The 188845-nt window shown below is 61.0% G+C and carries 162 protein-coding genes and 3 pseudogenes (1 of these 165 cut by a window edge); 89 read left to right on the top strand and 76 right to left on the bottom strand.

Features of this window, described 5'->3' with window-relative positions; all coding sequences use genetic code 11:
* Positions 1-222: 222 nt before the first annotated feature.
* Positions 223-3159, bottom strand: a complete 2937-nt coding sequence (locus tag NKF26_RS15200) for a glycoside hydrolase family 3 protein (protein WP_253234535.1) — start codon at positions 3157-3159, stop codon at positions 223-225.
* Between the two features lie 595 nt (positions 3160-3754).
* Between NKF26_RS15200 and NKF26_RS15195 the strand changes: the two genes are divergently transcribed.
* From NKF26_RS15195 to NKF26_RS24425, 6 genes and pseudogenes are all read left to right on the top strand, one after another.
* Positions 3755-4912 carry an ABC transporter ATP-binding protein gene (locus NKF26_RS15195; RefSeq protein ID WP_253225925.1) on the top strand — a complete coding sequence of 386 codons (1158 nt, stop codon included), beginning with the start codon at positions 3755-3757 and terminating at the stop codon, positions 4910-4912.
* A gap of 202 nt (positions 4913-5114) precedes the next feature.
* Positions 5115-6497 (top strand): extracellular solute-binding protein, encoded by a 1383-nt coding sequence (locus NKF26_RS15190; protein WP_253225924.1) that lies wholly within the window; start codon positions 5115-5117, stop codon positions 6495-6497.
* A gap of 6 nt (positions 6498-6503) precedes the next feature.
* Positions 6504-7490, top strand: a complete 987-nt coding sequence (locus tag NKF26_RS15185) for a carbohydrate ABC transporter permease (protein WP_253225923.1) — start codon at positions 6504-6506, stop codon at positions 7488-7490.
* A 1-nt stretch (position 7491) separates the two neighbouring features.
* Positions 7492-8412 carry a carbohydrate ABC transporter permease gene (locus NKF26_RS15180; protein WP_253225922.1) on the top strand — a complete coding sequence of 307 codons (921 nt, stop codon included), beginning with the start codon at positions 7492-7494 and terminating at the stop codon, positions 8410-8412.
* Positions 8413-8518: 106 nt separating this feature from the next.
* Positions 8519-9613 carry a Gfo/Idh/MocA family protein gene (locus tag NKF26_RS15175; protein ID WP_253225921.1) on the top strand — a complete coding sequence of 365 codons (1095 nt, stop codon included), beginning with the start codon at positions 8519-8521 and terminating at the stop codon, positions 9611-9613.
* A gap of 18 nt (positions 9614-9631) precedes the next feature.
* Positions 9632-9821 (top strand): annotated as a pseudogene (locus NKF26_RS24425) (Gfo/Idh/MocA family oxidoreductase); the annotation flags it as partial.
* Between the two features lie 35 nt (positions 9822-9856).
* Here NKF26_RS24425 and NKF26_RS15170 read toward each other — a convergent pair.
* Both NKF26_RS15170 and NKF26_RS15165 read right to left on the bottom strand, forming a co-directional pair.
* Positions 9857-10111 (bottom strand): annotated as a pseudogene (locus tag NKF26_RS15170) (IclR family transcriptional regulator); the annotation flags it as partial.
* A gap of 144 nt (positions 10112-10255) precedes the next feature.
* A complete protein-coding gene (locus NKF26_RS15165) occupies positions 10256-12514 on the bottom strand; it encodes a glycoside hydrolase family 3 N-terminal domain-containing protein (protein WP_253225989.1) in 2259 nt (752 codons plus the stop codon).
* Positions 12515-14297: 1783 nt separating this feature from the next.
* Here NKF26_RS15165 and NKF26_RS15160 point away from each other — a divergent pair.
* Positions 14298-14957, top strand: a complete 660-nt coding sequence (locus NKF26_RS15160; RefSeq protein WP_253225920.1) for a ThuA domain-containing protein — start codon at positions 14298-14300, stop codon at positions 14955-14957.
* A gap of 6 nt (positions 14958-14963) precedes the next feature.
* On the opposite strand, the gene NKF26_RS15155 is transcribed toward NKF26_RS15160, so the two are convergent.
* Together NKF26_RS15155 and NKF26_RS15150 are read right to left on the bottom strand one after the other, a co-directional pair.
* Entirely contained in the window at positions 14964-16964 is a 2001-nt protein-coding gene (locus tag NKF26_RS15155) for a beta-galactosidase (RefSeq protein WP_253225919.1), read from the bottom strand.
* Positions 16965-17045: 81 nt separating this feature from the next.
* Entirely contained in the window at positions 17046-17741 is a 696-nt protein-coding gene (locus tag NKF26_RS15150; RefSeq protein WP_066147273.1) for a hypothetical protein, read from the bottom strand.
* Between the two features lie 280 nt (positions 17742-18021).
* On the opposite strand from NKF26_RS15150, the gene NKF26_RS15145 reads away from it, so the two are divergent.
* The 3 genes from NKF26_RS15145 (at position 18022) to NKF26_RS15135 (ending at position 21389) form a co-directional block, all read left to right on the top strand.
* Positions 18022-18789: a carbohydrate ABC transporter permease gene (locus tag NKF26_RS15145; RefSeq protein ID WP_253225918.1), complete on the top strand. Its 768-nt coding sequence runs from the start codon at positions 18022-18024 to the stop codon at positions 18787-18789.
* A gap of 12 nt (positions 18790-18801) precedes the next feature.
* The gene (locus tag NKF26_RS15140; RefSeq protein ID WP_253225917.1) at positions 18802-19674 is read left to right on the top strand and encodes a carbohydrate ABC transporter permease; all 873 of its coding nucleotides are present in this window, start codon (positions 18802-18804) and stop codon (positions 19672-19674) included.
* Positions 19675-19742: 68 nt separating this feature from the next.
* Positions 19743-21389 (top strand): TCP-1/cpn60 chaperonin family protein, encoded by a 1647-nt coding sequence (locus NKF26_RS15135; protein ID WP_253225916.1) that lies wholly within the window; start codon positions 19743-19745, stop codon positions 21387-21389.
* 116 nt (positions 21390-21505) lie between these two features.
* Here the strand turns inward: NKF26_RS15135 and NKF26_RS15130 are convergent, their stop codons facing one another.
* From NKF26_RS15130 to NKF26_RS15115, 4 genes are all read right to left on the bottom strand, one after another.
* Positions 21506-22660: an ABC transporter ATP-binding protein gene (locus tag NKF26_RS15130; protein WP_253225915.1), complete on the bottom strand. Its 1155-nt coding sequence runs from the start codon at positions 22658-22660 to the stop codon at positions 21506-21508.
* 195 nt (positions 22661-22855) lie between these two features.
* The gene (locus NKF26_RS15125) at positions 22856-24418 is read right to left on the bottom strand and encodes an extracellular solute-binding protein (protein ID WP_253234534.1); all 1563 of its coding nucleotides are present in this window, start codon (positions 24416-24418) and stop codon (positions 22856-22858) included.
* A 96-nt stretch (positions 24419-24514) separates the two neighbouring features.
* A complete protein-coding gene (locus tag NKF26_RS15120; RefSeq protein ID WP_253234533.1) occupies positions 24515-25276 on the bottom strand; it encodes a hydroxypyruvate isomerase family protein in 762 nt (253 codons plus the stop codon).
* A gap of 3 nt (positions 25277-25279) precedes the next feature.
* Positions 25280-26392 (bottom strand): Gfo/Idh/MocA family protein, encoded by a 1113-nt coding sequence (locus tag NKF26_RS15115; protein WP_253234532.1) that lies wholly within the window; start codon positions 26390-26392, stop codon positions 25280-25282.
* Between the two features lie 132 nt (positions 26393-26524).
* Here NKF26_RS15115 and NKF26_RS15110 point away from each other — a divergent pair, with 132 nt between their 5' ends.
* Positions 26525-27487: a sugar phosphate isomerase/epimerase gene (locus tag NKF26_RS15110; protein ID WP_253225911.1), complete on the top strand. Its 963-nt coding sequence runs from the start codon at positions 26525-26527 to the stop codon at positions 27485-27487.
* A 3-nt stretch (positions 27488-27490) separates the two neighbouring features.
* The gene (locus NKF26_RS15105) at positions 27491-28627 is read left to right on the top strand and encodes a Gfo/Idh/MocA family protein (RefSeq protein ID WP_253234531.1); all 1137 of its coding nucleotides are present in this window, start codon (positions 27491-27493) and stop codon (positions 28625-28627) included.
* A gap of 56 nt (positions 28628-28683) precedes the next feature.
* Here the strand turns inward: NKF26_RS15105 and NKF26_RS15100 are convergent, their stop codons facing one another.
* A complete protein-coding gene (locus NKF26_RS15100) occupies positions 28684-29439 on the bottom strand; it encodes an IclR family transcriptional regulator (protein WP_253225909.1) in 756 nt (251 codons plus the stop codon).
* Positions 29440-29565: 126 nt separating this feature from the next.
* Positions 29566-31014, bottom strand: coding sequence for an aldehyde dehydrogenase family protein (locus NKF26_RS15095; RefSeq protein WP_253225908.1), 1449 nt, complete (start codon positions 31012-31014; stop codon positions 29566-29568).
* 114 nt (positions 31015-31128) lie between these two features.
* On the opposite strand from NKF26_RS15095, the gene gfo6 reads away from it, so the two are divergent.
* From gfo6 to NKF26_RS15080, 3 genes are all read left to right on the top strand, one after another.
* Entirely contained in the window at positions 31129-32220 is a 1092-nt protein-coding gene (gene gfo6, locus NKF26_RS15090) for a D-xylose 1-dehydrogenase Gfo6 (protein ID WP_253225907.1), read from the top strand.
* Between the two features lie 106 nt (positions 32221-32326).
* Positions 32327-33565 carry a mandelate racemase/muconate lactonizing enzyme family protein gene (locus NKF26_RS15085; RefSeq protein WP_253225906.1) on the top strand — a complete coding sequence of 413 codons (1239 nt, stop codon included), beginning with the start codon at positions 32327-32329 and terminating at the stop codon, positions 33563-33565.
* A gap of 224 nt (positions 33566-33789) precedes the next feature.
* The gene (locus tag NKF26_RS15080; RefSeq protein WP_253234530.1) at positions 33790-34674 is read left to right on the top strand and encodes a fumarylacetoacetate hydrolase family protein; all 885 of its coding nucleotides are present in this window, start codon (positions 33790-33792) and stop codon (positions 34672-34674) included.
* A 509-nt stretch (positions 34675-35183) separates the two neighbouring features.
* Here NKF26_RS15080 and NKF26_RS15075 read toward each other — a convergent pair.
* The gene (locus NKF26_RS15075; RefSeq protein WP_253225904.1) at positions 35184-35948 is read right to left on the bottom strand and encodes an IclR family transcriptional regulator; all 765 of its coding nucleotides are present in this window, start codon (positions 35946-35948) and stop codon (positions 35184-35186) included.
* 281 nt (positions 35949-36229) lie between these two features.
* On the opposite strand from NKF26_RS15075, the gene NKF26_RS15070 reads away from it, so the two are divergent.
* Positions 36230-37684 (top strand): rhamnulokinase family protein, encoded by a 1455-nt coding sequence (locus NKF26_RS15070; RefSeq protein ID WP_253225903.1) that lies wholly within the window; start codon positions 36230-36232, stop codon positions 37682-37684.
* A 10-nt stretch (positions 37685-37694) separates the two neighbouring features.
* On the opposite strand, the gene NKF26_RS15065 is transcribed toward NKF26_RS15070, so the two are convergent.
* Positions 37695-38471 carry an SDR family NAD(P)-dependent oxidoreductase gene (locus NKF26_RS15065; RefSeq protein ID WP_253225902.1) on the bottom strand — a complete coding sequence of 259 codons (777 nt, stop codon included), beginning with the start codon at positions 38469-38471 and terminating at the stop codon, positions 37695-37697.
* A 116-nt stretch (positions 38472-38587) separates the two neighbouring features.
* On the opposite strand from NKF26_RS15065, the gene NKF26_RS15060 reads away from it, so the two are divergent.
* Positions 38588-39619, top strand: coding sequence for a zinc-dependent alcohol dehydrogenase family protein (locus NKF26_RS15060; RefSeq protein WP_253225901.1), 1032 nt, complete (start codon positions 38588-38590; stop codon positions 39617-39619).
* Between the two features lie 4 nt (positions 39620-39623).
* Here NKF26_RS15060 and NKF26_RS15055 read toward each other — a convergent pair whose 3' ends face one another.
* Positions 39624-40400: an SDR family NAD(P)-dependent oxidoreductase gene (locus tag NKF26_RS15055; protein WP_253225900.1), complete on the bottom strand. Its 777-nt coding sequence runs from the start codon at positions 40398-40400 to the stop codon at positions 39624-39626.
* 246 nt (positions 40401-40646) lie between these two features.
* Between NKF26_RS15055 and NKF26_RS15050 the strand changes: the two genes are divergently transcribed.
* From NKF26_RS15050 to NKF26_RS15015, 8 genes are all read left to right on the top strand, one after another.
* Positions 40647-42062 (top strand): sugar ABC transporter substrate-binding protein, encoded by a 1416-nt coding sequence (locus tag NKF26_RS15050; RefSeq protein ID WP_253225899.1) that lies wholly within the window; start codon positions 40647-40649, stop codon positions 42060-42062.
* 87 nt (positions 42063-42149) lie between these two features.
* On the top strand, positions 42150-43088 hold the full coding sequence (locus NKF26_RS15045) for a carbohydrate ABC transporter permease (protein ID WP_253225898.1): 939 nt from the start codon (positions 42150-42152) through the stop codon (positions 43086-43088).
* Positions 43088-43918, top strand: coding sequence for a carbohydrate ABC transporter permease (locus NKF26_RS15040; protein ID WP_253225897.1), 831 nt, complete (start codon positions 43088-43090; stop codon positions 43916-43918). Before NKF26_RS15045 ends, NKF26_RS15040 begins: the two co-directional genes overlap by 1 nt.
* Before the next feature lie 68 nt (positions 43919-43986).
* A complete protein-coding gene (locus tag NKF26_RS15035; RefSeq protein ID WP_253225896.1) occupies positions 43987-45159 on the top strand; it encodes an ABC transporter ATP-binding protein in 1173 nt (390 codons plus the stop codon).
* 29 nt (positions 45160-45188) lie between these two features.
* Positions 45189-45848, top strand: a complete 660-nt coding sequence (locus tag NKF26_RS15030) for a class II aldolase/adducin family protein (RefSeq protein WP_066147244.1) — start codon at positions 45189-45191, stop codon at positions 45846-45848.
* Positions 45849-45938: 90 nt separating this feature from the next.
* Positions 45939-47090 carry a galactonate dehydratase gene (gene dgoD, locus NKF26_RS15025; RefSeq protein ID WP_253225895.1) on the top strand — a complete coding sequence of 384 codons (1152 nt, stop codon included), beginning with the start codon at positions 45939-45941 and terminating at the stop codon, positions 47088-47090.
* An 88-nt stretch (positions 47091-47178) separates the two neighbouring features.
* Positions 47179-47832 carry a DUF5828 family protein gene (locus NKF26_RS15020; RefSeq protein WP_253234529.1) on the top strand — a complete coding sequence of 218 codons (654 nt, stop codon included), beginning with the start codon at positions 47179-47181 and terminating at the stop codon, positions 47830-47832.
* Between the two features lie 111 nt (positions 47833-47943).
* The gene (locus tag NKF26_RS15015; protein ID WP_253225893.1) at positions 47944-48618 is read left to right on the top strand and encodes a helix-turn-helix domain-containing protein; all 675 of its coding nucleotides are present in this window, start codon (positions 47944-47946) and stop codon (positions 48616-48618) included.
* Between the two features lie 12 nt (positions 48619-48630).
* Here NKF26_RS15015 and NKF26_RS15010 read toward each other — a convergent pair whose 3' ends face one another.
* Both NKF26_RS15010 and NKF26_RS15005 read right to left on the bottom strand, forming a co-directional pair.
* Positions 48631-49017, bottom strand: a complete 387-nt coding sequence (locus NKF26_RS15010; RefSeq protein ID WP_253225892.1) for a hypothetical protein — start codon at positions 49015-49017, stop codon at positions 48631-48633.
* Entirely contained in the window at positions 49010-49798 is a 789-nt protein-coding gene (locus tag NKF26_RS15005; protein ID WP_253234528.1) for a hypothetical protein, read from the bottom strand. The genes NKF26_RS15010 and NKF26_RS15005 overlap by 8 nt, the downstream gene beginning before the upstream one ends.
* A 315-nt stretch (positions 49799-50113) precedes the next feature.
* Between NKF26_RS15005 and NKF26_RS15000 the strand changes: the two genes are divergently transcribed.
* The gene (locus NKF26_RS15000; protein ID WP_253234527.1) at positions 50114-51481 is read left to right on the top strand and encodes an OFA family MFS transporter; all 1368 of its coding nucleotides are present in this window, start codon (positions 50114-50116) and stop codon (positions 51479-51481) included.
* Between the two features lie 8 nt (positions 51482-51489).
* Here NKF26_RS15000 and NKF26_RS14995 read toward each other — a convergent pair whose 3' ends face one another.
* Positions 51490-52005: a thioesterase family protein gene (locus NKF26_RS14995; protein ID WP_253225889.1), complete on the bottom strand. Its 516-nt coding sequence runs from the start codon at positions 52003-52005 to the stop codon at positions 51490-51492.
* Positions 52006-53100: 1095 nt separating this feature from the next.
* Here NKF26_RS14995 and NKF26_RS14990 point away from each other — a divergent pair.
* Positions 53101-54777, top strand: a complete 1677-nt coding sequence (locus NKF26_RS14990; RefSeq protein WP_253234526.1) for a glycosyl hydrolase family 18 protein — start codon at positions 53101-53103, stop codon at positions 54775-54777.
* A gap of 225 nt (positions 54778-55002) precedes the next feature.
* Here the strand turns inward: NKF26_RS14990 and NKF26_RS14985 are convergent, their stop codons facing one another.
* Together NKF26_RS14985 and dgoD (NKF26_RS14980) are read right to left on the bottom strand one after the other, a co-directional pair.
* Positions 55003-55746, bottom strand: a complete 744-nt coding sequence (locus tag NKF26_RS14985) for an IclR family transcriptional regulator (protein ID WP_253225887.1) — start codon at positions 55744-55746, stop codon at positions 55003-55005.
* Between the two features lie 78 nt (positions 55747-55824).
* Positions 55825-56976 (bottom strand): galactonate dehydratase, encoded by a 1152-nt coding sequence (dgoD, locus tag NKF26_RS14980; RefSeq protein ID WP_253225886.1) that lies wholly within the window; start codon positions 56974-56976, stop codon positions 55825-55827.
* Positions 56977-57303: 327 nt separating this feature from the next.
* On the opposite strand from dgoD (NKF26_RS14980), the gene NKF26_RS14975 reads away from it, so the two are divergent.
* Genes NKF26_RS14975 through NKF26_RS14965 form a run of 3 tightly spaced genes read left to right on the top strand, consistent with a single transcriptional unit; the run spans position 57304 to position 61906 of the window.
* Positions 57304-58740, top strand: coding sequence for a PKD domain-containing protein (locus tag NKF26_RS14975; protein WP_253225885.1), 1437 nt, complete (start codon positions 57304-57306; stop codon positions 58738-58740).
* Positions 58741-58752: 12 nt separating this feature from the next.
* A complete protein-coding gene (locus NKF26_RS14970; RefSeq protein WP_253225884.1) occupies positions 58753-60486 on the top strand; it encodes a glycosyl hydrolase family 18 protein in 1734 nt (577 codons plus the stop codon).
* 40 nt (positions 60487-60526) lie between these two features.
* Positions 60527-61906: a PKD domain-containing protein gene (locus NKF26_RS14965; protein WP_253225883.1), complete on the top strand. Its 1380-nt coding sequence runs from the start codon at positions 60527-60529 to the stop codon at positions 61904-61906.
* Positions 61907-61996: 90 nt separating this feature from the next.
* Here NKF26_RS14965 and NKF26_RS14960 read toward each other — a convergent pair whose 3' ends face one another.
* The 7 genes from NKF26_RS14960 to NKF26_RS14930 form a co-directional block, all read right to left on the bottom strand.
* Positions 61997-63445, bottom strand: coding sequence for a M81 family metallopeptidase (locus NKF26_RS14960; protein WP_253225882.1), 1449 nt, complete (start codon positions 63443-63445; stop codon positions 61997-61999).
* A 58-nt stretch (positions 63446-63503) separates the two neighbouring features.
* On the bottom strand, positions 63504-63743 hold the full coding sequence (locus tag NKF26_RS14955) for a hypothetical protein (RefSeq protein ID WP_253225881.1): 240 nt from the start codon (positions 63741-63743) through the stop codon (positions 63504-63506).
* Positions 63740-64630, bottom strand: a complete 891-nt coding sequence (locus NKF26_RS14950; protein WP_369682153.1) for a carbohydrate ABC transporter permease — start codon at positions 64628-64630, stop codon at positions 63740-63742. The genes NKF26_RS14955 and NKF26_RS14950 overlap by 4 nt, the downstream gene beginning before the upstream one ends.
* Complete coding sequence (locus NKF26_RS14945; RefSeq protein ID WP_253225879.1) at positions 64611-65549, bottom strand: carbohydrate ABC transporter permease; 939 nt, start codon at positions 65547-65549, stop codon at positions 64611-64613. Before NKF26_RS14945 ends, NKF26_RS14950 begins: the two co-directional genes overlap by 20 nt.
* 2 nt (positions 65550-65551) lie before the next feature.
* Positions 65552-66823 carry an extracellular solute-binding protein gene (locus NKF26_RS14940; RefSeq protein ID WP_253225878.1) on the bottom strand — a complete coding sequence of 424 codons (1272 nt, stop codon included), beginning with the start codon at positions 66821-66823 and terminating at the stop codon, positions 65552-65554.
* A 141-nt stretch (positions 66824-66964) separates the two neighbouring features.
* Positions 66965-68101, bottom strand: coding sequence for an ABC transporter ATP-binding protein (locus NKF26_RS14935; RefSeq protein ID WP_253225877.1), 1137 nt, complete (start codon positions 68099-68101; stop codon positions 66965-66967).
* A 43-nt stretch (positions 68102-68144) separates the two neighbouring features.
* Positions 68145-69212: a Gfo/Idh/MocA family protein gene (locus NKF26_RS14930; RefSeq protein WP_253225876.1), complete on the bottom strand. Its 1068-nt coding sequence runs from the start codon at positions 69210-69212 to the stop codon at positions 68145-68147.
* A gap of 103 nt (positions 69213-69315) precedes the next feature.
* Here NKF26_RS14930 and NKF26_RS14925 point away from each other — a divergent pair, with 103 nt between their 5' ends.
* The 5 genes from NKF26_RS14925 (at position 69316) to NKF26_RS14905 (ending at position 74544) form a co-directional block, all read left to right on the top strand.
* Positions 69316-70119 carry a sugar phosphate isomerase/epimerase gene (locus NKF26_RS14925; RefSeq protein WP_253234525.1) on the top strand — a complete coding sequence of 268 codons (804 nt, stop codon included), beginning with the start codon at positions 69316-69318 and terminating at the stop codon, positions 70117-70119.
* Positions 70120-70188: 69 nt separating this feature from the next.
* Entirely contained in the window at positions 70189-70887 is a 699-nt protein-coding gene (locus tag NKF26_RS14920; RefSeq protein WP_066147210.1) for a PIG-L deacetylase family protein, read from the top strand.
* A 316-nt stretch (positions 70888-71203) separates the two neighbouring features.
* Positions 71204-72484: a Cdc6/Cdc18 family protein gene (locus NKF26_RS14915; RefSeq protein ID WP_253225874.1), complete on the top strand. Its 1281-nt coding sequence runs from the start codon at positions 71204-71206 to the stop codon at positions 72482-72484.
* 54 nt (positions 72485-72538) lie between these two features.
* Positions 72539-73537, top strand: a complete 999-nt coding sequence (locus NKF26_RS14910) for a Gfo/Idh/MocA family protein (protein WP_253225873.1) — start codon at positions 72539-72541, stop codon at positions 73535-73537.
* Positions 73534-74544, top strand: coding sequence for a Gfo/Idh/MocA family protein (locus NKF26_RS14905; protein WP_253225872.1), 1011 nt, complete (start codon positions 73534-73536; stop codon positions 74542-74544). The genes NKF26_RS14910 and NKF26_RS14905 overlap by 4 nt, the downstream gene beginning before the upstream one ends.
* 24 nt (positions 74545-74568) lie before the next feature.
* Here NKF26_RS14905 and NKF26_RS24420 read toward each other — a convergent pair whose 3' ends face one another.
* The 3 genes from NKF26_RS24420 to NKF26_RS14890 all read right to left on the bottom strand — a co-directional run bounded on the left by NKF26_RS24420 (position 74569) and on the right by NKF26_RS14890 (position 77408).
* The gene (locus tag NKF26_RS24420; RefSeq protein ID WP_253225871.1) at positions 74569-75555 is read right to left on the bottom strand and encodes a Gfo/Idh/MocA family oxidoreductase; all 987 of its coding nucleotides are present in this window, start codon (positions 75553-75555) and stop codon (positions 74569-74571) included.
* Positions 75552-76550 (bottom strand): hypothetical protein, encoded by a 999-nt coding sequence (locus NKF26_RS14895; protein ID WP_253225870.1) that lies wholly within the window; start codon positions 76548-76550, stop codon positions 75552-75554. Before NKF26_RS14895 ends, NKF26_RS24420 begins: the two co-directional genes overlap by 4 nt.
* A 102-nt stretch (positions 76551-76652) precedes the next feature.
* On the bottom strand, positions 76653-77408 hold the full coding sequence (locus tag NKF26_RS14890) for a sugar phosphate isomerase/epimerase (RefSeq protein WP_253225869.1): 756 nt from the start codon (positions 77406-77408) through the stop codon (positions 76653-76655).
* A gap of 645 nt (positions 77409-78053) precedes the next feature.
* Here NKF26_RS14890 and NKF26_RS14885 point away from each other — a divergent pair.
* The gene (locus NKF26_RS14885) at positions 78054-78353 is read left to right on the top strand and encodes a hypothetical protein (protein ID WP_253234524.1); all 300 of its coding nucleotides are present in this window, start codon (positions 78054-78056) and stop codon (positions 78351-78353) included.
* Here NKF26_RS14885 and NKF26_RS14880 read toward each other — a convergent pair.
* Both NKF26_RS14880 and NKF26_RS14875 read right to left on the bottom strand, forming a co-directional pair.
* On the bottom strand, positions 78337-79200 hold the full coding sequence (locus NKF26_RS14880) for an N-acetylmuramoyl-L-alanine amidase (protein ID WP_253225867.1): 864 nt from the start codon (positions 79198-79200) through the stop codon (positions 78337-78339). The two genes, NKF26_RS14885 and NKF26_RS14880, sit on opposite strands and share 17 nt — an antisense overlap.
* A 57-nt stretch (positions 79201-79257) precedes the next feature.
* Positions 79258-80052 (bottom strand): glucosaminidase domain-containing protein, encoded by a 795-nt coding sequence (locus tag NKF26_RS14875; protein ID WP_253225866.1) that lies wholly within the window; start codon positions 80050-80052, stop codon positions 79258-79260.
* A gap of 258 nt (positions 80053-80310) precedes the next feature.
* On the opposite strand from NKF26_RS14875, the gene NKF26_RS14870 reads away from it, so the two are divergent.
* A complete protein-coding gene (locus NKF26_RS14870) occupies positions 80311-81471 on the top strand; it encodes a mandelate racemase/muconate lactonizing enzyme family protein (RefSeq protein ID WP_253225865.1) in 1161 nt (386 codons plus the stop codon).
* 15 nt (positions 81472-81486) lie between these two features.
* On the opposite strand, the gene NKF26_RS14865 is transcribed toward NKF26_RS14870, so the two are convergent.
* The gene (locus NKF26_RS14865; protein WP_369682152.1) at positions 81487-82158 is read right to left on the bottom strand and encodes a trimeric intracellular cation channel family protein; all 672 of its coding nucleotides are present in this window, start codon (positions 82156-82158) and stop codon (positions 81487-81489) included.
* Positions 82159-82311: 153 nt separating this feature from the next.
* On the opposite strand from NKF26_RS14865, the gene NKF26_RS14860 reads away from it, so the two are divergent.
* Positions 82312-82740: a DoxX family membrane protein gene (locus NKF26_RS14860; RefSeq protein WP_253225864.1), complete on the top strand. Its 429-nt coding sequence runs from the start codon at positions 82312-82314 to the stop codon at positions 82738-82740.
* Between the two features lie 114 nt (positions 82741-82854).
* Here the strand turns inward: NKF26_RS14860 and NKF26_RS14855 are convergent, their stop codons facing one another.
* Entirely contained in the window at positions 82855-84030 is a 1176-nt protein-coding gene (locus NKF26_RS14855; protein WP_253234523.1) for a cytochrome P450, read from the bottom strand.
* Positions 84031-84383: 353 nt separating this feature from the next.
* Between NKF26_RS14855 and NKF26_RS14850 the strand changes: the two genes are divergently transcribed.
* Both NKF26_RS14850 and NKF26_RS14845 read left to right on the top strand, forming a co-directional pair.
* Positions 84384-84986, top strand: coding sequence for a TetR/AcrR family transcriptional regulator (locus NKF26_RS14850; protein ID WP_253234522.1), 603 nt, complete (start codon positions 84384-84386; stop codon positions 84984-84986).
* Positions 84987-85147: 161 nt separating this feature from the next.
* The gene (locus NKF26_RS14845; RefSeq protein ID WP_256487371.1) at positions 85148-86257 is read left to right on the top strand and encodes a cytochrome P450; all 1110 of its coding nucleotides are present in this window, start codon (positions 85148-85150) and stop codon (positions 86255-86257) included.
* Between the two features lie 90 nt (positions 86258-86347).
* Here NKF26_RS14845 and NKF26_RS14840 read toward each other — a convergent pair whose 3' ends face one another.
* A complete protein-coding gene (locus tag NKF26_RS14840) occupies positions 86348-86677 on the bottom strand; it encodes a thiamine-binding protein (RefSeq protein WP_253225860.1) in 330 nt (109 codons plus the stop codon).
* A gap of 231 nt (positions 86678-86908) precedes the next feature.
* Here NKF26_RS14840 and NKF26_RS14835 point away from each other — a divergent pair, with 231 nt between their 5' ends.
* Complete coding sequence (locus NKF26_RS14835) at positions 86909-88513, top strand: Na+/H+ antiporter NhaC family protein (RefSeq protein WP_253225859.1); 1605 nt, start codon at positions 86909-86911, stop codon at positions 88511-88513.
* Positions 88514-88600: 87 nt separating this feature from the next.
* Positions 88601-89524: an NAD(P)-dependent oxidoreductase gene (locus NKF26_RS14830; RefSeq protein ID WP_256487370.1), complete on the top strand. Its 924-nt coding sequence runs from the start codon at positions 88601-88603 to the stop codon at positions 89522-89524.
* A gap of 94 nt (positions 89525-89618) precedes the next feature.
* Here NKF26_RS14830 and NKF26_RS14825 read toward each other — a convergent pair whose 3' ends face one another.
* Positions 89619-90446, bottom strand: coding sequence for a DUF6159 family protein (locus NKF26_RS14825; protein WP_253225857.1), 828 nt, complete (start codon positions 90444-90446; stop codon positions 89619-89621).
* A gap of 138 nt (positions 90447-90584) precedes the next feature.
* Here NKF26_RS14825 and NKF26_RS14820 point away from each other — a divergent pair, with 138 nt between their 5' ends.
* Positions 90585-90950 (top strand): methylglyoxal synthase, encoded by a 366-nt coding sequence (locus NKF26_RS14820; protein WP_066147181.1) that lies wholly within the window; start codon positions 90585-90587, stop codon positions 90948-90950.
* A 39-nt stretch (positions 90951-90989) separates the two neighbouring features.
* On the opposite strand, the gene NKF26_RS14815 is transcribed toward NKF26_RS14820, so the two are convergent.
* A complete protein-coding gene (locus tag NKF26_RS14815; RefSeq protein WP_253234520.1) occupies positions 90990-92333 on the bottom strand; it encodes a glutamine synthetase family protein in 1344 nt (447 codons plus the stop codon).
* 32 nt (positions 92334-92365) lie between these two features.
* Here NKF26_RS14815 and NKF26_RS24150 point away from each other — a divergent pair, with 32 nt between their 5' ends.
* The 3 genes from NKF26_RS24150 to NKF26_RS14805 all read left to right on the top strand — a co-directional run bounded on the left by NKF26_RS24150 (position 92366) and on the right by NKF26_RS14805 (position 94271).
* Complete coding sequence (locus tag NKF26_RS24150) at positions 92366-92500, top strand: hypothetical protein (RefSeq protein ID WP_256487252.1); 135 nt, start codon at positions 92366-92368, stop codon at positions 92498-92500.
* 6 nt (positions 92501-92506) lie between these two features.
* On the top strand, positions 92507-93607 hold the full coding sequence (locus tag NKF26_RS14810) for an amidohydrolase family protein (RefSeq protein WP_253234519.1): 1101 nt from the start codon (positions 92507-92509) through the stop codon (positions 93605-93607).
* A 343-nt stretch (positions 93608-93950) separates the two neighbouring features.
* Positions 93951-94271, top strand: a complete 321-nt coding sequence (locus tag NKF26_RS14805; RefSeq protein WP_253225854.1) for a cupin domain-containing protein — start codon at positions 93951-93953, stop codon at positions 94269-94271.
* A gap of 179 nt (positions 94272-94450) precedes the next feature.
* Here NKF26_RS14805 and NKF26_RS14800 read toward each other — a convergent pair whose 3' ends face one another.
* Positions 94451-94828: a hypothetical protein gene (locus tag NKF26_RS14800; RefSeq protein ID WP_253225853.1), complete on the bottom strand. Its 378-nt coding sequence runs from the start codon at positions 94826-94828 to the stop codon at positions 94451-94453.
* A gap of 105 nt (positions 94829-94933) precedes the next feature.
* A complete protein-coding gene (locus NKF26_RS14795; RefSeq protein WP_253225852.1) occupies positions 94934-96415 on the bottom strand; it encodes a Cdc6/Cdc18 family protein in 1482 nt (493 codons plus the stop codon).
* A gap of 656 nt (positions 96416-97071) precedes the next feature.
* On the opposite strand from NKF26_RS14795, the gene NKF26_RS14790 reads away from it, so the two are divergent.
* A complete protein-coding gene (locus NKF26_RS14790) occupies positions 97072-98055 on the top strand; it encodes an LLM class flavin-dependent oxidoreductase (RefSeq protein WP_253225851.1) in 984 nt (327 codons plus the stop codon).
* Between the two features lie 427 nt (positions 98056-98482).
* Complete coding sequence (locus NKF26_RS14785) at positions 98483-99985, top strand: aldehyde dehydrogenase family protein (protein ID WP_253225850.1); 1503 nt, start codon at positions 98483-98485, stop codon at positions 99983-99985.
* A gap of 296 nt (positions 99986-100281) precedes the next feature.
* On the opposite strand, the gene NKF26_RS14780 is transcribed toward NKF26_RS14785, so the two are convergent.
* The 7 genes from NKF26_RS14780 to NKF26_RS14750 form a co-directional block, all read right to left on the bottom strand.
* On the bottom strand, positions 100282-101517 hold the full coding sequence (locus NKF26_RS14780; RefSeq protein WP_253225849.1) for an amino acid ABC transporter substrate-binding protein: 1236 nt from the start codon (positions 101515-101517) through the stop codon (positions 100282-100284).
* Between the two features lie 123 nt (positions 101518-101640).
* Complete coding sequence (locus tag NKF26_RS14775; RefSeq protein WP_253234518.1) at positions 101641-102675, bottom strand: branched-chain amino acid ABC transporter permease; 1035 nt, start codon at positions 102673-102675, stop codon at positions 101641-101643.
* 2 nt (positions 102676-102677) lie between these two features.
* The gene (locus tag NKF26_RS14770; RefSeq protein WP_253225847.1) at positions 102678-103571 is read right to left on the bottom strand and encodes a branched-chain amino acid ABC transporter permease; all 894 of its coding nucleotides are present in this window, start codon (positions 103569-103571) and stop codon (positions 102678-102680) included.
* Positions 103572-103825: 254 nt separating this feature from the next.
* Complete coding sequence (locus tag NKF26_RS14765; RefSeq protein ID WP_253225846.1) at positions 103826-104527, bottom strand: ABC transporter ATP-binding protein; 702 nt, start codon at positions 104525-104527, stop codon at positions 103826-103828.
* Positions 104524-105258 (bottom strand): ABC transporter ATP-binding protein, encoded by a 735-nt coding sequence (locus tag NKF26_RS14760; protein ID WP_253225845.1) that lies wholly within the window; start codon positions 105256-105258, stop codon positions 104524-104526. The genes NKF26_RS14765 and NKF26_RS14760 overlap by 4 nt, the downstream gene beginning before the upstream one ends.
* A gap of 118 nt (positions 105259-105376) precedes the next feature.
* Positions 105377-106312 (bottom strand): VOC family protein, encoded by a 936-nt coding sequence (locus tag NKF26_RS14755; protein ID WP_253234517.1) that lies wholly within the window; start codon positions 106310-106312, stop codon positions 105377-105379.
* A gap of 102 nt (positions 106313-106414) precedes the next feature.
* On the bottom strand, positions 106415-107197 hold the full coding sequence (locus tag NKF26_RS14750; RefSeq protein ID WP_253225843.1) for a 2-keto-4-pentenoate hydratase: 783 nt from the start codon (positions 107195-107197) through the stop codon (positions 106415-106417).
* A 110-nt stretch (positions 107198-107307) separates the two neighbouring features.
* Here NKF26_RS14750 and NKF26_RS14745 point away from each other — a divergent pair, with 110 nt between their 5' ends.
* Positions 107308-107688, top strand: a complete 381-nt coding sequence (locus tag NKF26_RS14745; RefSeq protein ID WP_253234516.1) for a VOC family protein — start codon at positions 107308-107310, stop codon at positions 107686-107688.
* An 82-nt stretch (positions 107689-107770) separates the two neighbouring features.
* Here NKF26_RS14745 and dmpG read toward each other — a convergent pair whose 3' ends face one another.
* The 3 genes from dmpG to NKF26_RS14730 form a co-directional block, all read right to left on the bottom strand.
* A complete protein-coding gene (gene dmpG, locus NKF26_RS14740) occupies positions 107771-108820 on the bottom strand; it encodes a 4-hydroxy-2-oxovalerate aldolase (protein ID WP_253225841.1) in 1050 nt (349 codons plus the stop codon).
* Positions 108813-109751 (bottom strand): acetaldehyde dehydrogenase (acetylating), encoded by a 939-nt coding sequence (locus NKF26_RS14735; RefSeq protein WP_253225840.1) that lies wholly within the window; start codon positions 109749-109751, stop codon positions 108813-108815. The genes dmpG and NKF26_RS14735 overlap by 8 nt, the downstream gene beginning before the upstream one ends.
* 142 nt (positions 109752-109893) lie before the next feature.
* Positions 109894-111384 carry an aldehyde dehydrogenase family protein gene (locus NKF26_RS14730; RefSeq protein ID WP_253234515.1) on the bottom strand — a complete coding sequence of 497 codons (1491 nt, stop codon included), beginning with the start codon at positions 111382-111384 and terminating at the stop codon, positions 109894-109896.
* A gap of 106 nt (positions 111385-111490) precedes the next feature.
* On the opposite strand from NKF26_RS14730, the gene NKF26_RS14725 reads away from it, so the two are divergent.
* Positions 111491-112276, top strand: coding sequence for a 2-keto-4-pentenoate hydratase (locus NKF26_RS14725; RefSeq protein ID WP_253225838.1), 786 nt, complete (start codon positions 111491-111493; stop codon positions 112274-112276).
* A 454-nt stretch (positions 112277-112730) separates the two neighbouring features.
* Here NKF26_RS14725 and NKF26_RS14720 read toward each other — a convergent pair whose 3' ends face one another.
* Both NKF26_RS14720 and NKF26_RS14715 read right to left on the bottom strand, forming a co-directional pair.
* Positions 112731-113708 carry an amidohydrolase family protein gene (locus tag NKF26_RS14720; protein WP_253225837.1) on the bottom strand — a complete coding sequence of 326 codons (978 nt, stop codon included), beginning with the start codon at positions 113706-113708 and terminating at the stop codon, positions 112731-112733.
* A 65-nt stretch (positions 113709-113773) separates the two neighbouring features.
* Complete coding sequence (locus NKF26_RS14715; protein ID WP_253225836.1) at positions 113774-114535, bottom strand: IclR family transcriptional regulator; 762 nt, start codon at positions 114533-114535, stop codon at positions 113774-113776.
* 265 nt (positions 114536-114800) lie between these two features.
* Between NKF26_RS14715 and NKF26_RS14710 the strand changes: the two genes are divergently transcribed.
* Positions 114801-115217 (top strand): helix-turn-helix domain-containing protein, encoded by a 417-nt coding sequence (locus NKF26_RS14710; protein WP_253225835.1) that lies wholly within the window; start codon positions 114801-114803, stop codon positions 115215-115217.
* A 218-nt stretch (positions 115218-115435) separates the two neighbouring features.
* Here NKF26_RS14710 and NKF26_RS14705 read toward each other — a convergent pair whose 3' ends face one another.
* Positions 115436-116113 carry an MBL fold metallo-hydrolase gene (locus NKF26_RS14705; RefSeq protein WP_253225834.1) on the bottom strand — a complete coding sequence of 226 codons (678 nt, stop codon included), beginning with the start codon at positions 116111-116113 and terminating at the stop codon, positions 115436-115438.
* Between the two features lie 75 nt (positions 116114-116188).
* The gene (locus tag NKF26_RS14700; RefSeq protein ID WP_253234514.1) at positions 116189-116749 is read right to left on the bottom strand and encodes a metal-dependent hydrolase; all 561 of its coding nucleotides are present in this window, start codon (positions 116747-116749) and stop codon (positions 116189-116191) included.
* A 254-nt stretch (positions 116750-117003) separates the two neighbouring features.
* Here NKF26_RS14700 and NKF26_RS14695 point away from each other — a divergent pair, with 254 nt between their 5' ends.
* The 6 genes from NKF26_RS14695 to NKF26_RS14670 all read left to right on the top strand — a co-directional run bounded on the left by NKF26_RS14695 (position 117004) and on the right by NKF26_RS14670 (position 123309).
* Positions 117004-117279 carry a hypothetical protein gene (locus tag NKF26_RS14695; protein ID WP_253225832.1) on the top strand — a complete coding sequence of 92 codons (276 nt, stop codon included), beginning with the start codon at positions 117004-117006 and terminating at the stop codon, positions 117277-117279.
* Entirely contained in the window at positions 117280-118383 is a 1104-nt protein-coding gene (locus tag NKF26_RS14690) for a DUF4350 domain-containing protein (RefSeq protein ID WP_253225831.1), read from the top strand.
* Between the two features lie 130 nt (positions 118384-118513).
* Positions 118514-119515: a Cdc6/Cdc18 family protein gene (locus NKF26_RS14685; protein ID WP_253225830.1), complete on the top strand. Its 1002-nt coding sequence runs from the start codon at positions 118514-118516 to the stop codon at positions 119513-119515.
* 163 nt (positions 119516-119678) lie between these two features.
* The gene (locus NKF26_RS14680) at positions 119679-119963 is read left to right on the top strand and encodes a hypothetical protein (RefSeq protein ID WP_253225829.1); all 285 of its coding nucleotides are present in this window, start codon (positions 119679-119681) and stop codon (positions 119961-119963) included.
* 106 nt (positions 119964-120069) lie between these two features.
* On the top strand, positions 120070-121908 hold the full coding sequence (locus NKF26_RS14675) for an MBL fold metallo-hydrolase (RefSeq protein WP_253225828.1): 1839 nt from the start codon (positions 120070-120072) through the stop codon (positions 121906-121908).
* A 99-nt stretch (positions 121909-122007) separates the two neighbouring features.
* Positions 122008-123309 (top strand): glycoside hydrolase family 68 protein, encoded by a 1302-nt coding sequence (locus tag NKF26_RS14670; RefSeq protein ID WP_253234513.1) that lies wholly within the window; start codon positions 122008-122010, stop codon positions 123307-123309.
* Between the two features lies 1 nt (position 123310).
* Here the strand turns inward: NKF26_RS14670 and NKF26_RS14665 are convergent, their stop codons facing one another.
* Positions 123311-125464: a GH32 C-terminal domain-containing protein gene (locus NKF26_RS14665; protein ID WP_253234512.1), complete on the bottom strand. Its 2154-nt coding sequence runs from the start codon at positions 125462-125464 to the stop codon at positions 123311-123313.
* A gap of 124 nt (positions 125465-125588) precedes the next feature.
* Here NKF26_RS14665 and NKF26_RS14660 point away from each other — a divergent pair, with 124 nt between their 5' ends.
* Positions 125589-126368 carry an SDR family oxidoreductase gene (locus NKF26_RS14660; RefSeq protein ID WP_253234511.1) on the top strand — a complete coding sequence of 260 codons (780 nt, stop codon included), beginning with the start codon at positions 125589-125591 and terminating at the stop codon, positions 126366-126368.
* 149 nt (positions 126369-126517) lie between these two features.
* Here NKF26_RS14660 and NKF26_RS14655 read toward each other — a convergent pair whose 3' ends face one another.
* Positions 126518-128899 carry a xanthine dehydrogenase family protein molybdopterin-binding subunit gene (locus tag NKF26_RS14655; protein WP_253234510.1) on the bottom strand — a complete coding sequence of 794 codons (2382 nt, stop codon included), beginning with the start codon at positions 128897-128899 and terminating at the stop codon, positions 126518-126520.
* 262 nt (positions 128900-129161) lie between these two features.
* A complete protein-coding gene (locus NKF26_RS14650) occupies positions 129162-129545 on the bottom strand; it encodes a HalOD1 output domain-containing protein (RefSeq protein WP_253225823.1) in 384 nt (127 codons plus the stop codon).
* A gap of 347 nt (positions 129546-129892) precedes the next feature.
* Between NKF26_RS14650 and NKF26_RS14645 the strand changes: the two genes are divergently transcribed.
* On the top strand, positions 129893-130318 hold the full coding sequence (locus NKF26_RS14645; protein WP_253225822.1) for a hypothetical protein: 426 nt from the start codon (positions 129893-129895) through the stop codon (positions 130316-130318).
* A 47-nt stretch (positions 130319-130365) separates the two neighbouring features.
* On the opposite strand, the gene NKF26_RS14640 is transcribed toward NKF26_RS14645, so the two are convergent.
* Together NKF26_RS14640 and NKF26_RS14635 are read right to left on the bottom strand one after the other, a co-directional pair.
* Positions 130366-131274, bottom strand: a complete 909-nt coding sequence (locus NKF26_RS14640; RefSeq protein ID WP_253225821.1) for a M48 family metallopeptidase — start codon at positions 131272-131274, stop codon at positions 130366-130368.
* A 622-nt stretch (positions 131275-131896) separates the two neighbouring features.
* Positions 131897-132703, bottom strand: coding sequence for a transcriptional regulator TbsP (locus NKF26_RS14635; protein WP_253225820.1), 807 nt, complete (start codon positions 132701-132703; stop codon positions 131897-131899).
* Positions 132704-133074: 371 nt separating this feature from the next.
* Here NKF26_RS14635 and NKF26_RS14630 point away from each other — a divergent pair, with 371 nt between their 5' ends.
* The gene (locus NKF26_RS14630; protein ID WP_253234509.1) at positions 133075-134088 is read left to right on the top strand and encodes an alcohol dehydrogenase catalytic domain-containing protein; all 1014 of its coding nucleotides are present in this window, start codon (positions 133075-133077) and stop codon (positions 134086-134088) included.
* 173 nt (positions 134089-134261) lie between these two features.
* Here NKF26_RS14630 and NKF26_RS14625 read toward each other — a convergent pair whose 3' ends face one another.
* Both NKF26_RS14625 and NKF26_RS14620 read right to left on the bottom strand, forming a co-directional pair.
* Positions 134262-135323, bottom strand: coding sequence for a sodium:calcium antiporter (locus tag NKF26_RS14625; RefSeq protein WP_253234508.1), 1062 nt, complete (start codon positions 135321-135323; stop codon positions 134262-134264).
* Positions 135324-135327: 4 nt separating this feature from the next.
* A complete protein-coding gene (locus NKF26_RS14620; RefSeq protein WP_253234507.1) occupies positions 135328-136446 on the bottom strand; it encodes a site-2 protease family protein in 1119 nt (372 codons plus the stop codon).
* Positions 136447-136748: 302 nt separating this feature from the next.
* Here NKF26_RS14620 and ppsA point away from each other — a divergent pair, with 302 nt between their 5' ends.
* Positions 136749-139025 carry a pyruvate, water dikinase gene (ppsA, locus tag NKF26_RS14615; RefSeq protein WP_253234506.1) on the top strand — a complete coding sequence of 759 codons (2277 nt, stop codon included), beginning with the start codon at positions 136749-136751 and terminating at the stop codon, positions 139023-139025.
* 49 nt (positions 139026-139074) lie between these two features.
* Here the strand turns inward: ppsA and NKF26_RS14610 are convergent, their stop codons facing one another.
* The gene (locus NKF26_RS14610; RefSeq protein WP_253225815.1) at positions 139075-140100 is read right to left on the bottom strand and encodes a Gfo/Idh/MocA family protein; all 1026 of its coding nucleotides are present in this window, start codon (positions 140098-140100) and stop codon (positions 139075-139077) included.
* A gap of 95 nt (positions 140101-140195) precedes the next feature.
* Here NKF26_RS14610 and NKF26_RS14605 point away from each other — a divergent pair, with 95 nt between their 5' ends.
* Entirely contained in the window at positions 140196-141221 is a 1026-nt protein-coding gene (locus NKF26_RS14605; RefSeq protein WP_253225814.1) for an aldo/keto reductase, read from the top strand.
* Positions 141222-141253: 32 nt separating this feature from the next.
* Here the strand turns inward: NKF26_RS14605 and NKF26_RS14600 are convergent, their stop codons facing one another.
* From NKF26_RS14600 to NKF26_RS14590, 3 genes are read right to left on the bottom strand one after another with little or no spacing between them, the layout of a single operon-like run.
* Positions 141254-142132 (bottom strand): SMP-30/gluconolactonase/LRE family protein, encoded by an 879-nt coding sequence (locus NKF26_RS14600; protein WP_253234505.1) that lies wholly within the window; start codon positions 142130-142132, stop codon positions 141254-141256.
* Between the two features lie 50 nt (positions 142133-142182).
* The gene (locus NKF26_RS14595; protein WP_253225812.1) at positions 142183-142437 is read right to left on the bottom strand and encodes a hypothetical protein; all 255 of its coding nucleotides are present in this window, start codon (positions 142435-142437) and stop codon (positions 142183-142185) included.
* 2 nt (positions 142438-142439) lie between these two features.
* Complete coding sequence (locus NKF26_RS14590) at positions 142440-143672, bottom strand: ABC transporter substrate-binding protein (protein ID WP_253225811.1); 1233 nt, start codon at positions 143670-143672, stop codon at positions 142440-142442.
* Positions 143673-143993: 321 nt separating this feature from the next.
* On the opposite strand from NKF26_RS14590, the gene NKF26_RS14585 reads away from it, so the two are divergent.
* The 8 genes from NKF26_RS14585 to NKF26_RS14550 all read left to right on the top strand — a co-directional run bounded on the left by NKF26_RS14585 (position 143994) and on the right by NKF26_RS14550 (position 153991).
* Positions 143994-145130 (top strand): sugar ABC transporter substrate-binding protein, encoded by a 1137-nt coding sequence (locus NKF26_RS14585; RefSeq protein WP_253225810.1) that lies wholly within the window; start codon positions 143994-143996, stop codon positions 145128-145130.
* A gap of 9 nt (positions 145131-145139) precedes the next feature.
* Entirely contained in the window at positions 145140-146150 is a 1011-nt protein-coding gene (locus NKF26_RS14580; protein WP_253225809.1) for an ABC transporter permease, read from the top strand.
* Between the two features lie 2 nt (positions 146151-146152).
* Positions 146153-146947 (top strand): ATP-binding cassette domain-containing protein, encoded by a 795-nt coding sequence (locus tag NKF26_RS14575; protein ID WP_253225808.1) that lies wholly within the window; start codon positions 146153-146155, stop codon positions 146945-146947.
* A 192-nt stretch (positions 146948-147139) separates the two neighbouring features.
* Positions 147140-147844, top strand: a complete 705-nt coding sequence (locus tag NKF26_RS14570) for a helix-turn-helix domain-containing protein (RefSeq protein WP_253225807.1) — start codon at positions 147140-147142, stop codon at positions 147842-147844.
* Between the two features lie 106 nt (positions 147845-147950).
* Positions 147951-149894, top strand: coding sequence for an ABC transporter substrate-binding protein (locus tag NKF26_RS14565; RefSeq protein WP_369682151.1), 1944 nt, complete (start codon positions 147951-147953; stop codon positions 149892-149894).
* Positions 149895-150036: 142 nt separating this feature from the next.
* Entirely contained in the window at positions 150037-151029 is a 993-nt protein-coding gene (locus tag NKF26_RS14560; protein WP_066147133.1) for an ABC transporter permease, read from the top strand.
* Positions 151029-151940 carry an ABC transporter permease gene (locus NKF26_RS14555; RefSeq protein WP_253225805.1) on the top strand — a complete coding sequence of 304 codons (912 nt, stop codon included), beginning with the start codon at positions 151029-151031 and terminating at the stop codon, positions 151938-151940. The genes NKF26_RS14560 and NKF26_RS14555 overlap by 1 nt, the downstream gene beginning before the upstream one ends.
* Positions 151937-153991, top strand: a complete 2055-nt coding sequence (locus NKF26_RS14550; RefSeq protein ID WP_253225804.1) for an ABC transporter ATP-binding protein — start codon at positions 151937-151939, stop codon at positions 153989-153991. The genes NKF26_RS14555 and NKF26_RS14550 overlap by 4 nt, the downstream gene beginning before the upstream one ends.
* Before the next feature lie 90 nt (positions 153992-154081).
* Here NKF26_RS14550 and NKF26_RS14545 read toward each other — a convergent pair whose 3' ends face one another.
* The gene (locus NKF26_RS14545) at positions 154082-154780 is read right to left on the bottom strand and encodes a lamin tail domain-containing protein (protein ID WP_253225803.1); all 699 of its coding nucleotides are present in this window, start codon (positions 154778-154780) and stop codon (positions 154082-154084) included.
* Positions 154781-155260: 480 nt separating this feature from the next.
* Between NKF26_RS14545 and NKF26_RS14540 the strand changes: the two genes are divergently transcribed.
* Positions 155261-155407 (top strand): hypothetical protein, encoded by a 147-nt coding sequence (locus NKF26_RS14540; protein ID WP_253225802.1) that lies wholly within the window; start codon positions 155261-155263, stop codon positions 155405-155407.
* Positions 155407-156834, top strand: coding sequence for a sodium:solute symporter (locus tag NKF26_RS14535; protein ID WP_253225801.1), 1428 nt, complete (start codon positions 155407-155409; stop codon positions 156832-156834). The genes NKF26_RS14540 and NKF26_RS14535 overlap by 1 nt, the downstream gene beginning before the upstream one ends.
* A gap of 55 nt (positions 156835-156889) precedes the next feature.
* On the opposite strand, the gene NKF26_RS14530 is transcribed toward NKF26_RS14535, so the two are convergent.
* Complete coding sequence (locus NKF26_RS14530) at positions 156890-158389, bottom strand: Coenzyme F420 hydrogenase/dehydrogenase, beta subunit C-terminal domain (protein WP_253225800.1); 1500 nt, start codon at positions 158387-158389, stop codon at positions 156890-156892.
* Entirely contained in the window at positions 158382-160088 is a 1707-nt protein-coding gene (locus tag NKF26_RS14525) for a nitrite/sulfite reductase (protein WP_253225799.1), read from the bottom strand. Before NKF26_RS14525 ends, NKF26_RS14530 begins: the two co-directional genes overlap by 8 nt.
* A 328-nt stretch (positions 160089-160416) precedes the next feature.
* On the opposite strand from NKF26_RS14525, the gene NKF26_RS14520 reads away from it, so the two are divergent.
* On the top strand, positions 160417-161100 hold the full coding sequence (locus NKF26_RS14520) for a YjcZ family sporulation protein (RefSeq protein ID WP_253234504.1): 684 nt from the start codon (positions 160417-160419) through the stop codon (positions 161098-161100).
* A gap of 568 nt (positions 161101-161668) precedes the next feature.
* Here NKF26_RS14520 and NKF26_RS14515 read toward each other — a convergent pair.
* Entirely contained in the window at positions 161669-162112 is a 444-nt protein-coding gene (locus tag NKF26_RS14515) for a hypothetical protein (RefSeq protein WP_253225797.1), read from the bottom strand.
* A gap of 134 nt (positions 162113-162246) precedes the next feature.
* Between NKF26_RS14515 and NKF26_RS24145 the strand changes: the two genes are divergently transcribed.
* From NKF26_RS24145 to NKF26_RS14485, 7 genes are all read left to right on the top strand, one after another.
* The gene (locus NKF26_RS24145) at positions 162247-162378 is read left to right on the top strand and encodes a hypothetical protein (protein ID WP_256487220.1); all 132 of its coding nucleotides are present in this window, start codon (positions 162247-162249) and stop codon (positions 162376-162378) included.
* Positions 162379-162594: 216 nt separating this feature from the next.
* Positions 162595-163656 carry a Gfo/Idh/MocA family protein gene (locus NKF26_RS14510; protein ID WP_253225796.1) on the top strand — a complete coding sequence of 354 codons (1062 nt, stop codon included), beginning with the start codon at positions 162595-162597 and terminating at the stop codon, positions 163654-163656.
* Positions 163653-164435, top strand: a complete 783-nt coding sequence (locus NKF26_RS14505; RefSeq protein WP_253225795.1) for a sugar phosphate isomerase/epimerase — start codon at positions 163653-163655, stop codon at positions 164433-164435. The genes NKF26_RS14510 and NKF26_RS14505 overlap by 4 nt, the downstream gene beginning before the upstream one ends.
* Positions 164436-164724: 289 nt before the next feature.
* A complete protein-coding gene (locus tag NKF26_RS14500; RefSeq protein WP_253225794.1) occupies positions 164725-166017 on the top strand; it encodes an extracellular solute-binding protein in 1293 nt (430 codons plus the stop codon).
* Between the two features lie 12 nt (positions 166018-166029).
* A complete protein-coding gene (locus NKF26_RS14495) occupies positions 166030-167010 on the top strand; it encodes a carbohydrate ABC transporter permease (RefSeq protein WP_253225793.1) in 981 nt (326 codons plus the stop codon).
* Positions 167010-167885, top strand: coding sequence for a carbohydrate ABC transporter permease (locus NKF26_RS14490; RefSeq protein ID WP_253225792.1), 876 nt, complete (start codon positions 167010-167012; stop codon positions 167883-167885). The genes NKF26_RS14495 and NKF26_RS14490 overlap by 1 nt, the downstream gene beginning before the upstream one ends.
* A 26-nt stretch (positions 167886-167911) precedes the next feature.
* A complete protein-coding gene (locus tag NKF26_RS14485; protein ID WP_253234503.1) occupies positions 167912-168535 on the top strand; it encodes a hypothetical protein in 624 nt (207 codons plus the stop codon).
* A gap of 120 nt (positions 168536-168655) precedes the next feature.
* On the opposite strand, the gene NKF26_RS14480 is transcribed toward NKF26_RS14485, so the two are convergent.
* Positions 168656-168997: a transcriptional regulator gene (locus NKF26_RS14480; protein WP_082837914.1), complete on the bottom strand. Its 342-nt coding sequence runs from the start codon at positions 168995-168997 to the stop codon at positions 168656-168658.
* A gap of 171 nt (positions 168998-169168) precedes the next feature.
* On the opposite strand from NKF26_RS14480, the gene NKF26_RS14475 reads away from it, so the two are divergent.
* Together NKF26_RS14475 and NKF26_RS14470 are read left to right on the top strand one after the other, a co-directional pair.
* Entirely contained in the window at positions 169169-170263 is a 1095-nt protein-coding gene (locus NKF26_RS14475; RefSeq protein ID WP_253234502.1) for a family 10 glycosylhydrolase, read from the top strand.
* 109 nt (positions 170264-170372) lie between these two features.
* A complete protein-coding gene (locus NKF26_RS14470; protein WP_253234501.1) occupies positions 170373-171584 on the top strand; it encodes an ABC transporter ATP-binding protein in 1212 nt (403 codons plus the stop codon).
* Between the two features lie 15 nt (positions 171585-171599).
* Here the strand turns inward: NKF26_RS14470 and NKF26_RS14465 are convergent, their stop codons facing one another.
* Together NKF26_RS14465 and NKF26_RS14460 are read right to left on the bottom strand one after the other, a co-directional pair.
* The gene (locus tag NKF26_RS14465) at positions 171600-173027 is read right to left on the bottom strand and encodes a hypothetical protein (protein WP_253234500.1); all 1428 of its coding nucleotides are present in this window, start codon (positions 173025-173027) and stop codon (positions 171600-171602) included.
* A gap of 136 nt (positions 173028-173163) precedes the next feature.
* Complete coding sequence (locus NKF26_RS14460; protein ID WP_253234499.1) at positions 173164-174327, bottom strand: oxalate decarboxylase family bicupin; 1164 nt, start codon at positions 174325-174327, stop codon at positions 173164-173166.
* A 393-nt stretch (positions 174328-174720) separates the two neighbouring features.
* Between NKF26_RS14460 and NKF26_RS14455 the strand changes: the two genes are divergently transcribed.
* Positions 174721-176136, top strand: coding sequence for an APC family permease (locus NKF26_RS14455; protein WP_253225786.1), 1416 nt, complete (start codon positions 174721-174723; stop codon positions 176134-176136).
* 82 nt (positions 176137-176218) lie between these two features.
* Positions 176219-177187, top strand: coding sequence for a M48 family metallopeptidase (locus NKF26_RS14450; RefSeq protein WP_253234498.1), 969 nt, complete (start codon positions 176219-176221; stop codon positions 177185-177187).
* Positions 177188-178680: 1493 nt separating this feature from the next.
* Here NKF26_RS14450 and NKF26_RS14445 read toward each other — a convergent pair.
* Entirely contained in the window at positions 178681-178836 is a 156-nt protein-coding gene (locus tag NKF26_RS14445) for a hypothetical protein (RefSeq protein WP_253234497.1), read from the bottom strand.
* A gap of 19 nt (positions 178837-178855) precedes the next feature.
* On the opposite strand from NKF26_RS14445, the gene NKF26_RS14440 reads away from it, so the two are divergent.
* The 3 genes from NKF26_RS14440 (at position 178856) to NKF26_RS14430 (ending at position 181855) form a co-directional block, all read left to right on the top strand.
* Complete coding sequence (locus tag NKF26_RS14440) at positions 178856-179371, top strand: hypothetical protein (protein ID WP_253225783.1); 516 nt, start codon at positions 178856-178858, stop codon at positions 179369-179371.
* On the top strand, positions 179368-179907 hold the full coding sequence (locus NKF26_RS14435; RefSeq protein ID WP_253234496.1) for a permease: 540 nt from the start codon (positions 179368-179370) through the stop codon (positions 179905-179907). The genes NKF26_RS14440 and NKF26_RS14435 overlap by 4 nt, the downstream gene beginning before the upstream one ends.
* A 760-nt stretch (positions 179908-180667) precedes the next feature.
* Positions 180668-181855, top strand: a complete 1188-nt coding sequence (locus NKF26_RS14430) for a CapA family protein (protein WP_253225781.1) — start codon at positions 180668-180670, stop codon at positions 181853-181855.
* A gap of 81 nt (positions 181856-181936) precedes the next feature.
* Here the strand turns inward: NKF26_RS14430 and NKF26_RS24415 are convergent.
* Positions 181937-182079: pseudogene (locus NKF26_RS24415) on the bottom strand (CoA transferase); the annotation flags it as partial.
* 334 nt (positions 182080-182413) lie between these two features.
* Here NKF26_RS24415 and NKF26_RS14425 point away from each other — a divergent pair.
* On the top strand, positions 182414-183058 hold the full coding sequence (locus tag NKF26_RS14425) for a DUF4397 domain-containing protein (protein WP_253225780.1): 645 nt from the start codon (positions 182414-182416) through the stop codon (positions 183056-183058).
* A gap of 261 nt (positions 183059-183319) precedes the next feature.
* On the opposite strand, the gene NKF26_RS14420 is transcribed toward NKF26_RS14425, so the two are convergent.
* Both NKF26_RS14420 and NKF26_RS24135 read right to left on the bottom strand, forming a co-directional pair.
* Entirely contained in the window at positions 183320-184546 is a 1227-nt protein-coding gene (locus NKF26_RS14420) for a CaiB/BaiF CoA-transferase family protein (RefSeq protein ID WP_253225779.1), read from the bottom strand.
* Positions 184547-184672: a hypothetical protein gene (locus NKF26_RS24135; RefSeq protein ID WP_256487204.1), complete on the bottom strand. Its 126-nt coding sequence runs from the start codon at positions 184670-184672 to the stop codon at positions 184547-184549. It abuts the gene before it with no gap.
* Positions 184673-185490: 818 nt separating this feature from the next.
* Here NKF26_RS24135 and NKF26_RS14415 point away from each other — a divergent pair.
* The gene (locus NKF26_RS14415) at positions 185491-186495 is read left to right on the top strand and encodes a TatD family hydrolase (RefSeq protein ID WP_253225778.1); all 1005 of its coding nucleotides are present in this window, start codon (positions 185491-185493) and stop codon (positions 186493-186495) included.
* Positions 186496-186564: 69 nt separating this feature from the next.
* Here the strand turns inward: NKF26_RS14415 and NKF26_RS14410 are convergent, their stop codons facing one another.
* Both NKF26_RS14410 and NKF26_RS14405 read right to left on the bottom strand, forming a co-directional pair.
* Complete coding sequence (locus tag NKF26_RS14410) at positions 186565-187452, bottom strand: fumarylacetoacetate hydrolase family protein (protein ID WP_253225777.1); 888 nt, start codon at positions 187450-187452, stop codon at positions 186565-186567.
* A gap of 46 nt (positions 187453-187498) precedes the next feature.
* A protein-coding gene (locus tag NKF26_RS14405) for an amidohydrolase family protein (protein ID WP_256487197.1) crosses the window boundary here: on the bottom strand, positions 187499-188845 show its 3' portion. Its footprint extends 9 nt past the window's final position; the window shows 1347 of its 1356 coding nt (coding positions 10-1356); its start codon lies off the right edge, out of view; its stop codon occupies positions 187499-187501.

The raw sequence follows: 188845 nt of genomic DNA, 5'->3' as shown, positions 1-188845 counted from the left end.
TCGATTCCGTTCCTTCCGATGTCGATTCCGTTCCTTCCGATGTCGATTCCGTTCCTTCCGATGTCGATTCCGTTCCGTCTCTCTCGCCGCTGTGTTCTCGTTTGCTCATTGTGAGTCAAAACCGATGATCGTTCGTTCCGCGTTGCTCGTCGGGCGCGACTCGTGGCCACGAGTCGCGCCGTCAGCGATACCGGATGAAATCCTCCGACGTCCGGGGACGTTTCAGTCGAACTGGACGGTGTGCGCACGGAATTCGCCGCGCGCGACCAGATACACCGTTCGATGGCCGCCCGTCGCTCCGCGAAGCGCCGTCGTCACTCGTTCGTACTCGTAGACGTCGCCCGTGGAGGGAACGTCGGCCGAACCCAACAGACGTCCGTCGGGGGACCCGAGTCGAAGTTCGGCCGTCGCCGAACCTCCCTCCGCCCGGGCGACCGACACCGCCGCTTCCTCCGGGCGGTCGTGCAAATCGACGTCCTCGAACGCGACCCACGAACCGTCGGAGAAGCCCACGGTGGTTCCGTCGGCCTTCGACTTGTCCAACAGTTCGATCGACGACCACGACCAGTCGTCGGCATCCACGGTGCGGGTTTCCTCGGACAGGTCGCGCTGTGGGATCCGTTCGCCGTCCACGCGGAGCGTCCTGCGCGGACCGAAGTCGTCGGACGCCGATCCGATTGCTACGTCGTGTTTCGCTCGCTCGACGACCCGGCGGTTCCGCGTGACGTCCCAGAACGAGAACTCGTCGTAGTCGAGTTCGAACTCGATGCACGTGCGTTCGCCCGGTTCGAGGTGGACGCGCTCGAACCCACGCAGCACTTGCTCCGGTTGCCGGGTGCGCGACCGGCGCTGACGGCTGTACAACTGCACGACGTCGTCGGCCGCCATCGAACCCGTGTTGGTGACCCTGACTTTCACGGTCGCCGTTTCGCCGGGAGACAGGTGTGAGCGCGGTGAGATTCGGAGGTGGTCGTACCGGAACGACGAGTACGACAGCCCGTGACCGAACGCGTAGAGCGGGTTCTCCTGCCCGTAGCGGTACGTCATCCCGGTTCGAGCGATGTTATACTCCTTGATGTCCGGAAGCCCGTCGGCCGAGCGGGGCCACGTCTGGGGAAGTCGACCGGACGGGGAAACGTCGCCGAACAGCACGTCCGCGAGCGCACGACCCGTCTCCTGCCCGGCGTGTGAGGTCCACAGGATGGACGGCGTGTGTCGGTCGGCCCAGTTGATGGCGACGGGATAGCTGCTCTGGAGCACCAGCACGGTTCGCCGGTTGGCGCTCGTCACCGCTTCGATCAGCCGTCGCTGTGACTCCGGCAGGTCGAGGTCATCGCGGTCGTGGGTTTCGCGGGCACCGATGAGGGGATGGGTACCGACGACGAGGACGGCGACGTCGGCGTCGCGGGCCGTTCGAGCCGCGTCCTGGACGCCGTTTCGACGTCGCTCGACGTCGAACCGTGCGGCGTCGGATTCCGTCTCGCCATCCACGGCCAGTCCGCCGTCCGCCGCGGTGACGAAGGCGTCCGTTTTTCGGTGTCGAAGCGCCGTCGAACCGTCGTCCAGTCGGACGAACTCGAACGCTTCCGCGACCTCCTCCCAGCCGTAGGGTTTCTCGGCGGAGTTGATCAACTGCCCGTCCTCGACGGTGACGTAGCGGTTGTTCCCCGTCGCCCGGAGCGTCCAGGCGTCGGAACTCCACTGTGCCGCGTCGAACTGCTGAACGCCGGGCGCGTTCTGGTCCGATAGATAGAGTCCACCACCGCCGGGACTCACGCCAGCCGTCACGTAGCTCCCGGAGGAAATTTCCTGGAGCGCGATGCGGTCGATTCCCTGGGCGGTCGTCACGTTGTCGGCACCGATTCGGTCGCGGATGCCCTCCTCGGCCGTGATTCGATACGGTGGCGTCCCGCTGTACCAGTCGGTGAACACGCTGTCGGCGAGCGGACCGACGACGGCGACGGACCGTTCGTCCGAAATCGGTAGCCCTCCGTCGTCGTTTTTGAGCAACACCGTTCCCTCCTGTGCGGCTTTCCGAGCGAGTTCACGGTGTTCCCGTGCACCGACGACTTCGTCCGTAAGGTCGTCGTACGGGGTCTCCCGGTCGAACTCCCCGAGACGGAACCGAACCGAGAGGACGTGGCCGACTGCCGCGTCGATTTCGTTTTCGCTCAAAATTCCCCGATCGACCGCCTCGGAAAGCGCCTCGACGGTCGTCGTGTCGTCCGGGCCATGTTCGGTGAAGACGTCCAGCCCTGCGACCACCGCGGCGGCGCGCGCTTTCGCCTTGGTGTCGAAGTGCGCCTGCGCACCGGTCAGGGTCTCAGGTGCCCACGCGTCGCTCACGTTCATGACGGCCGACCCGTCCGGTGCCCAGTCGCGGACGACCCGGTCGAGGAGCGGCGACACGGTGTTCGGTCGCCCGTTGACGAGGTTGTACGAGGCCATGACGCCGACCGCGGTTCCGGCTTCGACCGGCGGGCGGAAGAACTGCAGATAGTAGTCGTGGAGCAGTCTCGGCGGTAGCTCGGCGTTGGTGGTGGTACGGTCGGTTTCGTTGTTGTACGCGAAGAAGTGTTTCAGCGACGGTGCCGTCTTCAGGTAGTACGGATCATCGCCGGACAGACCGCTCGTGTATCCGAGCGCTAACTCGCCGCTCAGGAGCGGGTCCTCGGAGTATCCCTCTTCGTTTCGTCCCGCTCGGGGGTCTCGAAGAGGGTCGACGGTCGGTGCCCAGACGTTCAGCCCGGCGGCGCTCGGGGTGACGTTGTGCTTGCCGCGTACCTCGTCGCCGACTGCGCTCCCGACGCGTTCCACCAGGTCCGGGTCCCACGTGCTCCCGAGCCCGATGGGTTGCGGAAAGACGGTTGCCTCTCCCAACCAGGAAACCCCGTGTAACGCCTCCGTCCCGGTTCGAAACGCGTCCATATCGAGCCGCGGAATCGGCGGTTGGTACTGGTGAAGGAGCGTCAGTTTCTCGTCGAGGGTGAGTCGTGAAACGAGCGCTGCGACGCGTTCGTCCACATCCTCGCCCGAATCGCCCGACCACCCGTTCGCCGTCCCGTCGTCGGTTTCCGCGCTCGCTGCCCCGCTGTTGAGTGACAGTGCCGAACCTGCACTGATAGCTGCAAGTACCGTTCGGCGGCTAGTATCGACCATTGCTGATGCCTCTTGAAACACCATGTAGTACACTTTAAAAAATGTTTGGAAGAAAATGATAATTGATAGTAATTATTCGTTCTACATCCGAGAACAAGGGGTTCGACGGTGGGTGGCGAAGTATTGGCAGGGATCTGTGATGAGATCATCCGAACAGTGCGGTCCCGCTCATCAACGGACGTTCTACCGGGGATGGCGACACGATTTCCAGGTCGTTCCATGATGGCCCCGCGTTCTGTATTTCACCCGAGGTACTGTCGATGGCGAATTCGACGTGCCGGAACGAACGAGGTCGACTCCATCCGTTGGTTATCAGATACCTTTACAGACATAGGACCGTTCGTGATTGAGAGAGGGGTGAATAGTCCATCAAAATCGAATATAATCATCGATCGGCCGAAAATCGCCACCCAACAGTGTTTTTACGATGAGAGGGCCGGACGAACGCGACGGGCAGTCTGTTCCGTATTTCAGAACAAGTTCATTGCGAGTGCTTTTACAGGTGGTTCGTGCGAGCCGCGACGTTCGAACAATGGCGGATGAAATCGGATGTTACGGAAGATATAAATGAGCGAACGGGAAACATGCTGGTCGTATGGGATCGCTTCGCTTGAGTCATGTGACCAAACGGTACGACGACGTTGTCGCGGTCAACGATATGAACCTCGACATCGAGGACAGTGAGTTCATCTCGCTGGTCGGACCGTCTGGTTGTGGAAAATCGACGACGCTAAAGATGATCGGCGGACTGACGAAGCCGTCGGACGGGAACATCCTGATCGATGACGAGGACGTCACGAACGACCCGCCGAAGGACCGCGGATTGGCGATGGTGTTCCAGAACATCGCCCTGTTTCCGCATATGAACGTCTACGACAACATGAGCTACGGCCTCCGGATACGCGGGACCACGAAGGACGAAATCGACCAACGGGTCGATGAAGCCGCGGAAACGCTCAAACTGGAGGGGATGCTCGAACGGATGCCGAGCGAACTGTCCGGGGGACAGCGCCAACGTGTCGCGATCGGCCGCGCCATCGTTCGGGAACCGGAGGTGTTCCTCATGGACGAACCGCTGGCGAACCTCGACGCGAAGCTCCGCGTTCACATGCGAACCGAGCTACAACGTATTCAGCGCAAGTTCAACGTGACGACCATCTACGTGACACACGATCAGGAGGAGGCGATGACCATGTCGGACCGCGTTGCCATCATCAACGAGGGGGAACTCCAGCAGATCGCACCGCCGTTGGAGTGTTATCACGAACCCGAGAACCGGTTCGTCGCCGGATTCATCGGGTCGCCCAGCATGAACTTCATCGAGGGGACGGTCCACGAGGGCCAGTTCCGGTCCGAAAAGTTCGACCTCGACCTTCGTGACTTCGAGTGTGATGGGACCGAAAACGTCACCGTCGGTATCAGACCCGAGGACGTCTATTTGGCCGATTCGAAACCGGTCGACGGGAGCAAGACGATTCGAGCGACCGTGGACGTTACCGAACCGATCGGCGAGAAGGTCTTCGTCTATCTGTACACACGGGGCGAGGAGAGCACCGAAACGGAACTGTCCGAACTCGACGGGACGGAGGGGAGTCGCTCGCAGTTCCTGATGAGCGCGCCGCCGGACACGGAGATTTCGGAGGGGGACGAGATCGACATCGTCCTTGACCGCCGGAGCATTCATCTGTTCGATACGGAGACAGGTGAGGCGATCGTCCACGGCGCTGAATCGGAACCGGCCCCGGTACCGTAACCAGAGAGACACGATAGCAGGTGTTCGCAGAGGTGTCACGGCCGCTTAGTCGTGACTTTTCCCGCGGCGTACATCACAATTGATGGAAATGTATATATACTTCTAGTTTAGAGCAATGGGTATGCCTAGCAAGCATCGGCCAGACACTGATATTGATAGATCTGCGGACAGGTCAGTCGATCGGCGAACGTTCGTCAAAGCTGTGAGCGCTGGGGGCGTCGCGACCGGTTTAGCCGGGTGTTCCGGTTTCGGCGGCAGTAGCTCGGGGTCGAACGGCGGAAACACGCTTCGAATCACCGCCCATACCGAGTGGCGGAACAACGAGAAGAAGATCGTCAAGGCGCTTCACGACGCCGGTTTTCCGGACGACATCGATATCAAGATGATCAGCGCCGGGCAGACGACCGACGAAATGCAGACCAAATATCGGCAGTGGCTCTCCGCCGACCGGCCGGACCCTGACCTGATGGTGTTCGACTGCGGATGGACGACGCCGTTCATCGTTCGTGGACAACTGAAGAAGCTCGACGACGTGCTTCCGAAGAAGGTGAAGAACAAGGTCGAGAACGACTACTTCCAACAGAGCGTCAAGTCGGCGCGGTCGAACGACGGGAGCCTCTACGGGGTTCCGCTGTACACCGACTTGCCGACGATCCAGTATCGGAAGGACTTGGTGAAGAAGGCCGGGTACGACTGGACGCAGTACAAGACCAAGCCGATGTCGTGGAAGCAGTTCTCCAACGAGATGGCCGACGTTTTCGAACAATCCGACGTGAAATACGGCTTCAACTGGCAGGCCGCGTCCGAGATTCAACTCGCCTGCTGTGTGTTCAACGAGTTCCTGAGTTCGTGGGGTGGCGCGTACTTCGGCAACCCGGAAAAGAACCTCTACAAGGTCGGTGATCGCCCGGTTACGGTCGACGAGAAACCGGTCATCGACTCGCTGAAGATGGCGCGGACGTTCATTCACGGGACCGACGCATCGGACACGATGGACGGATACGGCGCGAAGATCACGTCCTCGGAAGCCTCGCAGTGGGGCCTGTCGCCGTCCATGCGGCCGTTCACGCAGGGCAACGCGGTCGCGCTTCGTAACTGGCCGTACTCCATCGCCATCAACGGCGCGGACGACGCCCTCGGGGAGAAGATGGGCGTGATGCCGATTCCGTACGGAGTCAAGCCGAACGACGCGAAGTATCCCGGAACCGGCGGTTCCATCGCCGCACTCGGCGGCTGGAACTACTCGATGAACCCGAACACGGAGAACGAGGACGCGTGTGTCGAGTTCTTCAAGGCGATGTCCACCAAATCGTTCCAACTCGACAACTTCCAGATCGCGGGCCACATCCCGCCGGTCTCGAAGACGCTGAAGAACGCGACCGACGTCCCAGTGATGGGCCGGTACGTCGATACCCTCGCGTACACCGGTCAACACACGCTGGCTCGTCCGGCGACCGTCATCTGGCCGGAGCAGTCACAGGCTGTGGCCCAGAAGGCGAACGCCGTCATCATGGGCAACGTCGGTGCGCAGAAGGGGATGGATCAATTGAAATCACAGCTTCAAAAGCTCGAAAAGAAGGTGTAGAAGCGAATGGCAACAGACGAATCCACGACCTCGAATCGCCGCTGGCGGTTCGGACCGGGTATCGCCGTCCTGAACCGCATCGAGCGGCTGAGCGAGACGCAGTTCGTGTATCTGATGCTCGTGCCGCTGTTGTTGCTGCTCGGGACGATGGCCATTTGGCCGCTCATCTACACGGCCAACATCTCGCTGCACGCCGACAGCATCACGACGTCGAATCCCGTCGGGAAGTTCGTCGGCTTGAAGAACTACGCCGACCTGCTCACCGGTCAGTCGGACGTCATCCTGCAACGGCCGTTCTTCGACCTGAGCCAGCCGTTCAAAAGCGCCATCCCGGTGACGATACTGTTCACCGTCGGTGCCATCGTCGTCGAGACGATTCTCGGGTTCGCGATGGCGCTCGTGCTGGACCAGCAGTTCCGCGGTCGACGGTGGGTCCGGGTCGGACTCATCGTCCCGTGGGCGGTTCCCATCGTCATCCAGGGAATGATCTTCTACCTGATGTTCCAGCCGTCCATCGGGTTCGCGGTCGAACCGCTCCAACACCTGGGGATCATCTCGTCGTCACCGCTGGCGACGAGCCACGACTCCCTGCTGATAACCATCGTCGCGGACATCTGGAAACAGTCGGCGTTCATGGCACTGCTCATCCTCGCCGGGTTGCAGAGCATCGACCGCTCGCTGTATCAGGTAGCGAAGATTTCGGGGGCATCGAAGTGGCAGCAGTTCCGGACCATCACGTTCCCGTTGGTGCTGCCGACGCTCCTCGTGGCGCTCCTGTTCCGGACCATCGCCGCGGTCAAGGTGTACGGGACGATCGAGACCATCTCCAGTTGTAACACGGTTCCGTCGATGAGCTGTCTGGTCGTTTCGATGTGGAACGCCAGCCGATACGGCTCCGCGGCGGCGATAGCGTTCATCATCGCGGCGGCGATAGGGATGCTGTTGATCGTGTACCTGATCCAATTCAACAAACAAGAGAGTATGGGGCTGTAACATGTCTGGAATCAATTCGGACGACGAAGCCAACGTGGTCGAACGGTTCGCACAGTATTCGATAGAGCATCCGAACGCGGTGTACAGGGTCGTCATGGCGGTCGCCATCGGGTTCTTCCTGCTCATGTCGCTGTTCCCGTTCTACTGGTTGCTCGTCATCGCGCTCACGCCGAACCGCGCCATCGCGAACATGGGGCTCCTGCCGAAGGGGTTCAACCCCGGCGTCTTCATCGACATCTTTCGGGTGATACCGTTCCACCTCTACATGTTGAACAGCCTCATCATCGCCGGACTGACCACGATCATCGTGTTGCTCATCGGTAGTTTGGCGGGATACGTCTTCGGCAGGTACGACTTCCGCGGACGCACCCCGCTGATGCTGGTCGTCCTGGTAATCTCGTACTTCCCGCCGGTGACGTTCCTCATCCCGCTCTTCCGCCTGTTCAACGGGAAGGTGGACATCCTCGGGCTCTCGTATCCCGAACTGTACAACACGCCGTGGGCAGTGGTGATGCCGCTGAGCGCGCTCACGCTGCCGCTCATCATCTTCCTGCTCTCGACGTTCTACAGCCAAATTCCGGACGGGTTGGAGGACGCCGCGCGGATCGAGGGGTCAACACGGCTCGGTGCGTTGTTCCGCATCATCGTCCCGCTCTCGGCACCCGGCGTCGCCACGGCGGGCATCCTGACGTTCATCATCGTCTACAACGAGTTCTTCTTCTCGTATCTGATGGTGAACGGTGCCGTTGAGAACTGGGCACCCGTGCTGCACGGTATCTTCCAGTTCCAGGGCACCCAGTCGGTCGCGTACAACATGATGGCCGCCGCGAGCATCGTCGGCGTCATTCCGATGGCCATCATCGTGCTCATCGCACAGGACCGCATCGTGAGCGGCCTCACGCAGGGCGCGCTCAAGGGATAGCTCGACCCCCCTGTTTTTGGGGTCTCGGTCTCGGAAAATCCAACCGGGCGGCCGGATAGACAAGAGTTATTAGCACCCGGTAACCTTTTGTAGTCGATTGGTAACAATGACCTATCGAGTCATACAAGTCGGTACCGGCGGACAGGGCGCACACTGGTGTTCGACGTTCCTCCGCGAGAATGTGGACGACGGACTCATCGAAGTCGTCGGAGCAGTCGATATCGATCCGGAGCAACACGAGAACGCGATGGAGCACCTCGGATTGGACGAATCACAGTGTTACACGGACGTGGAGGAGGCGTTCGCGGAAGTCGATGCGGACTTCTGTACGGTCGTCATCCCGCCGTGGCTTCACGAGGACGTGGTCGATGCGGCCATCGAACACGACCTCGACATCCTGAGCGAGAAACCCATCGCCGACACCCTCGAAGCGTCCGTTCGGATTGCCGAGAAGGTCCGGCGAGCGGGAGTGCAGATGGGAATCACGATGAGCCATCGGTTCGACCAGGACAAAACGTCGCTCAGACGACACATTCAGGGCGAGGAAGCGGGACCGCTCGACTACATCGTCGGGCGATTCACCTGCAATGCCCGGTCGTACGGGACGTGGGGCGCGTTCCGTCACGAGATGGAGGACGTGTTGATGATCGAGGGAGCGGTACACCAACTCGACTTCATCGCCGACATGGCCGGAAGCGATTGCAAGACGATATACGCCGATACGTGGTGTCCCGACTGGGCCGAGTACGAGGGCGACGTCCAGGCGCTCGTCCAACTCCAGTTCGAGAACGGCACGCGGGCGACGTGGGAGGGTGCGAAGGCCAACGCCGTCGGGTTGAACGGCTGGAAGAGCGATTACGTCCGCGCCGAATGTCGGGACGAGACGCTCGTCCTCGACGACCGGGAACTGGTCCGGTACCCGTACGACCCCGAGGGCGAACAGGTGGTCGGCGGTCGGACGGCCGACCCCGAACCCGTGACGCTCGACGAACAGGAAAAGTGGAGCAACACGTGGCTCGTCGAGCAGTTCGTTGAATGGCTCGACGGCGGCGAACCGATGGCGACGAACGTCGAGGACAACCTCCAGTCGATGGCGCTGATCGAGGCGGCGATGCAGAGCAGTCGAACCGGCGAACCGGTCGAGGTTCAATCGCTGCTGGAGGACACGCGAGCGTCGGTCGAGGCGGAGCTATCCGACTGAACGCGATACCTGACGACGGGTTTCGAGGAATACAGCACCGAGTGGGAAGATATTTTTGGCGACGTTGACGTGTTCTACAACCTCGGTCCGAATGCGATTCACGCCGATCCATCCATCGCTGCGCTCGAAGCAGGGACCGTCCGTTCTCTGCGAGAAACCGCTCGCACACACGCTGTCCTACGCGGAATGGGTGCAGAATGCGGCCCGAGAATTCGACGCAGCCGCTGGCATCGAATTGGGCACTTCCACGAGGAGGTTCGCGAGTCTCCCGGTTTCGTCCATGGGCGATTTGATTTCAGGTTCCGCAACCACGTAGAGTTCCATCGATTTCCGGATGTGGCCGCCGACTTCGAGGAACTTCAACCCCAGTTGGTACTTGTCCACACCCTTCACGTTGTAGCCGTGTTTTCCGAGTGTTGTCTGGTGGTTGTGAACCATGTTTTTCCCCCTGTTCGATCCGCCAGCAAGGCAGGTCACACCACACGAGCCTCGCCACATCAACTCCTCGGCCAGTGCGAGCGTTTTTGGTGTTTGCATCGGATATTTGCATCCATATCAACGTAGCTCGTACATTCATTCGGCATATCCATTCCGGATACTGGAACAGGAATTTGAACATCCATTTCGAAGTGATATACCGCGCTACTCCACGGTTTCGACTCGTGTCGTCGTGAAGTACGTTCGACCGGCTGCCGGTACTTCTTTCGTCGCAGTCACGTCGAACGCCGCCGTGGAGACGATGTCGCTCGCCGACCGACCGACGCGGAGTTCGTAGGGACCTTCTTCGACGGCGAGATTCATGTCACGGTCGTGGAACGCGAGTTGTGAGGCGTCGATTTCGAAGGTGACGCGTTTCGACTCGCCGGTGTCAAGCGACACCCGTTCGAACCCAATCAGTTCTTGGACCGGCCGGGCCTGACTCGGAGCCTCCGCGCTCGCGTACAACTGGACGACTTCGTGTCCGTCGCGGTTGCCCGCGTTACGGACTGCAACTTCAGCGCTCATCCGTCCGGCCGGGGCGAGCGCGTCCGTCGACAGCGATAGGTCGCCGTATTCGAAGTCGGTGTAGCTTAACCCGTGGCCGAACGGATACAGCGGTTCGCTTCCCACGTATACGTGTTCCTCGTTCGCGGTGTTAGGTTTCCGGTTGTAGTAAACCGGCAGTTGACCGACTGACCGTGGAAGGGAGACGGGGAGACGGCCGCCGGGATTGTATTCACCAAACATCACTTCGGCGATTCCCTCGCCGCCGTGTTCGCCAGGAAGCCACGCATAAAGAAGCGCGGGCGCTTCCTCGGCGATCCACTCGAGAGAGTGGGGTTTCCCGCTCACGACGACGACTGCCAGCGGCGTCCCAGTCTCGTGGACACGTTCGACGAGTTCCTGTTGCACGCCGGGGAGACCCAAATCGACCACATCGCAGCCTTCACCGCTGGTCGGGACGCTGGGGAGGTCGGCTTGCTTCTCGTTCAAGTCTGTGAAGTCGACGGCGGAGCGTGCGCCAACGAACGCGACGGCGACGTCGGCGGCTTCGGCCGCCTCGGCCGCCGAATCGAAGTTATCAGTCGAGGACCCGGTCGTTGTACACCCCTGCTCGTATCGAACATCGAATCCAGCTTGCTGGCCGCGTGCCTGGATGGCGTCGAGGGGAGTCGTGGCATCGAGGTTGACCTCCTCCGTGGGATAGTGGGCCGGATACGCGTAATCACCCATGAGTTCCTGTGCGTTGTCGGCTTTCGGCCCGACGATGGCCACGGCGTCCAGTCTCCCGGCGTCGAAGGGAAGGACGTCGCCCTCGTTCTTCAGGAGGGTCATCGATTCCCGAGCGGCACGAGTGGTGAGATTTCTCGCGTTCTCGGTGTTGAACGGGTCGGCGGCGGCGGCGACGTCAACGGTCGGATCGTCGAGGAGCCCCTTCTTGGCCTTCGCACGGAGCACCCGCCGAACCGCCGTGTCCACCGTCGCTTCGGCCACGTCCCCATCTTCGACAGCGTTCACGAGATGCTCGCCGTAGCAGTCCGTATAGGGGAGTTCGACATCGATACCGGCCTCAACCGCCATCACCCCCGCCGCTTGCTCAGACGCCGCGACGCCGTGCTCGCTTCGCAGGAATTCGACGCTGTAGTAGTCAGAGACGACCGTCCCGTCGAACCCCCACTCGCCGCGGAGAACGTCCGTTAGCAACCACTCGTCGCTCGCGCATGGGATGCCGTCGATGTCGTGGTAGGCGTTCATCACGGATTCAGCGTCGGCCGTTTTGATGACAGCCTCGAACGGGAACAGATGGGTTTCCCAAAGTTCCCGGCGTCCGACGTTGACAGAACTGCGATTTTTTCCGCCTTCTCCGGCCCCGTGGCCGGCGAAGTGTTTGAGCGTCGCCGAGATTCCGTCACCGTCGCCTTGGAGGCCGTTCACGTACCCGCAGGCCATCGCCGCGACTAAGTACGGATCCTCGCCGAACGTCTCCTCAACGCGTCCCCACCGAGAATCTCGTGCGACGTCGAGGACCGGAGAAAGCGCGTGTTTCGTACCGATGGCCGCCAATTGACGACGAATCGTGACCGTGATTTCCTCGACGAGCGATGGCGACCACGTACTCGCCATCCCGATCATCTGGGGGAACGTTGTCCCCCCCGGACCCATGTATCCGGACAGACACTCCTCGTGGGGAATCGCGGGGATGCCGAGTCGAGTCTCGTCTCTGAGAAAAGCTTGAAGTTCGTTCGTCCGTTTCGCGGCCTTCCGTGGCGGAAGGCTTCCCTCTCCCCCGAGTCTCGTCAGGTGACCGATTCCGTTTTCGAGGTGTTCCTCCATCGCCTCCCGATCGTGTGTCGCGTCGTCATTGAGCAGTTTGTTTGCGTTTACCGAGCCGAGCTGTGCGACTTTCTCCTCTACGGTCATTTCATCGAGGAGTTCCTCTATCCTCTGCTTGTCGGCGATACGACGCGATCCAGGATCCGGTCCAGTTTGCATCACATAGGCCTTGCAATCACATCTATTAATAGTTTGGACGGATGCATGAAGAACATTTCGTCTCACCGAAAAGTTTCGTGTAGCAATTTATTCTCCGTATCAGAACCCAACGAACGAACGGAACCCACCGAGTCGAAGACAAAAGAGTCGAAGAACGCCGAACTCGTCGTCACACCGTTGGCACTGTAACTCTGGTTCGAACCGCGATACGAGACCGCTATCCCATCGTATGGGGGCTCTCACCAACGAAACCCCAGATACGTTCCCTAATACGGAAACGTCTTTCCGAGACGTGACCGACGAATGCGCACCTTCGGCGTCGGTACCCGTACCCCCGTTTCCCGCCGTAGATGGGCTAATATAGAATACTAACCTCCCAGACCAAAATCGAGATTGCGAACCCATTCGTGACGCTATGAAGAACGTGACAGTCCGATTTGATACTGTCGCCAACACTCACGACGTCTTACGATCCGAGTATATTCGTGATCACATGTCGGACTATATTTGATGGAGACATATTCGTGTGATACCTGACCTAAACCTACAGTGAGGTGACTCGTGAGGTAACTTACTAGCGTTTCTAGCGCCTTGAAGCATCCTTACTCTTGTTCAGCGAACGAAGTAGTATGCAGGGGAGGGTAACGTAACCCATAGCAGTTCGACTCAATGACTAGCAATAAATGCGCAAAATAGCGTTCCAAGTTCGTACCCCTTGATCCCATCTCCACAAATTGGATCAGCGTTCCACTCGATTATCCGATCTACTTCAGCAGACCCATTACATAGATATGTCTGTAATGGTTGCAGAGATTGTCGCACCTAGCGCTGTCGGAACCAGTCTCCGTTGCCAATCGAGTGATTTCGGTATGGGGTCCATTTGCAACATCTGTGACTCCTGCTCCCGACCGCATCAAGTAATTGATGACCCCAAACGCTGACTGTAGCTATTTGAGTAGCTTTGTATTCACACCGGACATAACTTACCGTGTAAATTGTACCTACAAATACGTTCCACCTCGACGAGAGAGATGGCGACCACCTGCAAGAGTTCGTCTCCTATCTTGGGCGACACAACCGTCTCCCCGAGACGCTGGGTCTGCTCATGAGAACCGCGCTCGTACCGCTAGAGTCGTTCACCCACTCCTATGGCGCCCTCGTGCCATCGATATCGGCGCATCGCCGATTCGTGAACGATACCGTCTGAGCGACCATCGGATCGGTTCCGGAAGATGACTGGTGCCGAGTCCGGTGTAGTTTGTTCTGTATCAAGGACTAAAAGAAAAACGGTCGCCACCCGGAGTCTACTATCGTTTGCCGTCAAAGGTGCAGTTCGGAAACCAACATTTATCTGATAGAAGTCAGGGAAGAACGTCGCACCGTCACTCGATTCCCGTCCTCGGCTTAATTCGATGAAAGAAAGACAAACTATTCTCTATTACAAAACGAAAAGTAAATCAACGTAGCGAATCAATTTATATTGACTGTTCGGAGATTTTTAAGGATAACGTTAAACACATAGGTAAAAGGAAAGAATGCGAAACAGAGAGCACGTCAACGAGTACCATTCGTCCCGTAACGTGAGGATGAACTGGCATCTCGATGTTTTCCCCTGTTCTACAATACAGAACGCCACAGTCAACGAAGGACGGTTGAGTAGATTACCACAATCGACCGAAGCTTTATGCTCCCGTCTCCGTAGATGGAAGTCATGACCGATCAGACCAGCGTGCTTCTCATCGGGGAGAACACGTTTCCCTTCCACGAATTTGATGAGATGGCACCACGTATCGAGAATGCTCTCGGGGACAACGTTGCCGTGACTCGAACGACGGATCGAAATGCCCTGCGCAGCCTCGACGACTACGACGTCCTTGCCGACTACCTCACCGACAGCACCTTTACCAGCGCTCAGCGAGACGGTCTCACCTCTTTCGTCGCGGACGGTGGCGGTTATCTTGGGATACACTGTGCCGCGGACATCACCAGTACCCACGACGGGTCCGGTGGCATCGACCACCGGGACGAACCGTTCCCAGAACTCCGGGAGTTGCTTGGCGGGCACTTTATCGGGCATCCGGAGCAATCGACGTTTCGCGTCGATATCGTCGACATCGATCACCCAGTCACTGAGGGGGTCGAGGATTTCGAAGTGTTCGATGAGCCGTACACAGTCGATTACGACGAGGACGCGATACGCGTGCTCGCCCGGATGGACCACCCCGACCTAGACGACTATCCGGTCGCGTGGGTACGGCCGGTCGGCAACGGAAATGTTTGCTACGTCTCACTCGGACACACCGCCGAGGCATTCGAAAACCCGCAGTACAGACGCCTCCTTCGAAACGCTGTCCGATGGGTGAGCGCCTGACCGCGTCTACTTTTCTACCGATACATTGGCGGGAGTCCCCTCGACCACGAGCAGATCGTAGCCGGGAACGGTCTCCTCGCCTAACTGAATGACCGCATCGCCGACATCGACGTCTATCGGTTCGCTGCCGTAATTGAACACCCACGTCAGATCGCCACGATGGGCGACCCGGACGTGATCCGGGAGCGGGTTGGCTGCGTGTATGACGTTGGCCCGCGTGAGCACGTCGGAGACGAGGGCGTCCGCGAGGTTGTCGTCCGGCCAGATTCCAACGTAAGCGACCGACCCAGGTTCGACTTCACGCACAGTGATGGCCGTACGGCCTTCGCCAATCCCGGTCGCGTACTGCCCTACGATCTTCGCGTCGTCGGCGTCGATCCACTCCGCCCACGTTCGATATCCGTACCGTTCACCCCGATACGAGAGGCAGGCGTCGGACGAGTCCGCTGGGACGCTCTCGTGCTGATCGACGCGAACACCCGCGAGGTCGGCGAGTGGTCCCGGTGGTCGCGTGGCATGAAGCTTGTTATGCAGGTCCTTCTCTCCCGAACGAATCGTGAACAACAGGTGACCACCACTCTCGACGTAGCGTCGGAAGGTCGATACGACCTCGTCTCCGACGAGGTGCAGCGATGGGGCGAGGACCGCATCGTAGTCTTCGAAATCGGCGCCAGTCGGAAGTACGTCGACTTGTACGCCGCGACCGCGAAGCGCGTGGTAGTACGTGTGGAGGTGGTTCCAATAGTCGAAATCGGGCGACATCGCCTGTTCGTCGAGCGCCCAGAGGCTTTCGTAGTCGAGGACGAGCGCGACGGGAGCGGTGACAGAACCCTGGTCGAGATCGGCGAGTTCTGCCGCCGTCGTCGTCGCGTCGTGATATCCGCGGTCGGCGGTCCCGTTCCGCTTTCGAAGCCCGGCGTGATACTGCTCCTGTCCCTCCAGACACCGTCGCCACCTGAAGTAGGAGACGACGTCGGCACCGTGAGCGACCGCGTGGTGTGCCCAGAGACGCATCGCACCCTCTGCCGGTTGGGTGGTCTCGGGCGGCCAATTGATCGACCCCGGTTGCTGCTCCATCACCCAGAAGTTCCCAGGCGCGGCGCAGCGATAGCGGTCGTGATTGAATCCGATCTGGTCCGGGTTTCCGACCCGAAGTTCGTCCGCATCGGCCGGGTCGTCGCCGGCGATTTGGGGGAATCCAGTTGGATATGAATCCCATGCGGCGAAGTCGAGATCGTCGCCGACGTCGTAGGGGTCTAACTGGCCGAAGTCGAACATGAAGTTGTGGGTAACGAACCAGTCGTCGTTCGCCTCCCGAAGTCGATCCGCTTGCGATCGGTTGTAGGATACGACGCTCGCGCTCGCGAAGCGGTGGTAGTCGAGCACCCGTCCCGGATGGTGATCGGTGACCGTGTGGCGCGGCGGATCGATCTCTTCGAAATCAGTGTGATGCTGGCTCCAGAACGTCGTCCCCCACGACTCGTTCAGCGTGTCGATACCGCCGTACTTCTCACGCAGCCAAGTCCGAAAGGCCGTCGCACAGTCGTCGCAGTAACACCGGATGGTGTCGTGGCAGCCGTACTCGTTGTCAGTCTGCCAACCGACGACCGCTGGATGGTCGGCGAAGTGTTCGGCGAGGACGGTAACGATGCGGTCGGTCTGCTCTCGATAAGCCTCCGAGTTGAAGCAGTAGTGTCGCCGACTGCCGAAATGGCGAGCATCCCCGTCCGGTTCCTCCTGAAGGATGTCCGGGTGCTTGTCGACCAACCATTTGGGTGGCGTCGCCGTGGGGGTACATAGTACCGCTTTCATTCCATGCTCGTGCACGAGATCGACCGCGGTTTCGAGCCACTCGAAGTCAAGTTCGCCGGGTCGCGGTTCGAGTCTCGACCAGGAGAACTCGCCCATGCGGACGTATTCGATTCCCGCCTCGGCCATCTGCTCGACATCGGTGGTCCACCGTTCGCGGGGCCAGTGTTCCGGAAAATAACACACGCCTATCGACATACCTTCGTGTGTCGTGGAAACCATTATCAAGCTGTCGGTGGCATCGAACGGCGCTCGTTCTCGACTCCGGCTTCTCGCCGATCACGTCATCGAGGTAAATACGATGAAGGCGATGGTCGTCGGAAGCAACGCCAGCGTGCTTCGAATCCGACCGAGACTGTAGCGTCGTGCGAGCACTGGTCGAAGGAATAGCGCACAGAGAAGCCATCCGCTGATCCGGAGCAGTCGTACGATTTGCATCTGCTGTGTGCTCCGGATGTTCATCCGTACTTCCATGATCTTCGGTGCCATCTGTGAGACGTTACCGCCGGAAACAGCGGCAATGCCGACGTCCGAGCCGGAAATCGTGAGCGCGAGAACGGATGCGACCACGAAAATCGGGACGAACACCACGGAGAGGTACCCACCGACTTTGAACGTGGTAACGTCGAGACTTCGATTGGAGGCGATCAACCCGGCGATTGCACCGATCGTTCCGAAGAAGAAGAACAGCAACAACAGCGTCTGGAAACCCGTGTAGATAAAGTTGAGGACGAACGCCGACAGCAGCGACTGAAACGGCTCACCACCCTTCATCACTCCCGGTTCGATGAGGTACGTAAATCCGCTCCGAAAGAGGACGTGGGCGAACACACCGATCGCGGGCGCCGTCCAGCCGTAATATTCGATGGATTCGACCGCCTCGCCGAAGTCATCCGCGTCGAGGAAGGCCCGCCACGCGTCGGTGGTCGAATCAACCCTGGCGCGCCAGGCCCCGTATGCAGTTTCGAACGCCATGCAACGTTCAATTTCACCGAGCTGTCAAGAGTGTTTCGACGATACACCAAGACGTTCGGTACCAAAATATTATTACCATCCGGGGAATGTAGTGAGACGAAGTAGCATGGTGAAATACTATCAGTTACGGAATCAGTTTCTCAACCGAGTTTCGCTACCCCGAAAGTATCGTCACCTCCTGTCGAAGGAGAGCGTTTGGGGTTGGTTATTTCTCGTTCCGACCCTGGTCTCACTCGGTCTGGTAAGCGTCTATCCAGTCATCCGTGCGGCATACCTGAGCATGAACGAGTACAACGGAATCACCCCGCCGACGTGGGTCGGCCCGGCACACTACGTGAAGATACTGTCGGGGTGGCCGGAGTTCTGGCAGGTGTTGCTCAACACCGTCTCGTGGGCGTTCGGCTCAATCATCATCATGCTCATCGTCGGGATGGGATTCGCCGTCCTTCTCAACCGCGAATTTCGAGGGCGAAACGTCGTTCAGGGGTTACTTCTGCTACCGTGGGCGATGCCGTACATCGCCGTGGCACTGAACTTCCAGTGGATGTATAACTACAATCTCGGGGTGTTCAACGGCCTCTTACGGTTGGTCGGTCTCGGCGCGATTCCGTGGATCGGGAGTTCGAAGTTCGCGTTGTTTTCGGCCATGCTCGGCTGGGTGTGGCGAAACTTCCCGTTCTTCATGATTAGCTTCCTCGCCGCAATGAAGGCGATCCCCGATTCGCTGTACGAGGCGGCGCTCGTCGACGGCTCCACCCGATGGGAGCTGTTCCGCCACATTACACTTCCGTACCTACAGCCGGTTATCATCGTGACGACGCTGCTGATGAGTCTGTGGACGTTCAACAATTTCACCATGATATTCGTGCTGACGAGCGGCGGGCCGGGGATGTCGTCGATGGTGCTCCCGGTGTACGTATACAACAACGCGTTCCTGTCGAACTCCGTCGGGTTGGCAAGCGCCATCGGAATGGTCATGATGTTCATCATGCTCGGGTACGGACTGGTATACCTCCAGCTCTACCGGCAGGACATCGGTCAGGTGTGAGGTGAACACGATATGGCAACTAAATCACCGCAATCGAACTCGTCATTCCTGAACGACTCGGTACTCAAAACGATCGGATTCCACGCGTTCGTGTGGAGCCTCACGCTCATCGTTCTGTTCCCCATCATCTGGATGGTCATCACGTCGGTGAACGTGACGACCGTCGAGGAGCTAACGCGAATCGGTATCACAGGGTGGCTAAGCGGGGTGAGCCTGAACAACTACATGACGATGCTGAATCAGACGACGTTTCTCACGTGGTTCATCAACAGCGCCATCGTCTCGCTGGCGTCCACGCTCATCAGCATCGTCGTCTGTATCTTCGGAGCATACAGCATTGGGCGGTTGCGATTCCGCGGTCGAAAGGTGGTCGCAACGTTCCTCCTCATCACGCAGATGTTCCCGTACGTAGTCATCGTCATCCCGCTGTTCCTCGTCTTCCGTGACCTCGGGCTGTTCAACACGCTCACAGGCCTCGTCATCGCGTACATCGCCTTCACGTTACCGTTTACTACGTGGATGTTGCGGGGATTCTACGAGAACCTCCCCGCCCAATTAGAAGAAGCGGCGATGGTCGACGGCAGTACCCGCATCGGGGCGGTCATCAGTGTCATTCTCCCGCTGTCCGCGCCCGCCATTGCGACGACGTTCATCTTCGGGTGGATTTTGGCGTGGAACGAGTTTCTCTTCGCGCTCGTGCTCATCAACGACCCGACCAAGAAGACGCTGCCGCCGGGAATCGGTTCATGGATCGGACAGAACACGGTCAACTGGGGGCTCATCATGGCCGGTTCGACGGCCGTCAGTTTGCCGCTCCTCCTGCTATTCGTCTTCCTGCAACGCTACCTCGTCGAGGGACTGGCAGAAGGTGCCGTCAAGTCGTAACGGACGACCGTGGGAAAACGACACGAATTTTCACAAAAGTAAAGGCCGGTGGATCTGTTCTATTTCCTATGGAGCAATCACCTACTTCCCCATCCGGTCAGATCTCCGGATACACTCATTTCGACCGGTCCGAAACGAGCGAAATCATCAGAACCGCGGCCGAGGAGATGGGGAGCCTCGTCCGAAGCACGCTCGGACCGTCTGGCCTCGACAAACTCGTCGTTCGCCGACAGCAAGACGACGAGATTCGCGGACTCGCGAGCAACGATGGGATTTCCATCATCGAGGAGTTCGAGGGGGAGACGAACCATCCGGTCGCACAACATTTCATCGAAACGGCGGAAGCACAGGAGGACAACTTCGGGGACGGGACGACGACCACGATACTGCTGACGAGCGAAATGATCACTGCCGGACTCGACCTCGTCGCCGAGGGTGTTTCCCCGACGACCGTCATCGAGGGGTTCTCCATCGCCGCCCAGCGGACGCTCGAAGTCTGGGATGACTCCAGCGTCTCATTAGCGTCGTCAAACGGTGCATCGCTCGACCGCGATCTCCTTCGGAACGTGGCGATAACCGGGATGACGAACGGGAGTACGAAATCCTGGTCGCTGCACGGCCTCGCCGATCCCGTCGTGGAAGCTGTCCTCCGTGTGTCGAACCCGCAAACGGGTTCGGTGGACCTCTCGTTCGTCCGAACGGAGGCGATGCCGGGCGGGGGTGTTGCCGATTCGTCCCTCGTGCCCGGTGCATTCCTTCCCCAGGAACCGTACTGGGGAACCAGCGAACTGCCGGTCGAGGGATCGGCGCTGCTGGTCGGCGGTGACGTGGCACCCAGAGATCAGGCGTTCCAAGGCAACGTAACGGCGGACACGGACGGATTCGACGGTGTACGGACCGTAGACACACGTCGGTTCGACGACATCGTGGCCGCGATTTGCGCGACGGGCGCGGTTGCCGTCTTCGCGAGCGGGGATATTCACCGCGATATCGCCCAAGAGCTGGGTAGCCGTGGCGTGCTCACGGTGCAAAACGTGAAGGATTCGCGCATCGAGTTCCTCGCCCGTGCGACTGGAGCACCGGTATCGACGCCGCTCGTTTCGGCCGACGTGGTGGAAGCCGAAGCGACGGCACCCGTGCACATCGACCAACGGTTCGACCAGCAGGACGAGAGCTGGTTGGCAGTGACGGCGACCGGCCGGAATGTCCCCGAAGCGGTGTCGTTCGTCGTCCGCGGCGGCAGCGACTCCGTCGCCCGCGAAGCCGAGCGGCGGGTCAAGGACGGACTGAACGCCGTTCGCGCGGCGGTGATGCGCCCGGAAGCGCTTCCCGGCGGCGGGGCGGCGGAAATCGCCGCGGCAGTGGCGCTCCGCGACTTCGCACCGAGCGTCACCGGACGGGCACAGCTTGCAGTCGAAGCGTTCGCGGACGCGATAGAAACGATACCGCTCACGCTGGCTCGCAACGCCGGTCGCGATGCGCTCGGTACCGTGCTCGACCTCCGGAGCCGTCACGCCACTGGGAGTGGACGAGCAGGGATCACGTCGAACGGAGTCGTCGTCGACGACGTGATTGACCACGGCGCGTTCGACCCGCAACTCGTTCGGACCAGCGGATTCGTTCGTGCCGTCGAGTTCACGAACAGCTATCTCCGCATTGACGGCATCCTCTACAACGCGAACCCCGGCAGTCCGGTCGACGGGGCATCATCGTGACTCGGAAGAAGGGTCGATGGTTGCGAGACCGGAATTGCTTACGAATACCGGTGTAGCCGTCGAGTTGTAGGTCCCCGTCTGGTCGGCAGTGAGCGTCGTCCGTTTTCCATAAACAGCTATCGAACCGGTGGGTCTTCCCGCTGCGTCCGCCCCTCGACAAGGAGGTTGTCGCCCGTCTCCTCGTCAAACAGGTGAATGTCGTCAACTTCGAAGGTGATGTGCACCTCATCGCCGACATCGGGATTCACGTCGGGCGGAACGAACATCACGTATTCCCGTTCTTCGTCCACGTCCACCTCCATCGCCGACGGCTCAAAGTACAGAAGGTTGTCCCTGCCGAGCGGTTCGACCAGCTCGACGGTGACCGCACTCGCGTTCCGGTGGGACGATTCGCACAGTTCGAGGTCTTCCGGTCGGATGCCGAGGACGAACCGGTTCGAGGCGGTGCGTTCGGCCTTCCTGGCGATATCGTCCGATAAGACGTGGTCGATCTGGCCCGTGAACCGGGAGACACCTTGTCGGTCCTCGACGATTCCGTTGAAGATGTTCATGCTCGGACTCCCGATGAACTGGGCCACAAACAGGTTCGTAGGGTCGTTGTATACCTCCCGTGGGCTGCCCACCTGTTGGAGCTCACCGTGGTTCAGGATGGCGATTCGGTCCGACATCGTCATCGCCTCCTCTTGGTCGTGCGTGACGTAGATGGTGGTCGTCCCGAGTTCCTGCTGGATGCGGTTGAGTTCTGTCCGCATATGTTTGCGGAGCTTGGCGTCGAGGTTCGACAGCGGTTCGTCGAAGAGAAACACCTCGGGTTCGCGGACGATAGCGCGTCCCGTCGCCACGCGTTGTTTCTGTCCGCCGGACAGCTGACGGGGTTTATTGTCGAGGAGTTCCGGGATGCCAAGCAGATCGGCCGTCTCCTCTACGCGTCGGTTAATTTCCCCCTTATCGAGCGTCGTCGAACGCTTGAGCCCGAACGCGAGGTTTTCACGCACGCTGAGGTGCGGATACAGTGCGTAGTTCTGGAACACCATCGCGATATCCCGGTCACGAGGCGGGAGAAAATTCACGACTTCGTCGTCGATGGATATCTCCCCAGCCGTTATCTCTTCAAGCCCGGCGAGCATCCGGAGCGTCGTCGATTTGCCCGAACCGCTCGGCCCGACTAACGTCAGGAATTCTCCGTCGGCGACCTCGAGTTCGAAATTATCGACGGCAACCGTTTTGCTGCCGTAGACCTTTTGAACGGAATCGAAAACTATTCGTCCCATATACCATGTTAATAGGGAACAGTTGTCTATAAAAATATTCCGTCGTTATCGACGGGAATTTCCCATCAGATACACCTCTCCGAACCGAGAAATCGTCGTTTCAGTGGATCGGATGGCGGAGGTTATCGATCCGGACCGGACCTGACGGGACTCATGGATATGGTGTCTGGAACGGCGAGTGTATCCACCATGGCGTCATTCGTAGGGATTCCAGATCTTCGGCGTGTTGTTGGAACCGGTGATCCAATCCTGTACCTCCTTCGGGGCATCGTCGAGGCTCGGTTTCTCGGACTTGCTCTTGAGCGTGTAGTCTAGCTTCTTGTTCGCCTCGTTCCGAACGTTGTTGGCCATGCCGACCAACGCTTCCTTCGGATCCTTATTCGAGCCCAGGATGGCTGAAATCGCTTGGCTATATCCGGTCGTCGAACCTTCGACCGACCCGAGGAACGGCGTGTCCTGTCCGCCACCGTAGACGCCGTATCGCCGAGTCTCCTGTGCTTGGGTGACGAACGCGTCAAGCCAGTCGTCGGGAAGCTTCGTCGGATTCTTCGTGAATAGGTCCATCTGCTCCTGACTCTTCCGTACCGGCATGAAGACGGGTGCGGACGCCGCGAAGTAGTCGGACTGGTTGTCCGGTTGCATCATGTACTTCACGAACTCGTTCGAGAGGTCCCCGACATCGTGTTTGGAGACGTCATTGGTGAACGGGCTGAGACAGGAACCGCCGCGGAACGACCACTGTTTGCCCAACGGTCCCTCGGGCATCGGCTGGATACCCACGTTATCCCGAAGGCCGGCGTGTTCCTTCGTCCGGGCGAGACGCGCGTCCTCCGCGCCGAGGTGCGCCATCCCGGCGTCTCGCTCCCGGAAGAACTTGTCCGTCGCGCTCGAATCCTGGCTCGTCCAACCATCGGCCGTGAGATTCCACGCCTTCTTCAGGCTAGCGTAGAACAGGTGGCCGAACAGGGATCCGGCCGAATCGAGTTCCACCTGCCACTTCCCGTCCTTCTTGCTGTAGAACTTCCCGCCCGCGTTTGCGGTGTACGCGAACGTGTGTTGACCGGTCGTGAAGTCGCGAGCGCCGGGTTCGATGTACCCCGGATTTCCGGTTTCCTTGACCACGTCTTTCCCGATTTTAACGAGTTCCTTCCAGTCCTTCGGCGGTTTGCTGTGACCCGCCTTTTCGAGGAGGTCCTTCCGATAGTACATCGGTCGCGTCTCGACGAACCACGGGACGCCCCACTTCTTGTCGTCCCAACTGGCCCACGCTTCCATTGGCCCGTACCAGTCGTCGTACGAATCGTAAATGTCCGTGACGGGTGCCGTCGCACCGAGACTTCCGAAGTTCACGGCGTGTTCGTTGGCCATCTCCGAGACGTTCGGCGTCGTTCGTCCCTGAATGGACGCGTTCCACTTCGGGAACACCTGATTCCACACGATGACGTTCGTCGAGACGTTGACCGGCGAATCCGAGTATTTTTCGAAGCCCTTGGCGGCCTGCTTGATGTTCTTCGTCACTTCAGGGATGTATCCGCGCATCGTCCAGAAGATGAAGTCCTTTTCACCCTTCGTTTTGCTATTACCGCCGCTACCGCCGAACTGTTCAGTACATCCGGACAATCCGACTGCGGCACCGGCTGCACCCATGGATGCAGCAGTCTCCATGAAACCGCGCCGGGAGTAGCCATCCTCGTCGGAGGTACTGGTTACCGTCTCGTCAGTAGCGTCGTCGACCGATGAATCAGTTGCCTTCGGCATAGTGACACGGATTATCATTATTATAGGAGACAATAACCTTTTCGCTGAGGATGATTCACTTCATCAAACAGGCTTTCGGAGAAAAGCAAAAAAATGTTACCCGTTCAGGATAGCACGACAGTCGCTCACGGCCGCGGCGTCGTCACCTTCGGGGGAGAATTCGCACCCGATGTACCCGTCGTAACCCGCAGCGGCGAGCGTGGGGAGGATGTTACCGTAGTCGAGTTCCCCCGTTCCGGGTTCGTGTCGACCGGGAACGTCCGCGATGTGGACGTAACCGATATGGTCGAGGTGACTCGTCATGTTGGCGATGACGTTTCCTTCCGTGATCTGCTGATGGTACACGTCGAAGAGGAGTTTGACGTTCGAATCGCCGATCGTATCGACGATGTCGTATCCTTCCGCCGACGATTCGAGGAAGTAACCGGGGTGATCCACGGCCGTGTTCAACGGTTCGACGGCGAGCGTAACGCTCGCGTCGGCGGCGTCGGGGGCGACGCTCTCGAGAGAATCCACGATAGCATCTCGTTGAGTTGGGTGGTCGATATCCGCCTGTTCTTGTCCAACGGTGATAATGAGGGTCGAACAGCCGAGGCGTGCGGCCGTTTCGATGGAGTCGCGCATGGATCTGCGGGCCTCAGAGGTTCGGGTCGGGTCCGTCAACGGGACGTCGCTGCCGAGCATGGCTGCGACGTTCAGGTCGTGTTCGTCACACGCGTTGGCGACCGCATCGAGGTCCTTGTCGCGCCATCCCCAGAACTCCACCGCGTCCGCACCGGCCGCCGCGGCGAGACTGATTCGTTCCGTAAATGGTACTCCTTTGAAGACCATCTCGACGCAAACCGACAATTCTGGCATCGGTCAATCCTCGGCCGGTTCCGGAGTGAGCGTTCCTTCTTCAATCAGCGCATCGAGGGGGTTGTCCTCGATGTCGAGCGGCAACTCGACGCGGCCGTGTCGTCGTGACGATTCCCACGCGCCGAAGATTATCTCCGTCGCCTTGAGCGCGTTCTCCGCGTTCAGTTCGGAGGTGGAATCGTTCTCGACCGCTTCAACGACGTCGGCTATCGCACGGTCGATGAAGACCCGACCGAATTCCCGGGAATCGAGGCCGTGGAGGCCCTCGCCGTCACAATCGACGTGTTCCCACTCGTCGTCCCCCTCGCGCTTGATGCGGAGGATCTGGTCGTCGGTTTCGTTGTTCGGGAAGCCGTGTCCGATTTCGACGGTGCCCTCGCTGCCCACAAGGCGGTTATGACAGTTGACCAGATCCGCTCCGATTCCGGTCGTCGCGAGTCCGTAGACGCCGTTCTCGTATCTCCAAGAGGTGAGCGTCTGGTTCTCGTTGTGAGCACCGAACCACAGGTCTTCGTCTCGGTAGTCGAGTTGGGAGATGACCCACTCGGCCCTCCCCTCGTCGTTGAAGTAGTTACAGAGGTCCACCGAGTGGGACCCGTAGTCGTAGATGTTGGGAGCCGCGCACTCGACCCGTTGGAGATCTCCGATTTCGCCTGCATCGAGCAATTCCTTGGCCCTTCGATATCCTCGGCCAAAGCGGCGTTGGTGATTGAACGTCAATTTGACGTCCTCCTCGTCACACACCTCTACCATTCGCTCGACGTTCGACCACGTCCGATCCATGGGTTTCTCGCAGTGTATTGCCTGTACCGCATCGCTCCGTGCGATGTCGGTCACGATGTCGGCGTGCGTTGGTGGGGGCGTACAGACACTAACAATGTCGGGTTCGACCGCGGTGACCATGTCGAGATACTCTTCGAACACACCGTCCGCTTCGATATCCCAGTACTCGGCGAACGCTTTTGCGTTGGGTTCGACGATGTCGGCACAGGCGACCAGCTCCGCTCCCGCGTGGTCGTACGCCGCGGCGTGACGATACGCCATCGCAAATCCTTGGTTGTTCTGTGTCTCCGGGTCCGGTCCGGTTCCGACGAACGCGCTAGTAATTGCTTTCATTGCCTCTGAATCACGTAAGGAGGTTACTCGAATTCAACAATAAAGTTTGTGATTTGGTAACTTGTATCTCTCCGATGGCGTTCGGGAGCGTGACAGCACAACGTATATGAATCGACAGTGTGATTCTCGATCATGGATGTTGGTGTCCTAACGGTCGCATTAGCGGAAGAATCGATAGAAGACACGTTCTCGTATCTCTCCGAACTCGGCGTCGGCGCGGTCGAACTCGCCTGTGGCGGGTTCGTCGGCGACGCACACCTACCGAAGGAGGAGTATCTGGACGACGAGGACGCACAGTCCGAACTGCAAGCGCTCCTCGACGAGAACGACCTGTACGTCTCGGCGTTGGCGACGCACAACAACCCGCTGCATCCCGTCAACGGCGACGAGGCGGACGCGGAACTCCGCGACGCGATTCGACTCGCGAGTCAACTCGGCGTGGACACCGTGACGACGTTTTCGGGGCTTCCGGCGGGCGGACCGGACGATTCGGTGCCGAACTGGATCACCGCGCCGTGGCCGGACGAGCACCACGAGGCACACGAGTACCAGTGGAACGAGGTGGCGATTCCGTACTGGCAGGAACTGGAATCGTTCGCGGACGACCACGGCGTGAACGTCGCCATCGAGATGCACCCGAACATGCTCGTCTACGAACCGCGCGGACTGCTCGAACTCCGCGAGGCGACGGGCGACCGCATCGGCGCGAACTTCGACCCGTCCCACCTGTTCTGGCAGGGTATCGACATCACCGACGCGATTCGACTGCTCGGCGAGCACGACGCCATCCACCACTTCCACGCCAAGGACACCGAGGTGTACGACGCGAACTCCCGCGAGAAAGGAGTGCTCGACACGACGCCGTACACGGACGAAATCGACCGTTCGTGGCTCTTCCGCTCCATCGGCTACGGCCACGGCGAGGAGTTCTGGAAGGACGTCGTCTCGACGCTGCGCATGGTCGAGTACGACGGCGCGCTCTCCATCGAACACGAGGACTCGCTCACGTCCGCGACGGAGGGAATGGAGAAAGCCGTGGACGTACTCGACCGGGCGGTCTTCGAATCGAATCCCGGCGACGCCTACTGGGCCTGAACCATGAGCGAACCACTCTCCGTCGGTGTCCTCGGCTATCGGTTCATGGGCAAAGCACACGCCAACGCCCTCGCCCGCTTGCCGATGTTCTTCCCGGACGCACCCGAAATCGAACGGCGCGTGCTCGTCGGGCGGGACGAGGCGGCGCTTTCGGACGCCGTGGACGAACTCAGCTTCGAGGGGTACGGCACCGACTGGCGGGAGGTCGTCGGCGACGTGGACGTCTTCTACAACCTCGGGCCGAACTCGATTCACGCCGACCCCACCATCGCCGCGCTCGAAGCGGGAACGTCGGTGTTCTGCGAGAAACCGCTCGCGCACACGCTGGATGACGCGGAGCGGATGCGGGACGCCGCCCGCGAGTCCGATGCGGTCGCGGGCATCGCGTTCAACTACCGATTCGTCCCCGCCGTCCGCTACGCGAAACGACTCATCGAGGATGGCGAACTCGGCGAGATTCGTCACGTCAGAGGGAGCTATCTCCAGGATTTCCTCGCCGACCCGGACGCGCCGTGGGCGTGGCGACTGGACGAGGAGGTCGCCGGAAGCGGCGCACTCGGCGACCTCGGCGCACACACCCTCGACCTCGCAGGATTCTTGGTCGGGGACCGAACCGGCGACATCGAGGATATCAGCGGTCGGCTCAGAACGTTCGTGGACGAGCGGCCGGTCGACGGGGAGGACGAAACACGTCCGGTCACGGTCGATGACGCCTACACGGCACACGCGACGTTCGAGAACGGCGCGGTCGGCACGTTCGAGGCGTCGCGCTTCGCCACCGGGCACAAGAACGACCACTCCCTCGAAATCAACGGCTCGGAGGGAAGTCTCCGGTTTTCCATCGAGCGGCCGAACGAACTGGAGTACCTCGGACCGGACGACAAGGGGTTCCAGACGGTCATGGTCACGGCGGACGAGGACCCGTATCTCGCACAGTGGTGGCCGGATGGGCACGTCCTCGGGTGGGAACACACGTTCGTCCACGAAAACTACGAGTTCCTCTCGACGGTTGCGAACGGTGGCGTGGACGATACCATATCGAGCGACGTACCGACGTTCGAGGACGGCTACCGCGTTCAGCGGTTGCTCTCAGCGATAGTGGAATCGGACGAACGCGGAGAATCGGTGGCGCTCGGCTGAGTCGGCGTGTACTAAGACATGGCCACCCACTTCGGTTCGACGACAATTTTTCGAACTCAGTAGTTGATGTTGAGTTCGATGACGTTCGCCGCGTTGAGCACGCGCTTGGACAGTTCACCGTGAAGGTCGTCGTCACTGACCCGACTCGCCGGAGCGGACACGCTGATGGCACCCAACACCTCGTTCGAGGAGGCTCTCACTGGTGCCGCGATGCAGCGGAGCCCTTCCAATCGTTCACCGTCGTCGATGGCGTATCCGCGGTTCCGGATGTTTTCGAGCGTCTCGTACAGTTCCTCCCGACTGCCTATACTCTGTGGCGTTACCCGCGGCAGTCCGTAGCGCTCGATAATTTCCTCGACGCGCTCCTCGGGAAGGTAGGCGAGAATTGCCTTCCCGAGACCCGTCGTATGGAGGTACGTTCGAAGTCCCGCGTGGGTGTCCAGATCGACGGCCTTCGCACCCTTGGCCCGCATCAGGTACACTCCCTTTCCCTGTTCTTCCACGAGGAGGTTGGCGAGTTCACTCGTCTCGTCGGCGAGCGATTTGATCTCCGGTTCCGCGACCTCGTAGAGTTCCATCGATTTCCGGATGTGACCACCGACTTCGAGGAACTTCAACCCGAGTCGGTACTCGTCGCCGGACTTGACGACGTAGCCGTGTTTTCGGAGCGTCGTCAGATGGTTGTGTACCATGCTCTTTCCCATTCCCGAACCCTCAGCGAGTTCCGTCACGCCACACGACCCCCGTTGCATCAACTCCTCGACCAACGTGAGGGTCTTTTCGGTGGTTTGTACCGGGTGTTTTGCGTCCATGTCAACAGAGGCCACACAATCATCCGTGATAAACATTCTGGATATCAGAACGCACGATGGACGAAACGTCTTCGATTCCAATATAAAAGCGAAGTGAACGATGGAGAGCCGAAGGTAACGGACGGTTCAGTAGTTGTCGTAGACGGTTTTCTCGATGGTGTAGAAATCCAGTCCCTCGTCACCCTGCTCGCGCCACGTCTCGCTGGACGAGCGCTTGAATCCGCCGAACGGAACGTGGAGTTCGAGGCCAGTCGTCTTGTCGTTGACCTTCACGACCCCGGATTCCGCCTCGCGGACGAAACGGTTCGCTTCCGTGTGGTCGTCGGTGACGATGCTCGCCGCGAGTCCGTACTCGACGTCGTTCGCGACGGCCAACGCCTCGTCGAAATCGCTCACCGCGATGACGGCGACGAGCGGGCCGAACACCTCTTCCTGTGCGATGCGCATCTCGGAATCGACGTCGGTGAACACTGTCGGCTCGACGAAGTAGCCGGATTCGACGGCCGAACCCTCCGGAATTCCGCCACCCGAGACGAGCGTCGCCCCTTCCGCCTCGGCGACTTCGACGTAGTCGAGCGTCGATTCGAGTTCGCTCTCGCTCACCTGCGGACCCATCTCGTGCTCGTCGCCCGGGCCGATATCGATGGATTCCGCGCGATCCACGAGTTCGGCGACGAACTCGTCGAGGACGTCCTCGTGGACGATGGCACGGGAACACGCCGTGCACGCCTGCCCGGTGACGCCGAACGCGCCGCTCGCGACGAGGTCGGCCGCTTCGGCGGGGTCGGCCGAATCGGCGACGATGGTCGGGTTCTTCCCGCCGAGTTCCGTCTGAACGCGCTTGCCGGAGTCGGTCGCTTGGTCGTACACCATCTCGCCGACTTCGCTGCTGCCGGTGAACGAGACGGCGTCCACCGCGTCGCGTTCGATGAACTCGGTGCCGACGACGCTTCCCGAACCCGTGACGACGTTCAGAACGCCGTCTGGGAGACCTGCTTCGTCCAGCGCGCGTGCGATTTCCATGGCGACGCCGGGTGCGGCCGACGCGGGTTTGAGAACGACCGTGTTCCCCGCCGCGAGGGCCGGTGCGAGTTTCCACGCGGGGATGGCGATGGGGTAGTTCCACGGCGTGATGAGCGCGGCGACGCCGACCGGTTCCTCGATGGTGTAGAGGTTCTGGTTCGGAGAACTCGGGTTTTTGACCGTCCCGCCGCGTTCGGCCGCTTTCACCGCGAAGTGATAGAAGATGTCGATGGCGCGCTGTACCTCGCCACCGGCTTCGGCGTTCGCCTTGCCTTCCTCGGCGACGAGCAGGTCGGTGAGTTCGTCCTTCCGTTCCGCGAGCAGGGTCGCCGCTTCACGGAGGATTCGGCCTCGCTCCGGGCCGGGCGTCGCCGCCCAGTCGTCGGCCGCATCTGCGGCAGCCTCGACGGCCTCGGTGGCGTCTTCCGTACTGGAGTCCTGGTATCGCGCGACGACTTCGCTCGGGCGTGCGGGGTTCTCGACTTCGATGGTCTCCCCCGTCGCCGATTCGATCCACTGTCCGCTGACGTAGTTCCGTGTCGTATCCGACATCACGCTAGTGTTCTCACTTCCACCATACGACTGTTACGGTCCGAGTAACGTTTGACAGAAATTTTTACTACCGTTATCATTATCTTTTTGCCGACTGGGTCGAACATCCCGGTTATGACCGCCATCGACGACCTGAACGGGATCAGGGAACGAGACTGGGAAGCACTGGAGTCCGGAACGCTCCGCATCGCCGTGGTCGGCCTCGGTTGGTGGACGCGCGAGCAAGCCATCCCGGCGATCCGGGAGTCGAATTTCTGCGAGACGACCGTGACCGTCAGCAGTTCCCACGAGAAAGCCGAGGACGCGGCCGAGGGGGTTTCGACGGCCACTGCCGCCATCACGTACGACGAGTTCGTGGACGGCGAGGCGACCGACGAGTACGACGCCGTGTACGTCTGTACGCCGAACGCGTATCACCTCCAGTACGTGCGCGCCGCGGCGAACCACGGCAAATCGGTGCTCTGTGAAAAGCCGATGGAGGCGACGCTCGAACGCGCCGAGAAACTCGTCGCGGCCGCCGAGGACGTGCCGCTGATGGTCGCCTACCGGATGCAAACAGACCCGCAAGTGCGTCGGATGCGCGAACTCGTCCGCGAGGGGGCCATCGGCGACCCGGTCGCCGTCCACGGTCACATGGAACAGCAAATGCTCGACTTCGTCTCCGGCAATCCCGACCAGTGGCGGCTCGATCCCGACCTCGCCGGCTACGGCGCGACGGTGATGGACTTGGGAATCTACCCGCTGAACACGACCCGGTTCGTCCTCGACGCCGACCCGGTGAGCGTCACCGCACAGATGCACTCCGAACACGACGCCTTCGACGAGGTCCCGGACGAGCACGCCACGTTCACGGTACAGTTCGACGACGGCACGTACGCCGCCTGCACGGCCAGTCAGAACGGCCACCTCTCGGGTGGCCTCCAGATCATCGGAACCGAGGGCGAGTTACGGCTCGACCCGGCGTTTTTGGGCATCACGCCGCAGACGCTCACGATCCGCCAATCGGGCGGCCGCGAGATGGAGATCGACGACGGCCGCCGCGACCTGTTCGGGGACGAGATGACCGAGGAGTTCGACTACTTCGCCGACCGCGTCATGCGCGGGGTCGAACCGACGCCGAACGGTGAACACGCGCTCGTGGACATGCGAACGCTCGCGGCCATCTACGAGGCCGCCGAGACCGAAGCGCAGGTCGCGGTCGAGTAAGGTCGCAGTCGAGTAGTTCGTACCGCCGCCTTCTGTCCTTTGCGACCCTCACGACTCACCCCATTCGCAACCTTTACAACGGACCTCTGGGAACCAGCCTCATGCAATGGTTGATCATGCGAAGCTCCGCGACCCGAACGCGGAGTATACGATGCGTGACCTCTCCGCCGACACGATGGGAATCACCAATCGGCGCGGCGGGGTCCGTGATGCGGAGATAACCGACGTCCAGACGACGATGGTCGATGGCAACTACCCGTGGATTCTCGTCCGCGTCTACACCGACGCCGGTGTCGTGGGGACCGGCGAGTCCTACTGGGGTGGCGGCGACACGGAAATCATCGAACGGATGAAACCGTTCCTCGTCGGTGAGAACCCGCTCGACATCGACCGACTGTACGAACATCTCGTCCAGAAGATGTCCGGGGAGGGTTCCGTCTCCGGAAAGGTGATTTCGGCCATCTCGGGCATCGAAATCGCGCTCCACGACCTCGTGGGCAAACTCGTCGAACTCCCCGCCTACCAACTCGTCGGCGGAAAGTACCGCGACGAGGTGCGGGTCTACTGTGACCTCCACACCGAAAACGAAGCCGACCCGCAAGCCTGCGCGGACGAAGGCGTCCGCGTCGTCGAGGAACTGGGCTACGACGCCATCAAGTTCGACCTCGACGTGCCCTCGGGTCACGAGAAGGACCGCGCGAACCGTCACCTCCGCGGCCCGGAAATCGATCACAAGGTCGAAATCGTCGAAGCCGTCACTGAAGCCGTCGGCGACCGCGCCGACGTCGCCTTCGACTGCCACTGGTCGTTCACGAGCGGGAGCGCGAAACGCCTCGCGCGCGAACTGGAGGAGTACGACGTGTGGTGGCTCGAAGACCCGATTCCGCCGGAGAACCACGACGTTCAAGCGAAGGTCACGGATTCGACGACGACGCCCATCGCCGTGGGCGAGAACGTCTACCGGAAGTTCGGCCAGCGGACGCTGCTCGAACCGCAGGCCGTGGACATCATCGCACCCGACCTCCCCCGCGTCGGCGGCATGCGCGAAACGAGAAAGATAGCCGACCTCGCGGACATGTACTACATCCCGGTCGCCATGCACAACGTCTCCTCCCCCATCGGGACGATGGCGTCCGCACAGGTCGCGGCCGCGATTCCGAACAGCCTCGCCGTCGAATACCACTCCTACCAGCTCGGTTGGTGGGAGGACCTCGTCGAGGAGGACGACCTCATTCAGAAGGGCCGGATGGAAATCCCCGAAACGCCCGGTCTCGGCCTCACGCTCGACCTCGACGCCGTCGAGGAACACATGGTCGAGGGTGAGACCCTCTTCGACGAGGCGTGAGCCTCGTCGAGCCAGCAAATCAGTGATTTGCGCTGTTCGACGAAGTGTAACCTTCGTCGAGCCAGTGAGCTCGACTCACGTCGTTCGATGAATAACGACCGTCGTCGAGTCGGCAGATAGGAGGTTCGAACGGCTTGCCCGAAGCGAGTAGTCTCGACGCCGTCTGCGACTCGTCGGGCCTCCCGCGGCGATACTCTTTTAACACTCTCCGAGCATCACTGTGTATGCGCTATTACCGACTCCCCGGTGGAGAGCCACGCTCATCCACAGACAGCTTGGTAGTGATGGACGACGACGGAGCCGCCTACGACCTCACCGCCGTCTCACCCGACCTCGGTTCGTTCCGGGCGCTCGCCCGCGCCGCGAACGCGAGCGACGAATCCATCGACACCATCGCCCGCAGACGCATCGACGAGGCCGAGCGGATCGATTTCGACGCGTTCGACCGGAATACCCTCCAACCGGTCATCGCCGAAGAGGTGTGGGCGGCGGGCGTCACGTACCGAATCAGCGAGGAGGCGCGTAAAGCCGAGAGCGGCAAGCCGGAAGTGTACATGGACGTCTACGACAGCGAGCGACCGGAACTGTTCCTCAAGGCGACGCCCTCCCGGACGGTCGGTCCGTGGGATGACATCGGAGTGCGCGGCGACTCGGGGTGGGACGTCCCGGAACCCGAACTCGGGGTCGTGCTCCATCGCGGGGAAATCGTCGGCTACACCATCGGCAACGACGTCTCCAGCCGCGACATCGAAGGGGATAATCCGCTGTATCTCCCGCAGGCGAAGGTGTACGACCGCTGTTGTTCTATCGGCCCGTGTATCGCCACGGACGAGACGGTAGAGGACCCTCACGACCTCGAAATGTCGCTGACGATCGAACGCGACGGCGAGATCATGTACGAGGACTCGACATCGACGAGTGAGATGGCGACCACCTGCGAGGAACTCGTCTCGTATCTCGAACGGCACAACACGCTCCCCGAAACGCTGGTTCTACTCACCGGAACTGCGCTCGTCCCTCCGGAGTCGTTCACCCTCACCGAGGGAGACGAGGTTACCATCGACATCGATCGTATCGGACGACTCGTCAACGGAACGGTGAGCGTCTAATCCGATAGCACGACACGCCCGAGCACCGGGATAGCGACGGCTATCCTCGACTGCCGACGACGCCCGGACGGACGGGGCCACGTCCCGACGTTGGTCGGCGAGGGGATTCGGGGACGGCGTTCCGAGCCATCTTCGTGGAGCTGTTTCTACGGAATCACGTTTCGTCGTGTTCTGGATATCAGAATTCGATTGGCCGCGGCCGTCACTCCCGTTCGTTCGACATCCCCGCTAAAACAGGGACAGCACCGCAGTCGAAGAGTGGTACGGGAAAATACGGAGTCGTAGATGATGGTCAAATGAAGACATTGTGTTCTGGTATCGAGAACGAGCTCGTGGTCTGCGAGATTCTTGTCGTCCCGGTCTCCCGCCGAGCCAACTGTCCATTACAGGCATATCAATGTAATTCCTGTCGTGGGACGGATATTCTACTGCTGACGGTCAACCGCTCGGTTACACGTGTTTAGGAGAGTTGAACGCATTACGTCGAACGCGGTAGGAAGTTGAACGCGTCACGCCGAACGCAGGTCGAGTTCTATCTTCTTCGCGGTGCTGAACACCTGTCCCGTGACGTCCTCCTCGAAATGTCGTCCGTGGAGGACCTCGTCCGGACCGACGACGCAGATGGCCGCCCGTCCGTCGGTGTCGCCTCCACGGATCGGAGCGGCGACACCGTTCACGTCCTCGATTCGTTCCCCACGGCTGTACGCGACGCCGTCGTCGCGCACCTTTCGCAACTGTTCGAACAACCGTGACGCGTCGGTAATCGTCCCGTCGGTATAGCGGTCCAATCCGTGGTGTCGGATACAGTCCTCGACGCGGTCGTCGGACATGGAGGAGAGTATCGCTTTCCCGGCCGCGGTGGCGTGCAACGGCACTTGATCGCCGTTGACCGACGAGGGGGACCACGAATCGGAGCACGTCGCGTGATACACACGAGTCGCGCAACCCGTTTCCCCGACGTAGAGACCGGCGTACTCGCCGGTCGTCTTCGTGAGGTTGTCCAGATACGGCTTTGCGACCCGGAACAACTGCATCCGATCCCTCGTCCGCTCGCCCGTCGCGAGCGAGCGAAGCGTGAGGTCGTATCGGCCATCGACCTGTTTGACGTACCCCAGGCTACGCAACGTCGTCAGGTGGTTGTGAACGGTTCCCTTCGTCGTGTCGATTCGGGAGGCCAGTTCCGTCACCCCGAGTGGACCGTCGGCCGCGAGGGTTTCAAGCAGCGTAAACGAGGTCTTCGTCGCGTTCACCGGACAACGCCCATCTACGTTCATGGTACCTATCAATGGGTCATCCACTTATATCTGTTCACCACAGTTAAACTGAAAGATAAAAAATGTACCGAACGATCACGATAGATTCGCGGTGGCATCGATGTTTTGGGGGACGAATCCATCAGATGGACGGTATCGAGGAGGAGACGGAATATGAGCGGCGTTTTTCTGTGGTAAACGGGGGGAGGGGAGTGCTACGACCGGCGCTGGTCGGCTGACACGAGGAGCTTCGCGCGGGAAACACTCAAATCACTGGGATACACAGTGACGAAAAGAACGGCATGAATCACCTCGCAGTCGATATCGGCGCGAACGGTGGCACGGTGTTCACCGGAGAAATCGAGCCGAACCGGATGGACATCACCGAAGTGCATCGATTCGACAACCACCCGGTCGAGCGGAACGGCCGGTACGTCTGGGACGTTACCGACCTCCTCACGGATATCGAGGAGGGACTCTCCGTGGCGGCGTCGTCGCTCGACGGGATCGACACGGTCGGCATCGATACGTGGGGGTTGGATTTCGGACTGCTCAACGACGGCGAACTGTTGTGTGATCCGTACTCGTACCGTGACCCCGAAGTCAGCGCGACCCGCGATGATATCATCGAAACGGTCGGCAAGCGGGAACTGTTCGAGGCGACCGGCCTCAATCACTGGAACACGCCGAACACGCTGTGGCAGTACCACGCGCTGGCCCGGAACGAACCGGACCTCCTCGCGGACGCCGACCGCCTCCTGATGATGCCCCAGTTGTTGACGTATCTCCTCGGCGGAGAGGCGGTGACCGACGTTACGGTCGCATCGACGAGCCAGATGTTGGACCCCGGACGGCGGTCGTGGAATACCGCGCTCCTCGATCGATTGTCGCTGCCGACCGAACCGCTGCCGCCGTTGTGCGAACCCGGGACCATCGTTGGAACGGTAGACGCGGAAATCCTTCCGTCGGAACCCACGCTCGTGCTCCCGGCGAGTCACGACACGGCGGCGGCGGTCGCCGGGATGCCACTTTCGGAAAACGCCGCCTTTCTCAGCACTGGGTCGTGGTTCATCCTAGGCGTGGTTTCGCCACGGCCCGACCGTTCCGCGGCGGCCTACGAGGCGGGCGTCTCGAACGAACTCGGTGTCGACGACACCGTTCGACTGCTCAAAAATATCAACGGGTTCTTCCTGCTCGAAGAATGTCGGCTGGCGTGGAATCGGGACGGCGGCGTGACCTCGTACGAGGAACTATTGAGGGCCGCCGAGGACGCACCCGCACACGCGTCGATAGTCGATCCCGACGCCGACGCGTTCAGTATCGACGGATCGATGCCAGAGCAGATAGCCGACTACTGTCGCGACACGGACCAGCGGGTGCCGGAATCGGAGGGCGAAACCGTCCGCTGTCTCCTCGATAGCCTCGCCGCGACGGCGGCGCTCACCCTCGAAGGGATCGCGGCGGCGACCGGACGAACCCCCGAAACGCTCCACGTCGGCGGTGGCGGGGTTCGAAACGAACTGTTCTGTCAACTGCTCGCCGACGCGACCGGGTTAGTCGTCCGCGCGGGACCGACCGAAGCGACCGCGACCGGAAACCTGCTGACGCAGGCGGTCGCCGCCGGATCGCTTCCCGACCTCGAAACCGGTCGCCAACTCGTCGAATCGACGATGGAAATAGCCACGTACGAACCGGCGGCCGCCAAGGGCTGGGATGAAACGATGGAAAAGCTTCGCGCGCTTCGCTCGTCGTCGTGAAGTTCCGGTCTCAGCGCGACGTGTAGCCGCCATCGACGCGGACGATTTCGCCCGTCATGTACGGGGACGCCTCGGACGCGAGGAACACGACGATTCCCTGCAAGTCCTCGGGACGACCGAGTCGTCCCATCGGCGTGTTGTCCAGCCACGTGCGTTCCATTTCGGGGTCGGCTTCGAGCACTCCTTCCACGAGTTCGGTCCGCATGTAGCCCGGCGCGATGGCGTTGACGCGGACGCCACGGTCGGCCCACTCGACGGCCATCGACTTCGTCACCATCAGCACGCCCGCCTTCGACGCGTTGTAGCCGACCTGCGGTTGCGGGACGTTGACGTTGTAGGCCGACATGGAAGCGATGTTGATGATCCGTCCCTCGCCGCGGTCGAGCATCCGCCGTCCGACGTGTTTCGCGCACAGGAACACGCCCGAGAGGTTCACGTCGAGCGTCCGTTGCCACGTCTCGTACTCCATCTCCTCGGCCGGTTCGTTCGCGGCGATGCCCGCGTTGTTCACGAGAACGTCGATGGGACCCAGTTCGTCGGCCACCGCCTCGACCATCGCCTCTACTTCGGCTTCGTCGGTCACGTCCACCTCGACCGCGGCGGTATCGACGCCGAGTTCTTCGAGTTCGGCGGCCGCCTCCTCCGCCATCTCGATGTCGATGTCCACGATTGCAACGTCGGCACCAGCGTCGGCGAGCGCTGTCGCCATTTCCTTGCCGAGTCCACGGGCCGCACCCGTGACGATGGCTGTCTCTCCGTCGAGCGCAAATCGGTCTAGTACACCCATTTGTCAATATATCCCACGCATCGGTAGTAAGTATTTCGCAGGAGAATGTCGGTTGGAAGTGCGACACTGTAGGGGGAAGTTTTAACCGCTGGTCCACGGATTAGCAGGTGTCGATAATGAAAGCAGCTGTACTGACGGACGAGCGGACCGTCGCTATCGAGGAGCACGAAAGACCGAACCCGGACGATGGGGACGTGCTCGTCCGGGTGAACGCCTGTGGCGTCTGTATGACCGACTATCACATGTACCACGGGACGTTCCCCGTCGAGTTCCCGATGATACCGGGCCACGAGAGCGCCGGGGAAGTCGTCGCCGTCGGGGACGACGTGTCCAACGTCGCCGTCGGCGACCGAGTGGCGATCAACCCATCGATCCCCTGCAACGACTGTCGAGCGTGTCAGAGCGGGAAGGAGAACCTCTGTGAGAACTTCACCTCCATCGGCGGCGCGGCCGACACCATCATCGACGGCGCGTTCGCCGAGTACGTTCGCGCACCCGAAGGCTACGTCGAACCCGTGGGGGAGTTGGCGTACCGGAAAGCGGCGTTCGCCGAACCGCTTGCCTGCTGTATCCACGCCGTCGATCAAGTGGACCTCGAATCCGGGGACACCGTCGTCATCATCGGTGCTGGCCCCATCGGCCTACTCCTCTCACAGACGTTCCGCGCGAGCGGCGCGGGAACGGTCATCGTCTCCGAGCCTGTCGATCACCGACGCGAACTGGCGCTCGAAACCGGCGCGGACTACGGTATCGATCCCGTGGAAACCGACCTGAAATCGGAACTCGACGAACTCGTCGATGGCGTGGATATCGCCGTCGAGGCGGTCGGGTTGCCCGAAACCATCGAGATAGCGCTGTCGCTGCCGTCCGCCGGGGGAACCACGTTGATTTTCGGCGTCCCGCCGCAGGACGCGACGGTCGAAATCGATCCGTTCTCGGTGTACTACGACGAGACGGAACTCGTCGGAACGTTCTCCCTGACGCCCAACGATTTCACCCGCGCCGTCACGTTCCTGAGAAACGGGCGGATCGACGTCGAATCGCTCATCACCGACGAGTATGGTCTCGACGGATTGTCGAACGCGTTCGATGGGATGGAGGAAAAGGAGGGGTTGAAGAAGATGATCTATCCGAATCGGGACGAATAATCGTCTAACGATTATCCAATCGCCAGCTATCGATGGGGACCTGTCCGCCGTCGACGCGGAGTTCGTGGCCGTTGATGTAGTCGCTAGCGGGCGACGCGAGGAACGTCACGGCGTTCGCGATGTCTTCGGGTTCCGCGAGTCGGCCGATCGGGTTGTTGTCCAGAATCTGCTGGCGAACGGCGTCGCTGAACCCCTCGGTCATTCTGGTGTTCACCCATCCCGGTGCGACGGCGTTGACGCGGACCCCCTCGCGGCCGAGTTCGAGCGCGAGGCTCTTGGTCAACCCGAGCAGGCTGTACTTGCCCACGTCGTAGGCGGGTGACATCCCGACGCCGTTTTTCGTATGAATCGACGTGATGTTGACGACCTTCCCGTAGCCGCGCTCGACCATCCCATCGATGACCGCGCGAGTGCAGTTCAGCGACCCGTAGAGGTGCACGTCGAGGTTCAACTCGAAGGTGTCGTCGTAGGAGTCATCGACGAACGGCCCGGCGTCGCCGACGCCAGCGTTGTTCACGAGGATATCGATGGGACCCAGTTCCTCCGTCGCCCGTTCGACCATCGCCTGAACTTCCGCGGCGTCGCTCACGTCGGCGGCGATGCCGACGGTTTCGACGCCGAGGTCCCGGACTTCCGCGGCGGTTTCCTCCGCCACGTCGGGGTCCACGTCGTTGATGACGACGTCGGCACCGTTTCGTGCGAACGTCTTCGCCGTTTTCTTTCCCATTCCGCGGCCAGCACCCGTGATGAGGGCGGTACGGTCTGTCAAGTCACAGTCCATGGCTACGGTGAGCGATTCGCCGAACATAGTCGTTGTGGTAGCATACAAGATATGAACTATCAATGTGATCATCGATAAGGACAATACTTAATTATCTGTAATCAAATTACTCGCGTGGATAGCTGAACCGCATCGAACCGGACGGTGTGACACGAAGTCCCCTCACGGGGATGGCGGTGTGGATGACAGGCGGACACAGAACCATGAACACCAGCAACCGAATCAGCGCAACGGATCGGGTGAACGATGACGACGAATAGAACGCGCCGCGACTTCCTCGCATACGCGGGTACGGGTGTAGCGCTCACATTGAGCGGCTGTACGCGCGGCGGCAGTGCGAGCTCGGGGAACGACGGAACGAAGACCGTGGACCCGTCGAAGGGAGACGGAACCATCGACCTCTCGGCGTACACCGACGCGAACATCAAGTGGAAGAAACACTCCGGGAAGAAGGTCAACGTCGGTGCCGTCCAGCACGCGTGGATCGACAGCATTCGACCGCTCGTTCCCATGTTCGAGAAACTCACAGGGATCGACGTGGTGTGGAACATCCTCCCGGAACAGCAGTTCCGAACGAAGCGGCTGACCGACGTGAGCACCGGGGCCGGGAAGTTCGACGTGTTCTTCATGGACCAAGTCGTCAACCAGTTCCGGCAGGCCGGATGGCTCCAGTACCTCGACCCGTACTTCCAGGACGACGACCTCTACGACCCGGACTGGTACAACCGGGACGACCTTCTCGGCGTGTGTCAGGAGGCGGTCCACGGGGCCGGGCGGACGAAGAAGTGGACGGGGATGCCGATAACCGTCGAGGTCCACACGATGTTCTACCGGAAGGACCTCTACGAGAAGCACGACCTGTCGATTCCGAAGACGACGGACCAGTTCCTGCACAACGCGAAAGTCATTCAGGAGAACGAAGACGGCGTTTCGGGGCTCGTCAACCGCGGTCAGAAGGGGTACGGGATGAACGTCTACACGATGGACGCGTGGCTCCGCGAGTACGGCGGCAAGCTATGGAAATCGTATCCGGAAACGTCCGGCCTCGACACGGACATGGCGAAGAAGGCGGGCAAGTACTACGTGGAAGCGCTCCAGAACTACGGCCCGCCGTCCATCGGCACCATGACGTGGTCCGAAGTCGTCGCGGCGATGCAACAGGGCACCGCCGCGCACGTGATGAACGACGCGAACCTGTTCTGGGGGACCCTGGCGGACGCCTCCCCGGACGGCGGCGACATCGGCGTCGCGAAGATGGTGACGCCGAAGACGAAGGAAAGCAAGTTCGCGCCGGGCGCGTTCACGTGGCAACTGTCCACGTCGAAGGCCGCGAAACACTCCGAGGCGGCGTTCCTGTTCATGCTCTGGGCCACGTCGAAGCCGACCCAGCGATGGATGGCGATTCAGCGGAGCGCCTCGTTCCCGACGCGAAAATCCATCTGGTCGCAGAAGGCGTACGAGAAGAAGTACGGCGAGGAGTTCAGCAAGGTATCCCTCGAATCGCTGAAGAGCGCCGAGACGGAGCCGTACGACGCGATGTACCCCGTCTGGGCCCAGAAGTACTCCATCCAACTCCAGAAGGCGATAACCGGCGGGAAATCCGTCGATTCGGCGATGAAGAAGGCGGCACAGCAGGCCGAGTTGACCGTCGGAGGGAACTGACATGAGTCGAGAACCGAACCACCGACAACCATCGATTGACTTCCGATCACCGAACCACCACAGAACGACGAATTCGACCGAGAAACCATGAGTTTAGACACCCAATCAGGAACGAACCAAGGAACGCAGTCCGAGGGGCGATTCCGCAGCGCGTGGAACGAGTACCTGCCGGTGTGGCTCGCCACACCGATGGTGCTCGTCGTCCTCCTCATCACGATATTCCCCGGAATATACGACCTGTACCTCAGCCTCGTCAATTACAACTACGTCCACCCCGAGCAACTCGGGACGTTCACCGGACTCCACAACTTCCGAGTGATATTCACCGACCCCGTCGTCTGGAAATCGATCACGGTGACGGCCATCTTCGTGACGTGTGCGTTGATCCTCGAACTCGTCATCGGGTTCTTCCTCGCCGCGTTGCTGACGAACGTGGAGAACAGGTGGGCCGAGACGTTCTACAGGATCGTCTTCATCCTGCCGATGGCCGTCGCGCCGGTCAGTTTGGCGATGATCGGACGGATCATGCTCGACCCGCAACTCGGCATCATCGCGTACGCCATCAACACGTACACGCCGTTCGCGGCACCGAACTTCCTCACGAACCTGCCGCTGCTGACGGTCATCCTCATGGACGCGTGGAACTGGACGCCGTTCATGTTCATCATCCTCTACGCCGGGATGTCGTCGGTTCCGGACGAACTGAAAGAGGCGGCGCGCATCGACGGCGCGCCGACGTGGCGGACGTACGTCCACGTCATCATCCCGTACATGAAACCGGTCATCTTCGTGGCGTTCCTCATCCGCCTCATCGACCTGTTCCGCACGTTCGGGACGGTGTACGGACTGACCCGCGGTGGCCCCGGCAACGCGACGAAGCTCATCAGCATCCAGATCTTCCAGACAGGGTTCACGTACATCGACATCGGTGCAGCGAGCGCGCTCGCCATCGTGTACCTCGTCGTCGTCCTCATCATCTGTAACGTGCTGATTCGCGTCGTCGGCTTCGAGGGGGTGTTGGAGTGATGGCAGTCTCGGATAGGACGAAGAACGTGGGGCGACACGTCGTCCTGCTCGTGTGGGCGTTCGTCTGTCTCGCCCCACTCTGCTGGATCGGGTTCATGTCCCTCAAACCGCCGGGACACGCGCTGGACCTCCCGCCGAAGTGGGTGTTCCTGCCGACGGTGTACAACTACATGCAGTTGGCGAACGACCCGTCGTTCGTCCACGCGCTCACCAACAGCCTCATCAGCGTGACCGCCTCGGTGATCATCGTCCTGGTGGTCGGCGTTCCGGGCGCGTACGTCCTCTCGCGCTACGACGTGCCGAAGAAGCCGGACGTGCTCATCTGGATACTGTCGTCCCGGATGTTGCCACCCATCGCCGTGGTGATCCCGTTCTTCGTCATCTTCCGGACGTTCCACCTCTACGACACGCTGGTCGGACTGGTGTTCATGTACGTGACCATCAACATCGCGCTGGTGGTCTGGGTGATGAAGGCCTTCTTCGACGGCATTCCGCAGTCGCTCGAAGAGGCGGCGCTCGTGGACGGCGCGACGCGCTCGCAAGCGTTCCGGAAGGTCGTGTTGCCCTCGGCACTCCCGGGCATCATCTCCGTCGCCATCATCAGCTTCATCTTCGCGTGGATCGAGCTGCTGTTCTCGCTCATCCTCACGAACAACCACGCACAGACGCTTTCGCTGGCGGTGTACGGCTTCATCGGCTCCCGAAACATCGAGTGGTCGATGCTGGCGGCCGCGTCGATGACGATGATCATCCCAGTGTTGGTGCTTCTCGTCGCCGCGAATCGCTACCTCGCGTCGGGACTGAGCTTCGGCGCCGTGTTGAAGGAATAAACATATGAGATTTGAAATGAACCGAATAAAGTCAACATTTATTTGGGAAGAACGAGCATACTAGACCAATGGCAGGAATCAGTATCGACAGCGTCGTCAAACGGTTCGACAGTCGGCAGGGTGAGATCACTGCCGTCGATGATGTCGACATCGACATCGGGGATGGCGAGTTCGTCGTCCTCGTCGGACCGTCAGGGAGCGGGAAATCGACCCTGCTCCGGATGGTATCGGGACTCGAACAGCAGACGGAAGGTGACATCTGGATTCAGGACGAACTCGTGAACGGGATGTCGCCACGCGACCGGGACATCGCGATGGTGTTCCAGAACTACGCGCTCTACCCGAACATGAGCGTCCGCGAGAACATGAGCTTCGGCCTCAAGATGTCCACCGACCTCTCGGGCGAGGAAATCGAGGAGCGCGTCGAGCGCGTCGCACGGACGATGGACATCGAGAATTTACTGGACAACAACCCGTCACAGATGTCCGGTGGCCAACGACAGCGCGTCGCGCTCGGCCGCGCCATCGTCCGTGACCCCAACGCGTTCCTGATGGACGAACCGCTGTCCAATTTGGACGCGAAACTGCGAACCGTCATGCGGACCGAAATCAATCGCCTCCAGTCGGAACTGGACGTGACGACGCTGTACGTCACCCACGACCAGACGGAAGCGATGACGATGGGCGACCGCCTCGTCGTCCTCAACGAAGGCGAATTACAGCAGATCGGCACCCCGCTCGAATGCTTCTACCGGCCGGAAAACCTCTTCGTCGCGAGTTTCATCGGGTCGCCGTCGATGAACTTCTTCGAAGCCGAACGCGAGGGGCGAACGCTCCTCGCGGACGGGTTCGACTACGAACTTTCCGAGGACATCACGGCGTCCACCGAGGGGCACGAGCGCGTGACCATCGGCGTTCGACCGGAGGACGTGGAGATCAGAACCGGGGAGGAAAGCGAGAACGGGTTCCGGTGTCAGGTCGATGTCGTGGAGCCGATGGGAAGTATCCGATATCTGTACCTCAAACCGGTCGAACAGTCACACGACGGCACGTTCGTCGTGGAGATAGACGGCCAGCGTCCGGTGGACGAAGGCGAGGAGTTGTACGCCGACATCCCCGCCGAGACGATGTATCTCTTCGACACGGAGACCGGGAACGCGATTCATCACCGAACACTCACCGAGGAAGCCGAATCCGAACTCTCCGATCGGATGGCTGACGTCGGCGTCACATCGGAGTAATCACAACGGTGGAGCGAATAGGAGACAACATGGACGAAACGGAAGACCCATATCACGACGAACGGGACGCGATACGCGAGTACGGCATCGAACTCATCGAACGCGGACTGACCGAGGGAACCGGCGGAAACCTGAGTATGCGAATCGACGACGAACACATCGCCATCAGCCCGTCCGGCGTCCCCTACAGCGAAATCGACGTGTGGGACGTTCCGGTCGTGGACCTCGACGGGAACGTCCTCACGGGCGACCGGGAGCCATCGACGGAACTGCCGATGCACTTGGCGGTGTACGAGCGGCGCGACGACGTCGGCGGCGTCGTTCACACCCACTCGCCGTACGCGACGTCCTTCGCGGCGCTCGGCGAACCGATTCCGGCGTCACACTACCTCGTGGCGTTCGCGGGAACGCACGTCCCGGTCGCGGAGTATCGGACCCACGCCACCCCCGAACTCGGTGAAGCGGCAACGGAATCACTCGGTGACGAGTTCAACGCGACGCTGTTGAAAAACCACGGGGTGTTGACGGCCGACGACTCGCTCGCGAGCGCGTTCGACGTGGCCGAGATGGTCGAGTACTGCGCCCGGATCCATCACCTCGCGTCCACCGTCGGGACGCCCGATATCCTCCCCGACGAGGAGATCAGGCGGATACAGGGCAAACTGGAGAGCTACGGCACGAGCGAATAGCGACCGTCGCCGTCGCTTCGAACGTCCATTTGATTCCCCCGTCCCGCTGGTGCACGGAAGGATCAAGTGGTTCCACCGAGAGGGTCGCGTATGCGCATCGTCGACTACGAACTGTTCGAAGTGCCGCCCCGGTGGCTCCTCCTGCGGTTGGAAACCGCCGACGGAACCGTCGGGTGGGGAGAGCCGATAGTGCAGGGACGGATCAAGGCGGTTCGCGGCGCGGTCGAGGAACTGCTGGAGACGTATCTCGTCGGCGAGGACCCGCTCCCCATCGAGAAACACTGGGAGACGATGTATCGCGGCGGGTTCTTCCGCGGCGGTCCGATCCTGATGAGCGCCATCGCCGGTATCGACATGGCGCTGTGGGACATCAAGGGAAAACACTACGGAGCGCCCGTTCACGCGCTCCTCGGGGGGCCGGTTCGGGACAGACTGCGGGTTCACCAGTGGATTGGCGGCGAATCACCCGAGGAAATCGCCGTCTCGGCGCGCGAGATGGTCGCCGCGGGCTATTCCGCGCTGAAGCTGAACGGGACGACGGAGTTTCGACCCTTGGCGTCGCCAGCGGAAGTGGACGCCGTCGAATCCCGATTGCGGGCGGTTCGAACCGCCGTCGGCGACGACGTGGACATCGGGATCGACTTCCACGGCCGCGTTTCGTTTCCAATGGCGAAACGGATCGTGAGCGCGCTGGAGAAGTACAGCCCGATGTATTTCGAACAGCCGGTTCCGCCGGAGCAGAACGGACGGCTTCGGGAAGTCGCCATGCACACCACGGTGCCGGTTTCGACCGGCGAGCGACTGTACTCGCGGTGGGAGTTCGAGGAGGCGCTCATCGACGGCGTCGTCGGCGTCTTCAACCCCGACATCACGCACGTCGGGGGTATCTCGGAGATGCGAAAGGTAGCCACGATAGCCGAGACGCACGGTGTCGCGCTCGTTCCCCACTGTCCCCTCGGCCCCATCGCGCTCGCCGCCAGCCTCCAAGTGGGGTTCTGCTCGGGGAACATCGTGGTACAGGAGCACAGTTTGAACCTTCACGACGTGGAACGGAGTACCGGCTTGGCCCTCCTCGAAGACCCATCGGTGTTCGGCTTCGCGGACGGGTACGTGACGGCACCGGACGCGCCGGGACTCGGCGTGTCCATCGACGAAGAGCGAGTTCGGGAGCGTGCCGAACACGACGTGATGTGGCACAATCCAATCTGGCATCACGACGACGGGAGTTTTGCCGAGTGGTAACGCTTCGGGCGCGAGTTCCGGTTCGCGTATAAACGGCAGGGATATGCCGGGACGAAGGATAGCCACGCTGAGCCCGTATGACCTATCCATGGAAGAAAGCGTTTCGGGGTTCAAGCAGGAAGGTGGATGGGTCGCCATGGTCGAGCACGGCGAGCGCATCACTGCCGCGCTGGAAGCGGAAGGGATTTCCGGGGCAGAGTTCGAGGACTGGGACGAGTGGCGGCCCAAGGCGGAGGAACGATTCGGGGAGGAGGTCAACGAGAAGACCGCGGAACAGGCCAGCACGAGCGAGGGGGACGGCGAAAAATCCGGGAAAACTCCGCTGGAGGACATCAGTACCGCGGGGGATAGTATTGAGGGGACGATTCAAGAGCTCGAAGACGGCGATTTAGAGGACGCGGCCGAAGAGGGGCAAGAAGCGGTGGAACACGCGACCCGTGCGGCCGACACGGCGGCACGGAAAGGCCTCCGTGCGGTCGAGAACACAGTGTACAAACACGTGATGACGAAAGTATCGCCGTGTTACTTCGACAACGCGCTCGTCAGCGCGAACATCGACCGAATCGGGTCCGGACGGCCGCAGTATCGATTCGAGGTAAACGTCAACGACGATTCGCTGAAACGGAGCGTCAGCGACCTGCTGGCGGAGTACGAGGACATCGAGCGATGGCGAATCGAGACGGAGAAGAACACACGGAGCGCGGCGATATCGGAAGGTATCGAATCGGTAACCGAAGAGTAGTGTACCGGTTCCGAATTCGCTCGTAAAGTTGTGAACCGGTTCCGCATCCGCTCGTAAACACCTCCCCCGTGGGCGTGCCCGTTATTGCGGTAGCGAACGTTAGTATCGGTCATGGGTGTCGTCGTAGAGGCGGAAATTCCGGCGAACGAATTCGCGCTGTGGGAGACGGGGACGGCGGTAGAGGGGTTGGCGTTCGAAATCGAGCGAATCGTCGCTCACGACCCCGAGCGAGTCATGCCGTTCATCTGGGTGAGTGGAGAAGATGCCGACGGCGAGCGAGTACAGCGGGCGCTGGAGGGCGACCCGAGCACCGCGAACGTTCGGTTGGTCGCCGAACTCGACGACGAATGGCTGTACCAGATGGACTGGATAGATTCCATCCAGACGCTCGTGCAAATTCTGGTCGAAGAGGAGGGAACCATTTTGGCGGCGTTCGGCCGGGACGGAACGTGGCACGTTCGGGCGCTGTTTCCGGAGTACGGTTCGCTGTCGAGAACGTACGATTACTGTACGAACAACGACCTGACGTTCGACGTCAAGCGGATTTATCGGTTGGACGAGGGGAAAGGCGGCCGGTTCGGCCTCACGGAGCAACAACAGGAGACGCTCGAAGCCGCGTTCGAGCGCGGCTATTTCGAGATTCCACAGGAAGTCACGATGGACGATCTCGCGGGGGACCTCGACATCTCCCCGCAGGCGCTCTCGGAGCGCCTGCATCGCGGTCACAAGAACCTGATCAAAAACACGGTCATGGTCGGTCGGGGTGCCGAAGGAGAGGGAAAATAGCCGACGGGTCGTTCAATCGTCGTGACGGTGTTCGTCGAAGCCGTAGATGTTCGTGTCCATGGAATCGTGGCCGTCCGTCGGCGACGAGCGAACGTCGTGGCGCATGATGGCGTAGAAGAGGAGGCCAAGACCGATCGAAAACAGCACGCCTTCGCTCGATTGGAGCAACAGACGTTCGGTACCGTTTAGGAAGTACTCACCGCGAATACCGAGCCGATACACCGGGTCGACGAGACCACCGAGGACGATGAACCCGAACCCGATGGTCGAGAACAGATACGATTTCATTTTCGGATTTTGATAGTACGCGATGAAGCTCAGCGCCATCAGGAGACTGCTCATGACGAACATCAGCAAATTGGCGAAGATGAACGCCCACAGTTCGACTGGTCTAGCCATGATGCGGGTCTCTCCAGAAGCTCGGCCAGTCGAGCGAGGTACCCGTCCCCCCACCCGCCTCCTGATAGGAGGTCAACAACCCGCCGAAGAATCCATCGAGCCTGCTCACGAGACGGTTGTCGGGTTCGTTGAAGATCGTCACGACCTTTTCGAGCGCGGGATTGCCAGTGTACGCAACCCGACCGGATTCGGGGTTGTATCGGACGATATCGGCCGTCGCGAGCATCGGGAGATGGATGTGGGTCAGGGCCACCAGGATTTCGTCGAGCGTCGACTGATCCGGTTCCTCCGTATCGGTTTCGTGTCGAGCGATTCGACGGGCGAGGGCCGAGCGCGACATCGCGGTTCGGTTCTGCCAGTTGTCACGGAGGACGGAGAGGAGATACCGGCGTCGTCGGTCCGACAAACCGAACAGGACGTCGTCGACCCCCGCTTCCTCGGTTTCGAGAAGCTGCCTGAATCGCGGGTCAGTGAGCGCGCGGTGGTCCGTCGTGGTCACGGTTCCGGTCCCCTCGTCCCAGCCGACGAGACCGCTGTTCCGTAACACCGGGAGTTGTTTGTGGTGGAGGTCGAGGCGGATGGCCCGCACGTCTTCCTCCGAGACATCCGCCACCTGTGTTCCCCCCTCGGTCGCCGCGAGGAGACGGGCGAGTTCACGCTCGTCCGTTGCCGCCGTTCGGTCAAGGAGTATCGCGAGAGTCGATCGCCGTCGGTTGGTTTCCACCGCAGCGAACATCGGATGTTGCACCTCGGGTTCCATCGGGCGGTTTTGTTTCTCCATCGTTCGTCCCTACTCGCTGGGGCGGGTATAGACAGAGCGGCTAATAGCAGAGCCTCCGAATACGAAAGGTAGACACCCCATACCGGTTTCGAGGGACCGGTTAGAGCCGTCTCGATCGTAGCACACCTCCTGGAACGTTCGGGAGATCGTCCATGGCAGAAACTCAGTCGCCACGTCATCAGTCATCGGCACCGTGAGCAGTGGACTCGTCGTCGAGGTAGTCACCCTGAATCTCCGCCGTAACGCGTATCACGCTCGTCGTCGTGGTGATGGCGTACAGTCGTTGGAGTGCGCATCAGGATTCGACACCGAGCGATGATATCTGAAACGGAGGGAAGCGACGTTTCGGCCCGTGCACGGGACGTACTGGGTTTTTCGCGATGGTGGCAGATCGTGGCTGGCGTCGTCATGATGGGATTGGTCAGCCCGTACCAGTACATGTGGTCGTCGGTGCAGGGACCGCTAGCGCGGGACCTCGGGGTCCCGCTGTCAGCCCTCGGAGCGGTGTTCAGCCTGTACGTGTTCTTCCAAGCCGGGTCGCAGTTCCCCGCAGGGTGGTGGCGGGACAATCACGGACCACGACCGATGGCCGTTCTGGCGGGCGTGCTCGCCGGGATCGGGTACGTCGGACTGACGTTCGCCACCGAACTATGGCAGGTGTATCTGCTCTACTCGCTGGGGGCCATCGGTACCGGAATGGTGTACACGGTCGCCATCAACACCGCCCTCAAGTGGTTTCCAGATCGACGTGGGATCACCACCGGTGCGGGTTCGATGGCGTTCACCGCGGGGAGCGCGTTGTTCGTCCCCTACATTCGGTTCCAATCGGCTTCCGGCGCGTTTCTGTCGGGGCTTCGAACCATCGGCTTGCTCGTCGGAATCGGCGTCATCGCGTGTGCGCTCGTCCTTCGTGATCCCCCGAAGGATTGGCTGGACGACGACGGTGGTAAGGACGATGACGAGGGGGATGAAAACGAGGACGCTGACAACGACGGCGGTGAGGATGAAGTTCACAGGGATTTCGTCGATGACGCCCGCGACGAGGGATCGGAAACGGCGAGCGAGTGGACCGGAATCGGAACGGGTCGTCAGTACACGTGGCGCGAAGTCGTCCGGACGTGGCAGTTCTGGACGATGTATGCCCTATTCGTCGGGATTTCCGGGGCGGGGCTGATGCTCACGGCGAACCTCATTCCGTTCGCGGACCAGTTCGGCTTCGCCGCGCTGCTGGTGACGCTGACGGCGACCATCCTCCCCGTCGCGGACGCCATCGGCGAACTCGTCGTCGGCGGGATTTCGGACCGTGTCAGTCGGGAGCGATTGATGACGGTGACGTTCTCGCTCTGCGGAATCGGACTCCTGTCGCTCGTCGGCACGGGAGCGGTCGGGTCGTCGCTCGGATTCCTCCTCGCCCTCGTCGTGGCGGCCGGTTTGGAGGGATCACAGTACACGCTGTTTCCGAGCCTCGTCGCCGATTACTACGGGGAGCGTCATTCCTCGGCGAACTACGCCGTCCTCTATTCGGCGAAGATACTGGGCGGCGTCTTCGGCGGGGTCGTCTCCGGATGGCTCGCCGGGGTCGCGGGGTGGACGCCGGTGTTCCTCGTCGGCAGCGGTCTCGCCATCGCCGCCGGGGTCGGTGCGTTCACGCTTCGCCCGCCGGACGACGAACGAACTGACTAACGGACCGACTAACGCTTCGCTTCGCCCGCGCGGTACGGCGCGAGCGCGTCCCGCCAGGCGTCGGGAAGCAGGGTTGGCTGGCCGTCGTCGTCGAGGTAGACGGAGACCGTTCGGCCGGTAGCGACGGTGGCGTCCCCGGTCCCGAGTTCGTACTCGATGGTGAGGCTGGTCTTACCGGTTTCGACCGGACCGAGCGCCGCGGTGACGGTGGCGTCCGGTTCGATGGGGGCCACGTACTCGACGTCTAGCGACCGCACCACGGTCGGTGCTGACGAGAGCGAGGTATCGAGCACCTCCTCGAACAGCCGTTCTTTCCCGCGTTCGAAGTAGCTGGCGTAAACGACGTGATTGACGTGCGAGCGGGTATCGAGATCACGAAACTGAACCTCGATGTCGTGGGTGTACGTCCGTGGTGTCATGTCGAAACCGAGTTCGGGCGGGAACTTGAGTTCACCTATCCGAAACGTCCCCACGAAATCGGTCGCTGGAGAGCGGATGGGTCGGTCACGCCGGGATGCAGTCATCACAACACGTACGAACAGACCGTTCGGAGGGAGAAATCATCAGGCGATACGGAACGGCGTACCGTAGGGAGCAACCACGTGAACGGAGGAAGAAATGTAATTCTAAACTCAGTAACGCACCGCTCTGGGAAACAGCCGTCAGTATGAAAGCAAAATATGGAAAGGTATATAACATGAGATTACATCGACTATTGGTTCGAAAATTGAACGATAATCAAAAAACAGAGCCGGTCAAAATAGACCTATATAGGCCAATATGCACGGTCCTGAGTACCAGTAGCAGAATAAGTTCAACAATATGTGAATTCCCCACACGCACTATACCAATATAATCTGTTTGTTTCTTATTTTGTTTTATATTTTATTTATTAATAATAAATTAGATATTCGATTGAGAGGTGGTTCGACAGGGCGGTCGAAGGTCGTCGACGAACGAGGAATATCATCCGTTTCCGAGCCCATTACAGGACTACTGCTGTAATAGTTTTGAGTGGTTTGCGGTCGAATCATCAGTGAGAGTGGAGGGGATGAAAACCCACGAAATCCGGTCAGACAGCGACTCGGCGTGCCTGTCACTATGACGAAACATTCCCGACGAATCGTGTCGTGGTTCCGGCCGCACGGTCACACTCGGTGACGCGCGTGTCGCCGAGCGCGTGATTAGTGGGACGTCGAAACCCGTCCGGGGATGCGACCCTATTGGGGTCGAGGGGAAGGAATTTCGTCCTGAGAAATTCGAACGAAATCGGCAGTGTCCGCGTCTGTCAGGGGCCGATTCACGGTGGTTGCCTTCCGGAGAGTTTCCTCACCGTCCGTTCTCCGATGCGACCCCAGAGCGGTCTGAATCGCCCGTCCCCCGAAAACGATTCGTGACGACTTCGGTTTCGGATGGGGTGTCACTATGACGAAACACCCACCTATCGTATGTGGACAGGAGAGGACGGCAAAATTTAATGTTTTGTTCTAGATATAAGTATTAGTCTATATCAATAGGTGAATTTAAATTGTTGTACTCTAAAATAAACCGCGAGGGTCGGGCACACAGTTTCGGCACACCGATGCCGGTCGTGAGTCACGACCCCGTCAACCGAACTCATGAAACAAACGCGACGAAACGTATTACGCAAGGTATCGGCACTTTCGGCACTGACGCTCGGCGCGAGTGGGCTGGCGGCAGCGGCCGACTGCAGCGGTTACTCCGACTGGCAGTCGGACGTCGCCTACACGGACGGCGACCGTGTCGTCTACGACGGCGCGCTGTGGGAAGCCCAATGGTGGACGCAAGCCAACGAACCCGAGACGAGCGACTCCGTCTGGGTGAAGGTCGGCCCGTGCGACGGGAGCGGCGGCGGTGGTGACGGTGGCGACGGCGGGGACGGCAACACGGCCCCGACCGCCTCGTTTACCGCGAACCCGATTTCGCCCGCACCGGGTGAGACGGCCACGTTCGACGCCTCGGGGTCGTCCGACTCGGACGGGTCCGTGGCATCCTACGACTGGACGTTCGGCGACGGCAGCAGCGCGACTGGCCAAAGCGTCACGCACAGCTACGGCAGCGCCGGTAGCTACACCGTCACGCTGACCGTGACCGACGACGCCGGGGCGACCGGTTCGGCGACGAAGACCGTCACCGTCGCCGACGGCGGAACGTCGCTCGACCAGCGCGTCACGGGCTACTACATGCAGTGGTCCCAATGGGACCGGGACTACTATCCGGGCGACATCCCAGTGGACAAGGTGTCGCACGTCAACTACGCGTTCCTGACGGTCGAACAGGACGGCACCGTGGACTACATTCAGGAGAGCGCGGCGATGAACGTTCTCCAACCGAAGTCGTGGCAGGACTGGACCGGCTTCGACAGCCTCGTGGACGACCCGAACACGAAGTTCCTGTTCTCCATCGGCGGGTGGAGCGATTCGACGCACTTCTCCGATGCGGCCAACACGCAGGCGAACCGCGAGCGGTTCGCGAGCACGGCCATCGACATCATGCAGGAGAACGATTTCGACGGCATCGACATCGATTGGGAGTATCCGGGCGGCGGCGGCAAGTCCGGAAACGTCGTCCGTGACGGTGACAAGGCGCGGTTCACGAAACTCCTGCAGGAAGTCCGCTCGCAACTCGACGACGCCGAAGCGGAGGACGGTAAGGAGTACCTCCTGACCGCAGCGATGTCCGCCGACCCCGACAAGGCGGAGGGGCTCGACCACGCGGCGAACGCGGAGGCGCTCGATTACGCGAGCATCATGGCCTACGACTACCACGGCGCGTTCGACGACTACACCAACCACGACGCGCCGCTGTACGCCAAGTCGAGCGACCCGTCGCCGCGGGCCGCCGATTTCAACGTCAACGCCTCGATGAACTACTGGGCCAACACGGCGTTCGACGCGTCACAGCTCTCGATGGGGATGCCGTTCTACGGCCGGAGCTTCGCCAACGTCACGAGCAGCACGAACGACGGGCTGTACCAGTCGTTCGACGGAGCCGCCAGCGGAACGTGGGGGCAGGACAACGGCGTCAAGGAGTTCTGGGACATCAATCAGAACCTCGAACCGAGTTCGGCGTACGACTACTACTGGGACGACACGGCGAAGGTCCCGTGGCTCTACTCGCCGTCGAAGGACATTTTCATCACCTACGACAACGAGCGGTCCATCGGTGCCAAGACCGATTACGCCGTGGACAACGACTTCGGCGGGGTGATGTTCTGGGCGTTCGCCAACGACAAGAACGAGGTGCTGCTGGACGCGATGCTCGACCATCTCTAGCGACCGGGAACGGTCAGAGCGAAAAGTTCGAGTTTTTTCGAGGAGGCGATCAGAGTGGCAGTCGTTGAGGGTGCGACGGGGGAGCGAACTCTACGAAGACGTGCGCAGATTCGGGTGAGAGGGAGGCCTCGAACGTCCCATTTGTTTCGAGGAGAAGTGTTTGGTTGGCGTGTAGTTACAACTACTGAGAAGACGACGATTCTCGTAGAGACTCGGCGTTTCGTCTCAGAGCGCCGTTTTGAGTTGTCGGACCGTGCCGAGCACCAGCCCCGGAACGTTCTCTTCGAGTCGCTTGCTACTCAATCGATCAGCGTGCCCCGCCACGTACACAGCGGCGACGTCGCCGTCGTGTTCCAGCGCGACGGCGATGCCGTTTCGCTCGGGGTGCTGTTCGCCCCGCTCGATGGCGATGCCGCGGTCGCGGATGCCGTCCAGTTCGCGTTCGAGTCGGTCCCGGTCGGTGATGGTGTTGTCCGTCCGCTCGGGAAGGCCGACGTCGTCGAGTATCGCGTCGATTTCCGTCGGCGAGAGACGAGCGAGGATGGCCTTTCCCGCGGCGGTACAGTGGAGATAGCGGTCGGTGAGTTCGGATTTCGACGGGGTGTCCGTGGACTGGTAGAGGTCGATGGTCGACGAACCCTGTTTGACGACGAGACTGGCCGTCTCGTCGGTGGTCGTCGCCAGTCGGTCGATGGCGGGCCGTCCGGCGCGATACAGGTCGGAATCGTACTGGATTCGGGAGCCGATTTCGAGGAAGCGGTACGAAAGGGAGTATTCGACGCCGTCCTTCTCGACGTATCCCAACTCCCGCAGCGTCGCCAGGTGTTTGTACGTGGTGCTTCTGGTGAACTCCAGCGCGTCGGCGAGTTCGGAAATCCCGACGGTTCCACCGCGGTTCGCCATCGTCGTTATCAGGGCGAACGTCTTCTTCGGTGCCGAAACCATCGATGTCTGGCCACCATCATCCATACCCACGTATGGAATTAAATGCTGATAAGTATTTCGTGATTCGAAATCGGTGCCGACGAGTACTGGTCGATGACCGGATTACCAATCGGCGATGCTGCCGTCCTCGTTTCGCCACGTCGGGTTGTACCACTCGACGTGACCCTCCGACCGTTCCTCGACGGCGGCCTCGTCGACATCGATACCGAGACCGGGTCCGTCGAGGATGTCGAGGTAGCCGTCCTCGAACGAGAAGACGGAGGCGTCTTCGAGGTAGTCGTACGCGGGGCCGCGGGCCGACGGGTGGACGTCGAACCCGTGGTCCTGCACGGCGAGGTTCGGAATCACGGTATCGACCTGCAACGACGCCGCGAGCGCGATGGGACCGAGCGGGCAGTTCGGGGCGACGGCCACGTCGTGTGCTTCGGCCATCGCCGCGAGTTTCACCAGTTCCGAAATACCCCCGGCGTGGGAGACGACGGGTTGGATGAGGTCCACCGCCCCGCCGCGGAAAACCGGCTTGTAATCCCATCGGGAGTACAGTCGTTCCCCGGTGGCGATGGGAACGTGTGACCCCTCGGCGATTCGGGGGAGGTGTTCGACGTTCTCCGGGAGGACGGGTTCCTCGACGAACATGAGGTTGCAGTCGGACAACCGGGCGGTGAGCGTCTTCGCCATCGACTTCGAGACGCGACCGCGGAAATCGACGCCGATGTCCACCGTGTCGTCCACGGCGTCCCGCACCTCCCGGATACGGTCGACGACCCGGTCTATCGTGGCGGCCGTCTCGATGTGACGGGTCTGGTTCGTCGCATCCATCTTCAGCGCGGTGTAACCGGTATCGGCGAGTCGGTTGGCCTCCTCGATGACGTCCGACGGGCGGTCGCCGCCGACCCACTGGTACACGCGGATCTTGTCCCGGCACTTCCCGCCGAGCAGTTCGTAGACGGGGAGGTCGTAGTACTTCCCCTTGATGTCCCACAACGCCTGATCGATTCCGGCGATGGCGCTCATGAGGATGGGACCGCCTCGATAGAACCCACTCCGGTACAGCGCCTGCCAGTGGTCCTCGATTTGTCGAGGGTCCCGCCCGACCAGATAGCCGTCGAGCATCTCCGACACCGCCGCCCGGACGGTCTTCGCCCGCCCCTCGACGATGGGTTCGCCCCATCCGACGATACCCGCGTCGGTTTCGATCTTCAGGAACAGCCATCGGGGCGGAAGTTCGTACAGGTCGTAGCCGGTAATTTCCATACTCGTCGATGCACGGAAGATTACAAAACCGTGACGAACGGATCGTGTCGAGGGGGCGAGTGAGGAATTTCGCCGATTGGCCAATTTCGCGCCAAATTCATCCAGCCTCCCTCCATCCAGCTTTCCATCACGTTATATCCACTAATTAGTGTATTTTAATTATAGAAAATTATTTACCATCATATGTATTTTTTACCATCGTAGTTCAGAAAACAAAGCGGTTAGAGCGTACTCGGGGGCGATAGCCAGCGGCTTTGGAGACGAACGGGCGTCGCAGATGAGCGGGACCGCTGGTCGTCGCCTCCATCGCGGTTCAGTCGAGAAACCATGAAATACACTCGCAGACGACTACTGAGGGATGCATCGGCACTTTCGGCACTGGCGATAGGAGCAAGCGGGCTCGGGTCGGCGGCCGACTGTAGCGGCTATTCGGCGTGGCAATCGGACGTCGCGTACACGGACGGCGACCGGGTGGTGTACGACGGCGCACTGTGGGAGGCACAGTGGTGGACCCAGGCGAACGAACCGGAGACGAGCGACTCCGTCTGGGTGAAGGTCGGTCCGTGCGACGGCAGCGGGGGCGACGGTGGCGACGGTGGAGGCGGGGACGGCAACACTGCGCCGACCGCCTCGTTCAGCGCGTCCTCGCTGTTCCCCGCTCCGGGCGAGTCGGTGAGCTTCGACGCGAGCGACTCCTCGGATTCGGACGGGTCGGTGGCGTCCTACGACTGGACGTTCGGCGACGGCGCGTCCGGGTCGGGTGGGTCGGTAAGCCACTCGTACGGGTCGGACGGGGATTACACCGTGACGCTGACCGTCACCGACGACGACGGGGAGACGGGAACCGCCACCCGGACGATATCGGTCGGAACGACGAGTTCGAGCGGGAGTACGGCGTTCGCGCCGTACAACGACATGAGCGTCGAGTCCGGAACCACGCTGACGGACATCTACGGGCAGGCGAACAACGACACCGTCACGGCGGCGTTCGTCCTCTCGGACGGCAGCGGTAACGCCGCGTGGGGCGGTTCGGTCAACAAGCTCGTCGGCGAAGCGGGATACGGGTCGGAAATTCAGTCGTATCAGGACGCGGGCGGCACGGTCATCGTCTCGTTCGGCGGCGCGATGGGGACGATGATAGCGCAGGATACCACCGACGTTTCGAAGATACGATCGGAGTACGAGAAGGTGATGGACACCTACGGCGTCACGCATCTCGATTTCGACATCGAGTCGGTGAACACGGACGCGGTCGACCGGCGCAATCAGGCGCTAAGTCGACTCCAGTCGGATCGACCGGATCTCAGCGTGTCCTACACGCTCCGCTGTAAAACGACCGGGCTGACCAGCCACGGGAAGGACATCCTGAACAACGCGGTGAGTCACGGCGTGGACGTCGACATCGTCAACATCATGACGATGGATTACGGCTGGGTCGAACCGAGCGCGAGCACCATCGAGGATTCGGCCAACGGCACGCACGACGACATCGTGGAGATATTCTCCGGGGTGTCGTCCGACGAAGCGTGGGGAATGCTCGGCATCACGCCGATGATCGGAGCCAACGACGCCGGTGGTACCCATCACTTGGACGACGCACAGCAGGTCGCCTCGTTCGTCGTGGAGAAGGGCATCGGACGCGTGGCGTTCTGGTCCATCGACCGCGACAACGGCGGCTGTCCCGACGGGACGGTGTCGGCCACGTGTAGCGGAATCGCACAGGACCCGTACGAGTTCTCGAACATCTACAATCAGGTGCAGTGAGGAGGGAAAATCATGGATCACTCACGACGGGACCTCCTGCGGAAGGTGTTGGCCACCCCTGCCCTCGCGTACGGTATCAGCGGCGTCGCATCGGCCGCGGACTGTAGCGGCTATTCAGCGTGGGAGTCGGATACGGCGTACACCGACGGTGACCGGGTCGTCTACGACGATGCGCTCTGGGAAGCCCAGTGGTGGACCCAAGCGAACGAACCGGAGACGAGCGATTCGGTTTGGGTCAAAGTCGGCCCGTGCGACGGGAGCGGCGGCGATGGCGGCGACGGCGGAAGTGGAAACGACTCCCCGACCGCCTCGTTCACCGTGACTCCGTCGGTGCCCGCGCCGGGAGACGAAGTCACGTTCGACGCGTCGGGGTCGTCCGATTCCGACGGCACCATCGCATCCTACGACTGGGACTTCACGAACGACGGCACCGACGACGCGTCGGGCGAAACCGTCACGCACACGTTCGACTCGGCGGGGACCTACGCGGTCGCGCTGACGGTCACCGACGACGGCGGCGCGAGCGCGTCGGCGACGACGAACGTTTCCGTCGGCTCCGAACCGACGGACGAGTTCAAGATCATCGGCTACTATCCCGGTTGGAAGGCCACGCCGGAGTACGACTACTACCCCGAGGACGTGCCGTGGGACAAGGTCACCGACGTGCAGTACGCGTTCCTCGGCGTGGACGCCGAGAACGCGGTGCCGACCATCATGAAGGACCGAGACGAGCAGAACCTGGAGAAATTCAACGAACTGAAGTCGGGAGCGGCGGCCGACACCCGCGTGAAGATATCCGTCGGCGGGTGGGCCAACTCCGAAGGGTTCAGCCAGATAGCGGCGAGTGCGGACAAGCGGACGACGTTCGCCGACCGCTGTGTGGAGATCATCCGGCAGTATAATCTGGACGGCGTGGACATCGACTGGGAACACCCCGGGAGCCAACAGGGCAAGTGCCAGTGCGGCAGCAACGACGACTACGTCAACCAGATCGACTTCCTGCAGGCGCTCCGGGATGCGTTGGATACCGCAGGACAGGAAGACGGGAAGCGATACTGGCTGTCGGTCGCGAACGGCGGTTCGGACTGGAACGCCGGTGGCCTCCGACACGATCGGATCGGCGACGTCTGTGATTACACGTGCATCATGGCCTACGACTTCACGGGGTCGTGGATGGACTCCGTGGGGCAGAACGCGCCGCTGTACGGCGACGGCCACCCGACCGACAACACCCAGTACGGCGAGACGTACGACACGCAGTACTACGTCGAGTACGCCGTGGACACGCTGTGGGCCGGGGACCCCGACGAGACGGGCTACTGGCCCGGTCAGTGGAAGTATCCGCCGTCGCCACCGGCCGACCACGGAGAACTGGTGCTCGGGTTGCCGTTCTACGGCCGCGGCTTCAACGGTACGGAACTGTACGGCAGTTATCAGGGCCTCCCGGCGGGAACGTGGGACGACTCGGAAAGCGGCGGTGCCGACATGACCGGGGCGTTCGACTTCGGCGACCTGGAGGAGAACTACGAGGGCGAGTCGGGTTGGACGAAGCAGTATCACGACCCCGGCGCGGTCCCGTACATCGTCAACGAAGAGGAGGAGACGATCATCAGCTACGACGACGAGCAGTCCATCGCCGAAAAAGTCCAATTCGCAAAGGACCGCGGCATGGGGGGAGTGATGTTCTGGGAACTCGCACAGGACTGGAACGAGACGCTCCTCGACACCATCGTGGCGAACGTATAGCGCGAAGAGTAAAACGAAGAACGAACACGACAACACGATCATGAAATACACACGACGCAACGTACTACGCGACGTATCGGCACTGACAGCACTGGGACTCGGCGCGAGCGGCCTCGCGGCGGCGGCGGACTGCAGCGGCTATCCGGACTGGCGCTCGGACACCTCGTACACGGACGGCGACCGGGTCGTGTACGACGGGGCGCTCTGGGAAGCCCAGTGGTGGACGCAAGCCAACGAACCGGAACCGAGCGATTCGGTCTGGGTGAAGGTCGGACCCTGCGACGGGAGCGGTGGCGGCAACGCGGCTCCGACGGCAACGTTCAGCACTTCATCGTCGTCCGTCTCGCCGGGCGAGTCGGTGAGCTTCGACGCGAGTGGCTCCTCGGATTCCGACGGAAGCATCGCGTCCTACTCGTGGGCATTCGGCGACGGCACCAGCGCGAGCGGGCAAACGACCACACACAGCTACGGCAACGCCGGTAGCTACACCGTCACGCTGACCGTGACCGACGACGCCGGGGCGACCGGGTCGGCCAGCAGTACCGTCTCGGTCGGCGATTCGGGGGGCGGCACCACAAAGGATGACGACGCGTTCGCCCCGTACGAGGGGACGTGGGGCGACGTCGTCGGGGACACGACCGGCGCGAACACCGACCGCATCGTCGTGTCGTTCCTCGGCGACGGGACGTCCGGCGACGGCGTGAACCCCGGCTGGCTCACGTCGAGCGGACAGCGCCCGGTGTCGGACTTCTCGGACGAGATTTCGACGCTCCAGAACCAGGGTATCGACGTGTGGGTCTCCATCGGCGGCTGGGACGGCCGCGTGGTCGCCCGCGACGCGACGGACGCCACCGAACTGAAGGAGGCCTACGCGGGTATCCTCGACACGTTGGGCGTCACCCACCTCGACATCGACGACGAGAACGCGGACGAATCCGGACGCGACGGGAGCGTCTACCAACTCCGCAACGAGGCGCTGGCGATGCTCCAGTCAGAACGGCCCGAGGTGACGGTCAGCTACACCGTTCCGGCGGGACAGAACGGCATCGAGAACCGGAACTACGCTCCCGCGCGGGACATGGTCTCGGATGCAATCCAGCAGGGCGTCGAACTGGAGTACGTGAACATCATGACGATGGACTTCAACCCGACGACGGCGGACATCGTGGCGTCGGCGGGGCAGGGAACCGTCGATTGGCTCGCGGGAATCTACCCGAACAAGTCCGAAGCCGAACGGTGGGAGATGCTCGGCGTGACGCCGAACGTGGCCGAATCAGGGTTCACGACCGACACCGCCCAGCAGGTTCTCGATTGGGCCGAGAGCAAGGACATCGGCCTGCTGAGCTTCTGGGCGCTGCACAAATCGAACGCGGCGGCGTACGCCGACGTGTTCCACCAGTTCGAGGACGACGAGGACTGAGCGGGGAAGAGCGAAAGAGCGGATAGGCGAGCGAAAACGAACAGGGAGAGAAAGAGCGGACGACAGAGCGAGAACGGCCCGCGAAGCGGGTCAGTTCGCGCCGTTTTTCGATTCCCACTCCACGTCCTCGTCCAGCGGGAACGTCGGACGCGGGATGTCTTCGTACGGCAGATCGGTGAGCAACTGGTTCGTGTCGCCGGGCGTGAGCGCGAACAGTTCCCGCGCCGCGACGGCTTTCCACGCGGGACTCAAGTAACCGCTTTTCAGGACGACGCAGTCGTAGTCGTCCGGGGCGGCGTCGAAGCGGTGGAGGAACGTGGGGTCGCGGTGCAGGTTCGTCCGCGTGTCAGCCACGACCACGTCCACGCCGCCGTCGAGCGAAACGAGGGCGGTTCCGCCTCCGTCAAATTCGACCAGTTTCGACACGGTTCCGTCCGCCGTGAGCGGCGTGTTTTCGGGAACGTTCCGGCCGAGGTCGAGTCGGACTGATCGGCCTTCGCCAGCGGTGTAGCATTGCTCGTAGCTCGCATCGTCCGCGACGACGGCGAACAGCGACGGTCCGAGGTCCGAGCGCTCGCGCATCTTCGACAGGACGTTCGTCGTGTCCTCGGACGCGCCCGCGCCGGGGATATCGCCCGTGTCGGAGATCACGACCGGTCGGCGTCGGTCGTGCGTTGCCGATTCGAGGGCGACGGACGGGTCGTAGGCGTCGGTCGAGAAGTCGAACTCGCGGCGTTTCAGCCAGAACGCCCGTGCGAGTTCGACCGCCGTCTCCGCGACGGTTTCGGGCGCGGCGGCGTCGCCGGTCACGAGCGCGTGGCAGCCAGCGTTCGGGGAGTCGGCCCACGGAAACCCAAGGAAGAAGTTCGCGTCGTGGATGCCGTCCCGCTCGTCGGCGTCGCGGAGCGCCGCGACAAGCGAGCGCATCGGTTCGAATTCCGATTCGGACTGCTCCCCGGCGAGGAGCATCGGCAGCCGTTCCCAGCCGAGCGTGAGCGAGGCGTCCCCGCGCAGGTCGGCGAGAAGGAGGTTCGCGGCCCGCGTTCCAGTCTCCGTGACGTCGGTGTGCGGCGCGGTGCGATATCCCGCGACACCGTCGAGGTTGGAGACCATTCGCTCGGTGATGGTGGCGTGCATGTCGAGCGCCGCCGTGATCGGAACGTCCTCGCCGACCACCGCGCGGACCGCTTCGAGCAGCGCGCCCTCGGGGTCGGGTTCCCCCTCGACGTACATCGACCCGTGCAGGTCGAGACAGACGCCGTCCACGGGTTCGCCGTCGAGTCTGGAGACGAGTTCGTACCGCATCCACTCGAACGCGCTCGCCTCGACGGTCGGGGCAGGAAGCGCGCTCGCGCCCACCGTCGGGAGGATATCGACGCCCGCGCGTTCGAGTTCGTCCACGATGCCGCGAATCGAGCGGCCGACGTGCTCCGTCGTCAGGAGGTCGGCACCCGTCGTGGTCGAGAACGTTTCGAGTCCGGTCCGCCCGTCCGCGAACGTGTTCGTTTCGTGGCTGATGGCACCGACGGCAACTTGCATGTTCCCAATCTCTCGGGAAGCCTCTTGAGTGATACCCCTAGAATAAAAAGCGGTCAGGTCAGTGCGGCCACGGCCGCCACGGCCAGAAGAACGCGAGAAACGCCATTCCGAGCAGGAGGAACCCGCCCACCTTCATCAACGGCCCCGCGTCCATCTCGTCGCGGACGAACGAGAGATACAGCAGTCCCACCGCGGCGACGAAGAAGACGAGCGCGCCGCCGACTACCGGTTCGTTGCGCCCGGAGTAGCCGAGACGCAACAGGACGGTGAACAGGGGGGCGGCGGAAAGGGTGGTCATCCCTTCCCTCCGGTCAGCGCGATTCCCTCCATGAAGGTACGCTGTGCGAGCAGGTAGGCCGCGATGACGGGCAGCGCGGCGAGCACGACCGCCGCGAGGAGCTGACCCCACTGTGAGCTGTACTTACCCGTAAGCAGGCCGATGCCGACCTGAAGCGGGTACATCGCCGAATCGTTGAGGATGACCAGCGGCCACAGGAACGCGCCCCAGACGAAGATGAACGTGAACACGCCCAGCGACGACAGGGCGGGTTTCGCCAGCGGCAACATGACCCGCGTGTAGATCTGAATCGTGCTACAGCCGTCCATTCTGGCCGCCTCGATGAGCGAGTCGGGGACGCCGAGGAAGAACTGTCGCATCATGAACGTCCCGAACGGGTTGGCGACGTACAGCACGATGATGGCCCAGTAGGTGTTCGACCAGTTGAGGGCGTTCATCTCCAAATACAGCGGGACGAGCACGACCTGCGGCGGGATGACGAGCGTCCCGATGACCAGCGTGTAGACGAACGATTTCCCCTTGAAATCACCCTTCGCCAGCGCGTAGCCCGCGAGCGTGTCGAGCAATAGGGTGAAAAACACCACGCCGACCGTCAGGACGAGGCTGTTGAGCACCCAACGGTCGAGCGGGTTCTGCAGCCAGACGTTCACGTAGTTGGCGAACGTCGGATGCGACGGGATGATTTGGTGAATCGTCGTGAATATCTTGTTCTCGGGTTTCAGCGACGTGAGAAACGCCCAGAGGAACGGAATCGTCATGATGGCGCTCATGACGATGAGGATGCCGTGGGCGACCCATTTCGCGAGCTTGTCGTACCGCGAACCCTCGTACTCGACGCTCGGCTGGTCGTCCTCGAAGTCGAGGTCCTTAGTAGCCAACGTCGTCACCCCACGTGCGCTGTTGGAGAACGCTCAACCCGAACACCAGGAGGAACAACACGACCGCGATGGCGCTCGCATAGCCCATCTCGAACTGCTGGAAGCCGGTCTGCCAGAAGTAGTAGACGATGGTGTAGGTGGAGTGGACGGGGCCGCCGTTGGTCATCACGTACACCTGCGTGTAAACGCGGAACGAGAAGACGAGCGTCACGACGAACACGAAGAACGTCGTCGGCTTCAGCAGCGGCAGGGTGACGTAGCGGAACCGCTCCCAGCGGTTCGCGCCGTCGATGATGGCCGCCTCGTACAGGTCGTCCGGGATTCCCTTCAGCCCGGCGAGGAAGATGACCATGTTGAACCCGATGTGCTTCCAGATGCTCATGAGGGCGATGGACGCCAGCGCCGTCTTGGAACTCTGGAGCCACGAAAGCTGCGGGAGACCGATGGTCCCCAACATCGTGTTCAACAGCCCGTACTGCGGGTTGTAGATCCACGACCAGATGAGCGAGACGACGACCCACGAGGTCACGACCGGGAGGAAGATGGCCGCCGAGTAGAACTTCGTCCCGCGCATGTTCATGTTCAACAGCAGCGCCAACCCAAGCGCGATGGGAACGTCGAAGACGAGGAGGGCCAGACTGTAGCCAGCGGTGTTTATCAGCGCGTCCCAGAATATCGGGTCTTGCACCAGCCGAACGTAGTTATCGATCCCGACGAACGGATGGGATCGAGCCAACGGCTCCCACTGATGAAGGCTCACGTAAAACGCACCGAGGAACGGGATCAGCAGGACGGCGGCGAAGATGAACACCTTCGGGAGGACGATGGCGTACCACGATAGGTCCGTATCGGCGTTGCCGACGGTGAAGCCGGAAACGACTCCGCTGAGACGCTCCCGAACGCCCGTGGTTCCCTGAGATTGTGACATGGTTAGAGGAGTTTGTTGATGTCGCTAGCGGCCTTGTCGAGTGCCTTTTTCGGGTCCGTTCCCTGCCACATCGCCTGTGCCTGCTTGTGGACGGAATCCCACATCTTCGACACGTCGGGGTGGCTCGGGAAGGGAACGGTGTTCTCCATCTCCTGTTCAACGGGTTTCAACTTCGGGTTGTTGTCGATGAAGTTCTTGAACTCGTCCGAATCGTAGGCCTCCTTCCGCCCCGGGAACCCACCCATCGATTTGGTGACCTTCTTTTGAACCTCCATGGAGTTCACGTAGTTCAGCCATTCGAGGCCGACTTCCTTGTCCGCGCCGCCGCGGTTCGGAACGGTGTAGAACACGCCCGCGCTCCACGTGTGGCTTTTATCGATCTTCGGACCGCTGGGGTACGGAATGTACTGCCAGTCGAGACCGCTCTTGCGCAGTCGCGGGTAGTTCCACGACCCGGCGAAACACATCGCCACTTCCCCGGCGAGGAAGTCCTCGATTGCTTGGCTACTGCCGGAGTTTCGGGTGATGACGGTTTCGTCCTCGACGACCTTCGGCTGAAGGTATTTCGCCGCTTGGACCGCCGCGTCGTCGTTGATTATCGCCTTCGTCCCGTCGTCGTTGAGGTAACCGCTCCCGTTCGAGAGCGCGAAGCAGTCGAAGCCCTCACCGGCGGACATGGAGAACGCCGCCTTGTTCTTCTTGCCCAACTCGTCGATCCACGAACCGAACTCGTCCCAACTCGGACGGTGGGTCGGTTCGGGAACCTCCAAGCCCGCCTCCTTGAACTTCTTCTTGTTTATCGCCACCAGACGACAGTCGGCGTACCACGGGACCGCCCACAGGTTGCCGTCGTAGCTTGCGTTGCGTCGTGCGGCCGAGACGTAGTCGTCCGGGTTGAAACCGTTCTTTTCGAGGTTGAGTGCGACGCCCTTGTCGGCGAACCGCGGCACCCACAGGACGGACAACGCGAGGCTGTCCGGCGCGTTACCTGCGGGAATCGCGGTCGTCGCCTTGGCGAGGTAGTTCTCGAACGGGTAGTACTCCCAACTGAGGTCGGATATCTTGTCGCTCTGCTTCGCGAGGGCTTTCGCCTGCTTTTTGCGAATCGGCGAAAGCCCGGGGTCGTTCCACGCCCACAGCGTTCCGGACTTTGCGCCGCCGTCGCCGTCACCGGAACTGCCGGGCATCATGCCTGAACAACCGGCGAGGCTTGCTGCGCCGACCGAACCGGTCAGAGTGAGAACGTTACGTCGAGTGAGGTTTCTGTTGCTCATACCGCTCTGACCGAAGAACGATGCTACTCCGTAATAAATATTTGCCATGGGGTACCAAATACCATTCCAATCTAGCCAGTAATCGGAGGGAAGTCGAGACGATCCGAGTGTTTTACCCGGAGTCGAGTTGTTTTTCGGAAATTATGCGCGAGCGTCGACGTTGGTGTCGGTCGCGGTCGAGACGCTCCTCGTCTTGACGGTTTCGCCGGTGTCGGGGTCGAAGAGGTGTATCTTGTCCTCGGGGAAATCGATGGTGAGCGTCGTTCCGGATTCCACCATCCGCTCCCCGGAAAGCGTCACCGTACACGTCTGGTCGCCGATATCGACGTAGGCGTACGTGAGCTCGCCCATCGGCTCGGTCACCGAGACGGTCGTCGAAATCGCTCCCGGCTCGTCGGCCGGGACGGTTTCGATACTCTCCGGGCGGATACCGAGCGTCATCCGTCCCTCGTAGCCGACGAGTTGCTCGCGCGCCTTCGGCGAGAGGTCGTACCGGAACGTGTCGTGGACGAGTGCGCCGTCGACGTAGTCGACCTCGAAGAAGTTCATCGAGGGGGAGCCGATGAACCCGGCGACGAACCGATTCGCGGGTTCGTAGTAACATTCGAGCGGCGTTCCGAGCTGCTGGAGTTTCCCGTCGTTCAGGATGGCGATCCGGTCGCCCATCGTCATCGCTTCCGTCTGGTCGTGGGTCACGTAGATGGTCGTGATGTTCAGGTCCTGCTGAAGGTTCTGTAGCTCCGTCCGCATCGTCGTCCGGAGCTTCGCGTCCAAGTTCGAGAGCGGTTCGTCCATCAGGAACACCTCCGGTTCACGGACGATGGCGCGGCCGAGCGCGACGCGCTGTTGTTGCCCGCCGGAGAGTTCGCCCGGTTTCTTTTCGAGTATCTCCTCGATGCCCATCATCTCGGCGACGTCATCGACCCGACGTTCGATTTCGTCGGCCCCCATGTCGGTGGACATCTTGAGACCGAATCCGATGTTCTTGCGCGCGGTGAGGTGCGGGTACAGCGCGTAGTTCTGGAACACCATCGCGATGTCGCGCTCGGTGGGGGGTTTGTTCGTGATATCGGTTTCGTTCAACAGGATGTTGCCGCCAGTCGGCGATTCGAGTCCGGCGATACAGCGAAGCGTCGTCGATTTGCCGCACCCCGACGGACCGACAAAGATGAGGAACTCCCCGTCGTCGATGTCGATATTCAGATCCTCGACCGCGACGATCGACCGGTCCCCGTCGAGAAACTCCTTCCGGAGGTTGCGTATGTCTAACTTACCCATACTGAGGCACTACTGATGGCCTTTGTAACCAGCCGTAATAAATTCATAGGGTGGTACCGGCGTTCGAAACGTCGACGGCCGTCTCGACCGTTGTACGGACCTTTTCACCCGTTTCCGCCGCCTCGCGGGCGGCGAGCGTCACGTCGAGCGTCGCAGCGGCGTCGTCGAAGTCCGAACGGATATCGACCGATTCCGCGTCGTTCGTCCGTCGTTCGCCGCGATCGGTCGCCGACGCACGAAGGAACGCCTCGAACTCCCGTCGGTACCACTCCCCGTCGCCGTCGAACGCCACGGGTTCGCCATCGACGGTCCCCGTGAGCGAGTGATCCATGTAATCCAGTTCGAGGACGGCGTCTTCGGCCGCGATACGCACCTCGAACCGTGGTGTCGGCGACGCACAGGTCGACGAGACGTGCGAGACGGCACCGGAATAGTGGTCAAGCGTGACCGAGGTCGCGTCCTGAAAGTCGACGGTCCCGACGAGCAAGCCGTCGGTTCCGCTGCCCGTCGCCGCCACGACGTCGCCCGCCAGATATCGGTGGAGGTCGTAGACGTGGGTGGATTGTTCGACGATCTGTCCGCCGGAGTAGCGCCGTTCCCGCCACCAATCGGATTCGGGAACCGGGACCCAGTAGGTGCTGTCGATATGGCCGATTCGCCGACCGTCGAGGAGTTCCCGTGCGTGCTCCGTAATCCGTGCGTATCGACAGACGTAGCCGACGTGCGAGAGGCCCTCGCTGTCCGCTAGACGTCGGGCCGTCTCGCGTGCGTCCCCCATCGAGAGGGCCACGGGTTTCTCGATGAACAGGTCGAGGTCCCGGTCGGCGGCGGCCTGCTCGTACTCGCCGTGGGCGAACGGCGGAACGGCGATGACGAGCGCGTCGAGCGGTTCCGACTCGATCAGTTCGACGCCGTCGGTGTACACGGTCGCTCCTCGTGGACCGGCGGCGGCGCGCGCCGTTTCTCCGTCGATGTCCGCTATCGCCGCCAGTTCGATATCGCACGGCGCTCCGTCTTCCCCGACCGTCCCCGACTCGACCACCGCGTCGAGCGTTTCCAGGTGGATCGACGCGATGCCACCGGCACCGATGAATCCGACACTGTGTGTCATGTGCCACCGTGTCTGGTGCGGGGTGTGTTAAAGTTAACTTCGATAAAACAACACCAAGACCGGCACAAACGTATAAATCACCGCAAACGAGAGGCTAGGAGTGATGCGGTTTGCACTCAATCAGATGGGGTTCCCCGAGGAGGGGTTGCTGGAAAACGCACGACTCCTCGCGGACGCCGGATACGACGGTATCGAACCGAACCTCACGGCCGACGGTCCGCTGTGGGACGACGAGTTCGTGGAGGAATTGGCCGACGAACTGGAGCGACTCGGACTCGACGTTCCGGCGATTTCGACCACGCTTCACTGGGAGCGCCGGTTGTCCGCCGCGGACGACGAAACGCGCACCGCGGGTCTCGAAGCGGGCGAGCGAATGCTCGAAGTCGCCGAGGAACTCGGTGCGGGTGCGGTGCTCATCGTCCCGGCAGTCGTTGACGAGCGGACGCCCTACGACGAGGCGTACGACCGCGCGCTCGACTCGGTTCGGGCGTTGGCGGCGAGCGGTGCCGACCGCGGCGTGACGGTCTGTGTCGAAAACGTGTGGAACGACTTTCTGCTGTCCCCGCTGGAGTTCGCTCGGTTCGTCGAGGCGGCGTCCGACGCCGGACCGGTGGGCGCGTACTTCGACGTCGGGAACGTCAAGCGGTTCGGCTATCCGGCCCAGTGGATTCGGATCCTCGGGGAGCACGTCGAGCGGGTTCACGTCAAGGACTATCGGACGGATATCGACACGATGGAAGGGTTCACCTATCCGCTGGAGGGTGATATCGACTGGACCGCGGTCGACGAGACGTTGGCGGAAATCGGCTACGACGGGTGGATAACGGCGGAGGTGTCCCCGTATCGGACCGCACCCGAGCGACTGCCGCCCCGGTTGCGCGCGGACCTCGAGCACCTCTTTTCGTAGCAGATCACCTCTTTTCGTAGCACACCGGCGACACAATATTTATTACCCGCTTGGAGTAGGTTCGTGTGTATGCATCTCGTAGCAGTAGTTGCACATCCGGACGATGCCGACATCTTCTGTGGCGGTACCCTCGCAAAGCACGCCGAACGCGGCGACGACGTGACCGTCGTCTACATGACGCGCGGCGAGTACGGCGGGTTCGACACCACCGAGTCGGCCGTCGCCGCGACTCGTGAGAAGGAAGCCGAGGCGGCGGCGGAGACGCTCGGCGCGGAAACGGCGTTCCTCGGCTTCGAAGACGGTCGAATCACGTACTCGATGGAAAACAGGCTCCGACTCGTCGAAGCGCTCCGCGAGCACCGGCCCGACGTCGTTCTCACGCATTTCAGCGACGACATGCATCCGGACCATCGAGCCACCTCGCGGTTGGTGACGGACGCGTACTACATGGCCGCACTGCCGCTGTTGGAAACGGACGACGAACCATGGGAACCCGACAACGTCTACTACTTCGGCAAGGCGACGTCGTCGTTCGAACCGGAGGTGTACATCGACATCAGCGAACAGCAATCGACCAAGGAGGAGGCCATCCTCGAACACGAATCACAGGTCGAGTGGTTGAACGAACACGGCGGCGTCGATTCCGAGTTCGAGGACATACTGGCGGATGTGAGGGCGCAAGCGCGCGTTCTCGGACGGACGCGCGGCGCAGGGTTCGCCGAGGGATTCGTCCCGCTACACGAGCGGGCGTCCGAGTTCCTCGACTGATACCGACCGCATCTTTTCGTCGTGAAGGAAAACGAGTCGACGGTGAGTCTCGCCGCCGGGACGGACCTCGAGTACGAATCCAAACTGACAGATCAGGGGTGTGAAAGACACACATACCATTACAGGAATATGGTCGTAATGGAATACAGGTGAAACGAGGGGGGAGGGGGCTGTGGAGGCGGGCAAAAAACCGTACGGAAGTCGGCCCCGTCGCACGAATCGAGGCCGACGGCCGGGACGACATCCCTCGAAATTCCAAAATTCAACGGTCGATTTCCCCGACGAATTTATGAGGAAGTAGCCGCAGTACTGTGTCATGACACGGCGTGACATCCCACCGGAGAACGCGGACGCCCTCGACGGAGTGTTTCGGTTACAGGAGGACGTTTTCGCCAGAAAGGGCCTTCTCGAAATCGGATACGCGCCGGAGCCACGGCACATCGTAGCCCGCAACGAGGAGATCAGACGCCTCGCGACCGCGTTGAATCCCGCCATCGGCGGGGGTGCGCCGAACAACACGTTCCTGTACGGAAAGACGGGGACTGGAAAGTCCCTCTGTGCCCGATACGCGACGGGTCGTATCGTGGATGCCTCGAGGGAGAACGGGGTTTCCATCGCCCGTGCAACCATCGACTGTTCGCAGGAGGACACCGAGACGCGCGCGGTCAGGGCGCTCGCTCGGGAGATAAACGACCCGGACGAAACGGGCATTGACGTTCCCGAGACCGGCTTCGGACGGTCGCGGTACTATCGTCTGCTCTGGGACGTCCTCGATTCGCGATACGACGTCGCGCTCGTGGTACTGGACGAGATAGACCGACTCGAAAACGACGAACTGCTCCTGCAGTTGTCGCGCGCCGAGGAAACCGGGAAGCTCTCCCGTTGTTCGGTGGGTATCGTCGGAATCAGTAACAAGGTGCGATACCGCGAACGATTGCAGGAACGCGTCAAGAGTAGCCTGCAGGAACGTGAGATCATATTCGCCCCGTACAGTCGGGATGACCTCCGTGAAATCATTCGAAGCCGCTCCGAGGCGTTCCGTCGTGGGGTGCTTTCGGACGAGGTGCTCTCGACCTGTGCGTCGCTCGCGTCGGAGGAACACGGCGACGCACGGAAGGCCATCAATCTGATCCGTCACGCCGGGGAACTCGCGGTCGGGGAGGAGTCCGAAACCATCACCATCGACCACGTCCAAAGCGCCGACACGCTCGCCGAGCGCGACCGGTTCCAAACGCTGTTCACTGGGGCGACGGCCCAACAGAAGGCGACACTCCTCGCCATCGTCTCGCTGGCTCTCGTCGAGCGGTCGCGGACGTTCAAGACGACGGACGTGTACGCGGCCTACGAGGACGTCTGTGCCGACGCCGGTCTCACGGTCCTCTCGAAGCGGCGCGTCCACGACCTGCTCCGGGAGTGGGAGTTCCTCGAAGTGCTCGATATCACGCGAACCGGGGACGGACGCGCTCGGGGCAGTTACCTGCGTCTGCACCTCATCGAAGACCCGTCCGTCATCCGGCCGGTGTTCGACGAGAGCAGTCGGTTCGCCGGGGTCGGTCCGACATCGGGAGCGACCGCGACGACGTGGTCGAACATCTGAAATTTATCCGGGGCGACAGAAGGTTTAAGACCACTACTTCCACAGTATAGAATGATGGAACGAATCGGATTAGTGGGAACTGGATTCATGGGCACGACACATGCTAACAGTTATCAGGAGATAGACGGGGCGGAGATCGCGGCCGTCGCGTCGCTCGACGAGGAGCGTTTCACGTTCGCCGAGAAGCAGACGGCGAACGCCGACGTGTACAGGGACGCGGCGGAGATGATGAGCGACGCCGACATCACGGCCGTCGATATCTGCACGCCGACGCCGACACACCGGCCACTCGTCGAGGCTGCCGCCGAGTGCGGTCTCGACGTGTTCTGCGAGAAACCGCTCGCCCGAACGACGACGGATGCGGACGCCATCGTCGAGGCGGTGACCGACGCGGATATCACCTTCATGACGGGGCACGTGCTGCGGTACTTCCCAGAATACGTCGAAGCCAAGCGCCGTATCGACGCCGGAGATGTCGGTTCGCTGGGAACGCTTCACACCGAGCGGCTCTCCTCGCCGCCGCGATACGGCACCAACTCGTGGTTCGGCGATACCGAGCAAAGCGGGGGTGTCCTCCTCGACATGGCGATTCACGACTTCGATTATCTCCGCTGGATTGCCGGTGACGTGGACCGTGTCTTCGCCCGAACGGCGTCGTGGAACGACGGCCACCTGAACCAACACTCGTCGGTGACGCTGCGGTTCGAGAACGGCGTCGTCGGCCACGTCGAAGCATCGTGGGGCTATCCTGAGGGGACGCCGTTCACCACGAGCTACGAGTTCGCGGGCGACGAGGGGCTGTTGGAGTTCGATTCACGCGACGAGAACTCCGTCCGCGTCTCCGGCGGTGCCGAGGGAACCAACGCGCCGTCCAGTCCGCTGGCGACGAGCCCGTACACGCTGGAACTCGAACACTTCGTCGATTGTGTGAGCAACGGCACCGAGCCGGACATCTCGCCCGACGACGCCCGTCAAGCCGTCAGAATCGCCCTCGCCGCCATCGAATCGAGCGAGCGCGGTGAAGCCGTTTCCCCCGCGGAGGTGCACACATGACCGTCCGCATCGGCATCTGTTCGACGGCCCACCTCCACGCCGACTCGTACGCCGCCTGTCTGAACGACCTCTCGGACGCCGAACTGGTCGGCGTCACGGAGACCGGCGACGGGGTCACCGCGACCCGCGCGAAAGCCGACGAGTACGACGTCGAGTTCATGGAGCCGACCGAACTGCTGGCCTCGGTGGACGGCGTCATCGTCTGTTCGACGAATATGGACCACGCGACGTGGGTGCAGGACGCCGCCGCGGCGGGCGTCGATATCCTCTGTGAGAAGCCGCTCGCGCCGACCGTCTCCGAGGCGCGCGAAATCGTGAGCGTGTGTGAGACCGCGGGTGTGAACCTCGGCGTCGCCATGCCGCTCCGGTTCAACCAGCCGGTACGAAACGCGAAGACGGCGCTCGAAAACGGCGTCCTCGGCACCCTCCAGTTCCTGAGCGGGACGAACCGCGGCCAGATGCCCGGCGGCTGGTTCGTCGATCCGGAGGCCTCCGGCGGCGGGGCGACGACCGACCACTCGGTTCACATCGTGGACATCGTTCGGTGGCTCACCGGTGAGGAGGTGAGCGAAGTGTACGCCGAAATCGGAACGCGATTCCACGATATCCCGGTGGAGGACGTGAACCTGCTGTCGATGAAGCTCACCGACGGGACGGAGTTCGTCCTCGACGGCTCCTGGAGCAAACCCGACGAGTGGGATTTCTGGGGCGACGCGACGCTCAGGCTCGTCGGTACGGAAGGAGTCGTCTCCATCGACTGCTTCGACCAGAAGATAAAGCAGACGCGCGATACCGACGATGCCGGTATTCGGTCGCTGTACTGGGGGTCGAACCCGGACGAGGGACTCGTGGCCGATTTCGTCGAGAGCGTCGCGGAGAACCGACCGCCGCTCAAAACCGGTGCGGACGCCGTACGCGACGTCGCCGTCGTGGAAGCCGCGTACGAATCCGCGAAACGGGGCGAGTCCGTCGCGGTCGAGACGACCGAGACGGCCGCGTTGGACTGATCGCGACTCGCTTTCGCTTCGTCGTCAGTACCCGACTTCGACCGATTCGTCCCGCTCGATGGATTCGTAGGCCGCTTCCATAACGGCGGTCGTCTTGACGGCTTCGTCCATCGGCGTCACGGGCTCCCGGCCGGTACGAATCGCCTCGACGAAGTCGTTCAGGAGTTCGTTGTTCGGGTCGGCACCCCAGTACAGGGTTTCGTTGTGGTTGCCGTGATTTGTATCGCAGATACTGGTATATCGCTGGCCGAAACAGTCGGCCGAGAGGGTTCCGTTCGACCCGACGAGTTCGACCTCCGCGTCACCCCAAAACGAACTTTCCTGTGGGGTGCTCCAGGACCCGTCGAGGACGAACGGCGCGCCGTTCGACAGTTCCATCGACAGCAGGTTCACGTCTTCGACGGCGATGTCGTAGAATCTGGTATCCATCTCGGCGTACACCTCGGTGACTTCCTCGCCGGTGAGCCACCGAACGATGTCCACGATGTGGTCGGTGTGGTCGGCGGCCGCGCCACCGCCCGCGAGGTCCGGGTTGACGAACCAACCGCCGGGCATTCGACCGCGATTGATGCCCGAGACGGCGACGAGATCGCCGAGTTCACCCGCCTCGTACCGTTCCTTCAGCCGTCGCATCGGGCGGCTACATCGGATCGGCATGGCCATCCCGGCGACCACGTCGCTTTCCGCGCACCGGTCCCGAATCGCAGCGGCGTCCGAGACCGACGTGGCGAGGGGTTTCTCACAGAGGATCGCCACGTCGTACTGGAGCGCGAGGTCGATGAGTTCGCCGTGACGGGAGGTCGGCGAACAGAGAACGATCCCGTCGGTTTCCCCCATCAACTGGTGCTGTGACAGCACGGACGTTCCGACCGCGTTGGCCTGTCGGCGCGCACGTTCGCGGTTTTCGTCGGAGATACCGACGAGTTCGACCCCCTGAAGCTGTGAGATGAGGGACGCGTACACTCCGGAGTTGACGTGGGCCGTCGAACAGATGCCGAGTCGAATCGTCACGTGTCGTCCCCCGTGAGCGTGACCGGTTTCCCGCGGTCCGCCGACCGGCGGGTGGCGGCCGCAATCCGTGTCGCAGCGCGGTCGGAGACGGTTTCGGGGTGCCGTTTCTCGCCGCGAACCGAATCCACGAACGTTCGGAGCGAGCGACCGCGGCAATCGTCTTCGATGGGATCGACGGTGAGACACCGCCTTCCGTCCGAGAGTGCGGTAGATGCATCGCGCTCGTGGAAGTCGAGCCGACCGTGATTGCCGCTGTACTCGACGTGGAGTCGTGGGGCGGGAGCGTCGTCCCGTCCCCACGTCGTTTCGACAGTCGCTCGGCCGCCACCCCGAAAGGTCAGGAGCGCGTGCGCGTGAGCGTATCCCTCCCGGGACCGAGTGCGAACGAAGACCCGCTCGACGGCGTCGAACGTCCAGTCCAAGACGTCGAAGTCGTGGGCGAGAACCTCACAGAGCACGTCTTCGACGGGATTTTCGCGTTGCACACCGGCATACGAGACGTTCCAACCGGGACCGTCGAACGGTGCGGTTCGCTTGATTCGAGCGACGCCGATCGTTCCGATGCTCCCCGTTTCGACGCCCGCTCGGAGTCGGTCGTACAGCCGGGAGAAGCGATGTGGGGAACGGACGAGAACCCATCCGGTTCCGGTCGATGCGCGCGAAACGAGCCGTTCGGTCGCCGCGTCGTCGAGCGAGAGCGGCGGGTCACACCGAACCGGGACGTCGGCGGAAAGCGCGGTATCTATCGTGTCGGTACGTCCGACGCCCGACCCGCAGATATCGACGCCGTGAGCGCCGACCGTATCGAGTGCGGTTGCCAGCGAGTCGTATCGTGGCGCGTCGATTCCGTCGAGGGGGTCGGTGCCGGAGTCGGAATCTGTGCCGGAGTCGGAGTCGAGAACGACCCCGGCGACGGTCGTATCCTCGAAGCGAGCGTATCGCTCGGCATGTGCTCGTATCGAGCCGTTCCTTCCGACGAGGACGATGCGTCGCATATGGCTACGTCCTACCGCGTTGTGATAAGGATTTGGACGGGGGAAAGTCCAAACTGACGAACGACGAAATGCACGTCCGCGGTATCGAATCGCGCCGGACGATTACGCGCTATCGAGCAGTTCACCGACGCGAATCGCGCTCGATTCCAACGTTGCTGCGGGGTTCTCCGTCAACCCGTTTTCGTGGATGAGCCACTCGGCACCGGTATCGTCGGCCGCCCGAACACACGCATCGAGGTCGAGGACACCCTCCCCGAGATCGACGTGCAGCGTGCCATCGTCGCCGGGAACCGTGTCGGTTAGGTGGACGAGCGAGATGTCGTCGGCGTATCGATCGAGATACGAAAGCGGGTCGACGCCGCCGAACCGAGCGAGTCCGACGTCGAACTCCAGTTCGAGGCTGTCGCTTTTCCGCGCGACGAACTCGTCGTACGCGGTGGCGGAGTCGCCCTCGATCGCCTCGAACTCGTACGCGTGGTTGTGGTAGGACAGTCGGAAGCCGTCGTCCGCGAGTCGGTCGGCGAGTTCCGAGAGGTGGTTCGCGGTCTCGGCGATGGCCGAGGTGGAATCGAAACCGTCCGTTCCGTACGACGGGACGACGATTCGGTCACAGCCGACCGTCCCGTACTCCGAGACAACGGTGTCGTACTCCGACTCCAACGCGTCCAAGCCGACGTGCGCACCGACCGGTTCGAGGCCGGAGTCGTCGAGTGCCGTGGCGATGGTTTCCGGTGACTGGTCGTGGAACCCGGCGAATTCGACACCGTCGTACGTCGTCTCGGAGACGCGGGAGATGGTTTTCGTGAGCGGTTCGTCGAGGTCACGGAGCGTGTAGAGTTGAATCGCTGGACGGATCATTCAGCGTGCCATCCGTGGGCACGCCTCATAATCGTATCGACAACACGTGGACGAAATAACGGTCGAACCATCGGGAACCGAACAACCGCGAATAATCGGACGAGAGGCAAAGCAGGTGAGAAAGGTAGAATAGGTAGGATAGGTAGGACAGGTGAGCAAGAGAGGATAGGAATAATATCTGGGATAGGCGAGGTAGAACAGATGAAATGTGGAGGATAGATAAAATAGATGGAGCCGTTGGGATAGCTGAAATCGATAAAATAGGTTGGATAGGTAGAATAGGTAGCACAGGTAGAGTAGGCCACATGAGATAGGTGGGGAAGGGGAGATAGGAACGAGAGCCGAGATAGACAGAATAGTCGGAATAGGTAGTTTGCGTAGAATAGTACCAATAGGTGAAACAGGGAAGAGAAGACACGGGGGATGGATGACACGCGAGGAGTCAATGACATCACGGTATCGGAAGTATAGGAGGGGTAGACGGGATGAGGCATTGGAATAGGTAGGATAGGTTGGAGAGGCATCAGATGAGACAGTGAAGGAGAACACAGCGGAATGGCAAGGGATGGACAAACGAAATGAGGGTGAAGAGAAGAAGAGGTGGGCCAATTAGGATAGTTGGGATAGGTAGTCAAGGTACAATAGGTGATGCAGGTGGTGACAAAGAGGGAGGAAAGCGCAGGTCGAGAGAAGGATGGATGGGGGAACGTAGCTGGAGTAGCTAAAATAGGTGAAAGAGGTAGGAGAGGTGGTAAAGGTGGACAAGGTGAGCGAGGTGAGATAAAAGAGATAAAAACGGTAGAAATTATAGCTGAGGCACCTATTGCACGGGAGGGTGTCGTTTCCAATGGACGAAGGATGTCGATAAGTGTGATCTTCGACGACGGTCGCAAAAATCAGCGAACTCCGGGTTTTTCGCGGGACGATTTTACAGGAGACTCATAAAGTAGTCCCACTCCCACCCGCTGCCTGGGTCGGTGTGATGGCTTGCGCCACCGCCGACGCTGGGGTTGTCGGGGTCGGGAACCTGTTCGTGGCCGATGATACCCGATCCGTTGGCCGGATCCGCCGGAGCGACACCCGTCGGATGGGATTTCGGAATGCCGTACTCCTCACACGCCCAACTCACGATGGAGGCGAGGTTTTGATACAGTTGGTCGGGATGACTTTCGGACGCGTAGCCCTCGTTTTCGAAGTTGAGGCCTGCGCTGTTGTAATCGTAGTTCCCGGCGGCGTAGGAGATGTCGTCGTCGTACACCATCTGGGTGATCTGTCCCGAACTGTTGCCGACGACGTAGTGGGCACTCACGCCGGAATCCGGATCGTTGAACACGCTGATGCCACCCTCGTACGATCCTTGGATAGTGTGGATGATGATCCAGTTGATGTCGCTCGCCGTTCGGTTCGCCGCCGCGTAGTTGCCCGACGCGGCTTGGTCGAACGTCACCGATGGTTTGGAACCACCGCTACCACCGCCCCCGGTGGACGTGAGGTAGCGTTCGACCGACCAGCCCCACACGTCGCGGTCGAGCCAGTGGACGCCCCACCAGGTGTACCCGTCCTTGTCGGTGGGACCGTTCATGATCTCGCCGACCTCGCCGTCGTTCACGGTGGCGACGATGGTCTGATCGGTTCCTGGTTGTTCTCGGGTGTTCAATGCAGTCGTCGCTTCGACCTCTTCGCCGTCGCTGAATGCGGCCGCCGAACCACTCAGTGCGATTGGGATGCCGATGCCTGCCGCGCCGGTGCCGAGGGTCTTGATCGCGGATCGTCGATCGAGTTTTCGTGTCATTGTTATCGTTGTTGCCGTTGTTGCCGTTGTTGGATGAGAACCGGTGAGTTGTGAGTACTATGCGTCGGTGAGGTAGCGTTCGACCGACCAGCCCCAGACGCCGCGGTCGAGCCAGTGGACACCCCACCAGGTATAGCCGTCCTTGTCGATGGGACCGTTCATGATTTCACCGACCTCGCCCGCCGAAATCGTGGCGACGACGGTCTGGTCCGTACCGGGCTGTTCTCGGGTGTGCAACGCCGTCGTCGGTGCCACCTGATCACCGTCGGCGAAGCCGCCGCTTCCGCCGTCGCCGCCCGAGGGAAGTTCGGCGGCGATGTCGTTCATGATGTCTGCGATCTTCTCCGCCCACTGGTCGTCCGACGCGTAGTGGACGTTCATCCCGCGCAGCGTCGAACCTTCGTAGTACGTCCCGTCTGTGGAGAGGTACTCCTCGTCGACGTACGCCATCACTTGGCGGACACACTGTTCGAACGACGCGTATCCGTCAGCACACTCCGCCGGACAGATGTCCCGCGCGTCGAAACCGTAGATGTTGTTCTTCTCCTGTGCGATGTTGCTCCGCCCCCACGCTGATTCGAGCGCTGCGTGGGCCGCCATGTACACCGCGTTGATGTTTCGATTGTTCTGGACGTTGACCCACGTGTCGCCAAGCCCGACGAGCGGACTCCCCGGCGACACCGAATCGACCGCCGAGTCGAGTTGGCTACCGGAGATTCCGACGGTCTGCCGAAGGTCGCTGTCTATCGTGTAGGACGCGGCAGTCGTCGTGCCGCTGAACGCCAGACCGCTCACCGTGGTGAGTCCGGCGACACTCGCACCTTTCAGGAACCGCCGTCGATTGGGTTTCATGATCCAGCTGTGATTCGAAGTCCGAAATTAATTAAATTAACGGCTGTTAGCTATATATTAATATGTTTTCCATACTTGTCGACGCCTAGTTCGATGATGCGGATTTATCATCACCGGCTATGAGAGATATTCTATGGCATACCAGTATCCGAATACGGAATGTGTCGGTTGGACCGTCACGTCCTCGAAAGCGGGGCACGGTAATGATGCATCTAGAAGCGAATTTTCACAGACTCACGCGGTGATGATTTCCTCTCCATGAAGATCACGGATATCGAAGCGGTCGCCGTCAACGTCCCGCTCGTCCCGTTCGAAGACGGTGGCATCGGACCCTACGTCACGAATCACAACTCGCTGACGGACATGGACCGCGTCCTCGTTCGGGTGGACACCGACGAGGGAATTTCCGGATGGGGAGAGGTTCGCGTGTTCCTCACGCCGGAAGCGACCGTCGCCATAATCGAGGAGGGAATTCGCCCGCTCGTCGTCGGCCAGTCCCCGTTCGAACTGGAAAAACTCCGGCGACAGGTGTTCATCGAGTACGCCAACGCCGACCCGTTTTTCGCACCAGTCGAAGTCGCCTGTTGGGACATCGTCGGCAAGTCGCTCGAAAAACCGATTTACGAACTGCTCGGCGGGTGGACGGCACCGAACCAGACGGAGACGAGACACCGGGAACATCAGGGGGAGTACGGGGAGGATCACGAGGTTGAAATCGCGTACTGTCTCGGAATCCTGTCGCCCGAGCAGTCCCGTGAACGCGCCGCCGCCGTGCACGACGAGGGATACTCCGTGCTGAAGACGAAAGCCGGGCGGGACTGGAAGGAGGACGTCGCCCGTATCGAGGCGATGCACGATGCGGTCGATGGCGAACTGGAGTTCCGTCTCGACCCCAATCAGGGGTGGACCACCGACCAAGCGATCCGCGTCGGTTCGATGCTCGCCGACGCCGGGATCTATCTCCAGTACATGGAACAACCGATTCGAGTCGATGCACACGAGTCCTTGGCCGGACTGAAGCGCACCGGACAACCGATCGGGCCGAACGAGGACACCTACATTCCCCACAACCTGCGGCGACTCATCGACGCAGGGGCAATCGACGTCGCCGTGTTGGATTTGACGCCCGCTGGTGGCATAGCGGGATTGCGGCAGCAGGCGTCCATCGCCGAGGACGCCGGATTTCCGATGGCACACCACTGCGCGTTCGACCTCGGGATCAGAACGGCGGCGATTCTGCACGCGGTCTACGGAATACCGGGCTTTTCGCTCCCGCCCGATTCGGTCTACTACGGTTGGGAGGACGACGTTATCGAGGACCCGTTCGACTGTACCGGTGGCACGCTCGACGTGCCACGGGGTTCGGGTCTCGGGATCGAAATCGATTACGACAAGATCGAACGGTACCGTATCAGCTGAGGATAGCGATCGTAATTACTGGCCTTCCTTCCTCTCCACGCCAAGTATCTGCACCGTCGGAAGCGACCACCCGTACGTGACCGCCGCCACCCGCGTTCCGACGGTCACCGCGGCGCACATCGCGGCGGCGGTATTTCCGACGCCGACACCGCCGAGGGCGGTGACGAGCCAATACGTGCCGCCGCCCAACACCGCGCAACTCGCGTAGAAATCTTCGAGCAGGATGAACGGTGACCGATTCAATAGCACGTCCGCGAGCGCGCCGCCACCGACCGCGTTGATGGTCGCGATGGCAACGACACCGAAGCCCGAAACGCCGGTGTCGGTCGCCACGATGGCCCCGGTCGTGGCGAACGCGGCGAGGCCGACGGCGTCGGAGAGGAGCGTCACGGGATGATCGTCGGGGGAATCGAGCACGAGGGTCAGCCCGACCGCCAGACAGACGCCGAACACACCCAAACCGATCTCTATCGGGGACGTGAGCGCAAGCGGCACCCGATTCACGAGCACGTCGCGTGTCATCCCGCCTGCAAACGCGGTGGCGAGGCCGACGACGGTGATGCCGAACAGGTCGAACTCCTCGCGTATCGCCTTGGTCGCGCCGACCAGTGCGAAGGCGACGAGTCCGATGGTATTCATCACCGCAAACGGGCCGCCGAACAGCGTTCCGAGGATGTCCTGAACCACTGGTTTCCCGTAGCGGACTGTCCGTATTGAGCGCTCCGAATCGGTCGTTCACCTTGGGAGACTGATCGACGTGGGACGGTCGGGAACCGCGACGAAACTCGTCGTGGGTCGAAGACGGAACACTATTTTTGTCCGTCGGTCCGTACCCCCGGTATGAACGACGATGGCGATGGCGACCCGTCTCGACTCGAACGACCGCTGCTCTACGTGATGGGGCTGTTCTACACCATCGCGGGGGTGATGCATTTCGTCGTCCCGAAGGCGTACGCTCGAATCGTGCCGCCACAGTTCCCGAACCCTGTCGCGCTGGTGTATCTCTCCGGAATCGCGGAAATCGTCCTCGGAATCGGCGTGATGATTCGACGAACGCGTCGCCTCTCCGCGTGGGGAATCATCGCACTGCTGGTCGCCGTGTTCCCGGCGAACGTTCACATGGCGATGAGCGGCGAACTCCCCGATGCGGTTCCGGACTGGGCCGAGGACATCGCTCGGATCGGGGTGTGGGTCCGCCTCCCGCTTCAGGGCGTTCTCGTCCTCTGGGCGTGGTGGTACACGCGCACGACGCCCGAGACAACCGAATGACGAACGGGCTATGACCAACGGGGTAACGCCGTTCGAACCGCATAGCCGGTTTCGTCCGCTCGGTTGGTGGTTATCGACCGTTTCGACGGAACGAACCGATGGCGCAAGTGTGGTTCAAGTATAGAACTTCATCGGGAGGCGGTCGAATCCGTAACTGACCGGTGAGGTCACCGGGTCGACCGACTCCGAGAGGACTTCGATATCCTCGACGTGGTCGGTGACGGCATCGAGAATGATGTTCCCCTCCAATTTCGCGAGCGGGGCACCCAGACAGTGGTGCGGTCCGAACCCGAACGCGATGTGCCGATTCGCTCGCCGCTCCGGGCGGAACTCCTCGGGGTCGTCGAACACCGCCGAATCGCGGTTCGCGGATCCGATCCACGAGGTTATCTGCTCTCCTGCGGGAATGACCGTCCCGCTCAACTCCACCTCCTCCGTCGTCACCCGCCCGGAGAGCGATTGCACGGGGCCGCGATACCGGAGGACCTCCTCGAACGTCATCTTCGGATCGATCGCCCCGTCACGCAGGTCCGCGTAGTACCCTTCCTCGTCGAGCGTCCACAGCGCGTTGCCGACGGCGTGTGTCGTCGTCGAGTGACCGGCCAGGAAGAGGAAGATGCAGAACGAGACCTGTTCCTCCTTGGAAAGGGGTACGTCGTGCGAGTCGGTATCCGTGATAACCGAGATGAGGTCGTCTCCGCCCGTCACTCGACGCTCCTCGATGAGTTCCCCGAAGTACTCGCGCACTTCCGCGAACAGCTTTTGTGGGTCCCCCTTCGCCCCCTCCATCGCACCGGTCCATCGTTTGATGATGTCCCACTGGTCGGCCGGGATTCCGAGCAGACGGGAGATGGTACGCGCCGTGACGGGTGCGGTGAGTTCCGAGATTACGTCGATGTCGGGACCGCTGGCGAGCGCCTCGTCGAGTTGGTCGTCGGCGATGGCTCGAATCGACGGGCGGAGGGATTCGAGGTTCCCCGGACGAAAGTACTCGTCGACGATGCCACGGATGCGGCTGTGTTCGGGTGGATTCTCGTCCACCAGAACCGTACCGAGGGAGCCGAACGGGTCGAAATCCGACAGTTCCGCGGAGGAGAAGGTTTCGTAGTCCGAGAGCACGCGTTTGACGTCGTCGTAGCCGAATACGTCCCACCGCTCGCGCTCTTCGTCGTACCGAACGGGTTCGGTGCGACGCATCGTCTCGTACCACGGGAACGGGTCCATCCGTCGCTCGGACGGTTCGAGTCCTTTCGGAAGTCGCCTGTCGAGTTCGGGGTTCTGATTCGCCATAACTTGCTTAACGACCGTTCAGTAAAAGTCCTTTTGGTGGCCGATAGTCCTTCTAGCAGTCTCGAAATCAGAAGACCCTCGTGCCAGTATCAGTTCAACGAAACGTTTTTGCCACCAACTACCCATTCGGCGGATAGGGAAACAGTGATCTCCGGAAGTCCACCGTTCCGCGACATGTGGGCTGCTCGGAGTGTATCGTGGCAGTTTATCCGACGACGACATCGATATGCGTCCATACGGGGGAGACGGTGCGGGGACGTCCGTACGAGACCCTCCCGGTGGCCAACCGTCGCTTTCCGCGTGAAAATTCCGGTTCCGAATCACCCCGCACCGACAGCAACGTGAACACGACAATGTCCGAAGATACGATCGGAAACAGATGGAGCGAGTCCGAAGAACAGATCATGGAGGCGACACGGAGGGCGTTACTCCAGCACGGGTATGCACAGCTCTCGATTTCCCGGATCGCCGACGAACTGAACCAATCGAAGGCCTCGTTGTACTACCACTACGATTCCAAGGAGGACCTGTTGCAGTCCTTTCTCGAATTCACGATCGATCGACTCGAAGCCAATATCGATACCGATGACGAAGCCCCCAATCGGGAGCTCGAACAGCTCGTAGAAGCGCTTCTCCCCCTCCAACTGAGTGACGAAGAGAGCCAGCACCGGGCCGTGATGGTGGAACTTCGCTCACAGGCGGTTATGAACGACAAGTTCCGCGAGCAGTTCACGGAGATAGACGGCCTGATCGTGAAACGGGTCGAGCGGATAATCGATAGGGGAATCGACGAAGGCGTGTTTCGAAACGTCGATTCCAGGCGCGTTGCGGAGCATATCTTCGCCACGACGAGCGGAGCGACGTACAACCGGGCGACGACCGACCGGAGCGCCGCGGTCGCGGCGGTTCGCGTCTCGTTGTTGTCGTACATCAACAACGAACTGATACGGGGGTGAAAACCGAAGCCCTCGGTGGGGGAGTCACCAAAAGGTCTATAATTTACCGAACGTTCAGTAAATTTGTGTCGTCATCAGATTCACCCGTAGGAAAGGGAACGCTTCCGAAAGCGATTCGCAGCCGAGAGGGACAACTGGAACCGTTCGAATGGTACGCCGAAATGCGGCGCGACTCCCCCGTTCATTTCAACGAAGAGCGACAGCGGTGGGACCTCTTCCGATATGAAGAGATAGACCGCATACTCGGCGACCACGAGGCGTTTACCTCGGATCGAAGTGTACTCGCGGACGACTCCGCGCGCGCATCGGACGAGGGTGGATCGATACTACAGACGATGATCAGCGTGGACCCGCCCGAACACGAGCGACTGCGAGGGTTCGTCAACGAACGATTCCAGCCGGGAACGTTGCGGGAGTATCGCCCCCGAATAGAGGAACTGACCGAGGAGTTGCTGGACGACATCGAGGGTGACGACCGAATCGATTTCGTCGATAGCTTCGCCGTCCCCCTGCCCGTCATCGTCATCGCCGAACTGCTCGGCATCCCGTCCGACCGACGCGACCAGTTCAAGGAGTGGTCGGATGCACTCGTCGCACGTTCCACGGACGGCACCGACATCGACCGAATCAGACGGGAGCATCGGCAGGCACAGGAAGAGATGGGTCGGTATTTCGCGGAGTTGCTGGAGGAGCGCCGAGGGGGCGACGGTGACGACCTCATCACCCTCGCAGCGACGACAGAGGAACTGACCCAGAAAGAACGGGTCGGGTTCTGCATGCTGTTGCTTCTCGCGGGTAACATCACGACGACGAACCTCCTCACGAACGCCATCTGGTGTTTGGAAGAGAAAGGGATGATGGATGCGGTCCGAACGGGAGAAATAGACCGCAAGAAGGTGATAGAGGAGGTACTCCGCTATCGGTCGCCGATCCAATCGCTGGACCGAATCGCCCTGAAGGACGTGGAACTGAACGGACAGCAGATCCAGGCCGGGGACGTCGTCACGGGATGGTTAGGTGCCGCCAACCGTGACCCGGAACTGTTCGACGACCCCGAGGAGTTCCGCCCGGAGCGACGGCCGAATCGGCACATCGCGTTCGGAAAAGGGGTTCACTACTGTCTGGGCGCGCCGCTCGCTCGACTGGAGGCGGACATCGCGCTCGAAGCGCTTCTCGACCGATTCGAAACGGTCGAAGCCGATTTGACGGAGCTGCAACCGCTGAGCGGCCTGTACGGTCTCGAATCGCTCCCGTGCTGCTGCGAGAAATAGTCGCAGGGAGGCTACCGGCAGGGAACACGGCACACTGCCTCGAACACAGTGTACCGATTCCACCGATCGTTCACGTTTTATCTGCGGTACCTATTCCGCATCGTCATCCGAATTTCGAGCCGAGCGCCCGAGATGACGTTCGACGCGCTCGACTTTCTCGCTCACGTCGAGCGTCTCCTCGCGGAAGTGGTCGATTTTGAGCGTCGTCAGCGTCCGTGACGCATCGACCGCTTCCGTGGCCGCCTGTGCGGCGGCGAACACCTCCGAGAGTTCGTCGGCTTGAATCGTCGTCTCCATCGGATGTGTCTCGTACTGAACGTCGAACTCCTCCAGTGCGTCTATCGCGTTCGCGATTTCCGCGTCGAAATCGGCGTTCGAATCGTCGAGCGGTGCGACAACCAGCATGGCCGTGACGGTCATGCCTCGACGTTCGTATTTCCGGACGATATAACCGGGTGGTCGGTGGATAGTTGGTGGTTGGTGGTTGGTGGTTGGTGGTTGTGGTTGGTGGTTGGTTGATGGATGATGGATGATAGGAGATATCCCGTCGTCACCACCGCGAGTTCCCGCTCAGCATAAAATTCAGAGAACCGGCCGGTTTATCAACATCGGCAAAAACCACTATTAACCCGTGATGTGAATGAGCATAGCATGCCATCGGATTTCGGAGCGCTATCACTGGTACCACCCGTCTTGGCCATCGTGCTCGCCGTCATCACGCGCCGGGCGATGCTGTCGCTCTTCATCGGCGTCTGGACGGGCGGCATCATCTACAGCGGAAACGTCGGCATCGCGAAAACGTTCGATTGGATAATCAACTCCATCGGGAACAGCACGTTCAACGCGAAGATCCTCGTCTTTACGATGCTCTTGGGGGCCGGAATCGCGCTCATCTGGCGGTTGGGCGGCGCGATGGCGATAACGCGGTTCGCCACGAGACGGATCGACTCCCATCGAAAAGTCGGGGTCGTGGGGTGGTTGCTCGGCCTCATCTGGAACTTCGACGACTACGCCAACAACGCCATCGTCGGCAGTTCGCTAAAGAGCATCGCCGACGAGAAGCGGATGTCGCGCGAGAAGCTAGCCTACATCCTCGATTCGACGGCCGCGCCGATGGCGACCATCGGCATCTCCAGTTGGGTCGCGTTCGAAATAGGATTGATAGCGGACCAGTACAAAAAGCTCGGAATCGCCGAACAGACCCCCACCGCGACCGCGACGTTCCTTCACAGCGTTCCGTACAACATGTACTCCATACTGGCGCTGGCGATGGTCGGCATCATCGTCATCAGCGGCCGGGATTTCGGCGAGATGCTGGACGCCGAAAACCGCGCACAGCGGACCGGCAACGTCATCCGCGACGACGCGAACCCGCTTCAGAACATCAAGGATGATCTGGGCAAACCGCTGGACGACGATGCTCCCCTTCGGACGTTCATCCTTCCCGTCTTCGCGCTCGTCGCCGTCGTCGTCGGTGGCGCGGTGATAATGGGGTACAGTCCCGGTCGGTCGACGATAGAGATGGTCAACAACACGAACATCGCCACCGCACTCGTCTGGGGGTCGTTCGCCATGGTCGCCACGGCCATCGCGTTGGCGCTCGGGGAGGGAATCATGACGCTCGACCAGACGATGGACACCATCCTCGACGGGTTCGGCACGATGCTTCCGGCGGTCAGCATCCTCGTGTTGGCGTGGTCCATCGGGTCGGTGGCGTCGGCGCTCGGGACCGGCCAGTACGTCACGCAGTACGCATCGGGAACGGTCTCGTCGACGGTGCTCCCCGTCGTCATCTTCCTCATCTCCGCCGTCATCTCCCTCGCCATCGGCACGTCGTGGGGAACGATGTCCATCATGACTCCCATCGTGATTCCGCTGGCGTGGAAAATCGGTGGCCATTCCCCCGGATTCATCGCCGTCTCGGTCGGCGCGATGTTCAGCGGTGCCATCTTCGGGGACAACTGCTCGCCCATCTCGGACACGACCGTCCTCGCATCGACGTTCGCCGGATCGGATCACATCGATCACGTTCGCACGCAGATGTACTACGCGTTCACCGTCCTCACGGCGACGGCGTTCCTTTACCTGCTGTACGGACTTACGAGCGTCGGCCCGCTCGTACTGCTCCCCATCGGCCTCGTGACGCTGATCGCACTGGTGTACGCGTTCTCCGGTTTGGACGCTTGGCGCAAGGACATCTCCCCGAAACCGGCATCGAGCCAGTCGCCGAATCGGTCCGTTACCAGCGACGACTGACCGCCCGACGACCGAACGTCGGTACCGGAAATCACCACGGGGTCGAAACCCGAAACCATCCGATTCGCCGTTACCCCCATAATTTTGCTGTCGCACACAAACCAACAAACGATGACAGGGAAGACTATCGGCTTCATCGGACTCGGAATCATGGGCAAACCAATGGCGAAGAACCTCATCGACGAGGGATACGACGTCGTCGGGTACAATCGCTCACAGGAACCGGTTGACGAACTCGTCGAGTACGGCGGTTCGGCGGGCGATTCCCCGCGCGATGTCGCGGAACGGGTCGACGTCGTCATCACGTGTCTGCCGGATTCGGCGGTCGTCGAGAAAATCGTCCGGAGCGACGACGGTATCCTCGCGGGAGTGAGCGAGGGCATGACGGTTATCGACATGTCCACGATTTCGCCGACGACGACCGAAGAACTCGCCGCAGACATCGCCGAGAAGGGCGCGAGCATGCTCGACGCGCCGATCAGCGGCGGCGAAGTCGGCGCGATCGAGGGAACGCTCTCCATCATGGCGGGCGGTGACGAGGCGGTGTTCGACGAGCAGATGGATCTCTTCGAGGTCATGGGCGAGACGGTTACCCACTGCGGGCCGAACGGCGCGGGCCAGACGACGAAGGCGTGCAATCAGATCGTCGTCTCGGCACAGATGGTCGGCGTCAGCGAAGCCCTCGTCTTCGCGGAAAAAGCGGGTGCGGACCTCGAAGCCGTGATCGACGCGATCAGCGGCGGTGCCGCGGGGTGTTGGACGCTTGACAACCGCGCATCGCAAATGATCGAGGGCAACTTCGATCCCGGCTTTTTCGCCTCGTATCAGTACAAGGACCTCCGAATCGCAACCGACGCCGGTGAGGAGTTCGGCGTCCCGCTCCCACAGACGTCGGTCGCACACGAACTGTATAAATCGATGGAGACCACGGGACGCGGCCGTGACGACAACTCCGGCGTGATGCAGGTCATCGAGGACCTCGCGGGAACGGAAGCGCGTATCGACGACTAACTGCCTCATCGACAAACAGCGAACCGTATCGACCGGTTTCTCTCGCAGTCAGCCACTCCTCGTCGTATGAGCGATGTCGATGGGAGTCGGGTGGTTACTTCGAGGGGAAGACGCTGTCCGGTTTTCGACCCGTGAACGGCCCGACCTGTTCCCCGGTCGTGGCGTACCGATAGAGTGCGGTTCGTGCGATCATGCCGACGACCTGTGAGACGACCATCGAAGCGACGAGCAACACGAAGCCGACGGTTCCGAGGGCGTACGCCAGGAGTCCGGCGGCGACGAAATACGCCCAGCCGAGACAGACGAGTCCGACCAGTGCGACCGGAAGGAACACGAGCGAAACGCCCAGCGACGCGCTGACGCTCTCGCCCCACGTGTCGCGGAACGCGGCCCCGCTTTGGCGTAACATCGGACGAAGGGCGTCCGTATCTTCGAGCACGATAACGGGGACGACGAAGAACGTCAGTAACGACCACGCGAGGTCGAAGATCAATCGTGCGAGGCTCCCGAGGGGACCGAGCTTGTCGTCGATGATGTACAGCACGGTCCCGAGCGTCGCCGCGGCCACCGACCACAGGGCGATCCGCCATCGAACTCGCCACGCGGCGGCGAGCCCTTCTCGGGCGGACGTTTCCTCGCCGTCGAAGTATTTCGCCGCACAGTGGACGACGGCGGCGTTGAAGAACACGCCGACGCTTGACGAAACGGCCAACCCGACGAACACGGCCACGTACTGAAGGAAGTCGCTTCCGAGCACGTCGCCGAGGATGCCGTAGTAGAGCAACACCCCGGCCACGGCGGCGAACGCGCTCCCGACCGAAAGAAGGCTCAGGAGCGGAAGGATCGCGAGGGAGGGATTGTCCCGGAAGACGTCGACACTGTCGTCAACGATGGAAAGTCCGCGTCGAAATCGTCCAGCCATACAATAAATATTGTATTGAGAGAATATAAGCTTTGTAGACACGACGGAGACACGTCTCGGCGACGCGTTCGTTTTCGTCGTCGCTTTCCGGTCGGGTGACGACGTAGCTTGAAGATGTTCCCGGTTGTACCGGCTCACATGCAGATTGCGCTCATCGCACACGACGAGAAGAAACCGGAGATGGTGGAGTTCGTCCGGCGGAACATCGACCAGCTTTCGACCGCCGACTGCATCTCGACCGGGACGACCGGCCAGCGAATCAACGAGGAAACCGACCTCGTCGTCGAACCGAAGGAGTCCGGTCCGCTCGGCGGGGACATGATGATCGGGGCCGCGGTCGCCGCCGGAAACTGTCACGCCGTGATATTCCTCCGAGATCCGCTGACCGCACAGCCGCACGAGCCGGACATCAACGCGCTCCTGCGAGTGTGCGACGTTCACGACGTTCCCCTCGCGACCAATCTCGCGAGCGCGAACGCCATCATCGACGAACTGGTCGCGTGAGGCCGGTCGTTCCTGGCGGGAAACGATAGGGATTGACGTTCAGTAGAGCCGCGTGTAGGTGTCCACGTCCCAATCGGTGACTGCGGTCGCCGCATCGGTCCACGTCGCGCGCTTCACCGCGACGTACGTCCGATGGAGGTCGTCGCCCATCGCGTCCGAAAGAACCGCGTCGGCTTCGAGTTCGTCGATAGCCTCGCCGAGCGACTGCGGGAGCCGTTCGATACCACGACGTTCCCGCTCCGATTCGGAGAGGCTCCCCGGATCGACGTCGAGCGGTTCTCCCGGGTCGAGGTCGCGCTCGATGCCGTCCCGCCCCGCGGCCAGGACGCCGAGGAGCGAGAGATACGGGTTCGCGGTGTTGTCGGCGGCTTTCAGTTCCAGACGAGTGGTCGCCGCGGCGTTCTCCCACTGTGCGGATGGAATACGCACCATCGCCTCCCGATTGTCGAGCCCCCACGCTGTGTACGCCGACGCCCACGAGCCCGGTTGAAGTCGCTTGTACGAGACGACCGAGGGTGCCGTCAGCGCGACGAGCGCCCTCGCGTGGGCGAGCACGCCACCGACGAACCGCTTACACGTCTCCGAAATCCCGTACGGCGACTCGTCGTCCGGGTCGTGAAACGCGTTCTCCTCCCCGTTCCAGAGGGAGAGGTGGAGATGGCACCCGCTACCCGCGTGGTCGGGAAACGGTTTCGGGGAGAACGTGGCTCTGGTATCGTGGTTTTCCGCCACCGCTTTCACCGTCTGTTTGTAGAACGCGTGGTCGTCCGCCGGAGTGAGGCCGTCGCCGGGTTCGATAGCGATCTCCTGCTGACCGGGGCTGTACTCGGGGTAGTACGTCGCCATCTCGATCCCCTGGGCCGCGAGATCATCGACGATTTCGAGGACGACGTCGTGGGCGCTCTGAATCCCGTCCGCCGTGTAACAGCCGCTTCGGTCGAACGGTTCGATTCCCGCCGCCGTTTCCCGGACGAGATACCACTCGGGTTCGAACGCGGCGCGCGACCGATATTCGAATTCGTCGAGAAAGCCGCGAAGCCGTGATCGGGGATCGATCTCCCACGGCGTCCGGTCGAGTCGATGGATGTCGCACATCATCGCCGCGGCGCGTTCGGCGTACGGGAGAGTTCGAAAGGTGTCGGGGTCCGGGACGAGTCTGACCTCCCCGACGCGCCCCAACGGCGCATCCTCGGTGGGGTAATCGAGGTCGGTGAACGCCTGTTGGGCCTGCGCGATGTTCGCGCCGGAGGCGAAAACGTCCTCGACGTTCGCCGCGTTGACGACCCGGCCCCGTTCGACGCCCGCGTTGTCGACCCAAAGCAGTCGGACGAGTTCCACGTCATCACCCGCACAGATGTCGATGACCTCCGATTCGGTGGGCATGATCCATACACTCTACCACGGCAACACACGTCATGGTTTCTACCAGTCGTGAGGGCAGTCGGTCGAGCGTGGAAGCACCGATGCCGTCAGCGACGGTGGCGTTTACCGATGCCGTCAACGACGGTGGCGTTTCCGGAGGCAACGACCTTGTATCGCGGCGTGGATGAGTTCCCATGGACCTCCGGGAGCAAATCGAGGGCATCGCGCTCGTCGACAACCACGCCCACCCCGTCGAACCGCTGTCCGCGGAGACGGTTCGGGAATCGTTCGCGGGGTACTTCACCGAGGGCGACCTCTCGCCGAGACACGCCCGACAGACGCTCAACTATCGGGCCGCTCTCGACCTTTTGGATGAACGGTTCGAGGGTGAGACCGAAGACGAACTGCTCTCCCGACGTGCCGCCGTCGACCTCGAATCGTACAGCCGCGACCTCATCGACGGAACGAACACCGAGAAAATCCTCGTAGATGACGGGTTTCCCGACACGTCGCCGGACGACTTTCGCGCGTACACGACCGCGACGGTCCACCCGCTCCTGCGAATCGAACCCGTATTGGAGGAGCTACTGGATCGACACGACTCGTTCGCGGGCGTCGAGCGGGCGTTCGAGGACGCGATAGACGACGCGCTCGCCGACGATTACGTCGGATTGAAGACCATCGTCGCGTACCGAAGCGGCTTGGCGGTCGGGAATCCGAATCGTAGCGAAGCCAGGACGGCGTTTTCAAGCGTCAGAGACGGCTGGTCGGGACGGATTTCGGATCCGACGGTGCTCGACTATTTCGTCCATCGGGCGAGTACGCTGGCGGCGGAACGAGCGGTTCCGATACAGTTCCACACCGGATTCGGCGATTCGGATGCGCATCCGCGACGGGTCGATCCGACGCTCCTCTCCGATTTTATCGCCCAGCATCCGTCGGCGAAGGTCGTCCTTCTGCACGCGGGCTACCCCTACGTCCGCAAATCCGGATACGTCGCATCGACGTTCGACAACGTTTATCTCGACCTCTCGCTCGCCATCCCGTTCGTGCAGCACGGCTGTGAGCAGGTCATCGAGTCGGCGTTCGAACTGGTACCGATGACGAAGGTGCTGTACGGTAGCGACGCCTGCTCGGTCCCCGAACGATACGTCCTCGCCGAACGACGAACGCGGGATGCGCTCGCGACGGTTCTCGAAAGCCTGGTCGCCGACGGGTTCGTGAACGAAGCGTACGCCGCGACGGTCGCTCGGAACATTCTGCGGGGGAACGCGGAACGGTTGTACGACCTCTGATTCGGCCCCATTACCACACATCACCACGTACTAATCGCCGAACGGAGGACGCTGAATTGGTCGAAAGTAGACGCGGGTGCGGGTTACTACAATGAGATTTTTAGCTTCCGGAACGCGTTTTACCGTTCCGGTCCTTGGTAAAGATACGCTCTCACAAACCCGGCACGAACCGCCTGTCCGGCGCCATCACCGGCATTGCACCCGTGCCGATTGTGAGGGCACCCCGCTTTCCTTACCACTTCAACCGCATCCAGTGGCTACAGTACTGATCACGGCTCGTCATCGATTGGTAGCTCTTCGTCGGGCGGGAGAACTTTGCTGGAGGAGGGAGTAGTGGTTTGGGATGGCACACACGAAAGTCAACTATCGAGACGTGGAATCGGTGGGCGACGGAATGCACTTCCTCCGGGACCCGCTCGGGTGCGAGCAGTTCGGCATGACGGTCCTCGAATGCGAGCCGGGATGGACCGGAAAGGAGCACGCTCACGTCGACCGCGAGCACGAGGAAGTGTACCTCCTACTGGACGGGGAAGCGACCGTGACCATCGATGGCGAGGACGTGACGATGGAAAGCGGCGACGCGCTACGGGTACCACCGGAAGCGACCCGCCAGATACACAACGGCGACACCGAGTCCAAGTTCGTCCTCGCCGGAGCACCGTGAAAAACACGTAGCCAATCCCGTCTTCGGCCCGTTTTTGGGCGGATGCAGATCAGAGCTATTTCAGATAGTCACCTATTGCACCTCTTGTTAAAATTGTGCCTATTGTAGGAGAGGCACCCATTTTACAAATCACACCTATTCTACCTATTGTGTATGTTGAAGGGTTGTGGCGTCGAATTTCAAAGGTCGTCGGGGTCAAGCGCGAACCGAACCCGCGCGTTCGTCGGCTTTCCGAGCGTCAGTTCGACGCAGGTTTCGGCGAGGATTCGACCGCCTTCGACGGGAACCCCCCACGTGTCGAATCGGAGGTACCCACGAATCGCGTCGGCGTGCGTGTAGAGGTCCAGATATCGTATCTCGTGCTCCGGAAATTCGCTGGCCGAGTGTGCCTGCTCCATGTCGGAGTAAATCGTATCGACGCCGTCGAAGAACGCTTCCAGACGGTCGGCGTCCTCTCGAGTCGTCTCGACGATGGTGTCGGCGACGGCCGCGATTTCGGAAGTCGATAGTCCACCGGTTTCGCGGAGGGCGTCTTGGGTTCGCTGATCGAAGTGCATACGACTCCCGTAGGAAGTCACGGCTGAAAAATCCGGTCTCTCGTTCCCCGTCCTCGCGGGCGGAAACGTTCGTACGTCGGTCGCACGGGCTACGCATCCGACGCTTTATATCGGGTCCGTGCCGGAGTTCAGCGCCTTCAGCACGATCGCGGGGTCGCGGTTTAGCGAGTGCACCCGATAGCTCCCTTTTTCGTAGCCGCCGCCGGTGTGACGGCTTTCCGTGATGCCGAGGAACGATTGCTCTTTCAGCAGTCTGGAGACCCGATCCCACGAGATCGGGGCGGAGCCCTCGTTCTTACAGACGGTCTTGTACGCGGAGTAGATGTCCTGTTTGGCGAACTCCTCTTCCTCGCGGTTCATCGTCAGCGATGCGAGCGCGACGAGGATGTGTTTCACGTGCGGGGTGCTTCCGGACACCAGTTCGGCGAACCGGTCCGCCTCGGCGCGCTCCATCGCGCTGTCGATATGCTCGCCCAGCACTTCCGACGTGCCCGACTCCTCGGCGATCGCGCCAGCATAGCGGAGGATGTCGATCGCTTTCCGAGCGTCGCCGTGTTCCCGCGCAGCGAGGGCGGCAACCTTCGGGATCACGTCCTCGGACAGCACGTCTTCGTAGAACGCGTCGCGGCGATTTTCGAGGATGTGGCGGAGTTGGTTCGCATCGTACGGATGAAAGACGAACTCGCGGTCCTGCAGCGACGAATCGACGCGTTCGCCGATGGTCTCACGGTACTGAATCTTGTTGCTGATGGCGATGATACCGACGTAGGAGTTCGTCTTCCCCGTCTCTTCCGCTCGAGAGAGCGTCATGAGGATGTCGTCGTCGCCACCGAGTTTGTCCACCTCGTCGAGGATGACGATGAGCGAGCGAACCTCGTGTTCGTCGAGCATATCCCACAGGTGGCGGAAGTACTCGGCGGCGCCGATTCCTTTGCGAGGGATATCGAAGTCGGGCGCGAGCGTATCACGGACCCCGAGTGCAAGTTCTCGTGCGGCACGGGTTTCCGTATCGTCGTTCGAGCAATCTATGTACTGATAGATGAGATTGACGTCGTTGCGGTGTGCCCTGTCCCGAGCCTCGCGAGCCATGTGTTTCGAGACGAGCGACTTCCCGGTTCCAGTTTTTCCGTACAACAACAGATTCCGTGGAGGTCCGCCACGGACGGCGGGGCCGAGTGCTTTCCCGACCGCTCGAATCTCGTCGTCACGCCCGATGATTCGGTCCCGGTCCGGAACGTAGCCGACTCGTAATAACTCCTCGCGCGCGAAGATATCACCGACAGCGAAGGGGTCACCGAAATCGTCTTCGTTGGTGGTACTGGGACTTCTGGAATCGTCGAGTCCGTTATCGTCGTCGTTTCCGTCATGAGCGTCGTTTTCGTCGTTTTCGGCGCTCTCGTCATGAGCGTCGTGAGCGTTGTTATTGTCGAACCCGTAGTCGTCCTCGCCGTGACTGTCGTCGTTACCGTGGTCGTACCGCTTTGATGACGCCGATTCGCCGCCGAAATCCCGTAGGTCACCCTCCCTATCGGCGTCGGGAGAGTCCGATTCGCCGTCCAAGTCCTCGTCCTTCTCCGCGTCGGTCATTACGTTATGTGACCGAGTGGCATAAAGATAAAACTACCGACCTCAGACCGAGTGAATTGTGTGAAATCCTCGTTTGTCCGGAACGAGAACGTGTTTTCAGGGATTGTAATCGTATAGCCCCCCACCCCCCATACCGAGTGAAATGGGGTTCGGAGGGGTGAAGGGGAATGACGGTTGCACGGGGAGGAGTATATAAAAGGCGAGCGGTGGTAGCATCGTCTCTTTGTAAATTGTTCCTAGAACACTTCTTCTAGTTGTTTAGGAAGTAACCTAGTTGTGTTGTTTACCTATATAGTAAAATATATAATATACGCGAGAGAGGAGCGGGAAAGACGCCGCTAGAGAACCGTTCTCACCTTCCGCTTTCACGTTGTCTCCATACCGTTTACCGTCGTCTTTCACTCGGTTCGAGGGGTGTCCGCCGCTTGTCAGCCAAACGTCTGACGCCATTCGAGGGGGGTACCTCTTCGAACCATTTCACTCGGTTTGAGGGGTGGGGGTGCTCGTTCTTCCCATTCGTTCGTGTATTTCCGAATTCACTCGGTGTCCGGTGTCCCCCCGTTGTCTGCCATTCACTCGGTTTGAGGGGTGGGGCCTGACTGATTTGGTCGAGTCTACCCTACCGATTTTTCATACGCCACGGCGTGCGATAGACCATGCCAACCGATCTACTGTTGCCCCAGGTGACCACCCTCGATCATACCGAGATTAGCGTCCGTGCCGAGTCGCTCGGCTACGACGGCCTCTGGCTCGGCGAACTCTGGGGAACGAGTTCGGTCGTCCAACTCACCGACATCGCAGCCCACACCGACACCGTCGAGCTTGGAACGGCGATCGTCAACGTCTTCTCGCGGACGCCCGCCGTACTGGCGATGACCGCGGCGACGCTCGACGAAGTCTCTGACGGTCGATTTCGACTCGGCGTCGGGACGTCGACCAAAAAAGCCATCGAGGACCTTCACGGGATGAAATGGGATGATCCCAATCCTGTTCGACGGGCGCACGAAACCATCGAATTGACTTCGAAATTCCTCGGCGAGGACGGTCGTGTCGAATACGACGGGGAAATCTTCACCGTTCGGGATTTCCCGTCACTGGACGCCGACGTACCAATCTATCACGCCGCGCTCGGACGGGCGAACCGTCGGGTCGTCGCACGGCTCTGTGACGGCTGGATTCCGCACAACATCCCATTTCCGGACCTCGATGAGGCGTTCGCGTACATCGCCGACCAAGCCGAGGCGGCCGGTCGTGACGATTCCATCGACGTTGCACCGTACGTACCCGCCGCCGTCAGTGACGACGTTGCGGCGGCCAAGGATGCCATCCGGGGTCACGTCGCCTACTACGTCGGCAACGGTCGCGGCTACGAGCAGGCGGTCGCCCAGCGGTTCCCGACGGACGCCACGGCGGTCGCCGAGGCGTGGCGGAACGGTGATCGCGAGGCCGCCGCCGCGAACGTCACCGACGAAATGGTCGAGGCGCTCGGCGTCGCGGGAACACCGGAACGGGCCCGAGAGCAGTTCCGAGCGGTCAGCGAAATCGACTGCATCACGCGACCGATAGTGACGATTCCGAGCAACGCCGACGAAGGAATGGTCGAACGGACCATCGACGCCTTGGCACCGTCGAGCTACTGACTTTCCGTACCGCGGAAACACGCCCGGTTGTCCGAGGTACGGACCGGGTTGCTATTTTCCGATCTAGATTTTCGGCACGGAGATGGAAATCGGGTCGCTACCGGGACGACTGATACGGTTCCGTCGAGTGAAATCGGACAACTGCGGCTGTTGCCAATGAATAAACTGTATTCCGCGATATAGAGTCTGTCCGGAGAAGAAGACTAGAGATAATGGATAAAGCCACCGCTCTCGACTAGTTTCGGGCGAGCTATCAAAACCGTTCCGGGCGAACTAACTTTCATCGTCATTCCCGTTTTCATCGTCACCCGTACGGGTCGTCTCGACGGCGAAGAAAAGCGGTCCGACAGCGAACTGTGGTACTATCTCCTTCAAACAATCGGGCAGTTTTCCAAACCTTCATGTTCCGATCGTTCCATGCTATTACATGGCACAAGCAAGCCAGTCACGGTACAGTATCGACTCTGACTGGGACAGGTTGTACATCGGCGGAGAGTGGCGGGAGAGCGCTGGCGGCGAAACGATTCCCGTGGAAGACCCATCGACGAGGGAGAAGGTCACGACCGTCCCTCGGGGGACGGACGACGACGTGAATGCGGCGTACGATGCGGCCGTCGAAGCGCAGGACGAATGGAGGGACACCTCGCCAGCGCGGCGCGAAGAGTTGGTTCGGAACCTCCTTCGGACGCTTGAGGACCACAGCCAAGCGATAGTCGAACTGCTCGCTACGGAGGGTGGTGGGACTCGAGGTATGGGCCAAACCTCTGTTCACCTCACCGTTGATCAGATCGCCGAGGCGCAGACGCTGCCACGTCGAATGAAAGGCGATCACGCCACGTCGAACATCCCCGGTAAGGAAAACCTCCTCGTACGGAAACCGTGCGGCGTCGTGACGGTCATCTCGCCGTGGAACTATCCGCTGAACCTTTCGGCTCGCGCGGTCGTCCCCGCGGTCGCCGCCGGTAACACCGTCGTGCTGAAACCGGCGACGAACACGCCCGTCGTCGGCGGACTCCTGTTCGCTCGCTTGTTCGAAGACGCCGGGTTCCCGCCAGGCGTCCTCAACGTCGTCACCGGCCGAGGGTCGGAAATCGGGGACGCCGTCGCGAGCCACGATGCCAGCGACGTGGTGTCGTTCACCGGTTCGACGGCCGTCGGTCGTCGCGTCGCCGCAGCCGCCGGGGAGAACCTGGCGGAGATGGCGTTGGAACTCGGCGGCAACAACGCTCACATCGTCACTGCCGAGGCGGACCTCGACGCCGCTATCGACGCCGCCGTATTCGGCTCGTTCACGCACCAGGGACAGGTGTGTATCTCCATCAACCGCCACCTCGTCCACGAGGACGTGTACGACGAGTACGTGGAGAAACTGACCGAGCGCGTCGAAGCACTGCCCGTGGGAAGCGCGCACGACCCCGACACGGTCATCGGCCCCATCATCGACGAATCACAGCGCGACGAGATGCTGGAGTACGTCGAGCGAACCGTCGAAGCGGGGGCGACCGTCGAGACCGGCGGTGGAACGGTCGCACTCGACGATGTCGAGGAGTCGCTCGTCGTCGAACCGACGGTTCTCTCCGGCGTGACGAACGACATGCCCACCGCGTGTAACGAGCACTTCGGCCCGATCGCACCGGTCATTCCGTTCGCCGACGTGGACGAAGCGGTCGAACTCGCCAACGCCACCGAATACGGGCTGTCAGGATCCGTCCACGCTGGCGACGTGGGAACCGGCAGCCGAATCGCGCGGCGGCTCGAAACGGGAATGGTACACGTCAACGACCAACCGATCAACGACGAGGCCCACGTCCCCTTCGGCGGGACCGGTGCGTCGGGCGTCGGCGGTTACAACACCGACGACTTCCTCGATGAGGTGACCGAAACGAAGTGGATATCGCTCCAACACGAACCGCGTGAATACCCGTTCTAACCGCGGATAATCACAGCTGGACGTTTTTTATTTTCCAACGGAATCAAACGGAATCACGTATTTTCGCACGATATCGCTCCCGCTCTCGCTCGATACTGTCGTCTCCCGGGAGAATCGAAATCGACGGGATACGACTACGAGAGTGATTTTCCCGATGGCCACGGTCGGTGAACTGCCAACAGTAACGAGTTGTGAACTGCTGAAGAGCAACGGTCGGTGAAGTCGAAGAGAATGGGTGGTGAACTGCTAGTAGCCACTGCTCGCCTGCCCGTCACCGAACCGAATGACGGTCGTCGTTAATGTCCGAGCGGGTAGTTGAGTTTTCGGAACGCTTTGCCGTCCGTTTTTGGAGAGACCAGGTGCTGGTCGCCGTCGATCCACTGTCCCATCGCACTGGTCCATCCTTTCGGACGGCCGACGTCATCGAAGCTGAACTCGCCGCAGACGGTCTTGTACGAGGTGTTTCGAAGTGCATCCCGGACGGCCGATTTCTTCGTGCTGTTGGCGGCGCCGAGCGCCTGCTCGGCGACTTGCGTCAGGTTGTAACACGCACCGGTCATGACGGGTGGGAGGTTACTCTTTTTCGCGTCGTACTTGTCGTAGTAGTCGTTCTCCATCTTCTCGTTGCCGTTCCCCGTGAGGCCGGGAACCCACCCGGGAGCCATGACGACGTTCCGTCCTGCCTCTCCGAGCGCGTTCCACCAGCCTGCGGTGTCCGCTGCCCGGGTGAGCTGGACGAACTTCGGGCTGAACGACGACTGGTTGATCTGCTTCATCGCCGTGATGCCGCCGTCCGGCGCAGGTGTTCCGAGGAGGATTTCAACGCCCGCCTGTTTCGATTGGGAGATGAGGGTGCTGAAGTCGCTGGCGTGGAGTTGGTGTTTCTTGCGAAGTACCGTCTTGAAGCCCGCCTTCGTGAGCGTTTCGTCCCACATATCGGCCATCTCGATGCTCCAATCGGTGTTCGGAACCCACAGTCCGACTTTGGTTGGTCGTTTCTTCTCGGGAACGAGTTCGAGAACGGATTTCGTTCCCTTGACGTGGTCGCTGCTCTTCGGGAACGGAACGTTCGTCCACTGGTAGTTCTGTTCCTCGTGGAGTTTGTCGTCGGAAAACGCCACCGCGAGCATCGGAATCTCCTCCTGCTCGGCGACGGCGGCCGTTGCCGTCACGAGAACGCCCGCAAAGCTTCCCCAGATCATGTCCACGTCGTTGTTGCTGATGATCTGCTTGAGCTTCTCGCGCACCATCTGTGGGTCGCTCTCGTCGTCTTTGACGATCATCTCCACGTTCTTCCCGTGGAGGCCACCGTTGTCGTTGATTCGCTCGATACCCAACTCGTATCCACGGTGAAGATCCTTCCAGATGGCGGAGAACGCGCCGGTCTTCGGAAGTGTCGTCGCGATGGTGAACTTGTTCGAATCGCCACCCGAACTGCCTAGATCTCCGAGACATCCTGCGACGCTCGTCAACCCTGCGACGCCAGCGGTACCGCTCGCCTTGATAAAGGTACGTCTATCTGAGCCTGTCATCCTTCATGTCACGAGCCAAAATTACTCCAAGGATATATAATGTTTATTATTAATAATTCGACAGGTTCCGGAGCGACCGGCGTTCGTCACGACTCGAAAGCGTCGGTCGACGCCGTTTCCTACTCAATTGTTCACTTCACTTCCCACACGGGAATCCGGGTCAGTGTCCGTAACGGGTTCCGCCTCCGTCCCGACGTCGTCCACGAACTGCTCGTGAACGTAGCCGTACAGTCCCTGGGGAAGGAAGATGACGAAGAGGATGATGAGCACGCCTTCGAGCGTCGTCGCCAACCCACCAGCGACCTGGCTGAACAGTTTGTCGATGAGCATGAAGACGGCCGTGCCAAACAGCGGCCCGTAGACGGTTCCCATCCCGCCGAGGATGACGATCACCAGCGTGTCGATGGTCCACGCCACCCCGAGTGTGGACGATGCATTGAGATACAGCGTGTACTGGCCATACAGGCCACCCGCGATGCCCGCGAAGAACGACGAGAGCAGGAACGCCCACATCTTGTATCGGAGCGGGTTCACCCCGAGCGTGCTCGCCGCGTCCTCGTCGTCCCGCACCGCTTGCACTCCCAACCCGAGTCGGCCACGCTTCAGATAGTACGTCACGAGGAAGATGACGATCAACGCGAGGACGGCGAGGTAGTAGACGCCGACCTCGCCGAGTTCGTTGTGCACGTAAAACCCCGTTGCCCCGCCGCTGAGCGAGCGCTCGTTGTTGAGCAGTAGTTGAATGATCGCCGCGAGCGCCAGCGTCCCGATGGCGAAGTAGTGCCCGCGCAGTCGGAACATCGCGGGGCCCGTGAGCAGCGCGAGGACCGCCGCCGCCACCCCGCCGACGAGAATGGCGAGCACTGCGGGAACGAGCAACCATTCCGGAAGCCCAGCGGCGCTCGGCGTCGTCAGCCACGCGCTCACGTACGCCCCGATACCGAAGAACGCGGCGTGGCCGAGCGAGATCTGTCCGGCGTACCCCGCGAGCAGGTTCCACGAGATAGCCAGGATCGCGAACACGAGCGCCTGGAGGACGAGGTCCTCCCCGTAATTGGACGCGACGAGCGGGACCAGGAGGAGCGCGACGATACCGACACAGAAGGCCACGATCCACCGGTTACGACCGATCATCGTCGATTTCGAACGGATGCCCATCGTCACTCACCTCCCTCCGCGTTGCCGAACAGGCCGTGCGGCCGCAGGATGAGTACGATGAGGAAGATGGTGAGGCTCACCACGTCACGATAGCTGCCGCCGATGAGCAGTGCGCCGACGTTCTCGGAGACGCCGATGACGGCTCCCCCGGCGAGGGTCCCGAGAATGCTCCCGACACCGCCGAGGACGACGACGGCGAACGCCTTCAACAAGTACGACCAACCGACGTAGGGGTCGAACGGAAAGAGTATCGAGAGGAGCGCACCGGCGGCACCGGCCAGTGCCGCGCCGATTCCCATCGTGATCCTGTGGATGGAATCCGTATCGATACCCATATACTTCGCGGCGGTCGGATTCTGGGCAGTCGCGCGGATCGACCGGCCGGTCTTCGTATATTGCATGAACGCCCACACCGCGACGATGAGCACGACCGCGATGACGAAGGTCACCGCCCGCGAGGAGGACAGCGAGATTCCGGCGAACCCGAAGCTCCCCGAGACGACGTGTAAATCGGTCGTCTGGGCGTCGCTCCCGAACAGGTAGTTGTCGAGGACGAACTGCCACGAGTTCTGCATCACCAGGGCGATGCCGAACAGGAGCAGGATCGGTTGTTCGATACCCTCACCGATGACGTACTGGAGAACTTCTTGCAACACCAGACCCACGACGACGAGGACGACCATCGCAACCAGCATCCCGATGAGGGGTGAAAACCCGAGCATCGTGGCCAGAATGACGGCGACGTAGCCACCGATCATCAGCATGTGTCCGTGTGCGATATTGACGATGTCCATGATGCCGAACACGAGCGTCAGTCCGAGCGCGGCGAGCGCATAGATACCGCCCAGCAGCAGGCCGTTGGCGACCGCGTTGGGGAGGAGCCCTAGCGACGACATCGGTCACCACCGGCCGTCGGCCTCCCTTCGTCCGCCGCTCGGTCGTTCGTTATTCCGTCGTTCGCTATTCGATCGTTCGTTATTCGGTCGTTCGTTACCTGATCGACGCCTGTCAATTCTGCCGCTTCGTGTTCAGCTGTATGTTTCATTGTTGCCTCTCGCCTCGGTCGTGGTCGTTTCCGTTTCGAACGGTCGATGAACTTCGGAACCGTGGTGCACTCGTTCGTGAGTCGTTCTGCGGATAGCATCGTGAATCATCCGAGGTACGACGCCTCGACGCGTTCGTCGGTAGCGAGTTCGTCCGCGTCACCGGACAGTTCGATTCGACCGCTCTTGAGGACGTATCCACGGTCGGCCACCCGGAACGCGTTGTGGAGGTCCTGCTCGACGAGGAGCACCGTCACACCCTGCTCGGTGATCTGCTCGATGGCGTCGAAGACGTCCTCGACGAGGACGGGTGCGAGGCCGAGACTGGCCTCGTCCAGGAGGAGGAGGTCCGGGTCGCTCATGAGGCCGCGTCCGATGGCTAACATCTGTTGCTCTCCGCCGCTGAGCGTCCCGGCGGTCTGCTCGCGCCGCTCTTCGAGACGGGGGAAGATGTCGTACACCCATTCTTTGCGCTCCTCGGCGGCGTCGGGATTCGTGTGTGCCCCAAGGACGACGTTCTCCTCGACGCTACTCTCCACGAATATCTCACGTCCTTCCGGAACGTGAGCGATACCGCGGGGAACGACCGCGTCGGGAGAGCAGTGACCGATCTCCTCGCCTTTATAAATGACTGAGCCGGATGTCGGCGTCAGACCCCCGCAGATCGTCTTGAGGACCGTCGTCTTTCCGGCACCGTTCGCCCCGAGGAGCGCGACGGTTTCCCCCTCGTCGACGGACAGTGAGACGTCCCAGATGACCTGCACGTCGCCGTACGACACGTCGATGTGTTCCAACGAGAGGAGACTCATACCGTCTCCTCCCGTGTGCTCGCCCCCTCCCCGAGATACGCCTCGATGACCTCGGGGTCGTTCTGAATCTCCGTTGGCGTTCCACGGGCGATCAGTTCGCCGTTGTTCAACACCATTACCCGGTCGCTCACCGACATCAGTGCGCGCATGACGTGATCGATGAGGAACACTGTCGTCCCTCGGTCGCAGATTCCCTCGATGAGTTCGATGATGGCCTCGGTTTCCTCGTAGTCGAGTCCGCCGGCGACTTCGTCGAACAGGACGAGGTCGGGGTCCGTCGCGAGCACGCGAGCGATTTCGAGCCGTTTCAACGCACCCACGCTGAGTTCGCTCGGCGGTCTGTCCTTCGAACCGTCGAGGCCGACGAACGAGAGCGTCTCGTGGGCGCGTTCGTAGGGGTCCGCGACGCCGCCACCGAATTCGGCTCCGACGGCGACGTTTTCGAGGAGCGTGAGTCCCTCGAACGGCCGAACGATCTGGTGGGTCTTGGCGAGACCACGGTTACACAACCGATACGGCGCCCACCCGGTGACGTCCTCGCCTTCGAAGTGCACGGTCCCTTCAGTCGGCTCGTACGCCCCCGAGAGCATGTTGAACAGCGTCGATTTCCCGGCACCGTTCGGCCCGATGAGTCCGACCGTCTCGCCGCGTTCGACTTCGAACGACACGTCGCTGACGGCGACGAGTCCACCGAACCGTTTCGTCAGTTTGCTACCCGTTAACAGTGGCATCCGTAGGTGGTGTTCGAAATGATTATAATTAAAATTACTGGTTCATACGATCCGATTCGTGGATAGTCTTGAGACGACGAAGTTCGTATTCGAATCGCATGCCCGGTCCCCTCGACGGTTAGACGAACGGGACACCATCGAGTTCGTACTGCGTACCGAACCACTGGTGGTCCGATTCGGAGCCGATATCCTTCCAAACGACCGTCTCCCAGTCCGGCTCGAAGTTGAGGTATCCCGGCCCGGCGAACAGTTCGATTCGAATTCCGCTGGCGGGGTCCTTGACGTACAGATAGTCCGCGTTCGTGATCGCGTGTTTTCCGGGGCCACCGTCGATCTCGATGTTGTGTTCCGACATAATGTCGGCGGCGTGCCAGAGGTCGTGGAGACTATCGAGGTGATAGGAGAAGTGGTGGAACTCCCGTTTGTCCTCGGTCAACTCGTGGACGGCGATGTCGTGCGGTAACGCCGTCACCGCGCACCACCACCCCCATCTCGTCCCGTCCTCCGACTCGAATACTTCGTTCAAGCCGAAGCCGAACTCCTCCTGGAGGAACGCGGCAGTTTCCGCTCCCCTGATCCCTTGCACGTGAACGTGGTCGATGCGTTGGGGATAAACGCGGTTGGCGCATTCGGGGCTGTATCGTCGCATCGGGATCTTCGACCGGACGTTCTCGGGGGCCTTCGGTTTCTCGACGTCGTAATAGATCTCGAAGGGATAGCCGTTGGGCGTCTCGAACCGAATCGCCTCGCCGATACCGGCCTCGTGACCGGCTTCGTGCCGCGTCACGTCCAGACCGAGGTGTTCCATCCGAGTGGCGTACTGGTCCACCGATTCCGGGTCCGCCGCCCGCCACCCGATGTGATCTACCCTTCCCTCGGGCCCTTCCGTGAGGCTCATCGTGTGATGTTCGATGTCCTGCAAGGCACAGAGATACGCGGTGTCTCCCTCCCGTTCGACGACTTTCAGTCCCATCAGGTCTCGGAAGAACCACAGGGATTCTTCCAAATCTGGTGTTACGAACGCTATGTGTCCAAGCTTGGCTAAACCGGGCATCACCGATACTTTGTATACTTTCGTTATATATTTTTCCCAAATAGGGTTCGGTGGGGGATGGAGCTCGGCTTGCGAACCGCCGGTGGATCGACTGCCGAGCGATCACTCGCCGATCCGTGCCGAAATACTACCGAGCGATGCGAATTCAGCCGTGAGAACGTCGCCGGGTTTGACGTCCACGGCGGGGGTCAGGGAGCCGCTGAGGATGAGTTCCCCCGCCTCGATACGCTCGTCGAGTTCGTCGAGCGTGTTCGCGAGCCACGCGACCGAACGCGCGGGATGGTCCAGCACGGCGGCCCCGACGCCGTGTTCCGCCACCGTTCCGTTCTTGTGGAGTTTGACGCCCTCCAACGACAGGTCGAGGCCGTCGGTAACCGTCGTCCGTTCGCCCGTGAGGTAGCACGCCGAGGATGCGTTATCGGCGATGGTGTCCTCGATTCGGATGTCCCAGTCACGAACGCGACTGTCTATCACCTCGATGATGGGGAGAACCGACGCCGTCGCGTGTAACACGTCGATATAGGTCACTGGCGGTTCGAGTGAGTCGCTCATCAGAAACCCGACCTCCGGCTCGACGCGTGGGGCGATGAGTTCCGCCGCCGGGACGACCCGTCCGTCGACGAACATCGTATCGAGCAACCGCCCGAAGTCGGGTTCGTCGACGTCGAGTTGGTTCTGGATTCCTTCGCTGGTCAATCCGATTTTGTGCCCCGTCACCTCGGCACCGTCGTCGAGTCGGTGGTCGATGAGCCGCGTCTGAACGTCGTACGCGTCGGATATGGTGAGTTCGTGGTTCGCGGTGAGTCGGTCGATCGGCGAGGCAGTCTGCAGTGCGGTGTAAAGCGAGTCGGCGAGTTCGTCGCGCATCTCTGCTGGAACAGCCATGCATGAAGTGGAAGCGGCGAGGGACAAATAAGTTCGTGTCCCCCGCGACTTCGATCAACCGACCGGCCCGTCCCCCCGAAATTTATATGCCGTTCCGGAGATGCTCCACCATGGACGTGCTTCACAGCGCAGTGTGGGTATCGGACATGGAAACGACGCTCGCGTTCTACGTGGACGAACTCGGTCTGGAGAAGACACGGGAGTTCGTTAGCGGCGACGGTGCACGAAACGTCTTCGTCGCCGGCGAGAGCGACACCGAAATCCAGTTCAAATACGATCCGGACAGGGAAGAACCGCTCCCGGCACCGACCGTGTACGACCACGTCGCGATCGGCGTGGACGATACCGACGCGGAGGTCGAACGCCTCGTTGAGGAGACCGACTGTCGCCTTCGTCGTGGCCCGTTGACGTCGGATGGTGCCAATGCCAGAGTCGCGTTCATCGAGGATTCCAACGGCTACGGTATCGAACTGGTCGAGGAGTTCGACTGAAACGGTCTCGAACGGCGATCCTTTCTCTCGAACGTCCGGCATACCTTCTCGACTGTCCTATCTCCGTGCGAGTAGCGTCGTCTCAGTCGTCCGATTCGGCTTCGGCATCGGTTTCTGACCCCCCGCCGTTGCCCATCCGCGCCGCCACGTCGGTGATGAGGTCCTCCTGTCCGCCGACGACTCCCATCTCGCCGAGTTCGACCAGCACGTCGCGCGGGTCCAGATCGTAGCGGTCGCTCGCACGACGCGTGTGGCGAAGGAACGAGGAGTAGACGCCAGCGTAGCCGAGGATGAGCGTGTCGTTGTCGATCTCCGGCATCGTGTCGTCCGAGAGCATTGGCACCAGAACGTCCTCCGCGGCGTCCATCACCCCGTAGAGATCGGGGTTGATGTCGTAGCCTGCCTTCCGGAGCACCCCGACCAACACCTCGATTTGGGCGTTCCCCGCACCGGCACCGAGTCCACGGAGACAGCCATCGACGGTCGTAACCCCTTCTTCGAGGGCCGCCAACGTGTTACCGATGCCGAGACCCAAGTTGTCGTGGGCGTGGAACCCAACGTCGATGGACAACTCGTCGGTCAGGAGCCCCACCCGATCACGAACGTCGCTCGGAAGCAACGCCCCCGCGGAATCCATGACGTAGACGGTGTCGGCCCCGTACTCCTCCATCAGCCGTGCCTGCTCCAACACGGTTTCCGGCGGAGCCATGTGCGAGAGCATCAACAGTCCGTCCGCCTCCATCCCTTGGTCTTTGACCAACTCGAAATGCTGCGCGGAAATGTCCGCTTCGGTGACGTGGGTCGCGATTCGACAGATGTCGGCCCCTTTCGACGCCGCGACTTCGATGTGTTCCCGGGTCCCGATACCGGGAAGGAGGAGTACCGAGAGTTCGGAGTCGGTCAACTCCGGGACGACCGCATCGAGGTACGTCTCGGTCGACGCCGAGGCGAAACCGTAGTTGATGGACGACCCGCCCATCCCGTCGCCGTGCGACATTTCGACGACGTCCATGTTTGCGTCGTTCAGGGCACGGGCGACGTCGGCCATCCCTTCGGGCGAGAACTGGTGATCGACGGCGTGCATCCCGTCACGGAGCGTCATATCGACCAGACGGACGTCCGAATCAGTCATCGCTCGCACCTCCGACGACCGTGGCGGTCGGATGCGTCGCGAGTCGCTCGGCGGCACCGAGCGCCGCGCTCGTCATGATGTCCAGGTTACCCGCGTAGGGCGGGAGGTACTGTCCCTCTCCCTCGACTTCGATCATGGTCGTGAGGACGACCGTGTCCCCGAGGTCGAACGCCACGCCGTCCTGTTCCACCAACTCGGGTTCGAGCGTCACTTCGTAGCCCGGGACGTACGACCGAATCTCGGCTTCCATCTCCGCGACGGAGTCACGGACTGCGTCGAGGTCGGCCGTGTCCGGAACCTGCGTGTAGATGGTGTTTCGCATCAGTATCGGCGGTTCGGCGGGATTCAGGACGATGATGGCCTTGCCGTCGTCCGCGCCGCCGACTTGTTCGATTCCCGCGGACGTGGATTGAGTGAACTCGTCGATGTTCTGCCTCGTCCCCGGCCCGGCACTCTTCGATGCGATGGTCGAAATCATCTCCGCGTATTCGACGTTCACCGTCCGGTCGACCGCGTGGACGATGGGGATGGTTGCCTGGCCGCCACAGGTCACCATGTTGATGTTGCGTGTCTCCCCCGCAACGTCGTCGAAGTTGACGACCGGGACCGTGTACGGGCCGACGGCGGCCGGGGTGAGATCGATCGCGAACAGGTCGAGGTCGTCGTACACGGGTGCGTTCTCGGCGTGGACCTTCGCGCTGGTCGCCTCGAAGACGACGTCGAACTCGTCGGCGTACTCCTTCACGCTCTCGATACCGTTCGTCCCGACGTCGACATCCTCCTCGACGGCCGCTTGAAGCCCATCCGACTCCTCGACGGGGAAGATACCGATCATCCGCTGCAGGTCGATGTTCTCGCTACGGTCGAGTATCTTGTACATCAGGTCGGTGCCGATGTTACCCGGCCCGACGATAGCTGCGTCTAATGCCATGCGACTCTTACTTGTACAACGATAGTATAAAAGAATTCGTCTGGGATAATCATGTCTTATAGCGGGTCCACGCCGTCCAGCGACTACCCCCACCGTCGGCAAAAGCAGTCTCCGAGGCCACGAAAAAAGCGATACGGGGCGCTTAGAACGGATATCCGCGCGGTTCGCGCTGAACGGAGGTCCAGCGGACTTCGGTGAACTCGTCGATGATCCAATCGCCGTTGTAGTTGCCGATGCCGGAGGATTTCGTGCCACCGAACGGGGTGTGTGGCTCGACGTTGACGGTCTGGTCGTTGATGTGCATCATTCCGGCCTCGATTTGGTCGGCCACGTCACGGGCACGCCCGCGGTCGGCCGAGTGGACGGACGCGCTCAGGCCGTAGTCGGTATCGTTGGCGAGTTCGATGGCCTCCTCCTCGGTCTCGAACGGGATGATGGGGGCGACCGGACCGAAGTGTTCGTTGCACGCCGCTGGCATTCTGTTTTCGACGCCGGTCAACACCGTCGGTTCCACGAAGAGGCCGTCGGCGTTCCCGCCGGTTTCGAGCGTGGCACCTGCCTCGACGGTCTGCTCGATGTACTCCAGTATCCCATCGCGCTGTGATTCGTTGATGATCGGTCCGATGATGACGTCATCGTCGTCGGTCGGGTCGCCGATTTTCAGTTCGGACGCACGCTCCGCGAGCCGCGATGCGTACTCGTCGTAGACGTCCTCGTGGACGAGGTGGCGGTTGATGGAGATACACACCTGTCCCTGGTGCCAGAAGCTTCCGAAGACACCGGCGTCGACCGCTTGGTCGAGGTCGGCGTCCTCCAAAACGACCTGTGGGTTGTTGCCACCGAGTTCCAGCGCCGGGAAGGCGAAGTGTTCCACGGCGTTCTTTCCGACGAGTTTCCCCGCTTCGGTCGAACCGGTGAACGCCACGACGTCGCTTGCCGGATGCGAAGCCGTCCGATCACCCGCCGTCTTTCCGTCGCCCGGAACGACGTTCAGGACGCCGTCGGGCAGTCCGGCCATCTCGAACAAGCGGGCGATAAGGAGACCACCCGCGATGGGCGTGTCCTCCGCTGGCTTCAGGACGACGCTGTTCCCGAGTGCAATCGCCGGTGCGACGGCGCGGATGGAGAGTTTCAGCGGTACGTTCCACGGCGAGATGACGCCGACGACGCCCGCGGGCTTGCGTTGGATGATGTTCTCCTTGCCCGGAATCTTCGACTGGTTGTGTCGCCCGGACATCCTGAACGCGAACGACGCGGCGTCGTGGACGAACGTCACCGTACCGCCGTATTCGATGTCCTGTTTCGGACGGGCGCTTCCGCCTTCGACGGCGAGTATCTCCCGAATCCCGTCCTCGTACTCCTCGATCAGTTCCGCGACGCGACGGACGACGGCCGCGCGCTTGTCCGGCGTCGTCTTCGCCCACTCCGATTGTGCCCGCGTCGCCGCCTCGTACGCGGCATCGACGTCTTCGGTGGCGGCTGACGGCACCGAACCGATCGTTTCGCCGGTCGATGGGTTCAACACGTCGATTCGGTCTCGGTCCTCGGCCCGGTTCCACTCCCCATCGACGTACATCGCGTCCCAGTCGGCGTCGATGGAAATCTCCGGTTCTGATTCGACTACTTCTGCCATGTGTATCTCCCAGTATGGACACCTGATATAAAGTGATGTCGCCCGGAACGGTTTCACCGCAACTCGGAGGAGTATAATTATATATCCGGTTCGATGTGGTACTCACATGGCTCTCAGCCAAGACGAGATCGATACTCTCGCAACGAAGCTGTACGACGCGTACTCGACGAAAGAACCCATTCCGCCGCTGACGGACGAGGCGGAGTTTTCGACGGCGGACGCGTATCGAATCCAGTTCGAGGTGTTCGACCGTCTGACGGAAGCGGACCGCGAGAACGCCGTCGGCCACAAACTCGGCCTCGTCAGCGAGGCGAAACAGGACCAACTCGGCATTCCCGAACCTATCTTCGGCTACGTCGCCCCGGAGACGGTGCTGGAAGGGGAACCCGTTCCGACGGACGAGATGATCGCGCCGCGTATCGAGGCCGAAATCGGCTTCATCATCGACGAAGACCTCACCGCACCGGTCTCGACCACCGACGTTCTCACGTCTACACGGGCCGTCGTCCCCGTCCTCGAAATCCTCGAAAGCCGGTATCAGGGGTGGTCGATCCCCTCGGCACAGGACGTTATCGCCGACCTGACCTCCGCCGGAAAGGTCGTCGTCGGGGAGTCGTTCAAGGACGTCACGGACGTGGATCTGCGGATGGAGAGCATCGTCATCTCGGTCAACGGCGAAACCCAAGCGTCGGGCGTCGGTGCCGACATCATGGGTCATCCCGCCCGTGCCGTCGCGTGGCTCGCCAACCGGCTCGACGACCTGGACGACGGACTCAGGGCTGGAGAACTCGTGATGAGCGGCGGAATCACCGCCGCTATCGACATCGAACCGGGAGACGTATACTCCATCGAGTTTGCGAACCTCGGCTCGGTCGAACTGCGAGCGGAATAACGCCCGTCGGATCCGTTTCGAAGGTTTCGAACCGTTCGAAGAGACGTTTTCAATACGAAAATACTCTTCCTCCGTTCCCGGCATCTTCCCGACGATTTACCATCCGTGAGAGGAGTAACGTGGGCGAAAACGACGGATCGCGGGTCTTCGTACCGGTTTCCACCGCTCCGGTATCGCGAGTTCATTTCGCTGGCTATCAGGTCTGTTTTCGATATGAAAATGGATAATTCCCGATTGCGGTTCGTTTTACTCATCGAATCTCCGTAAGTCACCAATAAGAACGACACCCGTTACGGTCATACCTCTGTAATGGGGGTCTGCGTCCACGGATCGGTTCGAGCTACCTGTGATCCCTGCTACCGCGATGTCCGTCCGGGAGGCCCCTTTCACGGAAGGTTCGTCGGACTCTGAGGGTGAATGCGAAATTACGTTTTCAAGCTGAAAATAGGTCCGCTCAGTCGAGGAGTGTACGGAGGTTTCCGGCGAAGATGTCGGTTTTTACGTCCGACTCGACGTCCATCGACTCGACTGCGTCCCTCGTCACTTCGACCGTCCGTCGTCCTCGTTCCGGGCTGAACGGGTAGTCCGTTCCGAAGAGCAGGTTACTCGACCCGAAGAAGTCGTCGGCACATTCCAGTGCGGAAACCGACCCGGACACCGCCGTATCGGCGTAGAACTGCTCGAAGTACTCCTCCGCGGGTTTCGAGAGGTCGGCGGCGTGTTCGTGGAACCCGGGGTAGTTCTCCGGGTACGCCTGTCGCTGTTCGTAGAACATCGCGATTCGTTCCCCGAAGTACGGAACCATCCCTCCGCCGTGATGGGAGACGAGTTCGAGGTCGGGATACGCCTCCATGACGCCGCCGAACACCAACCGCGAGAGCGCCAGCGTTGTGTCGAACGGCCACCCGAACAGGCGGTGTTCCATGTACTCCGACGCCCAGTCGTACCACTCCCAGAGTTGCGGATGCATCCAGAGCGGCGTTTTGGTCGCCTCGGCGCGCTCGAACAGGGGCCAAAACTCGTCGTCGTCGAGCGGCCGTCCATCGACGTTCGAAAAGATCTGAACGCCGGCCATGTCGAGGTCGTCGATGCACCGATCGAACTCCGCAAGGAACTCCTCGCTCGCCGTCGGTATCGTCCCGACGGGGACGAACGAATCGGGATGTTCGTCCGCGAGTCGTCGAATCTCGTCGTTCGCGAGGCGGGTAATCTCTAGCGCCAAGTCGTGTTCCATCCCCTGAAACAGCGTCGGCAGCGCCAACGTGATCACTTGCTTGTCGATACCGTAGTCGTCCATGTCGGCTTTCCGCTGTTCGATGTCCCAGAGAAACTCGGGACGGCCGGAGAGGCCTTGGAACCCGTATCGGTCGGTCAACTCGTCGAAGAACGACTCGGTGAGGACGTGCGTGTACGCGTCGATGATTTCCGGCATCGTGTGTTCGTTTCCCCCCACTTGGGCACGGGAGATAATTCTTTGCCCCCGCGAATCAGGTCGAATCAGCTGTACTTGATGTCCAGCGCCAGTTGATTGGCCGTACTCTCGACCTGCGCGATGATCTCGTTGTCGAACCCGGTGTTTCCCAATCGTTTCGTCGGCGCGGAGATACTGACCGCGCCGAGAACGTCGCCGTCGAGACGAACGGGTGCGCCGATGCAGGTGAGTCCCTCCGTCCGCTCCTCGTGGTCGGTCGCATAGCCACGCTCTCGGATCACTTCGAGTTCCTCGAAGAGGGCCTCCCGGTCCGTTATCGTGTGGTCGGTCGCTTTCGGGAGCCCCCACTTGTCGAGTATTTCCTCGACGCGTTCGCGCGGGAGATAGGCGAGGATCGCCTTTCCGATGCCGATGTTGTGGAGTCGAATCCGATAGCCGACGTACGTATCGAGATTGACCGCGTAATCCCCCCTCGATTGGAACAGATAGACGCCTCGTCCGCCTTCTTCGGTCATCAGGTTCGCCAACATACCGGTATCCGCCGCCAACTGGTTTACCTTCGACCGACCTAGCTGATACAGCGGAAACTGGTTTCGCCGGTGCCCGCCGATCGAGAGGAACTTCAGCGTGAGCCGATACTCTTCCCCCACCTTTTCGACGTATCCGTGTTCCCGGAGCGTGCTCAAGTGATTGTGTATTCCACTCTTGCTCATGTCGACCTCCGCTTCGAGTTCTCCGAGGCTAGCCTGATCGACGGCATCGAGATGATCGACGAGACCGAGCGTCTTCTCGGTCGTCCGCACCGGGTGATTGGCTTGCTTTTCCATGGTACTAGTATGTATTCCCATGGTATATATTTTCATATTGAAAACGAACTCGTTCGATTGACCGACTCGGATCGTTCCGGAACTCCCCGCCCCGTTTCTTCGACGATCGTCACCGGTCTCCACCGTCACTCTGTTACATCGATATCATTGTAATGACTGTCTCGGGTGATCGATACGGTGCGATCATGATGTCGCAGCGATTCTCCCCGATATCCAGATCAACTATCCCAAAACTATTTACCCACTCTCTCTGTTGTACAGGACGATGGCACAACTGGAGGACGTCTCGACGGCCGCGCTTCGGGAGGCACTGCAGGACGCGGACGACGCCACCACCACGAAACGGATCATGGTCGCGATCGCGTACAAACAGGGCGTCTCACAGACGGAGTTGGCCGACTGGTACGGCCTCTCCCGCAAGACCATTTATAACTGGCTGCAACGATTCGAGGAGGAATCCATCCGGAACGCGGCCAGCGACAAGCCTCGTTCCGGTCGGCCGCCGAAGCTCGGGGGGGGAAGAACGGGACGAACTCCTTCGGTTGCTACGGAACTCCCCCAAAGCGGCCGGTTACGACGCAGAGGAGTGGAACATCCCGCTCGTCCAGCGTCTCGTGGCGGAGCAGTTCGACGTCGCGTATTCGCGCACCAGTGCGTATCGAATCCTGTCCTCTGTGAGTAATTAATTTTCGAACTCACATCGTAGTGAACTCTTCACCGGAGTCGGGAAGGTATTCGATGATACCCCGATGAGCACCGACCTCGCTGATCGTCGTTTGAAACGCATCGACGACGGTCACGATGTCGCGGTTGAGTTCGTGCCGAGTTCATGTCCGGCTAGTAGTGGAAACGGTGGGGTCCGATCACGGTCTAGCTGGAGGGGAACGTCCGTCGAAGCGGTTACCGATCCGCAAGCAGCGCCTCGATCCGCTCCGTTCCGTCCTCGACGTAGCCACCGTGAAAGCAGACCGCGTGGTCGATGCCGTGGGTCGCAATCGTTTCGACGCTCCCCCACGCCGTTTCCATCTCGGGGGTTGCGCCTTCGCGTGGGCCGACGAGTTCGCCTTCGGGCGCGTTGAGCGCGTCTGCCGTGATCAACAACTCCTCTTCGGGGAAGTAACAGGAGACGTGCCCCGGCGTGTGTCCGGGCGTGTGGATGATCTCCATCGGCCCGGCGTCGGTCGTGAACGTCTCGTCACCGGTAAGACGGACATCGATCGTCGTCGGATCGATCGCCATGGGGCGTTCCTCGCTCGATTTCAGCAGTTCCTTTTCGCCCTCGATGTACGGCGCGTCCGCTTCGTGTGCGAACACGACGGCGTCGGTTCGTTCGACGACCGCCGCGAGACAGCCAGCGTGGTCGATATCCTGATGCGTGAGGACGACCGCCCACGTGTCGTCGAGGTCCAGCCCTTCGTCATCGAGCGCACCGGTGAGGTCATCGATACCGTCGGGCATCCCGACGTCGAGAAGGAGGAGGCCACGCGGCGTCTCGACGGCCGTCGGGGTGAGCGTCATCTCTCGGTCGCCGAGCGAGACATCTATCGGAAGATCGTACACTCCGTTTGGAAGCGCCATACCCGTGATTGTCCAGCAACCTGCTTGAACCCCATCGCTTCCGGCCAGCGCTTCCCCTTTCCCGTCTCACGTTCGTCACCGTTCTCCGAAATGGTCCTGCGTCATTCCCGACCACAGGTCACGCAGTTCGGCAATTCCCGGAGAGCCATCGGCGATCCAGACGCCGAGCGCGATCCCGGCGAGCGCGAACTGAAGGAGGACGAACGGGGTCAGGCCGAAGTTCGCGAAATGAGCGGAAAAGCTCTTTGACGTCTCGTACGACGGGGGGGAAAGGACGGGCCACAGCAGGAAGCTCACGTCCGCGAGTCTCCCTTGCAGAAGCGGATGCACGGAATCCATCGCGAGGTGACTCAGGTAGCCGATGGCGAACGCACCCAGCGGAATCCGCCTTTCGGATCGACGAGCGCCGATCCACAGCAGTCCGAGGAGCAGTGTGGCTGTCAACAAGGAGTGCGTTAACGTTCGTCCGGTCGGAAGTACGGCAAACGTCCACGCGAGCGGTTTGTCGACCAAATCCGGAAACTGCGTGCCGAACGCGACTGCGACCGTTCCGACTGCGGACGGTGAACGGTCATCGGCTCGGCACCAGAACGAATACAGGAGATAGCCGACGGCGAGGTGTCCCCATGGCCACATGCTTTCCCCTTTTTCGACGACCGTGTTAGGAACTTCGGCTTCCAACCGAACGTTCGGTGTGGTGCGACCGAGGGAGCGATATCGATGGCCAACGATAACCGCTGATGACGTCAATTGAGGATGCAGACCACCGATAATCGCCGGTGGCGTTAACTGGCGACGCCCACCGACGATCATATAAATTACACTATTTATCGAAGATGAACTATGTTCGACCGATACTTTGGTAAGCCAGCTTCCTGTGTTATTAGTAGATGTCAACTCGACGCCGCCAACGGTTCGTTCACGGGCAGGTCGCGTGGATGCTCGTCTCCCTCCTCGGGTTGGCGGTGCTGCACGCCCTCTCGTTGGAGTTGTTTTTCGTTCTCTCGCTCGTCGGACTGCTCGTCATCATCGAACTCACGGCACCGTTCAACGTAACGCCGACGTGGCGACGACGGCTGAAGTGGTTCATCCTCGTCGGACTCGTCGTCTTCGTCGTCATCCTCGCCCGTCATGTCTTGGCGGTCCTTCCGTCGGGGGTATTCTAAGTGAAACGACCGTCCGATTACCCGATGCCGACGCGCGTCCTCGGCGCGTTCGCCCTCGTGGTCGTCGTCGGTCTGCTCGTCACAGCTTCCACGTCGAGCGCCTCGTTCGGCGCGTACAATCACGCGTGGGACGGCACGAGCGACCTCCGCGGCGTCGCATCGGAGACGAGTGGGACCTCGCAAATCGCCCACGATACCGCCGCCTATTCGCGTGTGACTCCCAACGGCACCGTCGGAATCATCCTCTCGCCGGACGAGAACTACTCGGCTACCGACCGCGCTCGCCTTCGACGATTCGTGCGGCAGGGCGGAACGCTGCTCGTCGCGGGTGATTACGGGGGACGGACGAATCGGCTGCTCTCGGCGCTGGGGACCGACGCCCGCCTCGACGGCCGCCCGGTCCGCGACGACCAGCGACAGTACCGTTCCCCCGCGTTACCGGTTGCGGACAACGTGTCGAACCGCTCGCCCGTGGCGAACATCTCGGCGCTCACGCTCAATCACGGTACCGTCGTTACCCCAGGAAACGCGACGGTGCTCGTCAGCACGTCCGAGTACGCCTATCTCGACACGAACGGCAACCGGAAACTGGACGACGACGAGACGATTTCCTCGATGCCCGTCGCAACCGTCGAACGGGTCGGCGAGGGGCGCGTGTTCGTCGTCAGCGACTCCAGCATCATGATCAACACGATGCTCGGCCGGTCGGACAACCGGGCGTTCGTCCGTGCTATCCTCGACGGGAACCGGACTGTCCTGCTCGATTACTCACACACGGCCCGGCTCCCGCCGCTCGCGCTCGCCGTCTTGACGCTTCGGGAATCCGCGCTGTGGCAACTGTTCGTCGGGTGCGGGTGTCTCTCCTTCGTTCTCCTCTGGGCGCAGCGACCGGAGAGTGCGACTCGCCGATGGAACTCGCTCGTCGCTCGAATTTCCACGTCCGACGCCCGAACGACGACGATGTCGCCGAATCGGTCGATCGATGCAACCCCATCGTTGTCCGAATCGGCGATGGTCGACTACCTACGGGAGCAACACCCGGACTGGGAGACCGAACGTATCGAGCGTATCGTCGCGGCGTATCGTGAGGAACGGTCCGATTGATGGTCGATACTGCTGACGCAGGTGATGTCCCGGACGCCGCTGATGCGGCCAATAGTCCCGACGACGTTTTCGGAAGAATCGGAAACCGCCCACTTCCGTTTATTATGACGGCCGGAATACACACTCTCATATGATTCACGATGCTCGCGTCCTGCAACCACAGTTCGTTCCCGAAGAGGTCGAGCATCGAAACGAGGAAATCAACACGTTATCGAACACGCTCAAACCCATCATGGACGGGCAGAACGGCGAAACCTCGCTCCTGTTGGGCCCGTCGGGCGCGGGAAAGACCTGTATCGCCAAGTTCACCACCGACCGGTTGCGCGAGAACGTCCTCGACATCAACCGACAGTACGTCAACTGTTGGCAGGACTACACGCGGTTTCAGGTGCTCTATCGGATCCTCGAAGGCATCGGCCGAACCGTCAACATCCACCGTCGCTCGACGCCGAAGGACGAACTCCTCGACCGCCTCCAGCGGTACGACGGGCCGCAGTTCGTCGTCATCCTGGACGAAGTCGACCAACTCGAAGACAAAAGCGTTCTCTACGATCTGTATCGAATGCCGACGATTTCGATGGTACTCATCACGAATCACGAGGACGAACTGTTTTCACACCTCGACGGTCGCTTGGCGAGTCGGCTTCGGACGTGCGTTCGGGTTCCGTTCGAGAAGTACCACCTCGACGAACTCGTCTCGATCCTCCGTGCCCGCGCCCAGTGGGGACTTTCGGAAGACGCAATCGGAAACCGCCAACTCGAACTGATCGCCGACGCGGCGGCGGGCGACGCACGGATCGCGATCGGGATCCTCAGGAATGCGGCACGTCGCGCCGAGCAGGGCGACGCCGACCACATCACGTGCGATATCGTCCGGGAAGCGATACCGGACGGACGCCACGAAGTCCGGCAGAAAACCATCGACCAACTCAACTCCCATCAACGCGCCCTCTACGACATTTTGGACGAAACCGGCGAACTCGCGCCGGGCGACCTGTACGATGCGTACCGGGAGCGCGTCGAGAACCCGAAGACGAACCGAACGGTTCGAAATCACCTCTCGAAGATGGAACATTATCGGCTCGTCGTCGCCGAGGGAAAGAACCGAGCGCGGACCTATCGACTGCGCTGATATCGAGTTTCGGAAGCGTCGGAAACGACCCGGTCTTGCCTATGGTTCCGGCGGGGGATAGAGTAATTGTGATGACAGCACAGCACGCATCGACGGTTTCGCCCCTCGAAAATGGAATCGACACCACGCGCTACGAGGTGGCTCACGGAATCGAGGTGCGCCCATGAGTCGAACGACCACGACGTACCGAGACCTGCTCCGCGCGATGGAAAGCCGCTGGACGGCGTATCGACGCGGTCTCCGGCGCGACGACCAGTTGGTGTTCGACCGACTTTTCGAGTTCGCACGCGCACACGCCGACGCGAGCGGGCGCCAGCACTCCCACCAACATCCCCAACCCGTGGAGATTCCCGCACTGTTCTCCATGCTCCTCGAACAGCAACGACAGATCGAGGACCTCGAAGACCGACTCGACCACCTGGAGCGTGATCTGAACGACGTGGAATGACCGCGCATCCCATGGACGGGTTTATGATCGCGGCATTCCGTTTTTTTACTGCTTGGTGCCGAGCGTCGTTTACTTCGAACGACGCTCGGCGTACGAGCGCGAAACAATGACCGAATTTGACACTGACACGCCGTGGCTTCCGGCCGACGCGGGACCGGAGTTCGACCCGCTCGAACACTTCGACGCTCTTCCGGACGGGAACACCCCGCTGGTCGTCACGCCGCGCGGCGGCGCACGCGAAGTCGGACGGAGTTGCTACCAAGTCGATACGGAACACGCGACGTACCTCGTCGATTGTGGTTTGCGCCAAGGGTCCGGCGAGACGTTTCCCGACTTCCGGGGCCTGTCGCTCGAAGGGGTGGACGCCGTGTTCCTCACGCACGCGCACATCGACCACTGCGGTGGGCTCCCCGTCCTCGAAGCGAACGGGCTGTTGGACGACGACGCGCCGATTCTGGCCACGCCGCCGACCATCGCCCTCGCAAAGCTCCTCCTCGAAGATTCGCTCCATATCCACAGGCGTGAGACACAGCGTTCCGGTACCGAACAGCGGTTCGACCGGCAACACGTCGATGCGGTCTTCGAACGCTTCGAACCGGTGGACTACGGCGGCGGCCGCGTCGAGCCGTTCGCCCCGACACCCGACGAGGAACCGCTGGTCTTCCAGTACGGGAACGCGGGCCATCTCCTCGGTTCGGCGTGGCTCATGCTCCAGACGGGCGGCTACCGAGTCGTCTTCTCGGGGGATATCGGCGGGCGTGCGACTCATCTGCCGGACGTCCAGTCACCGCCCGGCGCGGACGTTCTCCTGACGGAGTCCACGTACGGCAGCCAGCACAGTCACACGTCGATGCACGACGCGCGGTCGGGGCTGTTCGCCGCCGTCGCGCAGGCCGTCGAAAACCGCCAACCCGTTCTCATCCCGACGTTCGCGGTCGGCCGGGCACAACTCCTCCAACTGCTGTTCAAGGAGCGGTTTACGTCACATCCGGGCGACATCGGCTCACGGGTACAACTCGTCGTGGACGGGATGGCCCAGGACGCGACCGAGATCTATCACGAGTACGTACTGGACGACACGTACATGGACGAGTCCATCGTCAACCGCGCGAAAAACAGCGGGCAGGACCGCCCCTTCCTCCCGGACGGTGCCGGGTTTCCGCGGAACGACGAGGAGCGACGGGAACTGCTCACCGATACGGACCCGCTGTCGGGTGGGACCGTCCCCGTCGTCATCGCGCCTTCCGGGATGCTGACCGGCGGGCATTCCCCGCGGTATCTCGTCGAGTTCGCGGCCCGGTTCGAGGACGCGAAGGTGTTCCTCACCGGCTATCAGTCGAAGGGGACGACCGGGCGGACGCTCCAGAACTACCTCGACGCAGGCGAGGACGAAGTGACGATCACGACGGACGCGACGCCGTTCGGGACGGACTGGCCGAGTTCCGATTCCGTGGCGTGGACGCGCGTCGAGACCGACGACGGGTTCGAGCGGACCACCCGAGCGACCGTTCCGACGGAATGGATCGAAACGGTGGACGGCCTCAGCGCCCATGCCGCACAATCCGGCTTGTTGAAGTTCGCCCGGGCCGTCGAACCGTCGACGGTGGCCATGGTTCACGGTCCCGACTACGCACAGGATCACCTCGCCCGTCACTTCGGAAAGAACCTCGATAGCGCGAAGCAGGTGACCAGATCACGGCTCCTTACCCCGATTCCGGTCTCTCGCGATATCGAACTCGACACGCCGACGTTGACGCCCGAACAGTTCGAACGCGGTCCCGACCGCCTCCGAAATCAAGTGAAGACGCTCCACACGGAGGTCGCGTCGCTGAACGAGGAACTCGCCGCGCTTCGACACGACGAAGGGACGTGGAGTGAGTCGGCCCTTCGTCGTCTCGTTCGGGAGGAGATACGGGAGGCCATCGATACGGACGGGGACACGTAACCTCCGTCCCACGTCTGCGGTAAAGACCCTCCCGAACGGACTTCCGATCCGAAAGAGGAGGGAAGCTTTAGTCGGTGAAGTAAGAAGGAGAGGATATCCATGTCCCGTCCGGACGAGTACAGGCGGTCAAAGTGGACGCGTGACCACGCGTCCCGACTTCGTCGTACGCCCGACACCGTGGCACCGATCATCTACCCGCCCGAACGGGCTATCTCCGAGGAGTACCACCTCTGGGACACGTGGTTTCTCCGCGAGCGCGACGGCTCGATCGCCGAGGTGGACGGCTATCGAGTGGCGTTCTCGCTCTCCGCTTCGTCGTCGCTCCTTCCCGGAAAACGGCACGACGAAGCGCGCATCCGGTACTTCTACTCGACGGACGGGCGCGAGTGGACTTACGGCGGACCGATTTTCCCCGAGGGGGAGGCGTTCGGCTCCCGACAGTGGGCGGGGTCGGCCCTGCTGGACGATGACGGCACCGTGTACGCCTACTACACCGCCGCTGGTCACCGTGACGAACCCGAACTCACGTACGAACAACGGATCTGCGTCGGAGCGGGTGGCACCGTTTCGACGGACGAACACGGACTGGCCATCGACGGCCCGTGGGAGCAGTCGGTTCTCTTCGAACCGGACGGGGTACGGTACCAGACACAGGAACAGTCGAATCGCCAGAACGGTCCCATCTACACGTTTCGCGATCCCTGGTTCTTCGAGGACCCCGCGACGGGAGAGTCGTATCTCCTCTTCGAGGGCAACACCCCGATAGACGACCCCGACCCGGAACGGACGTACAACGGCTGTATCGGCATCGCACGCTCGGAAACGGGCGACCCGACCGACTGGCAGCCGCTCGATCCGATCCTCGACGCCGAACGCGTGAATCAGGAACTCGAACGGCCACACATCGTCGTCCGGAACGGGCGCTACTACCTCTTCACCCCGAGCCATCTCCACACGTTTGCGCCCGGGATGAGCGGCTTCGACGCGCTCTACGGCTTCGTCGCCGACTCCGTCTTCGGACCGTACGAACCCCTCAACGAGACCGGTCTCGTCGTGGCGAACCCCGAGAACGCCCCGTTTCAGGCGTACTCGTGGTTGGCTTTCTCCCACGGCGACGAAATCCTCGTCACGTCCTTTTTCAACTACTTCGACCTTAACGGCCTCTCGCTCGACGACGTGGCGCTCCTCCCCGAACCCGAGCAGTTCCGCCGATTCGGCGGGACGTACGCGCCGACGCTCCGATTGCAGGTCGGGGGCGACCGAACCCGAATCTGGGGCGAACTCGACTACGGGCAAATCCCTCTCGAACGCGAGTCGCTGACCCCTCCCGATCACATTCGCTATCGCGGGTCGGGAGGCGACGGTGAGGACGAGGACGGCAACGATAACGGCAACTACTGATTCAGTCGTCGCCCACCTCGACGGTCGACCCGACACCCGCCGACGAGGTGGCGGAAGCGTCGAGTTCCCACGCGTCGAGGGTCACGATGCGGGCATCCCCGCCTGCGGCGTAGAGCGAAACGCCGTCGGCGTCCGCGCGAGTCGGATAGATCCGTCCCGTGAGACAGCGCCGTTCGTTCGCGAACACTTCGATGACTGACCCGTCGATGAACACCCTGAGGTCGACCCTTCCCTCCCCGTCGAGCGGCATCCGTATCGGGTCGTCGGCCGTCTCCGGGTGGAGGCTCGACGTGGAGCGTTCGAGGATGAGTTCGTCCCGGCGGACGTGCAACGGCGTCCGCTCCTCGCCGTCCACGGTTTCCCGGAGAACGATGCCCACCTCGTCGGCGGTACCGAGGTCCAGTGAGACAGCGAGTTCGAGCGCCTTGCCGCGTGTTTGGAGCACCTCACGGTGGCCGTCGGAGAGTCCCCGGGATTCGAACCCGTGATGGCCGCCACGAAGCGATTCGACCTCGGCGGCGGGTCGTTGGCGCAGTTCGCCGTCCTCGATGTCGAGGACTCGCGGGAGCGAAAGCGCTCCGGACCACCCCGCGTCCCACTGTGCGCGCTCGCTCCGGGCTTCCTTCAGCCATCCGAACGTGAGCAGCCGTCCCGAACCATCCCGTAGCGTTTGTGGGGCATAAAAGTCGCCGTAATCGAGTATCCCGGACGTTTCGCGTTCGAAGCGCGCATCGCGCACGGTCCCGAGGAAGTAGCGCACGTGCTCGTAGTTCGAGACGTGGAGCAGGCGCTTCTCGCCGAAGTCGAGGAGTTCGGGGCACTCCCACATGTGGCCTTCCGCTTCCGACTCGGCCGTGTACAGTGGCCCGAGATACGTCCAGTCGAGGAGGTCGTCCGAGCGGTAGAGGAGTGCCGTCCCACCCACACCCGCGATACCAGAGCCGATGAGCTGATACCACGAGCCGTTTTCGCGCCAAACGGAGTGGTCGCGGAACTCGGCGTCCCAGTGGTCGGTCGAGAGGATATCGAGTTCGACCGGTGGCTCGGCCACGACCGGGTTCTCGGGGTCCTTTTTCCACACGTCGAGCGTTTCATCGACCGCCGTCGCGAGACACGGGAGTTGGCGTCCGTCGCGCCCGCCCGTGTAGAGCATGTGAACCATCCCGTCGTCGTCGATTGCACATCCCGACCAGCAACCGTCGCGGTCGGGACCGTCGGGGTTGGGCGTGAGCGCGACGGGACGGTCCTCCCAGTGGACGAGGTCCTCGCTCGTCGCGTGCCCCCAGTGAATCGTGTCGTGGTAGGGTCCGCCCGGATTGTACTGATAGAACGCGTGATACGTGCCGTTCCACTCGATGAGGCCGTTCGGGTCGTTCAACCAATTCGCGGGTGGTGTGAGGTGGTAGCTCGGACGGTCGTAGTCGTCACGAAAGTCGGTCCGCATCGCGGCGAGGTCCGCGGCGGCCTTCGGCCGCCCGACGAGACCGTCGTCGGCATTTTCCCCGAGAAAACGAAGACATCCTGCGAGGAAGGTTTCGCGGCCGCCGTCCGCGCCGTGAGCGTCGAATTCGACGTTCGCACCGACGCCGAGAACCGTCCCCGTTCCTGGTTTCCATTCGACGACGGACACCTCGTCCGGGCGGTCGATGTCCCCTCGGACGGTCCCCGCGAGGACGTCCGCGCGTTCCGGGAGGACCTTGTCGTATCGCGCAAACGACTGCGTGTCGCCACCGCCACGGGTGTGGAACCGAACGTCGTCGAAGGCGGCGACCGCCGGATGGTCGGCGTACTGGGTCTTCCACAGCGGACCGACGGGCGTCTCGACCGGTTCCGTTCCCACGGCGTCCGGTGCTACCGGGTCGACCCCGAGCGCTTCGACCGCGGTCAACGCCTGGCCGGTCAACAGCAGGGTGCCCCCGCGCTCGAAATAGGCGGCAAACACGTCGGCCGCCTCGGCGATAGTTTGCGGGTTCACCGGTGTATCACGGTGCCACCAGAGGACGTCGTATTCCTCGAAATCACCGTCGTGGCGGTCCGTAACCGGGACACGCTCGACGGCACCCAGTTCGGTCGTCGCCCAATCGAGCGCCGACTGTTGCTCGAAAGAGAGGTCGTCACAGTGCAGGAACCCGATGGTCGGAGACGACGGTACCATTGACAGTACATATCGGCGCACGTCATATAATGGACACGGCTCGTTCGATGATACGAAATGACGATTCGACGCCGCCAAGCAGGCCGCAGCAACATTGACAACGAATGACATCATCTAGCCTCGTATGGATGGGATGCTTGGGGGACGGTCAGCGGTCGTAACGGGTGCTGCAAGTGGAATCGGTCGAGCCATCGCACGAACGTTCGCCGAACAGGGGGCCGACGTCGTCGTCGCGGACGTGCGGGACGACCCCCGTGAGGACGGGGCGAAGACCCACGAACGGATCGAGGAGGAGACCGACGCGCACGCCGTCTTCGTCCAGTGTGACGTCAGCGACCCCGCTGCCGTGACGGCGGCCGTCGACACGGCCGTGGACGAGTTCGGCGGCATCGACGTGATGGTGAACAACGCGGGTATCGTCGGCCCGACCGCTCCGGTGACCGACATCGACCCGGACGCGTACCAGCGACTGCTGGATATCAACCTGAACGGCGTGTTTTTCGGCTCACAGGCGGCGGCACGGCGGATGCGCGAGGACGACGGCGGCAGCATCGTGAACGTTTCCAGCATCGCGGGGATTCAGGGCTACAGCGACCTCTCGCCCTACTGTGCGTCGAAAGGCGGTATCAGACTGCTCACGTACTCGCTCGCCGCGGAACTCGGAGCGGACGGGATTCGGGTGAACGCCATCCACCCGGGCGTCATCGAGACGGCGATGACGACCGAGGACGTTCCGACCATCGGCACGGAATCCGGCGAGCAGATGCGCCAATCGATTCCACTGGGGCGATTTGGAACTCCCGACGACATCGCCGACACGGCGCTGTACTTGGCGAGCGACCTCGCAAGTTACGTGACGGGCGAATCGATCATCGTCGATGGCGGGATGGTGAACACGGCGTGAGGCGTTGTTTCGACTGATTCGTGACGCGATAGGTGGAGACCGTCCGAATTGTGACTATCAGCCCGAATTCGGTAGCCGTCACCGGATTAGCAAAACCTCCGTTAGTAAAATCGTGATTAGTAAAATCTAGATTTAGATAATCGGTAGCACTATCCTCCGTTCGCCGTTTCTATCGCCGACCACACCGTCTCGTTGGTCAACGGCATGTCGAGCGTCTCGACCCCGAACGGTTCCAGCGCGTCGAGTACCGCGTTGACGACTGCGGGCATCGAGCCGATGGTGCCCGCCTCGCCCACGCCCTTCACGCCGAGGGCGTTGTTCGGCGACGGCGTCACGGTGCTGTCCCACTCGATGTCGGGGACGCTGATCGTCTTCGGGATCGCGTAGTCCTGCAAGGAAGACGTCGCGAGGTTCCCGTTCGAATCGTAGTGACCGTCCTCGTACAACGCCTGACCGATTCCCTGGACGATCCCGCCGACGATCTGCCCCTCGACCAGTTTCGGATTGACCTGCGGGCCGACGTCGTCGACGGCGAGGTACCGCTGGAACGAGATTTCGCCGGTCTCCGGATCGACTTCCACAATCGCGACGTGGGTACCGAACGGTGCCGTCGATCCCTCCGGTTCGAAGTACACCGACGTCTCTAAGCCGGGATCGACGTCGTCCGGGAGTTTCCGCGGATTATACGCGGCGTTAGCGACGTCTTGGAACGTAACGCCGTACTCCGGTGCGCCTCGGACGTGGAACTCGCCGTCCGAAAACTCGATATCCGCCTCGGACGCTTCGAGCTGATGGGCGGCGATCGTACGGGCCTTCTCCTCTATCCCTCGGGACGCCTTCCGAATGGCGTTCCCCGCCATCGGCAAACTGCGGCTACCGGCGGTTCCTCCCCCTTCGGTGACCTTGTCGGTGTCCCCCTCGACGATTTCGATGGTGTCGTAATCGACGCCCAGTTCGTCGCTCACGATCTGTGCGTAGCTCGTCGCGTGACCCTGCCCCGTATCTTGGGTGCCGGTGTGAACGACGACTTGCCCGTCGGCGTTGACCCTCACTTGGCCGCTCTCGATGCTCCCCGCGGACCCGCCACAGATCTCAACGTACGACGAAATCCCGATACCCAGATACCGTCCGTCGTCCCGGGCACGTTCCTGCCGTTCGAGGAACGCGTCGTACTCGACGAGTTCGAGGGCTCGGTCGAGGGTCTTCTCGTACTCGCCGCTATCGTAGTTCATCCCGAGGCCGGTCTCGACCGGGAACGCCTCCGGCGGAATGAAGTTTCGGCGACGGAATTCGACCGGGTCCATGTCGAGTTCGCGGGCGCAGGCACTCGCCAGTCGTTCGATGATGTACGCCGCCTCCGGTCGACCGGCACCGCGGTAGGCCGATATCGGGGCCGTGTTGGTCATCACCCCGCGAACGGTGACGTGTCCGACGTCGATGTCGTAGGCCCCACAGAGCATCCCGGCGGTTCCCTTCGGAATGCCGACGCCACCGACCGTGGGATAGCCGCCGAGGTCCGCGTCGATATCCCCTCGAAGTGCCACTATGTGTCCCGATTCGTCCAGCGCAGCCTCGATGGTGGTTCGCTGTCGGCGAGCGTGAACCATCGATTGGAAGTCGTCGGTCCGGCGGGCTTGCCACTTGATCGGCCGTTCGAGTTGCATCGAACACCACGCCGTCAGGAGATGACCGGCGTACGGTTGAAGTTTCGCGCCGAAGCCGCCGCCGACGTCCGGCACACGGACGGTGATACGGTGACGAGGTAATCCGAGAACGTCGCCGAGTCGGTTCTGTACTGCATGCGGGTTCTGACTCGATAGCTCGACGGTCAGTTTGTCGTCCGATGGTTGGTACTGGGCGACCGCCGCTCGGGGTTCGATCGCCGTCGGAATCACGCGGTTGTTCGACGGATCGAGCGAGACCGTGTGTGCGGCCCCCGAAAACGCCTCCTCGGTCTCCTCGCGTTCGCCGGTCTCCCACTCGAAGGCGACGTTGTTCGGTGCAGGGTCGTGAATCGTCGGCGCGTCCGACGATACAGCGTCGTCGAGTTCCGGGGCCGCATCGAGTCGTTCGTACTCCACGTCGATCGCATCGAGTGCGTCGAAGGCGGCGTAGCGCTCTTCGGCGACGACCGCCGCGACAGGTTGGCCCTGATATCGGACCCGATCGTCGGCGAGGAGCGGCCGTTTGACGGACGTGTCCTCCTCGTTGGTGCCGTCCTCTTGGAGGTCCTCGGCGTCCAATTCGGCGGCCGGCATCGTGCCATCGAGGCCGGATTCGAGTAAATCGTGGTACGTATAGACGGCGATCACGTCGCTGCGAGCTTCGGCGTCGCTCACGTCGATCGACTCGATTCGGGCGTGAGCGTACTGGCTGCCGAGCAGCGCGAGGTAGCCCATCCCCGGATATTGAATGTCGTCGGTGTACCGAGCATCCCCCGTCAGAAGATGTCGGTCTTCTCGACGCTGAACAGCGGTACCCGTCATCTCGCCGGGCCTGACCTCGTTGTACTCGACCGTGTCTATCTTCATAGCGTCCTCCATGTACGCTGGCCGAACGGTCGATATCGTCGATGATTAACCGTGGGTTTCGTTTGCATGGTGAAGTACTGATTCGTCCAGGCCCATTAACCGACTGATTCCGGTGATCCAAGTGATACGATTCGTCGTTCGGCATTCTCGATACCACGACATCCTCGACCGTCACCGTTCATGGAAACTACCCCCTTCCACTATGTTCATCGAATCGCATCTCGGATACGACATCTCGCACGGTCCCTACCCGTGCTGGTCCCTAGTTGAGTATGGGGTTTCTGTCGCTGTCGCGTCGTGCGCCGAGCGGTTCGTAGATGAGGACGGTGTTGTTACTCCGAACGGTGACGAGATGGTTCTCGATCACGAATCGAACTTCGACGCCGCTCTTTTTCGTTCCGCTCGTCTCGACGAGGTCTTCGAGCGCGTCCGGGTTCACGTACTGGTACAAACTGAGCGAGGTCTGACCGTTCGGCGGTTCCAAAACATCGACGATCGTTTCGATCAGGCTCACGGTTAGCGGCTGGCACGGATCGATCGAACGAACGGCGACCAACGCGTACTGCGGTGGATCGGCTGGGTCCGTGGGCGTGTGCCCGTTTTCGAACCAGTTCGTCGTCTCGGTGATTCTCGTGCCATTAGACATAGTTTCTATTCGTACTCTATCTATTTGAGTAACATGTGCTTACCGCCAAAATTAGTGTAGATAACCTAACAATAATCTGGCGTCCGTCGAAACCAATCCTCGCGTCAACCTACGTGCTCCGAGGCACGTTTATTGAACGTTCAATCAAAGCGCTTTTGTCCGACCGGCTAGTACGTTCAAGGGAGGATGAAGACGAGAACGTCCATGGAGATACTGCGGGCGACGGGGCGTGTCGTCGGAACGTATCCCGAACTGTGGCTTGGCTGGACGTCAGGGGTGGTGGAGTGAATCCCCTGCAGGGATCGAATCTCGGCGAGCGTCTTCCAACAGCGTGGTGATACCTAGTCATGTTAGAAAATCCCAGTGACTCGGATGCGGTTGATCGGTCAGTCGATCTTCCTGACGGATGGTACGAAACAGCCAGTAGCGTCACCGATCCTCGGGCGACCTACGCGTACGACGTAACCGATTCCGCACAGGTCGTCGTCGGTCTCGTGTTTCGTTCCTCGGACGCGTCCGGCGACATCCAACTCCGCGTTTCGGTCGTCGATAGTACGGCGTTGATTCATCGGCACGACTACGTCGTCGACGAATACGACGACACGACGACGGCAATCGAAAAGATGGAAACGTTCATGGAACTGGTCTCATCGACGTTCCACGACGAATTGCACACGAGCGAACGGGTATTCGTGACCGTCGAGGGGATCGTTTCGGAGTTTCCATCGGATACGAGTCTTTGGCACTCGCTTTTTTCCGGCGGAAGGAAATGATCCGAAACGCGGTCACCTCATCGGTGGCTGAAGACTCCCGAGCGGTGTCATGCGACCTGCCGCGGTCGATATGGACTCGCCCACGTGGGGATCTCACAATCGAGTCGGGCGACGCGGTTTTCCATGGACGGATGGGTGGCGAACACCGAAAAGCGGAACGAACGATCCGCGTTCCACGGTATCGGTCCGGCGATGTCCTCCGTGTTGTCGCCGGTTGCGATTGCGGCGACCCGGTAGAGCGCGGCGGCGAGCGTCTCGGGGTCGACGACGTGGGCGGCGTACGCATCCGCGCGGTACTCCTCCAGTCGATTCGCGTACCGACTCAGCGCGAGCGCGAGCGGTTCGATACCGAGACTGCAAACGTAGCGGAGACGGCGGATACGTCGATCATCGATGAACGTCACTGCACTGAACAGCAGCGAGCCGACGGCGGCTACGAACGGACCCCGTCCCGCGAGAAAGACGAGCCAGAACGTGCAGAACCCCAGTATCTGCGGGATGTACGCACGGACCGCGTCCGTGTGAATATCGTTCCCGAGGTGGCCGAGTTCGTGTGCGAACAGCGCCTCGATTCCCGCCCGCCCGACGATCTGCGGGAGCAGCGGATCGAGAGCGACGACTGGTTCGCCATCGTCGTAGCCGACGACGGCACCTGGTGCGTCCATCTCCATGACGACGACCCGAGGGAGGGGCCGACCGGCACGCTCGCAGACGTCGAGGACCGCCCGTTGGACGTCCGGAAACTCGCTGGGGTCGAACGGTCTGGCGTGTTCGTGTTCGAACTCGTAGCGCCCGCCGGAGCGATAGGACAGATACGCGATGACGACGAACACGAGAAGCCCGAAGCCGACGATCGGAAGCGGAGCCCCCGTCCGAACGACGGCCGCAACCGCGAGGAGTGTGGCGGTTAGTAGTCCGAGCGTGATTCCCCACGCTCGAACGACTACTGAACTCATTATATAAACAGACACTCTCGGGGAGAATAATAACCGAATCGGTCAGCGACCAATCGAGCGGCGAACGCTCGCCGTATGGCGAAGACAGTGGGGAGAGTTATCAATCTCAGTACACACTGTCTTCAGACGTATCATAGCGATCGACGGACATCTGTGTCTCTCTCGAGACAAATTACGATACTACCGATTCCGATCTAAACCTGCCGATCTGACAGTCACTGCTGTCTGTTCTCCGGGACGAGTGCGAACACCGCCGTGGAGTGGTGTCTGTAACACGTCTTGATTCATCGGCCATTGTTAGACGAGCGTCAGACATACATCGAGAAAATTCGAAAACACATATATTAATTCTCCAATATATGGATATTATGTTCCGTAGTAACCCTCCAATAAATTCTCTGGGTCAGCCGATCTGTGGTCGCGCTAATCCCATCGCCGACGAGCCGTGTCAATGTGTCGTCCCGTTTCCTGGGAGAGCGTGTCCACAACATAGAACGTGAACCGGACACCGAGTACACGAACGCACTCGTAACTGGCTCTCGAACGGTCGGTCGATCTATCATCTATTCTCGACAGTGACGCTCGCTCTCGAACCCTTCGACGGGGTCGCGTTCACACGAACCTAGCCGCTCACTTGGCCAGCGAGACCCTCGACGTCACCCAAATCGTCCGGTACCAAGATCAACCGAAGTCGTGGCCGACCGACATCGATCGGGACCTTTTCCGTATCGATGAGGCCACGGTCTTCGAGCCGTGTCTTCGTCCGCGAGAAGGTTGCTTTACTCGCGACACCGGTGTCCTCACCCCATTTGCTGATGTCGTAGAGGAGCACCTCGTTGTTCGCCGCCACCAACAAGGCGATGGCCACTTCATCCAACTCGTCGTCTTCGCCGGGAATCGTATCGACCGAGTCGACGACCATCATGAAGTCCTCTTCGACGTCGTCGCCGAAGTCCTCACTGAGCGTTTCCTGGATGCGCGACAGCGGTGGCGTTCGCAGGGAATACACATCCCCGTCCTCCCAGTCGTCCGAAAACGTCGATTGGACGTTTTCGACCAAATCGCCATCCGTCGAGCGAAGCCCCGTCAACTCCCCATCCAACGTGATGACGGTTACGACCTCGTCATCGCTGACGAGCAACGAACTACGTGCGATATCGCCCGTCGTCCGGAGTTCGAGGGAGTCCTGGTCGATCAAATCCGAAACCTGGCTCGCGAGGATGAAATCATCCAGCGACGCTTTCAGCACGTCCGGATCGGCAAGTACCTGCATGTGCGGCAGATCACCGTCGAACGAGGCTGCCGTCAACATCACCGTTTGGAAGACGTTCGGCGCTGGATTGACGATGAGCACCGTGTCTGCGTCTTCGAAGAACGAATCGATCATATCGGCGAATTCCTGGTCCATGACTGTTGCATCTGCGGACATACTTTTTCAAACGAGTAGTGCTTCTATTGTTCTACGCACATTACTACTCGAAGGTCGTTCCTAAAAATAGGAGATGGAACGGAGTAACTCCATGAATTTCGAGCCGAAAAGCCGTTTTGCCACGAGTTTGTACGAAGTCGAATCGTGTCCGATTCGGAGGAAATCTCGGAGATGCTGGGAAGAACGATACTGCCCGTCCTACCGCCAAACCTCGTGAAATCCGACGGTACGAGCGTGCTCCTCCTCCCGACGAACGATCGTTCACGTCCGACGTTGTCGATCATTGAACGTATCGATGACCTCTAGTTATGTGCTTCTACCCCGTTATCCTCCCCTTATCACTAACTACGAGGGGAGCGAACGCCCATTCGATGCGTGTCGCAGCTTTCAATGATCTTTCCGGCCCGGATGGCGTCTCGATAATCAACCGACCGATTCCCGAACCGGGACGTCGAGAGGCGGTGGTTTCGGTCGAGGCGTGTTCGATCAACCGTCACGACCTCTGGATTCTCGAAGGCGACTCCGCGATGGTCGATACGGACGATCTGCCGTTCGTCAGCGGTCTCGATGTCGCCGGAACCGTCCGGGACGTTGGCGATGACGTCCCCGATATCGAACCCGGTGACCGCGTTGTACTCTGCCCGAACGAGACGTGCGGGACGTGTCGCTACTGTCGGGAGGGTCCGGAGAACCTCTGTGAGAACTTCTCCCTCTACCACGGCGGCCTCGCCGAGGCCGCTCGCGTCCAAGCTGACCGCCTCGTTCCGCTCCCGGATTCCGTGGGTATGGTCGAAGCGGCCGCGCTCCCGACGGCCTACATGACCGCGTATCACATGCTCCGTCGGGTCGAAGCCGGTCCGACCGACGTGGTGTTCATCCCCGGCGTGACCGGCGGTGTCGGCGTCGCTGGCGTGCAACTCGCGGCCGTCCTCGATGCACGGAGCGTCGGGACGTCCTCCTCGCGGGCGAAACTCGACCGCCTCGAATCGCTCGGCCTCGACCACCCGGTCGAGGGAACCGACCCGAACGACATCCGGGATTTGGTCGCCGACATCGGACCGGTCGATGGCGTCCTCAACCACCTCGGCGGCGCGTATACCCAACTCGGCTTGGACGTTCTGCGACGCGGTGGCCGAATGGCGGTCTGTGGGCGGACGGCCGGTGGAACGTCCGAGATCGACATACCTGACCTCTTCCTCGGTCACAAACACGTCATCGGCAGCACGATGGGGACACAGGGCGATCTGGAGACGCTCGTCGAACTCGTCGCCGACGGCGCGTTCACACCGGAGATCGACGAAACCTACTCGCTCGAACGAACCGACGCCGCGTTCGCGACGATGCAGGACCGTGAGAGCGTCGGTAAGCTCGTCGTAACGCCGTAGTCGTCATTCCGATCTCTCCCCCGTGATGAGAACCGCTCAACGCGGATAATCGATGCCTACCCCTCACAGCCCGTGCCTACCGGAACGGTTCGTTTTCGTAGCCTTCCCGAAACGTGCAGTAGACTCGGTCCGTCCTCCGATAGGTGGTCCTCCTCGGTCGTCTATCCGACTAGCTACATCGTGGCGAGACCCAAAACGCCGAGACAGTAGAGGGAGAGTACCAGCAGTGAGTCGATTCCCATCCGGAACCGTTGCCGACGCGGTCGGACGATGAGGCCGATGCTGTAAATGCTCGTGAGGAGAATGCCGAGGGCGGTGAGATAGAGGGTGCTCGGCGGCATCGTGGCGAGTACGGCCCGACCGGAAAGGAGCGAGGCTACGAGGAACAGCGTCGGCAGAAACCCGTTGCCGCCGAAGATGTCGCTGATGGCGAGTTCGCAGTCGCCGAGTTTGATCGCCGCCATTCCCGTCGCGACCTCAGGCAGCGAGGTGACCGCCGCCAACGCTGTCGCTCCGAAGATTGCGCCACTGACCCCCGTCCTGCGTGCGATCAGGTCGCTGGTGCGTTCGAGCACCACGCCACCGACGAGCGTCGCAAGCGCGGCGAGCAGGAAGACGCCCACGACGTACCGCGTCGAATTACCGGCTGCTTTCATTCGGCGATGTTTCTTCCGTTTGGCGGTTCCCCGCGGCGTTTGCTGCCCGCCGGGGGCCGCACCCTCCCGTTCCCACGGCAACCCCGTGCGGGCCTTCGCGATGATCCACACGCCGCCGAGCCAGAGGCACACGATCAGTATCTCCGGTGGTGTCACGCGAAACACGAGAAACGCCGATGACAGTTGGCTCCCCATCACCGTCACGGAGAGGACCGCGACCACGACGCTCGCCTCGATGACCAACTGTAGTGATGATGCCCAGTACGTGAGTCCCTTCGACCGTCCGGTACCGAAGACGTCGAACACGACCAGAACGACCGTTTGAATCGCGATTCCGCCGAGAACGTTCCCCACCGCCAAGTCCACGTTGTCGGCGAGCGCGGCACTCACCGTGATGACGAGTTCCGGGAGGTTCGTGACGACCGCGAGCAGGACGAGCCCACTCAGCGCCTGTCCCAGTTTCCACCGTATCGAGAGGACGTCGGTCGTGTCCGAGACGTAGATGCTGGCGACGTACACGACCGCGGCCGCGCCGAGGAACACCACCGAGAGAAGGGGAAGCGAGGCACTTTGCAGCATCCGCTCACTGCCTCGTGATTTCGAGAACCGTCATCAGGTCGGTCCGTGTGACCAAGCCGATGATCTCCCCGTAAGGATCGACCACGAACATGCGGCCGACGTTACTGCGTTGGAAATCCGTCATGAACTCCTCGACGCTCTCGTCGGCGGACACGGTTTCGAGGTCACTGCTCATCACGGATCGAATCGTGTTCTCGTCGCGCTTTTCGACCGGAACGCGAGCGGCGTCGTCCAGTGTGACGATGCCGACCACCTGGCCGTCCTCGATCACGGGATAGCCGACGTGTCGCTGGTCCAACATCCGTTCGAACAGCTCCGAGACGGTCGATTCGGGTTCGACGGTATCCCAGTTGGCGACCGGAGTCATGATGTCGCTCACCGGGATGTCCTCGACCCCGGATAGCGTCTCTTGGACCACTTCGCTGGTGGCGCTGAGATACACGAAGAAGGCGACACCGATGAGAAAGATGTTGAGCGACAGGAGTCCGACGATACCGAAGACGACCGCCACGCCCTTCCCGACGGTCGCGGCGATTTGCGTGGCACGGGCGTGAGAGCGGGTTCGGGAGAGGAGCGCACGGAGGATTCGGCCACCGTCCATCGGAAACCCGGGTAACAGGTTGAACAGCGCGAGAACGAAGTTGAGCAGACCGAGATAGGCGACGATGAACCGAACCGCATCGAGACCGGCCGGGACGACCACGAGAGCCCCGTAACAGATCACGCCGAGAACGATACTCACGAGCGGACCGGCGATGGCGACCAGAAACTCCTGACGCCAATCCTCCGGGATTTCTTCGAGGGCGGAAACACCACCCAAAAACCAGAGCGTGATCGATTCGGTGCCGAACCCGAACCGTCGTGCGACGAGCGAATGACCCAGTTCGTGAAGGATCACGCAGACGAACAACCCGACCGCCGACAGAACCCCGAGTATCCACGGCATCCACCCGCCGACGAGCGTGCCCGTCTCGATCCGAGCGTTCCACAACTGATTGAGGACGTCGGCGAGCGGGGCGATTTGAATGCCGATCAGATACGCGACTAACGGGAGGACGATGAGAAAGCTCAGGTTCAGTTGGATGGGAATCCCGAACAACGACCCGAGACGGATGTTCCTCATCGTTCGATCGGACCGGTGGTGAACGACGGTTTCTCACCGCTTCGGCTGCTCGACACCCGCCGTGCTCGTTTTACAGAGTCGTCACGACGCCCGCAGGCGCTCGTAACGGATAGACGACAGCACCTCATGTACGTGTTCCAAACACCGAACGACTCAATAAGAAACGGTGATCGTTTGCCTCGACGGGTGGCCTCGAAAGACCAGCCTACGGTGCGGTAGGGGGAGTTGGAGAGACGCAGTTCAACTCGACGGGGGTAGTTTCACTGTGGTGCGCGACGAGTGTGCTGACGGGGGGAATTATCGTGGGGAACGATCAGTTCGTACGACAGCTTGCGGACGTAGGGAGTGCCAACGTCGATATAGTCGGGGGCAAAAGCGCGAACCTCGGAGAGCTTACCACGCTCAACGTACCCGTACTTCCGGGATTCACGACCACCGCGGCGGGGTACGACCACTACTTGTCGGAAACGGGCCTCGAAGAATCGATCGCCGCTCGACTCGTTGGCCTCGACCCGGACGATATCGATACGTTGCAGCGGCGAGGATCGGAGATCCGAGCCGACATCGAACCGGCGACGATACCTGCAGACCTCGAACGGGCAATCGTCGAGGAGTATCGTCTGCTGGGCGGACGACTGGGCGTCGAGAACCCCACCGTCGCCGTTCGGAGTTCCGCGACGGCGGAGGATTTACCGACCGCGTCGTTCGCGGGCCAACAGGAGACGTTTCTCAACGTCTCCGGGGAGACGGAGCTAATCGAGGCGATCGAAGGCTGTTATGCGTCGCTGTTCACCGACCGTGCCATCACCTACCGCTTCGACCACGGGTTCGACCACCTCGCGGTCAAACTCGCCTGCATCGTTCAGGCGATGGGCCGGGCGGACATCGGTTGTTCCGGAGTGGCGTTCACCCTCGACCCCGATACGGGGTTCGAGAACGCCGTCGTCATCGAGGCGACCTACGGGTTGGGGGAACTACTCGTCCAAGGGCAGGTCGATCCGGACCGATACGTCGCCTTCAAACCGACGAACGGCATCATCGAGCGGGAACTCGGGACGAAAGAACGACGGATGATCAGGCGGGGAACCGACACCGCCATCGAAGCGGTGCCTGACAACGAACGGGATCGCTTGACGCTCACTGACGAGCAGGTCACATTGCTCACGACGTACGCGAAACGCATCGAGGATCACTTCGACCGACCGATGGATATCGAGTGGTTGCTCGACGGCGAGCGGGACGAACTGTTCATCGTCCAAGCGCGACCGGAAACGGTGCACGCGGCGACGACGGAACGAACCGTCCGAACCTACCGCCGAACCGAGGAAGGCGACGTTCTACTGGAAGGCGTTTCGGTCGGGACTGCAATCGGCACCGGACCGGTTCGAATCCTCTCCGATGTCCGCGAGATGGATCGGTTCGAAGCGGGGGACGTTCTCGTCACCGAGACGACCGACCCCGACTGGGAACCGGTGATGCGGAAGGCGGCGGGAATCATCACGGAGCACGGCGGGAAAACGTCGCACGCGGCCATCGTCTCGCGGGAACTCGGACTGCCCGCCATCGTCGGTGCCGACGACGCGATGAAAACGCTCCGCGACGGCGACGAGGTGACGGTCGATTGTACCGAAACGACGGGTCGCGTGTACGCCGGAACGCTCGTCTACGACGTTCACGAGGAGCGGATCGACGAGATCCCCGAGACGGAAACGGACGTGATGCTGACCCTCGGGGACCCGTCCCGTGCGTTCTCGCTTTCCGATCTTCCGGTCGATGGGATCGGACTCGCCCGCGAGGAGTTCATCATCACGTCCGCCATCGGCGACCACCCGCTGTACGCCATCGAACACGACGCGTCGGAGCGGTTCATCGAACAGCTTCGAACCGGCATCGCGATGATCGCCGCCGCGTTCCACCCCCGGGACGTGATCGTCCGTCTCAGCGACTTCAAGACGGACGAGTATCGAAACCTCCGCGGCGGCCGTCGGTACGAACCCACGGAGGCGAACCCGATGCTCGGTTGGCGCGGTGCCTCCCGATACTACGACTCGCGGTTTCGGGAGGCGTTTCGCCTCGAATGCGAAGCGCTTCGTCGCGTTCGGGAGGACGTCGGTCTCGACAACGTGATCGTGATGGTACCGTTCTGTCGAACGCCGGACGAGGGTCGGAAGGTGAAGCGACTCATGGCGGAGTTCGGGTTGGCGATGGACGACCTCGACGTGTACGTGATGGCCGAACTCCCATCGAACGTCGTTTCGGCGGATCGGTTCAGCGACGTCTTCGACGGCTTTTCCATCGGCTCGAACGACCTCACGCAACTCACGCTCGGCATCGACCGGAACTCCGCACGGCTCGCACCGTTGTTTCACGAGGACGACGAAGCCGTCGAACGCTCCATCCGTTCGCTGATCGAAACGGCACATCGCCACGACCGTCGCGTCGGTATCTGTGGCGATGCCCCATCGACCGTCCCCGGGTTCGTCGAGTTCCTCCTCGACGCGGACATCGACTCGATCTCGGTCACCCCCGACGTCGCGCTCGAAACGATGCTTCGGGTCGCCGAACTGGAGGGCGATTGAAGGGAACGGCGATTCCTGCTCGGCTCTCCAGAACCGCTTTCCCCCCGGTTCACGCTTGTTTCGCCTCGGAAACCAGACGCTGGACGTCGACGGTTCGCTCTTCGGCGGCGGCCATGTATGCCGCCTCCGTCAGCGCAGTGACGTGGACGGCTTCGTCCGGGACGATCGGCCGTTCGCCGTCGTCGATGGCGGTGACGAAATCCGCCACCTTCCGTCTCGTCGCGATATCGAAGTTCGACTTCGTCCCCGTCGGTACCGTGTATCTGGTCGCTCCCTTGTGTTCGATGTACAGGTAGTCACCGGTGTACACCACACCGCCGCGTGTCCCCCACACGACGTACCCCTCGCGTGGATCCATCTCGACACCATCCCCCGTCACGGTGATACTCGCGATTGCCGCCCTCCCGTCCAGTCGCAGTCGTGTCGTGAGCGCCGCACTCACGTCGATGTCCGGCTTGGCGAACTCGATGGACGCAGTTGCCGTCTCCGGAACCCCGTTCGTCACCCACAGGAGCGCATCGAGGAGGTGTGAACCGGTGTCGTACAGTTGGCCGCCACCCGATATCGACGGGTCGACCCGCCACGACCCCCGATGTGAGGAGAACCAATTCTGTCCAATGTAACAGGCAACGGTGTGGACATTCCCGATACGATCGCTGGCGATGAGGTGCCGAATCATCTGAAAGACTGGATGAAAATGGCGCTGGTACCCGATTTTGAGGACACGGTCGTGTCGTCGTGCCGTTTCGACCAGATCGACGGCATCCCGTACGTCGGTCGTCATCGGTTTTTCCAACAAAACGTCGATTCCCGCTTCCAAGCAAGCGGTCGCTTGCTCGTAGTGATAGGCGTGCGGCGTCGCGATCACCATCCCGTCCAACTCCCCGCCATGCTCGTCGAGAAGCGTCCGATAGTCCTCGTACCCGGGCGCATCGAACTCGGATTCGAACACGGCACGCGCCCCCGTCGCTGTATCCGCGCCAGCAACGATGGTGACATCGTCCATCTCCGCTGCCAAATTCAACTCCAGTTGGCCGATTCCCCCGATTCCTATCCCTCCCATCCGTACGACCATGACTCTCACACACCGCGGTCGTGTAAAAACGTGAGGAGAGTGGACATCTTGTGGCCGGTAAGTTATTTTCCGTCGCTATCCGTATCGAGAAGTAGATGAACTATCGAACGCTCGGCTCGACGGGTACGAAAGTCTCGGAACTCTGTTTCGGCACGTGGCGATTCGGGAAACGCACCGGTGACGTCCTCGAAACGGACCGCGAGGAAGCACACGAACTGCTCGACGCCGCGTGGGAGAACGGTATCAACTTCATCGATACCGCAAACGTGTACGGCACCCCGAACGGCAGGAGCGAGGAGTACATCGGGGAATGGCTAGACGACCACGACCGCGAGGACTTCGTCATCGCCTCGAAGGTGTACTTCCCGTTCGACGGTTGGGGCGAACCCGGTCCCAACGACTCGGGACTCTCGCGTAAACATATCCGCGCCCAGATAGAGGGGACGCTCGACCGCCTCGGTACGGACTACCTCGACCTGTACTACATCCACCGCTGGGACGACGAAACCCCGATAGAGGAGACGCTGGCGACGCTGACGGAACTCGTAGAGGACGGGAAAGTGAACTACCTCGGCGCGTCCACGATGGCGGCGTGGCAACTCACGAAGGCGCTCTGGAAATCCGACGTGAACGGCTTCGAGCGCTTCGACGTAACCCAACCGCTCCACCACGCGGGCTACTACACGGACGTCGCCGATTTCCTCGACGTCTGTGCGGATCAGGATATCGCGGTCTGTCCGTACTCCCCGCTCGCGGGGGGCTTCCTGACCGGGAAATACGAACGCGCGGACCCGGACGACCCGAAGGCGGTGAAAGGCCCCGACGATGCCCGCGGGGATTTCGACGACATGTTCGGCGACTATTACGTCTCCGAGCGCGGGTGGAAAGTGCTCGACGCGATTCGATCGGTCGCGGACGAGGTGGATGCGACGCCTGCACAGGTGTCGCTTCGGTGGTTGATGGACCACGACGACTTCACCTGTGTTCCGATCATCGGCGCACGCACGCCCGAGCAGTTGGACGAGAATGTCGCGGCATGTGACATCGACCTCTCCGGGGAACAGTGGGACCGTATCATGGACGCCCGATACAAGGACGACGACACGCTCTGGGGGCACTGACCGTACTTACGGTGACTGTCCACCGTAACCGCTCACGGGGAGACGTCCGAGCGGAACTCCGGACGACCGGCGACGCCCGGCGAGAACCGAAACAGGGCACCCGCACCGTCGCCTTCTTCCTCCCGCGATCTCGGTTCGCCCTCACCCGGACCGAGAGCGGTCGTGACGTACGCGTCCTCGTATCCCTCGCCGCCGAACGTCACGCAGGAGACCTTCCGCGCGGGAAAGTCGATGCGTCGATCCTCTTCGCCGTCCGGCGTGTAGCGGACGAGACACCCCCCGTTCCAGTAGGCGGTCCAAACGTACCCGTCCGCATCGACGGTCATCCCGTCGGGACTTCCCTCCTCGTCTTCCGTATCGACGAACACGTCCCGGTTCGAAATCTCCCCCGTCTCCGCGTCGTACTCGAATCGATACACCGACTCCGCCTCGGTCTCGTTGAAGTAGAATCCGGAGCGGTTCGGGGTGAACCCCATCCCGTTCGGGATCTGCAACCCGTCGAGCACCTTCGTGATCGTCCCGTCGGGGTCGAGTCGATACAGACTACCGAGGTGGTCGTCGCTCGGCATCGTGCCGCAGAACACCCGTCCTTCCGGGTCGGCGATCACGTCGTTGAAGCGCGTGTCGCGTTCTTCCGGAATCTCCTCGATGACGGTCTCCGTCGTTCCGTCGCGCCAGATTTCGACCTTCCCGGCGTCCTCGAACAGCAGCAGCGATCCGTCCTTCTGGATGGTGAACCCGCCGATGGCGTCCGCCTCGTAGCAACGTACGTGCTCGTCCGTCGCCGGGTCGTATCGAAGCAACTCGCCGTTCGGGATGTCGAGCCAGTAGAGGCGCTTTTCGTCCGGGTGCCAGAGCGGTCCTTCGCCGGTGTGATTGTGGGTATCCGCGACGCGTGTCGGTTCGGGCATGCGTTCCGTTTCGTCTGTGTGCCAGATAAAATTTGATGCGAGCGCTCCCGTCAGGTATCCAATCCTTCGACGATTCTGTCCGGGTCGATGTCGCGAGCGCGAAGGCGTTCCTCGATGGCACAAAGGGCCTGTATCGTCCGGTCGTCGATACCGTACTCCCGGAGGAGGAGGCTATTGCGTCGGTACCCATCGACCAATCGTTCGTCGGACCACTCGTCGTACGGTGACGCCGGGGAGGTCCCGACGTCACTCCGACGAAGGTTTCGATTCATCTTTTCGGCGATCCGGACGGTTTCGTCGACCATCGTTAGAAGTCCCCCTTGATGATATCCGCGACTTCTTGACGGTCGAACAGTTGTTCGTCCGCCGGGAACTCGGGGTACGGTCCGCCGTCGGAGGTGGACCACTCGCCGAACTGGTCGGGGTAGAACTGCTTGGCGCTCATCTCCAACTGGAAGAGGTTCAGGATCGGCCCCTGATAACGCGCCCCTTGCGGGTAGACGTGGCCGTTCTCGACCGCGGAAATCTTCGCGGCGACGGGATCGGATTCGAGCGTCGAGCGGAGGTCGTTCATGCTCACGTCCGGTTGCATCCCGCCGAGGAACAGTATCACGTCCGGATTCGCCTCCAACATCGCTTCCAAGTCGACCGTCGCCCCGGAATCGACCGATCCACCGAACGCATCCTTGGGCCGTAGCGGTCGCGTGTGTGCCGTCAGGAATCCCGGACTGACGACCGGATACGCCCAGATCTGCTTCGTCACGTCGCCGGCGGTGATCATCGCCACGCTCGGACGCTCGTCCTTCGGCGGGAGACCGTCTCGTATCGTTGCGAGAAGGTCGTCGTGAACGCTGGCGAGCGCCTCGTAGCGCTTCTCCTCGCGGAACACCTTTGCGACCTTCTCGAACTGCTCCCACAGGGTGTAGTACTGATAATCGCCGGTCCACTCGGAAGTCACCTTCTGCTCGCGCGCGCTCAACGAATTGCCGAACCACGGCGCGATGTTGTCGGCGATTTCGTCGATGTCCTTCATGTTCCAATTGTCGAGTTGAATCACCGACGCGGGGTCGGCCAAGTGAACGTCGCTGTCGAGTGCGTAGAGTTTCTCCTTGCTCACTTCCCACGACGGGTACAAATCCGACCAGTCCACCGAAACGCCCGGGAGACGAGGTGTGAACTGGTTCCACGTCGTGTCGTAGTACTCCGGCCCGTTGACGGCGTTGACGTCGTCGCCGCGGCCGAGCGCGAACGCCATACCGGTGTGATGTGACAACCGAGTGAATATCTTCTTCGGGACGGCATCGAACTCGACGGTCCCCACGGGGGACATCGTCACTGAGTACGAACCGTCCCCGGACGTCTTCGTCTCCGATTCCGTTTCGGTTGTCGTCGTGGAGTCGGTGTCGGTCGCCTGCGTCGTGGTCGTTTCGGATTTATTGCCGGAACAACCGGCGAGCAGGCCGCCGCCGATGACTGCGCCGCCGCCTTTGAGGTAGTCCCGTCGTGTCGGTGCATCGCGCGTGTCGCCGCCTTGTGGCATACGTTTTAGGCTCGCCTAAACCACTAAAGCAGTTTCGATTTTTTGGCCAGCCTAAAACACTCGTTTGGTGAGAATCACGGTCGTGTGGAAAGAACGATGATACCCCCCGTGGGACCATATCGACCGCCAACCAGCACGCCACCCCACCGACGCCGTTTCCTCGCCGTTATCTCGCCGTTCTATCGGCGTGACCGGCGGTCTTCGACCGTCCGGATCTTCTCTCAGTTTAAATCGCACTTTACTTCTAGATATTATATTGTATATTATACTATTCATATATTTATAATTAAGGTTATAACCATCCCTCCCACATCGTTAATGATGCCATCCGTTACCAGAAGACGATATCTCGCCGGCACCGGTGCGGTCACGCTCTCGGGCCTCGCTGGCTGTTCGGGATTTTTCAGTACCAGTAGCGGCCCCCGGAGCGGTGAATTGAACAAACTCGGTATCTCGATGTACGTTCGCGGCGGTTCCTGGATTACCGCGTTCAAGGAAGCCGCGGAGTTCTACTGCAAGGATCAAGGGATCAAAGTCGATATCGTCCCGAACCAACAGAGTGCCAACAAGCAGGCATCGGACATCCGTCAATTCGCGAATCAGGGATACGACGGTATCCTCGCGAGCATCTGGTCGACCGGTGCTATCAAATCCGCCATCGACTCCTCGGAGAAACAGGGCGTTCCGGTGTTCACTGCCAACGCGGACACGGCGAGTTCGAAGGCCAAAATGTACGTCGGATTCAGTAACACCGCAGGCGGGCAGAAATCCGGCGAGCAGATGATCAAGTCGCTGAAAGAACAGAAAGGCGGCAAGGACAAATGGCGCGTGCTGAACGTCCGCGGTCCGCAGGGGAACCAATCCGCGAACCAGCGCAGTCAGGGGTTCCTCGACGCCGTGAAGAAAAACGACAAGATCGAAGTGGCGGACACCATCAACGCGGAGTTCGCTCAGGACGAGGCCAAGAGCAAGGTGAGCCAGTGGCTCAACTCCAACGGTAACGTCGACGGCATCTACTCAGCCAACCTTTCAATGGGGCTCGGGACGAAGACGGCCGTCGAACAGGTGGGAAAACTGAAGAAGAAAGGGGAGAAGGGACACATCGTCCTCACGCAGATGGACGGAAGCCCGCAGGTCAACCCGCTCGTCAAAAAGGGGTACATCGACGCCGCCGTCGACCAACCCAACTACTTCTACATGCCCATCGCCATCGAGTACATGCGCAAGTACATCGAGAACGGCGACGATGCGATACCGAAGGTCGGAAAGCAAGTCTCGAAGAGCGACCTCAGTGTCAAAGCGCATAAGCACAAGGGCGTGGACCTGTGGAAGAAGGCCATCTGGAGTCCGGCGTCCATCAAAAAGCAGAACGGTCACCCGTGGTTCCAGACGAACAGCATCGTCATCACGCAGGAAAACGCCGACAAACCCTACCTTTGGGGGAACATTTGGGGCTGATCGAGATCCATGAGCACATCAACTAGTGGGATTCTCGGGCGGTTCGCCGACGATTCTGAGGACCTCGTCCTCACGTTGCTGGAGTACATGATCTGGCCGATCCTCCTCCTCGTCGTCGTCTGCGTGGCGGTGCTCGTCCCGAACACGTTCCGGAACATCATCTCGGTCCAGTTGATCCTGTGGCAGGCGGTTCCCATCGGACTGCTCGTCCTCGGGGAGAGCATCTGTCTCCTCTCGGGTCACTTCGACCTCTCGGTCGGGGCGATAATGGGTTTCTCGGCCATGTTCACCGGGATGTTGCTCGGCAACTGCCCGAGTTGCTGGGGCGTCATCGGGAGTCCGGCGCTCGGCTTCGTCATCATCCTCGTCGTCGGGGGACTGATCGGCGTTTTCAACGGCGCGATGATCAGCAAACTCGGCATCAACCCGTTCCTGCAGACCCTCTCGACGCTCATCATCCTAGAGGGGGCGAAAACCGCGCTCAACACACAGCCCGTTCCCGTTCCCAAGGGCTACCTCGTTCCCGGTTCGATTCCCAACCTCGCCATCCTGCTCACCCTCGTCGCCTTCGTCATCGTCGGCTACGCGATGAAGTACACCGAGTTCGGGCAGGAGGTGTACGCACTGGGAAGCGACAAGGATTCGGCGCGTGCCGTCGGCGTCAACACCGACCACATCACCATCGCCGTTTACGCGATCAGCGGAGTTCTCGCCGGACTCGCCGGATTGATGAGCACCGGCTACACCGGTGTCGTTCCACCGCTCATCGGGGAAGGGCAGGTATTCCCCGCGTTCGCCGCGGCGGTGATCGGCGGTATCAGCCTGTTCGGTGGCCGAGGGAAGATTTCGGGCGCGCTCGGCGGCGTCCTCCTGCTCGGCGTGATTCAGGCGGCCCTGAACATCAGCGGCGTTCCGGCGACGCAAGTGCAGGTCGTCAACGGTTTCGTCCTGCTCGTCGCCATCCTCCTGTACAACACGCAAGAAAGCATTCGAAACCGCATTCTCGCGGCAAGCGCCTGATTATGAACGCGAACCCCAACGAAACGACCCGAACGACGGCGGAACCGGACGTGAAAATGCGGTTGGAAGGCGTGGAGAAGCGCTTCGGCCGCATCGTCGCGCTCGAAAACATCGACCTCGACGTGTACGAGGACCAAATCTTCGCGCTCGTCGGCGACAACGGTGCCGGAAAGTCGACCATGATGAACGTGCTGTGCGGCGTGCACGAACCGACGGCCGGTCAGTTGTACTTCGACGGCGAACCGGTGTCGTTCTCCAACCCGAACGACGCTCGGGAGACCGGGATCGAAACCGTGTATCAGGATCTGGCCCTGATGAACGACCTCGACGTCGCCACGAACATCTTCATGGGACAGTTCCCGAAGCGTGGCGTCGGACCGCTCAGCGTCATCGATTGGGAGGAAACGTACGAACGCGCCGACCACATCATGTCGGACCTGCTCGGCCGCAACATCGACGCGGAAACCGAAGTGGAGTTCCTCTCCGGCGGGCAGCGGCAACTCGTCGCGGTGGGACGCGCGCTCGCGTTCGACCCCGACGTCATCATTCTCGACGAACCGACCAGCGCTCTCTCGGTCGATGCGACCGAACTCGTTTACGAAACGATTCGGCGATTGCAACAGGACGGTCACACCATCATCATCGTCAGCCATAGCTTGGAGACGGTCATGGAGTACGCGGACCGTATCGCGGTTCTCTATCAGGGCGAACTGGTCGAAGTCGAATCCACGACCGAAACGGACGTCGAGACGCTTACCGAACTGATGATCGCCGGAACGGCGTCGTCGGGTGACTGAGAAGTAAATCCGTTTTCGGTGGACGTCGTTTCCGTCGTGTGCCACCCAATCAGCCGACCACACCCGTCGTCCGATACCGATTTTCCACCGGTCGTACCGATCAGACACCGGCAATAGTTCGACGGTGTCGAGGAGAAGACAAATCCGCGAATGATAGTAACTTATATTCTCGCGCACTGGATGCCGGATACGATGCTGCGAGTGGAATTCCGAACACGACCGACCGGTGTCATAGAACACCTCGGGGATCTGATCGACGGTGTTCGGAGCGTCGAACTCGACAACGCATTTTACATCGAGGACGGAACGTGGATCGAGTCGCTCACCGTCTCGGCGACCGATTCGTTCGATTTTTCGAGTATCTGTGAAGCCATCTCCGGCGTCAGTATCTTCAACCGTTCCCCGCTCCCGACCGGACCGATGGGAATTCAATCCGAGCGGGCGATCATCACCGCGAGGGAACCGTATCCATCGATACTCGGACTCGTCCTCAGGAACGAAGCGATTCCGAACCGAATCGTCCTCGCCAACGATCAAATCACGGTCGTCGCGACCGTCCGCGATTGGGAGCAGTTCAGGGAGTTGGGTGACGATATCGAGCACAAACTCGGCACGTTCGGCTTGGAGAGCGTCACGCAGGTCGATACCATCGGCGAACCGCTCGACAGCGGCCGATTGACGGCTACCGTCCTCTCGAAACTCTCCGACGAACAGCTCCAGACGCTCGAAACCGCGTACGAGATGGGGTATTTCGACGTCCCGCGACGGACCTCCGCGACGGACGTCGCGGACCGCATCGGCGTCAGCCAATCGAGTTTCAGCGAACGGCTCCGACGAGCCGAACGGAACCTCGTTTCACTTCTCTTCGGTCCGACCTCGTCGGAGGCCGACGGCTGAATATCGTGCTCGAAACCTTGCCATAACTTCATACCCCATTTAAAGAAAAATCCATATCGGACCCCTTCGGACATAGGACCATGAATCAAGAGTATATAGAGCACCAATGTCCATGGAAGAACATGGGAGATCAACAGAGGCAAACGGTCAGGAGGGGACGCTCTCACGCAGGAGATATCTCTCCACCGCTCTCGCTACGACGGCCGCAGTCGGGTCGTTAGCTGGGTGTAACGGCAACGCCGGAGAATCCATCGCGGCGAACGTCCCTTCGGGCGTCCCGCACTCGGTAGAAACACGGTACTGGCACGATTGGCCGACCATCGACGCCGACGCACCTGGAATGGAGTACACGGCATCGGCAGGTGCACGGCTCGATCCGATCACGGTCGAATATTCGAGCGAGGACGACCCCTGGATGCGCGAACACGCGCTGATGTTTCGGCGCGCACTCGGCGACTTGGGGGCTCCGATGAAGCTCATCGACCGGCCGCTCAACCAGTTGTACGCACAGAGTTGGGAGACCGGCGGCCTCGAAAACATGATTTCGATGAGTTCGCAGGGTCCGGACCCGCAGCGTGGACTCGACCCGAACCCGTTCCTGATGCGGTTGTACGAGGAGAACTCCTCGAACTACACGAACTACTGGGACGACCGGATCAATCGGCTCCTCGAAAAACAGCGCCAGATGACCGGCGAAGAGGAAAAGCGCAAGAAGCTGGTTTCGAAGGTTCAGCGGCTGTTCGGCGAGGACGTCGGCGACATAATCACGCTGTTTCCGAACGTGATCACGGCTGTCAACACCGACAAATGGAAGGGATACGTTCCGACGCCCGGAAACGGGCCGACGGGCGATTCGTTCCAGTGGACGGAGGTGAACCTCCAACCGAAGACGAACGAGCGGACGTACGTGAAGGGGGTTTCGACCTCGATGAACTCGCTCAACCTCCCCTGGTCCGCCGGTGGGGCCGAGGAGGCGCGTCTCAAGTTCATCTACGACGGACTGTTCGACGCGTCCCCGTCGCTCGAAGTGATCCCCGGATTGGCGACGAGCGCCGAGTTCACCGGCGACACCACCGTCGAAGTCTCGCTTCGAGACGGCGTCGAGTGGCACGACGGGAAACCGTTCAGCGCCGACGACGTCGTTTTCTCGACGAACCTCTACATCGAGAAGACGTCGACGAGTCAGGGGACGTTTTACGAGCCAATCGAGTCGGTGGAGAAACTCTCGGACTCGCGGGTCCGGTTCGAACTGAAACGCCCCGACGCTTCGTTCACGACCCAGCGCATGGTCCGGAGCATCATCGTTCCGAAACACCGCTGGAAGGACGTCGAAACGCCGTCGCAACACAATCCGGGCTCCCCCGTCGGAACCGGTCCGTTCCGGTTCGAGGATTGGGACCAAGGAACCCGATTCGCCGTCTCGCGCAACGACGGCCACTGGATGTTCGACGACGAGTGGCGACGGAACCACCTCGGTGACGCCGCCGTGAGCGGTCCGGGAATCGAGCGCGTGGTCTGGATCAACGTCGGGAACATCGACGCGATGATCGGGGCGCTGAAAAACGAGGAACTCGACGCCATCGGGACGACGCTCTCGAACACGCAAGCCGACCGGGCCGCGAACTCGGCCCACATCGAACGGATGTCGACGAAGAACTTCGCCCCCGTCGCGGTGAAGCTCATGCACTCGAACCCGCTGATTCGGGACAAGGAGTTCCGCGTTGCCCTCGCCAAATCGCTGCCAAAGCAACAGTTCGTCGACGACGTGCTGCTCGGCGAGGCGACGGTTCCGGACGGCGAGAACTACATCTCGGAACTGACGAAGTGGCACGCAACGGGCGTCAAACACTACGAGTACGAGCCGAAACGCGCGCGGAGAATCCTGGAACGGGCGGGTTACATCTGGGACGACGACGGCGTAATGCACTTCCCGAACGGGAAGGCATGGAAAGCGTTCGTCGAACGAACCAAACCCGGAAAGACGCACGAACGCCGGACGGAACTCGGCCAACCCGACTTCTCGGACGAAACGAACACGACCACAACATAAAAACACATGACACGAACCCTTTCGACCACGACGACGGTGACAATCGACCGTTTCCACCCCGTCTCGACTCGGGTTTCGATGCCCGAGCGTGACGTGAACCGACCGCACGACCGGCGGGCCGCTTCGCATCGGAGGCAGCGCGATGAGTGACTTCCGACGGGTGTTCCTGAAGCGAATCGGCATCGCGGCGGTGCTCACGCTCGTCGCCGTCACGGTGATTTTCGTCGTCCTGCGAATGCTCCCGGGTAGTCCGTTCGAGTCGCTGATCACCACCGGCAATCTGAACGAGGCACAGGCTCACCGGATCATGGCGTTGTACGGCCTCGACAAGCCGCTCTGGCAGCAGTATCTGCTCTACCTTCGGAACCTGCTCACGTTCCAGTTCGGCTACTCCATCCTGCAGAGTCGGCCGGTGTGGGATATCCTCGCCCCGAAACTGGCGAACACGCTCGTCCTGCTCGTTCCGGCGCTGATAACGACGGCCGTCCTGAGTTCCCTCTTGGGAATGGTCGCCGGGTGGAACCGCGGTTCGGCGCTCGAAACGGGGAGTATCCTCACGACGACGGCGCTCCGCTCGACCCCGGTGTTCATCACCGCCATCCTCTTCATCATCCTCTTTTCCTACACGTTGGACCTCACCCCCGCGTTCGGCATGCGCGACATCACGGCGACGCCCGACGGGTTGGGCGCGACCTATCTCTCCGTCGATTTCCTTCACCACTACGTCCTCCCGTTCACCGTCGCCGTCCTCTACTACAGCGGCGATTTCCTTCTCCTGGCGCGAAACGGCGTCGTCGAGAAACAGGGGTCCGAGTTCCTCAAACTGCACCGGGCGAAGGGGTTGTCCGAGTTCGAACAACTCCTCCGCGCCGGTCGGAACTCGATGCTTCCGATACTGACCTACTTCGCGCTTCGACTCGGGATGATCTTTCAGGGGCTCATCCTCCTCGAAGTCGTCTTCGGGTGGCCGGGTATCGGACGGGAACTCGTGCTCGCCATCCAGCAACAGGACTATCCGTTGGTTCAGGCGGCCGTGTTCATCATGGCGCTCGCGGTCATCGTCATGAACCTCGTCGCTGACCTCCTCTACGCCTACTTCGACCCGACGGTTTCGGCCACCGGAGGTGCCGCCTGATGAGCACCGAATCCGTCTCGTACCGCACTCGCCTTTCGGACCGAGCCAGCCAAATCCAGTCCCAACTCCTGTTCCTCGCCCGGGACCGCCTCGCGCTCGCGGGAATGTTAATCCTCGGCGCGTTCGTCTTCCTGGGTCTGTTCGGACCGTATCTCGCACCGCACGACCCGATCATCTCGGACGTGCACACGAAGAACGGCGAGATCATGCGGTTGGCGTCGCCGAACGCGGCGGCCCCGTTCGGCACTACCGAGTTCGGCAAGGACGTGCTCAGCCAGTTCCTGGCGGGCGCACGACCGACGCTCATCGTGGGTCTGATCGGCGGCGTCGGAACCGGCGCGCTCGGGTTTCTGATCGGCCTCGTGAGCGGCTACTTCGGCGGGTGGGTCGACGAACTCCTGATGCGGTTGACCGACCTCACGTTCTCGCTCCCGTTCATGCCGATGGCGTTGTTGCTGTTGACGTTCGTGACGCCCTCGATTTGGCTCATCACGGCGATCATCGTCCTCTTCCTCTGGAAGATGCCCGCTCGCGTCGTTCGGGCGGAAGTCCTCTCGGTCCGCGAGCAGACGTTCGTTCGCTCGGCGCGGGCGAGCGGTGCCGGTCACCTGCGGACGATGTTCGTCCACGTCGCGCCGAACGTCCTCCCCATCGGGTTCCTCTACGTGGCCTACGGCGTCGCGTGGGCGATTGCCTCGCAGGCGAGTCTGGCGTTCCTGGGCTTCGGCGACCCGACCTCAACGAGTTGGGGGCGGATGCTCAGGATGGTGTTCGAATCCGGCGCGATCCGAGTCGCCTGGTGGTGGGTCGTCCCACCGGCCGTCGGTATCGCCGCCGTCACGACCGCAGTGTTCCTCATCGGCCGCGCGTACGAGGAAGTCATCAACCCCGAAATTCAATCAGACAAATGACGCTCTTGGAGATAACCGACCTCGAAGTCGAGTACCGAACGCAGAAGGGATCGATCCACGCCGTCAACGGCGTCTCGTTCACCGTTGACGAAGGTGTCAACTACGGCCTCGCGGGCGAAAGCGGGTCCGGAAAGTCGACGGCGGCGGAAGCCGTCCTCGGCTTGCTTCCCGATAACGGCTCCGTCACCGGTGGCGAAGTCCTGTACAAAGGCCGGGACTTGCTTTCGCTCTCCGAACAGGAACGGCGGGACATCCTCTGGGAGGAGATAGCGTACATCCCACAGAGCGCGATGGACGCCCTCGATCCCGTCATGACGACCGGCGCACAGATCCGGCAGGCGATTCAGAAACATCGGAACGTCTCGAAGCCGAACGCCCGCGAGAGGGTGCGAGAACTGTTCGATCTGGTCGGTCTCGACCCGAACCGAATCGACGATTACCCGCACGAGTTCTCGGGCGGGATGCGACAGCGGGTGACCATCGCGATGGCGCTCGCGCTCGAACCGGACCTCATCATCGCCGACGAGCCAACGACCGGGTTGGACGTCATCGTCCAGGACAAGATCATCGAGACGATTCTCGACATTCAGGAGCGCGTCGATAGCTCGTTGTTGCTCATCACGCACGAAATCGGCGTCATCGCCGAGACCTGCGACGAACTCTCGATACTCTACGGGGGGAAGGTGATGGAACAGGGGAGCACGGGCAACGTGCTCATCAATCCGACGAACCCGTACACGATGGGGCTGAAGAACTCCTTCCCGGAGATCGAATCCGGGACGGAGGACGCGGTGTCCATCCCCGGGTCACCGCCCGACTTGGCCACGCCGCAGACCGGCTGTGCGTTCGTCGAGCGGTGCCCGTTCGCCGACGAGACCTGCGAAGCGTCCCATCCGGAGTTCGTGGACCTGCCGAATCGAAACCAACGCTCGGCCTGTCACCACGTCGAGCGCGCCGCACAGATCCGACGTGAAGCCCGGAAACCAGAGACGTGGGGCGTCGAAACGGCCGAGGATGAGATACGGACGGAGCGGGACGTCATCCTCTCGGTTTCAGATCTGGAGAAACACTACGCACAGAGTCAGCCGCTGATGGATAAATTCCGGGGGAACGAACCGCCCAAAGTCCGGGCGGTGGACGGCGTTTCGTTCTCGGTCTCCCGGTCGGAAATCCTCGGCATCGCCGGTGAGAGCGGCTGTGGGAAATCGACGCTCGGCGAGACGGTCGCGCTCCTCGAAGAGCCGACCGGCGGCGAGATACTGTTCGATGGCAAGTCGGCGTCGGAGTATCAGAGCGGCGAAATGAAGCAGTTCCGGGAAAAGGCACAGATCGTCTTTCAGGACCCCTTCGACTCGCTCAATCCGCGGATGACCGTCTGGAAGCTCGTGAGCGAACCGCTCACGATCCACGACCGAAACCCGGCCGACCGCGAGTCCGTGGTCCGGGAGACGTTGGAACGGGTCGGACTGACGCCCCCCTCGAAGTTCCTCGATCAGTATCCGCACGAACTCTCGGGAGGACAGCGCCAACGCGTGGCCATCGCTCGGGCGTTGGTGCTCGACCCAGACTTCCTGGTCTGTGACGAACCGGCGTCGATGCTCGACGTCTCGTTGAAAGTCAACCTGCTCAACCTCCTCCGCTCGCTCGCGGACGAGGAGGACATCGGAATCATCTACATCTCACACGACTTGGCGAGTCTCGCCCAGGTGTCGGACCAACTGGCGATCATGTATCTGGGTCGAATCGTCGAAATCGGCGACACCGAACGCGTCGTCGATGAACCGCTGCACCCCTACACGGAACGGTTGCTCTCGGCGACGCCGGAGAAGGACCCGTCCACCGACCGCGACCGGGTCACGCTCGACGGGGAACCGCCAAACCCCATCGACCTCCCGTCGGGGTGCGTCTTCGCGCCACGGTGTCCGAAAGCCCGCGAGGAGTGCCGAGCCACGGACCCCGACGTCGATACGACGGGAGACGACGACCACTCCGCGGCGTGTCTCTTCCCGGTCGAAGGCGAGTTGATCGACCAACCCTCCTCGTCCGACTGACGTCCGGCTATCCGCTTTCCTCCCTCATCGGGATTCGATACGCACACCTGCTCGGTTACGAGCGAAACAAAAGGTCGATCGTAGGTCGGCTCAGCAGCCGTCTTCGGAATCGTCTTCCGAGGACGAGTCCTTCGAATCGGAACCGCTGGATTCATCGGATCCGTTATCTTCGGTGTCTTCGCTTCCATCGGATCCACCGTCGTCACCCGACTGCTCGTCGTCTCCCGACTGATTATCGTCACCGGATTGCGTGTCGTCGGACGAATCGTCACTCGACCCATCTTCGGAATTCGATCCGATAGGGGCGACGTCGTAGTCCGACGACGCCACCACCGTCCCGTCCTCATCGAGTAACGCGATCACGTCCGAATCGTCATCGGCGATCACGTCGTGGTCGTAATCGAACTCCACGAAGTTGTTATCGCCGGGATTGATCTTCTCGTCATCGACGGCACCGGTCGCCACGTAGAGGTACATACCGGGATCGATGGTGCTCCCCTCCGGGAGTTGCCGACGTTGATCGACGTCGTCGTTCCCGTATTCGAAGTCGACCCAGTACCCGGACGCGTCGTAGGTCTCGCTGCCGTCGTTGCCGAAGACGACGAACTCGTACTCGGGGTCCGAATGTTTGAAACTCACCGCCGGACCGAGCGCATCGTCGTGGCCGTCGCCCTCGTTTTGATCCTCCGATGTTCCCGCTCCCGATTGGCCCAACACCTGCGTCGTACCGAGACCGAGTGCCGTCAGCGTTCCTACTCCTGCCAGTACCTTTCGACGATTGCTATCCATAATCCAGTCAATCGGTTGTAGTATTCCGGCAAATACTTTGTGTCCGATTGGGATTCCGATAGATTATCGAAAAATCGCTTTATGAACAACAGCGATCTGATCGTAGAACGGTAATTGATCTGTCGATTAATCGTCTCCGATTGCTGCTGTCCGTAGCGACACTCGGGTCCCTGCACGGCACGACGGGATTCGATATCGTCGTCACGAAAATGTCCCAATATCTACTAATAACCTTTCACCGAAGATAGGTGACGTCAGTAACCGCCGTGGTCACCGACTCTAGATTCTTACGAGAAGGGACGGTTCCCACGTTCCGTGTGACAGCCCTGTGGAGATTTCACGACCAAATCCATACTTGGACGACTTTATTTTTAATCGGCCAACATCAATAAGTATCTCTGGGATACTCGCTAACGAGTAGCACTCCTTGACGACGATTCGGCGGAAAAACGCAAGGAGACGTGAAAATAGGACGAAATCATGACTGTAATCGGCCTTCCAACCACGACGTTTGTAATGATCATCGCGACGCTCCTCGCGGGTAGTTTGGGAGCGATCCATTACGTTGTCGTCCACAAAGTGATGGGGAAACCGTTCTCGGACACCGCTCGCGGGGGGACTGACTGATGGTGAATCGAACGTATCTCGCCGCGTTCGTTCTCTACCTCCTCATTGTCCTCGCTATCGGCGCGTGGGGATACCTGAAAACGAACACGAAGGACGATTTCTGGGTGTACGGCCGAAACCTCGGGAAGTGGCTCGCGACCTGGTCGCTCGTCGCGAACTTCTTCAGCGCCGTCGCCGCTATCGGCGTCATCGGCGAATTTTCGAAGACCGGCTACGCCATCATGGTCGGCGTGAACTTCGGACTCGCACTCGGCATGAGCGGCCTCTATTTCGTCTCGCACAAGATACGGGAGTTGAACAAGGTGACCCTCTCGGACATCGTCGCGAACGTTACCGGTCGGCAGTATGCCCGTCCCGTCACTGGCCTTCTCCTATTGAGTAACGCGTGGGTGTATCTCGTCATTCAACTCGTCGGCGCGAGCGTGTTGGTGACCGAAATCACCGGCGTTCCGTACGAGTACATGGTGTGGGTGATCGGTCTCGTCTTCATCGTCTACACGGTGCTCGGCGGGTTGGTGAGCGTCGCGTGGACCGACCTCCTTCAGGGAACCGTCATGGTCGCGCTGATGACGATCGCGGTGGTGTACCTCGTCACGGATTTGGGCGGCCTCACGGCCATGAACCAACAGTTCGCCGCCATCGACCCCTCCAACGTTACGCCGCTCGGCGGTGGATCGTACACCCTGATCACCATCGTGAGTTCCATCGTCGCCTTCTTCGGGACCATCTTCACGGGCCAGAACGTCATCATCCGCATCAACGCGACGAAGGACATCGAAACGACGAAATTCCACATCGCCGCCGGTGGCGTCATCATCGCGATGTTTCTCGTCGTCACGTCGCTCCTCGGTGCCGCAACCGGCGTCGCGCTCCACAACGCCGGGATAACCGTCTCGAATACGGACCGGGCGTTTCCCGTCCTCATCATGCGGGTCCTCCCCACCACGCTGGGAACCATCGTCATCCTCGGGATCATGAGCGCAATCCTCTCGACGACCGACACGCGGTTACACTCCATCGGGGTCACGCTCACGCGGGACATCTACGACTACTTCAACCCGGACACGTCCGACGCCCACCAACTGAAAATTTCGAGGGCCGCCACCATCGGATTCGGACTTCTCGCGACGGCCATCAGCGCGTCCCCGCCCGGATCTATCTTCGACCTGTACGATTTCAGGGCGGTACTGCTGACCACCGGACTTCTGGTTCCAGTGTACGTCGCGCTGTACTGGCGGGGAATCGACGGCCGAGTCATCCTCTCCTCGATGGTGCTCGGAGCGGTGTTCGGGATCAGTACTAAGCTAACGGGAGGCACACTACTGGGCGTGCCAGCGACCATCCTCGGCGTCGGTATCGCGATGTTGGTTCTGGTCGCCGGACAGGTCGTCATCGGTCAATCCTCCCGAACGACGCCGGTCAACTGAGAACCATCCTCGTTCCGGTCCAGCGTTTGAGGAGGGTGACGGGGACGAAACCGAGTTAGTGGTCCGCCTCGTGCGGATTGGGTTCGGTGCCGTACTGCTCGGCGTGATCCGTGTACTCGATGAACCGCGGCGCGTCCGGATCGAACTGCCGTTCCAACGACGAGAACGCGTTTTTCTTGTCCCAGCTCTGTAGTTTACCGATCGCTTTCCGACTGTAGAGGTCCTCGTATTCGAGGTCGGGTTCGGCCAACTCCCACGCTTTCAGTCCGGTTTCGGTCCGGACGATGACGCTCGAATACTCGTTCGGGCTGCCGACCGAACCGACGGTGAGGTCGGCACAGTAGCCGGTGAAGTCCGCACATTCGTCACAACCCTTGAGTGTGGCACCGTGGAAGTTCTTGATGGATTCCTCGACGATGAGTTCCTCGTCGTGGTCGTACACTCGAAACTCCCCGTCGAGAACGTCGAGTTTGCCGATCTCCTCGGGCTGAATGTCCCGCTTTTCCTGCAGTTGGTCCCCGATAAGCCGCTCGTAGTTGAAGTTCTTCGTGCACATCAGCGCGATGGTGTACTCGATGGCGCGAACACCATCCTCGTGGGACTGGTGGTCCCACGCGAAATCCTGGAGTGCACGGATCCCTTCGATCTCACACGGCGTCCCGACGAGCGCAAGCGAGAGGTCCTCCGGGTCCTTGTCCGGAAGCTGTTCCTCCCACTGCTCCATGTCGAGGTTGCCGAGCGCCATCGTCTGGTTGTAGAAGCTCCCGGCGTTCTCGATCAACTCCTCGCGGCTCGTCGCGAGGAAACTCTCGGCCTTCCACGGCTCCTCGTCGGATTCCGTGGCGACGAGCGCCCCGTCGATTTCACCCGCTTCGAGGAGATGCACGAGGACGGATGTCACGATCCCGCCGTCCTGTGCGTTCGCCCGCCAGCTATCGGAAACTTTTGCCGAGAACTCGGTGATCGGATCACCCGCACCCGACACGTTGTCGTCGCCGCCGGTGATCTTCCACTGTCGTTCGTACCGGAGGCCGCCCCGAGGACAGAAGTCCCAACAGAGCGAACACCCCGTACACATCTTCACCAGTTCCGGCAGGCCGTCGTCGCCGATGCCGATAGAATCGGACGGACACGCCGCGACACACGTCCCACACTGGATACACCGGTCCTCCTCGATGACCGCCTCGTCCAACTCCATGAACCACGTCTTCTCGTCGGGCGTGTCGATGTCGTTCATCTCGCTCCGGATGGAGTACCCCGGCGTGTCCAGTTCGACGCCCTCCGGGACGCCGGGTCTGGCCGTCGGATTCGCGTCGGAGCCCTCGACGTCCTGACTCGTTCCCACCGTGGGTTCGGTGAACTGGATCTCGCCGAGGCTCCCGTCGGCATCGACGTTGCTGGGGGTGCTCCCGCCGTCCGAGCGGAGCCGTGGCGGAGACGAACCCGCCCCGTCTTCACCCACGGCACACGTACATTGGCCGTTCTCACAGCAGTCGTCCGTCGAATCGGCCGAACCGGATTCGCCCGGGACGCCCGGGAATCGCCGCTCAGTCATCCTGCGCCACCCCCTTCGAGACGGGGGCGTCTGCACGGCGCATGATGTCGCGGAGGCGGTCGTTGCCGACCCGGCGATGCCACTCGTAGAAGCGTTCGCCCTCGACTCGGTCCTCGACGTACACCTCGAAGAGCCGTTCGAGCGCGGGGATGACCGCGTTCGCGGGAACCGCTGTTTCGACCCAGTCGATGAACTCGTTGTCAGCACCCAACGAGCCGCCGAGGCCGACGTCCATCCCTTCGACCACCGCGTCGCCCTCCTCGTTCGTGGTCTCCTCGGAGCCTTCGACCTTCACCGTCTCGCCGCGGAAGCCGATGTCCGCGATTTGTGGTTGGGCGCACGACGCCGAACAGCCACTCATGTGCATCCGAACGACGTCCAACCCGTCCGGCGTCTCGACCCGCTCGTCCAGTTCCTTGGCCCACCGTCGGACGCGCTTTTTCGTCTCGATGATGCCGTAATTGCAGAACTCCGACCCGGTACAGCCGACGGCACCGCGCGAGAACGGGCCGGGGTCGGGTTGGTAATCGCGTGCGAACGGTTCGTCGAGCAACTCGGCGGTACGGTCGGCGGGCACGTGGGAGATCAGGAAGTTCTGATCCGTGGCGAGACGAATCGTCGCCTCGTCCGTCCCGTACTCCCGCGCGGCCCGGGCCGCTTCGGCGAACTCGTCCCCGCCCATGCGTCCCGCGATGACGTTGAACCCGACGTACTGCAGTCCATCCTGTTTCTGGTCGTGGACGCCGACGTGATCACCCGTGTAGCTCTCGCTGAGGTCGGTACCACGGGATTCGAGGGGGACGTCGCATCGCTCGCGAACCGCCGCTTCGAAGTTCCCGGGACCGAGTTGTTCCACGAGATAGCGCATCCGACAGACGCCGCGGTTGTTCCGGTCGCCGAGTTCCTTGAACACCTGCGCGACGGCACGGCAGAACTCGACGGCGTCCTCCGGTTGGATGAAGACGTCGAGCGGGGACGCCATCCGTGGCCCGTCGGAGAGGCCGCCGCCGACCTTCACGTGGAAGCCGTAGTACTCCTCGCCGTCGATCCGCTTCCGGGCGGGCGTCAGTCCGACGTCGTTGATCTGTGACTGGGCACAGTCCTCCTGACAGCCGGTGATGGTCATCTTGAACTTCCGCGGCAGGTTCGCGTACTCGCGGTTGCCCGTGAAGAAGCCCGAAACCGCGTCGATGACGGGTTGCGCGTCGAAACATTCGTGCTCCGACAGCCCAGCGGCCGGACATCCAAGCACGTTCCGAGCACCGTCACCGCAGCCCTGGACGGTAGTGAGACCGACCTCGTCGTAGCGCCGCCAAATCTCCGGCAGATCCTCGATCTCGATCCAGTGCATCTGAATGTCCTGCCGTGTCGTGATGTCCAGATAGGCGTCTCCCCACACGGGATTCTGCTCGTCGCCACCGTGTTCCGCGGGTGCGGTGGCGAACTCCTCGGCGACTTCGCCGATGACTTCGGCTTGCTCCGTGGTGAGGCGACCGCCCGGGGCCTTCGTGCGAAGCATGAAGTAATCCTCGTGTTGTCCGTGCGCGTATAGCCCGGCCCATTTCAATCGTTCCCACTCGCCGTCCCCGGCGCGCGCTTCGATTTCGTCGAAGGACAATCCTTCTTCGGCATACGCGTACACGTCGTCGATGACGTCGAGCGGGTGTTTCTCCTGTTTCCAGCGTTCGACTGTATTCATGTTGTGTGTTCTCCTCGGCATCCGTCCGCGTCGGATGCCAAACGAGTGGCTGCTAACTTCTAGCGCACTATCTAAACACCCCGATTGGCTTTGACCTCGGCATCGAGGCAGTATCTGTTGCTGGTCCTCGAAACCAGCTATTCTTGCACCTATCTCTCACAACATACATCAGAAAAAACCCATTAGGGCTCGTCCCGTCGCTGTCAGGTGGACAAATACGGCTTCGTAGGCGACTCTTGTGATCGGGCGGCGTGAAGGGAGTTCTTTGTTACCGAAGTCAGGAGATGAATAACTAAACTACTGTTTGTCGTTAGTTCGGCGACAACGAATGACCGACGAAACTTCTCCGAAAACGGACGCGGACGGTTCACCAACCCAACGAACGCGACGCGCACTCGTTCAGCTCCTCGGCTCGGCGGTCGCCATGGGGGCCTTTTCCGGGTCCGTTACCGGTAGTGGCACCCACGACACCGACTGCACGGACACCGGTCACGAGGGGAAACGCAATGATCGCTTCGAGGTGACCGGTCTCTCCCTCTCCGATGACGAATTCCGCCTCGACAGGTTGCGGTTCGCACCGACTCTCGATGGTGAGATGGAGGAGTTATTCGCCATCGAAGGGTTCGTGGCGACAGTCACGAACGGGAAGGTGATCCGGATGGACGTCGACTCCGTCGAAATTCACCACGACTTCCTCGACGCCATCGCGGGGGTACTCGACTCCCTCGCGGAAGGAGACGTTCCCGACGAATTCGATACCCCTCCGGCGGCGGTCCATGCATATCTCGATCGGATCGATACCCGGGAGTTCGAGCGTCTTCGAGCGACTTTGGAGAACGAAGGTGGTGCGGATGCGCTCGAACGCCGCCTTCGGAGCGGTGTCCGAACCGAGACGGACTCCGACGGGTACGCAGGGGGATTCGTACTGATTTTGGTCCTTTTCATTCTGCTCGTCATCATCGGTGCGGGCTTCGGTAGTGGGATCGATCACGCTTCCGGGATGAATCGCTGACAGTGACTGGTAGTCGAAAGTCGGAGCCGATATGGACGCGGAATCCGGACGTCTCGAACGGTACGGATCGTTCTCACAGGAACCCCGTCTCGGTTCGTGGGAATCACTCGCGTTTCGATTTTCGAATTTCCTTCAGTTGAGGGTGTTCGGGTCGGTCGAAACCTCAACAGCTTCCGTGATTCCGGAACTCGTCGCTGTCACACTTCGAACACTGGGTCGGATTCGAAATAAACGTCGTACCGCACTCCTGACATTCGAATATATCTCCGAATCTTGACGAATTCTCGTCCACTTGTTGGGAGGGTTCTTTCGAGCTGAATGCGTCTCGTAACTGGTGAAGGATTTCCATGGGTTGGTAGGGGATACAGGTGACTCGTATATAGTTCTTCATTCTCGGAAAGTTATAAAATAATTGTCCACGCATCCAGGAATAAATATCGATATATTGCTGTATGGATGCAGTATGTCCAACAATTGTGCTGGGGTTCGTCGCGAGATGGGTCAAAGGATGAGGGCACCCGGAAAATGGGCCCGTGGCTTGTGGCCCGCCGGGTGCACTGAAACGCCGTCAGTGACCGACGGTGACCCCACCGATGTGCACTCCGAGTTCCGTGAGATCACCGTTCGTCGGGAGGACTATCGTCGTCGGTTCGACGATAATCGTAATATCGCCCATCGGTGTCGGTACCGTCGCCGCACCGGTTCCGGCGACCGTCACCGTCGTATCGCCCTCGACGATTGTCACGTCACCATCCGCACCCGCATGAGCGGGAACGACTGGCGTCACCGGCGCGTCGGTGGGACTGTCGGTAACGAGTGAACCGAGCCAAATTCCACCGAGGAACACTGCAAAGAGGAGACCGACCACCACGGCCAGGGTGACGACGACCCCGAGAACGGTGCCGACGATTCCCCGACGGTTCGACCGGCGAGTACGACGCCGGGCGTCCTCGTATCCTTCGTCGTAGCCACGGTCGTATTCTGTTCCTCTCCCCTGTTGCTTATCCGTCATTATTACTACCCCCGTGGAGACTGTCCGGTACGAACTCCGTGCTCCATCGCTGAACGGAGAACGAACGTCGATGAGATGCGTCACGTCGTGGGCGCAAGGACTCGTTCCTCCGACTCGGAGTATCACCCCCCTACATGGTCATCGACTGCATCGCGTCCGCCGTGACGTATCCCACACTCCCGTGGTTCGTCGGTATCGGTCCGCGACGGGCGTGTCTCCCGCTCGACTACGTGTCCCTCACTCGACTGTTTCTATCGCCCGCGTGAACGAGGAGATTCGACTCCTCCTTCCTCCACTAGTACATATACGCTCACAATCATAATAAAGATTTGTAGCCGCTGGTGAAGGTTCCCGTCTTCGAAGTTCGAACCCGGCGACGTTCCCCTGTGTCCATAGATATTCGATGAGTATCGAATATCGACTGATTCGATCAAATTTGAGGAAGACATTAATTGGGGGTGTCGAACGAGAGTCGCGTGAATATGGAACAAGAGATAATGATCTCCTCCGAGACGGAAGGTCTCGACACCGAGAACCTCCGAGCAGCAGTTATCGGCACCGGAGCGATCGCGCAGCGACTTCACCTCCCGGCATATCGAAAGAGCGAACAAGTCGACCTGGTCGCCGTCTGTGACGTCGAGGAGAAGAAAGCCGCGACCGTCGCGGCGGAGTTCGGGATCGGATCGTACTACACGGATTACGTCGAAATGCTCGAATCCGGTGCCGTCGATGCCGTGAGCGTCTGTCTTCCGAACCATCTGCACAAGGAAGTCGTCTGCACCGCGCTCGAACACGATGTCCACGTTCTCTGTGAGAAGCCGATCAGCACCTCCCTGACGGAAGCGGACGCGATGATCGACGCGGCGGACGCCAGCGACGCGTTCCTGATGATCGACCAGACCGAACGGTTCAACCCGGTGTACGAGAAGACCAAGGAGATACTCGAAAAGGGCGTTATCGGCGACTTACTGTCGGTGCGAAGTCGGTTTAGCCACCCCGGCCCGGAGGGTTGGTCACCCCGTTCGACGTGGTTCACCGACGCGGCGACGTCCGGTGGCGGCGCGCTCATCGACATCGGCGTCCACAACGCCGACCTCGTCAACTATCTGTTCGGCTCGGTTTCCTCCCTCTCCGGGTACAGCGACACGCTGTCGATGGATGCTGACGTCGAGGATACGGCCGTCGCCGCTCTCCGCTTCGAAAACGGTGCCCTGGGAACCTTCGAGACGGCGTGGCGAACGGACCCCGAGTCCATCGAGATGCAAATCGTCGGCGAAGAGGGCGTCATCTACGTCGACAAAGTCGCACCATCGCTCAGGCTCGAATTGGGCAACGACTGTGGGACCGTCGACGTTCCGATTCCGGACCGATCCAAGTACGACGGTCCGGTGGAACACTTCATTCAGTCGGCGAAGGACGACAGCGAGCCAACCGTGACGGGACGGGACGGCAAGCGTGCACTCGAAGTGGTCATGGCCATCTATCGGTCGTCGGAGTCCGAGAACCGGGTTCACTTCCCGCTCGAAACGGAGGCGGAGGAATGAAGCTCGCCTGCAGTTCGTACTCCTACCACGACGAACTCGAAGACGGAATGTCCCTGGAGGAGTTCCTCGAAATCTGTAGCACGGAACTCGAAATTTCGGGGGTCGAACTGCTCGACGGCCACCTTCCGGGCGACGACGAGGAGACCATCGCGGAGGTCGGCGACCTCCTCTCCGAGTATGATCTGGAACTCGCGTGCCTGTCGGTCTTCTACAACGACTTCGCCAAGGGGACGCCCGAAGAGCGACGTGAAGACGTCGAGGTGGTCAAGACGTGGCTGGACCACGGCGATCAACTCGGCGCGCCGGTACTTCGAGCGTTCACCGGATTTCCGGGGCTCCACGACCGCGAACACGACGACCCGCAGGTGTGGACGGACGTCTCGACGTGCCTGCAGGAGTGTATCGACTACGGTGAAACCGTGGAGACGACGCTCGCGGTCGAAAACCACAACCACGATGGTCTCATTCGAACCGCCGACGACATCTTCCGGATTCGAAGCCTCGTGAACGGCGACCTCGGTCTCGTTCTGGATTTGGCGAACTACGTCGACGGGAAACCGTCTATCGACCGGACGCTGCACTTGGCGGACCACGTCCACGCCGCCTACGACGACCTCGCGGCGGACGGCTCCGAACCGAACTACCCGTACTACGACGAATCGCTGACGGCGCTTTCCGAGCGCGGCTACGACGACTTCGTGACGCTCGAATACGAGGGCGAAGCGGACGACTTCGAGGCCGTACCGCAGGCCATCGACTATCTTCGTAGCTGTCTGTAGCGCTTCGACGACGTCCAAATCGACGATTTTCCCCGCTCGATGTGGGTCGGTACGTCGCCATTCGTCCCTCGGTTGGGAATGTTAGTAATCGACAATCTACTGCCCTTTTCGTTCAGTTATTCCTCTTTTCTTCGGCGAACACATTACTTGCTGGCGGTATAGTATCGGTCTCTCTCAAATCCGTTTGACGCAAATCAAATCCGAGAGCGAGGTTTATACATCACAATTGATTGCACAGTTGTGGAGCAGTCCTATGACGAGGCAAAACACACTACGGCGTCGACGATTCATGAGAGCCACGGCCGGGGCGGGTACGGCAGCCATGCTATCCCTCGCCGGTTGTACGGGTGGATTGGGTGGGTCGGACGGATCGAAAAGCGGCAAGACCGAGTTTTGGTCGTCGCCGAACAAAGAGGAACTGGCGTTTCACAAGAACGCAAAGAAAGCGTTCCTCGAATCCCACGACTCGAAACTGAAAGTGAAACCGGTCCCCGAGGGGGATAGCTCCGAACAAGTCGTCCTCTCGGCGCTCGCCTCCGGTACCGAACCGGACGTGTTCGCGAACGTGTTTCCCGGGTTCGCCGCCCAACTGCAGGAGAACGGTGCCGCGAAGAACCTGTACGACATCGAGGGCGCGGAGAAGTCCGTGACCGAGCGGTGCGGCGAGACCATTTTGAAACGCTACGAGGCGCCCGACGGGGGCCTGTATCAAGCGCCGTGGAAGGCGAATCCGGTGTTGTTCCAATACAACGATACCGTTCTCGAGAAAGCCGGATTCAAAAGCAAGGATGAGTATCCGACGACGTTGTCCGGATTGATCGAGGCCGGGAAAAAGATCGTCGGCAACGGCGATGCGAAGGTCCTGTGGGATCGAGCACCCAAACCGACGTGGTACGAGCGGTGGTTCGACTTCATCCCGCTGTACCTCGCCGCGTCGGAGGGGAAGGAGTCGATGTTCACCCAAAAGGGTGACAGCGTCGAACCCGCGTTCAACAACGAGACGGCGAAGACGGTTCTCCAGTTCTTCACCGACCTCTACGGTGCCGACCTCGCCCCGACACAGGGAAGCGAGAAGCCGAAATTCCCGCACGACGAGGCGGTTATCAATTCCGGTGGACCGTGGGTCATCCCGTACTTCGAAGGCGTCAACAAGGACGTCTCGATGTCACACTTGACTCCGCCTGTCCCGGAGGGAACGACGCCGAACGGCCACACGTACGCCGATCCGAAGAACACCTCGATCTTCGCGTCGGCGAAACAGCCGAAGCAGGCGTGGGAGTTCGTGAGTTTCGAACAGGGCTCGAAGTGGGATACGAAACTCCTGAAAAAGACGCTCCAACTGCCGCTCAGAAAGAATCTCGTCGATTCGGCAAGCGGCTTCTTCGATAAGAACCCCGATGTCAAACCGTACGCACAGGCCCTCGAAACGTCACATCCGCCTGCGTACACGCCGGAGTATTCGAAGGTCATGAACATCTTCGGCGAACAGTGTTTCGTGCCCGTCGCGCTGGGGAAGAAACCACCGCAAAAAGGGCTCGACGACGCCGAGAGCGACATCAACCAAGCACTCAACGGACAGTAACGGACACAATCTATGCCAGACGCGACAACCGAACCAGGAACGAGGAAGACGGACACGGCGACCACGAGGGGTGGATTTCGGCGGCGGTTAGCATCCCTGCCCCTTCTCGGCACCGCAACGGAACGCCTCGGCGACCACGACGACAACCTGATGGGATGGGCGCTCCTCATCCCGTGGTTCCTCTGGGCGTCGGTGTTCCTCATCGTCCCGTTTCTCTTCGCACTCTACCTGAGTTTCCACAAGTGGTCCATCATCAGCCCCGAAACGCCGTTCGTCGGCCTCGACCATTACGTGCAGTTACTGACGAGCGACCTCTTCTGGAAACTGCTCGAAAACACGCTGTACTTCTTCGTCGTGAACGTGCCGACGCAGATAGTGCTCGCTCTCGGCGTCGCGGTGTTGTTGGACCGCATCGTTCGCGGCCGGGCGCTGTACATGGCGGGGTACTTCGTCCCGTACGTCACGAGCGGCGTCGTCGTCGCCGTCGTCTTCAAGTGGATTTACGCGCCCGACGGCTACATCAATCAGTTGTTGGCCGTCGCCGGTACGAAGATCGATTTCCTCGGCAGCACCTCGTGGGCGATGCCCGCCATCGCGCTGATGGTTTCCTGGAAGTTCGTGGGTTACTACGCGATCATCTTCCTCGCGAACCTCCAGTCGCTTCCGGAAACGATCTACGAATCCGCCTCGCTCGACGGTGCCAGCGAGTGGCAACAGTTCCGGTACATCACCCTGCCGTTGTTGAACCCGAGCATTCTGGTCGTCGTGATCCTCTCGACGATCACGGCGTTTCAGATCTTCACCGAACCGTTCATCATGACGAGCGGCGGGCCGAACGGCGCGACCAAAACGTTCGTCCTCGTCATCTATCGTAACGCCTTCTCGTATCTGGACATGGGCTATGCGAGCACCATCGGCGTCATTCTCGCGGCGATGATCTTCGTCATCAGCTACGTCGAGCGGAACTACGTCGATCAGGAGGTGTCGATGTAATGAGCATCGAAACCGACGATTCCGGCGTGTTCGCGGACGGCCACGAACGGTTGTCCGGACTCTCGGGCAGGAAAATACTGGTGTATATCGTCCTGACGCTCGGCGTCATCCTCCCGGTGTTTCCGTTCGCGCTGATGGTCTCGATGTCGTTCAAACCGGCGAGCGACATCTACTCGTTACACGTGATTCCGTCGTCGTTCACGCTGGAGAACTATCGGTTCCTCCTGCACAACGTTCCGATCGTTCGGCAGTTCATCAACAGCATCATCGTCACGGGGGCCGTCGTCGTCTCGGTGGTCATCACGTCGTGTATCGTCGCCTACTCCCTCGCGAAACTGGATTGGTACGGACGCGGCGTCACGTACAACTTCATCCTCGCGACCATGATGATCCCCGGAATCCTGCTGTTGATCCCGCAGTTCGTCATCATCGTCAAACTCGGCTGGGTCAACACGTATCAGGCGATGATCGCCCCCTTCGCGATCAGTTCGTTCGGAATCTTCCTCCTGACCCAGTTCTTCAAGCAGTTCCCGGACAGCCTCATCGATGCCGCACGGATGGACGGCTGTAACGAACTCGATATCGTCTTCCGTATCGTGCTCCCCAACTCGATGCCAGCCATCGCGACGGTCGCTATCTTCACCTTCATGAACCGCTGGAATCAGATGCTCTGGGACCTCATCGTCATCAAAAACGAGAACCTGTACACGCTCCCGGTGAGTATCACCCTGTTCGCCAAAACGGGCCTCTACGGCAACAGTTTGGGGCCGTTGATGGCCGGTGCGACGCTCCTTTCGGTGCCAACGATACTGCTGTTCCTCCTGTTACGGCGGTATTTCATCAGGGGTGTCACGATGTCCGGGCTCAAAGTATAGCAGACCGAAAAAGGAGAATACCATCAATGGTTTACGACACTCACCGAAATCGAGTCAACTTCATCGGACTCTCGAAGGAGGCCGTCGCCGCAGCGTATCGGTCACTCCCCGTCATCGTCGCCGTGAGCGTCTGTTGGTGTCTTTTGGCACCGACTATCGTTCTCCTCGGTCCGGTGACCGCCACCGCCGTCGCCGCCGCCGGTGCCGTGCTCCGCGGCGACCGGTTTCGACTCGGTGCCGCGACGACCACGTTCCGACGGTATTTCTGGCGAAGTCAGTTCCCGCTCGTACCGACGTTCGTTCTCATCGACGTCGTGGTGTTTTCGTGGCTGCAGTTCCGACGAACCGGCGAGTTTGCATACGGCGTTCTCGCGTTTTTCGCGGTCGATACGCTGGTCGTGCTCCTCGTGCTGTTGCTGTACTACTACCCCCTCCTGGTCGATGCCGACCGTTCGGCTCGGGAGACGGCACGACGCTCCGCGGAACTCGCGTTCGAGCGGTTCGTTCCGACCGTCGGACTGGTCGCGTTCTGTCTCTCGATCGGTCTCCTCTTCGGGTTTACCGTCGCTGGTTTCGTCCTCCTCGCCCCCGGCGTGGTCGCGACGGTCCTGACGCTCGCAACGCGATATCTCTCGACAGGAGCATCGTAGCGGTGTGGAACCTCCCGACGGAAACACCGTAGCGGTGTGGGCCGATGGACGTTTGTTCGTCCTCTTTCGGACCGATGGGAACCCGCCCCACGCGTAAAAGAACGTCAGGTGTCGCTCAGATCAGATGTCGCTCAGATCGACCGTAATCTCGTCGACCGCGAGCGATATTTCCTTCTCGACGCCGCCGTTGTCACTCACGTTGAACCGCGAGGCGGCGAGTCCGGCCTCTTCGAGTTGTTTCACGTGTACGGAAACCGTCCCCTTCGAGAGACCGACCAGTTCGGTGAGTTCGTGAATCGTTCGCGTTTCGGTCGATAACGCCTTTATGATCTCCCACCTGGTGTCCGACCCCATCGCCGTCGCAACGGACAGGATTTCGGACCCGTCGGGTTCGAGCGTCCGTCGCGGACGCGGGTGGGACCGTGCGTTGGGAACTTGCCGAGTAAAGCGTGAATTGTTCATGGTGAGTGGTGGCTGGTTCGCCTCGTGAGAGACTCTCTATCGGGGTGTATTGAAATTAGGGGTGATATTCGATAATATCCGAAGATGTTTGATAGAGCCCAAAGATAGAAGAATTCGGTCGATAGGAGCCATAGAGTTAAACTTCCGCATGTATTCGAATAGAACATTGCGATGTCCGGAGGGAACACAGCCGAGTCATGGTGGAACACGCAGTTACTACGGGCAGTAACCCTCTACCCATGGGCGACGATGCGACCCGACGCGGAATTGAAACGACTTGCCAACAACGGCGTGAACACGGTCTTCGTCGTGACCAAGGAGAGCGACGGGCGGGTCTTCTACGATTCCGACGTCGCGCCGAACGAGGTCCCTGGTCGCGATCTGCTCGGCGAACTCGCCGATGCCGCAGCGGTCCACGACATCAACATCGTTCCGACGCTCTTCGTCCTCTGTGACAAATTCCTCCTCGAACAGTACCCCGAAACGGTCCAGATAGCGAAGGAGGGGACGGAAATCAGGTATCCGAACGTCTCGGCCGAGCACATGCACTGGGCGTGCCCGAGTCACGATGTCGTCTCGGAGCATCTCCAAGCGATCACCCGCGAGATAGCCGAGTACGACGTCGATGGGATTCAGTTCACCCACTTCGAATTTCAGCCGATAGTCAACGGCGAATCCAGCTACCTCTCCTGTTACTGTGATAACTGCCGGGAGCAGTACGAACTCGGTGACGTCCCGGACCGATCGACGGAATGGGTCGACCGACGGTGTAAGCAGACCGACTCGCTCCTTCGGAAACTGAGCGATCCGTTCCGCGACCGATCCGATTTCCTCGTCAACATAGAACTGGAAGCGTTCTCGGACCTCGAAACGGCCATCGACGACAGTCGGAGGATTCTCGGCATCGATCAACGCGACGTCGCGCAGTATGCCGACATGCTCACCCCACGGACGGCACACATCGACCTCGACATGCATCCGGTGTGGATCCGTGAAGTCGTCCGCTCGCTTCGGGAGGGGACGAACTGCCCGATCACACCCTCCATTCGAACCGGGCGGGGCGAACGACCGTTCAATCGGTTGGAGGAGGACGAACTGGTCAGCGCGATTCAACTCGCGTTACACGGCGGCGCACACGGCGTTTCGCTCTTCTCGGACGGGGCGAACATCGGCCGGTTAACCGCTGATCAGTGGGACACCGCGACCGAGATGTTCGACGAACTCGATTACTTCGACAGGGAATACGGTCCGGCGAGCAGGCGCTAGGCGGAATCGACCGTTCCCCGTCGTAGTTTGAATATTTTCGAAAATGTTCGTCTCCGGGCCACTTCGAGGCCAATCGTTTTGGTATCCCTTCACAGACTACAGAATTAGTATGGGTACGCTTCGGATCGATCGATTGGTCAAGTCGTTCACTACGGCGGACAGTACGGGCGAAGTCGTCGCGGTCGATACGTTGGATATCACCGTCGAAGAGGGGGAGTTCCTCGTCCTTCTCGGACCGAGCGGGTGCGGGAAATCGACGACGCTCCGCTGCATCGCGGGTCTCGAAACACCGACGACCGGTGCGATACGTCTCGACGAAACGGATATCACGGACGATTCGCCACAGCAACGGGATATGGCGATGGTGTTCCAGGACTTCGCGCTCTATCCGCACATGACCGCCGCTGAAAACATGAGTTTCGGGTTGAAGATGACGACCGACCTGTCGGACGACGAACGGTCGAAACGCGTCGACGATGCGGCATCCATCATGGATATCGAGGACATCCTCGACAAAAAACCGGCACAGGTCTCGGGAGGGCAGAAACAACGGATCGCACTCGGCCGCGCCATCGTCCGCGACCCGGAGGTGTTCCTGATGGACGAACCGTTGTCGAACCTCGACGCGAAGCTTCGGGCACAGATGCGGACCGAGATCCAGCGGCTTCACCGGAAACTCGGTGTGACGACGATCTACGTCACCCACGACCAAACGGAAGCGATGACCATGTCCGACCGTATCGCCGTGTTGAACAACGGAGAGCTTCAACAGATCGGCACACCGGAGTACGTCTATCACCATCCCGTGAACCGGTTCGTCGCGGGCTTCCTCGGCGAACCGTCGATGAACTTCCTCGAAGTCGAACTGGACGAGACGGACGGCCGGTACGTTTTGACGGCCGACGACGCCGACGCTCCGTTCGCCTATCCGATCGACGAGACGACGGTCCGGCGCTGCGAGTTGACGGTGGGCCAGCGACTGACGATCGGCGTCCGACCGGAGGACATCTCGGTGACGGACGACGGGACGACGAACGACCGTCGTCAGACCGCGATGCTCGACGTCGTCGAACCGATGGGGAGCGACGATTTCCTCCACCTTCTCGTCGCTTCCGACTCGTGGACCGCCCGCGTCGATGACGACGTGGAGGCCACGGAGGGAGAGTCAATCTCCTACGTCTTCGAGGAAACCGACCTCCACCTCTTCGCGGACGACGGAACCACGCTCAAATCCGCAGGACTCGGCGAGGAGGCCTTCCACATCGATTCCGAGCCAGAACCCATCTCGGAAACGACGCGGTCGGTGGATTCGGAGGCGTGAAAACGAGCGCCGTTTCTACGGCGTCGTCGGCGAGAGGTCTGTCAGTTCGATCCACTCCGTCCCGTTCGAGATGACAAGCTCCGGATGGCCATCGGAATCGGGGTCCCACGAGCGGCCATCGGCGAGCGCGACGCGACCGAGTCGGTGTTCGGGGGCGGCGGAGCGTGGTTCGAATTCGAAGTACGACGCGTCGCGGTAACTCCCCCCGTATCGCTCCCCTTCGAAGGTTTGCTGTGTGGCGGCTGGCCACTTCCTGGTTGACCCGTCCACGTACAGGGTTCCGCCGCCGTGTTCGACGATGTTCTCGACGGCTCCCGCGACGAACGGGTTGTGGAAGTACGTCCCCTGTTCGGCCGAGGCGGGAAATCGGGGGCCGTCCTCGTCGATATCCTGGATTACCGCCGTCCCGCGAACGTTGGCAAAGTAGGCGTTCTGGAAGACGTTGTATATCGCCCGCGAGTCCGCGATGTGGATCCCGTCGTACGTCGCTTCGACGTCCAAGTAGCGGAAGTGATTTGCGAACGAGTACTCCCGAACCCGCAACGCGGTGTCACCGGCGTTCTCGCCGGAACTGACGCTCCCTTCGATGCCGGAGAATTGGACGCGGCGTAGTTCCACTCCGACGCCCCTTGCCGCGTTGTGGACGCCGTAATGGTAGGAATTCAGGACGAAGTTCAATTGACAGGCCCCCGCTCCGTCCGGGTTGCTGTTGGACGTCGAGAACCGCGACCAGCAACTGTTGTACGCGTCACCCAAATCGTCGGACCCCCAGACGAAGGAAAATCCGGCACAATCCCCCTCGAATCGGACACCGACGATTTCGGTGTAGAACATGGCCGTCCCTGTCGAATCATGAATCCTGATTCCGTTTCCGTCGTCGGAACCGCATCTGATCCGTGAGGATTCCAATCCGTCGCCGTGGATCGACCAGTTGTTCCGCAAACCGTCGTATTCGGCGAGGTCGATCTCCCACGCGGTCGTTCCCGTCCCATAGTACCCGCTCGGGTAGTAGACGACGCCGCCCTCGATTTCGTTCAAGCGTTCGAAGGCTTCCCGCATTCCACCGGTCTCCGAGGGGGAAACGTACGGGTCGTCGGGGGTGCCGCTCCCGGAGACGGAGGGAAGCGCCGACACGACGACGGTGTTCGACCGTTGTGTTGCGGTGAGTTCGTCCACCGTGATCGATCCCACTGGCGACGCCCGTCCGAGATGGCTCGTCGATCCGTTTCGTCCGCTGTGATCGTGGTCGCGCGGTGCCCACGGTTGTGTGCCCCCGTGGTTGGGATTCCAACCACGTCCCTCACGGCGTGAGGTGGGCCAGAGTGCGGCGCTTCCGAGTCCCATTGCTCCCAAGAACCCGCGTCGTGTACTCCGGGCCGGTGACCGATCCTCCGCGCCGTCGTCGTGTCCTGTGCTCTTCCCGTGTCGTGTGTCATCACTCATCGCGATTCGTCCATGGTCGAAACGTGGTATACACTTATCCTTCGAATTGGGGTGGAGTAAAATATGTTCGAGAATCGTTCTCCGGAGGTCTCCATACGGAAGGGAAACAAGTGCAGTCGGGCGGATCCCGGTGCCGCTACACGATGACGGGTTTGTCCTTCCGCAGCGCGGCTATCGTCTCCTCGTCGATGTTCAGATGCGCCTGCACCAACTCGGGAGGCGTCAGGGCCATCCACTGATTGAGCGACACGTCGGCGAAGTGATCGCTGCGGAACATTTCGAGGAAACGCAACGTTTCCTCGCCCGTGTTCTCGACGTAGTGTCCCATCGCGAAGGGGACGTATCCGACGTCTCCCGCCTGATAATCGAAGGTCCGTGCCATCCCGCTCGACGCGAAGACGGTCATCCGTCCCTTCCCGCCGATGTAGTACTGCCACTCGTCGGCGTTGGGGTGCCAGTGCAGTTCGCGCATCGCTCCCGGTTCGATTTCGACGAGCGCCGCCGCGATGGTGGTCGCTGCGGGGAAATCGGTCGAATCGACGATGCGGACCTGCCCACCTTCCACCTCCTTCGGTTCTTGGTCTAGCAAGCGGTACGTGTAGCTCTCCGGAACCGTCCCCTCCGGTGAATCGACCTCGTCCTCGTCCAACGGCGGGGGGACTTCTCCGTCGAAAACGTACCGCGTGTGATCGATGTCGTGCGGCAAGTCGTCGAAGGCTTCCTCGGGAACGCCGAAGTTCTTGGCGAGCACGTCACGCGGCGTGTGTTCGAACCAGTCCGTAATGAGGAACGTCTCGTTCTCAGAGAAATCCCCATCGTCGAACACCAACAGGAACTCACAGCCCTCCTCCAATCCCTGAATCGAGTGTGGGACGCCCGCCGGGAAGTTCCACAGGTCACCTTCGCCGACGTCGTCGATGAAGTTGTGGCCGTCTGCATCGACGGCAGTGACCCGCGCACGACCGGCGAGCATGTACGCCCACTCGGCCTCCGTGTGCCAGTGGAGTTCGCGAATCCCGCCCGGTTTGAGACGCATATTCACCCCGGCGAGGTCGGTTGCGACTGGCAGTTCCCGCTTGGTCACTTCGCGTGCCCACCCACCCGTCGTCAGTCGGTTTCTTGCCTCCGCGAACGGGAACTTGAGGTTGGGAATCGTCCCGGCATCGGTGTCGGGCGAGGCCAACAGATCCGGATTCTCCCGCTCAAGCGGTACGTTCCGTGGACCGAGGATGGAGGCACCTCGGTCGGCTTGAATCGGTTGTGGTTCTCCGTCGGTGGCTCTCTTAGTCTTGTCCGGCATGGTTCGGTCTCCGTTGTCTCGGGCGTCTCGACGAACGTACGCGGGAGACCGGCCGAAGACGTGCGACCAAGAAAACGGTGGCCACGACGAAACTGACCGATGTCCAATTCGATCGTATCTCCCCCACCTGACCGACTGTCACGCCCATCCACTATACGCCGGATAGCGACTTGAACGTGCCGCTGTACCGTTTTCGACGGGAAGCCGACGTCCCCACGTTCCCCCGTCCGAGTTGCGGGGAACCCTCTCGAAACCACGTTTGGACGTCATCGTTTGGCGACCGAGTCGTACGATTTGTACCGACGTCGTTCGTGCGATTCGAAAATAGCACGTCCGTAATGTGTATTCGCTGCTGGATAAATTATTTACCCACGCGGTGGAACCAAAGCTACCATGGGAGCAGATCACAATAGCGATGAGTTAACACGTGTCCTGTCGAAAGTCGATATCTTCGTCCTCGCGTTCGGTGCGATGATCGGTTGGGGGTGGATCATTCAGACGGGATACTGGATCGACGAGGGGGGAACGACCGGGGCGATTCTCGCGTTCGCCATCGGGAGCGTAATGGTGACGACCGTCGGCCTGATCTACGGCGAATTGGCGTCGGCGATGCCCTTCGTCGGTGGCGAACACGTCTACAGTTTACGAGCGCTCGGGCCTGCGGGGTCGTTCGTCTGTACGTGGGCGATCATCCTCGGGTACGTCAGCGTCGTCATCTTCGAAGCGGTCGCGCTGCCGTCCGCACTCGCTTACCTCGTCCCGGGCTTCAACGTCCTCCACCTATGGACGATTGCCGGAGAACCCGTCTATGCGACGTGGGTACTGACGGGCGGAATCGGTGCGGTCGTGATGACGATGCTCAACTACCGTGGCGTCCGTCCCGCGGCGCAGTTCCAAACCATCCTCACGCTCATCATCGGCCTCGCAGGGGTCACCCTCGTTATCGGTGCGATTTTCAACGGACACTCGACTGCGACGCCGTCGTTCACCGATGCGGGGTGGTCGGGGCTGTTCACGGTCGTCGTCATGACGCCGTTCATGTTCGTTGGATTCGACGTGATTCCGCAAGCCGCCGGTGAAGCCGACGTTTCATATCGGTCCCTCGGCCGTCTGATCGTCCTCTCGGTCGTGATGGCCGCGGCGTTTTACATCGCGGTCATCTGGGCCTCCGGGCAATCGCTTTCCGGTTCCACGCTCGTGGACAGTTCGTTGCCCGCGGCCGCCGCGCTGACCTCGCTGTTCAACAGTACGGTTATCGGTCGAATAATGGCGCTCGCGGGGATTGCCGGGATACTCACGAGTTGGAACTCGTTCATCATCGGCGGCAGTCGCGCCATGTACGCGCTCGCCGAAGCCGACATGTTACCGAGTCGGCTTGCGACCCTTCACCCACAGCACGGCACGCCATCGGCCGCCATCGCTCTCATCGGAGGTATCTCGGTGCTCGCACCGCTGTTCGGTGAGCAGATGCTCGTCTGGATCGTCGATGCGGGCAGTTTCGGCATCGTTCTCGCGTGGTTCTTCGTCGTGATCTCGTTCCTCGTGCTGCGATACCGCGAACCGAAATTGGAGCGTCCGTTCAAACTTCCCGGCGGGTACGCTATCGGCGTTCTCGGCCTCGTGCTAACCGCGTTCTTCGTCGGTCTGTATCTGCCCGGTGCCCCGTCCGCTCTCGCCTGGCCGTTCGAGTGGCTGATCGTCTTCGCGTGGTGTGTACTTGGAGTGCTCTTCTATCACTTTTCGAGTGGCTCTTCGGAGGACGTTACGATGGAAGACGCGAAAGACGCGTTCGAATCGTTCGAGAACTGAAACATTCTGCCTCGAAGACGGGTTTCGACGACCGTCTTCGATCTTCGGTAACCGTTTTCCGTGTACGATCCCTATGAAAGTTATGTCCGCAACATTCGGCCGGCCGCGCGGGCTCGCGATTCTGGTTGGAGCGTGGCTGCTCGCTCTCGCTGGCGTCGGCCTCCTCTTCGGTACCCGAATCGTCGGTGCCCTCCTCACCAGTACCGATCTCCCGTTCCTGCTTCTCGCTACGGGCGTGGGAGTGCTCGTTTTCAGCTACGTGAACTATCGAACGAGCGCCAAGCGTCTCCTCCTGCGTCTCGACGCGGTTCCGCTCGTCGCTACCCGTACTCCGGGAATCGACGCGAGTATCGACCGGTTGGTTCGGCGGATGCGTATCGACCGACCGGACGTCTACATCGCTCGGCTCGGTCACCCGAACGCGTTCGCCCTCGGGCGGCGGACGCTCGTGATCGACCACTCGCTCGTCCGGTTACTGACGCCCGCGGAACTCGAAGGCGTCCTCGCTCACGAACTCGCTCATCTCGAGGGTCACGATAGCCTCCTCCAAACGCTGGCCATGAGTCTCCTACGGACGATGGCGAGCCTCGCTCTCGTTGTAGTCCTCCCGTTCGTGGTACTCGTCTCCGTGAGTTGCTGGGGGCTGTCGCTGATCATGGGTCGGCCGGTGCGAGGTCCATCCAGCGTCGGTAGCGGCCTACGACGTGGGCTGGCTGGGCTCGTGATGGGGCTGTTCGTCGCTCCGACGCTGACGCTCCAAGCGTACTCCCGACGGCGGGAGTACGCCGCCGACCGGCGGGCCGTGGCGGTGCTCGACGACCCGCTGGCGTTTGCTCGTGCACTCGAAAAGCTCCAACGTGCGAGCGAACCCGGCTGGGGGTTGTTTTCGTGGGTGTTCCTGGACCGCAACAGGCGGACGGAGCAGACGCCACTCGAACGAGCGTTCGCGAGCCACCCGCCGACGGACGAACGCGTGAGTCGCGTCCGCGAGGCTGCAGCTACCACCGGACGCCACGAAACCGGCCGGTGGCACAACGTCGAAATCCGCTGATCCATCGGAACTGGCGGCGTTCGATTTCCCTTTTTCGAACGCTCTAATTCCACGGCGACCGCCCTCCTCGGAACTGTTCGTACCGAACAGTGAACCCCGTTTCCGATGAATTGACTGTGAAACGGTCGCGGGACCACCGCGGTTCACGTCCGAACTGACCCCAGCACACCTCGTTTGTCCTTCTCCCGTTCGTGTGGAAACGAATCTGTCCGGTCGCCGTCAGTTCCTGTAACTCATGTGACTCCGCGATTTCGGGGGTCACCAACCATTGGAAAGTCAAAAAAGATACAATATTATATGGTCGATACGGATACCCCTCCATAGATAGACATGGGTACAATGGATTCGAACATCTCGTTGAAGAATCACTTCCCTATTTGCTCGATGTTCTCGGATTCCTGTCCATATTCGGAAGATAATCTACTTTACTTCGAATCCCTATCGAATCGGGGCAAAGCTGGATTCGTGAAATACATTCATTCTCTATCGATTGACATAGACACGGCGTCGGAATTATGTTTCATAGAGAGATAATATCAATGCTGATGATCTCTCCCTTCCAAGTATGATTGCAGAGTAATCACAATATAACTGGGTGTTATCCTCGATAACGGGTGGTGTTTACTGGCAATTGGTGTTACAGTGATAACCCTGTAATTGTTGTCTCCCTCCTATTGCCCGTAGTCAATGGGTTGCCACCTCTACCGTTTGGAGTTCCACCCGCCGATTTTCGGATCAGGCTCGATCCTGTCATCCCCGTACGCGACTGTTTTCTATCTCCGTCGGGTTTCCTCCTGGCAAACGTCTCGTCGGAGGCAAATTCGGCAGTATCAACGATGAATCGTACGAATGTACTCACGGACGTCGAGCGAGAATCGCATACCAACGGTGGGGTTGATGACCGCTGTGGAACCCATGATTTCACTCGGTAGGAAGGGGGTGGTGCATCGTTCTTCTGGCTGTGACGGTACTTATGGCGCAACTCCATCACGGCGAGTGGTATCGCTACGTTGACCGGGCTATCGAGTGTGACCGGTCGCCTCGGCGACTTCGGTACCGACAGTGGTGATTCCAACACGTACACTATTGCGGTGGTAGGGAACGCTCTACCATCCGTGTTCTCACATCCACATGTGGTGACGTAGCTACGGCACAACGTCGCCGCGACGATACCAGTACCGTACCGTGTGCCCTTTCACTCGGTCATCGTGTTCCATCCCCCGGACACCGGCCGTAACATCGAACGGATGAGGGGACGAGTCCGGACCTCCTGGCACATGTCGCCTCGGACCGCCCCCCACGACCGATGCGCATTGAGTATAGCGAGATATTGTTTACCTTTTTGGCGTCGAACTTTCCAACTCGTCGGATCCGGAAATCGCTATGGTTTCTCACGATCCGAGATTGGATACCCGTTTCTCACCCGTCTCACGTCGAGTCGGTACGAACGATCGGGTTCGACGAAGTCGTCCACTGACGACCATACTTGCCATCTAATCGAACGCTTCGTCCGCCGCCACGAATTCATCCCAGTCCGTGACGTTCGGTGCGCCGTCAGCATCGTCGACCGCCGCGGCGGCCGATGATTCGTACTTGATCTCACGCCTCGTTTTGGCGCGCAGTACACTAGATGGACAGGTATAATGCATGCACTGACTTGGTTTTCACATGTCGATCGTCGATATCCTGATCGGTTCCGGCCCCGGACAGCGAATCGTCATCCTGGGCACGATCGTCCTCTACGTGTATCTCTCGGTTCGCCGTCCCGACGCCGCCCGTGAGAGTTTCGAAAGCGGTGCTCGGATGCTAGTCGGACTGGCAACCCTCGTCCTCGCGGCGTTGTTGCTCGCCAGTGCGATCGAGACACTCGTCCCCGCGAGCGCCATCAACGGACTCGTCGGTGGGTCGGCGGGGACGACCGGCGTGTTGCTCGCCGGTGTGCTCGGTGGGGTTCTTCCCGGTGGCCCGTACGCGGTCTATCCCATCATCAGCGGGGTCGCCGACAACGGTGCACGAACCGCGTCGGTGCTGGCGATGCTCGTCGGCTACGGCGCGATCGGGTTGGGTCGGGTGTCGTACGGCCTCGTCTTCTTCGAAACGAGAATCGTCGCCGCCCGGGTCGCCGTGGGCGTCGTGGTGACGGTGCTCGTCGGACTCGTCGCCGCGGGGGTGCTCGGTATATGAGCCGACTCGACCTCCTGATCGGCGAATCGTGGGGTCAGCGCGTCGTCATCCTCGGGACGCTCGCCGTCTACGCGTACCTCGTGGTTCGACGCCCGGCGGATGCGTGGACGGGTGCCCAACACGGTGCGACGACCGTCGTCCATCTCGCGACGCTCATCGTCGCCGCCCTCTTCCTTTCGAGTGCCATCGGGACGTTGCTGCCCGAGGACCGACTGAGCGAATTGCTCGGCGAATCGGCAGGCTTCGGCGAAGTCGCCGCCGCCGGACTCATCGCCGGTCTCATTCCCGGCGGTCCGTACGCGACGTACCCGGTCATCAAGCGCATCCAGGAGAGCGGTGCGGAGACCCCGGCAGTGTTGACGATGCTCCTCGGGTACGGCCTCATCAGCGTCGGGCGGGTCCCCTACGGTCTCGTGTTCTTCACGCCGACGATCGTCGGTCTTCGACTTCTGACCGCCGGGACCGCCACTATCATCGTCGGCATGGTGCTCTTCGCGGTTGGCGGCGTGATTCGAAACGGAGCAGTTGGGAGCTAAGCGGTCCCGCAGTCGCTCGTGTTCGGACCTCGTCCTTCGAACCTCCCCGCAACGTCACGTGTCTGGTTCGTAGCTAGTACCGTCGCCGATAGCTTGTCACGGTCGCCATCAGTCGTCCGCAATTCGGGCCGTCGCGTCCATCGCTGCGACAGTTATCGGTGAATCGCCACAGCCGACACAGGCATACGAGCCTTCGACAGTTTCGACGACGGGCGCATTACACGAAATACATTTGATTGCTGCTGCACGAACGGATTTTGGATATCTTGCCATAGTTGGTCGTTTACTGCGTTCTATCTCTATTTGAATCGACAATCGGCTGCACATTTACCGCAAATCTCACCTATCTCAAATATCTATAAACTCTAAACGTCATATTATCTTAATTTTTCTCGGTTATGAAGATACGACAATAAGACATACGTCTTTCGATGGTAGATACAATTATGAAACGTCTCTCACGAAATGCAATTCGGAATTCTCGACGGATGGTTCCTCGGTCAGGAACGACGGGCGATAGCCACGCGGTCCACGGGTAACCACGAACTGGCCGAGGGAGGTGTCAGGGATTGAATCTGTGGGACATTCGCATATCTATCTTCTATTTCACGTTATAATTCATAGAAATATTTGGTAGTTCGTTCGAAGTTAACCGTCGGTCGGACGGGACGGCCAACCCGTTCGCGCCGCCGGTGACCGTGGGAACGGTGGTCCGCTCCCACGAAGTTTATCACTGTCCTACTGATACGATCTACCATCGATGACTGATACTAGGCGGGCATACCTCTCGACCATCGGAACCGTGGTAGTTGGAGGGTGTCTCGGGAACTATGCCGGTTCGACCACTGCTAATGGGAGCAGTTCGTCTAGCGACACCGGGGCCACCGGTCAGGAGACGACCGACGCTACCGATTCATCCGGGGTCCGTCCCACGACCGACGACTCGTCCGACGGTCGCGGAACGCACGAAACGACCATCGGATTCGCCGGGGACGCGATGGTCGGACGCAGCCTCAACCGAATTTACGGCGATTCGGGTGTCGATCCCGCAACGATCTGGGGCGACTTTCAGCCACGACTCGACGCCCTCGACGGCGTCTTCTGTAACCTCGAATGCTGTCTCTCGAAGCGCGGTGAACGGTTTCCCGACCGAGTGTACTACTTCCGGGGAAATCCCGAGTGGGCAGTCCCTGCGCTCGACGCCGGGAACGTTCGGTTCACGAACCTGGCGAACAATCACGCGATGGATTTCGGTGCGGTGGCCTTGACCGACACGATAGGCGCGCTCGATGACGGCGGTATCGAGAACGCGGGCACCGGCGCAACCCCGTCGGCCGCGTGGAAGCCAGCCACGTTTACCGTGGGGGACATCGACGTCGCCGTCGTTTCGTTCTCGGACGAGTACGAGGTATACGCCGCCACCAGCGACCGACCGGGAATCGCGTGGGCCGAGACCGACCCCCGGAACCGGCGAACCAGACGACTCGTCGGGAACGCCATCGAACGCGCCAAATCCGGGGACCCGGACCTCCTCGTCGTCTCGCTCCATTGGGGGGAGAACTGGATCGAGAAACCCACCGACCGACTCGTCGCGTTCGGCCACTGGCTCGTCGATCAGGGCGCGGACCTCGTTCACGGCCACAGCGCGCACGTCGTCCAAGCCGTCGAGCGGTACGGCGACGGCGTTATCCTCCACGACACCGGCGACCTCGTCGATGACTTCGGCATCAAGGACGACCTGGGAAATCACGACAGCTATCTGTTCGAACTCACGCTCGACGGCGGGAGTTTCGAGAAAATCCGGCTCGTTCCGTTCCATATCGACGACGGCGTCTCCCCCGCAACCGAGGACCAGGCGGCGTGGCTCCGGAAGACGATGCGTGACCGCTCGGATCAGTTCGACACGACGTACGAACGGGATGGCGACGGTCTCGTGGTCAGACTGTAAACCGTCCTCGACCGGCGTTCTACGGCGTCGATAACGGTGGTCGAAGTTTCGCAACTCATCCAGTTCGAAGCGTACGCGGCGTCAGAGTATGCCGTCATCGGACAGTCGCTCGATATCGCGTTCGGAATAGCCGTACTCGGAGAGGATTTCCTCGGTGTGCTCGCCGAGTAACGGCGGATGCGTACGGACCCCGTCGGTGTCTTCGAGGGATGCATCGGGCTTCCCGCCATCTCGACCTCACGTGCGGTATAACGGCGTAGGGACTCCAAAAGGGACGACAATGGATCAACTTCGGAGTAAATTGCTTTCATCGGTGAACCTGATGAAATCTATCGGAATGATCTGTTTAAATATATTCACTTGGGCGATCCCGTCCGAGTGCCGGATAGATGTTCGTATGACGGTGACCCGACCAAACTGGTCCGGGAATATCATTTTCAGCTAATAAGTCGAGTGTCGGTTGGGGGAACCAAAATGAAGCAAACCAGACGTAAGGTACTCAAGATCATCGGCGTGAGCAGCATACCCATTCTTGGGGGGATTTCGAGCGCCCAGGAGATGACTAGCAGTCAAAACGGGAACACGAGTCGCGTTCGGGTCATCCACGCGATTCCGGACGCCCCGGAAGTGGACGTTTACGTCGACGGAAATCGAGTCCTGGAGAACGTCGCGTTCAAAGACGTGAGCGATTATCTCGAACTCGACGCGGGGAAGCACACCATACAGGTCGCGCCAGCGGGGCAAGGGCGGGGGAGCGCGGTCATCGACGAGCAGGTCGCCCTCGACGCGAACACCGATTACACGATCGCTGCCGGGGGAACACTCGACAGTCCGCAGGCGTTCGTGTTCGTCGACGAGAACCAAGTGCCGTCCGGAGACCAGACGCGCTTGCGGGCGGTCCACCTCTCGCCCGACGCACCGGCGGTCGATATTGCAGCGGACGGCGACGTCCTCGTCAAAGGATTGGAGTTCGGCAGCGCCAGCGATTACGTCGAGGTACCCGCGGGGTCGTACACCATCGAAATCCGACCCGCAGGTACGAACGAGGCCGCCGCCACGTTCGACGTGACCCTCGAAAGCGGGACGGTGGTTTCGGCGTTCGCCGTCGGGCTCCTGCAGACGAACGACAAGGCACAGGCCTTCGATCTCCTGCCGACGGTTGATGCTCCAAGCGAGATGACGACGACCACGACGACGATGTAGCGGCGATGTCGTGCGACACGACGCCGCATTTGTTTTTTCGTGGTCTTCGGTGAGAGTGACCGCCTTCGACTCGATGTCGGGTGGCACGTGGGTCCCGTCTCGGTGGGTCGGTAACGGTACAGCGCCTTCCCGCGTTAATGGCATAAGCCGTGCCCAAGGACCTCGAACGTGACCTCAGTCTGGTATCGACGACGTCCATCAGCATCGGTGCGATGGTCGGGAGCGGTATCTTCATTTTACCCGACGAGATGTGGCGGCCGATCAGAGAACATCCTTATCGGACAGTCGCTCGATATCCGCCTCGGTATATCCGTATTCGGAAAGGATTTCTTCCGTGTGCTCGCCGAGGAGCGGCGGATGCGTACGGACCCTCGCAGGTGTCTTCGAGAGGTGCATCGGGCTTCCCGCCATTTCGACCTCGCCTGCGGTCGGATGGGATATCGATCGGTGCATGTTCCGTGCGGCGACCTGCGGGTTCTCGAAGACGTCCTCCATGTCCTTGACGTCGCTCGCCGGAACGCCGTACTCGTCCATCAGGTCGAGAACTTCCTCGGTCGTAATGGCCGCGAACGCCGGTTCGAGCGCCGCATCGAGCGCATCGCGGTTCTCGACGCGGTCCGCGTTCGTCGCGAACCGGTCGTCATCGACGAGGTCCTCGCGGTCGATGGCGGCGCAGAACTTCGGCCAGAGATTCGGTGAGGGAACCGCGACGACGACGTATCCGTCCATCGTCGGAAACGCTTGATACGGCGCGAGGGTCGGATGTTTGCTGCCCATCCGACCCGGCGGTGCCCCCGTCGCGAAGTAGTTGGAGGCCATGTAACTCATCCACGCGACCTGCCCGTCGAGCAGCGAAACGTCGATTTTTTGGCCGGTCCCGTCGCCGAGTTCGCGTTCGAGGAGCGCGGCGAGGATGGCCTGTGTGGCGTACATCCCCGCGCCGATGTCGGCGATGGCGACACCTACCCGAACGGGGGCACCGTCGGCTTCGCCGGTGATGCTCATCAGTCCCCCTTCCGCCTGCATGATGAGGTCGTAGGCGGGACGATCCTTGTCCGGTCCCCACTCACCGTATCCCGAGAGGGCACAGTAGACGAGGCCGGGATTGTCCTCCCGGAGCGTCGCGTAATCGAGTCCCCACTCCTCCATCGTGCCGACACGGAAGTTCGAGACGACGACGTCGGCTTCGCTCGCGAGGTCGCGGAAGAGCGCACGGCCGTCGTCGCTCGCGAGGTCAAGCGTCATCGAACGCTTGTTACGGTTCACGCTGAGGTAGTATGCGCTCTCGTCCGATTCGCCGTACGTCGGTGGATGCCACCCGCGCGTCTGATCACCGACGTCCGGTTGTTCTATCTTGATGACGTCCGCGCCGAGGTCCCCCAACTGCATGGTGCAGAACGGACCGACGAGGACGCGAGACGCATCGAGAACCGTGACACCGTCGAGAGGACCGGTATCGGTATCCGGATGGCGGGCTTCTCCGACCATCTACCGGTCACCCACGGGACGTTCGGTCGTCCTGTGCCCGACCATCTCGTGATCATCGCCCGTCCGGCCGCGACGGGGTCGGTCCTCGATCATCGATTCCTCGGCAAGCGAAATGGTTTGTCCCATCGTCTACGACGTGATTCGAACAATCCGGGTTAAACTGTTTCGGCGAACCGGAATCGGAGGCGACCCTCGAACGCTCGCGACCGAAGGGGACGACGTATAACCGTTCCGACCGAAGTGGGTTTCCGTTTCCTTCGATTCCCCCTCGCGGGAGGGCCAGATACTGCTATAATATTGCAATTATAAAACAATACAATCGTCGGTTCTCGTCTATTTCGACCCGGATAAAGACAGCACGTTCTCCTTCCACTTCCGATCTACTGGTGGCCCTTTACGGAACTCTGTTGTGTGATGAAAATTAAAAACATGGATTTAGTAGCGAGAAAACAGGGTTACTATCGTAAAAACCGGCAGACAAATATCACTATAAACACCATTCACAAAGGAGTCATCGTAGCCGACCACACGTGTTTGACGTCTGGTCAATAGCCGAATCTATCCAAATAGTATTCTAATATTCATGCAATATTATGGTCGGTGAAACGGGCGGCAGCCCAGAACTCAGGGCCCGATTTGGCGACCCAGCGTTTCTGTCTACTTTCAGATATCTCCGCCGAAGAACGACCTCGTCCTTCGACCCGAACCTGCTGTCGCGTGGACGTGGCCGAATAGCAGTCCGACGAGCGTCGACACATATTCGTGCGGCCAGCGTCCGTCGTTCGCGGTCAGGTGGGCAATAAGCGACCAACCCTTCATCGGAACTCCTCGTTACGGAGTTCGTTTTACCATATTGTCAAACGCTAAGTGGGTACCGTACGAACGGCGTACTAGGTGGAACCTGGACGTCGCAGCGCGGCCAGTTGACGCTTCCGAGCCTATACATGAATTCGACGAATCCAACGAAGAGACCGACTGACGCGGAGTATCTGGACGAAGATGACCGCTCGTACCCGCGGGAACTCCTCAACTTACCCTGGTTCGACGGCCACAACCACGCACACACCCTCTCCTGGGACGACAGGGAACGCTACGCGCTCTCGGGGTGCGAGGGGATGGTCATGGTTGCGTCCGGATATCACTGGACTCCCTACAAACCGGTTCGTGCCGAGGACGTACGGTTTCTCTGGGACGACGCTATCAACCGCCGGGCGGCGATAGAACGCAACCACTTCTTCGAGGCGCGACTCGGCCTGGGTATCCACACCGGGGTCCGGATAGAAAACCCGGACGAACTCATCGAGGCGATGGACCGGTACTGCGAGTTGGACGAAGTCGTCGCCGTCGGGGAGACGGGAGTCACTCCCGCCCAACACGTCGAAGCCTGGGACGTGGACGAACAGCGTGCCATCGTTCGCGCCCAGATGGAACTCGCTGAACGTCACAACCTGCCCATCATCCTCCACACGCCGAACCAGTCCGGTTCGTCCGGGCGGTCCTATCGTCCGGAATTCGGCATCCCGGGATACGAGAAGAACACCTCGTTGGGACAGGACCCCGTCATCACGGGAGAGAACCCGGCGTTACGGGCCGTCGAGATGGATATCGAGGCGGCGCGCGACGCCGGACTGCCCGAGGAGCAAGTCGTCGCGTCTCACGCCGACCGGAACAACGTCGACTACCTCATGCGCGAAACCGACTGCTACCTCAGTTTCACCATCGGTCACTCGTGGCTCGTCGGCGTCGGACCGGCGGACGTCGCGAACGCCATCGACGAGTACGGACCGGAGCGGATCATGATCGACACCGACTGCGCCAACGTCCTTCGCACCGACCCGGACGCGATAAAACGAGCGATGTTCGAGCTGTACCGGTACGGCATCGACACGGAGTCGATTCGAAAAGTCGTGTTCGAAAACCCCCGCGACGTGTTCGGCTTCTCCGACTGACGGTTCCGATTCGATATTCTTTGCCGCGTTCGATGACGAGGGAGCACACGAACGTCCCCCACAAACGCGTCAGTCGAACGCGCAGGTGTTCGTGAGCTCACCGAGTTCTTCCACGCCGACGGTGACCTCGTCGCCGTCCGACAACAACACCGGCGGCTCCCGATACACGCCGACACCGGGCGGCGTTCCGGTGAAGAGCAGGTCGCCCGGTTCGAGCGTGAACGCCTGACTACAGAAGGAGACGAGTTCGTCGATGCCGAAGATGAGGTTCGACGTCGAGGAATCCTGGAGTCGCTCGCCGTTGACTTCCGCCCAGATGTCCAAATCGTGCGGGTCGGACACCTCGTCTGTCGTCACGAGTTCCGGCCCGATGGGTGCAAAGGAGTCGAGACTCTTTCCGCGTACCCACTGTCCGTCCCCGTGCTGTAAGTCCCGGGCGGAGACGTCGTTGCCGACGAGGAACCCCGCGACGTGGTCGAGCGCGTCCGCTCGGCTCACACGCCGTGTCTCGCGCCCGATGACGGCGACGAACTCGGCCTCGTAGTCGACCTTCTCGGTGAGGTCGGGGTCCCAGCGAATCTCGTCGTCCGGGCCGGTAACCGCGGTCGGAAACTTCGAGAACAGGACGGGGGTCTCTGGGATCGGATTGTCCCCTTCCTCCGCGTGATCGCGGTAGTTCAGACCCACGCAGACGACCTTGTCCGGGTTCGTGATCGGGGCGTATCTGGTTAGCTCGTCGAATTCGTACGTCCCTTCCCCGGACGCGGCGGCACGTTCCAGAGCGAGGTCGGCTTTCGCTTCCCACTCCCAGGTGGCGAGGAGGTCGGTGCTCGTTTCGGGAAGGTCGACTCCCGCCGCGGCTCCGGCTTCCGCGAGGTTTACGACCGTCCGCTCGTCGAGTCGCGCTCCCGTCCACGGTGCTTCGTCGTCGGTGGCTGTGTATTGTCCTAGTCGCATCGTTCGGTATCGCGTGTAGTCGACCGGGGCGGTATTGAATCTGTCCTCATAGGTCGATACCGGCCTCCTCGACGAGGCGGTATCCCGAATCGACGAATCGGTCGAACTCCTCGTCCACCGCGGGGTTCAGGAGTGCTCCATCGCGTTTGACGGGTTTCCCGTCGACGAGCACCGTGTCGATGTGCGACGGGTCGGACTGGAAGACGACGGTCTGGACCGGCGAATGAGCCGGGGCCGTCGCGAAGTCGTCGGTGTCGATCATGATGATGTCGGCCCGTTTGCCGGGTGTGAGTGTCCCGATTTCGTCCTCCATGCCGAGCGCTCTCGCCCCCTCGATGGTCGCCATTTCGAGCGTGTCGCGGGCCGTCAGTCCCACTTCCAAAACCTCCTCGCCGTTTTCGAGGAGGTTTTGATTTTCGAGCATCCGTTGGACTTGGAGTCCGATGCGCATCTGCGTTCCCATGTCCCCGCTGATGTTCGAACAGACGTCGACGCCCCATGTCGGGCGGCCACCTGCTTCGAGCACTTTCCCGGTGACGGGGATGCCGTGGCCCATCTGCATCTCCACCTCAGGTGTCGACGAAAAGGACGCGCCCGCGTCGACCGCGTGCTGGATGTCCTCCTGCGTGAAGTGGTTACCGTGGGCGATGTTGACGTCAGGTCCGAGCATGTCGTGGATGGCGCCGAAGCCCTGGTAGTCGTCGTTGTACTCCGACGACGTCCACTGTGCCGCACCCATGTGGATCGTCGCGAGAGCCCCTAGCTCTCGCGCCAGTTCCATGTCGCTGCGGGAGATTTCATCGGTACAGAAGTCGGGTCCCCGGAGCCCGAGCGCCAGACTGAGCAAGTTGTCGTCGCGGATCTTCTCGTCGTAGAGCTCGCGGATGTTCTGCTCGGGGAGACCGACATCGCTCTCGTACCACCACTTCGGCGCGTCGTCACCCGGTGGGCCGTAGGTGTACACCGCACGCAGTCCAGCATCCTTGAGCGCGTCGACGGCCCGTTCGCCGTGTTCAAGCGTGTTGGGGTAAGACCAGTCCAGGGCCGTGGTCGTTCCTGTATGGAGCTTCTCCAGCGCGCCGAAGAGGCCGCCGAGGTACATGTCTTCGGGCCGGTAGAGCCCGGTGATATTGCCGAGCATGTGCTCGAAGTATTCACCCATGAGCGACCAGTCCCCGGCGATACCCCTGACTTGGGTCTGTGCGATGTGAATGTGTGAGTCGACGAACCCGGGCAGTACGATGTGGTCGCTCGCGTCGATGACCTCGGCGTTCTCCGTCGAGAGCCCGTGCCCGATTTCGACTATTTCGCCATCCTCGATGAGGATATCGGCGTCTTCTACATCTCCGATGTCTGTGTCGAGTGAGACCACTGTCCCACTCCGAATGACTAT

The organism is Haladaptatus sp. AB618, assembly GCF_024136965.1.
Taxonomy (GTDB): domain Archaea; phylum Halobacteriota; class Halobacteria; order Halobacteriales; family Haladaptataceae; genus Haladaptatus.
This window is presented reverse-complemented; position numbering and strand designations above follow the sequence as displayed.

Coding starts and splice junctions, on each gene's coding strand:
- NKF26_RS14790 (WP_253225851.1), top strand. CDS start 97,072: ATGCCAACCGATCTACTGTTGCCCCAGGTGACCACCCTCGATCATACC.
- NKF26_RS14960 (WP_253225882.1), bottom strand. CDS start 63,445: ATGCAAGTTGCCGTCGGTGCCATCAGCCACGAAACGAACACGTTCGCG.
- NKF26_RS14610 (WP_253225815.1), bottom strand. CDS start 140,100: ATGGTCGTACGGATGGGAGGGATAGGAATCGGGGGAATCGGCCAACTG.
- NKF26_RS14530 (WP_253225800.1), bottom strand. CDS start 158,389: ATGACTGAGCGGCGATTCCCGGGCGTCCCGGGCGAATCCGGTTCGGCC.
- NKF26_RS14440 (WP_253225783.1), top strand. CDS start 178,856: ATGTCGATCGTCGATATCCTGATCGGTTCCGGCCCCGGACAGCGAATC.
- NKF26_RS14535 (WP_253225801.1), top strand. CDS start 155,407: ATGGTGAATCGAACGTATCTCGCCGCGTTCGTTCTCTACCTCCTCATT.
- NKF26_RS14555 (WP_253225805.1), top strand. CDS start 151,029: ATGAGCACCGAATCCGTCTCGTACCGCACTCGCCTTTCGGACCGAGCC.
- NKF26_RS14940 (WP_253225878.1), bottom strand. CDS start 66,823: ATGAGCAACAGAAACCTCACTCGACGTAACGTTCTCACTCTGACCGGT.
- NKF26_RS14685 (WP_253225830.1), top strand. CDS start 118,514: ATGATTCACGATGCTCGCGTCCTGCAACCACAGTTCGTTCCCGAAGAG.
- NKF26_RS15105 (WP_253234531.1), top strand. CDS start 27,491: ATGAGCGAACCACTCTCCGTCGGTGTCCTCGGCTATCGGTTCATGGGC.
- NKF26_RS14895 (WP_253225870.1), bottom strand. CDS start 76,550: ATGCGACGCATCGTCCTCGTCGGAAGGAACGGCTCGATACGAGCACAT.
- dgoD (WP_253225886.1), bottom strand. CDS start 56,976: ATGGAAATTACCGGCTACGACCTGTACGAACTTCCGCCCCGATGGCTG.
- NKF26_RS14760 (WP_253225845.1), bottom strand. CDS start 105,258: ATGCCACTGTTAACGGGTAGCAAACTGACGAAACGGTTCGGTGGACTC.
- NKF26_RS14560 (WP_066147133.1), top strand. CDS start 150,037: ATGAGTGACTTCCGACGGGTGTTCCTGAAGCGAATCGGCATCGCGGCG.
- NKF26_RS14565 (WP_369682151.1), top strand. CDS start 147,951: ATGTCCATGGAAGAACATGGGAGATCAACAGAGGCAAACGGTCAGGAG.
- NKF26_RS14600 (WP_253234505.1), bottom strand. CDS start 142,132: ATGCCCGAACCGACACGCGTCGCGGATACCCACAATCACACCGGCGAA.
- NKF26_RS15085 (WP_253225906.1), top strand. CDS start 32,327: ATGGTTGATCATGCGAAGCTCCGCGACCCGAACGCGGAGTATACGATG.
- NKF26_RS24150 (WP_256487252.1), top strand. CDS start 92,366: ATGGTTTCTACCAGTCGTGAGGGCAGTCGGTCGAGCGTGGAAGCACCG.
- NKF26_RS14490 (WP_253225792.1), top strand. CDS start 167,010: ATGAGCATCGAAACCGACGATTCCGGCGTGTTCGCGGACGGCCACGAA.
- NKF26_RS14890 (WP_253225869.1), bottom strand. CDS start 77,408: ATGATCCGTCCAGCGATTCAACTCTACACGCTCCGTGACCTCGACGAA.
- NKF26_RS14850 (WP_253234522.1), top strand. CDS start 84,384: ATGTCCGAAGATACGATCGGAAACAGATGGAGCGAGTCCGAAGAACAG.
- NKF26_RS15120 (WP_253234533.1), bottom strand. CDS start 25,276: ATGCCAGAATTGTCGGTTTGCGTCGAGATGGTCTTCAAAGGAGTACCA.
- NKF26_RS15005 (WP_253234528.1), bottom strand. CDS start 49,798: ATGGAGAAACAAAACCGCCCGATGGAACCCGAGGTGCAACATCCGATG.
- NKF26_RS14645 (WP_253225822.1), top strand. CDS start 129,893: ATGTTAGAAAATCCCAGTGACTCGGATGCGGTTGATCGGTCAGTCGAT.
- NKF26_RS14525 (WP_253225799.1), bottom strand. CDS start 160,088: ATGAATACAGTCGAACGCTGGAAACAGGAGAAACACCCGCTCGACGTC.
- NKF26_RS14725 (WP_253225838.1), top strand. CDS start 111,491: ATGGCTCTCAGCCAAGACGAGATCGATACTCTCGCAACGAAGCTGTAC.
- NKF26_RS15155 (WP_253225919.1), bottom strand. CDS start 16,964: ATGTCGATAGGCGTGTGTTATTTTCCGGAACACTGGCCCCGCGAACGG.
- NKF26_RS14985 (WP_253225887.1), bottom strand. CDS start 55,746: ATGGATGATGGTGGCCAGACATCGATGGTTTCGGCACCGAAGAAGACG.
- NKF26_RS14835 (WP_253225859.1), top strand. CDS start 86,909: ATGCCATCGGATTTCGGAGCGCTATCACTGGTACCACCCGTCTTGGCC.
- NKF26_RS14990 (WP_253234526.1), top strand. CDS start 53,101: ATGAAACAAACGCGACGAAACGTATTACGCAAGGTATCGGCACTTTCG.
- NKF26_RS14460 (WP_253234499.1), bottom strand. CDS start 174,327: ATGCCGGACAAGACTAAGAGAGCCACCGACGGAGAACCACAACCGATT.
- NKF26_RS14445 (WP_253234497.1), bottom strand. CDS start 178,836: ATGCATTATACCTGTCCATCTAGTGTACTGCGCGCCAAAACGAGGCGT.
- NKF26_RS14435 (WP_253234496.1), top strand. CDS start 179,368: ATGAGCCGACTCGACCTCCTGATCGGCGAATCGTGGGGTCAGCGCGTC.
- NKF26_RS14805 (WP_253225854.1), top strand. CDS start 93,951: ATGGCACACACGAAAGTCAACTATCGAGACGTGGAATCGGTGGGCGAC.
- NKF26_RS14920 (WP_066147210.1), top strand. CDS start 70,189: ATGCATCTCGTAGCAGTAGTTGCACATCCGGACGATGCCGACATCTTC.
- NKF26_RS14415 (WP_253225778.1), top strand. CDS start 185,491: ATGAATTCGACGAATCCAACGAAGAGACCGACTGACGCGGAGTATCTG.
- NKF26_RS14505 (WP_253225795.1), top strand. CDS start 163,653: ATGAAGCTCGCCTGCAGTTCGTACTCCTACCACGACGAACTCGAAGAC.
- NKF26_RS15065 (WP_253225902.1), bottom strand. CDS start 38,471: ATGGGTGTACTAGACCGATTTGCGCTCGACGGAGAGACAGCCATCGTC.
- NKF26_RS14675 (WP_253225828.1), top strand. CDS start 120,070: ATGACCGAATTTGACACTGACACGCCGTGGCTTCCGGCCGACGCGGGA.
- NKF26_RS14510 (WP_253225796.1), top strand. CDS start 162,595: ATGGAACAAGAGATAATGATCTCCTCCGAGACGGAAGGTCTCGACACC.
- NKF26_RS15110 (WP_253225911.1), top strand. CDS start 26,525: ATGGATGTTGGTGTCCTAACGGTCGCATTAGCGGAAGAATCGATAGAA.
- NKF26_RS14720 (WP_253225837.1), bottom strand. CDS start 113,708: ATGCCGGAAATCATCGACGCGTACACGCACGTCCTCACCGAGTCGTTC.
- NKF26_RS14785 (WP_253225850.1), top strand. CDS start 98,483: ATGGCACAAGCAAGCCAGTCACGGTACAGTATCGACTCTGACTGGGAC.
- NKF26_RS14425 (WP_253225780.1), top strand. CDS start 182,414: ATGACTAGCAGTCAAAACGGGAACACGAGTCGCGTTCGGGTCATCCAC.
- NKF26_RS14860 (WP_253225864.1), top strand. CDS start 82,312: ATGAACGACGATGGCGATGGCGACCCGTCTCGACTCGAACGACCGCTG.
- NKF26_RS14470 (WP_253234501.1), top strand. CDS start 170,373: ATGGGTACGCTTCGGATCGATCGATTGGTCAAGTCGTTCACTACGGCG.
- NKF26_RS14480 (WP_082837914.1), bottom strand. CDS start 168,997: ATGAACAATTCACGCTTTACTCGGCAAGTTCCCAACGCACGGTCCCAC.
- NKF26_RS14905 (WP_253225872.1), top strand. CDS start 73,534: ATGACCGTCCGCATCGGCATCTGTTCGACGGCCCACCTCCACGCCGAC.
- NKF26_RS15010 (WP_253225892.1), bottom strand. CDS start 49,017: ATGGCTAGACCAGTCGAACTGTGGGCGTTCATCTTCGCCAATTTGCTG.
- NKF26_RS14840 (WP_253225860.1), bottom strand. CDS start 86,677: ATGACCGTCACGGCCATGCTGGTTGTCGCACCGCTCGACGATTCGAAC.
- NKF26_RS14765 (WP_253225846.1), bottom strand. CDS start 104,527: ATGAGTCTCCTCTCGTTGGAACACATCGACGTGTCGTACGGCGACGTG.
- NKF26_RS15180 (WP_253225922.1), top strand. CDS start 7,492: ATGTCTGGAATCAATTCGGACGACGAAGCCAACGTGGTCGAACGGTTC.
- NKF26_RS15150 (WP_066147273.1), bottom strand. CDS start 17,741: ATGGCGTTCGAAACTGCATACGGGGCCTGGCGCGCCAGGGTTGATTCG.
- NKF26_RS14640 (WP_253225821.1), bottom strand. CDS start 131,274: ATGAGTTCAGTAGTCGTTCGAGCGTGGGGAATCACGCTCGGACTACTA.
- NKF26_RS14970 (WP_253225884.1), top strand. CDS start 58,753: ATGGATCACTCACGACGGGACCTCCTGCGGAAGGTGTTGGCCACCCCT.
- NKF26_RS24145 (WP_256487220.1), top strand. CDS start 162,247: ATGGTCATCGACTGCATCGCGTCCGCCGTGACGTATCCCACACTCCCG.
- NKF26_RS15015 (WP_253225893.1), top strand. CDS start 47,944: ATGGGTGTCGTCGTAGAGGCGGAAATTCCGGCGAACGAATTCGCGCTG.
- NKF26_RS14410 (WP_253225777.1), bottom strand. CDS start 187,452: ATGCGACTAGGACAATACACAGCCACCGACGACGAAGCACCGTGGACG.
- NKF26_RS14800 (WP_253225853.1), bottom strand. CDS start 94,828: ATGCACTTCGATCAGCGAACCCAAGACGCCCTCCGCGAAACCGGTGGA.
- NKF26_RS14420 (WP_253225779.1), bottom strand. CDS start 184,546: ATGGTCGGAGAAGCCCGCCATCCGGATACCGATACCGGTCCTCTCGAC.
- NKF26_RS14780 (WP_253225849.1), bottom strand. CDS start 101,517: ATGACAGGCTCAGATAGACGTACCTTTATCAAGGCGAGCGGTACCGCT.
- NKF26_RS14930 (WP_253225876.1), bottom strand. CDS start 69,212: ATGACACACAGTGTCGGATTCATCGGTGCCGGTGGCATCGCGTCGATC.
- NKF26_RS15095 (WP_253225908.1), bottom strand. CDS start 31,014: ATGTCGGATACGACACGGAACTACGTCAGCGGACAGTGGATCGAATCG.
- NKF26_RS14925 (WP_253234525.1), top strand. CDS start 69,316: ATGCGGTTTGCACTCAATCAGATGGGGTTCCCCGAGGAGGGGTTGCTG.
- NKF26_RS15175 (WP_253225921.1), top strand. CDS start 8,519: ATGACCTATCGAGTCATACAAGTCGGTACCGGCGGACAGGGCGCACAC.
- NKF26_RS14965 (WP_253225883.1), top strand. CDS start 60,527: ATGAAATACACACGACGCAACGTACTACGCGACGTATCGGCACTGACA.
- NKF26_RS14620 (WP_253234507.1), bottom strand. CDS start 136,446: ATGAGGAACATCCGTCTCGGGTCGTTGTTCGGGATTCCCATCCAACTG.
- NKF26_RS14590 (WP_253225811.1), bottom strand. CDS start 143,672: ATGCCACAAGGCGGCGACACGCGCGATGCACCGACACGACGGGACTAC.
- NKF26_RS14650 (WP_253225823.1), bottom strand. CDS start 129,545: ATGTCTAATGGCACGAGAATCACCGAGACGACGAACTGGTTCGAAAAC.
- NKF26_RS14455 (WP_253225786.1), top strand. CDS start 174,721: ATGGGAGCAGATCACAATAGCGATGAGTTAACACGTGTCCTGTCGAAA.
- NKF26_RS15030 (WP_066147244.1), top strand. CDS start 45,189: ATGGACGAAACGGAAGACCCATATCACGACGAACGGGACGCGATACGC.
- NKF26_RS14680 (WP_253225829.1), top strand. CDS start 119,679: ATGAGTCGAACGACCACGACGTACCGAGACCTGCTCCGCGCGATGGAA.
- NKF26_RS14915 (WP_253225874.1), top strand. CDS start 71,204: ATGACACGGCGTGACATCCCACCGGAGAACGCGGACGCCCTCGACGGA.
- NKF26_RS14670 (WP_253234513.1), top strand. CDS start 122,008: ATGTCCCGTCCGGACGAGTACAGGCGGTCAAAGTGGACGCGTGACCAC.
- NKF26_RS15130 (WP_253225915.1), bottom strand. CDS start 22,660: ATGGGACGAATAGTTTTCGATTCCGTTCAAAAGGTCTACGGCAGCAAA.
- NKF26_RS14465 (WP_253234500.1), bottom strand. CDS start 173,027: ATGAGTGATGACACACGACACGGGAAGAGCACAGGACACGACGACGGC.
- NKF26_RS14655 (WP_253234510.1), bottom strand. CDS start 128,899: ATGAAGATAGACACGGTCGAGTACAACGAGGTCAGGCCCGGCGAGATG.
- NKF26_RS14855 (WP_253234523.1), bottom strand. CDS start 84,030: ATGGCGAATCAGAACCCCGAACTCGACAGGCGACTTCCGAAAGGACTC.
- NKF26_RS14845 (WP_256487371.1), top strand. CDS start 85,148: ATGCGGCGCGACTCCCCCGTTCATTTCAACGAAGAGCGACAGCGGTGG.
- dmpG (WP_253225841.1), bottom strand. CDS start 108,820: ATGACTGATTCGGACGTCCGTCTGGTCGATATGACGCTCCGTGACGGG.
- NKF26_RS14910 (WP_253225873.1), top strand. CDS start 72,539: ATGGAACGAATCGGATTAGTGGGAACTGGATTCATGGGCACGACACAT.
- NKF26_RS14575 (WP_253225808.1), top strand. CDS start 146,153: ATGAACGCGAACCCCAACGAAACGACCCGAACGACGGCGGAACCGGAC.
- NKF26_RS14585 (WP_253225810.1), top strand. CDS start 143,994: ATGCCATCCGTTACCAGAAGACGATATCTCGCCGGCACCGGTGCGGTC.
- NKF26_RS14595 (WP_253225812.1), bottom strand. CDS start 142,437: ATGGTCGACGAAACCGTCCGGATCGCCGAAAAGATGAATCGAAACCTT.
- NKF26_RS14485 (WP_253234503.1), top strand. CDS start 167,912: ATGGTTTACGACACTCACCGAAATCGAGTCAACTTCATCGGACTCTCG.
- NKF26_RS15060 (WP_253225901.1), top strand. CDS start 38,588: ATGAAAGCAGCTGTACTGACGGACGAGCGGACCGTCGCTATCGAGGAG.
- NKF26_RS14695 (WP_253225832.1), top strand. CDS start 117,004: ATGTCAACTCGACGCCGCCAACGGTTCGTTCACGGGCAGGTCGCGTGG.
- NKF26_RS14605 (WP_253225814.1), top strand. CDS start 140,196: ATGAACTATCGAACGCTCGGCTCGACGGGTACGAAAGTCTCGGAACTC.
- NKF26_RS14755 (WP_253234517.1), bottom strand. CDS start 106,312: ATGCCCGGTTTAGCCAAGCTTGGACACATAGCGTTCGTAACACCAGAT.
- NKF26_RS15035 (WP_253225896.1), top strand. CDS start 43,987: ATGGCAGGAATCAGTATCGACAGCGTCGTCAAACGGTTCGACAGTCGG.
- NKF26_RS15080 (WP_253234530.1), top strand. CDS start 33,790: ATGCGCTATTACCGACTCCCCGGTGGAGAGCCACGCTCATCCACAGAC.
- NKF26_RS14450 (WP_253234498.1), top strand. CDS start 176,219: ATGTCCGCAACATTCGGCCGGCCGCGCGGGCTCGCGATTCTGGTTGGA.
- NKF26_RS14660 (WP_253234511.1), top strand. CDS start 125,589: ATGGATGGGATGCTTGGGGGACGGTCAGCGGTCGTAACGGGTGCTGCA.
- NKF26_RS14715 (WP_253225836.1), bottom strand. CDS start 114,535: ATGGAAAAGCAAGCCAATCACCCGGTGCGGACGACCGAGAAGACGCTC.
- NKF26_RS14495 (WP_253225793.1), top strand. CDS start 166,030: ATGCCAGACGCGACAACCGAACCAGGAACGAGGAAGACGGACACGGCG.
- NKF26_RS14770 (WP_253225847.1), bottom strand. CDS start 103,571: ATGTCGTCGCTAGGGCTCCTCCCCAACGCGGTCGCCAACGGCCTGCTG.
- NKF26_RS14635 (WP_253225820.1), bottom strand. CDS start 132,703: ATGTCCGCAGATGCAACAGTCATGGACCAGGAATTCGCCGATATGATC.
- NKF26_RS24135 (WP_256487204.1), bottom strand. CDS start 184,672: ATGGGACAAACCATTTCGCTTGCCGAGGAATCGATGATCGAGGACCGA.
- NKF26_RS15075 (WP_253225904.1), bottom strand. CDS start 35,948: ATGAACGTAGATGGGCGTTGTCCGGTGAACGCGACGAAGACCTCGTTT.
- NKF26_RS14700 (WP_253234514.1), bottom strand. CDS start 116,749: ATGTGGCCATGGGGACACCTCGCCGTCGGCTATCTCCTGTATTCGTTC.
- NKF26_RS14935 (WP_253225877.1), bottom strand. CDS start 68,101: ATGGGTAAGTTAGACATACGCAACCTCCGGAAGGAGTTTCTCGACGGG.
- NKF26_RS14825 (WP_253225857.1), bottom strand. CDS start 90,446: ATGGCTGGACGATTTCGACGCGGACTTTCCATCGTTGACGACAGTGTC.
- NKF26_RS14550 (WP_253225804.1), top strand. CDS start 151,937: ATGACGCTCTTGGAGATAACCGACCTCGAAGTCGAGTACCGAACGCAG.
- NKF26_RS15140 (WP_253225917.1), top strand. CDS start 18,802: ATGGCAACTAAATCACCGCAATCGAACTCGTCATTCCTGAACGACTCG.
- NKF26_RS15125 (WP_253234534.1), bottom strand. CDS start 24,418: ATGCCGAAGGCAACTGATTCATCGGTCGACGACGCTACTGACGAGACG.
- NKF26_RS15160 (WP_253225920.1), top strand. CDS start 14,298: ATGACCGATCAGACCAGCGTGCTTCTCATCGGGGAGAACACGTTTCCC.
- NKF26_RS14815 (WP_253234520.1), bottom strand. CDS start 92,333: ATGCCCACCGAATCGGAGGTCATCGACATCTGTGCGGGTGATGACGTG.
- NKF26_RS14945 (WP_253225879.1), bottom strand. CDS start 65,549: ATGTCACAATCTCAGGGAACCACGGGCGTTCGGGAGCGTCTCAGCGGA.
- NKF26_RS14795 (WP_253225852.1), bottom strand. CDS start 96,415: ATGACCGACGCGGAGAAGGACGAGGACTTGGACGGCGAATCGGACTCT.
- NKF26_RS15070 (WP_253225903.1), top strand. CDS start 36,230: ATGAATCACCTCGCAGTCGATATCGGCGCGAACGGTGGCACGGTGTTC.
- NKF26_RS14750 (WP_253225843.1), bottom strand. CDS start 107,197: ATGGCTGTTCCAGCAGAGATGCGCGACGAACTCGCCGACTCGCTTTAC.
- NKF26_RS14520 (WP_253234504.1), top strand. CDS start 160,417: ATGACCGACGAAACTTCTCCGAAAACGGACGCGGACGGTTCACCAACC.
- NKF26_RS15055 (WP_253225900.1), bottom strand. CDS start 40,400: ATGGACTGTGACTTGACAGACCGTACCGCCCTCATCACGGGTGCTGGC.
- NKF26_RS14880 (WP_253225867.1), bottom strand. CDS start 79,200: ATGACACGAAAACTCGATCGACGATCCGCGATCAAGACCCTCGGCACC.
- NKF26_RS14475 (WP_253234502.1), top strand. CDS start 169,169: ATGTCCGGAGGGAACACAGCCGAGTCATGGTGGAACACGCAGTTACTA.
- NKF26_RS15185 (WP_253225923.1), top strand. CDS start 6,504: ATGGCAACAGACGAATCCACGACCTCGAATCGCCGCTGGCGGTTCGGA.
- NKF26_RS14430 (WP_253225781.1), top strand. CDS start 180,668: ATGACTGATACTAGGCGGGCATACCTCTCGACCATCGGAACCGTGGTA.
- NKF26_RS14710 (WP_253225835.1), top strand. CDS start 114,801: ATGGCACAACTGGAGGACGTCTCGACGGCCGCGCTTCGGGAGGCACTG.
- NKF26_RS14955 (WP_253225881.1), bottom strand. CDS start 63,743: ATGACCACCCTTTCCGCCGCCCCCCTGTTCACCGTCCTGTTGCGTCTC.
- NKF26_RS15020 (WP_253234529.1), top strand. CDS start 47,179: ATGGAAGAAAGCGTTTCGGGGTTCAAGCAGGAAGGTGGATGGGTCGCC.
- NKF26_RS14545 (WP_253225803.1), bottom strand. CDS start 154,780: ATGGATAGCAATCGTCGAAAGGTACTGGCAGGAGTAGGAACGCTGACG.
- dgoD (WP_253225895.1), top strand. CDS start 45,939: ATGCGCATCGTCGACTACGAACTGTTCGAAGTGCCGCCCCGGTGGCTC.
- NKF26_RS14995 (WP_253225889.1), bottom strand. CDS start 52,005: ATGACTGCATCCCGGCGTGACCGACCCATCCGCTCTCCAGCGACCGAT.
- NKF26_RS15100 (WP_253225909.1), bottom strand. CDS start 29,439: ATGGACGCAAAACACCCGGTACAAACCACCGAAAAGACCCTCACGTTG.
- NKF26_RS14625 (WP_253234508.1), bottom strand. CDS start 135,323: ATGCTGCAAAGTGCCTCGCTTCCCCTTCTCTCGGTGGTGTTCCTCGGC.
- NKF26_RS14705 (WP_253225834.1), bottom strand. CDS start 116,113: ATGGCGCTTCCAAACGGAGTGTACGATCTTCCGATAGATGTCTCGCTC.
- NKF26_RS15045 (WP_253225898.1), top strand. CDS start 42,150: ATGAGTTTAGACACCCAATCAGGAACGAACCAAGGAACGCAGTCCGAG.
- NKF26_RS14820 (WP_066147181.1), top strand. CDS start 90,585: ATGCAGATTGCGCTCATCGCACACGACGAGAAGAAACCGGAGATGGTG.
- NKF26_RS14735 (WP_253225840.1), bottom strand. CDS start 109,751: ATGGCATTAGACGCAGCTATCGTCGGGCCGGGTAACATCGGCACCGAC.
- NKF26_RS14875 (WP_253225866.1), bottom strand. CDS start 80,052: ATGAAACCCAATCGACGGCGGTTCCTGAAAGGTGCGAGTGTCGCCGGA.
- NKF26_RS15000 (WP_253234527.1), top strand. CDS start 50,114: ATGATATCTGAAACGGAGGGAAGCGACGTTTCGGCCCGTGCACGGGAC.
- NKF26_RS15040 (WP_253225897.1), top strand. CDS start 43,088: ATGGCAGTCTCGGATAGGACGAAGAACGTGGGGCGACACGTCGTCCTG.
- NKF26_RS15200 (WP_253234535.1), bottom strand. CDS start 3,159: ATGGTCGATACTAGCCGCCGAACGGTACTTGCAGCTATCAGTGCAGGT.
- NKF26_RS14630 (WP_253234509.1), top strand. CDS start 133,075: ATGCGTGTCGCAGCTTTCAATGATCTTTCCGGCCCGGATGGCGTCTCG.
- NKF26_RS14975 (WP_253225885.1), top strand. CDS start 57,304: ATGAAATACACTCGCAGACGACTACTGAGGGATGCATCGGCACTTTCG.
- NKF26_RS15050 (WP_253225899.1), top strand. CDS start 40,647: ATGACGACGAATAGAACGCGCCGCGACTTCCTCGCATACGCGGGTACG.
- NKF26_RS14730 (WP_253234515.1), bottom strand. CDS start 111,384: ATGGCAGAAGTAGTCGAATCAGAACCGGAGATTTCCATCGACGCCGAC.
- NKF26_RS15115 (WP_253234532.1), bottom strand. CDS start 26,392: ATGAAAGCAATTACTAGCGCGTTCGTCGGAACCGGACCGGACCCGGAG.
- NKF26_RS14870 (WP_253225865.1), top strand. CDS start 80,311: ATGAAGATCACGGATATCGAAGCGGTCGCCGTCAACGTCCCGCTCGTC.
- gfo6 (WP_253225907.1), top strand. CDS start 31,129: ATGACCGCCATCGACGACCTGAACGGGATCAGGGAACGAGACTGGGAA.
- NKF26_RS15145 (WP_253225918.1), top strand. CDS start 18,022: ATGAACGAGTACAACGGAATCACCCCGCCGACGTGGGTCGGCCCGGCA.
- NKF26_RS15195 (WP_253225925.1), top strand. CDS start 3,755: ATGGGATCGCTTCGCTTGAGTCATGTGACCAAACGGTACGACGACGTT.
- NKF26_RS14540 (WP_253225802.1), top strand. CDS start 155,261: ATGACTGTAATCGGCCTTCCAACCACGACGTTTGTAATGATCATCGCG.
- NKF26_RS14580 (WP_253225809.1), top strand. CDS start 145,140: ATGAGCACATCAACTAGTGGGATTCTCGGGCGGTTCGCCGACGATTCT.
- NKF26_RS14665 (WP_253234512.1), bottom strand. CDS start 125,464: ATGGTACCGTCGTCTCCGACCATCGGGTTCCTGCACTGTGACGACCTC.
- NKF26_RS15165 (WP_253225989.1), bottom strand. CDS start 12,514: ATGACCGTAGAGGAGAAAGTCGCACAGCTCGGCTCGGTAAACGCAAAC.
- NKF26_RS14810 (WP_253234519.1), top strand. CDS start 92,507: ATGGACCTCCGGGAGCAAATCGAGGGCATCGCGCTCGTCGACAACCAC.
- NKF26_RS14745 (WP_253234516.1), top strand. CDS start 107,308: ATGGACGTGCTTCACAGCGCAGTGTGGGTATCGGACATGGAAACGACG.
- NKF26_RS14570 (WP_253225807.1), top strand. CDS start 147,140: ATGCTGCGAGTGGAATTCCGAACACGACCGACCGGTGTCATAGAACAC.
- NKF26_RS14500 (WP_253225794.1), top strand. CDS start 164,725: ATGAGAGCCACGGCCGGGGCGGGTACGGCAGCCATGCTATCCCTCGCC.
- NKF26_RS14515 (WP_253225797.1), bottom strand. CDS start 162,112: ATGACGGATAAGCAACAGGGGAGAGGAACAGAATACGACCGTGGCTAC.
- NKF26_RS14775 (WP_253234518.1), bottom strand. CDS start 102,675: ATGGGCATCCGTTCGAAATCGACGATGATCGGTCGTAACCGGTGGATC.
- NKF26_RS15135 (WP_253225916.1), top strand. CDS start 19,743: ATGGAGCAATCACCTACTTCCCCATCCGGTCAGATCTCCGGATACACT.